Here is a 201,594-nt window from a genome sequence, read left to right as displayed (position 1 = left end):
GCGATCAAGACCCACCGCCGTACCCGCGCCGGTGACGCGCACGAGCGCGGCGTCACCCCGAAGACCGCGCCGATCGGCGTCGGGCTCGGACTGCCTCGCATCGGCGCACCCGCCCCGGAACCCGCGGCCGCGAGCTGCTCGACCGGCTGCGACGCATGACCGCGAGCCCGCAGGACAACGACGACGCCACCCGTGGCGCCGATGGATCTGTCCCCGCGTCCGGCGACGACCAGCGCGGCGCGTCCGCGGCCGACCGGGGGCGCGAGCCGGCGAGCCCCGACGCAGACGAACGAAACGAGGATTCCGTGAGCTCGGTCGAGAGCACCGCCGATTTCGAACAGTTCCGCGACGATCTCGACGCCGTCGAGCGCAAGATCGCCGGTGAGATCGATCCCGGCGTCCGCGCGATGGTCGTGGCAGGCGCGGTGTTCCTGCTGCTGGCCTCGCTGGTGCTGTCGCACGCCGGCGCGGCGCGCGGCTTCGACGTGCTGCTGAACACCGACGTCGCGCGGGCCGAGCACATCGGGCTGCCCTCGCGGATCTTCGTGTGGTTCGTCGTGGTGTTCGGCATCGGCTTCTCGATGCTGGCGCTGATGACCCGCCGCTGGGTGCTGGCTTGGGTCGCGGTCGCGGGCAGTGCCGTGGCGGCCGTGTTCGGCGTGCTGTCCATCTGGCACCGCCAGACGCCCGGGCTCGGCAACTACGTCGGCGCGGGCCCCGGCCTCGGCCTGATCCTCGGCGCGATCGTGACCGTCGTGCTCACCTTCCACTGGATCCGGGTGGTGTGGAGCCGCACCGCGCTGCACTTGGCCGCGGAGGAGCAGCGCCGCAACGCCGCCGCGGCGGCGGAGGAACGCGACCGTCGTCGGCTCATGGGCGATTCCTGACCGGCTCTTTCCATACGACAGCGCCCGTCCCAGCCGGGAGGGGCCGCTGTTCGTTTCGATCGGGCCGATATCTCAGCGGTTGCTGACGGCGCCCTCGGCGGCCTCGGCCCACTCTCGCCACTGTTTGGCCTGTTCCAGCGCCTTCTCCGCGTCGCGAGCCTTGCCTGCGGCCTGCGCCTTCGCGGCCTGCTCCTCGAACTGCGCCACGCGCTCGCGGAACTGGGCGGCGCGGGCCATCGCCTCGGGGTCGGTGCGCCGCCACTGCGCGTCGACGGCGTCGCGCACACGCTTCTCGATAGCCCGCAGCTTGCCTTCCAGTTCCTGCATGCGCTCGCGCGGAACCTTGCCGATGGCGTCCCACTTGTCCTGGAGCTCGCGCAGCGCGCCGCGGGCCGCTTCCAGGTCGGCGGACGGATCGATGTAGGCGTAGTGGTTCAGCAGTTCCTCTTTGGCGGCCGCGTTGTGCTCGAACTCGGCGTCGCGCTCGGAGACCGCGGCGTTGCGCGCGGCGAAGAAGACGTCCTGGGCGCTCTTGAAGCGCCGCCACAGCGCCTCGTCGGCCTCGCGCGGCGCGCGACCGGCGGCTTTCCACTCGGTGAGCAGATCGCGGAAGATGCCCGCGGTGGCCACCCACTCTGTGGAGCCGGACAGTTCCTCGGCCTGCACGCACAGTTCTTCCTTGCGCGCCTTCGCGGCGGCGCGTTCGCGATCCAGCTCGGCGAAGTGCGCGCCGCGGCGGCGGTTGAACGCCTCACGCGCCTTGGAGTAGCGCTTCCACAGCGCGTCGTCGACCTTGCGGTCCACGCCCCGGATCGACTTCCACTCGTCGAGGATCTCGCGCAACCGATCGCCCGCGGCCTTCCACTGGGTGGACTCGGCGGCGATCTTCTCCGCCTCGGCGGCCAGCGCCTCCTTGCGTTCGGTGTGCTCGTGCCTGGCGCGTTCCTTCTCTTCCTTGGCGTGCGCGGCGGCCTCTTCGGAGTGCTCGGCGATGGCCTGCAGGCGCCGGGCCAAGCCCTCGATGTCGCCGATGACGGCGGCGGTCGGCAGCGACTCGGCCAGCGTGACGGCGGCGGCCTTGGTCTTGCGTGCGTCCGCGCCCGCGGCCAACCTGGCCTCCAGCAGGGCGACCTCGGTGGCCAGATCGTCGAACCGGCGGCCGAAGTGGGCCAAGCCCTCCGCGGCGTCACCGGCCTGCCACGAGCCGATCTGGCGTTCACCCTCGGCGGTCTTCACCCACGCGGTGCCGTCTTCGTCGACCCGGCCCCACCGGCTCGGATCGGAGACGGTGGGCACGACGACGGGATGGGGATGCTGCTGGGCCGGGCCCGGGGCGGGTTTGACCGCGTGCGGTTTGGGCGGTTGAATCGAGCGGCCCGGTTTCGGAGCACCGGAAGAACGGGGCATCTTGCCGGGTCCGGCTTTCGCGGTTCCGTTGCTGTCGGTCATTTTTCCTCGTCCCTGCCGCGCGTCACGGCTGCCTGGTTACGCCCTAGCTCATTCCATTCAACCCGGTCCGAGCCCTTGTGACCATCGATCCATGCCTTCCCACGGAGGAATCCCGCGGATTCCAACCCCTGATGACCTGGGTTGTAGCTCCTCGAACACTATCAATCTCGGCGGTATTTACGGCAGAGACACTCGAAGCCGGCCGGTACCGGCAGGACCCGCAACGACTACGGTTACGACGTGTTCTCCGTCGCCGCCCTCGTTCCGTCGCCGCCCGTGCTGGTCCCCGAGTTGTGCGGTGGTGCGGCGGACACGGCGGGAGCAGGGGATTCGGATCCGCGCGCGGTGCTGCGGTCGGCCGTGCTCGACACCGTGCGCGCCTTCGCGTCCGTGACAGGCCACTGGACGGTGATAGGCGCCGATGCCGGTGACCGCACGTTCGGTCCGGAGACCGTCGGCACGTTCCGCGGCTTCGGCGTCGACGTGCGGATCGGCCTCTCGAGTGCCGCCGTCGCCGGAGCGCGGCAGGCCGATGCCGGGTTGCCGCTGGCCGTACTGATCGGCGGGTGGCTACGCGGGCAGGTCGCCCCCGACGCGGTCGCCGAGGCGAGTGTCGTCGCCGCGGACGCGCCCGCGGAGCATTGCCGGGAGGCCGGGACGAAGCTGCGTGCCGAGCTGGACAGCGACGGCGAGCCGCGCGGTGTGCTGGTCGTCGCCGACGGCGCGGCGACGCTGTCGGTCAAGGCGCCCGGCTACCTCGATGAACGGGCCCGTCCGGTGCAGGACCGGCTGGACGACGCGCTGAGCGCGGGTGATCGCGCCGCGTTGCGGGCACTCGACTCCGGACTGTGTGCCGAACTGGGCGTGACGGGCCGCCCGGCCTATCAGGTGCTGGCCGGGCTGTTCCGCGCCGATCCGCTGGTCGAGACGCGCTACCGGGACGCCCCGTTCGGAGTCGGCTACCACGTGAGCCTCTGGCGGCCCGCGGGAGACGACGCGCCGTGACGGATTCCGGCATCACTCCGATCGCGGTCGTCGGCCCCACCGCCACCGGCAAATCCGATCTGGCTCTCGACCTGGCCGAACAACTCGGCGGCGAGATCGTGAACATCGACGCCATGCAGCTGTACCGCGGCATGGACATCGGCACCGCGAAGCTGCCCGTCGCGCAGCGCCGGGGCATCCCGCACCACCAGCTCGACGTGCTCGACGTGACCGACACCGCGTCCGTGGCCGCGTATCAGGCGGCGGCGAGCGCGGACGTCGTCGCGATCATGGGGCGCGGCCGGGTGCCCGTCATCGTGGGCGGCTCGATGATGTACGTCCAGGCGCTGTTGGACCAATGGGAGTTCCCGGCCACCGATCCGGCCGTGCGGGCGCGCTGGGAGGCGGTGCTCGCCGAGCAGGGCGTCGCGGCCGTACACGCGGCGCTGCGCGCGGCCGATCCGGTGGCCGCTGCCACCATCCTGCCCACCGACGGGCGCCGTATGGTGCGTGCGCTCGAGGTCGTGGAACTCACCGGACAGCCGTTCGCCGCGTCGGCGCCGACCATCGGGCGGCCGCGCTGGGGCACGATCGTCATCGGCGTCGACCGGGAGACCGCGGCCTTGGACGCGCGCATCGAGCGGCGCACCGCCGCGATGTTCGAAGGCGGGCTGGTCGAGGAGGTACGCGGCCTGATCGAGTGCGGCCTGCGCGAGGGCGTCACGGCCCGGCGGGCCATCGGCTACGCACAAGTCCTGGCCTATTTGGACAACGAATACGACCTGAACCATGCTCAGGAACGCACCCTGATCGGCACGCGGCGCTACGTGCGCAGGCAACGCTCCTGGTTCCGGCGCGATCCCCGGGTGCGGTGGGTGGACGGCACCGCCCCTGATCCGGCCGCGACGGCGCTGGCCCTGCTCGACGAGAAAGAACGGACTCCGCAGTGACCCGACGTGTGAGCACGCGCAACGCCTCCGTCCAGGTGTGGCAGGCCTACCTCAACAACCGCACCAAGCGTCATCGCGACGGCCGTTTCCTGGTGCAGGGCGTGCGTCCGATCACGCAGGCCATGGCCAACGACTGGCCGCTGGAGACGCTGCTGTACCGGCTCGGCGGCCCCGAGCTGTCCAGCTGGGCGCGCGAAGTGCTGGACACCAGCGGTGTGCCACAGGTCGGCCTGGTGCCCGAGCTGATGGCCGAACTCGGCGAAAAGGCCGCCGGGATACCGGAACTGGTGGCGGTCGCGGAGTCGCGGCAGCCCGAACTGGAGGCCTTCGAGCCGGGTGAGCCAGGGGAGGACGCGCCGGTGGTCGTGGTGTTCGACCGGCCCAACTCGCCGGGCAACCTGGGCACGCTGATCCGCTCGGCCGACGCGTTCGGCGCCAGCGGCGTCATCGTCACCGGACACGGCGCCGACCAGTACGACCCGCAGGCGGTGCGCGCCTCGACCGGTTCGCTGTTCGCCGTGCCGGTGATCCGCGCCGCCGGGCCCGCGCAGGTGCTGGAGTTCCGCAATCGGCAGATCCGCCGCGGCATCCCGACCCGCATCGTGGGCACCGACGAGCACGGCAGCCACGCCGCCTACGACTACGACTTCACCGACGCGACCATCCTCGTCATCGGCAACGAGACCAGCGGTATGAGCGCCGCGTGGGAGGCGGCCTGCGACGACATGGTGCACATCCCGATGGGTGGGACGGCCAGCTCGCTGGGGGCGCCCTCGGCGGCCGCGGTGGCGCTCTACGAAATTTCCCGGCAGCGCCGGACGTTTGCCAAATGACGACGAGACAGGGAGACATCGCACGTGCCGGATATCGAGTTCACCAAGGGTCACGGCACCCAGAACGATTTCGTGGTGCTGCCCGACCCGCAGGCCGGCCTCGCGCTGACGGCCGAGCAGGTCGGCGCGCTGTGTGATCGCAGGCGCGGGCTCGGCGCGGACGGCGTGTTGCGGGTCGCGCGGGCCGGTGCGTTGCAGGCCGCCGGTGTGCTGGCGGAGCTTCCGGAGGACGTGGGCGCCGACGACTGGTTCATGGATTACCGCAACGCCGACGGCTCGATCGCGGAGATGTGCGGCAACGGCGTGCGCGTATTCGCGCATTACCTGCACGCGGCGGGATTGGAAACCCGCGACAGCTTCGTGGTCGGCAGCCGCGCCGGGGCGCGTCCGGTCACCGTGCATGCCGGGAACTCGGTCACCGGGGACGTCACCGTCGGCATGGGCCGGGTGCGCGAACTCGGCCCGTCCACCGCGACCATCGCGGGCTGGGCGCTGCCCGGGCTCGGCATCGATGTCGGCAATCCGCATTTGGCCTGCGTCGATCCGGGCATGTCCGTGGACGCGCTCGGCAAGCTCGACCTGACCGTGCCGCCCGGCTTCGATCCGGACCTGTTCCCACACGGGGTGAACGTCGAGATCGTCACGGCGCTGGACGCCGAGAGGTCGGTCGACATGCGGGTCTACGAGCGCGGTGTGGGCGAAACCCGTTCCTGCGGAACGGGAACCGTCGCCGCGGCCGCCGCGGCGCTGGCCGCCGACGGCTTCCGGATCGGCGCCGACTCCGGTCGGGTGACGGTCCGGGTGCCCGGCGGCGAACTGACCGTCGGGCTCGAGCGCGGCTCGGCATGGCTGCGCGGGCCGTCGGTTTTGCTGGCCTCGGGTCGCCTCGCCGGGGCCTGGTGGGACGGTCGGTAGCGGCATCGCCCCGATAACCGGGTGCGTGCTGCGGTGATGTCGTGGCAGCATGGATGGTGTATGAGGAAGTCAGAGACGTATGAATTCACTCCGGCGGACGCGAACGATCGTGCCGCCGATGCGGCCGACGACGCGGTGTCCGGCGAAGACGCGGTGACCGGCGACGTCGTCGCCGAGCACCGGGCACGGATGCGGCGATCGGGTTGGTCGGCCGATCCGACAACCGGTGAACTGCAGTTGGAGGACCGCAGTTCGCTCCGCCGTGTTGCGGGCCTGTCCACCGAGCTCACCGACATCACCGAGGTCGAGTACCGGCAGCTGCGCCTGGAGCGCGTCGTGCTGGTCGGGGTCTGGACCACGGGGACCGCCACGCAGGCCGAGGCCAGCATGGCCGAACTCGCCGCGCTCGCCGAGACCGCGGGCTCCGAGGTGCTGGAAGCGTTGATCCAGCGCCGCGACCGGCCGGATCCGGCCACCTACATCGGCTCCGGCAAGGCCGACGAGCTGCGCTCCGTGGTGCTGGAGACCGGCGCGGACACCGTCATCTGTGACGGCGAGCTGACCCCCGCTCAGCTGACCGCCCTGGAGAAGGTGGTCAAGGTCAAGGTGGTCGACCGGACCGCGTTGATTTTGGACATCTTCGCTCAGCACGCCACTTCCCGGGAGGGCAAGGCGCAGGTCTCGCTGGCCCAGATGGAGTACATGCTGCCCCGGCTGCGCGGCTGGGGTGAGTCGATGTCCCGGCAGGCCGGTGGCCGCGCCGGTAGCAACGGCGGCGTGGGTCTGCGCGGCCCCGGTGAGACCAAGATCGAGACCGATCGTCGTCGCATCCGTGAGCGGATGGCCAAACTGCGCCGGGAGATCCGCGAGATGAAGACCGCGCGCGACACCATGCGGTCGCGCCGCACGTCCAGTGGCATCCCGTCCGTCGCGATCGTCGGCTACACCAACGCGGGCAAGTCGAGCCTGATGAACAAGCTCACCGGCTCCGGCGTGCTGGTCCAGGACGCCCTGTTCGCCACCCTGGATCCGACCACCCGCCGGGCCGAACTGGACGACGGGCGCGAGGTCGTCTTCACCGACACCGTCGGCTTCGTGCGGCACCTGCCGACCCAGCTGGTCGAGGCCTTCCGCTCCACCTTGGAGGAGGTGACCGGCGCCGACCTGCTGGTGCACGTGGTGGACGGCTCCGACGCGCTGCCCGCCGAGCAGATCAAGGCGGTCCGCGAGGTGATCACGGACGTGATCAAGGAATCCGGTACACCCGCCCCGCCCGAACTGCTGGTGGTGAACAAGACCGACGCGATGGGGCCGACCGAACTCACCAATCTGCGTGCGCTGCTGCCGGACGCGTCGTTCGTGTCGGCGCGCAGCGGCCGCGGGATCGATGGGCTGCGCGAGCGGCTCGCCGAGCTGCTCGGGGACTTGGACGTGGAGATCAGCGTGCTGCTGCCGTACACGCGCGGTGACCTGCTCGCCCGCATCCACGCCGATGGCCGCATCCTCGGTTCGGATCACGAAGAGGGCGGAACCCGCGTCCACGCGCGCGTCCCGCATGCTCTCGCCGCCGCCTTGTCGGAGTACGCGCACGCGGGCACGGCCGGTACGCAGGATTAGGTCGAGCATCTCACTTCCTGAGATGTGACGCTGTCTTTCCGCGCGCTGGTTCGCGGCGTATCCGTGCTCGTGGATCGCCGCTGAAGTGCGAGTTCGCGGCAGGCTTGCCGGGACGGCGAACGAGCTGGTCGATCGACCGGATCGGGCGTGTCGCGATGCGACGCGCACATCCGGTGCGACGCAGTCGATTTCGTTGCGCTATCGTCATCGAATCGACACCAGGAGGGTTCATGTCGGACGCCCGCTCCGATTCCCGCACCCGGCGCTCCGGCGCCGCGAACAGCGCCGATCCGGCGCTCAGCGACGGTGCGCCGCTGTCGGTTTCGCTGACCGACACCGATCTGCGGGTGATCGACACCCTGCTCGCGCCGCTGCGCGCGTGGACCAGCCCGCGCTTCTACGGCTTGGAGAACATCCCGGCCGACGGCCCGGTGCTGCTGGTCGGTAACCACAACCTGCTGGGCGGCATCGACGCCCCCATGCTGCTGCCCGAGGTGCTGCGCCGCCGCGGCCGCTTGATCCGCGGTCTCGCCGAGAACGTGCTGATCAACGTTCCCGGTGTCCGGCACCTGCTGCACCACTACGGCGCGGTGCGCGGCACTCGGTCCAACTGCCTGGCCCTGCTCCGGCGCGGCGAGGCCGTGATGGTGTTCCCTGGCGGTGGCCGGGAGGCGGTCCGCCGCAAGAACGAGAAGTACCTGCTGAAGTGGGAGGGGCGCAGCGGTTTCGCGCGCATGGCGATCGAGGCGGGCGCGCCCATCGTCCCGGTCGCGATGATCGGCGTCGACGACGCCTACGACATCCTGGTCGACGGCGACCATCCGATCCTGCGCCCCCTGCGCTGGACCGTGGAAGCGCTCGGGCTCAGCCGCGACCTCACCCCGCCGCTCATCCGCGGCGTCGGTCCCACCGTCATCCCGCGTCCGGAACGCTTCTATTTCTCCGCCGGTGCGCCCATCGACCCGGCGCCGTGGCGCAACGCGGGCGACATGCACGCCGCCGCCACGGAATTCCGCGACGTAGTGCGCAAAGCGCTGGAGGAGGAGATGAACTTCCTCTTCGCCGAACGGGCGCGCGACGAAGGGCGCACCTTGGCGGGCCGATTGCGCGGTTGGCTGACGCGCTGAGGGCTGCGGCGATCCGCGCGACGGTCGACTGTTCATCGTCCGGCTGTTCGGCGTCGGCGTCGGTGCTGCGAGCGCGGCACGTCACGTAGGGCGATTCGTCGCAGAGCTCACGGCTCGACCGTTCCCACGCCCGATCGGCACTTCAGCCGCGGAGTTTCCCGGCCGGACGCACCGCCATCGCGACCTGGAGCTTGCGCGGCGGCGGCGGTCGGCGGGCCGAGTCGTCGGAACAGGTCGAGCGACGGCCGGTTCTCGAGCGCGCCGCGAGCTGGGTTGGACCGGCGGAGGGTCCGGCCGACTGTCATGTCCGAGGCCGGACACCTCGCGCACCACTGGGATGGCTGGGGCTCGCCTGGCCGAACGGCTCGCAGTCACTCCGGTCATCCGCGCCGACACCATCGGGCCGTCGACGGATCCGACCTCGCGCGCCGGGTGGCGGACCGCGGCGGTCGTTGGCATCGGCGAGCGGTGTCTGCGCCTGTCGGCATTTCGCCTGAGTCTGCTCAGTCGGTGTCCGTGGTCGCGCAGTCCGTCGTCTTGATCGACAACTGAAGCGCGTGCCGGTCAGTGGCAGGCCGGCCTCGTTCTGCGGCGTCCCGCCCAGGGTGGCGATCAACCGTCCCATGCCTTCGATCGTTTGCCGGGAATCTCGTCCGCTGATCTCGACCCGATCCGCCGCTCCTGGTGAGACCATGGTTCCGGCCCCAGAAGTGAACAGGGATTCTCGCCCCGGGTACGGTATGGGGCAACGACTGGTCGGTGTGGACCGGCCGGTGTGGTCACTAGGAGGTTGGCGTGGAACGCACACTGTTCGAACCCGAGCACGAACTGTTCCGGGAGTCGTTCCGCAAGTTTCTCGATCAGCACGTCGCGCCGAATCACGCGAAGTGGGAGGAGCAGGGCATCGTCGACCGGGCGGTCTGGCTCGAGGCGGGCAAGCAGGGCTTCCTCGGCATGGCCATGCCGGAGCAGTACGGCGGCGGCGGGGTGAAGGACTTCCGCTACAACGCCATCGTCTCGGAGGAGTCGGTGCGCGGCCAGTACTCCGGCCTCGGCTTCTCGCTGCACAACGATGTGATCGCGCCTTATCTGCTCGAGCTGGCCAACGAGGAGCAGAAGCAGCGCTGGTTGCCCGGCTTCTGCGCGGGCGAGATCATCACCGCGATCGCGATGACCGAACCGGGTACCGGTTCGGACCTGCAGGGCATCAAGACTCGCGCGGTGCGGGACGGGGACGACTGGATCCTCAACGGCGCCAAGACCTTCATCACCAACGGCATCAACTCCGACATCGTGATCGTGGTGGCGCAGACCGACCCCGAGAAGGGGGCCATGGGCTTCAGCCTGTTCGTGGTCGAGCGCGGCATGCCCGGCTTCGAGCGCGGCCGCAACCTGGACAAGCTCGGCCTCAAGGCCCAGGACACCGCCGAGCTGAGCTTCACCGACGTGCGCGTGCCCGGCAAGAACCTGCTCGGCACCGAGGGGATGGGCTTCATCCACCTCATGCAGAACCTGCCGCAGGAACGTCTGTCGATCGCCGTCATGGCGGCGGCCGCGATGGAGTCCTGCCTGGACATGACCGTGCAATACGTCCGCGACCGCAAGGCGTTCGGCAAGCCGATCGGCGCGCTGCAGAACACGCGCTTCGTGCTCGCCGAACTGGCCACCAAGACCACCGCGGTGCGGCTGATGGTCGACAAGTTCATCGAGCTGCTCAACGAGGGCAAGCTGACCGCGGAGGACGCGGCGATGGCGAAGTGGTGGAGCACCGAGGAGCAGCTCGACCTGATCAACCGCTGCCTGCAACTGCACGGCGGATACGGCTACATGAAGGAATACCCGATCGCCAAGGCCTACATGGACGCCCGCATCCAGACCATCTACGGCGGCACCACCGAGATCATGAAAGAGATCATCGGACGCAGCCTGAAGCTGTCCTGACGGCGCGAATTCCGGCTCGGGCCGACGGCTGCCGCCGGCCCGGGTGCGGCACAATCGCCTTCCGAGGTGATGGCGAACTCGCCGTTCGCCGGTCGCCGGAGTGGAGGAGATGCGATGCCGAGTCTGGCCAACCAGGTGGTGCGCGGGTACCTGAAGGCGACGCGGGCCAATCGCGTGTTCATCGATGCCGAGTCCGCGCGCAAGCGGGTTCTCGATCGGAGCGTGCGGCCGCGCAACTACGGTCCGCCGCGCCGGCTGCGCGCGGATGTGACGATCACGGTGGAGCGTCGCGGCGGCTGGCCGGTTTACACCCTCACTCCGCGCGGGCGCACGCCACGAGGGAACGTTGTGTACGCACACGGCGGCGGCTGGGTGCACGAGATCGCGCCGCAGCACTGGGCGCTGTGCGCGGCGGTCACCGCGGAAGCCGGTGCGGCGGTGACGGTCCCGATCTACCCGCTGATTCCGTTCGGGACGGCAGGTCAGGTCGTCGCGGGCTTCGTGGAGCTGGCGCTCGCCAACCGGGAGACCTACGGAAATGTATGCGTGGCAGGGGATTCCGCCGGAGGGCAGATCGCACTGTCGGCCGCGGTGGCCCTGCGGGACGAGCACGACGTGCGGCTGCCCGGCACCGTGCTCATCGCCCCCGCGCTCGATCTGTCGCTGACCAATCCGGAAATCGAGGTCGTGCAGCCACGGGACCCGTGGCTGGGCGTCGCGGGATCGCGGGTGTTCATCGAACACTGGCGCGGCGATCTCGAGCTCGCCGACCCGCGCGTCAGCCCACTGGCCGCCGACCCGCGCGGACTCGGCCCGCTGACGGTCTTCTGCGGCACCGATGACATCCTGTGGCCGGACACCCTCCTGCTGGTCGAGGCGGCGCGCGGCGCCGGGGTCGTGGTGGACTACCACGAGGCTCCCGGCCTGCCTCATGTCTATCCGCTGACCCCGACCCCGGAAGGGCGTGCCGCGCGTCGGGTCGTCATCGAGAGTCTGCGTAGCGCGCTCGCCAGTTGAACGACGGTGCGGTGCCGAATCGCGTTATCGCCGCCCGGTTCGCGTGCGAGCTCGGCTGACGCGGACAAGGGCAGGGCCTCGCCGCCGACGGGGCTGTCCAGGGCTGCGAGCGGCGGATTCGTCGTGGGCACCGTGGCGGTGTCGTAGGTCCATGACCTGCCCACGTCGAACCACGGGATCGCACCGGAGAAGACGGACACGGCGGCCGAGTAGCGGCGCGCAACGATCGATGGGCGTGGGTCCCCTGCCGGGAGTCGAACGGAATCGACCGCGACGTGCTCGATCGGACGTGTGGTGCGGACCTCGATTCCGATCATCACCAGTCGTGGCACGGCGTCGAACCCGTAGCGCCCGGCTACGTACCGGCTGCGGGCAGCGTGACCACGAAACGGGCACCGGGCGCGCCGTCGGTGACGTGAATGGTGCCGCCGTGGCGTTCCACGACGTCGCGGACGATGGCCAGGCCGAGGCCCGCGCCGCCCTCGTCGCGGCTGCGCGCGTCGTCCAGGCGGACGAATCGCTGGAAGATCCGGTCGCGGTCGGCGGGCGGCACACCCGGTCCGTCGTCGGTGACCGACAGCACCACCCGCTCGTCGGCGGCGTGGTCCACGGCGACGTCAACGGTGTTCGCGGCATGCCGCTGCGCGTTGTCGACCAGGTTGCCCAGGACGCGGGCGAGCTGGGTACGGCTTCCGGTGACCGCGACGGGCTCCTTCGGTGTCGCGATCCGCACGGCCACCCGGTCCCGGACGCGGTGCTCCAACTCCTCCCGGACCAGCACGGTCAGGTCCACCCGATCCGAGCGCGGTTGCTCACCCGCGTCGAGCCGGGCCAGGAGCAAGAGGTCGGCCGCGAGATGTTCCAGCCGGATGGTGTCGCCGATCAGTCCGTCCACTTCCAGCAGTTCGGGGTGTGCCTGGGCCACCTCGAGCTGGGTGCGCAGGCTCGCGATGGGGCTGCGCAACTCGTGTGCGGCGTCGGCGATGAACCGCCGCTGGCGCTCCGTGGACTCCTCCAGCGCGGCGAGCGTGGCGTTGGTGGTGCTCGCCAGTCTGCCGATCTCGTCGCGAGATCCCGGCTCCGGCACGCGGCGGGAGAGATCGCCGTCCATGATCTCGGCGAGCTGCCTGCGAATCGCCTCCACCGGGCGCAGGGCGCGCCGGGTGACCAGCCAGGTCACCAGGGCGACCACGGCGAGCAGCGGGGGCAGGCCGATCAGCATCGCTTGCCGTGCGTCCGCCACCGCGCTGTCGGCGGTCGCCAGCGAGGAGCCCGCGTAGACGGTGGCGGGCTGTCCGCCCCGGATGGTCACCGCGAGGGCGGCGACCCGGAACGGATGCGGCCCGTCCTCGTCGTCCACCGTCAGCCGCACGTCGCCGAATTCGGCGTCGGCCGCCGTGGGGTCCGTGGGTTGCGAAAGGCTTTCGCGGTCCGGCTTCTCGTCCTCGTTCTCTTCGTCGTCCTCCTCGTCTTCGTCATCGTCATCGTCATCGGAAGTCTTGGCGTACGGGCCGAACTCGGCCATGGGCGGTTTGCCCGCGAGGTCGTCGTCGGCCGCGAGCACGCGGCGGTCGAGCGAAACGACCTGCACCGGTTCGCTTTCGGCATCGGGAAGCCGCAGCCGGGCGAGATCCGTGCCCGTCGCGAGCTGCGTCGCCACGTCCTGCGCGGTGGACTCCGCCCGCATTTCGGCGCTGTGCACCAGGTTGTGCCGCAGCACGGCCAGCACCACGAGCCCGGCCGCGGTCAGCGCCACCGCGACCACGACCGTCGCCGCGACCGTGGTGCGCACGCGGACCGAGCGCCACCAGGCCCGCGCGGCTCGCTCAGGCACGATCGGCCGTCAGCCGGTAGCCCGCGCCGCGAACGGTGGTGATCGATCGGCGCCCGAACGGCGCGTCGATCTTGCGGCGCAACGTGCTGATGTAGACCTCGACGATGTTCGGGTCGCCGTCATAGGCGAAATCCCAGACATGGTCCAGGATATCGGCTTTCGAGACCACCTCCCCGGCGCGGACGGCCAGGTGCTCGAGCACGGCGAACTCCTTGGCGGTCAGCGTCACGTCCTGCGTGCCGCGACGGCAGGTCCGGGTGCCCGGGTCCACGGTCAGATCACCGACGCGCAGCACACGGGCGCCGCCGCGGGTCCGGCGGCGCAACAGCGCACGGATGCGGGCCAGCAGCACCAGGTAGGAGAACGGCTTGCTGAGGTAGTCGTCCGCGCCGGTGTCCAGGCCCTCGGCCTCGTCGTATTCGCCGTCTTTCGCGGTGAGCATGAGCACGGGCGTCTCGTGGCCACCGGCGCGCAGCGCGGCGCAGACGCGGTAGCCGTTCATGCCGGGCAGCATGATGTCGAGGATGATCAAGTCGTAGTCGGTTGTCGTCGCCAGATGCAGGCCCTCGGCGCCGTCGTGCACCACATCCACGGCGAATCCCTCGGCAGACAACCCTTTTGCCAGCGTGCGAGCCAGACGTTTCTCGTCTTCGACGATCAGCAGACGCATCCCCCAAGAGTGGCAGACGGATCCTGAAACCGTCTTCAGGTGACTTCAGCTCGCCTTCAGCTCGGTTCGCCACAGTGAACGCATTCGAGATCATCACTCGCGCAGGAGGTTTCCCATGACAACCGTATTCCGCCGTGCTTACGCCGGCCTTCGCTGGCTGCTCGTCGGCACGGCCGTCGCGGCCGCCGTCGTCGGTCTGAGCGCGGTCCTGTCCGCGGTGGCCACCGGCGGTCCGGACGATCACACCGTCGCGTTCCGCTCGGTCGCGGCGGACCGGTCGCTGGCGGCCGATACCGGTATCAGCAGGCAGCAGGCCATCGACAAGGCCCTGGCGGCCGTGCCGGGCGGACGGGTCACGTCCATTCAGCTCGACACGGACCAGGGGGTCGCGGTGTGGGAGGTGGAGCTCACCACTCCCGCGGGCGTGGAGCACGACGTGACGATAGATGCCGACAGCGGCCAGGTCCGCGCCGTGGTCGACCCCGACTGACCGCGTCGGCGGACGCAGGTGTGACGGGTCGGTGCGGGGGTAAGCACGAGGTGTTTGCTGCCGGGCGGCAGGGATCCGGAGGGGGATTCCGGCCGTGGCTTCGCCGGTATCCGTGGTCCGTGGCCGACGTAACGCGTGACGCCCCGGAGACGCGTTCGCCGAGCATCGAAGATTTGCCCCGCGGGAGGTTTGCCCGGGAGTAGCCTCAAGTTGTCCACTCGAGGAATCGAGGTCCGGATGCACGAGATGGCCATCACGCGCGGCGTCATCGACGCCGTCTGTGAGCACGCGGCGGGCCGGCGGGTCCATTCCGTCACCGTCGAGGTCGGCGCGCTGTGCGCTGTGGTGCCCGATGCCATGCGGTTCTGTTTCGAAGTCGCGGCCGAGGCGACGGTCGCCGAGGGCGCGGACCTGGTCCTGGTGGAGATCCCGGGGGTGGCGGCATGCCGTACCTGTGGCGCCGAGTTCCGGCTGCCGGACCCGATCCTGCTGTGTCCCTGCGGCAGCGCCGATGTCGAGATCCGCTCCGGGCGCGAGCTGCGTATCCGATCCATGGAGGTGAGTGAGGCATGTGCGCAACCTGCGGGTGCGGCGACGACGCCGCCGCGCTGATTCGCGTCCCGCACGATCACCAGCGCGCCGACGGGCACGATCACGCCCATGCGGACCATGAGCACACGCACGAGGACCACCATCCACACGAGCACGGCCCCGGCGCCGACCACGTCCACGTGCCCGCCACCGAGACGGTCACCTTGGAGCTGAAGGTCCTCGCCAAGAACGACGAACTGGCGCAGCGCAACCGGGACTGGCTGGCCGAGCGCGGCATCCTCGCGCTCAATATGACGAGTTCGCCGGGCGCGGGTAAGACCACGCTGCTGGAGCGCACCATCCGTGAGTCCGGCCAGGCCCCGATCGCGGTGATCGAAGGGGATCAGGCGACATTGCTCGATGCCGACCGGATCAAGGCGACGGGGTGCCGTGTGGTGCAGGTCAACACCGGCGCGGGATGTCACCTCGACGCGGAGATGATGTATCGCGCGCTGGAGACGCTCGACCCGGCGCCGGGCACGCTGCTGTTCGTCGAGAACGTCGGCAACCTGGTCTGCCCGGCGCTGTTCGATCTGGGGGAGCGGGAGAAGGTGGTCGTCATCTCGGTGACCGAGGGGACCGACAAACCGCTGAAGTATCCGCACATGTTCCAGGCGGCGGGGCTGGTCCTGGTGAACAAGACCGACCTGCTGCCGTATGTCGATTTCGATTTGGACCGATGCCGGGAATACATCCATTCGATACACCCCGGCGTCGAGGTCCTGCCGCTGTCCGTGAGCAGCGGAACAGGCCTGTCTACCTGGTACGACTGGCTGGCCGAGCAGCGTCGCGCGGCCGGTCCGGCGGCTCTTGAGGAAGCCGCCGGGCGCGCTTAAAGTGAAGTGATCAGGATCACATCTGCGGGTGACCCCTTCTTCGAGAAAGGCGAGATTCGGCCCCCGTGGTCCGCTGCGGAAGGTGGCGAGAAATGCCCACTCAGGAAGCAGTACGAGCCGAAGAGACGCTGATCCACGTTCTGTGGATCAACGCGGGACTCAGTTGTGACGGTGATTCGGTCGCCCTGACGGCGGCCACGCAGCCGAGCGTCGAAGAGATCGCACTCGGCGCGCTTCCCGGTCTGCCGAAGATCGCCGTGCATTGGCCGCTGATCGACTACGAGTGCGGCCCCAACGGCGGTGCGGACGACTTCCTGGAGTGGTTCTTCAAAGCCGACCGCGGGGAACTCGAACCGTTCGTGCTGGTGGTCGAGGGCTCGATTCCGAACGAGCAGATCAAAGAGGAGGGCTACTGGTGCGGGTTCGGCAACAACCCCGCCACCGGCCAGCCCATGACGACCAGTGAATGGCTCGACCGTCTCGCGCCGAAGGCCACGGCCATCGTGGCGGCGGGCACCTGCGCGACCTACGGTGGCATCCACGCCATGGCGGGCAACCCCACCGGCGCGATGGGCGTGCCGGACTATCTCGGCTGGGACTGGAAGAGCAAAGCGGGTATTCCGATCGTCTGTGTGCCGGGCTGCCCGATCCAGCCGGACAACTTGTCGGAGACGCTGACCTATCTGCTCTACATGGCGACCGGCCAGGCGCCCATGATTCCGCTCGACGACGCGTTGCGGCCCAAGTGGCTGTTCGGGGCGACGGTGCACGAGGGTTGCGACCGTGCGGGTTACTACGAGCAGGGTGAGTTCGCCACCGAGTACGGCTCGCCGAAATGCATTGTGAAGCTCGGCTGCTGGGGGCCCGTGGTCAAGTGCAACGTGCCCAAGCGTGGCTGGATGAACGGCTTGGGCGGCTGCCCGAACGTCGGCGGCATCTGCATCGGCTGCACCATGCCGGGATTCCCGGACAAGTTCATGCCGTTCATGGACGAACCACCGGGCGGAAAGCTCTCGTCCAGCGCATCGGGGCTCTACGGATCGGTGATCCGCAGCCTCCGTCACATCACCGGACGCACGGTCGACAAGGAGCCGCACTGGCGGCACCGCGGCCGGAAGCTGGAAACCGGCGCGACCCGCACCTGGTAGGAGGTTCTCTGATGACCCAGATCATTCCGGAGCCGTCGCACAAAACGATCGAGCCGGACCGCCTCGTCGAGATGGCGTGGGACCCGATCACTCGCATCGTCGGCAGCCTCGGCATCTACACCAAAATCGACTTCGAGAATCGGGAAGTGGTCGAGTGTCACAGCACCTCGTCCATCTTCCGCGGCTACTCGATCTTCATGAAGGGCAAGGACCCGCGCGACGCGCACTTCATCACCAGCCGCATCTGCGGCATCTGCGGCGACAACCACGCCACCTGTTCGTGCTACTGCCAGAACATGGCCTACGGCGTGCGCCCGCCGCACCTCGGCGAATGGATCGTCAACCTGGGCGAGGCCGCCGAGTACATGTTCGACCACAACATCTTCCAGGAGAACCTGGTCGGCGTCGACTACTGCGAGAAGATGGTCTCCGAGACCAATCCGGGCGTGCTGGCCAGGGCCGAGAACACCGAGGCGCCGCACGCGGGCGACCACGGGTATCGCACCATCGCCGACATCATGCGCGCGCTCAACCCGTTCACCGGTGAGTTCTACCGGGAGGCGTTGCAGGTCAGCCGGATCACGCGCGAGATGTTCTGCCTGATGGAAGGCAGGCACGTCCATCCGTCCACGCTGTATCCCGGTGGACCCGGCACGGTCGCGACGATCCAGTTGATGACCGACTACATGTCCCGGCTGATGCGCTACGTGGAGTTCATGAAGAAGGTCGTGCCGATGCACGACGATCTGTTCGACTTCTTCTACGAGGCGCTGCCGGGCTACGAGAAGGTCGGCCTGCGGCGCACGCTGTTGGGTTGCTGGGGCTCGTTCCAGGACCCGGAGTTCTGCAATTTCGAGTACAAGGACATGGCGGACTGGGGCCGCAAGATGTACGTGACCCCCGGCGTCGTGGTCGACGGCAAACTGCTGACCACCTCCCTGGTCGACATCAACTTGGGACTGCGGATCCTGCTGGGCAGTTCGTACTACGAGGACTGGACCGATCAGGAGATGTTCGTCAAGACCGATCCGCTGGGCAACCCCGTGGACCGCCGCCATCCCTGGAACCAGCACACCAACCCCCGGCCGCAGAAACGCGACCTGGACGAGAAGTACAGCTGGGTCATGTCGCCGCGGTGGTTCGACGGCACCGATCACCTCCCCCTGGACACCGGCGGCGGCCCGCTGGCCCGGCTGTGGTCGACGGCGCTGGCCAACCTCATCGACATCGGCTACGTGAAGGCCACCGGGCACAGCGTGCAGATCAATCTGCCCAAGACCGCGCTCAAGGGGCCGGTCACGCTGGAGTGGAAGGTGCCGGTGCACGGCAGCAACACCCTCGAGCGCAACCGCGCGCGCACCTATTTCCAGGCGTACGCGGCGGCCTGCGCGCTGCACTTCGCGGAGAAGGCGATGGCGGAGATCCGGGCCGGCCACACCAAGACCTGGGAGAAGTTCGAGGTGCCGGAAGAAAGCATCGGCTGCGGCTTCACCGAGGCGGTGCGCGGCGTGCTGTCGCATCACATGGTGATCCGGGACGGCAAGATCGCGAACTACCACCCGTACCCGCCGACGCCGTGGAACGCCAGCCCGCGCGACAGCTTCGGCACGCCGGGTCCCTACGAGGACGCGGTGCAGGGCCAGCCGATCTTCGAGGAGAACGACCGCGAGCACTTCAAGGGCATCGACGTCATGCGCACCGTGCGCAGCTTCGATCCGTGCCTGCCGTGTGGCGTGCACATGTATCTAGGCAAGGGCAAGACGCTGGAGAAGCTGCATTCACCGACGCAGACGCTCACTCCCGAGTGAGTCCGCGTCGGGCGAAACGACCCGGAGGTGACGGTGGAGGATCGCCCGGACGACCGGGACGACGCGACGCTCGACGACTCCCGGTGGCGCGAAGCCGGTGATCGCATCGAGACCTTGCTGGAAGCGAGTTCGGCGGGCGGTGCGCTCGCCCGCGAACGCGCAGAGCAACTCGTGCGCGAACTGGTCGAACTCTACGGCGCGGCGCTGACCCGCGTGGTCGAGCTGCTCGACGACGCGGCGGTCGAGCGGTTGACCCGCGACGATCTGGTCGCGAGTCTGCTGCTCGTGCACGGGTTGCATCCGCACGATGTGGCCACCCGCGTAGGGAACGCGCTGGACAGCGTGCGTCCGTATCTCGGTTCCCACGGCGGCGACGTCCACCTGGTCGACATCGTCGACGGCGTGGTGCGCTTGGAACTGGCGGGTAGTTGCAAGAGCTGTCCGTCCTCGTCGGTGACGCTCGAACTGGCCGTCGAGGACGCGGTGCGGGCGGCCGCGCCGGAGATCGAGTCCATCGAAGTGGTCGCCGCGCAGACCGAGTCGGCGGGGGTGATCTCCGCCGACTCGCTGTTCTCGCGCGTGCGCGCGGACGGCGCGCGGTCCGGCAACTGGGTCGCGGTCCCCGAACTGGCCGAACTCGACGCGGGCGAGGTGGGCGGCTTCGACGTCGCCGGGCTGACGGTGCTCGCCTGCCGGGTGGGAACGGAGCTGTACGCCTATCGCGACCACTGCCCCGGATGCGACCGATCGCTCGCGGGTGCGGCGCTGGAGCGGCGCGTGGGGTTCCCGGCCGGTGACGCGGTGCTGCGGTGCCCGACCTGCCGGGCGCACTACGACGTGGTGCACGCGGGCGCCCGGGTCGACGGTGACGGTCACCTCGAACCGCTCCCCGTGCTCGTGCGCTCCGGCGAACTGTCGGTGGCGGTGCCGGTGGAGGTCCACGGGTGAGCACACCGTTTCGCGCGCTCCAGCGGATCGCCGCCGATCGCGGGCCCGCCCCCCGGCCCGGCGAGCGGTGCGAGATGTGCGCGGAGCCGATCGCCGACCGGCACCAGCACGTAGTGAACGTCGAAGGCAGGCAGCTGATGTGCGTATGCCGCGGCTGCTACTTGCTGTTCGTCGACCAGAACGCGGAGCTGCGGTATCGCGCGGTGCCGGACCGGTATCTCACGTTCCCGGATTTCACGATCAGCCGGGCCGAATGGGACGCACTGGACATCCCCGTGAATCTGGCGTTCTTCTTCCGCAATTCCGCACTGGACCGGACGGTGGCGTTCTATCCAGGGCCCGCCGGCGCTACGGAGTCGGAATTACCTCTGGAGCAATGGAATTCGATCATTCACCGGCATCCCGAGCTGGACGTGCTCGCCCCGGACGTGGAAGCGCTGCTCATCCGGGTGCCCGACCGCCGCACCGAGCGGGCGGCTTGCCTGCTGCTACCGATCGACGCCTGCTACGAGTTCGTCGGCCGGATGCGGCTGCTGTGGCACGGATTCGACGGCGGCCAGGACGTGCACCGATACCTGGAGGAGTTCTTCGCCGAGGCGTCGGCGCGCGCGAAAACCGGCGGTGCGGCATGAGCCCGGTGTACTCGACGACGTTCGCCGTGCTCGAGATCAAACCCGAGCCGTACGCCGTCGCGCCGATCCTGTCCGCGCGCGTCGGCATCGCCGCGCTCGCGGAGGAGCCCGTGCACGCTATCGCCCTGCGCGCGCAGGTGCGCATCGAGCCGTTCCGCCGCGGCTACTCCGACGAGGAGGCCGCAGGGCTGGTCGATCTGTTCGGCCCGCGCGAACGGTGGCACGAGACCCAGCGCTCGTTTCTCTGGATGCACTGCGCCACCATGGTTCCGAGTTTCACCGGCGGCGCCCAAGTGGACCTGCCGATGCCGTGCACCTACGACTTCGAGGTGACCGGATCGAAGTACCTGCACGCGTTGCGCGAGGGTGTGGTTCCGCTGCTGTTCCTGTTCAGCGGGACGGTCTTCATCCGAGGCACGACCGGATTCGCCATCCAGCAGATTCCATGGGACCGCGAGGACAAGTTCGAGATGCCCGTGTCGGTGTGGCAGGGCCTGATGGACGCGTACTTCCCGAATACCGGGTGGGTGCGGCTGCACAACGACACGCTCCGGGCGCTGGCCACCTACAAATCCAGCCACGGCCTGCACGGCTTCGACGACGCGGTGACCCGCCTGCTGACCAGCACCGAGGAGACGCCGTGACGACCGCCGAAGCTCGTGCCCGCGCCCGCGCCGTGGCCGACGCGGTGCTCTACGAGGGCTACCTGCTGTACCCCTACCGGGCCGACGCGCGCAAGAACCAGTCGCGCTGGCAGTTCGGCGTGCTGGGGCCGCACGGGGCCGCCGCGGCGGGACTCGGCGAGGAGTCGACGCTGTCGGCGCAGTGCCTGATCGACCCGGGCGAGAATCCCGAACTCACCCTCACCGTGCGGTTCCTCCAGCTCCAGCGCCGCCAAGTGGTGGACGGGGACGGTACGCCTGTCGCCGAGGTGACCGATGGTGCGCGGTCGTGGCTGTCCTGGGACGAGGCGGTCGAGCAGGAGATCACCGTCGGCCCGGTCCCGCCCGCCCGCGCGATCCTGCCGCTGGACATCCCGGGCGGCTCCGACGCCGAGCAGATCGCCACCGCGGCCGTCTCCGCGCCGGGCACGTTCGTGCGGACCCGGCTGCCGCTGACGGGTGAGCTGGAACTCGCCGCCGACCGGGACGACGGCTTCCTACGGCTCACGGTCGTCCTGCGCAACGTGGGCGCACCCGCGACCGACAAGCGCGACGCCATCGCCCGCTCGCTGATCGGCGCGCACATCATCGCGGAGATCACCGGCGGACAGTTCGTCTCCCTGCTGGAACCGCCGCCCGACGCCACCGCCGTGGCCGCCCGCTGCGATCGGTACCGGTGTTTCCCGGTGCTCGCGGGGCCGCCCGGCGACTACAGCGTGCTGCTCATCTCGCCGATCATCCTCTACGACCACCCGGAGATCGCGGAGCAGAGCGAAGGAGCGCTGTTCGACTCCACCGAGATCGACGAGATCCTCACGCTGCGCATACTCACCATGACCGATGCGGAGAAGGCGAGCGCCCGAGCCACCGACCCGCGCGCGGCGGAGATCATCGACCGCTGCGAGGCCATGTCGCCCGACGCGATGCGGCAGTTGCACGGGGTGCTGCGCGACCCGCACGCCGAGGGGCCCGGGTTGATCCCGGCGATTCCCGAGGGCGTCGATTGGTGGGACCCGCTGGCCGACAGCGCCGTTCGCCCGGACTTGGACGCTGTGCCGGTCGCGGGAGCGCTGGTGCGCAAGGGCAGCCGCGTCCGGCTGCATCCGGCGCGCCGGGCCGACGCCCAGGATCTGTTCTTCGACGGGCAGTGCGCCCGGGTCGTCTCGGTTCACGAGGACGTGGACGGACAGGCGCACGTCGGGGTGGTGCTGGACGCCGATCCGGCGGCCGAGCTGCACGAATGGTACGGGCGCTACCTGTATTTCGCGCCCGACGAACTGGAGCCGCTCGACGGCACCGAGGAATGAAAGGAAGTCCGCTATGGAAACCGTGGGAGTGGTCTCGACGACCGTCGTCGCCGTGCTGGTGGCGGCGGGGGTGTATCTCGGCGTGCGGTCGCTCCCGGATCTGCGGCGATATCTGAAGATCCGGCACATGTAGCGGGGCACCGGAAAGGAGCATCATGGGTGAGCATCGCGAAGAGCCGCAATCGGCACGTGGCGCGCCGGGTTCGCGCGACGCGGGCACGGGCGTCGCGGCCGGAGGCCCGGCGGACCGGGAACCGGGCCACATCGGTCACGAGGAGATGACCTCCGCGCATCCGGAAGACGCCAAGAAGGGCACCGAGTTCACCTCGGAAGCCCCGACCGGCACCGAAGCGGCGGCACCTCCGTACGACGAGCGCAAGGACACCGCCAACGCCCCCGCGGAGACGGCGACCGGAAAGGTCGACGACGCGCGAGTGGGCGGCGCGACGACACCCACCGAGAAAGAGGGGTGACTCGACGGCCGCGGTGCTGATCGCCGGGATCGGCAACATCTTCCTCGGCGACGACGGATTCGGACCCGAGGTGGTGCGCAGACTGCCGCACCACCCCGACCCCGGTGTGCGCGCGGTGGACTACGGCATCCGCGGCATGCACCTCGCCTACGACCTGCTCGACCCCTGGGCGGCGCTGCTGCTGATCGACGCGCTGCCCGACCGCGGCGCGCCCGGCCGGGTCGAGGTGTTCGGCGCCGAGCCGGAGGACACCGGCGCCCAGCTCGACGCCCACGCGATGAGCCCGGACGCCGTCTTCGCCGGGGTACGCGCGCTGGGCGGCGTGTTGCCGCCCACGGTGGTGATCGGCTGCCAGGTCGCCTGCGTGGAGGAGGGTATCGGCCTGTCCGCGCCGGTCGCGGCGGCGGTGCCGGAGGCGGTCGCCGCCGTCGGCGAGGTGCTCGCCGCGTTCCTGCCCGCCGGGACATCCGATGGCTCCCCGCTTCCGCGGGCTACAGCGCGACAGGAGGACTGACCGATGTGTCTGGGCATCCCGGGACAGGTGCTGGCGATCCCTGACGGCTACCACGATCAGATCGCCTTGGTCGACGTCTCCGGCGAGCAGCGGAAGGTGAACATCGGGCTGCTCGACGACGATCCGGCCCGGCCGGGTGACTGGGTGATCATCCACATGGGCTTCGCGGTGGAGAAGACCGACGCGGCGGGAGCCGAGGCGGCGCTGCAAGGGCTGCGTCTGCTGCAACGCGGGGACCAGTCATGAACACTGTGCGGCTGCGGCGGCGTCTGCTGGTGCGCGGTGTGGTCCAAGGCGTCGGATTCCGGCCGTTCGTCTACACCACCGCCGCCGAACTGGCTCTGTCCGGCAGCGTGAGCAACAACAGCAACGGCGTGATCGTCGAGATCGAGGGAGCGGCCAGAGATCTGGACGAGTTCGCCCGGCGGCTGCGCCTGCGACCGCCGCCGCTGGCGGTGATCGAGTCGGTCGAGCAGGCCGACATCCCGGCGCGCGGCGGCACCGGATTCCACATCGCGGGCACCACGCGCGAGGGCGGCGGTCGCACGCTCGCCTCACCCGATGTCGCGATTTGCGCCGATTGCGAACGCGAGTTGCGCGATCCGCGCGATCGCCGTTATCGCCATCCGTTCGTCAATTGCACCAACTGCGGTCCGCGTTTCACCATCATCGCGAGCCTGCCCTACGACCGCGAGCGCACATCGATGGCCGACTTCGCCATGTGCGAGCGGTGCGCGCGGGAATACGCCGATCCCGCCGATCGGCGCTTCCACGCGCAGCCGATCGCCTGCCCCGACTGCGGCCCCACGCTCGCCTATACGGGACCGGGAGCCGGTACGCCGCTGGCGGCCGCGCGGCAACTGCTGCGCGCGGGCGGAATCCTGGCGGTCAAAGGCATCGGCGGATACCACCTCGCCTGTGACGCCACGAACGAGGCCGCCGTCGCGGAACTGCGACGTCGCAAACGCCGTGGTGACAAACCTTTCGCCGTCATGGTGCCGGATCTGGCCACGGCACGGGCCATCGTCGCCGTCGACGACGCCGCCGAGACGCTGCTGACCAGCCCGGCTCGCCCCATCGTGTTGCTCGCTCGCCGATCCTCGCCCGAGGAGCCCCCTTCGGGGGACGGCCCGGCGGTCTCGCCATCGGTGGCGCCCGGCAATCCAGACCTGGGCGTGATGCTCGCCTACACCCCGCTGCACCTGCTGCTGTTCGGTCTGCCTGGCGACCCGCCCGGCCCGCAGGTGCTCGTGATGACCTCGGGCAATCTCGGCGGCGAGCCGATCTGCTACCAGGACGACGACGCACGCACCCGCCTGGCCGGGCTCGCCGACGGCTGGCTGTCGCACAACCGGCGCATCCTGGTGCCCTGCGACGACTCGGTGGTGCGCTCGCTCGACGGCCGCGAACTGCCGGTCCGGCGCTCGCGCGGCTACGCGCCGCTGCCGCTGTTGCTGCCGGTGCCGCTGCCGCCGACGCTCGCCGTCGGCGCGGACCTCAAGAACACCTGCGCGATGGCCGACGGCCGCTACGCCTGGTTGAGCCAGCACATCGGCGACATGGACGACCTGGCGACGCTGCGCTCCTTCGACGCCGCGCAGCGCCACCTCGGAGAACTCACCGGCGTCTGTCCCGCGCAGCTGGTCGCCGACGCGCACCCCGGCTACCGCTCCACCGCCTGGGCGCGCAGGCACGCGGGGGAGCGAGCCGTCTACACCGTCCAGCACCATCACGCGCACATCGCCGCAGTCATGGGCGAGCACGGGCTCGGCGCGACCGAGCAGGTGGTCGGCATCGCCTTCGACGGCACCGGGTACGGACCGGACGCGGCGGTGTGGGGCGGTGAGGTGCTGCTGGCGGGCTACAAGGGCTACCGGCGTCTGGCGCACCTGAAGTACGTGCCGCTCGCGGGCGGCGATCTCGCCGTGCGCAGGCCCTACCGCATGGCGCTGGCTCATCTGCGCGCGGCCGGGATCGACTGGTCCGAGGACATTCCCGCGGTCGCGGCGTGTCCGCCCGCCGAGCGTTCGGTGCTGGCCCACCAGTTCCGGACCGGACTGGGCTGCGCGCCCACGTCCAGCATGGGCCGGTTGTTCGACGCGGTCTCCTCGCTGTGCGGCGTGCGGCACGTCGTCGACTACGAAGCCCAGGCGGCGATCGAATTGGAAGGACTCTCGCGCGCGGGGGCGGAAGGCGACGCCGCCTACCGATTCCCGCTCGCGGACGGCGATCCCGCCGGGATCGATGCCGCGCCGGTGATCGCGGACGTGGTCGCCGACGTTCGCGCGGGCGCGCCCCCGCGGGTGGTGGGCGCGCGCTTCCACGCCGCCGTCGCTCGGTTGGTGCTCGACCTCGCGGCGCGTTACGCCGCCCCGGGGACGGTCGTCGCCCTGTCCGGCGGCGTGTTCCAGAACGCCCTGCTGCTCGCGCGATCGTGTGCACTGCTGCGCGACAACGGGTTCACCGTGATCACCCACCACAGACTGCCGCCCAACGACGGCGGCCTCGCGTTCGGGCAACTCCTCGCGTGCAGCGAGGGATGAGCGAAGGAGAGCAACGATGTGTCTTGCGGTACCAGGCAAAGTGCTCAGCCTGCACGAGCGGGACGGCACGCTGATGTCGGTCGTCGACTTCGGCGGCGTGCACAAGGACGTGTGCCTGCAATACATCCCGGACGCGGCGGTCGGCGATTACGTCGTGGTCCACGTCGGTTTCGCGATCCAGCGTCTGGACGAGGAGTCCGCGCTGCGGACCCTGGCCGAGTTCGAGCACCTCGGCGTACTGAACGAGGAATTCGGCGACGGTTTCGCCATCGCCGCGAAGCAGGCGGGCCTGGACAATCCCGCCGCCGAGCCGTCCCGCGAGGAACCGGAGGCGAAGTCATGAAATATCTCGACGAGTTCAGCAACCCCGAGCTGGCCCGGCACCTGCTCGATGGGATCCGCGCCGCGACCAGCCGCCGCTGGGCGATCATGGAAGTTTGTGGCGGACAGACACATTCGATCATCCGTCACGGCATAGACCAACTGCTGCCCGACCAGATCGAGATGATCCACGGCCCCGGCTGCCCGGTCTGCGTCACCCCGTTGGAGGTGATCGACAAGGCGCTGGAGATCGCCGCGCGACCGGGCGTGATCTTCTGTTCGTTCGGTGACATGCTGCGCGTGCCGGGCAGTTCCAAGGACCTGTTCCGGGTGAAGAGCGAGGGCGGTGACGTCCGTGTGGTGTACTCGCCGCTGGACGCGCTGAACCTGGCCAAGGAGAATCCCGACCGCGAGGTGGTGTTCTTCGGCATCGGATTCGAGACCACGGCTCCGGCCAACGCCATGACGGTCTACCAGGCGAAGCGGCTGGGGATCAGGAACTTCTCGCTGCTGGTTTCGCACGTGCTGGTCCCGCCCGCCATCGCCGCCATCATGGAGTCGCCGACCTGTCGGGTGCAGGGGTTCCTCGCCGCCGGGCACGTCTGCACCGTGATGGGCACCGACGAGTACCCGCCGCTGGCCGAGCAGTACCGAGTGCCGATGGTGGTCACCGGATTCGAACCGCTGGACATCCTGGAGGGTATCCGCCGCACCGTGCTGCAACTGGAGTCCGGCAGGCACGAACTGGAGAACGCCTACCCGCGCGCGGTGTCCGCTGCGGGCAATCCCGCGGCGAAAGCCATGCTGCAGGACGTCTTCGAGGTCACCGACCGGGGCTGGCGCGGCATCGGCGTCATCCCGCGCAGCGGCTGGCGGCTGTCGGAGCGCTATCGCGAGTTCGACGCCGAGCACCGCTTCGCCGTGGGCGACCTGCACACCGAAGAATCGACCATCTGCCGCTCCGGCGAGGTGCTGCAGGGGCTGATCAAACCGAACGAGTGCGCCGCTTTCGGCAAGCAGTGCACGCCGCGGAATCCGTTGGGCGCCACCATGGTGTCCTCCGAAGGCGCGTGCGCCGCGTACTACCTGTACCGGCGCTTGGATCTGCCCGCGGAGGTGGCCCATGCGTGAAAAAGGCGCCGCGCCCGTGACGATCGATGAGGGCTGGGTCTGCCCGATGCCGCTGCGGGATTCGCCGAACATCGTCATGGGCCACGGCGGCGGCGGCGCGATGTCCGGCGAGCTGATCGAGCATCTGTTCCTGCCCGCGTTCGGCTCCGCCGCGAACGCGGACCTGACCGATTCCGCGGTCGTCACGCTCGACGGCGCGCGGCTGGCCTTCTCCACCGATTCGTTCGTGGTGAAGCCGCTCGTCTTCCCGGGCGGCACCATCGGTGAGCTCGCGGTCAACGGCACGGTGAACGATCTGGCCATGTCCGGTGCGCGTCCGATGGTGCTGTCCACCGCGTTCATCCTGGAGGAGGGCACCGCGCTGGCCGACATCGCACGCATCGCGCAGGCGGTCGGGACCGCCGCGCTGGCGGCCGAAGTCCAGCTGGTCACCGGGGACACCAAGGTGGTCGACGCCGGGCACGGTGACGGGATCTACATCAACACTGCGGGCATCGGCGTGGTGCCCGCCGAGGTGGACATCCGGCCGCAACGCGCGACCCCGGGCGACGTCGTGCTGGTCAGCGGCGAGATCGGGGTGCACGGTGTCGCGGTGCTCAGTTGCCGCGAGGGTCTGGAGTTCGGTACCACCGTGCTCAGCGACACCGCGCCGCTGCACGGTCTGGTCGCGGCGATGCTGGCCACCGGCGCCGACGTGCACGTGCTGCGCGACCCCACCCGCGGCGGCGTCGCGGCCTCGCTCAACGAGATCGCCCGTGCCGCGAAAGTCGGCGTGGCCCTGGACGAGCGGCAGCTTCCCGTGCCGGACGGCGTGCGCGACGCGTGCGGGCTGCTCGGCCTGGACCCGATGTACGTGGCCAACGAGGGCAAGCTGCTGGCGTTCGTCGCGCCCGAGGACGCCGAACGCGTGCTGGCGGCGATGCGGGAGCACCCACTGGGCGCGCAGGCCGCCGTGATCGGCCGATGCGTCGCCGAACATCCCGGCATGGTGGTCGCCCGCACGGCACTCGGCGGTACGCGGGTGGTGGATCTGCCCGCGGGCGAGCAGCTGCCGCGGATCTGCTGACAGGGGACCGGTATCGGCCCGGAGCCAGAAGGCGAGGTGTGGATCATCGTTCGGATCGCCGAGACGCCTGCGGCGTCGCGTGCCCCGCTGGACGGACGGCAGCGGCGCGGCGTCGCGGGGATGGCGTCGGTCGTGGTCGTCCTGCACGTTCTCGGGTGGTCGGCGCTGCTGCTGCTCGTTGTCCCCGGTGGATACGTGGTGGACGGTGCGGTGTTCGGCGTCGGCCTCGGCGTCACCGCCTACACGCTCGGCATGCGGCACGCGTTCGACGCCGATCACATCGCCGCGATCGACAACACCACCCGCAAACTGGTCGCGGACGGGCGCAAGCCGCTGTCGGTCGGATTCTGGTTCTCCCTCGGGCACTCCACCATCGTGTTCGTCCTCGTCGCGCTGCTGGCATTCGGCGTCAAGGCGCTGGCGGGCAACCTGCGCGACGAGAACTCCGGGTTGCAACGCTGGACCGGCCTCTTCGGCACCGGCATCTCCGGCACTTTCCTGCTCGCCATCGGGGCGTTGAACCTGGTCTCGCTGATCGGCATCTGGCGGGTGTTCCGTTCGATGCGCCGTGGGAGCTACGACGAGGCCGCCTTGCGGCAGCGGCTGCACGACCGCGGCGCGTTGCAGCGGGTGACCGGGCCGCTGACCCGGGCGGTGCGCGCGCCGTGGCAGATGTACCTCGTCGGGCTGCTGTTCGGCCTCGGCTTCGACACCGTCACCGAGGTGAGCTTGCTGGTGATCGCGGGCGGCGCGGCGGCGACCGACCTGCCGTGGTACGCGATCCTCGTGCTGCCCGTGCTCTTCTCGGCGGGCATGACGCTGTTCGACGCGCTGGACGGCGCGTTCATGAACTACGCATACGGATGGGCGTTCGCCGGACCGCTGCGCACCGTCTACTACAACATCGTCGTCACCGGTCTGTCGGTGGCCGTGGCGCTGCTGATCGGCGCGCAGGAGATGATCTCCTTGCTGGCCGACGAATTCGGCATCGCCGACGGACCGCTGGCGTGGGTCGGCGGGCTGGATCTGGGCGCCATGGGCTTCGTGATTGCCGGACTGTTCCTGCTCACTTGGGCGGTCGCCGTCGGAGTGTGGCGATTCGGCCGGATCGAGCAGCGGTGGTCCCCGGGCCGGGCGGGCGGAGGGCCGTGCTGATGGCGGGCAGCGGAGCGGAGATGTTCGCCCGGTACGCCTACGCGCCCAATCGGCTGGGCTACTGCGGGCCGCCCGACGCGGCCGCCCTGCGCGACGGCTCGGACGAGCAGGTGCGGGCGGTGGCGCGCCGGTTCACCGGAGCGTGGCCCTACCTGCGCGTGATGGCGCGCATGACCGGTGTAGCGGACCCGCTTGACCGCAGGATCGTCGAGGCGTACTGGCTGGGCGGCGGCGTCGGCGCGGAACTGGATGCCCGCGAGTTCACCGCCGAACTGCTGGATCTGCTCGGCCCGGTCGCGGGCGGGTACTGGACGTACCTGACGCCACGGCTGGCCGAGGAGGCGGCCGCCAACCACTGCTTCCACGTCTTCGGTGTGTACCCCTGGTCGCGGCTGCTCGGACACGGCAACGAACATCCCCTGCACGTGCTCGACAACTGCCGGATCGGCTGGGGAACGGTGCTCGACCGCGCCGGCGGCGAGGTCGTGTTGGGCTGCCGTGCGCTGAGCTGGGACGGCGAACGTCTCGCGTTGTCGGCGGAGACGGCGCGGTCGGTGCCGATCCGGGTGGACGGGTACGCGGCGCTGCCGGATGTCGCGGTAGGGGAGCGGGTCGCGGTGCACTGGGGGCGGCTGTGCGGGCGCTTGGACGACGCCCAGGTGAGTGCTCTGGAGGTGGGCACGGTGCGTCAATTGGAGTTCACCAACCGACGACTCGCCGCACAAGGGAACCCCGCGATCAGCTGACGAGCACGTGAGTTGCCGGTCGTCCACACCCGACACCGAGGCGGGCTGCTTGCTAACAGCGCCGATATGTCGCGGCGGTTGCCGATGAGAAAGTTTCGATTCCCCGTCAATCGTGGCGAACTCGACGGTTCGCGAATTCGGCAGATCCGCGAGGCGTGTTTGGCTCACCTAGGTGCGCGTATCCTGTATATAGCTGTCGAGCCCGACCTCGGGGAGCGACACGTGTATTTCACCGATAGTCGTCCGGCGAAACTCCGAACCGTTCCCGGATGATTCATCCGGTGTGTCGGCGCGTCCTCCCGCCATCGTGCCCGACGGGCTGATCCGCATTTCGGATCTCACCCGAAGGGAGGTGAACTACAGTGTTGGATCAGATGATGGGGATGATTCGCGACATGTGGAACAACATGTTCCCGGGCATGCCGATGCCGATGCTTCCGATGATGTAGTAGCCATCCCACAAGCCGGAAAACCGCAGTTGTGCAAGCGTCCGACAATTCTGCGTCGAGGCGATGGGTGCGGCTTTTCCGAACGAGGTGTGCAATTTCCGTACGGTGGTACATCCACTTTGTGGCCTACCGTATTCGATGCGATATTCCCGTATACAGGAGAGTGGAATCCGTCGGCCATCTGCGCGGGCGGAGTCAAATGACTCGGCGGACCGTGGCCGAGCGACGGCCCCGTGGCCGGTCGGCGCATGCGAAGGCGATCGACCTCGATGGAGGTGCGCCATGACCGAGGATCCGCAGCAGGCGAAGCGGCCGGTGAGCGCCGCGCTGGCCGGCCCGTACGGGCACCCATTCCATCCGATCCTGGTCACCGTCCCGATCGGCGCATGGGTCGCCAGTCTGGTGTTCGACCTCGCGTCCCGAGTGGTGGACGATCCGGAGTTCCTGGTCAAGGGGTCGTCGTGGCTGATCGCGATCGGCGTGCTCGGCGCCTTGGCCGCCGCGACGATCGGGTTCCTCGACCTGCTCGCCATCCCAACGGGTACGCTCGCCTTCCGCACCGGCCTGCTGCACATGACCCTCAATCTGCTGGTCACCGTCGCCTACGCGGTCGGTTTCTTCTGGCGGCGGGGCGCCGACACCACACGCGCGGTTCCGGCCGGGCCGCTGGCGCTGTCGGTGGCGGCCCTGGTGGCATTGGCGATGTCGGGGTATCTCGGGGGCAAGCTCGCCTACCGGTACGGCGTACGTGTCGCCGACGAGGCAACCCAGGCGAGCGGCTTCAAGCGCTGAATCCCTTCCCAACGTCAGGAGGCACACCATGGGCATCGCCGCATTGATCTTCTGGCTGCTCACCGCGGGCGGCGGTTTCTTCCTGCTCGGCACCTGGATCGCCAAGGGCGGCACGCGTCAGCCGAATTCGACCCAGCTGCCCGCGCCGGTATTGTTCGGGCACTTCCTGCTCGCCGTGGCCGGACTGATCGTGTGGATCGTGTACCTCGTCGTCGACAACACGGCGTGGGCCTGGATCGCCTTCGTGCTGCTGATTCCGGTCGCCCTACTCGGATTCACGATGTTGGTGCGCTGGATTCCCACATATCGAGAGCGTTCCGCCGCGGGAACGGTCGAACGCCGCTCCGCCGCGGGAACGGCCGAACCGCCCGAAAAGCACTTTCCCGTTGCCGTCGTCGCCGCACACGGGGTTTTCGCCGTGACGACCGTCGTGCTGGTGTTCCTGACCGCGCTCGGCGTCGGCAGCTGACCTCTCGTCCCAGACGAGAGCCACCGGTGGGTGGCCGCGACGGCGGGAGTCCCCAGTTATTTCGCGCAGGCCGCGGGCGGCGAGGGTTGTGTACTGTCGCAGGCCGGGGCGGTGAGGTCGTAGACCGCGACGTTGCCGATGTGTACCGCGCTGTAGTGCGCCGACACCCACTCGGCGATGTCTTTGTGCCCGGCCGGCCGCCACCATCCGTTGTCCGGGGCGTCGCTCCGGCCGGCCCCTGCGGGCTGGTCGCGCACCCGCCACGAATCGGGCAGCCGCACCTCCTGCGCGAGGTAGTACGTCACCTGATGGGTGCGCACCATGGTCTGGAACTCGTCGAGGGTGGGCACCGGATCGTCGGAAGTGAAGCCGCCGATCGCGACTACCGAGGTGTGAGTGGCGAGTTCCAGCGACGCGGCGACCGAGGACCGGTCCACTGCGGCCGACCAGGGGGTGGAGGTGTCGCGCAACAGCGTGGCGAGTTGGGGTTCGACCTCACCGTCGAGGAACGCGGTCACCTCGCGGCGCATGTCGCTCGACGGATCCGCCGTCGTGGGCCGTGCCGGGCCCACAGTAGGACTGCCGCCCGTGTGCGCCTGCGGCAGAGTGGCCGCGGCGTATGCCGTCGATCCGCCGATCCCGGCGAGCACGCCCACGGCGACGAGCACCGATACGGCTCTGGCTCGCACCCGTCGCGCCCCGGCCGGGAAGGCGGCGGCGACCAGTCCCAGCGCCACCGCCAGCGAGATCGCCACGAGCGTCCAGCGCAGCGGCGGCAGCCACCCGGGATTGCGATTCAGCAGGACGAAAGCCCACAGTCCCGACGTCAGCACCAGTGCGGCGGCGCCGACACGACCGAACGCCTCCGACCGGCGCCGCCACACCTCGGCCACCCCGATGGCGAACATCCCGGCCACGGCCGGACCGATCGCCAACGTGTAGTAGGCGTGCATACCGCCGCGCATCACGGTGAACGCGACACCGTCGACGACCAGCCACAGCCCGAACGCCAGCGCGGCCGCACGAACCGGGTCCGTTCGTGGCATACCCCGACGGGAGACGAGCACCAGTGCGAAGGCGAGCAGGGCAGCCGGAAGCAGCCAGGAGATCTCGAAACCGATCTCACCGGTGAACAGGCGAGCCGGGCCTGGTCCGCTGAAGCCGCCGAACCCGCCGCCGGTGTGCCCGCCGGAGGCAGGCATCTCGTACCCCGGAGGCAGCGCGAATCTGTTGCCGCCGTGGTGGTTCTGTCCCAGGAAGCGAGCGAACCCGTTGTAGCCCAGCACCAGATCCATGAACGTGTTGTCCGTCGAGCCTGCCAGGTACGGCCGCGCCGTGGCGGGCCACAGCACCGTCAGCAGCACATACCAGCCGGACGAGACGACCAGTGCCGCCGCGGCGGCCGACAAGTGCAGCAACCGGTTCCGCACCGAGGTCGGCGCGACGATCAGATAGGTGAGCGCCAAGGCGGGCAACACCATGAGACCTTCGAGCATCTTCGCCAGGAACGCGAACCCGAGCGCGACGCCCGCCAGCATCAGCCAGCGCGCGCTCGCCTGCCGCGCCGACCGAAGCGTGCAGTACGCGCCCGCGGTCATCAGCAGCACCATCACGGCATCCGGATTGTTGAACCGGAACATCAACGCCACCACCGGCGTTGCCGCCAGCGCGGCTCCGGCGAGCAGACCGGCGGCCCGGCTGGTCGTCGCCCCGGCGACCATCGCGTACATCAATGCCACCGCGGCGACAGCCATCAGCGCCTGCGGCACCAGCATGCTCGCGCTGCCGAATCCGAACAGTTGCCCCGAAACACCCATCACCCATTGCGACACCGGCGGCTTGTCCACCGTGATGAAGTTGCCCGGGTCGAGAGAACCGAACAGCACCGCTTTCCAGTCCCGCGCACCCGACCAGGCCGCCGCGGCGTAGAAGCCGTTGCCCATGCCGTTGACCGTGATGTGCCACAAGTACGCGGCCGCGGTCCCGAGCAGCAATGCCGCCAGCCCTGCGCGCTCCCATAGCCGCGCGGGCGATAATTCCCCCGGCTCGGGACGGGTGGCAATCGGATTCGCATCGGGCAGGGCGGCCTCGGCGGGGATCGCTGTCACCGCAGGAGTCTCGCAAGCGTCCTGGTGAATCTCCTGCGCGCATCCTGGCAATCAGCTGTGAGTACCGGACGTCCACCGGCCGACGAGCATTCGGCCCGCCGACGGTGGATCGTTGCGCCGGGCCGTCAGATCTTGCGGATGACCGTGACGACCTTGCCCAGAATTTGGGCGTCGTTGCCGGGGATCGGCTCGAAGACCGGGTTGTGCGGCATCAGCCAGACGTCCTTGCCGGTGCGCTTGAAGGTCTTCACCGTGGCCTCACCGTCGATCATCGCGGCGACGATGTCGCCGTTCTCGGCGACGTTCTGCTGCCGCACGACCACCCAGTCGCCGTCGCAGATCGCCGCGTCGATCATGGATTGACCGACGACCTTCAGCAGGAACAGCGAACCGTCGCCGACCAGCTCGCGCGGCAGCGGGAAGACGTCCTCCACGGCCTGCTCGGCCAGGATCGGGCCACCGGCGGCGATGCGGCCGAGCACCGGAACGAAGGTGGGGACGGGACGGTCGACGTCGACGGTGATCTCACCGTCGTCGACCGCGGCGACCGGCAAGCTGGTCACCGACCGGACCACTTCGTCCAGGCCCCTGACGTCCACGGCGCGCGGGCGATTCGGGTCCCGCCGCAGGTAGCCCTTGCGTTCCAGGGCGCGCAGCTGATGGGCGACCGACGAGGTGGACGTGAGGCCGACGGCGTCACCGATCTCCCGGATGCTCGGCGGGTAGCCGCGCTCGCTCACCGAGGTGCGGATCACCTCGAGCACTTTGCGCTGACGCACGGTGAGATCCGCCCCGCTACCCGCCGCGTCGGCGCCGCTCTCGGTCTCGTCACCCGTGTCGTCCGTCTGCCTCACCGCAACCGCCCTTTCCTGCTGTGCCAGACCGGTCCGCGCCCGGCATGTGTCTTCTCGGCCTGTCGTGTCTTCGGTCCTTCGAATCTAGTCCGGTAGCGCCGCTGGATCAAACATCTGTTCGACGCATGTCGGGTGTTCTTGCTGACTTTGTCGTCGCGGCGTGGTAGAAATCGAACACCAGTTCTTCGAACATGTGAGCGAATGAGCGCGGAACGTGTGTTCGAACGGCTCGACCGGCAACGGAGCACCCACTACGGAGGTTTGTCCGATGAGCACTGCGATCAGCCATGTCACCCCTTCAATCGCTGCGGCGGAGGCCGAAGCCGAGCGCCGCGTCGCCGATCCGGCCCCGGCGCAGGATGATCTCGGGTACGAGACTGCTCGGCGGCTGCTGTGCGGCGGCGCGCGCCCGCGCACGCTGACGCCCGCGCATCGATCCGCGGTCGATCGGCGTCCGCCCGGCGCGCGTCCCGGTGCGGGCATGCTCGCTTATGACCGGGGCGTAAGCACTTTCGCGCGGCGTCGTCCTCGTGGCGAACATCCCATGCGCCGGGTCGAGCAGGCGCAGATCGGGTTCGCCGCCCTCGCCGTCGCCGCCCTGCTCACCGCTTCGACGGTGGTGGGCTTGATCGCTTTGTCGCATGTGCGCGCGGGTGAGTGGGGCGGTGGGTCCGGCCGGTCGGTGCCGGCCGTGGTGGATGGCCCGAGCGTGCCGATGGGCGGCAATTCGCGCTGAGCACAAGGGAAATCGGCCACCCTGGGCGGCCGGAATTGTTGATCGAAAACTAGAACGTGTTGCTACCGTGCTGAAAACGTGATCCGGGCGACGCCGCCCGAACGATGTCGGGACTTCTCAGCACATGACACTCCTTACCGCAGGGCGCTCGGTTCGCGTCTTCACCCGCGTTGCCGCCTTGTCCCTTTGTCTGGTCTTCGGGCTCGGCGCGGCAGCCATCGCCAGGGCGGAGCCCGCCTACGCGGCGTATCTCGATCTCCCGTCCGTCAATGGCGACGGTGCGGGGCCGGGTGGACTCGATCCGCTTCTCCCGCTGAGCGAATTCGACCTAGCGGAGGCGTTGCGGCAGGCACGGGCCGACGGAGTGCCGCCGCGCAGATACGCGACGCTGCTGCACCAGTACTGGCTGGTGGTCGCCACCCGCAACGCCGACATCGACCTGGCGGCCTGGGATCCCGGTCGGGGCCCGCGCGCGAACGAACGCACGTTCAATCAGGTGTACGTCAACTACCTGCGGCTGGCCACCCAGCACCCGGAGTTCTACTGGGCGGGACTCGCCGGAATCGCGGGCGGATCGTTCGCCTCCGGATTCTTCGACATGAGCGACGCGGGTTTCGTCCTGGACCTGCCCGGCATCCATCGGCTCGGCGACACGGTCGCCGATCTCCTGCGCGCCACTCCACCGGAACTGGCGGCTGCGCTGCCGGAGGACATCCGGCTGCTCGCTACCGAGGGCTCTCGGCTGACCGCGGCGGACGTCGCCTGGTACCAGACCCGCCTGATGATCATGCAGAAGCACATCTTCACGGATCTGGTGCCGATGCACGAGGCCTACGTCGCGCTCGGCATACGCGGAATCGACGAGATGTACGCGGCCGGTGTGCTGGACGACGACATCCACGCCGCTTGGCGGTCGATCGCCTCGGGCACCCGGGACGGCTACATCGACGCGCTGGTCCGGATGACCGATCGGGAGCAGAACCACGTCGTGGCCGACCAGTGGGACGAGACATCGGCGGGTCGCGCGCCGATCGGCCGCGTGCTCACCTATGTCAGCACCATCGCGGGCAAACCCGCTGTCCCGGGCGTTCGCGCGCCAGGCGTGTTCGCCCCGACGGTAGTGAGCGCCGAAGTCGGAGGCCGCGGCCTCGCGCTGCGCGTCCCGTTGCCCGGCTTCAACTGGGCCGACCGCGACACCCGATGGAACTACATCACCGGTGACCTGGTGCCCCGCCACATCGATATGGAGACCGATCCCGTGTCGGCCGGCGCCGTCCTCGGCGAGGCGTTCTGGAACAAGCTGGCGCGCGGTCGCCTGGCCGCCCGCTTACCGGAGCTGCTCGCGGACCTGACCGCGCACTGGCAGATCTCCGGCTGACCGAGCATGGTCCGATAGCCGGGGTGAGTGCGACAAACCGGAAACTCGGACGGGTATCCTCGAAGTGTTATGCAGGTATTCCGCGTGTCGCACGAGGAATTCCTGGTGCCGGGGTATAGACCTCTGTACACGGGCTCGCCGGACCGATCGCCGCGATCGGTGCCCGGTCCGGACGCGAGCACGCGCATCGACGAAGGATTTCTCGGATGCATTGCCCGTACTGCCGACACCCCGACTCCCGGGTGGTGGATTCGCGCGAGGCCGACGAAGGCGCGGCCATCCGTCGCCGTCGTGCCTGCCCGCAATGTGGGCGGCGGTTCACCACGGTGGAGACGGCCATTCTGTCGGTGGTCAAGCGTAGCGGCGTCACCGAGCCGTTCAGCCGTGAGAAGGTCATCCGGGGTGTGCGCCGGGCCTGCCAAGGCCGTGAGGTCGACGACGACGCGCTGAACCTGCTCGCTCAGCAGGTGGAAGACGCGGTGCGGGCGAAGGGTTCTCCCGAGGTGCCAAGTCACGAGGTGGGCTTGGCCATTCTCGGCCCGCTGCGGGATCTGGACGAGGTGGCCTACCTGCGCTTCGCCTCGGTCTACCGATCGTTCACCTCGGCCGACGACTTCGAACGCGAGATCAGGGAGATGCGCCGGGCGCGTGCGGAAGCGTTGTCGGCCGCCGACTGACTCAGCGCCGCACAGCGGCGATCGCCTTCTCGATTCGCTTGGCCGACACCGGAAACGGGGTGCCGAGCTTCTGCGCGAACAGGCTGACCCGGAATTCCTCGATCATCCACCAGATTTCGGTGACCGCGGGTGCATGCTTGCGGTTCTCCGGTAGCGACGCGACCAGGCGGTCGTAGGCGGCCAGCGCCCGATCGAGTTCGGCCATGCCCTGCCGATCGCGAACGGCGGAGCCGGGCAGCGCCTCCAGTCGCGTCACCGCGGCTTGGAGATAACGGGGCAGCTCACGCAGCCTCGTCGCGCCGGTCTCGGAGACGAAGCCGCGGAACACCAGGTTGTCGAGCTGATGACGGACGTCATCGGCGATGTCGCGCTCGCTCGTTCGCTCCAGCGCCGCGGAGACCTGGTGTGCGCCGGCGAGGATCGGCACGACCAGGCGCACGAAACGAGCGATGGTAGCGGTGAAATCGGGCCGAATCCGGGCGACGAGCGCGTCGAACTTCGCCGGGTCGTGCACCGGCCCGCCCGCGGCCGCGAGCAATTCGTCGGCGGCGGCCGCGCGGCAGTCCTCGAGCAGCGCCTCCAGCGAGCCGTACGGATTCTGACTCAGGGCGAGGCGGTCCGCGGGCGACAGGCCCGCGGTGGCGGAGCGGACCGACGTCGGCAGTGCGTGCAGCAGCAACTTTCTGGTGCCGAGGCGCATGGCGGCGGCCTGCTCCGCGGGGGAGCTGAGAACCCGGAGCGCCACGCCGTCCCCTTCGGCGACGAGCGCGGGATATCCGGTGACGGTCTGGCCGGCCACCTCGCGCCGCACCGTCGGCGCGATGGTGCCGAGCGATTCGGAGGTCCACACCGTGGCCGGAGGGCGTTCCGCGCCCGCGGTGGCCCGGGCGACCGAGGCGGAAACCTGTTCGGCCAGCTGCGTTTTCAGCGCGACGAGGCTCTTGCCGCGCGCGAGCGTAGCCCCGTCGCCGCCGACGGCCGCGAAGGTCATGCGCAGGTGGTCGGGCAGCGCGGCGGTGTCGAAGTCGGTGGGGGCGATCGGCACCGAACCCAGCCGGGACAGCTCGCGTGCCAGCCCCGCGCGCAGCGGCTCCGCACGCGGGGTGAGCGCCGCCAAGGCGGCGGCCGCGAAATCGGGGGCGGGAACAACGCTGCGCCGCAAGGCCTTCGGCAACGTCTTGATCAGAGCGGCGGCAAGTTCTTCGCGCATGCCCGGCACCAGCCAGTCGAAACCGACGGCGCGAACGTGGGCGAGCTGTTCCACCGGGATCCGCACGGTGACGCCGTCGTCCTCGTTGCCCGGTTCGAACTGGTAGGAGAGCGGGAAACTGAGTTCGCCCTGCCGCCAGGAGTCGGGGAACGCCGCCGGGTCCAGCGCGGCCGCGCCCTCGTTGACCACGGTGGAGGTGGAGAAGTCCAGCTGCGCCGGGTTCTCCCGGCGTGCGGCGCGCCACCAGCTGTCGAAGTGCCGCACCGAGACGATGTCGGCGGGCAGGCGCTTGTCGTAGAACTCGAACAGCACCTCGTCGTCGACCAGGATGTCGCGGCGGCGGGCGCGGTGCTCCAGGTCGGCGACATCGTCCAGCAGCGCGCGATTGCGGTGGAAGAACTCGTGCCGGGTCTGCCACTCGCCCTGCACCAGGGCATGGCGGATGAACAACTCGCGTGACAGCTCTGGGTCGATGCGGCCGTAATCCACGGGCCTGCCGGTGACCAGGGGGATGCCGTACAGCGTCACCCGTTCGTAGGCGCGCGCCGCGCCTCGCTTGGCCGACCAGTGTGGTTCGGAGTAGGTGCGCTTGACGAGGTCGCCCGCCAGCCGCTCGGCCCATTCGGGCTCGATCTTCGCGGCCATCCGCCCCCACAGCCGTGAGGTCTCGACCAGTTCGGCGGCCATCACCCAGCGGGGCGGCTTCTTGGCCAGCGACGAACCGGGGAAGATCATGAACTTGGCGTTGCGGGCGCCGAGGAACTCCCGGGTTTCCGCCTCTCGGACGCCGATGTGCGACAGCATGCCCGCCAGCAGCGCCTGATGGATGGCGGTGGCATCCCAGGGGAGTCCGTCGTCCACGACGGCCGCGGTGGCGGACCTGCCAGGCTCGGAGCCTGCGCGTCCGTCGCCGCCGCGACCCCTGCGTGACCTGTTGCCGGATTTGCGATCCGGTGCCGCCGCTTCGGCTCGGTCCGGTTTCGCACCGTCCTCCGCGTTCTCCGTGCGCGTCGACCAGCCGAGGCCCCTGGTGATCGTGCGCAGCTGCCCGTGGAGATCCTGCCACTCCCGGATCCGCAGGTAGTGCAGGAACTCCTCCCGGCACAGACGGCGGAACTGATTGGACGACAACGACTTGCGCTGTCCGCCGAGGTATTCCCACAGGCGCAGGTAGGCCAGGAAATCGGAGCCGTCGACGGTGAACCGCGCGTGCTTGGTGTCGGCGGCCTGCTGCTGATCGGCGGGCCGCTCGCGGACGTCCTGGATCGACAGCGCCGCGACGATGACCAGCACGTCGGCCAGGCACCCGGTGCGCTGCGCCTCCACCAGCATCCGCGCCATCCGGGGATCGACGGGGAGCTGGGCCATCTCGCGGCCGATCGGCGTCAGCGACAGTGCGGCGTCGTCGCCACTCGCTCTGGCCCCGCCGTCCCGCCGCGCGAGTGCGCCGAGCTCCTCGAGCAGGGCGACGCCGTCGCGGATGGCGCGGCGGTCCGGCGCCTCCACGAACGGGAAGTTCTCGATGTCACCGAGTCCGAGCGCGGTCATCTGCAGGATCACCGCGGCGAGGTTGGTGCGCAGGATCTCCGGATCGGTGAAGGTGGGCCGGGATTCGAAGTCGTCCTCCGAATACAGGCGGATGCAGATGCCGTCGGCGACGCGACCGCAACGCCCGGATCGCTGCCGCGCCGATGCCTGGGACACCGGTTCGATCGGCAGCCGTTGCACTTTGGTCCGCATGGAATAGCGCGAGATCCGCGCGGTGCCCGGGTCGACGACGTACCGGATCCCTGGCACCGTGAGCGAGGTCTCCGCGACGTTCGTCGCGAGCACCACCCGGCGCCCGGTGTGCGGGGCGAACACGCGGTGCTGCTCGGCGGTGGACAGCCGGGCGTACAGCGGAAGGATCTCGGTGCGCGGCAGCTTCAGATCGCGCAGCGCGTCCGCGGTGTCGCGGATCTCGCGTTCGCCGGACAGGAATACCAGCACGTCGCCGTCGCCCGCGGCGAACAGTTCGGTCACCGCGTCACCGATGGCGTCCACCGGGTCTCGGTCGACGATGCGGGTATCTTCGTCGTCTTCGTCCTCGGCGGCGCTCGGCAGCTCCAGCGCGAGCGGACGGTAGCGGATCTCCACCGGGTACGAGCGCCCGGAGACCTCGACGATCGGTGCCGGCGTGCCATGTTCGTCCGCGAAATGCCGGGCGAACAGCTCGGGATCGATGGTCGCCGAAGTGATGATCACCTTGAGGTCGGGCCTGCGGGGCAGCAGCTGTTTGAGGTAGCCGAGCAGGAAGTCGATGTTGAGACTGCGTTCGTGCGCCTCATCGATGATGATCGTGTCGTAGCGGCGCAGCAGCCGGTCGCGCTGGATCTCCGCGAGCAGGATGCCGTCGGTCATCAACTTGACCAGCGTGTGTTCGGAGGCGTGGTCGGTGAACCGCACCGTGTAGCCGACCACGTCGCCGAGTTCGGTACCCAGCTCCTCGGCGATGCGCTCGGCCACGGTGCGCGCGGCGAGCCTGCGGGGCTGGGTGTGCCCGATGGTGCCGCGGATGCCGCGGCCGAGTTCGAGGCAGATCTTCGGGATCTGGGTGGTCTTGCCGGAGCCGGTCTCGCCCGCGACGATGACCACTTGGTGCTCGGCGATGGCAGCGGCGATGTCCTCGCGGCGGGCGGTGACCGGTAGCTGCTCCGGGTAGCGGATCTCCGGCACCGCAGCGCGCCGCGCTGCGACGCGCAGTTCGGCCGCTGTGATCTCGGTCTCCACCTCGCCCAGGTCGCCGCCGCGCGCTTTGTCGAGCCTGCGCCGCAACCGGTGTTCGTCGCGAAGGGAAAGATTCGCCAGGCGGGTGCGAAGGTCGCGGAGATCGGTGGCGGCTGTCCTGGTCATTGCATCGACCAGCCTAGCGAAATCCGCCAGCGGATTTTTCCACCAGGCGGTGCGTCCGGTAGCCGAGAGTAAGCCGGAGGTGCGCGACCGGCGCGGTGTCTCGCCCGAATATGCGCTGTTCAGCGCCGGTGCGCGCGGTGTATGCGTCCGGTTCGCGGAGCGGTCGCGGTATTCGAAGGTATGGACCGCGGCCGGGGAACCGGTAAAGGTGGAAGACATGAACGCGCTATGGCATGGCTTCGCCGACATGGGCGCCGTCGAGCGGGACGGAGCGTTCGTGGTCGCCCGCGGGGAGGGCGCCTACGTCTTCGACCGGGCGGGCAACCGCTACCTGGACGCCACCGCGGGCCTGTGGTTCGCCAACGTGGGCCACGGGCGCGGCGAGATCGCCGACGCGGTGGCCGCGCAGCTGCGCACGATCGCGCACTACTCCAATTTCGGCGACATCACCGAGCCGGCCACCCAGGAACTCGCCGAGCGGCTCGCCGGGCTCGCGCCGGTTCCCGGCAGCAAGATCTTCTTCACCTCGGGCGGCTCCGACTCCGTCGACACCGCGACCAAGCTCGCCCGCCGCTACTGGCACGAACTAGGGCAGCCGGGCAAGACGATCATGGTCGGGCGGCGGATGGCCTATCACGGCATGCACGTGGGTGGCACCGCGCTCGGTGGCCTCCCGGGAAACCGCGAAGGCTATGGCGAGCTGATGCCCGCGGCGCGCACCGTGGAATGGGACGACGCGAAGGCACTGCTCGCCCTCATCGAGGAAGTCGGCGCCGAGCGGATCGCCGCGTTCTTCTGCGAACCCGTCATCGGCGCGGGCGGTGTGTATCCGCCACCGGCGGGTTACCTCGCCGAGGTGCGCCGGATCTGCCGCGACCACGACATCCTGTTCGTCGCCGACGAGGTGGTCACCGGTTTCGGCCGCATCGGCGGAGCGTGGTTCGCCTCGTCCCGGCTCGCGCTCGAACCCGATCTGATGACCACCGCGAAGGGGCTGACCTCCGGATATCTCCCGATGGGCGCGGTATTCGCCGCCCCGCGCGTGGCGGAGCCGTTCTTCGCGGGCGGCGTCTGGTGGCGGCACGGCTACACCTACGGCGGCCACGCGGGCGCGGCGGCCGCCGCGTTGGCGAATCTCGACATTGTCGAGCGGGAAGACCTGCTCGCGGCCGCTTTGCGCCTGGAATCCAGCCTGCACGATCAGCTGTCGGTGCTCGCCGAACACCCCAGGGTCGCCGAGGTGCGCAGCGGATTCGGCGCCGTCGCGGCCATCCAGCTCACCGATCCCGCCGAAGGGCCGCGACTGGTCAAGACGTTGCGTGCGCACGGCATCTCCGGTCGCGCCGCGGGCCAAGGGGCCATGCAGGTCTCCCCGGCCTTCGTCATGACCGACGACCAGGTCGCCGAGCTCGTCGAGGGATTCACCCGCGCGTTGAACGATGCTTGACGTCAGAGGTCACGGCTCATGAAGACGCTGTGTGGATCAGGGCGGTAGTCACCGAACGGCGGGCAGTGGGCGAAGCCGTGGGCGGCGTAGAGCCGTCGTGCGGGCCGGAAGAAATCATGCGCACCCGTCTCGAGGCTGAGGCGGCGGTAGCCGCGCGCGGTGGCCTCGGCGAGCAGATGACGCAGCAGGGTGGTCGCGATACCGCGGCGTTGGTGCGTCGCGGCGGTGCGCATGGATTTGATCTCGGCGTGGTCGTCGTCGAGGCGCTTCACCGCGGCGCATCCGGCGAGGGCCGCACCGTCCCATGCGGTCCAGAACGTGACGTCCGGATGACGCAGCGCCGCCAGGTCCAGCGCGTGCATGCTCTCCGCGGGCGAGTGCGCGGCCATCTCGGCAAGGTGCTCGGTGAGCAGTGCCGCGACCTCCGGGCCGGTGAGGTCGTCGACGACGATGCGCAGACCGTCGCGCTCGATCTCGGTGACGTGTTTGCCGGCCTGGTGGGACATGACTCCATCATGGCGGGTCGCTCGGTTCCATCCGCATCCCGCCACTGACTCGGCATCTCGCCGAGGCCGCACCCGAGCGTTCCCCGGGCGGCCTCGAATCGAAGAGCGCCGCGCGGAGCCGACTTCCGCGACACGGCGGAGCACGCTGCGAAGTCGTCGCCGGGACGGCAGGCCGTGCTCAGAACTGTCCGACAGCAGCCTTCAACAGCATCGAAGTAGCACGCTGTCAGCGCTGTCTTCAGGGTAGATCGAAACCACTGTCGTTCAACCGAATCCGCGATGCGGCGCGCACCTCGGAACTCGGCCATGAGGGCAGGCGATCGAACTGCTGAGGTATGGCTTCCCTCTGCGTCCTACATGATGTGCGCGATTTGAAAATGACACCTCGAACGCTCCGGGATGCGAGCATGGAAGGGCGACGACCGTGGTCGCCGTGCTGAGAGGTGGTGGGGTGTGGCGCAGTTCGTGCAGGAGTATGCCGTATTGCGGTGGATGATGGTGGCGGCGTTCGTGATCGCCGCGGGGATCGTGCTGTCGCGGGTGGCGGCGGCCGCGACGTCGTCGACCGGGTCCGTCGCGCAGACGCGGCCACCGTCGGACACCTCGGCCGGGCACTCCGAATCCGATGCGGCCCACCTGGTGATGTGCCTGGTGATGCTCGGCATGCTGGTGTTTCCCTCGGGCGCGAGCCCGCATGCGGTGCGCGGCGTACTGACGGCGATGGCCGTGGTGTTCGCCGGGTTGCTGACGATCCGTGCCGTGGAGCACGCCACCCAGGGGCGGCCATTGCCGATCGACCGGCTGGTACCGCTCGGCTACCACATCGTCGCCGCCGCGGCGATGCTCTACGCGATGTCCGGCCATACGGGTTCCGGCCATGCGGGCGGTCCGTCCACCGGACCGGCGCTCGTTCTCGCCGTCCTGTTCCTGCTCGACGCGCTTCTGGTGACCTTCACCGCCTGTACCGGCCGGACCCGGGCGCACGTGCCGGGGCCGCTGGGGCTGCTGGTGCGTTCCAGCGGCTGCGTCGCCGCCCTCACCGGTCCCGCGAAACCGTGGGCGGCGGTGCCGCATGTGGTGATGGACGCGGGCACCGCATACATGCTCGCGGCCGTGATCATTCGGTGACCGTGACCAATCCGGTTTCCCGCGCATACCGAACCCCTGTGCATGCAGGCACGGGATTCGGCCATGAGCAACGAACACGGTTCTGCTTCACCCCATCGCTCCGGCGGTCCGGCACGTGCGCGCGAGGAAACCGATGCCCCGGCGCTCGCGTGCCCGCTGCCCACCGGCTACGACCGAGCAGGGGCGACCCGCGCGAGCCGTGAGCTCGCGGCGCTACTCGCCGCCGCAGGCGCGGGCGATCGCGGCGCGTTCACCGAGTTCTATCAGCTGACCAGTCCGCGGGTGTTCGGGCTCGCGGTGCGAGTGCTGCGCAGTCATGCCGCCGCGGAGGAGGTGACCCAGGAGGTCTACCTCCAGGTCTGGTCGATGGCCCATCGCTACGATGCCACGCTGGCCAGTCCGGTCGGCTGGCTCATGATGCTCGCCCATCGCAGGGCGGTGGACCGGGTTCGCGCGGAGAGTTCGGCCACCAGCCGGGACCTCGTCTACGCGCACGAGCAGCTCGGGCGCGCCCACGATGTCGTCGCCGAATCGGTCACCCAGCGCATCGAGGAGCAACAGGTGGCAGGCTGCCTGGAGAGGTTGACCCCCACGCAGCGCGAAGCGATCGTGTTGGCCTACTACGGCGGGTGGACCTACCGGGAGGTCGCCGATCGTCTCTCGGTGCCGCTGCCCACGATCAAGACCCGCATCCGCGACGGGCTGAAACGATTGGAGCAATGTTTGTCCGGGGAAGGCAGCGATGGTTGACACCTCGCCGCGCTCGGAGGCGGACCTCATCGACCTCGCCTACCCCTGCGCGCTGGACGCGGTCGCCGATATCGAACGCAGGCACATCGATGCCCGTCTGGCGGCCGCGGACCCGGAAGTACGCCAGGCGTTCTCCGACACCGTGTGGCAGGTGCGTGACGTCATGGGGCGGCTGGCCGTGCTCGGTGAGCTCGCGCCGCCGCCGGAGCTGGAACGCCGCATCCTGGCCGCGCTGCCCGACGAGCGCGCCGAGCGGTCGAGCACGCGGATCGCGTCGTGGCGGCGCTCGCTGCGCTGGGTGGCCCCGATCGCGGCCGTCTTGTGCCTGGTGATCGGCGGCAGCGTGGTGACCGCGCAGCTCCTCGGCTCCCACTCGGACCCGGCCGCCGCCGATCGGGTGCACATGCGGACGGTGAACGGATCGTTCGCCGGGGGTGGGCTGCTCGTCGTCGACGCCTCACCCGAACTCGGACGCGCGGTCGTCGTCTTCGATCGGGTCGCTCCGCCGCCGCTGGGCCGGGTGTATCAGGTGTGGCTGGTCGGTTCCGACGGGCAACCCCGCTCGGCGGGATTGCTGAGCGACGTGCCGTCGACCGAGCGGCCGTTCGTCACCGGTTTCCGGTCCGGCGAAGTGCTGGCGGTGAGCGTCGAACCGGACGGCGGTTCGGACGCACCGAGCGGCGATCCGATCGTGGGCGTGACCCTGCCCTGAGCGGCGTCAGATCTCCACCGGCTGGTCCGCGGCGACTCGGCCGCCCAGATGCACCCAGCCGTCGGAGTCCCACCGGGTGAACAATTGCGAGCCTTTGCCCTGGGTGATGACCAGTCCCTTGCGCAGCAGCGCCGTCAACGCCACGGCCGCGGCCCCGGTCGCCTCGTCCTCGGTGATGCCCATGGTCGGCGCGAACATGCGCGATCGCAGGGCGGCGCGATGCTCGTCGGTCCACGCCCACAGGTAGTGCGGACCGCCGGGAAACTCCTCCGGCCGCAAGGTGGCCAGCTCCTCGGCGTCGTCCAGTTGATGGAAGGTGAACGCGGGCGCCCACTCGCCGCGAGCGGTGATCCAAGTCAATCCCTCGGTGAGTTCCACGGCCACCGGGCCCGCGGGGACGTCCAGTGTCCGCACCGCAAGGCCCTGCGACGCGAACCACCACGCCGTCCCCACCGAGGGGTGCCCGGCGAACGGAAGTTCCATCGTGGGGGTGTAGATCCGCACCGCGGCGGTGCCGTCCACCGGCTCCTCGACGACCACGGTCTCGCTGTATCCGGCCTTGGCGGCCAGCGCCTGCCGATCGGCCGCGGCCACGTCGGCCGCCCGTGCGATACCCAACTCGTTGCCGAAGCGTCCGGCGGCGTCGGTGAACACTCGCACCACATCGACCTGTGTGCTCATGCTCGCCGAGCCTACTCGGATGCCGCGGGCGCGAGCTGTCACGCAGACCACAATGGAACGCGAAAGAGGCCCCCGTCGCAGGACAGGGGCCGCTTTCCCAGCGAAATCAGATCGCGGCCGCGGTGAGGGCCTCGGTCGACTGCACCGCCTGGCCGACTCCGGCCACGATCGCGGCGGCGCGCAGCGATTCGAAGATCACTTCGCGGGATACGCCCGCTTCGCGCAACGTGTGCTCGTGCGCCTCGAGGCAGTGCGCGCAACCGTTGATCGAGGAGACCGCGAACGACCACAGCTCGAAGTCGGCCTTGTCGACGCCCGGCGTGCCGATGATCTGCATGCGCAGCCCGGCCCGCAAGTCGTCGTAGCGACCGCCGAGGAACGCCTTGCCCCGGTAGAACACGTTGTTCATGCCCATGATCGAGGCGGCGCCGAGCGCGGCGTTGTACGCCTCCGCCGACAGCGCGTCGGCGGCTTCCTCGGCGATCTCGCGCAGCGTGGTCGTCGACCGGGTGGCGGCCGCCGACGCGAGCAGGGTGCCCCACAACTGCTGTTCGTTCAGCACCGTGGTGCGCGCGATGGATGACAGATTGAGCTTGAGGTCCTTGGCGTACTCGGGAAGGGAGTTCTTCAGGTTCTCAATGCTCATGCGGCGATTCCTCTACTCGAAGCGATCCCGTGCGGGGACCAGGTCGGTTCTCGATGGTGTGGGGTTGGGACGTACCAGGAAGTCCGGATGCGACTGCGGTTTTCAGACGCTGGCGGACAGGAGTTCGCCCGCGTTGATGGTGGGGTCGCCCTTCTTCCAGTTGCAGGCGCACAGCTCGTCGGACTGCAGGGCGTCGAGCACGCGCAGCACCTCGTCGACGTTGCGGCCGACCGAACCCGCGGTCACGGAGACGAACTGGACCTCGTTGTTCGGGTCGACGATGAAGGTGGCGCGGTCGGCGACGCCGTCGGCGTTGAGCACACCGGCGGCCGCGGCCAGTTCCCGCTTGAGGTCCGAAAGCATGGGGAAGGGGAGGGTCTTGAGGTCCTCGTGCTGAGCGCGCCACTGGAAGTGCACGAACTCGTTGTCCACCGACGCGCCGAGCACCACGGCGTCCCGGTCCTCGAATTCGTCGTTGAGCTTGCCGAACGCGGCGATCTCCGTCGGGCACACGAAGGTGAAGTCCTTCGGCCAGAAGAAGACGATCCGCCACTTGCCCGCGTGGTCGTCGCTGGTGATCCGGGTGAAGTAGTCGTCGGGCTGCTGAGCGTCGACCTTCGACAGGTCACCGCCGATGACCGCGGTGAGGTTGTATGCCGGGAATTGGTCGCCGATGGTCAGCAGGGCCATGCTCGTCTCCTCGTCATTTGATTGCCAACTGTGTTCTGCGGTATTGCCGAACCGTTGCCGTGAAAGTCGGCCACCGACTCGAATTCAGCACTCACACCGCGGGTGAAAAGCTCATGGGCGATCTTGCCCAAGGGGCGGTAAAAGGTAAAGGTGATCAGTCGCACTACACTGATAGGGGTGACTGATCAGACTTATCAGCCCACCCTGTCACAGCTGCGTGCGTTCGCGGCGATCGCGGAATACCGCCATTTCGGCACCGCGGCTGCCCGTCTCGGTGTGAGTCAGCCCACGCTATCGCAGGCGCTCGCCGCCCTGGAACACGGGCTCGGGCTCCAGCTGATCGAACGCAGCACCCGGCGCGTGCTGGTGACCGCCGCCGGGATGCGGTTGCTGCCAAAGGCGATGGCGACGCTGGAGGCCGCGGACCGTTTCGTCGCGTCGGCCACCGGTGACGGGCTCGGCGGCACGCTGCGGATGGGCATCATCCCGACGGTCGCCCCCTATGTGCTGCCCGGGTTGCTGCCGGAATTGCGCAAGCGGCTGCCCGAACTGCGCCCGCAGATCATCGAGGACCAGACCGCCCGGCTGCTGGACGGGCTGCGCACCGGCGTGCTGGACGTCGCGCTGCTGGCGGTCCCCACCGAGATGCCGGGCCTGGTCGAGATTCCGCTGTACTCCGAGGAATTCGTGCTGGTCACGCCGCGCGGCCACGAACTGGCCGGGCGTGGCGACCTGGCGGCGTCGGTGCTGGACGCCCAGCCGCTGCTGCTGCTCGACGAGGGGCACTGCCTGCGCGATCAGACCTTGGAGGCGTGCCGCTCGGCCGATGTGCATCCCGCCGCCGTCGGCGACACCAGGGCCGCGTCCCTGTCCACCGTGGTCCAGTGCGTGGCGGGCGGGCTCGGTGTCACGCTGATCCCGCAGATGGCGGTCGCGGCGGAGACCGCGCGCGGCACGTTGGACGTGGCGCACTTCTCCGCTCCCGCACCCGGCCGCACCATCGGCCTGGTTTTTCGCACGTCCAGCGCCCGCGCCGACGATTACGAATACCTGGCCGCCATCATCCGTGCTCAGCGGCCGATGTAGCTGCGTCGAACGCGCCGGCCGGGCACAGTGGAGGCCGGTGAGAGGAGAGGCGAGTTGGCATCGGCGGCGCTGGGAGAGGGGCGGCTCGGCCGCCTGTCCGGATCGGACCATGCGTTGTTCGTCTACGGCACCCTGCAGTTCCCCGAGGTGTTGACGACGCTGCTCGGGCGAGTGCCATCGCTCGAACCGGCCGAGCTGGCCGGGTGGCGCGCCGCCGCGCTGCCGCGGCGGTTGTATCCGGGACTGGTCGCCGCGGCGCACGGGCGCGCCCGCGGCGCCGTGCTGACCGGCCTCAGCGCGACGGAGTGGAAGATTCTCGACGCGTTCGAGGACGACGAGTACGACCTGCGCCAAGTGCGCCTCGAGGGCCGGAACGCTCCGGTGTGGACCTACGTCTGGACGGTGGCGGCGGACTCGGCGGACTGGGAACGGGACCGGTTCGCCGCCGAGCATCTCGCGCGTTTCGCCGTCCGGTCCGCGCGGTGGCGGCAGGACCCCGCGAGCTTCTCGGACTCGGCCGGACCCGGCTGGTCGGATCCCTCGGCGTGAGGCCATATGTGCGGCTGTTGCAATTCCAAGACGACCGGTCGTATATTTGCCGCATGGCACGACCGCGACGCAGCCAGGACACCCGGCGTCTTCTCGTCGAAGAGGGCGCCGCGGGGTTTCTGACCAACGGCTACCACGGCACGGGTATCAAACAGATCCTGGACAAGGTCGGTGTGCCGAAGGGCTCGTTCTACAACTACTTCGACAGCAAGGAGAGCTTCGGTCGCGCGATCATCGAGCACCATTCGGTCTGCGTACAGCGCAATCTGACCGAGGCGTTCGGCGCGGAGCCGGACCCGGTGAGCGGCTTGCGGGCGTTCTTCGGACGGCTGATGGACGATTTCGTCGCGGCGGATTTCACCGGCGGGTGCCTCATCGCGAATCTCGGGGGCGAGCTGGAAGGCAGTGAGCTGTTGCGGGAATCGTTGTCGGTGGCTTGGCGCGCATGGCGCGATCGCGTCGCCGAGCAACTCCTGCAGGCGCAGCGCCTCGGCATGATCCGCGCCGACATCGAGGCGGTCGAACTGGCCGATCTCCTGCTCGAATCCTGGGAAGGGGCGGTCATCAGGATGAAGATGGAGCGCACCCTCGCGCCGCTGCACAAGTGCCTCGATCGCCTGCTGGGCGATTACTTCCTGCCCTGATTCCAGGGGCAGCACCTGTCCGGCGTCTTCGTCTACCGGTTCCAAGACGACCGGTCGTATATAAGAAAGGATCACCATGGTGAAGACCGTCATCGTGACCGGTTCCTCGAGCGGAATCGGTCGCGATATCGCACGGGCGTTCGTGGAACGCGGCGACAACGTCGTGCTCAACGGCCGAGACGAGGAAAAGCTGACCCGGGTGGCTGCTGAACTCGGTGCGCCGGAGCGTGTGGCTACGGTGCCGGGCGATATCGGCGCCGCCACGACCGCGGCGACCCTGGTGCGCGTCGCGGTGGAGCGATTCGGTGGCGTGGACGTGCTGGTCAACAACGCGGGCATCTTCGGAGCCAAGCCGTTTGTCGAGGTGACCGAGCAAGACCTGGACGTCTATCTGACCGGCAACCTCAAAGGCACCTACTTCACGACGCAGGCCGTGGTGCGGCAGTTCCTGACGCAAGCCAGGGGCGGCAGCATCGTGAACATCGGCACCGTGCTGATCGATCACGCCCTCGCCGGGTTGCCCGCCACCGCGGCTTTGGTCAGCAAGGGCGGCATACACGCGTTGACCACCAGCCTCGCCGCCGAACTCGCCGCCGAGGGCATCCGGGTCAACGCTGTCGCCCCCGGCATCATTCGCACACCGCTGTTCGGCGACGGCGACGAGCCTGCTTCGGGCAGACTCGCGCTGTTGAACCGCATCGGCGAAGTCGCCGAAACGACGGCCGCGGTCTTGTATCTCGCCGACGCGGCCTTCACCACCGGACACATCCTCCCCGTCGACGGCGGGTTCATCTCTGGAAGGGCGGCCTGAAATGCCTTATGTGAACATCAAAGTCACCGACGAAGGCGTGACCCGCGAGCAGAAGGCGCGGCTGATCAAGGGTGTCACCGATCTGCTGCAGGACGTGCTCGGCAAATCGCCCGCGAGCACGTACGTCGTGATCGACGAGGTCGCGCTGTCGAACTGGGGCGTCGGCGGCGTCGACGTCGAGCAGTGGCGCGCGCAGCAGCGCTCCTGAACCAACCGTGACCAGCCGCCCGTCGACCCGGCGCGGCTCTGATCGGACACGAAACACCGAATGCGCCGGTTCCGGATCCGGAACCGGCGCATTCGGGCGCCGTTGCCTAGACCCGCAGGGCGTGCGGTTCGATCGCGCCGCGCTCCAGCGCCCTGGCGTCGATGGTCTCGGGCTGGTAGGGCAGCTGCGCCAGGCGATCGGTCATCCCGCCGACCGGGTCGTCGATCTCCTCGACCAGGCCGAACAGGAACGACCACTCGTGTTCGTCGCTGCCGTAGTGCACCACGGTGCCGAACTGCTCGTGGAAACGCTGCCAGGACCGCTTCAGGGTCTCGTTGCGCCACATCGTCGCGCAGCCCGCCTGGGCGCACAGCACACCGCCGGGCGCGAGCAGCGCACGACATCGGGACAGGAACTCCGCCTCGTAGAGGCGGTTGTGCTGCGCGTCCTCGACGCGCTCGTCCGGCAGGTCGATCACGATGACGTCGTACCGGGTGCCCGCCCGCTCGGCCTCGGCCAGGAAGTCCCAGCCGTCGGCGTAATGGACCTTGATCGGCCCCTCACCCTTGACCGCGGCGGCCAGTTCATCCCTGGTGTAGCCGTAGGGCAGGTGCTCGGCGCACAGCTCGACCTCGAGCTGGTCGATGTCGACGTGGTCGACCAGAGTGGCGCCCGCGGCGACCGACATCTGGCTGGCGACGCCTTCCCCGGAGCCGATGATCAGCACCTTGTCCAGCTTCTCGGCCAGCACGAAGGCGGGGACCATCATCGCCTCGTGGTAGGTGACCTGGGAGAACTCGGTGGACTGGCGGTCGTCGTCGGAGAACAGGCTGATGCCCTGCTCGGTCCGCGCGATGATCATGTGCTGGAACGGGGTGTGGGTGTCGACGATCACGTCGTGCAGGTCCCAGATGCGGGTCAGGCCCGCGCCCACCGGCTCCTCGATCCGCTGACTGCCGTGTCCCCTGCGGATGACCTGCATCCGAACGTCCTTGGGCGCCAACGCGTCCCGCAGTAGCTCGACCGCCTTCGACGCGCCAGCGCCGATGCTGCCGCAAGTGAAGACGTCGACGAAGATGTCGCCGGACTCCGGATAGGTGTGAATCGAGGCGTGGGACTCCGACAACAGCGCGAGGACGGTCACCCCCTGCGGTTCGAACTTCTTGTGTACGACATCGCAGATGGTGACGCCCGCCGCGATCAGAGACTCACGCAACGCCGATTCGAGTCGTTCGAGATCGTCGCAGAGGGCTGCGTCGACACCACCGAACTCGGCCAGCACATGCCAACCGGTGAATTCCGCCGTCATGGGCAAACTCACTCTCGCTCAGCGCCCGAGACATGAACGGTCAAGGGCGGAAAACCATTGAAGGACACCGACGAATAGCTCGCGGTATAGGCACCGGTGTCGAGGATTCGAACGCGATCACCGGCTCGCAACGTGGTCGGTAGGAGGACTCGCGTGCGTTGATACAGTACATCGTCGCCGTCGCAGGTCGGACCGGCCACCACCGCCTCGTCGACGGGGTCGCCGTCGCGATCGGTGACGAACCGGTAGGCGATGTACTCGTTCTCTGTCTCGGCCATGCCGTTGTAGCGGCCGATGTCGAGATACACCCAGCGCCGACCGTCCGGCGCGGTGCGGACGCCGACGACCTCGGCGTGAATCGTGCCCGCCGAACCGACCAGTGCCCGGCCCGGTTCGACGACCAATCCGGTATTCCCGGAAAGGAATTCGGCCGCCGCGTGGTTCACCACCGCGGCGATCTCGCCCAGCGCGGGCGCCGCGTCGGCGTAGGAGATCGGCAGCCCGCCGCCGATGTTCACCGAGCCGACCGCGATATCCTTGTCGGCCAATGCCTCGGCGATCCGGCCCGCCTGCTCGATGCCGATCCGCCACGCGGTGGGATCCAGTTGCTGAGAGCCGACGTGGAAGTAGGGTCCGGCGACGACCAGCCCGAGATCCCTGGCCCGGACCAGCAGCCGGAACGCCTCGCCGGGGCTGCAGCCGAACTTCGTGCCGAACGGGGTGCGCGACTCCGGCGCCGAGGCGAGGAAGCGGCACTCCACCTCGGAGCCGGGCGCGTGCTCGGCGATGCGCAGCAGATCGTCCTCGGTGTCGAAGGCGAAGCGGCGCACCCCGAGGGCGTAGGCGCGGGCGATGTGCGCGGCCTTCTTGATCGGGTTGCCGTAGCACAGCCGCTCCGGCGCCACACCGAGTCCGAGGCAGAGGTCGATCTCGCCGATGCTGGCTACGTCGAATTCCGCGCCTTCCTCGTCCAGCAGGCGCACGATCTCCGGCACCGGGCTCGCCTTCACGGCGAAACGGATCCTCGTCGCGGCGCCCGTGCCCGCGGACAGGGCGGCGTCGAGCGCGCGGTAATTCTGGCGGACACGCTCGGGATGGATGACAAGGTACGGCGATTCGGGCATAGTTGATCTTTCGCTTCGGCAGCGGGGGAGAGAGTATCAGCGGCCCCTACCCAGTAACGAATCCGTCCAAACCTGGATTCGCCCCATGGTGGCGCAACCCTGTCATCAGGCCGCGACGGAGCTGCTGACCTGCGGGAACAGGTGGCCGGTAGGCGATGCGGGCTCAGCCGGCGGACACGGTGACGTCGTCGAAGACGACCTCGCCCGCGGCGTCGGACTCGGCCAGATCGACCACCGCGTCGATCGACCAGCCGTGGTCGCCCGCCGGGTCCTCCAGCACCTGCCGTACATGCCAGAATCCGGGTCTTCGTTCCACTTGGAACAGTTGCGGTCCCCTGGCGTCGGGTCCGGTGCCGATGCGCTCGTATTCCGCGTAGTAGTCCGCGAGTGCCTCGGCCCAGTCCGGGCCGGGACCGAGTGCCGCCAGCTCGTCCCAGCGTCGCAGCGCGGCCAGTTCGACCCGACGGAACATCGCGTTGCGGACCATCACCCGGAACGCGCGTTCGTTGGCGGAGATCGGGCGGACGGTTTCGGCGCCGAACGCGATCTGGTCGGCGTCGGTCTCCGCGCCCGGGTTGGTCAGTTGCTCCCATTCGTCGAGCAGGCTCGAATCGACTTGCCGCACAAGCTCTCCGAGCCACTCGGTGATGTCGTCGAGTTCTTCGGTGCGCGCCGACTCCGGCACGGTGCGCCGCAGCGCGCGATAGGCGTCGGCGAGGTAGCGCAGCACCACGCCCTCGGATCGGGCCAGCTCGTAGAAGGAGATAAGTTCGGCGAAGGTCATGGCGCGCTCGATCATGTCGCGCACCACCGACTTCGGCGCCGGCGCGAACTCCGACACCCACGGGTGTCCGGCTCGGTAGGTCTCGAAGGCCGGTTCGATCAGTTCGGCCAGCGGCTTGGGCCAGGTCACCTCTTCGAGCAGTTCCATCCGCTCGTCGTAGTCGATGCCGTCGGCCTTCATCTCCGCGATGGCCTCGCCGCGCGCCTTGTGCTGCTGGGCCATGAGCAGCTGGCGCGGATCCTCCAACGTGGATTCGATGAGCGACACCACGTCGAGGGTATAACTCGGGGACTGTTTGTCCAGCAACTCCAGCGCGGCCAGCGCGAACGGCGACAGCGGCTGGTCGAGGGCGAAGTCACGCTGCAGGTCGACGGTCAGGCGGGCGCGGCGCCCCTGCGCGTCGGGTTCGGGCAGTTGCTGCACCACCCCGGCGTCGCGCAGCGCCCGATACAGCCGGATGGCGCGCAGAATGTGCCTGCGCTGGGCGGGCCGCGGCTCGTGGTTGTCTTCGAGCAGATGGCGCATGGCGGTGAAGCAGTTGCCCGGCCTGGCGATCACATTCAGCAGCATGGCGTTGGTGACCGTGAAACGCGACACCATCGGCTCCGGCTGCGCGGCGACCAAGCGGTCGAAGGTCTCCTCACTCCAGGAGACGAAGCCTTCCGGCGGTTTGCGCCGCTGCACCTTGCGCTGCTTCTTGGGATCGTCGCCCGCCTTGGCCAGCAGCCGAGTGTTCTCCACCTCGTGCTCCGGAGCCTGCACGACGACGGTGCCCATGGTGTCGTAACCCGCCCGGCCCGCGCGGCCCGCGATCTGGTGGAACTCCCGCGCCTTGAGCCTGCGTGTGCGCACGCCGTCGAATTTGGTCAGCCCGGTGAGCAGCACCGTGCGGATGGGCACGTTGATGCCGACGCCGAGGGTGTCGGTGCCGCAGACCACCTTCAGCAGGCCGTCCTGGGCCAGGCGCTCCACCAGTCGCCGGTACTTCGGCAGCATGCCCGCGTGATGTACGCCGATGCCGTGCCGGATCAGCCGCGACAGCGTCTTGCCGAACCCGGCGGCGAACCGGAATTCGCCCAGCGCGTCGGCGATCGCGTCCTTCTCGGCGCGCGTCGCGAAATTCACACTCGTCAGCGCCTGCGCGCGTTCGAGCGCGGCGGCCTGCGTGAAGTGCACGACGTACACCGGAGCCTGGTGGGTGGTGACCAGCTCTTCGAGCGTCTCGGTGATCGGGGTGCGGGCATAGGAGAAGCTCAGCGGCACGGGGCGCTCGGTGCCCGCGACGATCGCGGTGGAGCGGCCGGTCCGGCGCTCCAGGTCACGGGCGAAAAAATCGACCTCCCCGAGGGTGGCCGACATGAGCAGGAACTGGGCGCGGGGAAGTTCCAGCAGCGGGACCTGCCAGGCCCACCCCCGATCGGGGTCGGCGTAGAAATGGAATTCGTCCATCACCACTTGGCCGACGGCGGCGTCCGCGCCTTCGCGCAGCGCCAGATTGGCCAGGATCTCCGCGGTCGCGCAGATGATCGGCGCGTCCGGATTCACCGCGGCGTCGCCGGTGACCATGCCGACGCGTTCGGCGCCGAATACCTCGCACAGGGCGAAGAATTTCTCGCTCACCAGCGCCTTGATCGGAGCGGTGTAGTACGTGCGCAGGCCCTGGGTGAGGGCGAACAGATGCGCGCCGACCGCGACGAGTGACTTTCCGGAACCGGTTGGGGTGGCGAGGATGACGTTGGATCCGGATGCCAGCTCGAGCAGCGCCTCGTCCTGCGCGGGGTAGAGCGGGGTGCCCTGCTCGGCGGCCCAGATGCCGAACGACTCGTAGAGCGCGTCGGCGTCGGTCCCCGGGATGTCGAGCAGTTCGGTCAGATCCACTCCGACAACCCTACGGCCTCGCCCGTGAGCACGTTTGCAGGGGCGATCGGGACCAGGCGGCCGGGCGGATCAGTCCTGTTCGCCCTCGTCGTCGCCGGTGTAACGGCCTTGCTCGGCGAGGAATCGTTCGAATTCGGCGCCCAGCTCGTCGCCGCTGGGCAACTCGCCGTCACCGACCAGCAGGCTCGACTGGCGTTCCTGCGCGGTGACGAAGCTGTCGTACTGCCGCTCCAGCGCGTGCACGACGGTCTCGACCTCGGCATTGCCCGCGATGTGCTCGTTGACCTGTTCGCGTACCCGGGCGGCGGCCTCGCCGAGCGCGGCCAGCGGGAACTCCAGGCCCGCGTTGTCGGCGACGTTCTCCAGCAGCGTCTGCGCGGCCTCCGGGTAGGCGGTCTGTGCCAGGTAGTGCGGCACGTGCACCGAGAAGCCGACCGACTCGTGACCGTGCTGCGCCATGCGGAATTCCAGCAGCGACGACGCGCTGCCAGGAACCTGCAGCTCGCCCGGCCACCGCTGGTGCTCGGAGATCAGGTCGCGGTTGGAGGAGTGCGCGGTCACGCCCAGCGGGCGAGTGTGCGGAATCGCCATCGGGATGGCGCTCAGGCCGATGCTGCGCCGCACGCCCAGCTGGTCGGCGAGCAGCCGCACCGCGGTGGTGAACTTCTCCCAGCGTAGGTCCGGCTCCAGACCCGCGAGCAACAGGAACGGGGTCCCCGCGGTGTCGCGCAATGCCCAGAGGTTGAGTTCCGGCTCGGCGTAATCGGAGAAATGATCGGTCTTGAACGTCATGAGCGGGCGCCGCGAGCGGTAGTCCAGCAGCTCGTCCACGTCGAACGAGGCGACCAGTTCGCTTTCGAGGCTTTCGCGCAGGTGCGTGGTCGCCAACCGCACCGCGTGCCCGGCGTCGGTGAAGCCTTCCAGTCCGTGCACCAAGACCGGGCCCGCGCCGTCGGCGGACGACAGCTGCGGAGCGGGAAACTCCAGTTCGTACATTCGCGACTCGTAGTCCATCGCGTACTCCTTCCTGCGCGGCTCCTGCGGCCCGGACGCGTGCCTCACGCGCCAGTGTGGTTGCCTGCCCGATCGTTCGCCACTCCTGGTGGTGCGAGACGAGCAGTCGTCCGAACCGGGGACCACTGTCCATTGTCCCCCATGCCGTCGCGGTCGCCGCGCACGGCCGGACACCGACCCGTACTCCGAGCCAACAGCATCGGTGGGCCGCGCATTCCCGGCCCGGCGGCGTGGCATCGCCGACCGGACACGAGGAGTTTGGCACAGTGGGGATGTGACCGTGGCGGATTCGAGGCGCATGCGGCTGGGCCGGGTGGCACCCGTCGTCTGCGCGGTGCTGCTAGCAGGATGCGGGTCGACGGTACCGGGGCGCCCGGTCTCGTCGGCGCCGACCGCGGTGACCCGGCACGTCAGCGCGGAACTGCCGACACTGCTACCGGATCCGAGCCAGTTTCCACCGCCGTACGCGGCGGTGGTGCTGCCCCAGGACGCCGTGGCTCAGGCGGCGGGCGACCTGGACGGCATGGGCCGCGGTGCGAACGTCCAGCCCAGCCGGTGCGTGCCGCCGAATCAGGACTTCGGGCCCGATCGCACCGCGATGGCGGTCGGCACGGACGACGCGACCCGCGCGACGCTGACCGTCGAATTGACCCGCAGCGGCGAGCCGCTGGCCGCCCTGCGCGCCCGGCTGGAGCAGTGCGGATCGGTGCGGGTCAACCGAGCGGGCGCCGCTACCACCGTGACGTCCGAGTTGGACTCGCCGCCGCCGATCGACGCCGACGACACCCTCTCGCTGCGCAGGACGGTGCGGCCGGAGTCGGGAGGCGCCCGGCTGACCCAAACGATGCGCACGCACGTCGCGCAAGTGGGGGACGTGCGAATCTCGGTGACCTACATGTCGTTCGCCGAGGGCGAACCGGATACCCCCGCGCTGGATGCGCTGTTCGCCACGGCGGTGCGCAAAGTGCGCGAGAGGTAGCGCGGGCGGCACGGTAGCAGGCGCCTCCGACACGAATCGCGATACCGCCGTCGTGTCGGTCGAGTCGTGCACAGCGCGAAGCGGATTCCCCAGGGCGGCGGAATCGCCAGGTCGGCGTCGAAGACCGGAGTCCACCGAGCCGCATGGTCGAAGCATGACCACTTCCGCGAACCCGTTTCGAGCCCCCGAACCGGTCGATGCCGGACATGCAGGCATGGACGACGAATCGCGGCCGGATTCCGGCCGCAACCATCCATCGAGGTGCGGCGCTCGCTCCGACACCGCGCCACGCGCCGTTCCCGCAGCGATCGCCGCGCCGCACTCGCATTCGCGCGCGGCGGAGGACGGAACAGACGCGTGGACTCCCGGTGGTCGATCTCGGCACGCTCGATGCGGCGAAGATCCTCCGCAGTTCCATGGTGCTCCGGAACATGTTGTGTGCGTAGATGATCCGGCGGAGTTGATTGCCGCGGTGCCCGCGATGCTCGGATTCACCCCGGAACGGTCGGTGGTCGTGCTCGTCCTGCGGCACGGGACGCCCGGCGGTGCGACGGTCGACGCGGTGGTGCGCTTCGATCTGGATTCGCCCGGTGGCCGCCGCGTGCGCGGTGCGACGCTGGCGGCCGCGGTCGCGCGGATCTGCGCGCACGACCAGGCGGCCGAGGTCATGGCCGTCGTCGTCGACGAACGCGCCGTGGAGCCGAGCGCCGACCGGTCGAGATGCGCGGCCGGACGATTCGACGCGCTGGTCGGCTCGCTCGGCAGGCGGCTGGCAGCGTGTGACATCTCGCTGGCCGGGGTCTGGGCGGTGCCTGCGATCGCCGCCGGGCAGCAGTGGTGGACCTTGACGGGACCACGGCGGCGCGGAGTGCTCCGTGATCCTGCGGCCTCTCTGGTGACGCTGACCCACGTGCTGGAAGGCAGGCCGATCCGCGGTTCGCGTTCCGAACTCACCGGTCTGGTCGCGCCCGATCCGCTCGCATGTGCCGAGATGGCGGCGCACCTGCCGGACGCGCTCGCGCGTGCGGGCGAACGCTACGCCCGGGCCGCGCGTCGCGGCGATCCGATCGGATACAGCAGGCAAGCGCTGGACTATGTGCTGTGGCAGATCGCCAACACCGCCTCGGGCGCGGCGCTGATGGCGCCCGAACTCGCGAAGATCACCGCGGCCCTGCGCGATCGGGCGGTGCGGGACACGATGTTCGCACTGGCCGTGGGCGACCACGCCGCCGCGGCGGAGGCGGTGTGGATCGCGCTGACCCGCGCGCTGACCGGCGCGGATCGTGCCGAGGCCGCCGCACTGCTCGGCTACAGCGCCTACGTCCGTGGTGACGGACCACTGGCGGGCATCGCGCTGGAAGCCGCGCTGGAGGCGGATCCGGGGCATCCGATGGCGATGCTGCTCGACACCTCGCTGCGCCTGGGCATGCGCCCGGAACAGTTGCGTCGCCTCGCGCGCAGCGGCTACCGGACCGCCGCTGGTCTCGGTGTCGACCTGGGGGAACCGGCGCCGTGAAGCCGGATATGCGGATCGGTGACAACGAGTTCGCGATGCTGCCCGCGCCGGATCACCGTGACGATTCGGCGGAACACCGTGCTTCGTCCGGGCAGGTGTCGTCGCGGCGCAATCGGCTCCGGGGCCGTTGCGTCGGCGCCGCGGCCCGAGTCGGTGCGGGGTCGACTCGGACCGCAGGTGGCGGATTATCGCGCGCTGTGCGCGCGGGAGCCGAGCGATCGGAGGAAAGCCCAAGCGTCAGTGACGATTTCGTCGAGATCGTTGTGCTCGGGACGCCAGCCCAGCTCGGTGATGGCGCGTTCGCTGGACGCGATGAGCGTCGCCGGGTCGCCGGGACGACGGGGCGCGTCTTGCGCGGCGATCGGCAGGCCGGTGACGCGCTCGCAGGCCGAGATCACCTCGCGAACGGAGAATCCGGTGCCACTGCCCAGGTTGTAGATCCGGTGGGTGCCCGGCTCGGCGGTCGTCAAGGCCAGCAGATGGGCCTGAGCGAGGTCGCGGATGTGGATGTAGTCGCGGACCGCGGTCCCGTCGGGGGTGGGCCAATCGGTGCCGAAGACCGAGATCGCCTTGCGGTGCCCGGCCGCGACTTGCAGGACCAGCGGGATGAGATGCGTTTCCACCACTCGGTTCTCGCCCAGTCCGCCATAGGCGCCTGCGACGTTGAAGTACCGCAGGCTGGTCGCCGCCAGCCCGTGCGCGATCGCGTAGGAGGTGATGGCATGGTCGATGGCCAGCTTCGACGAGCCGTACGGATTGGTCGGGCGGGTCGGGGCATCCTCGGTGATCGGCACCTGCTCCGGTTCCCCGTAGACCGCGGCGGTGGAGGAGAAGACCAGCCGCGGCGTTTCCGTGCGCCGCATCGCCTCCAGCAGCTCGAACGTCTTCACGACGTTGCCGTGCCAGTACTTCTCCGGCTGCTGCACCGACTCGCCGACCAGCGACTGGGCCGCGAAATGCAGAACAGCGTCGAAGGGTTCGGCGGCCAGCAGCTCCGGCGCGGCGACCGCCACGTCACCCTGGACGAACCGGGCGGCGGAGGGCACGCCCTCGGCATTGCCGGTGGACAGATCATCGACCACGATCACCTCGTGGCCGGCTTCCAACAGAACTTGGGCGCAGACGCCGCCGACGTAGCCCGCGCCACCCGTGACGAGAAGTCTCACGTGTCAGGCCAGCTTCACCTGGACGGCGTGCGCCATCTCGTCGGGCAGTTCGAAGCCGTCGTGGCCGGGCACGGTGATGATCACCGAACCCTGCCTCGTCTCCACCGTGACGCGGGCGTCGGGCACCACGCCCGCCTCCCGCAGCCGGCCGATGACTTCGGGGTCGGTCTGGATGTGCTCGGCGAGCCTGCGCACGACGACGGCGTGCTGCTGGCCGTTCGGCAGATCCGACAGGCGAAGCAGCGTCTCGTCGGCGGCGGCGGGCGGAATGATGCCCAGTTCGTCCAGGCCGGGAATGGGGTTGCCGTACGGGGAGGTGGTGGGGTGGTTGAGCACCTCGACCAAACGGCGCTCGACGTCCTCGCTCATCACGTGCTCCCAGCGACAGGCCTCCGCGTGCACGTTCTGCCAGTCCAGGCCGATGATGTCGACCAGCAGCCGTTCGGCCAGCCGGTGCTTACGCATGACCGCGACGGCCATGCTGCGCCCCTTCTCGGTCAGTTCCAGATGACGGTCGCCGGCGACCAGCAGCAAGCCGTCACGTTCCATGCGCGCGACGGTCTGGCTCACGGTGGGACCACTCTGTTCGAGGCGCTCGGCGATCCGGGCGCGCAGGGGCACCACGCCCTCCTCCTCGAGGTCGTAGATGGTACGGAGATACATCTCCGTGGTGTCGACCAGATCCTTCACCTGTTACCCCTTCGTCGGCACGAATTCTACCCACGCACGACGGCACCCCCGTGTGCCGGATCGTGTCGCTCCACGCTGCGCACGACATCTCCGGCGGCATTGCGGGAACGTGATCGGCGCACGGCAGGCGGCCGTGAGCATACTTTCTTGTATTTGTACTGCATAGGAACGTTTCGCGGGGTTCCTTGCTTCCCGCTAGCGTTGCGATCATGGCCACTGCACCGCGCGGCGAACCTCGGGCGCCGATTTCGCCCGGAACGAGCCGCCCCGCAACTGTCGTCTGGACCGAGCGGTTCCTGGATTACCGCTGGACTCCGGAGCACCCGATGCAGCCCGCGCGCCTGAAGTTCACCATGGCGCTGGCGGAAAGTCTCGGCTTGCTCGATGGCGTCGAAGTGCTCGAGCCCGCCGCCGCGGAACGCCCCGATCTGCTGCGCGTCCACACGCCCGACTACCTGGACGCGGTCGAACGCGCCGTGCCGCCGGTGGGTTCGCCTGCCGCTCCACCCTTCGGTCTCGGTTCCCCGGACAATCCGGTTTTTCCGCGAATGCACCAGGCGGCGTCCACGATCGTCGGCGGCACGCTGGCCGCGGCCAGGGAGATCGCGGAGGGCCGCACCAACCGGGCGGTGAGCATCGGCGGCGGCATGCACCACGCGATGGCCGATTCGGCGGCGGGGTTCTGCGTGTACAACGACGCGGCGGTGGCCATTTCCTGGCTGCTGGACCACGGTTTCGACCGGATCGCCTACATCGACGTGGATGTGCACCACGGCGACGGCGTGCAACGGGCCTTCTACGCCGACCCCCGGGTGCTGACCATCTCGCTGCACCAGCATCCGGCCACCCTGTGGCCCAACACCGGTTGGCCGGAGGAGATCGGCGTTGGCGCGGCGGAGGGCACGTCGATCAACCTGCCGTTGCTGCCGGGCACCCGGGACGCTCAGTGGCTGCGAGGGTTTCATGCCGTGGTCCCGGGCGCGGTGGAGGCATTCCGTCCGCAGATCGTGGTCAGCCAGTGCGGGGTGGACAGCCATCGGGAAGATCCGCTGGCCGACCTGGAACTCACCGTCGACGGACAGCGCGCGGCCTTCCGCGCCATGCGCGAACTCGCCGACCGCTATGCCGAAGGACGCTGGCTGGCCGTTGGTGGTGGCGGATACGGGTTGGTCCGGGTGGTGCCGCGGGCCTGGACCCACTTGCTGGCCACCGCGTTGGATCGCACCATCGATCCCGCGACAGCGATCCCGCAGGACTGGATCGACCTGATCGGCGCGGCGGTGCCGCGGGCGGACCCGCCGCGCACCATGGGCGACGGCGGTGACATCGCCTACCGTCCATGGGACGGCCCCGGCGGCACCGGTGAGACCGGTGACGTACGGGTCGATCGCGCCCAACGTGCCGTCGACATGGCCGTGCTGGCCACCCGCCGAGCGACTTTCGGGTTGCTGGGTCTGGACCCGGAGGATCCTCGTGACTGACTTTCCCGACACCGCGGACACTCCCGCCACCCCGCCCCCGCCGCCGCAGCACTGGTTCGCCGACGTGCTCGCCTCCGACGGTGGCGTCGTACGACTGCGCCCGATCACTCCCGCCGACGCCGAGCGGCTGCAGGAGTTCCACGGCGCGCTGTCGGACCGCACCAGGTATCTGCGATATTTCGGCCCGTACCCCAGGATCTCGCCGAAGGATTTGTATCGCACCACGCATGTCGACTATCACGACCGGGTCGGCCTGGTGCTGGAACTCGGCGAGGCGATCGTCGCGGTGGGCCGCTACGAGTTGCTGGAGCGGGACGGGCCGCGGGCGGCGGAGGTCGCGTTCGTGGTCGCCGACGGCCATCAAGGGCGCGGGCTCGGCTCGATCCTGCTGGAGCATCTGGCCGGCGCCGCCGCCGAGAACAAGATCGAGACCTTCGTCGCCGAGGTGCTCGCGGAGAACACCGTCATGGTGACGGTCTTCCGCGACGCGGGCTACCAGGTCGAGCGCAGCCGGGACGGGTCGGTCCTGCATCTCGAGTTCGCCATCGACCCCACCGAAGCATTGCTGTCGGTGCGTGATTCGCGCGAACGCGCATCCGAAGCGCGCAGCGTGGGCAATCTGCTCACGCCGCGATCGGTGGCGGTGATCGGCGCTACCCCCGCGACCGGGCGGGTGGGCGGGGCGGTGCTGGCGAATCTGCTGTCGGGTCTGTTCCAGGGGCCGGTGTTCCCGGTGAACCCGAACCGCAAGTCGGTGCGCGGGGTACGGGCGTACGCGACGGTCAGGGAGATTCCCGACGAGGTCGATCTCGCCGTGGTCGCGGTGCCGCCCGCGGCGATCGGGTCGGTGCTCGACGACTGCATGGCCAAGGGGGTCAAAGGCCTCGTCGTGCTGACCGCTGGTTTCGGTGAGACCGGCGCCGGGGGGTCGGCGGCCGAACGCGAACTGGTGGCGGCCGCTCGTGGGCACGGCATGCGCGTGGTCGGGCCGAGCGCGCTCGGCATCGCGAATACCGATCCGGCGGTCGCCATGAACGCGACCCTCGCCCCGGTGTTGCCCGGTCGCGGACGCATCGGCTTCTTCTGCCAGTCCGGGCCCTTGGGCGCGGCCATCCTCGGGGAGGCGGCCGCCCGCAATCTCGGTTTGTCGACGTTCGTGTCGGCCGGTAACCGTGCCGACGTCTCCGGCAACGACCTGCTGCAGTACTGGGACAGCGACTCGGACACCGATGTGGTGCTGCTGTACCTGGAAAGCTTCGGTAATCCGCGCAAGTTCTCCCGGATCGCGCGCCGGGTGGCCCGGGCCAAGCCGATCGTCGCGGTGAGCAGCGGCCGCTCGGTCGCTCAGCCCGCGGGGGACATGGACCGGTCGATCGTGCGGGATCTGTTCGCCCAGGCCGGAATCGTCCAGGTCGACTCGATCTCCGAACTGTTCGACTGCGCCGCTCTGCTGGGCTATCAGCCGTTGCCGCGCGGCTCGCGGCTGGCGGTCGTCGGCAACAGCGCGGCGCTCAACTGGCTGGCCGTCGACGCGGCGCAGGGGGAGGGCCTCGAGGTCGGCGAGCCGGTCAACCTCGGTCCGCAGGCGACGCCGGGCGCGTATCTGGACGCTCTGGTCGCAGCGTTGCGCTCGGACGAGACGGACGCCTTGATCGTCGTTTTCGCACCTCCGGTGCCGCTGCCGACCGCCGGTTTCGCCGACGCGATCCGAGCGGCGGCGGCCGCGGTGCCCGAGGCGAAGAAGCCGATTCTCACCACGTTCGTCGCCGAGCAAGGGATTCCGAACCTGCTCGCGGTGCGTGGTCCCGGCGCCACGGCGGCGCACGGCTCGATCCCGTCGTATCCGGATCCGGAGCGCGCGGCTCGAGCGCTGGCCCGGGTGCGGCGATACGCCGCATGGCGAACCAGGCCGGTCTCGCCGGTGGTGCGGCCGGAGGGCATCGACACCGACCGCGCGCGTCGATTGGTGGCCGATTGGATGGCCGGTTCGGGCGGTCGGCGGCTCACCGATCTGGAAACGGTGGAACTGCTTGCTTGCTATGGCATCTCGGTCGTCGAGTTCCGCGAGGTGCGCAACGCCGAGGAGGCCGTCGCCGCCGCGGAAGAACTCGGCTACCCGGTAGCGGCCAAGGCGACCGGCGAATTGTGGCGGCGTAGACCGGATCTCACCGGCGTCCGGCTCGATCTGTGGCGTCCCGAAGCGGTGCGACAGGGATACGCGGACTTGGCGGAGTTGTGCGGTGATCCGGTACTGCACATCCAGAAGATGGCCACCAAGGGTGTCGGCTGCATCCTTCGCGTCCAGGACGACCCGTCGTTCGGCTCGGTGATCGAATTCGGCCTGTCCGGTCTGATCATCGAGTTGCTCGGCGACCGCGCCTATCGGGCACTGCCGTTGACCGCCGACGAGGCGACAGCCCTGATCGACGCGCCGCGAGCCGCACCGTTGCTGTCGGGTACGCCGGCGAGTCCCCGCGTGGACAAAGCGGCCCTCGCCGAACTGGCCCAGCGCATTTCGGCGCTGTTCGACGACCTGCCGGAGATGCGGGAACTGTCCTTCGATCCGGTGCTGGCCTCGCCGACATCGGCGGAGATCCTGTACGCACGCGCCCGGATCGGCCCGCAGCCCAGCCGTTTCGACACCGGTCCGCGCCGGTTGGGTTGAGCCTCGGCGGATCCGCCGGGCGAATTCGCTGCGCAGCACGCCCCGCCTATCGCGTGGCACGGCTGAGACATCGGCTCGCACACGTCACACGCGAAATGTCCGATAACGGACGATCGCTTCTGCCGCGATCTGGGGATGTCACGTTCGTCCGTCAGAAAGGCCTGCTCGCCATGAAGATTCGCAGTGTTGCCGTCTTGTCGCTGCTCGCGGCGGCGCTCACCGCGTGTTCCGTCACAATCGGCACCCCGAAGGTGAAGGAGGCCGACTTGGAGAAGTCGGTCAAGGACTCGCTCACCGAGAAGGTCGGGCAGGAACCCGACGCGATCGATTGCCCCGGTGATCTCACTGGCAAAGAAGGGACCACCATGCGTTGCACGCTCACCGCGGCCGGGGACACGCTCGGTGTGACGCTGACGGTGACCTCGGTGGAAGGCGACACCGTGAAATACGACATCGCGGTGGACCAGAGCTGAGCCGATGCGGCGCGGAGAAGGGGATACGACACCGCCGACCGGCCCGCGCGACGCCCGGAGGGGACGGGCACGCGCGCATACCGGTCGGCGCGGGAAGGTGACCCCGGCGGAAGGGCCACCGAGCCGAACGCCGGCGCTGTCTCGGGGCGGCCGGCGCCGGACGATCAGCTGGCGTAGGCGCGGAGCCGGTCGGCCCGCTCACCCTTGCGCAGCTTCGCCATGACTTCACGCTCGATCTGACGCACCCGCTCGCGGGAGAGACCGAAGAGCTTGCCGATCTGGTCCAGCGTGCGCGGCTGGCCGTCGTCCAAGCCGAACCGCAGCCGGATGACCTGCTGTTCGCGCTCGTCCAGGGTGGCGAGCACGCTGCGCACATCGTGGTGCAGCAGACCGGCGATGACCGCGGACTCGGCCGAGGTGGCCTCGGAGTCCTCGATGAAATCGCCCAGCGGGGCCTCTTCGTCGTTGCCGACCGGCATGTCCAGGCTCACCGGGTCGCGGCTGTGGTCGAGCAGATCGGAGATCTTGTCGACCGGGATGCCGGATTCGTTGGCCAGTTCCTCGTCGGTGGCCTCGCGGCCCAGCTGCTGATGCAGTTCGCGCTTGATCCTGGCCAGCTTGTTCACCTGCTCGACGAGGTGGACGGGCAGGCGGATGGTGCGGCTCTGGTCGGCCATGCCGCGAGTGATGGCCTGCCGGATCCACCAGGTGGCGTAGGTGGAGAACTTGAAGCCCTTGGCGTAGTCGAACTTCTCCATGGCGCGGATCAACCCGAGGTTGCCCTCTTGGATCAGGTCGAGCAGCGGCATGCCGCGGCCGGTGTACCGCTTGGCGAGCGAGACAACAAGGCGCAGGTTGGCTTCGAGCAGGTGCGACCGGGCGGCCTGACCGTCGCGCACGATCATCGCCAGATCACGCTTGCGGGACGCCGACAGTCGCTTGCCGGTTTCCAGCAGGTACTGCGCGTAGAGGCCCGCCTCGATGCGCTTGGCCAGCTCGACCTCGTCGGCAGCGGTGAGCAGCGCGGTGCGGCCGATTCCGTTCAGGTACACACGTACCAGGTCGGCGGCAGGGCTCTGAGCGTCGAGGTCCGAATCGCTGGTGCGCACACGAGTGGTGGCGGGGCTTGTCATGACTTGCCTCCTGTCGGTGGTGTCTCACTCCGATAAACGGACCCGACAGGGAGAAAGTTCCCCGTTACGGCTGGCATAAACCGCTCTGAGCAGCGGTTTTCGCCCTTCTCGTCTGAGAAGTTCCTGAGAAGCGCCGCAGCGCGGGGACGATCCCCGGCCAGGACCTGCACCGGCCGGCGCGCGGCTGCCGTTTCTCACACGGGCTTGATCAATCCGTGCCGTACCAGGCCGGTGACCACGGACAACGCGTCGGCGGCGAACTCGGTGCCCACCGCATCGGATCCATGGGCGAGCGCCAGCAGTTCGATCAGGTCGTACAACGGCAGGCCGTCGGCGTGCATTCCCGCCAGCAGTGAGATCGTCGCCTCATCCACTTCGTGCTGCCAGCGCGGACCGTCGCCGCGATGCAGTCGCGCGACCTCCGGCGCCCATCCCTCGGCGTCGTGCAGATACACCCGCTCCAGCGCCGTCGCCTCGTCCACGACGAAACGTGAAGACCAGGCGAGATTTTCGTCGCCGGCGACGGCCCGCAACCAGGCCGAGCGCTCGAAATACCGGAAGGCCTCCTCGCCGAGCGGATCATCGAAGCCGTGGGTGAGGTCCTCGGCGAGCAATTCGGTCGGCCCATCGATGGCGCGCAGGTAGACGAACCCGAACCCGATGCCCGCCACGTCGGCTGCCTCGAAAGCGTCCAGCCAGCGCTCCGCGCGGGCCTGCGTGGCGGGATCGCGCGGGTCCGCGCCCGCGTCGCGCAACCAGGTGCCCACGTACAGGGCTGGGTCGGCCACGTCACGTTGCACCACCCAGGCGTCCACCCCGTGCGCGGGCAACCAGGAGGAGACGCGCCCGCGCCAGTCCTCGTCGTCGACATGGACCCACGCGGCGAGCATCGCGGCGGTACCGCCGGGCGCCAGCAAGTCGGCGGCCTGCGAGATGACCAACTCGCTCGCGCCGTCCAGTGCGAGGCCGGAATCGCGATAGGTGTGCTCGACACGCCCCGGGCCCACCACGAACGGAGGATTGGCCACGACCTGGTCGAACCGCCTGCCCCGCACCGGGTCGAACCAGGAGCCTTCCACCAGTTCGATGTCCAGCTCGTTGAGCGCGGCGGTGGCCTCGGCCAGCCACAATGCGCGGGGATTGACATCGGTTGCGGTCACGCGCCGCGCGTAGGAGGCGGCGTGCACCGCCTGCACGCCGCACCCGGTGCCGAGGTCGAGCACCGTGCCGACCGGCCGGGTGGGTGTGGCGCGCAGCAGCGAGAGGGAGGCGTGGCCGACGCCGAGGACGTGATCCTCGGTCAGTGTGCGCCTGCGCATCGAGTCGTCGAGGTCGGAAAGCACCCACCGAGTGCCCGCGCCCGTGTCGAGCGGCCGCAGGTCGAGCGCCGCACGCACCTCGTCGCCCTCGCGCTCCAGCAGGCCCGCCGCGACCGCGCGATCCATCTCGACCGGCGCCAGCGCCGCGGCCACCTCCCGCTCGGGCAGCGCGTCGCCCAGCAGCAACAGACGGATGAGGGTGCCCAGCTCGCCTGCCGCGCGGGCCGCGCGGCGCACCGGTACCGGCTCCGACCGGCCCAGCGCAGCGTGCGCGTCGCCGAGCACTTCGAGCAGGGTGTCGGCGTCGTAGCCCACCCGGGTGAGCGCGGTCCGCAGATCCGGGCACAGCGCGGCGAGCAGCGATCCGGTGGTCGTCGATCGGTTCGGAGGCACACCGGTACTCTGCCACCGCGACCACCGGGCGCGGATCAGGTGCCCGCTGTGTTCCGCGGCACCGCGCTGCCACCTCGGGCCGCCGCCGGAGTCGGTCAGACCCCGCTGGGGTCGCGTCCGGTGACGCAGTACAAGGCGTCGCCGGGATCGCTCAGGACTATCCAGTGTTCGTGACGTTCCACCACGGTCGCACCGAGTGACTCGTGCCACGCGGCGGTGGCGTCGATGTCGGTGGCCGCCAGATCGACGTGCGCGCTGGTGGGGCGGTTCTCGCCGAGGCGCTGCAACAGCAGCTGCGCGGGCAGCTGCCGTTCCTCGGAGCGCAACCGGGCGAACTCCGGCCGTCTGCCCGGTTGATGGGTCCAGCCGGTCAGCAGCGTCCAGAAGCGGGTCTCGACCTCGTGATCGTCGGGGCCGATGTCGAGGCACACCTGGTCCAGGCGCGACAGCGCGCCGTCCGGAGCCCGGACGGCGGGCGCGGGCGTGCTGGTGGCGCGGCCGCTGGGAGTCAGGCAGAACGTCTGGCCGCCCGGGGATCGCAGGACGGCGTAGCCGGGATGGTTGGCGACCAGCTCGGCCCCGAGGCCGAGCGCGGTGCGCACGGCGGAGGGGATGTCGTCGACGTCCAGGTCGAGGTGGACGCCGCCGAGGCCGGTCACCGCTTGCATCTTGACGCTCGCCGCGGCGAACAGCGCCGGGTCCGGCAACAGGGTGAGGAACTCGTCGTTCGCGCCGCGCCGAGGGGAGAGCTCGGTGCCGGTGACCGTGGACCAGAACTTCGCGCAGTCGTCGAAACGCTGCGCCGGGCGGTCCAGGAAGACCCAGATCCACCGAATCATGTGCACTCCTGTCTTGTCGCCCGCAACAAACCGTGGCCGGTGATCGTGGTGCGCGAGGCCTCATGCGACCCTAGGGACGCGTGCCCGCCTTGTCGAGAAAATACCGGCGCCGCCATATTTGGCAGGAATTCAATGTTATGTGGCATTTCAGCCACTCGTTGCGTGAGCATGGTTCGGGCAGGCTCATCGGGTGACCGAACTGCAGACGCCGACTCCCGTTTCCCTGGCTACCGCGCCGCGCCGGCGCTTGCACCCGGCTTGGCCGGTCGCAGGCGTGGGCTTCATCGCCCTGCTGGGCGCGGCCGCGTTCCGTTCCGTGCCCAGCGTGCTGATGGACCCGTTGCACGAGGAGTTCGGCTGGTCGCACGGCACCATCGGGACGGCCGTTTCGCTGAATCTGCTGCTATACGGCCTGATCTCGCCGTTCGCCGCCGCGCTGATGGATCGCTTCGGCATCCGCAGGGTGGTCGCCTGCGCGCTGCTGCTGGTCGCCGCGGGCAGCGGGTTGACGGTCTTCATGTCCCGGCCGTGGCACCTCGTGCTGACCTGGGGCCTGCTGGTCGGTGTCGGCGTCGGGTCGATGTCCATGCCGTTCGTCGCCACGATCACCGGCCGGTGGTTCGTGCGGCAGCGCGGTCTGGTCACCGGCGTGCTCACCGCCGCGGGCGCGACCGGACAGTTGGTCTTCCTGCCGTTGGTGTCGGCGCTGGCGCACGCCCACGGCTGGCGGCTGCCGTCGCTGATCGTCGCGGGCGCGGCGCTGGCCGTGGCGCCGTTGGTGGTGCTGTTCATCCGGGACTATCCGAGCGATCTCGGCGTGCGAGCCTACGGCGCCGAGCCGGACAGCACGGCGGGCCTGCGCGTACCCGCCGCGGGCGGCGCGTCGCGCGCGCTCACGGTGCTCGGGACGATCGCGCGGCGTCCCGGGTTCTGGCTGCTCGCAGGCGGTTTCGCGGTGTGCGGCGCGTCCACCAACGGGCTGGTCGGCACCCATTTCGTCAGTGCCGCGCACGATCACGGCATGCCGCCGACCGCCGCGGCGAGCCTGCTGGCCGTCGTCGGCGTCTTCGACGTGGCGGGCACCATCGCCTCGGGCTGGCTGACCGACCGGATCGATCCGCGCTACCTGCTGATCGGCTACTACACGCTGCGCGGTCTGTCGTTGCTGATCCTGCCCGCGCTGCTGGGTCCGGACACGCAGCCGAGCCTGTGGGTGTTCATCGTCTTCTACGGCCTGGACTGGGTGGCCACGGTGCCGCCGACCGTCGTGCTGTGCCGCCAACTGTTCGGCGCCGACGGCCCCGTCGCGTTCGGCTGGGTGTTCGCCTCGCACCAGATCGGCTCGGCGGTGGCGGCCACCGGCGCGGGCGTGATCCGTGACCTGCAAGGCAGCTACGACCTCGCCTGGTACCTGGCGGGCGCTCTGTGCGGCGCCGCCGCCGTGATGTCGGCCGTCGTCCGCAGGCCTCCGGCAGCGGCGCGGTGAGCCGGTCTTCCCAGCGGACTCAGCCGTCGATGGCGTTGTGCGGACGCGACTCGATGGCCGTGCGCGGACGGTCCCACCTGCTGGGCTCGTCTTTGCGGCGTGGCGGGCGATCGTTGGCGATCAGCACCGCGATCCAGGGCAGCGGAATCGACGCGACGATGATCAGGATGGACAGCAGCGGGTTGCCGAACGCGCTGTAGGCGATCGCGGCGAGGACCAGGCACGGGATGCGGAACGCCATGATGATCGTGTACCTGCGCACCCGGGCCCGGTGCTGATCGTCCAGCGAGGGCGCCGCCTCGGTGATCAACGCGGGGTGCTTGTCGTCGGTGCCTGGGAAGTATCCGGAGGAACGGCGGGGCTGCGTCGGCATCGTCACGTCGGGGTGCTCTTCGCGGTCGCGGCCGTCGGCGGATGGGGAATCGCCGTTCTGCTGCATACCCCGAGTCTTCCACTCGTGGTCCTTCCGCGCACATACGGAGGTGGGGTCGGGTCTGCTCGGCGGTGGCCGGTGATGCGATACCGAGGTGAGACCGTGGTCAGCGGGGTTGTCGCGCGATGCGGCATCATGGAGTGCGTGAGCACCGACACCATGGTTCGCCCGGATACGACGACCGACGAGACGACGGGCGACGACACCCCGAAGTTCTTCCACTACGTGAAGAAGGACAAGATCGCCGAGAGCGCCGTGCTGGGCACCCACGTGGTCGCGCTGTGCGGAGAGGTCTTCCCGGTGACCCGCTCGCCCAAGCCGGGCTCTCCGGTGTGCCCGGAGTGCAAGAAGGTCTACGACGGCCTACGCAAGGGCGACTGAGGCGACGATCTACTCGCCGGACGAGGACCGCGCCGCGCGCAGATCGAGCACGGCGCGCAGGTCGTCGGAGCCCGCGTCGTCCGGACCCGCCGCGGCCTCGTCGGGATCCGTCGTGTCCGCGTCGGTTCCGCTCTCGCCGCGCACCTGATTGGCGATCCACTCCTTGACCTGCTCCATGCGCGTCGCGCGGGCGGGCCAGAACTCCTGCACCGCCGCGTTGAACTCCGCGCCCAGGATCACCGCGAAGCCCAGGAAGAACGTGAACAGCAGGAACGCGATCGGCGTCGCCAGCGCGCCGTAGGTGACGCCGGTGCGGCTGACCCACGACAGGTAGCGGCGCAGCACTTCGCTGGCCGCCATGAAGAACACGCCAGCCACCAGCGCCCCGCCGAAGAGCCGGTGCCAGGGCAACGAGGTGTGCAGTGCCAGCTTGTAGAGGGTGGTGAGCCCGACGATCAGCAGCAGGCCGACGCCCGGGTAATAGAAGAAGTCCAGCAGTTGCAGTCCGGTGGCCCGCCACGCGGTGGGCAGCACCCGCCCGATCAGCGTCGGCCCCAGCGCCACCAGCGGCAGGATGAACACCGACGCCGCCAGGAACAGCAGGTACAGCAACAGCGCGAAGATGCGCTGCCACACCGGGTGCCGCGCGTCCTGCTGGTCGTGGGCCTCCACGATCGAGTCGACGAAGGTCGCCATCGCCGACGATCCGGCCCACAGCGACAGCACGAAGCCCACCGACACCACCGCTCCGCGCCCGCGCCCGAGGACGTCCTGCACCGTGGGCTCGATGAGATCGGCCACCACGTTGGCGCTGAACAGCTCCCGGCTGAACGCGATGATCTTGGACTCGACGATCTGCACCGTGTCCGGGCCGAACCATCCGCCGACGTAACCGAGGCTGCCGAGCAGGCCGAGCAACAGCGGCGCCAGCGAGAGCGTCTGCCAGAACGCGGCCGCGGCCGATTTGGCGAAGATGGAATCCGTCCACGCCTTCGCCGCCACCCGCAGGATCAGCGCGGCGGCCCGTCTGCTCAACACCGCTGTGCGCGCGCTCGCGCGGTCGGCCCAAGTGGGAGGGCGCACAGCGGCGGCGCGGGTCGACGGTGTGTCGGTCCGCGGCGGATCCCCCGGAATGGCGTGCTGCTCGGTCATCGTGCTTACAGCATCGCGCACTTCGGCGATCCGCATCGGAGTGTGCGCGCGACGTGTCGGTGGGCATCGGGTGAACTCCCAGCGTCCTGGCTGGTGGCCGTGTGATGCCCGTCGCGCCCGCCGCGTCGGTTTGGCGACACGCCGTGCCGGGCCGCTAGGGTCGTCTGCGTGACTGGGTCGGGTGGCGCCGCTGTGGCGGGTGAGGCAGAGACGCCGGGCGATTCGAAAGTGATCGGCCCCGCCGTCAGCGGCGGTTCCCTCCGCGCCTGGCAGCGACGTGCGCTGACGAAGTACCTGGCCACCAAACCACGGGACTTCCTCGCCGTGGCCACCCCGGGCGCGGGCAAGACCACCTTCGCGCTACGCGTGGCCGCCGAACTGCTGGCCGACCGCACTGTGGACCAGATCACCGTGGTGGCGCCCACCGAACATCTGAAGCACCAGTGGGCACAGTCGGCGGCGCGCTCCGGGATCGCGCTGGACTCGCGGTTCTCCAACTCCACCGGTGGCACCTCGGGTGACTATCACGGTGTCGTGGTCACGTACGCGCAGGTCGCCGCGCATCCCTCGCGCCACCGCGTGCGCACCGAGAATCGCAGGACGCTGGTCGTTCTCGACGAGATCCATCACGCGGGAGACGCCAAGAGCTGGGGTGACGCGACCGCTGAGGCGTTCGGCGACGCGACTCGCCGCCTCGCCCTGACCGGTACCCCGTTCCGCAGCGACGACAGCCAGATCCCTTTCGTCGTCTACGAACCCGACGAGTCCGGTTTCCCGAAGTCCCGCGCCGACCACACCTACGGCTACGCCGAGGCGCTCGCCGACGGCGTGGTGCGGCCGGTGGTCTTCCTGGCCTACTCCGGCGAAGCGCACTGGCGCGACAGCGCGGGCGAGGAGTATTCCGCCCGCCTCGGCGAGCCGCTGAACGCCGAGCAGACCGCCCGTGCCTGGCGGACCGCGCTCGACCCGGCCGGCGACTGGATCTCCGCCGTGCTGCGCGCCGCCGACATCCGGCTGCGCCAGAAGCGCGCCTCCGGCATGCCCGACGCGGGCGGTCTGGTGATCGCCACCGACCAGGACCGTGCCCGCGACTACGCCGAACTGCTGGAACACATCTCGGGTGAGAAGCCGGCGCTGGTGCTGTCCGACGACCCGGCCTCCTCCAACCGCATCGCCGAATTCAGCAACAGCACCCAGCCCTGGATGGTCGCGGTCCGCATGGTGTCCGAGGGCGTCGACGTGCCGCGCCTCGCCGTCGGGGTGTACGCGACCAGCGCCTCCACCCCGTTGTATTTCGCGCAGGCGATCGGGCGTTTCGTGCGTGCCCGGAAGTCCGGCGAGACCGCGACGGTGTTCCTGCCCTCGGTGCCGGTGCTGCTGGATCTGGCCGCGCAACTGGAGTTGCAGCGCGACCACGTCATCGGCAAGCCGCACCGGGAGAAGAACGGCCTGGACGACGACTTGCTGATCGAGGCGAACAAGCAGCAGGACGAACCGGGCGAGCAGGAGAAGTCCTTCGTCGCGCTGGCCGCCGACGCCGAGCTCGACCAGGTGATCTACGACGGATCCTCCTTCGGTACCGCGACCTTCGCCGGAAGCGACGAGGAAGCCGACTACCTCGGGATTCCGGGCCTGCTCGACGCCGAGCAGATGCGCGCGCTGTTGCGTGAGCGGCAGGCCAGACAGGTCGCGGATCGGAGCCTGTCCGCGCCCGTCCCCGATCCCGGTCCACAGGTGGCGGGCGCCGCGGAGCGGGTCGCCACCGCCGATCGGCTCGGCGAGCTGCGGCGCGAACTCAACAGCCTGGTGGCGATGCATCACCATCGCACCGGGAAGCCGCACGGCGTGATCCACGGCGAGCTGCGCCGGGAGTGCGGCGGGCCGCCGACCGCGCTGGCCACCGCCGAACAACTCGGTGAGCGCATCGCGGCGCTGCGCCGGAAGTAGCCCGCGTCAGTCGGCCGGGGCGGGCCAGGCGGCCATGGCGCAGTCGATGGACGCGGTGAGTTCCGGCAGCGCCGCGCCGTCCCGTGCATGGATGGACAACCCGTAGAGGACCGTCGTGTAGAAAGCGGCGAGCGCCGCGCTGTCGGTACCGGGCGGCAGATCGCCCTCGGTGACGCCGCGCTCGAGTCGTCGCCGGATGTCTTCGGTCGTCGCGCGGCGCTTGTCGATCAGGAAATCGCGGATGCCGGTGTTTCTCGTGGTGTAGGTGGAGCCCGCGAGCACGACCATGCACCCGTGCGGCTTGTTCTCCTCGGTGTAGGCCACCGCGTTGTCCCGCAGCATCGCCTCGATGGCCGCCCGCGCGGTGGGTTCCTCGCGCAGCGCACGGGCGGTGTAGCCGCCGTCGGTGTGCCCGTAGAGGTCGACGGCCGCGCGGAACAGCGCCTCCTTGCCGCCGAACGCGGCGTACAGGCTGGGTGAGTTGATCCCCATCGCGGCGGTGAGGTCGTTCATCGACGCGCCCTCGTAGCCGTGTTCCCAGAACACCTCCATGGCGCGGCGCAAGGCCTCGGCGCGATCGAAGGCGCGTGGTCGTCCCCGTTCTGCCATGCCGAACCTTTCTGTGTCGATCGTTAAATATACCCCTTGACACCGCGGCGGCGGATGCGCTTGGCTATTTATGTATTGATCGACACAAAATAGGAGGAGTACCGATGCCGGACCTGACGGGCAAGGTCGCACTGGTCACCGGGGGTAGCCGCGGGATAGGGGCGGCGATCGTGCGCCGCCTCGCCGCGGCGGGCGCGGACGTGGCGCTGACCTACCAGCACGCCGAGGGGCAGGCGAAGACGGTGGTCGGCGAAGTCGAGGCGCTCGGGCGGCGAGCCGTCGCCATCCAGGCCGACAGCGCCGACGCCACCGCCGTGCGCACGGCGGTGGACCGCGCGGCGTCCGAACTCGGCGGGCTGGACATCCTGGTCAACAACGCGGGGATCTTCCCGGCGAAGCCGTTCGAGGAGTTCACCGTCGCGGAGATCGACAACGCGCTCGGTGTGCACGCGCGCGCCGCGTTCGTCGGCGCGCAGGCCGCGGTCCCGCACATGACCGACGGCGGGCGGATCATCAGCATCGGGACCAACCTGACCGATCACGCGCCGTTCGACGGGGTGACGCTCTACAACCTCAGCAAGTCCGCCCTCAACGGCTTCACCAAGGCGCTGGCGCGCGAACTGGGCCCGCGCGCGATCACGGTGAACCTCGTCCAGCCCGGCTCCACCGACACCGACATGAATCCGGGCGACGGAGCGCATGCGGGCAGGCAGCGCGACCTGACCGCGCTCGGGCGCTTCGGCGCCGCCGACGATGTGGCGGCGACGGTGGCCTTCCTGGCCGGGCCGTCCGGTCGCAGCGTGACCGGTGCGTTCCTCACCGTGGACAGCGGTACCAACGCCTGATCGACCCGGCGAAATGCCGCCGCTGCGGGACCACGACCGCCCGCTGGAACGCCGCGACGTACGTGCTCGGCGTCGCAGGACCGATCGGCTCGCGACCCGCGCGAGCGGCATGCCCGTGGCAGAGCAGCGGCAATGATGCGGCCGGGATCCGCGTACGCCACCCGTCAACGAAGCGAACTATCGAGATCGCCTCCGGCGCAGTAATTCCCCGCTTCCGGGGCCAGACGGCGGGGGTGCGATCGGTGGCCGGGATACTCCGAGATGGTTCGGCAGTTCAGCGCGGCGTCGTGGTGAAGAATCGCCGAGAGTCCAGTGCACTGATCGGCGTCCACCGCGTCGCCGGTGCGGACTCGTCCGAGTCCCGCGGCGCGGCGGCGAAATAACCAAGGATCGCCAAGCCCAGTCGCGGATCCTCGTCGACTCGCCGCGCCATCTCGTAGAAGACGGCCAGAAGGTGCACGCATCGTGTCTTGCGCGCGGTGCACGAGCAGTCGGTACCCGCGAGGACGGGTGCGAGGGAAATCCCGGCCGCGCTGACGGCGCGGTGCACATCGTCGGTCGGTACGGGCGGGTCCGGCACGAATCCGGCGATCGCGGTAACGGCGGTCCGGGACATGGGGGCCACCTCCACCTGCGTCACCGACGCCTGACCGCCCCGGTGGATGGTGGCCCGCACGACCTGTCCTTCGACGGTGGCCCGCACGCCGTTGTTGCGCGCGATGCTGCGCGCGCGGGGCAGCAGTGGGTCCGGCCGGGTCTGGCGCAGCGGCTCGGCCAGCCGGACCCAGTCCATGCCCCATGCGGTGTAGCCGAACTCGTTGTCCGCCATCAGTTCTCCCTCTTGCGGCGCAGTATCTCGATCAGCTGGGCGTCGTCCAGTGCGGCCAGCGCCGCGATACCCGCAGCGTCGCCGAGGTCGCGCAGCGCCGCCTTGCGGTCGTGCATGCCCGCGATGTGCTCCTCCACGGTGGTGGTGGAGGTGAGCGTGGTGACGGTGACCGTACGGGTCTGGCCGATCCGGTGCACCCGGTCGGAGGCCTGCGCCTCCACCGCCGGGTTCCACCAGCGATCGAAGTGGACGACGTCGGCGGCGCGGGTCAGCGTGAGCCCGGTGCCCGCCGCGCGCAGGCTGAGCACCAGCACCGGTGGCCCGTCCTCGGCCTGGAACCGGGTGACGATCTCGGCGCGCTCGGCCTGTGAGAGGCCGCCGTGGAAGAACGGCGCATCCACGCCGAACTGCTCGGCGAGATGCCGTACCAGCAGGTCACCGGTCTGCCGGTACTGCGTGAAAATCAGCGTCGGACTGCCGGTTTCGAGATTGGCGGCGACGATGTCGGTGCACAGGTCGAGCTTCCCGGACCGGCCGGCGAGCTCGTCGAGTTCGCCGGTGATCAGGCCGGGATGGTTGCACACCTGCTTCAGGGCGGTCAGCGCCGCGAGCACGCGGCCGTGGCGCTCGATGCCCGCGCCGAATCCGTCGTCCACGGCCTTGTCGAGCAGTTGGTCGTACAGCTGTTCCTGTTCGGCGGTGAGGTCGCAGAGCAGGTCGCTGTGGATCTTCGCGGGCAGGGCGGCGGCGACCTGACGCTTCGTGCGGGCCAGCACCACCGGTTCGATGGTGTCGCGCAACCGTGCCGCGGCGGCGGCCGAACCCTCGTGGATGGGCCGCACGAAGCGCCGCCGGAACTGCGTCCGGTGCCCGAACAATCGGGGTGCCACCAGGTGCAGCAGGGCCCACAACTCATCGAGATGGTTCTCCACCGGCGTGCCGGTCAGTGCGACCGTGGCGGCCGCGTCGATCGCGCGCGCCGCCTTCGCGACCTGGGTGCGGGGATTCTTCAGCGCCTGCGCCTCGTCGAAGACGGCCGTCGCCCACCTCCGCTGCGCCAGCAGCTGCCCATGTAACCGCAGCGTCGGGTAACCGGCGACCACGATCGTCGCGGCGTCGGGATCGACGGCGCCGCCTCGCCACACGACCACGCGCAGCCCGGGCGCGAACCGGCCGATCTCGTGCGCCCAGTTGCCGACCAGCGAGGTCGGGCACACCACCAACTGCGGACCGGCCTCGGCCCGGTCGAGCAGGAAGCCGATGGTCTGCACGGTCTTGCCCAGCCCCATCTCGTCGGCGAGCACCGCGCCGCCGTGCGCGGCCACCGTTTCGCGCAGCCAGCCGACCCCGCGGGCCTGGTAGGGGCGCAGCCGGGCTTTCAGGGTGGCCCGCAGATCCGCCGTGACCGCCTCGGTGTCGCGCAGGACGGCCAATGCTCGTCGCGCGGAGACGATTGCCGTGCGGGACTCGTCCGGCACGGCGTGCGCGGCGATGGGCAGGGCATCGGCGTCCGGGCCGGGCGGCTCACCGGCGGGGTCGGCGAGCGCGGAACGCACCACCTGTTGCCAGACCAGGACCGACTCACCCGGGTGGTCCAGGCTCGAGTCCGCGAACGTCTCGGGATCCACCAAGGCGGCATCGACGTCGATGACCTCGAGGGCTCCGTCCACGCCGATCGGGACGGCCAGCGCGAGGGTCTCGCGGTCACCTGGACCGGTCGGGGCCGGACCGGTGGCGTGTCCGAGCCAGGTCCAGAGCGCGAACATGTGCCGATCCGGTAGATAAGTGGCGTGTGTGCTGGGCAGAGCGCACCCCTTGAATCAACGTATGGTGTACGGAGTAACCTGACAACGGACACCGTACCGGATCGGTTCCGAGGAGCCAGTGAGCGAAGACGTCACATCCGACGAGGCCAGGCGGCTGATGAGCTTGCTGTGGCGGCACGAACTACCGTCGCGTCCGGCGGGGCGCGGTCCGAAGCAGGCGGTCAGCGTGGACGCGGTGGTCGCCGCGGCGGTCGCGCTCGCCGACCGGCAGGGCTATGACAAGGTCTCCATCCGCACGGTCGCCGCCGAACTGGGGCTGCGGCCGATGAGCCTCTACACGTACGTACCGAGCAAAGACGCACTGACGGTGCTCATGGTCGACGCGGTGGCCGAGGAAGACGCGCCGGTTCCCGCCGATCTGCCGCCGCGTGAGCGCCTCGCCGCGGTGGCCCGCCAGGTGCGCGCGGAACTCCTCGCGCACCCCTGGCTGCTCGAGGTGTCGCCGTGGCGGCTCGTGCTCGGGCCGGGACGGATGCGTCGCTACGAGCGCCAGCTCGCCGCGATCGACGGGCTCGGCCTGCCGGACGTGGCGATGGACCGGGCGATCGCCGTGCTGTCGGAGTTCGCCACCGGAAACGCGCGCATGGCGGTGGCCGCAGCCCGCGAGACCGCGCGAATGAGCGACGCGCAGTGGTGGGAAGTGCACGGTCCGCTGCTGAGCGAGGTCATGCCGCCGAGCCGGTTCCCGCTCGCCGCACGTGTCGGGGCGGCGGTGGGTGAGCTGTACCAGGCGCCGGCCGACCCGGACGGCGCGTTCGAATACGGCCTGGCCAGGCTGCTGGACGGCATCCTCGGCGCGGACTGAGCGCCGCCGGACACACCGACAGCGGGCGACCTGTGGGTCGCCCGCTGCCGGTGGAAACGGTGTTCTGTTGTTCGATGCTGTTGTGTCAGGACGCGAGGAGCAGGTCAGAGCGCGGGAGCGGACTCCGTGTCGATCACGGCGTCCAGCTCACGCAGCCGATCCATGTGTTCGTTCGCGTGGTGCTGGCAGAAGAGCAACTCTCCACCTGCGGGCAGTACGGCGCGCACACGGGCCGCCGCCCCGCAGCGGTCGCAACGATCGACCGCGGTCAGTGGGGTGCTTGTCAGGGTTCCTGGCATGACTCCTCCGTCCTGGCTCCCGGTCCCGACGACCGTTCACCTGGTGTGGGGCCCGTGGTCACTCACCACGAGCTCGCTACCGCTACTTCCCAGCAGGGGTATGACTACTCTGTCAGACGTTCGGGACGGGGGACTTTGTTCCCGCGGATGAAGCAGTGTGTTTTCGATAACACGACCAGGGATTTCGCTACGGGCGAACGCCGCTGGTCCTGTCGTAGATGTGCACTGCGTCACACTCTCGATCGGCCGATCCAGTTGTCTACCGGGAGATTACCCGTGACCTATGACACTCACACGCTTGTTCACCTATGCACTTTGGATGAATGGTTATCCGCGCGGCAAACGGGGGAGTACCGAGCGCCCTCCCTCGCCGAGGCAGGGTTCATCCATCTCTCGTCGCCGCAACAGGTGCACCTGCCCGCGAATCGCTTGTTCGCGGGGCGGCGTGATCTGGTGTTGCTGCGGATCGACTCCCGCCGCGTCGGGTCGCCGATCAAGTGGGAGCCGGGCGTCCCGACCGATCCGGAGTCGATACTCTTCCCGCACCTGTACGGCCCCCTGCCGGTGGGCGCGGTCACGGGGGTCGTAGAGTACCTGCCCGCGGCGGACGGGACATTCGCCCCGCTCCCGGCGTGACTACCGGTCGCGGATCTCACGCGCCACGATGGCGGCCTGAACCCGCGACCGCACACCGAGTTTCGTCAGCACCCGGGACACATGTGTTTTGACGGTCGTCTCGCCGATGAACAGCCGACCCGCGATCTGCGCGTTGGACAGGCCGTCGCCGAGGCAATCGAGCACTTCGCGTTCCCGCTCGGTGAGCTCGCCGAATCCGGCGGGAGCCGGTTGCGCGGCAATCTGATTCGACGCGGCGAACGCAGAGATCACCGCTCGCGTCACCTCCGGAGCCAGCACGCCGTCCCCGGCCGCGACCGCGCGCACCGCCTCGACCAGCGCCCGGCCCGACGTGGATTTCAGCACGAACCCGGAGGCGCCCGCGCGCAGCGTGCGAAAGACGTACTCGTCCAGGTCGAACGTGGTGAGGATCAGCACCTTCGCCAAATCGTCCGCGGTGATCCGCTCGGTCGCGGTGATCCCGTCCACCCCCGGCATGCGCACGTCCATCAGCACCACCTGCGGCCGCAGCGCTTTGGCCTGTGCCACCGCGACATCGCCGTCGGCGGCCTCGCCGACCACCTCGATATCGTCCTCGACGTCCAGGATCATCCGCAGGCCGGCGCGGATCGCGGCGTGGTCGTCGGCGATCACCACCCGAATCGTCATGCGGCGCCCACGCAGCCGAGCGGCAGGGTGGCCAGAACTTCCCAGTGGCCGGAATCCGTTCCGGCGCGCAAGCTTCCGCCGAGTGCCGCGGCCCGTTCGCGCATGTTCACCAGACCGCGACGCCCCGCTCGGTCCACGGCCCGGTGGGGCCGCGCGGGCGTTGTCCTGTTGCGGACGGATATGGTCAGTCTCTCCCGCTCTGCGCGCACGTCGATGGAGACCTCCTGTCCCGGGGCGTGTTTCATGGCGTTGGTCAAAGCCTCCTGGACGATGCGATAAGCGGCCTGGTCGACAGCGCTGGGCAGCGCGGCGCCGTCCAGTGATTCGCGCACCCGTACCGAGATCCCCGCCGCGCGTGCGGCGTCCACCAGGATCGGCAACTGCGCGAGGGTGCGCGGCGCGGCTACTTCCGCCGCGCCGTCGTCGCTGTGCAGCAATCCGATCATGGTGCGCATCTCCTCCAGTGCGCTGACGCTGTTGGCGCGGATGGAGCGCATGATGCCGGCCACCTCCGGGTCGGCGTCGCGGCGGGCCAGCACGCCGAGCGCCGCCTCCGAGTGCAGTGCGATGGCCGACAGGTGCCCGGCGATCACGTCGTGCAGATCGCGCGCCATCGTGGTGCGCTCGTCGGCGATGGCCGCGCGCCGGTCGAGTTCGGCGACCAAGGTGAGCGCCTCGGCGCGGGTGCGCTCGGCGTGCGCGACCTCCTTGTGCGTGCGCACCGAGTTCGCCCACCAGATCGGCGTCGCGACGAAACTGAACACCGCCACCAGCGCCAGCGCGACCGCGCGCAGGTCGCCGGTCAAGGCGAGGGTCAGCACCACCACGACGACTGAGAGCGTCGACCAGGACAGCGCCGTGATCCGCGACGCCCGGCGCCCGGCGTACAGCACGGCCGCGTAGATCAAGTCGGCGTAGACGATCCACACCGGCACCGTGGCGCCCAGCCAGATGTCCACGGCCAGCGGCAAGAGCCCGGCAAGCATGGCCGCGACCGGCATCCGGCGCCGGCAGAAGGTCGCCAGGCACAGTAGGGCCAGCACACCGCACCGCACCCACAACGACGCCTGCTCGCCCCGCTCGGTCATGGTGGACAAGCCTGCGAGGTACAGCGCCGCGCCGCCGGCGAACGCGATCACGGCGCCCAGCGCATCCCGTGTCCGCTCCGGCACATCCGCCCACCGCCACACGCCTCCATCACAGCACAGCGACCGCGACGCGCCATCGGCCGAAGTGATGACCGATCCGTTCGCGGACGCGGTGATCCGGCTAATCTGGAGGGCGTGAACGTCGACGTCACCGCACTACCCGGGATCGGTGTCCGGAAGGACTTCGAAGTGCGATCCGGTCGCCGAATCGGCGTGGTCGCCCACCGCGATGGTGATATCGACCTGATCGTCTCCAAACTCGACGATCCCGACGCCTGTGCCGCGCAGATCCCGCTGACCACCGATGAGGCCGCGGTCCTGGCCAACTTGCTCGGTGCGCCGCAGCTGGTCGCCAAGCTCAACGACGACCACCGCGACCTGCCCGGGATCACCACGCGCCAGCTCCCGATCGGGGACGATTCCCCCTACGACGGCCGCACCCTCGGTGAGACCGAGATGCGTACCCGCACGAAGGCCTCCATCGTGGCGGTCATGCGGGCCGGGCAGTTGCATCCCTCGCCCGGACCCGATTTCACCTTCACCGCGAGCGACCTGCTCGTGGTCGTCGGCACTCCGGAGGGCTTGGATGCCGCCGCGAAGATATTGACGCACGGCTGAGCCGTGACGGACACCGCGCTCGCCCTGATCGAGCTCGGAGCGGTTCTCTTCGTTCTCGGCATGCTGGGGCGTGTCGCAGGCCGTGTCGGTATGTCGCCCATTCCGCTGTACCTGCTCGGCGGTGTCGCCTTCGGCCAAGGTGGTCTCATCGAACTCCGGGCCGCCCACGACTTCGGCCATATCGCGGGCGAGATCGGGGTGGTGCTGCTGCTCTTGCTGCTCGGCTTGGAGTACACGGCGGCGGAGCTGGTGACCGGCCTGCGTCGTTCCTGGGCGGCCGGTGTGGTGGACATCGTGGTCAACGCGTCACCGGGGGCCGTGGTCGCGCTGATGCTGGGCTGGGGTGTCGACGGCGCGATCACGATGGCAGGCGTCACCTACATCTCCTCCTCGGGCATCGTGGCGAAGGTCCTCGACGACCTCGGACGCCTGGGCAACCGGGAGACGCCGGTGATCCTGTCCATCCTGGTATTCGAGGACCTGGCGATGGCGGTCTACCTGCCGATCCTCACCACGGTGCTGGCGGGGCTCAGCTGGCTCAGCGGGCTGCGCGCCCTGGCGGTAGCGCTGATCACCATCACGCTGGTGCTCGTGGTGGCGCTGCGTTACGGGCGGTATGTCTCGGCGGTCGTGGACAGCGCCGACCGTGAGGTCTTCCTGCTCACACTGCTCGGCGCGGCGTTGCTGGTCGCGGGCGTCTCCTCGGCGCTGAGCGTGTCGGCGGCGGTCGGAGCGTTCCTGCTCGGCATCGCGATCTCCGGCTCGACCGCGCACGCGGCGGCGAAGATGCTCGAACCGCTGCGCGACCTGTTCGCGGCCATCTTCTTCGTGGCCTTCGGGTTGAATACCGACCTGCGAGCGATCCCGCCGGTGCTGGGCTGGGCGATCGCGCTGGCGGCGGTCACGGTCGTTACGAAGGTGGCGACCGGGTGGTGGGCCGCCGCACGCGAGGGCATCCGGAGGATGGGCCGGGCCAGAGCGGGCGCGGCGCTCGTCGCGCGGGGCGAGTTCTCCATCGTCATCGCGGGATTGGCCGTGAGCGCGGGCGCGATGGACGGTCAGCTCACGGCGCTCGCCTCGACCTACGTCCTGCTGATGGCGGTGCTGGGCCCGATCGCGGCGCGAGTGGTCGAGCCGATGGTCGGTTTGCTGCCCGACCGCGGCCGCCGCGAGCCCCAGGTCTACTGATCAGTCCTGGGCCGTGCGGGCTCTGCGGCCCGCGGTCCGTTCCAGCCGATGCCAGAACAGGCTCGCGATCGCCCCGACCGCCAGCCCGATCACGGCGGCGCAGAGATGGCCGTAGTCGGTGAATGTCGGCTCGATCCACAGCGCCACGCCGAGCGTCAGGAGCAGCGCACCGGCCCACACCAGCCGCACCCTGCCGCGGAACCGGAATGCCAGCGCCGCCAGCACGGCCGAAAAGCCGTAGCTGGTACCGACATCCGCCGCGACGGCCACCCGCAGCGGGATGAGGCCACGGTCGATGGCGTGTGAGATGCCGGTGACGGTCAGCAGCGTCGCCCCGATGTGCCCGGTCGCGAACAGCAGGATCCAGCGCGCGGTGCCAAGCCAGCGCTCGGCATATGCCATGACGATCAGGAAACCGGCGATGGTCGTCCAGGGAAAGCCGCCGTCGGTCCAGAACGCCGAGGCGACCAGCACCTGAACCGGGTTGTGCCGCATGTTGTAGAGGTTGGTCGACGCCGAGAAGATCAATCTGCGCTCCACCGAGTCACCGACCCCGCGCAGCGTCCACCAGGTGACGAACAGCGTGAACGCGTAGGCGGTGCTGGCGGGGGCGGCTCCCAGGTGCGCGCGGATCGCGGGCAGAAGCCGCCGCGGCAGCCCGGGACGGCGCAGCCAGGCTTGCAGGTCGCGCCACTCGGCGCGCAGGTCGACGGTCTGCGTCCACGGTGACCGCAGCCAGCTCGAAGTCGAGGTCGAGGCAACCACCCCGCAAGTCTGCCGGGCGCGAGCTGCGCGTGGCGAAGTGCCCCCGTCGTGGCGCTGTTTCCTCCGCCGCGTCTGCGGCCTGGCGCGGAAAAGCGCGACACCCGCATTCACCGGCCGCTGGAGGAATCGAGCGGACGACGAATGCGGGCGTCGAGGCGATGCGACCTAGTCGAGGTAGTCGCGCAGGACCTGCGAGCGGCTGGGATGGCGCAGCTTGCTCATGGTCTTGGACTCGATCTGGCGGATGCGTTCGCGGGTGACCCCGTAGACCTGGCCGATCTCGTCGAGGGTGCGCGGCTGGCCGTCGGTGAGGCCGAAGCGCAGCCGGACCACGCCCGCCTCCCGCTCCGACAGCGTCTCCAGCACCGACTGCAGCTGATCCTGCAGCAGCGTGAAGCTCACCGCGTCCACCGCGACCACGGCCTCGGAGTCCTCGATGAAATCGCCGAGCTGGCTGTCGCCCTCGTCGCCGATGGTCTGGTCCAGCGAGATGGGCTCACGCGCGTACTGCTGGATCTCCAGCACCTTCTCCGGCGTGATGTCCATTTCCTTGGCCAGCTCCTCCGGCGTCGGTTCGCGGCCGAGATCCTGGAGCAGCTCGCGCTGGATGCGGCCGAGCTTGTTGATGACCTCCACCATGTGCACCGGGATGCGGATGGTGCGGGCCTGGTCGGCCATGGCGCGGGTGATGGCCTGCCGGATCCACCAGGTGGCGTACGTGGAGAACTTGTAGCCCTTGGTGTAGTCGAACTTCTCCACCGCGCGGATCAGACCGAGGTTGCCCTCCTGGATCAGGTCCAGGAACGCCATGCCGCGGCCGGTGTAGCGCTTGGCCAGCGAGACGACCAGGCGCAGGTTGGCCTCGAGCAGGTGGTTCTTGGCCCGGTTGCCGTCGCGGACGATCCAGTTGAAGTCGCGGCGCATGGCGACCGGCAGCTTCTCGCCCTGCTCGGCGAATTCGCGCACCTTCTCCGCGGCGTAGAGGCCCGCCTCGATCCGCTTGGCGAGTTCGACCTCCTCCTCGGCGTTGAGCAGCGCGACCTTACCGATCTGCTTGAGGTAGGCGCGGACCGAGTCGGCCGAGGCGGTGAGCTCGGCGTCCTTGCGGGCCTGGCGCAGCGCCTCGGACTCCTCTTCGTCCCAGACGAAATCGCCGGAGGCCTTGTCGGCCGCCGTCGGCTCGTCGGCCTCGCTCTCGGCTTCCTCGGTTTCGGTGTCCTCGGCGACGTCGACCAGTTCGTCGCCGTCGGCGAGGTCCTCCTCGGAGACTTCCAGATCGCCGAGATCGTCGAGATCGAGCGACTCGTCCTCGATCGCCTCGTCGGCGCCGGGCTCGCCGTCGGGGCCCGCCTTCTTGGTGGTGGCCTTCTTCGCGGGAGCCTTGGCCGCCTTCTTGGCAGGCGCCTTCTTGGCGGCGGCCTTCTTCGCCGGAGCCTTCTTCGCGGCAGCCTTACGGACCGGCCGTGCTGCGGTTACATCTGCGGAGTCGGCATCGGCCGATTCGGCGGTCTGACGGGTATTCGTGGCTACCACGTACGCCCTTTCGTGACGGTCTCGTGCGGCGTCACGCCAGAGTGGGTTTCCGGCGGAGCGATCTGTCGGGTTGCACCGGCGGAGGGCCGGTCGGGGTTTCTCCGGCTCAGCCGGGCACGTTCCATTGTAACGATCTAACCAGGGTACCTACGGCACGATGCCGGGAACGGCATCCTCGCGGTTCCCGCGCGCCTCACGGTGCGACGCCCCCCGCGATCGCCATGGCGGCGCCGACGATGCCCGCGGTGTTGCGCAGGCGGGCGGGGATGACCGGAGTCCGGTTGGTGAGCAGGGGAATCCACTGCTCGGCCTCCCTGCTGATGCCCCCGCCCGCGACGAAGACGACCGGGAAGAACAGGTTCTCCAGCCCCGTCAGCACCAGGCTGACCTGCGCTGCCCACTGCTCGTAGCTCAGGCCGTCGCGTTCCTTGATCGAGGCCGCCGCGCGGTGCTCGCTCTCCATCCCCTGGATCTCCAGGTGACCCAGTTCGGTGTTGGGCACCAGTGTGCCGTGGTAGAGCAACGCCGAGCCGATGCCGGTGCCGAAGGTCAGCAGCATGACCAAGCCCGCGAAATTGCGCGCCGCGCCGAAGTGGTCCTCGGCCATGCCCGCGGCGTCCGCGTCGTTGAGCACGGTGACCGGACGGCCGCCGAGCGCGGCGGAGAACAGCGCCCGCGCGTCGGTGCCGATCCAGGACTTGTCGATGTTCGCCGCGGTGCGCGCCACGCCGCCGATCACCACCGAGGGCAGGGTGAGGCCGACCGGCCCGGTCCACTTGGCCTTGTCGACCAGTTCGGCGACCGCCTCCGCCACGGCGAACGGTGTCGCCGGGTGCGGCGTCGCGATCTTGATCCGCTCGTGGACCAACTCGCCGGTGGCCAGATCGACCGTGGCGCCTTTGACGCCGCTGCCGCCGATGTCGATGCCGAATGCGTGCCCCCGAGCGGACATGACTAACCCCTCGTCTCCCTGTGCTGGCCGGTGTGATGACAGCGCTGCACGGGGCCCGGGACGCCCATGGCGGGCGTGCGAATGGGATGCCCGACGACGGCGCTGTGTCGTGCACGACAAGAGTAATGGGACCACGAGGCTGGGCGTTCGGCGAGGATGTGTGATGCGATGGTGGGCGTGCCGGAAACCTCATCGTCAGTGTCCGACTACACCCCCGACTCGTTCGTCTCGATCGTCGCGCGTGGCGACGAAGCCGACCTGCGCCGTGTCGCGGTCGACCTCGCCGAGACGGCCGCCGCCCATGTCCGTGCCCGTCGTCCCGAGGTGTTCGGGCCCGCGGGCGTGCACGCCGAAGGCGCCGTGCGGTCCAAGAGCCACGAGACCGACCCGGTCACCATCGTGGACACCGAGACCGAAGAGCTGATCCGAAGACTGCTCGCCGAACAACGCCCCGGCGACCCGATCCTCGGCGAGGAGGGCGGCGGCAGCATCGATGACGCGAGCGCGGACACCGTCCACTGGGTGGTTGATCCGATCGACGGCACCGTCAACTTCCTCTACGGCATTCCCGGCTACGCCGTATCGGTGGCCGCGCTGCGCGGCGGCCGTCCGGTCGCGGGCGCCGTGGTGGACGTCGCGCGGGCAGCCACCTACAGCGCCGCGCTCGGACTCGGCGCGCTGCGTGTCGACGCCGACGGCGCGGTGGAGCACTTGAGTTGCACGCCCGTCGAGTCGGTGGCGATGTCGCTGGTCTCCACCGGATTCGCCTACGGAAGGCACCGCAGGAGCAGGCAGGCGGAATTGATCGCGCAGGTGCTGCCGCACGTGCGCGACATCCGCCGTTTCGGTGCGGCGGCACTGGATCTGTGTCATGTCGCAGCAGGCCGTGTGGACGCCTACTTCGAGCACGGCTTGAACGCCTGGGACTGGGGCGCGGGCGCGCTGATCGCCGCCGAGGCGGGTGCGCGCCTTACGCTGCCGCCCGCGACGGCGCCGGGCACCGACGGCGACCTGGTGGTGGCCGCCGCGCCCGGCATCGCCGACGAGCTGGGGGAGCTGCTGGCCCGGGTCGGCGCTACCGAGCCGATTCCGGACCGCTGATCAGCAGCGGGCCTGCCGTGCGGCGTCGAGCAGCTTGATGTCGATGGAGGTGGAGTTGCCCGGCGCCGGGTTCTTGAGCGAACGCAGCACTTCCTCGGCGTCGTTGCTGGGGTGGATGTCCCGGAACAGCGAGCCGAGCACGAGATCGACGGTGTCGTCGCCGCGTTGATCCTCGATCAGCTCGGCGCACGGCGCGACCAGCTGTACGGCGGCCGCGGCCGGACGGCCGTTGACGCCGAAGCGGACCTGCCCGGTGCATTCCAGGTCGCCGTTGACGTATACCGAATCGTTGCCGTATTGCGTTCCGGGAGCGCTCGCGAATCCGAGGTCGCCGAGCTGGGCGGCGACGTGCGCGGCCTGGCCGCGCTGGTTGTTCGCGTTCAGCACGCGCACCTTGCTCGCCGCCAGCGGTGCGGGTTCCACGTCCTGCAGCCGGCCTGCGCCGACCCGCTGGCCGAGCGGAGTCGGTTGCGGCGCACCGGGATCCGAGGCCGGACTCGGTGAGTTGCACGCCATCGCGGTGTGGTCGGTGTCGTGCGTCGTGAGGGCTTTGACCCAGACGATCCCGCAGATCAGGGCGAGAACGCCGAGCATGATGAGCCAGGGCTGGGGGCGGCGGCGCACGTACGGTTGCCCTTGCGAATCCGTCGCGGTGCCTTCGGTGATCAGTGAAACCACCAGCACACTCTACGAAAATGTGGGGCGGTCGCGTCGCAAGGTCTCGGTGCGTTCCACGGACGGTGTCGATTGCCCCTCATTTTCGACTCGGCTGTGTTTTGATTGCGACTTTTGCTCCGGGGTCCGCTATTGTCTGGCGGCCCAGATCGAATCACCGGTGCGGAAATCAGTGGTCGGTCGCGGGAACAAGAAGGGCATGTCCTGCGTTTACCCAGCGCTATCAGGAGTGGATCGGCATGATCCGCCCTGATAGGCGACCGGTGTACGTGTGACGTGCACCACCGGCGGGGCGGTACCGGTCGCGGCGATTCCGGCAGGAATCGGGTGTGAGCGGACCGGTCCGGGATATACGGAGTTAGGACGAGGGGAAGACGACATGGCAACCGACTATGACGCACCGAGGCGCACCGAATCCGACGATGTGTCGGAGGATTCGCTGGAGGAGCTGAAGGCTCGTCGTAACGAGGCACAGTCCGCCGTCGTGGATATCGACGAATCCGATACCGCGGAGTCGTTCGAGCTTCCCGGCGCCGACCTGTCCGAGGAAGTGCTGACGGTTCGGGTGATCCCGAAGCAGGCCGACGAGTTCACCTGTTCCAGCTGTTTCCTGGTCCATCACCGGAGCAGGCTGGCCAGTGACAAGGGCGGTCAGATGATCTGCATGGATTGCGCCGCCTGATCTCGACGAGATCGAACAACAGTGTCAGCCCGCGCTCGGTAGACCGAGCGCGGCGAGGACCCGTTCGGGCCGCCGCGTACTGACCAGCCAGTACGGCGTCGGATCGTCCGGGTCGTCGAGCACGAGCAAGACCATCGGCCCGATCCAGGGGCGATGCTGGACATAGGCGGCGGGGTCGAGCTGGCGACCCAGCGCCGCGCTTTTCGCGGTGGGGGCGACGGCGGCCGCGCGAGCAACGAAATTCACCGGCAGATGCGCGCGATCGGCGCGCAACTCCGGTGTGCCGTTCGCGTCCGGCGCCACTTCGACGCGGTGGCGGCTCAGCCACAGCAGCACCCAGACCGGCACGGGGAACAGCAGCACATAGGGCAGCCAGGCACGCAGTCCCGGCGCGCCCATATGGATCTCCGCCGCGAGCAGTCCGGTGACGGCGAACGCCACCGGCCACCACCACAGCGGCACCCACAGGCGCTCCCGGTATCGGTGCGCAGGCTGCGCTTTCTCGTCCGCGGTCATGGGGTTGGGCTGGTCCGACACGAGTCAACACTAAGTCACGAGGGCAAACAGCCTACGCGTAGGCTCGTCCAACGTGAGCGCACTTTCACCCATACCCTTGCTGCGGCTCGACCCCGGCATCCCTCTGCCCACGCGCGCCCATGCGGGTGACGCGGGCGTGGATCTGTGCACCACGCAAGACGTCATCCTGGAGCCGGGGGAGCGGGTGCTGGTCGGCACCGGCGTCGCCGTCGCGCTACCGGTCGGCACCGTCGGCCTGATCCATCCGCGCTCGGGTCTGGCGGCCAAGGCCGGGCTGTCGGTGGTGAACACCCCCGGCACGGTCGACGCGGGGTACCGGGGCGAGATCAAGGTGTGTCTGATCAACCACGATCCGCGCACGCCGATCGAGTTGCGGCGCGGTGATCGGATCGCGCAACTGCTGGTACAGCGGGTGGAGCTGGTGGATTTCGTGGAGGTCGACTCGCTCGACGAGACCACCAGGGGAGCGGGTGGCTATGGCTCCAGCGGCGGTCACGCGAGTTTGACCGCACAGACGAACGGGGTGGGCCGGGCTACCGGCGAGGAGGCATGACGGGAATGTTCGGAAAGAGAAAGAACTCGAGCCGGGCCGCGGACGACCGGTACGACGAGGCGGGCGACTACGCCGACTACGAGTCCGCCTACGAGGGCGAGTACGACGACGATTTCTACGACGACGCCCCCACCGACGAGCGCTCGTATGAGGGCGTGGATCTGGACGTCGACCGGCCCAACGGACGGCCCGGCCCCTACGACTACGACGAGGTCGCCGAGCTGCTGGATTCGGTGTCCGAGCAGCGGCTGGATCTCGGGTCGGTGTTGTTGCCGGTCCCGCCGGGCGGTCAGCTGCAGGTCGAGATGACCCCGGAAGGCCAGCCGCAGGCGGTGCACCTGGCCACGGAGCACGGCCGGATCACCGTCGCGGCCTACGCCGCGCCCAAGACCTCCGGCCAGTGGCGGCTGGTCGCCGCGGATCTCGCCGACTCGCTGCGCAAGGACGGCGCCCGGGTGTCGGTCGAGAACGGGCCGTGGGGCCGAGAACTGCTGGCCCTGACCGAAGGCGCGGACCTGCGTTTCATCGGCGTGGACGGCTATCGCTGGATGGTGCGGCTGGTCGCGGCGGGCCCCTCGGGCGCGGCGAACGACGGCAGCCCCCTGGTCAAGGCGGCGCGGGCGATCCTGAGCGAGACCGTGGTGCGGCGCGGCGAGGACCCGCTGCCGGTGCGGGACCCGCTTCCGGTGGTGCTGCCGCAGGAGCTGGCCGAGCAACTCGCCGCGGCCCATCAGCAGCAGGTGGAGGCTCAGCAGCAGGCGATGGCCGCGCAGGTGGCGGCGCAGACCGGTGCGCAACCGGTGGTGCCGCGCATGCCGCAGGGCCCGCGCCGGGGCGCGGACGGGTCGGCCATGCAGCAACTCGGCCTGAACTGAGCGGAAGATCTCACGCGAAGGCGCCGATACCCGTGTGCCCCAGGATCGCGGGGTCGGCGCCGAGTTCGTCCAGCGTGATCCGGTACAGGTGCGCGCGCGGGGCCAGCGCCGCCCATTCCTCGGCGACCGCACGCGGGTGCACCGGGTCGTCGACCGCGGTGACCACCGCGAGCGGCAGCTCGAATGCCGACAGCAGCTCGGCATCGGGCCACTTGTAGTCCGCGGCCTCCTCGAGCGCCCGCGGCAGTTCCGGCCACTGTGCCCGCCAGGACTGGGTCAGCGCGTCAGCCAGCCACCGCGGGCTGCTCGCCCGCATCCGGTCGATCACCGTGTCCAGACCGTCCACGCGCAGCTGCGCCGCGGTGGCCGCCGCGCTCAGCGTGGCGGGGCAGGCCGCGGTGTCGGGCCCGGTCCAGGCGGGCAGTGCCGCCACGACCCCCACGACGCGTCGGGGCTGCTCGGCGGCCCACTCCAGTGCGATCGCCGCGCCCAGGGAAATGCCCGCCACCAGCACCGGGCCCGAATCCGCCGCCGCATCCAGCGCTGCGCGGCAGCTCGCAACCACCCGGCGCGGGTCGGGTTCCACCGCGACGAAATCCAGGCCGCGTGCGGCGCTCGCGGGACCGAAGGCGCGCCTGGCGAAATCGGCGTCGGACCCGGTGCCGGGCAGTGCCACGACACGAGCGGGGTGTGGGGAGTCGAACATCGGTCCGAGCGTAGCGGGGGTGGCCCGGCCCATCTACAGTGGCGTTGTACGGCCGCCGCAGGCCGTGCGGATCGGATCCCTCACGATGGTGTGCGACCCATGCCATCTGCTCTATGCAGGAGAGCGTGCACAATGTCATCCGCAGCCTCAGGGTATTTTCGACGTCTGGGCCGCAGGCTGACCGAAGACATCGATCAGCTGGATGCCGAAGAGCTGGCCGAGACGTCCGAAGCATCGGGCGCGTGCCGCGCGTCGGAGTGTCGGCGCGGTGACGAGGCGACCATGCTCGGTAGGCTCCGTAGCGTCGAAGCGTGTCCCAAGTCGGCGGGCGCCAGCGTCCAGGCCGAGTTCTTCGACGGCACCGACGCGATCACGCTGGTCTGGATCGGGCGCAGGCGCATTCCCGGCATCGAGCCGGGCAGGCGCATCCTCGTCCGTGGCCGGGTCGGCGACCGCGACGGCCGCAAAGTGATCTTCAACCCCTACTACGAATTGCGCGGGAACAGCTGACGTATGCCTTTGAGCAACGACAACGCAGGATCGGACGACCGCACCGGGCTCCCCTCGCCCGACCGTGACGAGGAACGTGCCGAGCAGACCCTCCTCGAACAACTGGGCGGCTTCAGCGGCCTGATCTACTCGACGCTTCCTGTTGTCGTGTTCGTTCCCGTGAACAGTGTCGCCGGGCTGGCCGCCGCGATCTGGTCGGCCCTGGGGGTGGCGGCCGCCATCCTCCTGTGGCGCCTTGTGCGGCGCGATCCCATCCAGCCCGCCATCTCGGGCTTCTTCGGCGTCGGCATCTGCGCCTTCATCGCCTACCGGATGGGCGAGGCCAAAGGGTTCTTCCTCTTCGGCATCTACACCAGCCTCGTCTACGCCGCGGTGTTCCTCGCGTCCATCCTGATCCGCAGGCCGCTGGTCGGCGTGATCTGGGGCGTGCTGAACGGCCACGGCTCCGACTGGCGGTCCGACCCGCGCTCGGTGCGCCTCTACGACCTGGCCACCACCGCCTGGATCCTCGTGTTCGGGGCGCGCTACCTGGTGCAGTCGCAGCTCTACGACACCGACCGCACCGGCTGGCTCGCCTTCGCCCGCATCGCGATGGGCTGGCCGCTGACCGCGGTGGCGCTGGCCGTCACGATCTGGGCTGTGCGCCGGGCCGGTCACCTGCCCGCCAAGTCGGTGCGCGCCCGAACCGGCCTGAGCCGTTAACCTTCCGCCGCTATCGGGCGAAAACCACAGGGGTGGGGAGATCGCCACCGCCGAGGTGGGTGCTTCCCCACCCTGGGGTGCCTGGTTGGTCCTCCGAGTTCATCAGACGATCTATGCGTACCGAAAACACGCATTGATCGGCAAGAAAGGACTCGGACGTGGCTACCGAGCACAACACCGCGGCGCTGCCCGTCAACCACAACCCCGCGCTCTCGGAGAGCCGGCGGATCTCGGCCGAGCTGGACAAGCTGATCGGTCCGGCGGCCGGAGGCGATCGCCGGGCGGTCTCGGAGATCATCCGGATCGTTCATCCGCTGGTGCGGCGTTACTGCGGCGCGCGCCTGGGCAACACGGCCCATCTGCAGGTCACCGCCGACGACGTGGTCCAGGAGATCCTGCTGGCCACCGTCAACGCCATCCCGCGCTACCGCGACCAGGGCAAGTCGTTCCTGGCCTTCGTCTACGGCATCGCGGCCAACAAGGTCGCCGACGCGTTCCGCCGCTCGCAGCAGCACCCCGCCTACCCGGTGGCCGACGTCCCGGACTCCGCGTCCTCGGCCGCCGGTCCCGAGGAGTGGGCGCTGGCCTCCGAACGCCGCGCCGCCACAAGGGAACTCATGAAAGTGCTGGCCCCGGCGCACCGTGAGGTGCTGGTGATGCGCATCGTGCTCGGCTGGTCGGCCGCTGAGACCGCCGAGGCCATCGGCACCAGCCCGGGTGTGGTGCGGGTGATGCAGCACCGCGCGCTGAACAAGCTGCGCGCGGAGCTGAAGCTGGCCGCATAGGGTTTCCGGCAGCGCTTCGCCGAGAACGCGCGTCCGGCCGTGTCACGGGGAGTTACGGTCTGATGCCGTGGTTGGCGAGTTCCAGCCGGAGGTCCTCCTCGGCCTCCACCGAAGTCACGAACAGTAGCTCGTCGTCGCCTTCCAGCGCGTCGTCCGGCTGCGGCACGATCACGCGCCCGCCGCGCAGGATGGTCACCAGTGCGGCGTCGCGCGGCAGGGTGAGCGTGCGCACCGGTTTACCGGCCAGCACGGTGTCCGCGGGCAGCGTCATCTCCACCAGATTCGCCTGGCCCTGGCGCAGCGTCATCAGTCGCACCAGATCTCCGACGGAGACCGCCTCCTCGACCAGGGAGGCCAGCAGCCGGGGTGTGGACACCGCGACGTCGACACCCCAGGAACCGTCGAAGAGCCATTCGTTGCGCGGATCGTTGACCCGGGCCACCACCCGGCGCACCCCGAACTCGGTCTTGGCCAGCAGGCTGTGCACCAGGTTCGCCTTGTCGTCGCCGGTGGCCGCGATGACCACCTCGTAGGTCTCCAGACCGGCCTGCTCCAGCAGGGCCAGTTCGCACGCGTCGGCGTGCACCCAGACCGCGTCGGGGATCGCGGCCGCATCGATGTGCTCGAGCTCACGCTCGAGCAGCATGACCCGATGCCCGCCGCGCAGGAGTTCCCTGGCGATCGATCGGCCCACGGCGCCTGCTCCGGCGATGGCCACTTTCATGTTCAGTCCTCGCTCGCGGGGGGCTTCCCGGCCAGGGCGACGGTTTCGCCCACGGCGCCGGATGCTGCGGCCACATAGACGATGTCGTCGGCCTGGATGATGGTCTTGCTGTCGGGGAGCACTGCCTGGCCGAACCGGATGATGAACGCGACCCGTGCCGCGACGGTCTGCTCCAGATCGCGCACGGTGCGGCCGTACCACTCTTCGTGCAGCGTCAGCTGGGTCACAGCGACAGTTCCGGTGGGGTCGCGCCAGGTGGTGGTGCCGGTGTCGCCGACGAGCGCGCGCAGGAAGCGGTCGGTGGTCCACGGGACCGTGGCGATGGTCGGGATGCCGAGCCTCTCGTAGACCGCGGCGCGCTTGGCGTCGTAGATGCGGGCGACGACCCGCTCCACCCCGAACATCTCCCGCGCCACCCGGGCGGAGATGATGTTGGAGTTGTCGCCGGAGGAGACCGCCGCGAACGCGTCCGCCCGTTCGATCCCCGCCTTTATCAGCACATCTCGATCGAAACCGACACCGGTCACCTGCTCGCCGGGAAAGTCGGATCCCAGGCGTAGAAAGGCGCTGGAGTCCCGGTCGATCACGGTGACTTCGTGACCTACGCGGACCAGGGCATGGGCCAGCGACGAGCCCACGCGCCCGCACCCCATGATCACTACGTACACCGTGCAACCTCGTTCCTGGAACCGTGGTGTTCGGTCTGCTTCGCTGTTCGGTCGAACGCTACCCGCCGAATGATTCCACCGGCCACGTTCCCCCTCCAGCCGGCGAGCAAACCTGCGAGCCACGCGCGCGATCCACTGTGCGGGGGCCTATGCTCGCTCCAGTGTCCAAGTTGACGACGGCAGCGAAGCGAGTGCTGCTGGGCAGGCCTTTCCGTAGTGACTCGCTCGGCCACACGCTGCTGCCGAAGCGAATCGCGCTCCCGGTGTTCGCTTCCGATGCCATGTCATCGGTCGCTTACGCCCCCGAGGAGATCTTCCTCGTTCTTTCGGCCGCCGGGGTCACGGCCTACCTGTACGCCCCATGGGTCGGATTGGCCGTCGCCTTCGTCATGGCTGTCGTGGTGGCCAGCTACCGGCAGAACGTGCACGCCTACCCGTCCGGCGGCGGCGACTACGAGGTGGCCACCACCAATCTGGGGCCGAACGCGGGCCTGACCGTCGGCAGCGCGCTGCTGGTCGACTACGTGCTCACCGTCGCGGTGTCGATCTCCTCGGCCGCGTCCAACATCGGCTCGGCCATCCCGTTCGTCGCGACACACAAGGTGCTGTTCGCCGTCGTCGCCATCGCTGTGTTGACCGCGATGAATCTGCGCGGTGTGCGGGAGTCCGGCACGGCGTTCGCGATTCCGACCTACGCGTTCATCATCGGCATGTTCCTCATGCTGAGCTGGGGCCTGTTCCGGATCTTCGTGCTCGGCGAGGAGTTGCGGGCCGAATCGGCCGGTTTCGGATTGATCGCCGAGCACGAGCACCTCTACGGGCTGGCGTTCGCCTTCCTCATCGCGCGCTCGTTCTCTTCCGGGTGTGCCGCGCTGACCGGTGTGGAGGCGATCAGCAACGGTGTGCCCGCGTTCCGCAAACCCAAGTCGCGCAATGCCGCCACCACTTTGCTGATGCTGGGCACGATCGCGATCGTGTTGCTGATGGGCATCATCATCCTCGCCCAGAAGATCGGGGTGGTGTACGCGCACAACGTCGAGGACCTGACCGGCGCACCGTCGGACTACCACCAGAAGACGCTGATCGCGCAGCTCGCCGAGACCGTGTTCGAGGGTTTCCCGCTCGGCTTCTTCTTCATCACGACGGTGACCGCGCTGATCCTGGTGCTGGCCGCCAACACCGCGTTCAACGGGTTCCCCGTGCTCGGCTCGATCCTGGCGCAGGACCGCTACCTGCCGCGCCAGCTGCACACCAGGGGCGATCGGCTGGCGTTCAGCAACGGCATCCTGTTCCTCTCCGGCGCGGCCATCGCGTTCGTGGTGCTGTTCGGCGCCGAGGTGACCAAGCTGATCCAGCTGTACATCGTCGGCGTGTTCGTCTCGTTCGTGCTCAGCCAGACCGGCATGCTGCGGCACTGGACCCGCTTGCTGCGCACCGAGACCGACCCGGCGCAGCGCGCGCGGATGAAGCGCTCGCGGGTGATCAACGCGGTCGGTCTCAGCGCGACCGGAGCGGTGCTGGTCATCGTGCTGATCACCAAGTTCTTCGCGGGCGCCTACATCGCCATCTTCACCATGGTCGCGATCTTCGTCGTGATGAAGATGATTCGCAGGCATTACGATTCGGTCGCGCGCGAGCTGGACGAGCACGAGTGGGACGGCGTGCTGCCCAGCCGCTCGCACTCCATCGTGCTGGTTTCCCGGCTGCATCTGCCGACCCGCCGCGCCCTCGCCTACGCCCGCGCCAGCCGCCCGGACACGCTGGAGGCGGTGACGGTGAACGTCGACGAGGCCGACACCAGGGCGCTGGTGCGGGAGTGGGAGAACAGCGACATCACGGTGCCGCTCAAGGTGATCGAATCGCCCTATCGCGAGATCACCAAGCCGGTGCTGGACTATGTGAAGCGCGTGCGCAAGGACGCTCCGCGTGACGTGGTGACCGTGTTCATCCCGGAGTACGTGGTAGGCCATTGGTGGGAACAGGTGCTGCACAACCAGAGCGCGCTGCGGTTGAAGGGCAGGCTGCTGTTCGTGCCGGGCGTGATGGTGACCAGCGTGCCGTGGCAGTTGAGTTCGTCCGCGCGGGCGCGGACCCCCGGGGTGGTGAACGCGCCGGGCGCGGTGCGGCGCGGGTACGAGGATCGGATGTGACGTCCATGGAGCGTTCGGGATGAGCGATCGGCCGACCGCCACGTTCGAAGTGCGGCTCGGGCCGCCGGGTCACGGCGGCTTCTGTGTCGCACGGCACGAGGGACGTGTGGTGTTCGTCCGGCACGGCCTGCCCGGCGAGCTGGTGCGGGTCCGGGTCACCGAGGATCGCGGCGGCTCGTTCTGCCGTGCCGACGCGGTCGAAGTGCTCGAGGCGTCCCCGGATCGGGTGCGGGCCACCTGTCCGGTGTCCGGCCCCGGTGGCGCGGGCTGCTGCGATTTCTCCTTCGCCACGCCGGTGGCCCAGCGCGCGCTGAAGGCCACGGTGGTCGCCGAACAGTTGCGGCGGCTGGCCGGGATCGAGCGGGAAGTGGTGGTGGAGCCGATCGGGCCCGGCGACGCGATCGGCGGATGGCGCACCCGCGTGCGCCTCGCGGTCGACGCCCACGGACGTGCGGGCGTGCACCGCTATCGCAGCACCGACGTGATCACGGATCTGCGGTGCCCGCAACCGGTCGCGGGGGCTTTGGACGGGATCGCGGACCGGCGGTGGACGCCCGGCGCCGATCTGGTGATCGCGGTGGACGGCGATGGGATACGGCACGTCGTCGAGCTGGCGCCCGCTGCCGAGTCCGAACCGGTCGGCCACGAGCCCGGTCGGCGCGGTCCCGGCGGGAGTGGGCGGCGATCGGAGCCGGGGAGCCGGGATCGGCGTGCGGGCGGCGGAGGTGGTCGCCGCGATCGGCCGCACGGCCGGGATCGGCGCGGCGCACAGTGGCCCGCCGCGGAGTCCGCTCGCAGCGACGACCGGCGCGCGGCATCCGCACGACGCGCAGCGGCGCACGCGGCACGCGACGAGTGGGTGTTCGAGGGCAGCGGGCGCGCGGTCGAGTACGTGGCCGGGCGCCGGTGGGAGGTCGCGGCGACGGGCTTCTGGCAAGCGCATCACGGTGCGGCGCAACGGTATTCGGACCTGATCGCGGAATGGTCGGAACTCGGCCCCGGCGGCCGGGCGTGGGATCTCTACAGCGGCGCCGGGGTGTTCGCCGCGCGGCTCGCCGAGCGGGCCGGGCGGACCGGCGTGGTGCTCGCGGTGGAATCCGCGCGGCCCGCCGTCGCGGACGGCGCCGCCGCGTTGCGCGACCTGCCCTGGGTGGAATTGCGGGCACAGCGGGTGGAGCGCTGGGTGCTCGAGCACGTCGGTGCGGCCGCCCCGGACGTCGTCGTGCTCGATCCGCCGCGCGCGGGGGCGGGCAAAGAGGTGGTCGGCGCGGTCACCGCCAGCGGGCCGACGCGGATCATCCACGTAGGCTGCGATCCCGCCGCGTTCGCCCGCGATCTGGGCCTGTATCAGGCGGCGGGCTACCGGCTCGCCGATCTGCGCGCCTTCGACGCCTTCCCCGCGACGCACCACGTGGAAAGCCTCGCGTTGCTGGAGCGTTGAGCGGTCAGTCCTCGTAGACCGGGGGCCTGCGGTCCTTACGGGCGCGGATCGCTTCGTCGAAATTGCCGGTGGTGAGGCGGACGTACAACTGGGCCGTGCCCTCGTGCTGCATGTGCGATTCGAATCCGCCCGCCTCCATGCCGCTCCACAACATGCGCTTGGTGAGCTCGGTGCCCACCCGGCTGAAGCCGATGATGCGCTCGGCGAGGTCATAGCAGGTGTCCAGCAGTTTCGCCGCCGGAACCGTGCGGGATACCAGGCCGATTCGCTCGGCTTCGGTCGCGTCGACGTCGCGGCCGGACAACATGATCTCGAACGCCCTCGACGCGCCGACCGCGCGGGGCAGCAGATAGCTGAGGCCCAGTTCGGCGGAGGTGAGGCCGTTGTTGATGCCCGCGGCGCGGAAGTACGCGTCCTCGGCGGCGATCCGGATGTCGGCGCCGACGGCCAGGCACAGCCCGCCGCCGATGGCCGCGCCGTTGACCGCCGCGATCACCGGCTGGTGCATCCGCCGCAGCGTGATCAGCACGTCGTTGAGCAGGTCCATCGACCGGCGCGCGACACTGGTGACGGTCAGGCCGTCGACGTTCGGCACCTTTCCCGCGCCGGTCAGGTCGGCTCCCGAGCAGAAACCGTGTCCCGCCCCGGTCAGCACGACGACCCGCACGTCGTTGTCGGCGCGCACACCCTCCAGCGCCTCGCGCAGCGGGATCATCACGTCGAACGCCATCGCGTTCATCCGTTCGGGCCGATTGAGCGTCACCAGGGCGATATGGGGCCGTGGTTTGTCGATGAGCACGAACGACATGCGACCTCCTGAGCGGTGACAACCTCAATATAGGCACGCCGGGCGCGGCGCAGCGGTGAATCGCGCTCGGCACCCGCCGGATCCGGGGCGGGTCGCCGGACCGCCCAATTAGAGTCACCGCCATGACCGTGTACGCAATCGCGCAACTGAAGTTCACCGACCGCGCCGCCTACGATCGCTACCAGGCGCGCTTCCTCGACGTCTTCGTCCGCTACTCCGGGACGCTGCTGGCCGCGGACGAGTCCCCGCAGACCATCGAGGGCGTCACCGATCGCGAGAAGGTGGTGCTGATCTCCTTCCCGGACGAGCCGTCCTTCCGCGCCTGGGCCGAATCGCCGGAGTACCAGGAGATCTCGAAGGATCGGCACGCCGGAGCGGACACGGTCACCCTGCTGGTGCGGGGTCTCGGTCACGGGTCGTGAACCGGCAAGCCGCCGTCAGTCCAGCTGCCAAGTGACGCGGACGTCCGCGGAGATCTCGCTCTCGCCCAGCTCGACCGGGATGGCGACGGCACGGTAGGCCTCCATCGGAGCGGACATCGCCTGTGCCCGCGGAACCGGAGGCGCGGCGGCGGTGTCCTCGGTGATCTGCACGACGTCGCCGAGCGAGCGCCGTGCCCGCCGGGCGTACTGCTCGCCCTTGGCGAGGGCGTTGTCCCACGCGGCGTCGCGGGCACGGGTGAGCAGGGATTCCAGGTCGGCGAAGGTGAGGGCCAGACCGCCGAGGCGCACGTCGTCACCGCCCGCCTCGACGCAGTTGGCGATGATCGTGCCCGGGCCGGGATCGGCCTGCTCGCCGATATCGCGCAACGCGACCGTCAGCGATGTGCTCGCGAGGTATCCCGTGATGCGGTTGCCCTGTCCCTCGGTCCACACCGTCTCGGTCTGTACCGACAGTCCGCTGGTGGCGATGTCCGCGCCGTCGACCCCGTCGGAGCGCAGCGATCGCGCGACCGCGGCCACGCGCTCACCGGCCCGGCTGTAGGCGAGCGCGACCTTGCTCGCGCGCGATTCGACGGAGATCGTCACCCGCATCAGATCGGGGACGGCGCGGGCGGTGCCGTGTCCGTAGGTGGTGACGGTGCCTGCCCGCGAATCGGTGTTCGTGCCCACTGAGCCTCCTCGTCGATCGCTGTCGATCCGCACCGCACCATCGTGCCCGCTTCAGTAGTCGCCGCCGCGGGCCGCGATCGCCCGCACAGCCGCGTCGATCTGCGCGAAGGCTTCGGCGGCCAGCTGTTCGAGCAGCGCGAGCTTCAGCCCGGGCGCTTGCGGGGTGAGCCGATCGAACCGTTCGGGGGTCAGCACCGCGACGCACGTCTCGGTCTCCGCCAGTACCTCGTTCCCGAACGGCGTTCCGACCAGCATCGGAATCTCCCCGAACGACATCCCGGCCGACAGGCTGAGCAGCCGGTGCGTGCGTCCGTCGGTGCCTTCGACCGTCAGGCGCACGCGGCCGTCGAGGATCAAGTAGAGACCCGAGCGCGCGCTGCCGCGTTCGGCGATCACCGCCCCGCGCGCGAACGTGCGCACCCGGAACTGCTCCGCCAGGCGGGATCGCTCGTCCGCGGCGAGGCCGGCCAACGCCGGGTGACTCTCGATGCCGAACGACGCGCGGGCGGCCTCGCCGGCGGGGCGATGGTTCGCGAGCACGATGTTCTCGCACCACTCGGTCGCGGTGTCGCGATCGATGAACACCGGCCCCCTCGGATCGTCGGGATCGATGCCGGAATCCGGGGACCGCAGTCGCGCGTCGGGATCGACCAGCGCCACTCGGACACCCGCCGACAACTGCTCGAGTCGCAGGTCGTCGATCATCCGCACCGCGATCGCGCTCACCTCGCCGACCCTGCGCACGTCGATGGCCAGCGCTTCCAGCTCGCCCGCCTGCTCCTCGATGGTGCGCACCGTGCGCTCCGCGCCCGCGAACAGCAGGTCGCCGTGCAGCTCGTAGACACACGCGCGATGCCCGTGCGCGGCGAGCACCGCGATCTCCTCGGTCGGGCGGCGTAGCCGCGAGGGCACCTCGGCCACCGAGTACGCCGCCCGGATCGCGGCTCGCGCCGCTCGGGTCACGTGCAGGAAGTGCAGCTCGAGTCGCCGCGACAGTTCACGGCAGGCGGCCACGCCGCGCACGCTGTTGCCGTGCCCGTCCAGCCGCGGCGAGTACACCGCGATCCCGACCTGTCCGGGCAGCACCGCCACGATCCCGCCCCCGACGCCACTCTTGGCGGGCAGGCCGACAGTAGTCACCCAGTCGCCCGCCGCGTTGTACATGCCGCAGGTGGTCATGACACTGAGCACCTGCTCCGTCAGCGCCGCCGAGGCCGCCTGCTCTCCGGTGACCGGATTGCGCCCGTTGTTCGCCAGCGATGCGGCCATCAGGGCCATATCCTCGCAGGTCACGGTAACCGCGCACTGGCGGAAATAGCGATCGACCGCCTCGTCCGGGTCGGCGTCGAGGATGCCGAACGAGCGCAGCATGTAGCCGATGGCGCGATTGCGGTACCCGGTGCGCGCCTCGGAGGCGTAGACCGCCTCGTTCACGGTGAGCTCGCGCCCGGCGAAGCTCGAGTAGCAGCGCCGGATCCGCTCGAAGCGGTCGGCGGGGTCGCGGCCGTCGATCAGCGAGGCGGCGGTGATCGCGCCCGCGTTGATCATCGGGTTGCGCGGCCGCGCGGTCACCGGATCCAGGCTGATCTCGTTGAACGGCTCACCGGAGGGCTCGACGTCGATGCGCCGGGCGACCGCGGCCTGCCCCCGGTCGGCCAGCGCGAGGGCGTAGGTGAACGGCTTGGAGATGGACTGGATGGTGAATTCGGTCCGGACATCGCCCGCGCCGTAGATCCGGCCGTCGGCGGTGGCCAGGCAGATGGCGAACGAATCCGGTTGCACCGCGGCGAGTTCCGGGATGTAGTCCGCCAACGTTCCGGAGCGGTCGTCCCGGCAACGCCGGTGGACGTCGTCGACGATCCGTGCCACCACGCCGGGTTCGATTGTCCGGGAGACCACTTGCTCGGGCCGGGCCACCCTGTCACTCTAGGCCGGGTACCGTATGTCGAGGCTCACATTTCGACGCCATGTCGGTTGGTGTGACCGTTCTCGTGCGGGAGCACCGGCCGCCGCTCCGTAGACTGATCGGATCAGATGCGCTATCCGGAGGGAGCTAGTTCAGGTGGGAGTGCTTTCCCGGGTCGACACGCCCGATGATCTGCGCCGGCTGACCGTGCCGCAGGTGCGCGAGCTGGCGGAGGAGGTCCGCGAGTTCCTGGTGCGCAAAGTCGCCGCGACCGGCGGGCACCTCGGCCCGAACCTCGGTGTGGTCGAACTCACCATCGCCCTGCACCGGATCTTCGACTCGCCGGCCGACCCGTTGATCTTCGACACCGGCCACCAGGCCTATGTGCACAAGATCCTGACCGGGCGCAAAGACCAGTTCGACTCGCTGCGCAAACAGGGCGGCCTGTCCGGCTACCCGAGCCGGGCCGAGAGCGCGCACGACTGGGTGGAGTCCTCACACGCCTCGGCGGCGCTGTCCTACGCGGACGGCCTGGCGAAGGCGTTCGCGCTGAGCGGGCAGGACCGGCACGTGGTCGCGATCGTCGGCGACGGCGCGCTCACCGGCGGCATGTGCTGGGAGGCGCTGAACAACATCGCCGCATCCGACCGTCCGGTGGTCGTCGTGGTGAACGACAACGGCCGCTCCTACGCGCCCACCATCGGCGGTCTGGCCGAGCGGCTGACCGCGCTGCGCACCCAGCCCGCCTACGAGCACGCCCTGGACGCGGGCAAGCGGATCCTCAAGAGCATCCCCAGGGTGGGCGAATCGGCGTACTCGATGGTGCACGCGGTGAAGGCGGGCATCAAGGACGCGGTCAGCCCCCAGGAACTGTTCAGCGACCTCGGCTTGAAGTACGTCGGGCCGGTGGACGGCCACGACGTCGTCGCGCTCGAGGCCGCGCTGCGCCGGGCCAAGGACTTCGGCGGCCCCGTCGTGGTGCACGCGGTGACGCAGAAGGGCCGCGGCTACGCGCCCGCCGAGAACCATGTCGCCGATCAGATGCATGCCTGCGATCCCATCGACCCGCTCACCGGCGTCCCGGTCGGTGGTCCGAAGGCGCGCGGATGGACCTCGGTGTTCTCCGAGGAGTTGATCGCGCACGCCGAGCGCCGCGCCGACATCGTCGCCATCACCGCGGCGATGCCGGGCCCGACCGGATTGGCGGCGTTCGGGGAGCGCTTCCCGGACCGGATGTTCGACGTCGGCATCGCCGAGCAGCACGCCATGGCCTCCGCCGCGGGCCTCGCGCTCGGCGGCATGCACCCGGTGGTGGCGATCTACTCGACCTTCCTCAATCGCGCCTTCGACCAGCTGCTGATGGACGTGGCGCTGCTGAAGCAGCCGGTCACCGTGGTACTGGACCGCGCGGGCATCACCGGCTCCGACGGCGCCAGCCACAACGGCATGTGGGATCTGTCGGTCCTCGGGATCATCCCCGGCATCCGGGTCGCCGCGCCGCGCGACGCCGCGACGCTGCGGGAGGAACTGGCCGAGGCGCTGGCCGTCAACGACGGACCGACCGCGCTGCGTTTCCCGAAAGGCAGTGTCGCCGAGGATATCTCCGCGGTCGAACGGCTGGACGGCATCGACGTGCTGCGGATGGCCGAGCCGGACGGCGGATCGGTGCAGGCGGTGCACGGCGACGTACTGCTCGTCGCGGTGGGCTCGTTCGCGGGCACGGCGCTGGAGGCGGCGAATCTGCTGGATTCCGAAGGCGTCTCGGTCACCGTCATCGACCCGCGCTGGGTGCTGCCGGTCTCCGACGCGCTGCTGAAACTCGCGGAGAACTACCGGCTCGTGGTCACGCTGGAAGACGGTGGCCTGCACGGCGGCATCGGTTCCACGGTGTCGGCCCGGCTGCGCAACTCCGGGCTGGACATCCCGACCCGCGATCTCGGTGTGCCGCAACAGTTCCTGGACCATGCCTCGCGCGGTGAGGTCCACGCCGAACTCGGCCTCACCGGCCCGGACATCGCTCGCCGGATCAGCGGGTGGCTGGCCGCTCGCTGACGCCGCAGCCACGGGCGAGCCGACGGAGCGGGCGCTAGTCCGACGGCGGCAACGCCGCGGCCAGTCGCGGGACGTCGAGTTCCCGCTGCCACGGCCGGGCGCCGCCGGACTTCAGGAATCCGTCGACGGCGGAGGGGTCCACCGCCTCGTAGTCGGGCAGTCCGTCCCAGCACAGGCGGCGAACCAGATCCGGCGCGAGCAGGTTCTCCACCGGGATCGCGTGCTGCGCCGACAGGTCGGCCATGGCGGCTCGTGCCCGGGTCAGGCGCGCCGCCGCAGCCGGGTCGCGGCGCTCCCAGCGGTTGACCGGCGGCGGGCCGTCGAACGGCTGGGTGAGCGGCGGGAGGTCGCTGTCGGGCAACGTACGGCCGCGCTCGATCGCGGCGAGCCATTCGCGGGAGTACCGGCGCTGGCGCGGACCGCCGAACACCGGCAAGGTGCGCAACTGCGCGATGGACCTGGGTTCCGCGGCCGCCGCGGCGATGATCGCGGCGTCCGGGAGGATGCGGGCGGGCGCCACGTCGCGGGCACGGGCCAGCGCGTCCCGCGCGGTCCACAGCTCGCGCACCACCGCCAGTTGCCTGGTGCGTCGCAGGGTGTGGATGCCCGAGGTACGCCGCCACCGCTCGGCCTTCGGCGCGGGCGGGTCCAAGGTGCGAATGTGTTCGAATTCCTGTATCGCCCAATCCGTTTTGCCCTGCGCATCGAGTGCGTCGGCCACGGCGTCGCGCAGTTCGAGCAGCAGTTCCACGTCCAGGGCGGCGTAGTTCAGCCAGTCGGCGGGCAGCGGCCGGGTGGACCAGTCGGCCGCCCCGTGCCCCTTGCGCAGCGCGTGGCCCAACAGCCGCTCCACCATCGCGGCGAGCCCGACGCGCTCGAAACCAGCCAGACGTCCGCCGAGTTCGGTGTCGAACAGCCTGGCCGGGCGCAAACCCAGTTCGGCCAGGCCGGGAAGATCCTGGTCCGCGGAGTGCAGGACCCACTCCAGCCCGTTGATCGCGTCGGCCAGCGGGCCGAGGGCTTCGGTGACCGGGATCGGGTCGATGAGGAACGTGCCCGCGCCCGCACGGCGCAGCTGGATCAGATACGCGCGCGCCGAATAGCGGAACCCGGAGGCGCGTTCGGCGTCCACGGCCAGCGGGCCGGTGCCCGCGACCAGCCGGGCGGCGGCTGCGCTGATCTCGGCGGCGGTGTCCAGTACCGGTGGCACGCCCTCCACCGGCGCGAGCAGCGGCGTCGCGGCCGAGGGTTCGGATTCGTCTGGTACGGACATGGTGTTGAACTTTACGTGCCGACGCCACGGCGCCGCCGTCCTATCGGCGCATAAGTGTGTCGGCGAATCGGGCGCGATGTGCCCCGCACACAGAACGAGGGGCTCCGGCGCAGGTCACGGCACGCCGACGGGCGTGCTCAGGGGTGATCGCCGGACAGGCCGGGCCGGATCTGCAGCTGGGTCACCCCGGCCGGCGGCAACCCCGCCGCGTAGGCCAGTACCTCGCAGAACGCCTCCAGATGCGGGCGCATGTCGGTGGTGACCGGCGTCCACGACGCGCGTATCTCCAGCTGATGGGCGCGCGGCGGACCGGCGATGTCTCCGTAGCGCACCGAGCTGGTCGAGGTCACCGTGCCGCCGAGCGCGGTGAACGGCTCGGTGCGCGACTCCAGCGCGTCCACCAGCCAGCTCCACGCCACCTCGGGCAGCAGAGGATCGGTGGCGAGCGCGGCGTCGATGTCGGCCTGGATGTAGGCGACCAGGCGCAAGGTGCCGTGCCAGGTGTCGTCGCCGTCCGGATCGTGCAGCAGGATCAGCCTGCCGAACGCGTCGCCTTCGGAATCGGCTGGTACGACAGGGGTTTCCGGATGAGCGACCTCCGCGCCGATGGCGTAGGAGAACGGTGCGAGTCGTTGCGGGGGCCGGATGGGCGCGAGCTCGATCCGAGGGTGCACGGTAGCGGTGCCCATCGCCTCGACCGCGGCGCGAAACTGAGCTGGCTCGCCATGAGGTCCTTCGGTCGGTGCGGCGCCGTCGCGGAAGTCGAGCGGTGTCACGAATGCTGACGGTAGACCTTGTGCACCCGGCGCAGTCGGAGGCGCGCCGCTACGGGCCATGCGGCGTCCGTGCGGTCATCGCTGCCGCCTCCGCGTCCGCCCCTCCCACCGGGCCCGCATACGATAGCCGTGATGAGCACTCATACCCGCCGCCGGTTGACCGATGCCCCGTTCCTGGCCGCCGCTACCGGCGCGACGCCCAGCAGGCGTCCGGTGTGGTTCATGCGCCAGGCCGGACGCTCGCTGCCCGAGTACCGCGAAGTGCGGGCGGGCATCGGGATGCTCGAATCCTGCTTCGATCCCGAGCTGGTGTGCGAGATCACCTTGCAGCCGATTCGCAGGCACGGCGTCGACGCCGCGATCCTGTTCTCCGACATCGTCGTTCCGCTGAAAGCGGCGGGGATCGACCTGGACATCGTGCCGGGCGTGGGGCCGGTGGTCGCCGCGCCGGTGCGGACGGTCGGCGACGTGCGCGGTCTGCCCCGGCTGCGCCCCGAGGAGGTCGGGGCGGTGACCGACGGCGTACGCCTGCTGGTCGACGCGCTGGGGGAGACGCCGCTGATCGGGTTCGCGGGCGCGCCGTTCACCCTCGCCTCCTACCTGGTCGAGGGCGGTCCGAGCAAGAACCACGAGCGCACCAAGGCGATGATGTACGCCGATCCGCAGACCTGGCACGAGCTGCTGGGCGTGCTCACCGACATCACCATCGCGTTCCTGCAGGCGCAGTTGGCGGCGGGCGTCGACGCGGTGCAATTGTTCGACTCCTGGGCGGGCGCCCTCTCGCTGGCCGACTACCGCAATTTCGTGCTCCCGCATTCGGAGCGGGTGTTCGCCGAGATCGCCGAGGCGGGCGTGCCGCGCATCCACTTCGGTGTGGGGACCGGAGAGCTGCTCGGCGCCATGAGCGAGGCGGGCGCCGACGTGGTCGGCGTCGATTGGCGGGTGCCGCTCACCGCGGCCGTCCGCCGCGTCGGGCCCGGAAAAGCGTTGCAGGGCAACCTCGATCCCGCCGTACTGTTCGCCGGACCGGAAGCGATCGAGGAGCAGGCCCGGCGGATCGCGCGCGAAGCGGACGAGGCGATCACGCTCGGCGCCGCCGGGCACATCTTCAACTTGGGCCACGGGGTGCTTCCGGACACCGATCCGGGCGTGCTGACCGCCTTGGTGGAACTCGTCCACGAGTTGTAGCGCGGGCGAACGCGGGTAGGCCGCCACGGCCGCGAGGCAGCAGTGCGGCGGCTGTGTCGAGCGCTGAGGCCGGGAACCCCTGCTGTCGTCGCGGCCCACCCGTGTCGGTGCTCTTGGAGTCTCTGCGAACGTGATGGCGACTGCCACGGTCGCTCGCTGGGATCCGGCGAAGGTACCGCCGCATACCCGGCCGCCAGGTCGACCCGCGTACCACGCGCCGACGCCCGGCAGCCATCCGCGAGCGGCCGAGGCGGTTCAGGCTGCCATCGGCCGAGTCGAGTCGGGCCGACGTATCCGTCATCGCCGCGGACATCGTGGACACAGTGTGTTCCGAGTCATCCGGGCGCCTACCGTCGGACGGCCGCCGTCGCGGTACGCGATACGGTCGAGGCATGCGTATCGCGGTGGTCGGCGGTGGGATCAGCGGGCTGGTGGCCGCGTATCGGTTGCGGATGTCGCTCGGGCCGGATGCCGACGTACTCGTGCTCGATCGCGCCGAACGGATCGGCGGCATCCTCTACACGGGCGAACTGGGCGGGGAGCCACTGGATCTCGGCGCGGAGGCGTTCGTCGGGCGACGGCCGGAGGTACCCGCGCTGCTGCGGGAACTCGGGCTCGAGTCGCAGTTGGTGACCCCGGCGGGTCTGCGGCCGTTGGTGTGGTCCGCCGGCACCGCGCACCCGCTGCCGGAGGGCACCTTGATGGGTGTCCCGGCGAACGCGGAGTCGATGCGCGGGCTGGTCGACGCCGAGACACTGGCACGCATCGCCGCCGAACCCGACCGGCCGCTGGCCTGGGAGCCCGGCTCCGACACCGACGTCTACCGACTGGTCGCCGACCGCTTCGGCGCGCAGGTCGCCGAGCGCAGCGTGGATCCGCTGCTCGGCGGCGTGTACGCGGGCAGCTCCCGCTCCATCGGTGTCCGCGCCGCGCTGCCCACGCTCGCCGCCGCGCTGGACGACGGCGCGCCCAGTCTCACCGCCGCCGTCGGCGCCGCGCTGCCGCCGCCCTCGAACGCGCCGGTCTTCGGTGGCATCCGGGACGGCTACCGGGTGCTGCTCGAGGCGCTCGCCGAACGTTCCGGGGCGCGGTTCGTCACCACGACGCCGGGCACGCGTCTGGCCAGAGGTCTGCGCGGTTGGGTGGTCGACCCGATCGGCGCCGTCGACGCGGTGGTGCTCGCCACTCCGGCGCCGGTGACCGCGCGACTGCTGGCCGCCGTCGCCCCGGTCGCCGCCGCGGAACTGGCCGGTGTCGAACTCTCCTCGTCGGCGGTGGTCGCGCTGGCGCTGCCCCGCGAGACCGCCCTGCCACAGAACTCCGGCATCCTGGTGGCCACCGGAGAGCCGCTGCGGGCCAAAGCCTTCACCCTGTCCAGCCGCAAATGGACACATCTCGCACAACGTGAAACGGCGCTCGTCCGCGTCTCTTTCGGCAAGTTCGGCGACGACTCCCCGCTGTCCTGGCCCGACGCCGAACTCGTCGCCGCCGCCACCGCGGACCTGGCTACCGTCACCGGAGTCGCGATCGAGCCGGTCGAGGCTGTCGTACAGCGCTGGCCGGGTGGCCTCGCCCAGTACGCGCCCGGCCATCCGGCCCGCATCGCGGCCGTCGAAGCCGAGGTCGCGGCGCTGGACGGGCTGGCGGTGGCGGGCGCGTACCTGCACGGCGTCGGTGTGCCCGCGTGCGTCGCCTCCGGCGCGGCCGCCGCACAGCGCATCGCGGCGGAGGTCGGTGCGGGCACCGTACGCTGACCGTTCGCCGGGCGTGTCCGCACCGACGAGATTCGTCGCGGCACCGCGCACGCGCTTTCCTGTGACCACAATTATGCGGCACTGTTCCGGCCTGTCGGACAATGTGCGGCGCACTTAAAATGCGCACCGATCGGCGTAATTAAGGACACCTCGCCGGAATGCGGAATCGGTGGAATTCGCCGGTACCGTGAGCACCATGCAGCTCTCGCATTTCACCGATATCGGTTTGCGCACCATCATGCGGCTCGCGGTGGAGGACGAGAAGAATTCCCGGGTCACCACCAAACTCATCGCGCGACAGGTCGGCGCGTCCGAAAAGCATGTGGCCAAGGCGGTTTCGCGGCTGGCCGAACTGGGTCTCGTCGAGGCGCACCGCGGACGATCCGGCGGATTGTTCATCACCGCGGCAGGTCGCGCCGCGTCGGTGGGTGAGCTCGTCCGGGAATTGGAAGACGACCGCGACGTGGTGGAGTGCGGGGAACCGAATCCGTGTCCGTTACTCGGCGGGTGCCGATTGCGTCGAATTCTCGCCGACGCGAAGAAGGCTTTCTATACCGAACTCGACCGTTATTCGATAGAGGATTTGGTCACCTCGTCGACAATCGGGTTGCTGCATTTACTCGTCCGCTCCACGGCGAGTGTCACCCCCTGAGATGAAGGAAGTTTCATGAACCTCGACAGCGTCGTCCGTGCCGAACCGGAACTCGAACCGCGGCACGCCGAGGTCGTCCGCGCGACCCTACCGCTGGTGGCGGCGAACATCGACCGCATCACGGCCGTGTTCTACCGCACGATGTTCGACGCCCACCCGCGTCTGCTGCGCGACACGTTCAACCGGGGCAATCAGGCACAGGGCAGTCAGCAGCGGGCGCTGGCCGCCTCCATCGCCACCTTCGCCACGTACCTGGTCGACCCCGCGCTGCCGCACCCGGCCACTATGTTGTCGCGGATCGCGCACAAGCACGCCTCACTCGGGGTTACTCCGGAGCAGTACCGGATCGTGCACGAAAATCTGTTCGCGGCCATCGTGGAAGTGCTCGGCGCCGACGTGGTCGGCGACGCGGTCGCGGCGGCCTGGGATCGGGTCTACTGGATGATGGCCGACACGTTGATGGATCAAGAGAAGGGGCTCTACGCCGAGGCGGGCGTGGATTCCGGCGACGTGTTCCGGGACGTCCGTGTCGTGGCTCGCGACGACGACCCCTCGGGCGTCGCGGTCTTCACCGTCGAGTCCGCCGACCCGGCTGCGCGGCTACCGGGATTCATTCCGGGACAGTATGTTTCGGTCGGCGTCCGGCTTCCCGACGGTGCGCGCCAGTTGCGTCAGTACAGCCTGGTGGGCAAGCCGCGCGACGGCGCGCTGTCGTTCGCCGTCAAGCGGGTCGAGGCGGCCGCCGGCTGCCCGGCGGGCGAGGTGTCCTCCTGGCTGCACGAGCAGTTGCGCCCGGGTGACCCGCTGCAGATCACCCTTCCGTTCGGTGACGTCGTCCTCGATACCGCGGCGGAGACACCGCTGGTGCTGATTTCCGCCGGCATCGGTGTGACCCCGACGATCGGCGTTCTCGACTATCTCGCCGCCCACGACCCGGGCCGTCGCACGCTGGTCGTGCACGCCGACCGTGCGCCGCGCACCCATCCGCTGCGCGATCGGCTGCTGGGACTCACTGCTCGGCTCGAACGGGCCGAGGTCGAAATCTGGTACGAGGAACCGACTCCCGGCGTCCGGCACGGCCGGGCCGATCTCTCGGTGCTGAACGTGCCCGAGGACGCCGACGTATACGTCTGCGGTCCATCCGGGTTCCTGGGCGAGATGCAACGCCAGTTGCGCGCCCTCGGTATCCCCGACGCCCGCGTGCACATCGAGCAGTTCACGCCCGGCGACGCGGGCGCTCCCGAGCGAGTGGCACGATAGTGCTATGGCGCGACTCGACTATCAGGCTCTCAACTCCACCATCCGCTACCTGATGTTCTCGGTCTTCCAGGTGCAGCCCGGAGTGCTGGGCGAGGACCGGGACGCGGCGACCAAGGAGGCCAAGGCGTTCTTCGACGGTCTGGCCGACCGCGACGTCGTGGTCCGCGGCATCTACGACGTGGCCGGGATGCGCGCCGACGCCGATTTCATGATCTGGACCCACGCCGAACGCGTCGAGGACCTGCAAGCCGCGTACGCCGATTTCCGCCGCACCACCGAGCTGGGACGGGCCAGCGCGCCGGTCTGGAGCAACGCGGCGCTGCACCGCCCCGCCGAGTTCAACAAGAGCCACATCCCGGCCTTCCTGGCCGGCGAGGAGGCGGGCGCCTACATCTGCGTGTACCCGTTCGTCCGGTCCTACGAGTGGTACCTGCTGCCCGACGAGGAGCGCCGCCGGATGCTGGCCGAACACGGCAAGGCCGCGCGTGGCTACCCGGACGTGCGAGCGAACACCGTCAGTTCGTTCGCGCTCGGCGACTACGAGTGGATCCTGGCCTTCGAGGCGCCCGAATTGCACCGGATCGTCGATCTGATGCGTGACCTGCGGGCCACCGACGCCCGTCGGCACGTGCGCGAAGAGATCCCGTTCTTCACCGGCCCCCGCGTGGAGATCGAGCAGCTGATCGCCGCTCTGCCCTGATGCGCCCTGCCCCGGTGCAGGCAAACGCTTGCCCGAAGTTTTCGGGGCATGCGCCGAGCGCCGGGGCTTCGTACGCTGCCCGTGAGCGTCGGGCTGGTTACTCCGCTGCGCTGTCCGAGGGGTGCAGTCGCAGGGCGATGGAGTTGATGCAGTAGCGCTTGTCGGTGGGCGTGTTGTACCCCTCGCCCTCGAACACGTGGCCGAGGTGGCTGTGGCAGTTCGCGCACAGCACTTCGACCCGATGCATGCCGAGCGAGTCGTCCGACCGGAGAATCACCGCGTCGGACGCGGCCGGATCGAAGAAGGACGGCCAGCCGCAGTGCGAGTCGAACTTCTCGGTGCTGCGGAACAGTTCGGCGCCGCAGGCCCGGCACACGTAGACGCCTTCGGTTTTGGTGTCGGTGTACTCGCCGGTGAACGGCCGCTCGGTAGCCGCCTCGCGCAGCACCGAGTACTCCTCGGGGTTCAGCTTCGACCGCCATTCCTGCGGCGAGAGCTGGATGCGCGGCGCGGGCAGGGACGTGTCGGCTTCGGAACTCATGGCTCCACGCTAATACGATTCTGCTCCGCGGGCGTCGAACCGTTTTGTGGTCTGTGGGTTTCCGCCGGGAGAGCCGCGGCGACCGGCGGCTGCGGCTGTTCGCCGCGCGGGTCCGGGGCGGAACTCATCCACGCGGGATCGATGCCGAACGGCAGCCTGCCTTCCCGCCGCGCGGCCAGATAGCGGTCGCCGAGCACGCAGAACACGACGATGAGCAGCAGGCCCCAGCCGAAGGTGATGCGCAGGTACTCCAGGTTGCGGCCGATGTGCTGCCAGCGGTCCGATAGCCACTTGTCGTAGCTCATGAACCCGAAGATCGCCAGCCAGGCCGGCCAGTTGCGCAGCACCGAGTTGCGCAGCACGACGGTCATCAGGAAGGGGAACAGCATCATCGAGTAGTACATCTGCCCCAGCGAGCTGAGCAGGAACGAGGCCGTCAGCAGCACGCCGGAGGAGGTGCAGACGAAGAACAGTTCGTCCTCGCGGTAGTAGCGGTACAGCAGCCACAGCGAGATCAGCACGAGCACGCCGAGCGCCACGCGCATGCCCCAGGTCAGCCACGGCGGCAGTCCGTAGTACTCGCCGTTGCCGACGATGGCGCTGTTGAAGTAGTCGCGGGATTCGAAGAGGTAGGGCGCGGTGCGGGTGATGAACTTCTCGGGGTCCTTCACCAGCGGCCAGGCGATCGCGGTGAGCGCGAGCGGCACGCCGAGGGCCGTCACGAAGACTTTCCACTGCCCGCGCACGAGCGCGATCAAAAGCAACGGAGCCAGTGTCGGTTTGACCGCGATACTCAATCCGAGCGCGGCGCCCGCCCAGAGGTCGCGCCGCTTCAGCAGCAGGTGGATGAAGATCAGCTCCGCCAGCAGCACGCAGCCGTTGACGTTGGTGAACACCAGCGTGTTGATCACGGTCTCGGAGGAGAACATCGCCAGCAGCAGCGCGGGCGCGGCGACCGAATGCAGGGTGTACCGGAACAGCCGCAGCAACAGGTACCAGGCGATGAGAATCGCGATCGCGTTGAGGGCGATGAACAGCCAGCGCGACTTCTCGTAGTCGATGGCGGCGATCGGCGCGATCAGCAGGGTGCCGCTGGGCGGGTACAGGTAGTGCGGGTCCACCGAGTCGAAATTCGCGGTGTAGACCGGCCGCCCGTTCAGGAAGTCGAACGACGCCTGGTAGACAGGCCGGTAGTCGTCGGTGATGAAGCCGTTGACAGCCTTGATGAAAACCCGGTTCAGCACGGTCATGACCGCCAGGGGCCAGAGTGCGAACTTGATCACCTCGGCGGTGGTGCGAGCGGTCCTGGGCTCGAGCTGTCGAAGGAACACTGGGGCACGGTACACCGGATGGGTTACCGGCGGTTGGCCGGACCTGTCGGACGCGCCGCTCGAACGGCTCCGCACGCCCGGGCTACGCCGGGCATGCGGTGCCATCTGCGGGAAGTTTGCCGTCCTTCAGATAGTCGAGCACGGCCCGCTGCGCGCAGCCGGAATGCGTGGACACCGGATGCCCGAAGCCCTGCCAGGACAGCGCCGCGTGCCGGGCGCCCGCCGAACCTATCGCGCCGGTCACCGAGGACTGGCCGCCGTTACCGACCACCGGATCGGCTACCCCGCCCAGCACGAACACTGGAATACCCAGCTTTTCGGGCAGCGGCGGCGCGGTCGACACCGGCCAGGCAGCGCACTCCATCAGGCCGATGGCCGCCGCCTTGCCGAAAACCGGATACTTGCCCGCCCATGTGCCCGCGAGTTCGTTCGCTTTGGCCGGTGTCGGCGGCAGCTGTGTGTCGGTGCAGCGGTTGACGAACTGGCCGTCGCTCGCGGTGGCCGCGGCCTCCTGCCTGATCAGGTTGCTCAGTGGCCCGCGGTCGCCGCGTCCGGCCGCGGCCAGCGTGTCGGACAGCTCGGTGACCCGAGCGGCCTGGTCGGCGCGCGGGCTGCCGAGGAAGCCCGACACCGCGGTCAGCAACGCGTTCGCCGAGATGTCGCCGAGTTCGCCGCCCGCGGCACGGTTCACCAGATCGGTGACCGCGGCGCGCGGATCGGCCCCGAGTGAGCAGCCGACGCCGACGCAGCGCTGCGCGAAGGCCGTCAGCGCCGCCTCGGCGCCCTGCACGGCCTGTTCGGCGCGGGTCACGGCGTCGGTGCCGACCGGTTCCGGGGAGTCGAGCACCAGCCGGGCGACGTGATCGCCGTACTTGCGGGCGTAGCTGAGCGCGACCTTCGCGCCGTTGCCCGTGCCCAGCAGCGCGATGTGGTCCACCTGCCATTGCCTGCGCAACTGCTCGATGTCGTCGGCGGCGTGCGGTGCGTCGAAGGTGCCTTCGTACGGCTGCAGGAAGTCGCGGCAGGCGATGGTGCCGTCCTGGCTCAACTTCGTCATGCGGGCCACCGGGTCGCCCGCGCCGGGACCGGACTGGGCGTTGTCGGCCAGGCCACGGCGGATCTCGGTGGGCAGGCAATCGATCGGCTGCGAGCCGCCGATGCCGCGCCGGTCCACCGCGACGATCGGGCGGGCGGCCAGCAGCACGGAGGCGGGGCCAGCGGCCAACCCGGCCAGGGTGGCGGAGGAGGAGCGATCCGAGCCCGAGGTGAGCACCAGCGGCGGCGCGTCGGCCGGGGTCTGCGCCAGCCTGGCCCGCAACGCGGCCGCGCGGAAACTGCCCAGCACCGTGCCCGTCGAGTCGATCGGGGTGGCGTACTCGGCGCAGTCGAGCACCAACCCGGCGGGCGCGGGGCCGAGTCCGAACTGATCCAAGGTCGGCTGGGTGCACTCGCGCCAACTGAGGTCGGTTCTGGGCAGCTCGGCCTTGGGCAGAGGAGCGGGCGCGGCGGAGGTGGTCGCGGTGCCAGCGACCGGCGGGCGCTGCACCGCGACACCGGGACGATCCGACGGTCCCGCGCCGCAACCGGCGGTCACGATCGAGAGGGTGGCGGCAAGCACGGCGGCCCGAGTCCAGCGCATTGCTACAGCCTGCCAGGTTCGGACGGTTCTTTCATCGACGGGCCCACCGGGTGAGCATGGTGCCGTCGTCGTCCAGCAACACGTGCGCGCGCGTCATGCGGACGCGGAATTCGTGCGCCGACAGCGAGATTCGCCGCGCCGCGCCGCCGACCAGCAGCGGCGCGGTGGTCAGGCACAGCTCGTCGACCACATCCGCCTCCAGCAGTTCGCCGAACAGATGCGGGCCGCCTTCGGTGAGTACCCGCAGCAGGCCGCGCTCGGCGAGCACCCGCAGCAAGCCGCTGGGCGTCACCGCGATGCCACCCGCTTCGATCACCTCGGCGCCCGCGTCCGCCAGCCGCTGCTTGCGGTCGGCGGGCGCGGTGGTCGTCGTGATGATCAGCGGCGGCACCTGGGTATCGGTGAGCAGGCGCGCGCCGGGGTCGATCGCCGCGCTCGCCGTGACGACCGCGATCGGCGGCGGCGCGCCGTCGAGATGCCCGCCGATGCCGCGCTCGTGGAACGCGCGGCGGCGCGCCGGGTCGGTGCGCGCCCCGCCGTAGTTCTCCGCGCGCGCCGTGCCCGCCCCGACGACGATCACCTCCGCCAGTTCGCGCAGCAACATGAACACCGTTCGGTCGGCCGGGGTGCCCAGCCCTTCGGTCAGGTTGCCGCTGGTGGCGGCGCCGTCGATGCTGGAGACGAAATTGGCGCGGACCCAAGGCGCGTCGAGCGCGGCGGGGAAGGCGTACATCTGCGCGAGGTCGTCCGGGCCGAGTGCTGTGAGCTGGATCGCATTCTGGCTACGCTGCATGAAATCAGATCTCACCACGTCTTTAGGCTTCGTCCATGCAAGAACGCCTCGTCGATCGTCACCCGGAGGTCCCGGCCGATCAGCTCGTCGCCCAAATGGTGCCGCCGCCCATGTTCGATGAGGTGAGCTTCGCCTCCTACATTCCCGATCCGAAGGAACCGAGCCAGGCGGCCGCGGTCGGCAAGGCCGAGGAGTTCGCCGGGCAGGTCGCCAAGATCAGCAAGGCCGCAGGCAAGAAGAGCTTCTTCGGTAAGAAGAAGCAGGTCAGCGGCGCGGGCCTGTATCTGGACGGCGGATTCGGCGTCGGCAAGACCCACCTGCTGGCCTCGATCTTCCACAGCTCGCCCGCGCCCAAGTCGTTCGGTACGTTCGGCGAGCTGACCAACCTGGTCGGCGCGCTCGGCTTCGCCAATGCCCTCGAGCGGCTCTCGGGCAACAGCGTGCTGTGCATCGACGAATTCGAGCTCGACGATCCCGGCGACACGATGCTGGTCTCGCGCCTGCTGACCGAACTGTCCGCGGCCGGTGTCTCGATCGCGGCCACGTCGAACACCTTGCCGGGGCAGCTCGGCGAAGGCCGTTTCGCCGCACAGGATTTCATGCGCGAGATCAAGAAGCTGGGCGCCATCTTCGAGGCGGTGCGCGTGGACGGGCCGGACTACCGCCACCGCGATCTGCCCCCCGCGCCGGAGCCCACCGCCGCCGCGGTCCTGGCCGAACGGGCGGCGAGCACACCGAATTCCACGCTCGACGAGTTCGACGCGCTGCTGAAGCACCTCAGCACCCTGCATCCGTCGAAGTACGGCGCGCTGATCTCCGGGGTGTCGTCGGTGTTCGTCTCCGGCGTGCATCCGGTCACCGATCAGGCCGTGGCGCTGCGCATCGTGGTGCTGGCCGACCGGCTCTACGACGCGAGCGTGCCGGTGACGGTGTCCGGCGCGAAACTGGACGAGATCTTCTCCGCCGAGATGCTGGAGGGCGGCTACCGCAAGAAGTACCTGCGCGCCATCTCCCGCTTGCTCGCGCTTTCGCGGTTCGAGGTCGCGGCCTAGCGCTGCCTGCCCGGCCTCGGCGGCCGACGAGAGAACGTGGGCAGACCCACAGACCCGATGATTGGAGCAGCCGAATGGCCACTCGTTTCCGCGTCCCGGTCGCGATGGCGGCCGGCCTGGCGGTCGCCTTCGGGCCGGTAGCCATCATCGCGCAGGCCGACCCGCCTGCGGCCGTCGTCGCCGATCCCTCCCTGCACCTGCAAGGGGTGCAGAACGCGCGGGACATCGGCGGGTATCGCACCACCGACGGCCGGATCGTGCGCACCGGTCTGGTGTATCGGACCGGGCAGCTGAACAACGCGACGCCGGAGGATCTGGCCGCGCTGACCGGCCGCCGCGTGCGCTCCGTGCACGACCTGCGCACGGTCTACGAGCGCGCGCTCGGTCCGGACCGGGTGCCCGCGGGCGCGACGGCGCACTGGGCCGACGTGATCGGCCAAGCTCCGCCGGAGGTCATCGCCACCACGCTCACCGGAGGCGACGGCCTGTATCGCGCGTTCATCACCGCACCCGGCGCGAACGAGGCGTTCGCTTCGGTGCTGCGCGACCTCATCGGCGCCGACGGCGCGGTGTTGTTCCACTGCACCGCGGGCAAGGACCGCACCGGCTGGACGGCGGCCGTGCTGCTCACGCTGCTCGGCGTCGATCGTGCCACGGTCACCGAGGACTATCTGCTGTCCAACCGATTCCGCAACGCGAGCGAGAACGACCCGCTCAACGGCGTTCAGGGATCCTGGCTCGACGCCGCCTTCGACCAGGTGGATCGGACCTACGGAAGTTTCGACGCCTATGTCCGGGACGGCCTGGGACTCACCGGCGCCGATATCGCGGCCTTGCGGGACCGACTGCTGGGCTGAGCGCGGCACCCGGCCCGATACGTCCGCTTCGGCAGTTTCGGTGGCGTGCCGTGCACTACGATCCCGGCATGGCGAAGTTTGAGACATGGGACGGCCTGGAACTCAATTACCGGGTGTGGGAGGGCGAGGGCATCCCGGTCGTGCTGCAGCACGGAGTGGTCGCGGATACCAACGCGAACTGGATGAGCACCGGTGTGGTCGCCGCACTGCAGTCCGCCGGGCACACCGTGGTGTCCCTGGACGCGCGCGGTCACGGCCGTTCCGGCAAGCCGCACGACGCGGCGCGGTACTCGTGGCAGGCGATGGCGCGTGACGTACGCGCCCTCTACGACGAGCTCGAATTCGAGGAGGTCGCGCAAGTCGGGTACTCGATGGGCGGGGTGATTTCGCTGATGGTGGCCGCGACCGACCGGCGGGTGCGGCGGCTGGCCGTCGGCGGCATCGGGTCGGGTGTGCTGGACTGCGGTGGCGTCGATCGCCGCGTGATCGACCTGCCGGATCTGCAGGCCGCGATGACCGGAGACGGCGCGGACGCGTCGCCGACCGCGAAGATGTTCCGGGTGCTGGCCGACGCGGTACAGGCCGACGTGCAAGCCATCCACGCCGTGGCGACGGGTCTGGACGATCGTCCCATCGAGACGCTGGCGGACATCACCGTGCCCGCGCTGGTGCTGGCGGGCGAGGACGACCCCTTCGCCGCCGAACCGGAGCGACTCGCCGCCGCGCTGCCGAACGGTGAACTGGCCGTGGTGCCCGGCGATCACCTGATGGCGGTGCTGAACCCCGCGTTCCACACCGCACTCGTCGATTTCCTGCGCTGAGGCGGGATCAGAAGACCAGCCGCAGCACGTAGTCGTGATGCACCTGGGCGCCGACGGTGAACGTCCTGGTGCCGGCCTCGGTGAAACCGTGTTTGGCGTAGAAGCGCCGAGCGCGGACGTTCTCCTGGTTGACGCCCAGCCATACGCCCGGATATCCCTCGGCGCGCGCCCAGTCCAGCGCGGCGTTCATCAGCGCGGTGGACACCCCGGTGCCGTGCCGGCCGGGCAGCACGTACAACTTGCTGAGCTCCACCATCGGGTGCGGCCCGACCGGCTCGGCCACCGCAGGGTCCGCTGGGCCGCCCGTGACCAGCATCGCGTAACCGACGATGTCGTCGTCCGCGACAGCCTTGAGCACGATCCGGGCCGGATCGCTCAGATATTCGCCGAACCGTTCGCCCGACAGGACCTCGCCGACGAACACCGCGATGTCGTCGGGCGTCGCCTCGGGCGGGCACGCCAGTGGAAAAGTCGCGGCGGCAACATCACTGAGCGCTTCCGCGTCCCACAGCCCGGCGCGGTCGACGACGACGGAGAGGTTGCTCATGGCTACATCAGAGCATATCGACAACGCGTCAGCGGCGCGGCTCAGGGCGCTCACCTCGTCGCGCGCCTGGCAGCAGGCGAGCGCCATGGAGGAGGCCGTCATCCGCCCGGTGCCCGCGAAGTCGGGCCCCGCGCCCGCGCCGCCGGTGAGCATCGCGGACTGGCGATCGGTCGCGGATCAGGTGAACAGCGAAGTGGTGGCGCTCTGGGGCGACCAGAACCAGCAGGCCGCAGACACCGCGGCGGGGCGGTCACGCGACTCGCTGCTGACCGGCGCCGCGGTGTCGGGCGCCACCGCGCCGGCCTTCCTGTTGTCGCCGTGGCTGGCGAATCGGCTGATCGGCCGATTGCGGCGATTGCGCTCGGAGACCTTGGCGCCGGCCGAGGTCCGGTTGTGCACCGCTGGTCGCACTAGCCGGTGGCAGGCCCGAGTTCGGTGGGCTGGTCCAGTTTCCGCGTAGGAGGCGCGCTCGCGACCCGATGGGAGCGGAAGACGCGGGAGAGCCCGATCAGGGCCACGGCGAACAGCAGCGGGATCACGAATCCCACGCGGTGACCGACGCTCGCCGCGATCGCGCCGACCACACCGCCGCCGAGCAGTGTCCCCGCGTAGTTGAACAGGTTGAGACGCGCGATCAGTGCGTCGAGCTCCCGTCCGGTCGCGAGTTGCCCGGCCGCGCTGAAGCACAGCGGCGCGATCACGGGCAGGCCCGCGCCCGCGACGAGGAACCCGGCGATCGCGACCGCCGGACTCGGCGCGGCCACCACGAGAGCCAGACCGAGGACTCCGGTGCCCGCGGCGGCCCGCACCACAGGGCGCGGACCGAAACGGCGCACCAGCGAATCCCCGGCGATCCGGGAGACCAACGACGTGCCTTGATACGCGGCGAAGGCGAGCGCCGCCGTCGCCGAACCGGCGAGCAGGTCGTCGGTCAGGTATAAAGCCGACCAGTTGCCCACCGCGAGGTCGACCGCGAAGACGAACGCCATCGCGACCCCGAACCCGACATACGCGCGCAGCGCGACGGTGGGACCGGACGCGGCGGTCTCGACGGGACTCGTCTCCGCGTCCCGCACGCCGAGCAGTCCTCGTCCGAGCGCCCAGCCGAGCAGCAGCACGATCGCGGCGGCCGCGAGCAGCGATTCGCGCAGCGTCACCTCCAGCGCCTCGCACCCGGATACGAACAATGCCCCGGCTATCGTTCCGGCGCTCCACGCGGCGTAGAACGACGACAGGATGAACGTCCCATAGCCGTGCTGGATGAACACGGCCTGCATGTTGGTGCTCGCGTCGACGATGCCGACCGCGATCCCGTAGCAGCCGAGTGCGGCCACCAGCAGCGCTGTGTTCGGCGCGAACGCCGCCGCCGATCCGGTGACGGCCACGAGCAGCAGCCCGATCCGCACCGCCGCGCGGCTGGACCAGCGCAGCGCCAGCCGCTCCGCGAGGACGCTGCCGCCGCCCGCCAGCAACGAGATCAGCACCACCGAGACCGCGATCACGCCGTCCGATAGCCCGAAACGCTCCTTCTGCTGCGGCAACTCGGTCAGCACGACGGCGAGGAAGAAGCCCTGTGCGCCGAACGCGAACGAGTTCGCGATCCGGGCACGCCGCAGGACGGGCGCGATCGAACTCATTGGCGCAGGGTAGCCGGACCCTGACGACGACGCGCGCCGGGCCGGGCCGCGACGACGGGCAACGCTGATCACAGGATGGTCCGGTCGCGCGGCCTGGCCGAGATCCGTGATCGGTGTCACCATCGAAGGGCCGCAACGATACTCACTAATCAGGGGGAACCGATCGGATGAGAGAGCTGCCCGCGGATTTCTTTCGCACGCCGCATGCCTTCTACCAGCAGTTGCGCGCCGAAGGACCGGTGCATCAGGTCCGGTTGCGCACCGGTGTGCACGCCTGGCTGGTGGTCGACTACGACGCCGCCAAGGAGGTGCTGCGCCATCCCGACGTCCACAAGGACCCGCACGCTCCGAGGGGCGCCGAGGCTCGGCGATCAGCCGCGGGTGGCAGCGGCGTCACGGCGGCCAACCCGCGCCTGAGCCTGCATCTGCTCAATTCCGACCCGCCGCGGCACTCGCGGCTGCGCAAACTCGTCACACCGGCGTTCGCGCCCGCGCGGATGGAGGCCCTCGCACCGCGGATCGTGGCGATCGCGGACGATCTGCTCGACGCGATCGATCGTTCGACGGGCGCCGGTCCGGTCGACCTGCTCGCGGAGTACGCGTTCCCGCTGCCGATCACGGTGATCTGCGAACTGCTCGGCGTGCCGGTCGAGGACCGCGCGCGCTTCCGGGAGTGGTCGGCGGCCGTGGTCGACACACTCATGTCCACGCCGGAGGGCATTCGTGCCGCGACCGACGCCATCGTCGACTACTTCGACGACCTGGTCGCCCGGCGGCGCGCGGAGGGCTTGGGTGAGGATCTGATCTCCCAGCTGCTGCTCGCCACCGAGGAAGGGGACCGGCTCAGTCACGACGAGCTGATCTCCATGGCCTTCCTGATCCTGGTCGCGGGCCACGAGACCACGGTGAACCTGATCGGTAACTCCGTGCTGGAACTGCTCGCCGATCCCGCCCGCTACCTGGCCCTGCGCGACGACCCGGCGGGCGTTACACCGCTGGTGGAGGAAACGCTGCGCCACAACGGCCCGGTCAACGTGGCGACCCTGCGTTACACCACCGCGCCGGTCCACCTGGCCGGCGGCGTCATCCCGGAAGGGGAGCTGGTACTGGTCTCGGTGGCGTCGGCCAACCGTGACGAACGGCACTTCGCCTCGCCCGCGGCGTTCGACCCGGACCGCGGCACGAACGGGCATCTGGCCTTCGGCCACGGCATCCACTACTGCCTCGGAGCGGCGCTGGCCAGGCTGGAGGCCCGCATCGCGCTGACCCGGCTGGTGCGGCGCTATCCGCAGCTGCGGGCCGCCGTCGACGACGCGGACCTGCGGTGGCGGGAGAGCGTTTTTATCCGTGGGCTGCTCGAGCTTCCGGTGGTCCCGGTGGGTACGCCCGTAGTGCGCTGAAGAGCGGATTCGGTCGACCGACTTTGCTGTGCGCCGCTGGCGACGTAATCTCTCGCGCATGACAAGCGGAAGCCGCATCGGGATCGTCGGTGCGGGTATCGCAGGTCTCGCCTGCGCGAAAGTGCTGAAACAGGCGGGTTTTCCGGTCGAGGTTTTCGACCGTGCACCCGATGTCGGTGGTGTGTGGAGCGCGACCCGGCGATACCCGGGACTGCAGACGCAGAACTCCAAGGACACCTATCACTTCTCCGACTTCCCCATGCCTGCCGACTACCCGCGCGTCCTCGACGGGCAGCAGATGCAGGCCTATCTGGCCGCCTACGCCGAGCACTTCGGGCTGACCGAGCACCTGCGGTTGGGCACCGAGGTGGTCGCCGCCGATCCGGTGGACAGCGGCTGGTTGCTGGAGATTCGCGATTCGAGCGGAGTCCATCGCGCCTCGTGCGATCACCTGGTCATCGCCAACGGTGTTTTCAGCGAACCCGCGATGCCGGAGTACCGCGGCGCCGACTGGTTCCGCGCGGCGGGCGGGCGCTTGTGCCACTCCTCGGAGTTCACCGATCTGGAGTCGGTGCGCGGCAAGTCGGTCGTCGTGGTCGGCTACGGCAAGTCCGCCTGTGACATCGCCACCGCGGTGAGCGAGGTGGCGGCGTCCACCTCGGTGGTGGCCCGGCGGCTGTTCTGGAAGATGCCGCGCAAGCTGGCGCGGGTGATCGACTACGAGCGGTTGATGCTGACCCGCTTCGGCGAGGCGCACTTCCACTACCTGCGGCCCCGCTGGATGGACCGGTTCCTCGACGGCCCCGGCGAATCGGTACGGATCAGCAATTTCGATCTGATCCAGGAACTGGTCACCAAGCACTCGCAGCTGCGTGAACTCGGTCTGGTGCCCGAGGGGCGGTTCGAGCAGATCGCCGAGAGCACCGTCAGCCTGGTGAGCGAAGGCTTCTACGAGCAGGTCGCCAACGGACGTATCACGGTGCACCGGGACACCACGATCACCGAGATGGGCGGTGGCCCGAAGGCGGCGCCCGGGATCCGGCTGTCCACCGGGCAGGTGCTGCAGGCGGACGTCGTGATCTGCGCGACCGGCTTCCAGCAGCGCGTGCCGTTCCTCACGCCGTACATCCAGCGCAGGCTGACCGATGAGCACGGCAATTTCCGCCTGCACCGTCAGATCCTGCCGTTGGAGGTCCCGAATCTGACCTTCGCCGGCTACAACTCCTCGGTGATCAGCACGCTGAACGCCGAGGTCGCCGCGCACTGGACCGCCGCGCTGCTCAACGGCGGGCTCGTCCTGCCGCCCGCCGAGAAACTCGACGAGGAGATGGACGCCCGGCTGCGCTGGATGGAGGAACGCACGCACGGCCACCACGCGCACGGCACCGCGGTCGTCCCGTTCTCCATCCAGAACATCGACGAGATGCTCGCCGACCTGAAGTTCCGCCTGCCGCTGCACACGCGCGTGGCGCAGGTGTTCCGCCGGATCAGGCCGGAGTCCTACCGCGGACTGGCCAACCGTCGCAAGCCGGGGCCAGGGCCGGTGGCACGCCCGGCGGTGCCGATCGAGGCTGAGCTGCTTCCGTACGAGGGCGACAGCGGCCGGGTCAGCCACTAGAACATCGGGGCGGACCCGGGTAGCGCCGGTCCACTCGGTCAGCGAGTTCTCCGATCGGTCCGGGCCGCGGGGTGGGCGACCGCGTGCGCACACTTGCATCGACTGCCGAACCGGCGGCTGTCATGCGGCAAATCGTGCCGGGCCGTCCGATGGCCGATCGGTCTGCGGTGCTGCTTTCTGGGTCCGGCGCGTCGATGAGGACTGTCGCGCCGCCGCCCAGCTGGCCTGTGCGGGGCGTATCCCCAGCTCACCGGCCAGCCGGATGCTCGCAACGGTGCCGTGCCCGTGGCGGCGGCCCGCTCGAGCACGGACGGTTCCGCCTCCGACTGTCCGGTGGAACCGCTCGGTTCGGACTCGCCGCGAGTTATCGCGCGCGCAATACCGGGGGCCGCTGTTTGCGTTGGCGATAATCCAAGGGTGGAAGCGCTGGACATGAATCTCCTCGTGGCCCTCGACGCACTGCTGGACACCAACAGCGTCACCTTGGCCGCGGAGCGCCTACACACCTCGCCGCCCGCGATGAGCCGGACGCTGGCCAGATTGCGCGACGTACTGGGCGACCCGCTGCTCGTGCGTGCCGGTCGCAACCTGGTGCCGACGCCGCGCGCACTGGAATTGCGATACGAGGTCAGCACGCTGGTCGAGCAGGGACGCGCACTGCTGACGCCGCGCGACGACCTCGACCCGGCCGCGCTGCGCCGGACGTTCGCGATACAGGCGGGCGACATGGTGCTCACCGAACTGGCCGGGCCCCTGCTGTCCGCGGTGCGCGCCCAAGCGCCGGGCGTGACGCTGCGCTTCCTGCCCGACATCGCCGAGGGCACCGGGGCGATGCGGGATGGACGCGTCGACCTGGAGGTCGGCGTGATCGACCACACCGACCCGGAGACCACTGTGCGCAGAGTGCTCACCGACCGGGTGATCGGAGTCGCCGCCACCGACCATCCGCTGGTCACCGATCGCGTCACCGTCGCCGCGTACGCCGCCGCGCCGCACCTGAGCATTTCGCGCACCGGCCGTTCGCACGGCCCGATCGACGACCGCCTCGCCCTGCACGGCCGCACCCGGCGGGTGGTGGCCACCGTGCCCACGCTGACCAGCGCGCTGTTCGCGGTGCGCGGCAGCGACCTGGTCTGCCCCGCACCCGCCTTGCTGAGCGCCGCTACCCTACCCGCGATCGGATTGAGCACGTTCGAGATACCCCTGCCGTTGCCCGAAGTCGCCATCGGGATGGCCTGGCATCCGCGCAACACCGCCGACGGGGGGCATCGCTGGCTGCGCGATCTCGTCCAGCAGATCCTGTTGCGTTCGTTCGCGGCGGCGCCTCCGCCGAAGCGGCGGCGCGTCAAGGCCCCTCAGGACATCGGGGGCGGGCTGGATAGCCGGTAGTCGGCCGGTCGGCGCTGCGCGTCGGTGCGGTCGGACTGATAGCCATTCGTCGTCGACTCGCCCGGCGCCGGCCCGAAGAGGTCGGAGCGGCCCAGCGGAGCCGCCGCCGTGCGCTTGAGTTCGTCCAGCATGGCTTGCAGCTTGTCCACGTGCGTGTTCTCGACCGGGGTGCGGTCGTCGTCGCCGGCGCGGTGCGCTCCGGTGAGTCCCACGCCCGGGGTGCCGGGGGCTGTGCCGTTCTCCGCGCCGTTGTGCGTCGTGCTCGGGGCGGACGCGACGATGCTCTCGTACGCGGCGTTCTCACCGGGGGAGTACGAGGTGGCGGGTTCGCGCGAGGCGATGAACGCCTCCTGCTGTCCCGGGCTCGGGTCGCGCGGTGTCGGCGCGGTGAAAGGCGATACGGGCTCCCGTTGGACCGGAGTGGTGAAAGCCGGCTCACGGGACGGCGGGGCGGTGAAGCTCGCCGCCGGGTCGCGGGGCGTGGTGAAGTTCTGCCCGGACGTGGCGTTCGTATCGAGCACGGTCGGCGTGGGCTCGCGCGGCGGTGTGAAACTCGTCTGCGCAGTAGAACTCGGTTCGACCGCCGCGTGCACCGGCTCTCGCTGCGTGCGCTGCGGGCGCACACCGTTCGTGGCACCGGCCGGCTCGCGGGAATCGCTCTTCTGCGCAGTGGCTTCGGCGCCGCCGTGCTGCGGTCCGCGCGCGTTCGATCGTCCCGCGGCTGCCCGGGGTAGCGGGCGTTGCGCAGTTCGCTGGTCCTCCTGCGCTGGGTCGTCACCGGATTCCAGGCGCTCCACCCTGGCATCGAGACTCGAGATGTCCTGTCCGGCACGGAAAGCCCAGGCCTCGAGCTCGGCCAACCGCCCCTCGACGGTCGGTTCGCTCACCACGGTCTGCGCACCGTCGATCCGGGCCGCCACCGCGTCGAGCTTCTCGCTGACCTCTCGGAGAGCCGACGCGATACTCGCCAACATCGTGCCGACCGACTCGCCGGTCTGCTGACCGTGCTCCATCCAGTACCCACTTCCCCGTATCGGCCCAGCTCGCACTCGGCCGGACGATTCTATCCGCCCAGTTGGACATCCGCGGCTCGCGAAAGATTCGGCGGTGCACCGCCGAATCAAGACCTGATCGAAGCAGCCTAGGCCCCCGGAATCAGCCCCCTGCAGGCGGATTACGTGGCGACCCGGTTTGTCCGAAAACGGGCCGACGCATCTGATCGGTCATTATCCGCCCGAAGCGCGTCCTGCGCGAGTTCACGCCCAGGGGTGGCTGCGCGAAGGCCGTGCCGGTTGCCGCGGGGCCAGGGTTGCGAGCGGCCGGGCGCGTCGTGGGATGGCGGCAACTGTCAATTCAGCGTTCCCGCAGTGGCCGATGCCGTCCCGTGGCATGATGAAAGCCCTTGTGCCGCAGAGTACAACGCAGATCTCGTCGGCAGGCCACGTGTGTGGCACACCCGAGCGCGGGGTGAACGGGGCTGGCGAGGTAGCCGAGTCTGACGCACTCTTGATCTATGGCGTAGGTCGCCGGGCCTGCGGTGGTTTGTGCAGGGGAGTGGTCGCGTGAGAACGAAGCAGCGGGCGGAGATCGCCTGCGGGCGCCGAGCGATGCTCGCCGAGTTGGGTATCGGAGAGGCCTCCGGCCGTATCCGTGGATCGAAGACCGGTTACGCCTGCGGGTGCCCGGAATGTGCCGCCGCCCAGTGGGATATGCGGCGGCTCAAATACTGGTTGTGCGGCAGGCTGCTCGCCTACGGAGCCGACGAGGCCGAAGTGGATCAGCGCATCGGGACCTTGCCGGTGGACGTGTACTGGCGCAAGGGCGACCGGATATACGCGATCGAGGTGCGTAGCGGTCCGCTGGAGCGTGGACTGGCTCAGGAGCACACCGAACGGCTGCGCGCCGAGGGTTGTACGGACGTGTTGTGGCTGTGCCCACCCGGCTACTGGGTGCCGTACCTGCACGCCCTGGGCATCGCGGACTTCGCGCCCGCCGCCTGTGATTATCGCGCGGTCACCGGCGTGCTCGACACCGAGCACGCGATGGCGGCGCCGCGGCGTGAGCCGGTCGAGCTGCGCGAGTTCATCGCGGGCTGGGTGAGCGGCGAGTATGTCTGGGGCCATCGGGACGAGAGGACAGGAGGCTGGGCGACCGTGACCGACTGGGAGTACCACACGAAGACGCAGGCCACGGTCATCGCCCGGCAGCGCCAGGAGCTGGTCAACCAGCGCACGTCGCTGGCGGTGGCCCGGAAAGCCTTGCGCGACAAGCAGAAACATCTGCTGAAGATGACCACGCGACTGGAGCGCGCGGAGCAGGCCGCGCAGGAACGGGCCGACGCGCTCGCCGCCGCGCAGCGCACGATCGCCGATCACGACCGGCTCGACAAGGCCCTGCGCAACACGATCGCCAAGCTCGAGGTGACCATCGGCCGGTGGCAGCTGATCACCATCTGCGCGATGCTGCTGATCGTCACTTTCCTGGCGGGGGCGATGGTGGTGCGCTGAGCCGGAACGGCGCCCGGTCCCACCGCCATTCGTGGCGCAGCACCAGCGCGAGGAAGTCCAGCAGTTCCAGGCCGGTCTTCGCGCGCACCTCGCGGAGCGCGGCCCAGTGCACGGGGCCGCGCTCGACGAGGTCGCGCAGCATCCGTTCACCCGCGGCGTCGACAGGGCGGGCGCGCAGATCCGGGACGCCGACGCGGCTGCCGGTCCAGACCAGCCAGCCCCAGCCGTTGGCGTGCGCGTATGCCCGAGCGGCGGCGGATTTCGCGACGTTCACGTGGAAGCCGACATGGCCCAGCGGCGTGACGTCGATCAGTACGGTGCGGCCGTCGGTGAGCCGCGCGACGATGCTCGGATAGTGCACCCGCTCCGCGCCGTCGAGTTCGTAGACGACCGCCGCGGGCTGCTCCAGGAAGGTCTCGACGAGATCGCCGGCGTTGAGGATCCGCAGCAGCCTGGCCTCGAGACCGGAGTCGAACGGCACGTCGCGACCGACCTTGTCCAGATAGAAGCGCCCCCGGCCGTCGTCGTCGCTGTCCACAGTGCGCGCGGACGAGGTCGGGATCGCGGCCGCGGCGCCTGCGTGGGGCCAGTCGACCTGCCCCAACCAGGTATTCAGCTGACTCGTGGCGCGCGGCTCGGCGTCGTGTAGTTTGGCCAGGCGCCGGTTGGTCTTCTTCTGCCACGCCGCGATGCGCTGGGTGACGAATCCGGCGATTCGCTTGGCGTCCTCGGCGGCGTGCCCGGCCAGCCGGAGTTTGAGATACGACAGCTCGGTCGCGGCGATATCGGTGTCGGTCGCGTACGTCTCCACCAGCAGCGCGCGTGTGAGCTGCCGGTCCATGGCGTCGAGGGGGTAGCGCGCGGACAGGACCGCGGCGGCCCGATGTCCGGAAAGCTGTGCCATCCGGATCATCTGCCCGACCGCTTTGGTGTGCAGTTGCCGCACCCGGTCGCGGGAAAGGTCGTAACGAGCGCCGATCCGGGCGAGTGTCTCGGGCTTCTCGCCACCGACTCCCAGCCGAGCCGTCAGCAGGTCGCCGTCCTTGGCCTTCTGGTCGGCGCGCAGCGCGATCAGCTCCCCGAGCACCTCGTTGACCTCTTCGAGTTCGAACGAGATGTCGTCGCGCAGGTCGAGTGACTCGGGATCGTCGTCATCTGGCGCCGCGCCTTGCGCGACCTCCGCGCTGATCGTCACGCGACAACCCCCTGACTCGGCTCCGGCACTGTGTGCCACAGCGTATCCCTACCCACCGACACGCGGCCCCATCCTGGTCGCCGGCGACAGCAGTCGTTCCCTGGCAGTCGGCGCGCTCGATCAGGTGCGGCACGCACGCGGCGAACCGAGCGGCTCTCGTAGCTCCTGGACCGGGGCTGATCGGAGATCGCATCAGAACTCCCAACTCGACTACTCGTGATCAGGGAGAACGCTGCCAGTAGGTACCGGACTGGTCACGGGTAGCCGACTACGTGTTCTCGAGCCGGACCGCGACGAATGGCCAGTGGAAACTCGATCCGCGTGCGGGGCACAAACAAAATCAGACCCGGTGAAAACCGGGTCTGACCTCGTGAGACGGTGGTGCGCGATACTGGGATTGAACCAGTGACCTCTTCCGTGTCAGGGAAGCGCTCTCCCGCTGAGCTAATCGCGCGAGGTGGAGACGGGAATCGAACCCGTGTGCACGGCTTTGCAGGCCGTTGCCTCACCACTCGGCCACTCCACCGCGCAAAGGGGGACGGCGTAATGTTGCCTGGCCCTACCTCTCGAGCGGATGACGGGATTCGAACCCGCGACCCTCACCTTGGCAAGGTGATGCGCTACCAGCTGCGCTACATCCGCATTCTGCCTCCCCGGGGCTCGTTTCCGGCCTCCGTGGTGCGAGACAGAACATTAGCGGACGCTCGGTGAAAGGTACAAATCCGCTGGTAGAACGGCGGAAATCTGGAAAGTGGGCGCTGTGACGCCGGTGGCTCATGTGGTGGATGGGGGAGTCGAGGCGCTCGGTGGTCCTCTCGATGGTCGAGCCGCACCGAATCTGCGACCGCAGCCGGCGTGGTCGCGACCCCGCTTGTCCGCCACCTAGAGTTCGCGCAAGATCGAGAGGAACTGCTCGCGAGTGGTGGCTCCGCGCCGAACCATCCCTGTCTGGACGGCGATTTGGTGAACCACCGGTGGCGCGTGCTAATGTTTTGTCTCGTCCGGAGGGCGCCACGCGCCGCCGGAACCCGTCAGGTCTCATAGCTCAGCGGGAGAGCGTCCGCCTCACACGCGGAAGGTCGCTGGTTCGATCCCAGCTGGGACCACTCGATTCCCCTCGACAGATTGCCAGGTCGGGGGGATTTTGCGTATCCGATCGTTAGAACCTCGTCGACTGCCTCGGCCCGCGTGCCGCGGCAAGTGGGAGACGCTCTTCGTGAGCCTCAGGCGGAACGTCCGGGTGGGCGAAGTATCGCGCGCTCCACTGGGCTGGTGGCGTGGGCGTTCTCGTTCGCACCGGGAGTCACGATCGAGGGATTCGTCTTCGACGTCGTTCGCCGGTGCGGGCTGTCTCCTTGGCCATCCGTCCAGTCGAGCGTCCTGTCGCTGCGAAGCTCCTCGAATCGGCAGCCGTCGACGTTCTTTGTTGCGCTGTGACCTGAGTCACATTATGGTAGCGGTTGCCTTTCTGGGAACCGGGAACCTTTCCACACCCTTTGCGAACTCTTTACTATCGTTTCGATCACTGTGTCACGGGGTCGCCTCCACCGACGGAGGAACGGCCCGAGCTTCGCCCGCCGCTCGCTTTCGATGCCAAGAACATGTTTGACCGATGAACCGGGGCCACCCCGGCGAAGGAGAAAATATGTCCACCGACACCGATTCCGCACCACGGACGTCGCCGCGCGCACACCTCGCCGGTCGCCTGACCAGCGTCGGCCGTGCCGATCTACCTGCCTCGATCGTGGTTTTCCTGGTCGCGCTTCCCCTTTCGCTCGGTGTGGCGGTGGCCTCCGGCGCTCCGGTGGCGGCAGGACTCATCGCAGCCGTTGTCGGCGGTGTGGTGGCCGGATTGCTGGGTGGTTCCGCGATCCAGGTGAGCGGGCCCACCGCGAGCCTCACCGTTGTCGTCGCCGAGAGTGTGCACCAATTCGGCTGGGCGGCAACGTGCTTCATCACCGTCGGAGCGGGTGTGCTGCAGATCCTGTTCGGGCTGAGCCGGGTCGCGCGCGCCGCGCTGGCCATCGCCCCGGTGGTCGTGCACGGCATGCTGGCGGGCATCGGCGTGGTGATCGCGCTGCAACAGGTGCACGTGCTGCTCGGGGGCAGCTCGCTGAGTTCGTCGTTCGCCGCGCTGGTGGGGTTACCGCGGCAGCTTTTGTCGGTGCGCACCGGCGACCTGTGCGTGGGCCTGGTCGTCATCGGCATCCTGGTCGCTTGGCGCTTCGCGCCACGGCGGGTGCGCGTGCTCCCCGCACCGCTCGTCGCCGTGGTCACCGCCACGCTGCTGGCGCTCGTCCTGCCCACGCGGGTCGAGCACCTTGTGCTGAACGAGTCGTTGCTGGAGTCCCTGGGCCTGCCCGCCATCCCCTCCGGAGGCCCGGCGGCCGTCGCCTCGACCGTGATCACGATCGCGCTCATCGCCAGCGTCGAAAGCCTGCTGTCGGCGGTCGCGGTGGACAAGATGCGGCCTGGTCACCGCACCGATTTCGACCGGGAGCTGATCGGGCAGGGATCGGCCAACGTCGTCTCCGGCCTGCTCGGCGGCCTGCCGATCGCGGCCGTCATCGTGCGCAGCATCACCAACGCGAACGCAGGCGCTCGCAGCAGGGCGGCGACCGTGCTGCACGGAGTCTGGATCCTGCTGTTCGCGGTGGTCCTGGCCGGCCTCGTGCGGCAGATCCCGACCGCCGCGCTGGCCGGACTGCTCATCTTCGTCGGCACGCAGCTGATCAAGCTGGCGCACATCCGGCTGGCCAGGCGGGCCGGTGAGATGTACGTCTACCTGGCGACGGTGCTGGGTGTGGTGTTCCTGAATCTCTTGCAGGGCATGCTGATCGGTCTCGTGCTCGCGTTCGCGCTGCTGCTGTGGCGGGTGGTGCGCGTGCTGATCGTCGCGGCTCCCGTACCCGGCTCGCGCCGGTGGGTGGTCGCTATCGACGGCACGTGCACCTTCCTGGCCTTGCCGAAGCTCACCGCGGAACTGGCGAAGGTCCCGGCCGACGCCGAGGTGACCGTCGAGATGGCCGTCGACTTCCTGGACCACGCTACGCACGAGTTCCTCACCGAATGGGCTCGCGAGCGCGAAACGCACGGTAGTGCAGTGGAATTCGTCGAACTCGGCGGCGAAAGGATGGCAACCGCCTTGGCCGGACCGCCCGAGCGCGGGCACTTCAGGCAGGTTGTCGACCAGGTCATCGGACCGTGGCGGCGCACGGGCGACCGGGAGGACCGCATCGCGGCGGGCATCGCCGCCTACCACCGCGGCCACGCCCACCTGCTGCGCCCGCACCTGGACAAGTTGCGTCATCGGCACGACGCCGACTCGTTCTTCCTCACCTGTGCGGACGCCAGAATCGTGCCGAACGTCATCACCAACAGCGGCCCTGGCGACCTGTTCACCGTGCGCAACGTGGGCAATCTGGTGCCTACGCGCGGTGGGGACGTCTCGGTGGAGGCGGCGCTGATCTACGCGTTGGAGCGGCTGGACGTGCGCGCGGTCGTGGTCTGCGGCCACTCCGGCTGCGGTGCCATGGAGGCGCTGCATCGCGAGGTGCGGGCCGGGGCGGGGCTCGGCGACTGGCTGGCGCACGCCCGGCCGAGCCTGGAGCGCTACCGGCTGGGGCATCCGGTCGCCGCCGCGGCGGCCGTCGCGGGATTCGGCCCGGTGGATCAGCTGGGCATGGTGAACGTCGCCGTGCAGCTGGAGACGCTGCACGCGCACCCGGTCGTGCGCCGGGGGATTGAGGAGCGGGGCGTGGCGGTGTCGGGATTGTTCTTCGACCTCGCCACGGCCCGGGTGATCGAGGTCATGGCCGACGGCATCGCGGAGTTCGGCGACGAGCGGCGCGGTATCGCGGCGGAACCCGTCTGACCAGGCATTGTGCGGTGGATCATGCTGATGGACGACGACCGGATAGTGGGGAATCGCACACAATCGGCGAACTTCTCAGGCTTTGCTAAGTCTTTACCAATAGACTTGCACTCGTTTACATCTCGACTCATCGCTGTGTCGGGACTGCTTCACCGCGAGATGCCGGTTCGCGGTCTTGTGCCCTGCTGGACATGTTGATCGTCAACCGACCTCGGCGAAACAGCCGAGTCGGCGAAGGAGAGTCATGGCTATCGATCACGATTTGGCCCCGCCACCGTCGAAGCCCGCACCGGCGGGTTCGAGCCGCAGTTCCGGACCGCTGTCCGATCGCTTCACCGAAATCCTGCGCCACGATGTGCCCGCATCGATCGTTGTTTTCCTTGTCGCGCTGCCGCTTTCGCTCGGCATCGCGATCGCCTCCGGAGCCCCCGTCGCCGCCGGGCTCATCGCCGCCGTGATCGGCGGTGTCGTCGCCGCAAGCCTCGGTGGTTCGGTCCTGCAGGTGAGCGGCCCCGCCGCGGGCCTCACCGTCGTGGTCGCCGAGACGATCAATCAATTCGGTTGGCGCACAACGTGTTTCATCGTCTTCGCCGCCGGTGTGCTGCAAATCCTGCTCGGCCTGAGCCGCGTGGCCAGGGCGGCGCTCGCCGTGGCGCCCGTGGTGGTGCACGCGATGCTCGCCGGTATCGGCATCACCATCGCGCTGCAGCAGATCCATGTGCTGCTCGGCGGTTCCTCGCACAGCTCGGCCTGGCGGAACATCGTCGAGCTGCCCGGGCAGTTGCTGTCCGCGCACGGGGGTGGCGCGTTGATCGGCGTGGTCGTGATCGCGATCATGCTCGGCTGGAAGTACCTGCCCGCCAGGGTCCGCGTCGTGCCGGGTCCGCTGGTCGCGGTGCTCGTGGGTACGGCGCTGTCGCTGGCGCTTCCGCTCGACGCGGTGCGCATCGTGCTGAACGGCTCGCTGTTCGACGCCATCGGCCTGCCCGCGCTGCCTCGCGGCGACTGGTCGGGTCTGGCGCTGGCAGTCGTCACCATCGCGTTGATCGCCAGCGTGGAGAGCCTGCTGTCCGCAGTGGCCGTGGACAAGATGCACTCGCGTAAGCGCACCGACTTCGACCGGGAACTGATCGGCCAGGGCTCGGCGAACGTGCTGTCCGGTCTGCTCGGCGGCCTGCCGGTCACCGGCGTGATCGTGCGTAGCGCCACCAACGTGCAGGCGGGCGCGCACAGCCGCGCCTCCGCGATCCTGCACGGGGTCTGGGTGCTGGTGTTCTCGGTGGCCCTGGTCTCCGTGGTGGAGCAGATCCCGAAGGCCGCGCTGGCCGGTCTGCTCATCGTGATCGGCATCCAACTGGTGAAGCTGGCCCACATCAAACTGGCGCGGCGCACCGGCGACCTGCTGGTCTACGCCGTGACGGTGCTCGGCGTGGTGTTCGCGAACCTGCTCGAGGGCGTGCTGATCGGTCTGGGCCTGGCCTTCGGCCTGCTGCTGTGGCGGGTGGTGCGCGTGGCGATCGAGGCCCGACAGGTACCCGGCACGCAGCGCTGGCTGGTTACCATCGACGGATCGGCCACCTTCCTCGCGCTGCCGAAGCTGTCGGCGCAATTCGCGAAGATTCCGCCGGGAGCCGACGTCACGGTGGAGATGACCGTCGACTTCCTCGATCACGCGGCGTTCGAGGCCATCGAGGAATTCGCCCGCCAGCAGGTGAACAACGGCGGCAACGTCGATTTCGTGGAGATCGGCGGCGCCAGGATGGCCCACGCCGCGGCGCAGCCGCCCGCGCGCAGCTTCGCCCGCTCGGTCTGGGACGACATCCTCGGCCCTTGGCGGCGCGACGAGCGGCATGAGAATCCGGTCGCGGCGGGTGTGGCGGCCTTCCACCGCAGCCACGCGCACGTCGTCCGGCCGCATCTGGACGAGTTGCGCGACACGCAGGACCCGGATTCGTTCTTCCTGACCTGCTCGGACTCGCGGATCGTGCCGAACATCATCACCAACAGCGGGCCGGGCGATCTGTTCACGGTGCGCAACGTGGGCAACCTGGCGCCCGCCGAGGGTGACGCGTCGGTGGAGGCCGCGCTGGTGTTCGCGCTCGAGCAGCTGAACGTCCGCTCGATCGTGGTCTGCGGGCATTCCTCGTGCGGTGCGATGAAGGCGTTGCACGCCGGGGCCCAGGTCCCCGGCGTGGACGCCTGGCTCGCCCATGCGCGACCGAGCCTGGAGCGGTTCCACGCGGGCCACCCGGTGGCGAGTGCCGCGCGGGAGGCCGGTTTCGGCGAGGTCGATCAGCTGGCCATGGTGAACGTCGCGGTGCAGCTCGAGTTGCTGCACCGGCACCCAGCGGTGCGCAAGGCGGTCGCCGAGCGCGGCGTCAAGGTGTCGGGCCTGTTCTTCGACATCGCCAGTGCCCGGGTGGTCGAGGTGACCGAGAACGGGATCGCGCACATCGATGACGCGGGCCATCAGCCCGCTCCCCAACTCGTCTGATCGGACGGGGATGGGTGATCCCGCCCGGGCGGCCTGCTCGGGCGGGATCACCGTTGTCCGGGCGAGTGGGATCGCGATTCGCTGTGCCGGACCCTCGTACCCTGGGAAACGTGACGGCAGACCTCGAAACGAGCTCGGACGATCGGCCGACCCGCTGGCGCGCCTTCCGCGCCGGGCTCGAACGACGACCTACGCTGTACCTCGGCTATCGGATCGTGGTCGCGGTGGTCGGTGTAGCCGTGCTCGCGGCCGGTGTGCTCGCGATTCCCTATCCCGGTCCCGGCTGGGCGATCGTGTTCGCCGGGCTGGGCATCCTCGCCACCGAATTCGCTTGGGCGCACCGGGTCTTGACCTGGCTGCGGGACCGGTATCGGCAGTTGATGGACTGGTACTCCCGGCAAGGTCTGGCCGTGCAGGTGGCCGGTGCGGTCGGCACCGCCGCGCTGGTCGTGGCGACGCTGTGGGTGTTGGGAACCTTCGGGCTTGTGGGTAGTTGGATCGGAGTCGAATGGGAATGGCTGCGCAGCCCCCTGTAACGGTGACCACCGTTCCGGGGCGCATGCTCACCCAACCGGAATGGCTGGCCGCGCGTATCGCGGAGATGGGCCATTCCTGGGGGACCACGTCGCTGCGTATCGCGGGCACGCTGTGGTGGTGCATGGCCGCGTCCGCGCTGGTGGAGCAGATCGCGCGGGCGTACGCGCACGACGCGGACGCCCCCGAGGCCGCGCTGGACCGGCTGGAATGCGAAGTGCGCCCCGACGGCGGCATCGAACGGGTGCGCATCCCGGTGGACGGCGCCCGGGCTTCCGGTAGCGCATCGGCGCTGCGCGAGACGCTGGCGACCGTCATCCCGCCGGTCGCCCGGGTGTCGAGCGCAGGCGTCCCCGCGTTGTGGGCGATCGTGGCCGACGCGATCGGCAATCGGGCACTGGATGCCGGGTCGCCGGACGCGGGCGCGCGGCTGGCCGCCGAGGTCGGCGGCAAACTTCCGGTTCCGCGTTTCGTCGAGATCGGCGGACGCACCTTCGTGCGGCGCATCTCCTGCTGCCTGGTGTTCGAGGTCCCCGGCTGCGAGATGTGCACCAGCTGCCCGAAACGTTCTGCCGCCGAACGCATCGCACTGCTCGCGGACCTGGCCGCCGAGGGCTGACCATCCGGCGCGCGACAACTCGACGGGAACGCCAGGAACTCCGGCGTCACCCGGAGAGAGACCCGAACGCAAATCTCGCGCCACCCGACCGCTACGGCCCAAAACCCGGAGGGGCGGGCCGAAGCGGCGGGACAGTAGCATGGTCGCGCCGGACGAACTTGCGATCGGCCACCATCCAGCGGGACCCCGCCCGCGCACGAGAAACGCCAAGGAGAGCGCAGCCGTGACCACCTCAGCCGCCATCAGCCCAGTCGCCCTCGTCCGGGTGCCGGCCGGGACGACGGCGGGCGCCGCGGTGCGCGAGGCCGGACTGTCCACCAAGGGGCCGGAGACCGTCGTCGTCGTCCGGCTGGACGGCGAACTCAAGGATCTGTCCTGGACCCCGGACGAGGACGTCGACGTGGAGCCGGTCGCGGCGAACACCCCCGACGGCCGCAACGTCATCCGGCACTCCGCCGCGCATGTGCTCGCCCAAGCGGTGCAGCAGGAATTCCCCGAGGCCAAGCTGGGCATCGGTCCCTACATCAAGGACGGGTTCTACTACGACTTCCGGGTCGAGCGGCCGTTCACCCCGGAGGATCTGGCCAAGCTGGAATCCCGGATGAAGAAGATCGTCAAGGGCGCGCAGCGTTTCTCCCGCCGGGTGGTCGAGGTCGACGAGGCCAGGGTCGAGCTGGCCGGTGAGCCGTTCAAACTGGAGCTGATCAGCGACAAGTCCGGGATCGATGATCCAGAGGTCATGGAGGTCGGCGGCAAAGAGCTGACCATCTACGACAATCTGGATCCGCGCACCGGCGAGAAGATCTGGGGCGATCTGTGCCGCGGCCCGCACATCCCGACCACCAAGTTCATCCCGGCCTTCAAACTGACCCGCAGCTCGGCCGCCTACTGGCGCGGTGACCAGAGCCGGGAGGACCTGCAGCGCGTCTACGGCACCGCGTGGGAGTCCCAGGAGGCGCTCGACGAGCACCTGCACCTGCTCGCCGAGGCGGAGCGCCGCGATCACCGCAAGCTCGGCCTGGAACTGGACCTGTTCAGCTTCCCCGACGAGCTCGGTTCCGGTCTCCCGGTGTTCCACCCCAAGGGCGGCATCATCCGCAAGGAACTGGAGGAGTACTCGCGCCGCAGGCACGTCGCGGCGGGCTACGAGTTCGTCAACACCCCGCATATCACCAAGGGCCACCTGTTCGAGGTCTCCGGCCACCTGGACTGGTACCGCGACGGCATGTTCCCCGCGATGCACCTGGACGCCGAACTCAACGAGGACGGCACGGTCCGCAAGCCCGGCCAGGACTACTACGTCAAGCCGATGAACTGCCCGATGCACAACCTGATCTTCCGTGCCCGCGGCCGGTCGTATCGGGAGCTGCCGCTGCGGCTGTTCGAGTTCGGCTCGGTCTACCGCTACGAGAAGTCCGGCGTGGTGCACGGCCTGACCCGGGTGCGCGGCATGACTCAGGACGACGCGCACATCTACTGCACCAAAGAGCAGATGCACAGCGAACTGACCGACACGCTGCGGTTCGTGCTGGATCTGCTGAAGGACTACGGCCTCGACGACTTCTACCTCGAGCTGTCCACCAAGGACCCGAAGAAGTTCGTCGGTTCCGACGAGATCTGGGAGGAGGCCACCGAGACCTTGTCCAAGGTCGCCTCGGCCTCCGGTCTCGAGCTGGTACCCGATCCCGGCGGCGCCGCCTTCTACGGCCCGAAGATCTCCGTGCAGGCCAAGGACGCGCTGGGGCGCACCTGGCAGATGTCGACCATCCAGCTCGACTTCAACCTGCCCGAGCGCTTCGACCTGGAGTACACCGCGTCGGACGGCACCAAGCAGCGGCCGGTCATGATCCACCGCGCGCTGTTCGGGTCGATCGAGCGCTTCTTCGGTGTGCTCACCGAGCACTACGCGGGCGCGTTCCCGGCCTGGTTGTCTCCGGTGCAGGTCGTCGGCATCCCGGTCGCGGATACCTTTGCCCCGCACCTGGATCGGGTGATCGAACGGTTGCAGGACGAGGGCATCCGGGCACAGGTGGACCGCAGCGACGACCGGATGCAGAAGAAGATCTTCAACAACACCGCCCAGAAGGTGCCGTTCATGCTGCTCGCCGGTGAGCGCGACGTGAACGCGAACGCCGTTAGCTTCCGCTTCCGCGACGGTACCCAGGTCAACGGCGTGCCGGTCGACGACGCGGTGGCCACCATCGTCGCGTGGATCGCCCACCGGGAGAACGCGTCGCCGACGGCCGAGGGTTTCGAAATCCGATCAGCGAACAAGGGTGGGGCATGACCGAGCGGACGGTGCCGGAGGGGCTCGCGGATCTGGACGGGACCGCGACCTCGGCCGAGCCGGGCAGCATCGTGGACACCGGCGCCGGCGAACCGGATCGGCTGCAGCGCCTGTGGACGCCGTATCGCATGTCCTACATCGCGGAGGCGGCCACCGGTCCCAAGGATTCGACCGGCCACCCCTTCACCGACATCCCGAAGATGTCCGACGAGGACGGATTGGTCGTCGCCAGGGGCGAGTTGGTGTACGCCGTGCTCAACCTGTACCCGTACAACCCGGGACACATGATGGTGGTGCCGTACCGCAAGGTGGCGAACCTGGAGGATCTCACCGAGGCGGAGAGCGCCGAGTTGATGGCCTTCACCCAGCAGGCGATCCGGGTGATGAAGAAGGTGTCCCGGCCGCACGGCTTCAACGTGGGGCTGAATCTCGGCGGGGTGGCCGGTGGGTCGCTGGCCGACCACCTGCACCAGCACATCGTCCCGCGCTGGGGTGGCGACGCGAACTTCATCACGGTCATCGGCGGGGCGAAGGTGATGCCGCAACTGCTGCGGGAGACCAGGGCGCTGCTGTCGGCGGCCTGGAAGGAGGCGTAGATGAGCGACCGGGCGGGTCGGCCGTGCTGAGTTTCTTCGGCCGCGAGACGTTCGCCAAGGCGACTGCTCCACTGGGCCGCGCGCTGGTCGGCACCGGACTGACGCCGGACGCGATGACGCTGATCGGCACCACCGCCTCCATCGTCGCCGCGGTCACGCTCTTCCCGACCGGACACCTGTTCTGGGGAACCATGGTGATCTGGTTGTTCGTCATGTTCGACATGCTCGACGGGGCGATGGCGCGGGCACGCGGTGGCGGCACGAAGTACGGCGCGGTGCTGGACGCCACCTGTGACCGGCTGGCCGACGGGGCGATCTTCGGCGGGCTGGCCTGGTGGGCGGTCTTCCACGAGCAGCACAAGCCCTTGTTCGCCGCGACGCTGGTCGTCTTGGTGACCTCGCAGGTGATCTCCTATGCGAAGGCGCGCGCCGAGGCCAGTGGGCTGTCCGCGGACGGCGGCCTCATCGAGCGGCCGGACCGGCTGATCATCGTGCTGGTCGGCGCCGGATTCACCGGCATCGGTGGCTACTGGGGGATCGAATGGCTGACCTACGCCGTGCACGTGGCCATGTGGATCCTCGCCGTGCTCAGCATCGTCACCGTCGTTCAGCGGGTGCTGGCCGTACGCAACTCGCCGGGAGCGCGCACCGTGATCCCGACCGGGCAGTCGCAGCGCCCTGGTGCGGGCACCGCCGACACCTCGGGGCTTCCGACGTGACCTCACCCGATGCCGGGCGCGAACCGATCGACGGTGGCGTCCGGGTATCCGTCACGATGAATTGCGGACCTGCGGCTCGGGGGCTCGGATGACGATCGGGGAACAGCTCGGCGCCGCCGGATACGCGGCGGGCTGGCGACTGGTGCGTGCGCTGCCGGAGACGACGGCACGACGACTGTTCGAGTGGGGCGCCGACCGGGTCGCCCGTCGCGCCAATCGGGAATTCCACGCGGGCGGCGCGCCGAACCAGTTGCGGCGCAATCTGGCGCGCGTGCTCGGCGTGCTTCCCGCCGACGTGCCGGACGAACTGATCGTCGCCAGCATGCGGTCCTACGCGCGGTACTGGCGGGAGGCGTTCCGGCTGCCCACGATGGACCATGCAGCGATCGACTATGACGTCGGCGGGCTGGAGCATCTGGATGCCGCGATTGCGAAGGGCCGAGGCGTGCTCTTGGTGCTGCCGCATTCCGGCAACTGGGACATTGCGGGCGTCTGGCTGGTTCAACACTACGGCGGCCCCACCACCGTGGCCGAGCGGCTGAAGCCGGAGTCGCTGTTCGAGCGGTTCGTCGCTTATCGGGAGAGCCTCGGCTTCGAGGTGATCCCGCTGACCGGCGGTGAGCAGCCGCCGTTCGGTCTGCTGGCGGCCCGACTGCGACAGAACAAGATCGTGTGCCTGCTGGGCGAACGCGACCTCACGGGCAAGGGCGTGCCCGTGCAGTTCTTCGGCGAGCGCACCTGGATGCCGGCGGGTGCGGCGAAACTGGCGATCGAGACCGGCGCGGCATTGCTGCCGGTGCACGCCTGGTTCGAGGTCGACGCCGATGGCCGAGAGGACTGGGGCCTGAAAGTCGAAGCGCCGCTGAATGTTTCCGATGGCGTGGCGGCGGCCACCCAGGCGTTGGCGGAAACTTTCGCGGCGAATATCGCCGAGCACCCCGCGGATTGGCACATGCTGCAACCATTGTGGGAGAGCGATCTCTCGCCGCAGCGGCGTGCCAGGATCGCCACCGCGCAGGCGAGCATCAAAGCCGAACAGGGGGACGTATCGCCATGAAGATCGGCATGGTCTGCCCCTATTCGTTCGACGTCCCCGGCGGGGTGCAGGCGCATGTGGTCGAACTGGCGCGAGTGTTCATCGAACGCGGGCACAAGGTGAGCGTCCTGGCGCCCGCGTCCGAGGGCACCCCGCTGCCGGAGTTCGTGGTGTCGGCGGGGCGCGCCGTGGCCATCCCGTACAACGGGTCGGTGGCGCGGCTGTCGTTCGGGCCCATGGCCTACACCAGGATCCGCCGGTGGATCGAGGGCAACGACTTCGACGTGCTGCACATCCACGAGCCGAACGCGCCGAGCCTGTCCATGCTCGCGCTGAAGATCGCCGAGGGCCCGATCGTGGCGACCTTCCACACCTCTACGACGAAATCGCTGGTGCTGAGCACTTTTCAGGGTGTGCTGCGGCCGTATCACGAGAAGATCTCCGGTCGTATCGCGGTGTCCGAGCTCGCGCGCCGCTGGCAGGTCGAGGCGCTCGGCTCGGACGCGGTGGAGATCCCCAACGGCGTCGACGTCCCTGCGTTCGCGCGCGCGCCGATGTTGCCTGGTTATCCGCGCCCCGGCGGGACGGTGCTGTTCCTGGGGCGCTACGACGAGCCGCGCAAGGGCATGGAGGTCCTGCTCGGCGCGCTGCCCGAGCTGGTGCGCGAACATCCCGACGTCGAGATCCTGATCGTCGGCCGCGGCGACGAGGACCGGTTGCGCCGGGAAGCGGGCGACCTGGCCGGCCACTTGCGTTTCCTCGGCCAGGTGTCCGACGAGGAAAAGGCTTCCGCGATGCGGAGCGCGGACGTGTACGTGGCGCCCAACCTGGGCGGCGAGAGCTTCGGCATCATCCTGATCGAGGCGATGGCGGCGGGCACCGCGGTCGTGGCCAGTGAATTGGACGCCTTCCGCCGGGTACTGCGGGACGGTTCGGCGGGCATGCTGGTCCCGGTCGGCGACTCGGCGGCGCTGGCCACCGCGCTGCATGCCGTACTCACCGATGAGGTGCGCAGGGAGGGGCTCGTGCACACCGCGACCCAGGTCGTCGGCGAGTACGACTGGCCGGTGGTGGCCGAACAGATCCTGCGCGTCTACGAGACGGTGACCGTGGGCGACACGAGAGTGCGGGCCGCCGGATGATCACCTTCTCCGCGACGACCGTTCTCGTCCTCGCGCTGATCGCGGCGGTCGTCGTCGCGATCGGTCTGTGGGCGTACTCCACCGCCAACCGGCTCGACCGGCTGCACGTCCGCTCGGATCAGTCCTGGCAGGCGCTCGACGCGGCGCTGGCCCGCCGGGCGGTGGTGGCCAGGTCGGTCGCCATGGCGATCGCGGGTCCGGTGTCCGATCCGGCTCTGTCGGAGCAGGCCGGAGAACTGGCAGCGCTGGCGGACCGGGCCGAGCGCGCCGGTCGCGCCGAGCGCGAGACCGTGGAGAACCGCTTGTCCACCGCGCTGTCGGCGGTCGACATCGGCACGCTGCGCCCGCAACTCGTCGCCGAACTGGCCGACGCCGAGGCCAGGGTGCTGATCGCACGCCGCTTCCACAACGACGCCGTACGCGACACGCTGGCGCTGCGCACGCGCCGCCCGGTCCGCGTCCTGCACCTGGGGGGTACCGCGCCGCTGCCGTCCTACTTCGAGATCACCGAGCGCGCTACCCCGGCCGCGTCCACCGGCCTCGCGGTGGACACCATCCGCACCACCGCGCGGGTGGTGCTGTTCGACGAGAACGACCGGACTCTGCTGATGCGCGGCAACGATCCGAAGACGCCGCAGGTGTCGTTCTGGTTCACCGTCGGCGGCGGCGTGGAGCCGGGGGAGAGCCTGCGCGCGGCGGCGGTACGGGAACTGTACGAGGAGACCGGATATCGCGGGGATCCGGCCGCCCTGCGCGGTCCGATCTGGCGGCGGGTCGCGGTATTCCCCTTCAACGGGGAGCTGATCCGGAGCGAGGAGTTGTTCTTCGCCCTGCGGGTGCGTGGTTTCGACCCGCAACCGGCGAACCTGACCGCGATCGAACGCCGCTCCATCACCGGGCACCGATGGTGCACCGCCGCCGACATCGTCACGCTGGACCGCTCCGGCGAAACCGTCTACCCGTATCACCTGGACGAACTGCTGGCCGAAGCAGCTCAGGCCGCGTCGGGCACCGGCGATCCGGAGGTCCGCTCCATCCGCTGACCGGCCACGGAACACGTGTGATGTGTTTCACGATCGTGATAGCGTCGCGATGATCCAGGGCGCCGGAGGGTACTGCTGTCGGGGACGCATGTGCTTTCGGTGTCGTGGTCCCGCTGACGGCGGGGCTGTTCCTGTTCGGTTGTGGAGGTAGTTGGTTCATGTCGTACCTGCTGTTCGATTTCCTGTTGCCGCTGATCGGTCCCGCGGCCGCGGAGTACTGGGCGCAGTTGCTGGTGGTCGGCCCGCTGTGATCGGGCGCCCGGCGCGAACCGGGCAGGCCAGTGCGGCGCCGGGACGGCACTGCGGCCGAGCCTTCCCGGCGTAAGGCGCCATTACCGAGATCACACCAGGCCAGTGCACTCCAACTGGCTATCAAGTGGCCTTTTGCGCCCACCTAGAATCGTGGCGTTCGTATGCGAGTGATCGATTTGGCGCACATGCCTGGAGGAGTTTGCCGTGACCACCCCCGAGACCACCCAGACCGTCGGTACCGCCCGCGTGAAGCGCGGCATGGCCGAGATGCTCAAGGGTGGGGTGATCATGGATGTCGTCACGCCGGAGCAGGCCAAGATCGCCGAGGACGCCGGTGCGGTCGCGGTGATGGCGCTGGAACGCGTCCCCGCCGACATCCGTGCCCAGGGCGGGGTCTCCCGGATGAGCGACCCGGACATGATCGACGGCATCATCAACGCGGTCTCCATCCCGGTCATGGCGAAGGCACGCATCGGCCACTTCGTCGAGGCGCAGATCCTGCAGAGCCTCGGTGTCGACTACATCGATGAGTCCGAGGTGCTCACCCCCGCGGATTACGCCAACCACATCGACAAGTGGAACTTCACCGTGCCGTTCGTCTGCGGCGCCACCAACCTCGGCGAGGCGTTGCGCCGAATCACCGAGGGCGCGGCGATGATTCGCTCCAAGGGCGAGGCCGGTACCGGTGACGTGTCCAACGCGACCACGCACATGCGCAAGATCCGCCAGGAGATCCGTCGCCTGTCGTCGCTGCCCGAGGACGAGTTGTTCGTCGCGGCCAAGGAGTTGCAGGCGCCCTACGAGCTGGTCCGTGAGATCGCCGAGACGGGCAAGCTGCCTGTCGTGCTGTTCACCGCGGGCGGCATCGCCACTCCCGCCGACGCCGCGATGATGATGCAGCTCGGGGCCGAGGGCGTGTTCGTGGGGTCGGGCATCTTCAAGTCCGGCAACCCGGCGCAGCGTGCTGCCGCCATCGTCAAGGCCACCACGTTCTACGACGACCCGGACGTGCTGGCGAAGGTGTCGCGCGGGCTCGGCGAGGCCATGGTCGGCATCAACGTCGAAGAGATCGCCCAGCCGCACCGCCTGGCCGAGCGCGGCTGGTGAGCTCGGGCCGGTAGCGTCGGCCGCGTGGAGTTGCGGCAGCTGCGGTACTTCGTGGTTCTGGCGGAGGAATTGCACTTCCGCCGGGCCGCGGAGCGATTGTTCATCTCGACGCCGACGCTCAGCCAGCAGATCAAGGTGCTGGAGCGGGAGCTGGGCGGCCCCTTGCTGGTCCGGGAGCCGCGGGTGGAGCTGACGGCCGCGGGCGCGGTGCTGCTGCGCTCCGGTAGGAACGTGCTGCGCGCGATGGACGAGGCGATGCGCGAGACCAGGCGCGCTGCCGCCGCTGGTGCCCCGGTGCTGCGTCTCGGGCTGTTGAACGGCGTCCCGCCCTGGCTGCCCGCCCACATCGGCGGCCTGCTCACCGCCGTGCTGCCCGATGCCCGGATGGTGCTCACCGGTGGGACCACCGCCGATCAGGTGCGTTTTCTCGATGACGACGAAGTCGATCTCGCGTTGGTCCGCGCCCCGGTGGAGCTGCCCGAACGCTTCGCGCAACGTCCGGTTGCCCGCGAGGAGCTGGGCGTCGTGATGTCCGAGCGGCATCCGCTCGCCGGGGCGGCGGCGCCGCTGGACCCGGCCGAGCTGGATGGGCACGAGTTGATCTTGTTCTCCCGCGAATCCGCCGCGGGCCTGCATGATTCGCTGTTGCGTATGCTCGCCGACCACGGCGCGGCGGTACGGCTGAGCGACAGCGCGATGGGCCATGCGCAGATGCTGGCCGTGCTGCCGTCACGTCCCGACGCGATCGGGCTCAGCTCGTCGCGCGTAAACGGACTGTCCGGTCTGGTTTGGCGGCCGTTACGTGGCGCGCCCCTGCGGGTGACCTATGCGATCGCCTGGCGCGCGGCGGTGCGCGATCCGGCCGTCGCGGCGCTGCTCGCGGCACTGGCGTCCGAACTGTCGCCGGAATGAGCCCGCCGGTACCGCTTCCGATGCTAGGTTCACTTCTTACGGCGGCCAGAAGGTCGTCTCATGGTTCTCACAATCACGCTCAGTAGCTTCGCCATTCGATGGCCGTCCCGGCCATATCGCGCCCTATCACCGTCGGATCGATCCGAGCGCAAAGGACGAACAGTTGAAGCTTCTCAAGACCGGACGCATCGCAGCAGCGGGCCTGGCCCTTGTGGCCGCCCTCGGCCTGGCCGCCTGCGGCAGCGACGACAAGAGCGATTCGCACAACTCCACCCACACCACCACCGCCGCCGCTTCGGCGACCGCGAAGGTACCTGCCCCGCCCACCAAAGAAGAACTCAACGCCAACCTGCAGCGTGCGCTCGACCCCGCGGTGCCGAACGAGGAGAAGCTCGACCTCGTGCAGGGCATCGAGGCCGATCCGAGCCTGCCCAACCGCTTGGCCCAGGCGTTTCAGCAGGCCAACGCCACGGCAGTGGTCACGGGCGTCACCGCCTTCGGTGACACGGTCACCGCCCAGGCCACGTTCACCGTCAACGGGCAGGCGAACCAGGTCGACGTTCCGTTCGTCCTCGAAGACGGCAAGTGGAAGGTCCAGAAGGCCTGGGCCTGCCAGGCGCTGGCCAACCTGAACCAGCAGTCCCCGGCCTGCACCGCGTGATGACGGGAGCCGGCCCGGCGCGCGGGCGGTGACGTTCGTTTCGTCGTGACCGGCGTCGGCTCCACCCACCGCGGTCCGTGCACCGAATCGGTCCACGGCCTGCGGTGTTAGCCCGTGCCTAAGGCGTATTCGGCAGTGCGACATGGACACTCGACCGCGGCGATGGTCGGGTGGAGTCATGACAGCAAGCAGCACAACACCCGAACGCGTCGTCATCGTGGGCGGCAGCTCCGGCATGGGACTCGCGCTGGCGGCATCGCTGATCGATACGGGCGCGCAGGTCACCATCGCGGGCCGTTCCGCCGAACGGCTCGCCGCGGCGGAGCGCATCTTGTCCGCGGGGCCGGGCACGGTGCGCTCGGTCGTCGCGGACATCACCCGCGAAGCCGACCTCGAGCGTTTGTTCGCCGAATCGGAGCCGGTCGATCATGTCGTCACCACCGCCGCCGATGTCACCGGCGCCTATCAGCAGCTGGATCGGTTCGACGCCGACCTGGCTCGGAACCTCGTTTCCGCCAAATTGATCGGCCCCATGCTGCTCGCCAAGCACGCCCGGGTCGTACCGGGCGGCTCGATGACGTTCACTTCCGGCGTCGCGGCGTATCGGCCCGCGCCGGGCGGCGCCATGGTGGCGGCGGTCAACGGCGCGCTCGCCTCGCTGGCCTACGCGCTGGCCCTGGAGCTCGGCCCGGTCCGCGTCAACGTGGTCTCGCCGGGGTGGGTCGACACACCGATCTGGGACACCATCGCCGGGCCCGCGAAAACCGAACGTCACCAGCAGCTCGCCGCACGCCTGCCCGTCGGGCGCATCGGCTGCCCTTCCGATATCGCGCAGGCGATGCTGGGCGTGATGCGCAATCCCTTCATCACCGGCACGGTCCTGCACGTGGACGGCGGGCATCGGCTGGTCTGACCGCTGGGCGGCGGGAAACCCATATGGCTACGCGGTTATGCGCATCTGATCATGGGATTGTGCCTCACCACAGAAGCCGAGCTCGAGCGGTAATCGACAAGGACCCGGGAACCTAGTCGGCCCGGTCCTGGTCGACTCGAAGCGCCGGACGATCAGGGTGGTCCCAGCGCACGAAGAAGGTCGGCGTGTAGGGGTTATCGGCATCGTGCCGCAGCAAGGCCGGGATGGTCCATTGCGCGTCGGGCGGGGTGCGGCGGCGGAGCGCGGCCTCGGACAGCTCCAGTCGGAGGATCAGGTCGGCGTCGAGGTGGCGGCCCGCGAGCATCGGGCCCGCGACGACAACGGTGGTCGCGGGCGGCGCCGTGCGGATCGCGGCGCGCGCGGAGCGGTCGGCGGCTTCATCCCACAACGCGGGCAGCCACCGGCCGTGCTCGCGCAGCGCCTCCACGACTTCGCGGCGCAGCGCGGCGTAGTCGAACCACGCGGTGCGATAGGACATCTCGTCGGTGCGGCCGAACTCCATGCGCAGCGAGGCGGGACGCACGTAGTCATGCAAGGAGACCACGTGGGCCGACCGGCCCGCGTCGCGCAGCGCCTCCACGATCCGGTCGGCGAGCGCCACCGGCTGTGCGGCGTCCGCGCCGTCGACGGCGATCACCGTGTGTGCGGTCGCGGTCAGCAGGGGCTGGATCACCTGCGTGACGAGGGCGTCGGGCGTGATGGGCAGGAAGCGCGGCACCCATCCATCTCAGCAAAGTGCGACGGCCGGTGCGGCGTGGGCGTAGCCAGGCGTTCACCGGCGGCCGAACGGCGACGCCGTGAGCGGCCGGGATAATCTCTGCGCATGGCGACAATCGAAGAGGCGCTGGAAATAGAGCGGCTGGAGCGGGACATCTTCCGTGGCGCGTCCACCAAGACCCAGCTCGCGCGCACGTTCGGCGGCCAGGTTGCCGGCCAGGCGCTCGTGTCCGCGGTCCGGACGGTGGAACCGCGATTTCAGGTGCACTCCCTGCACGGCTATTTCCTCCGTCCGGGTAATCCGCAGGAGCCGACGGTCTACCAGGTCGAGCGCATCCGGGACGGGCGGTCGTTCTGCACCCGCCGGGTGACCGGCATCCAGGACGGCGCCGCGATATTCACCATGTCGGCCTCGTTCCACGTCGGCGACGAGGGGCCCGAGCATCAAGATGTCATGCCCGATGTCCCGATGCCGGAGGATCTGCCCGACGCCAGCACCACGATGACGCCAGAACGGCTATGGGCGATGCGGGAGTGGGAACACTGGGACATACGCATGGTCCCGCACGAGAACGTGTCCCGCCGCGATGGTGTGGTCTCCCAGCAGCAGGTGTGGTTCCGCTACCGGCACCTGCTGCCCGACGATCCGCTGGTGCACGTGTGCACCCTCGCCTACATGAGCGATATGACGCTGCTGGGTTCCTCGAAGGTCATCCATCCCGACGAGCCGACCCAGAATGCCTCGCTCGACCACGCGATGTGGTTCCTGCGCCCGTTCCGCGCCGACGAATGGCTGCTCTACGACCAGTCCTCGCCGTCAGCGGCTTTCGGCCGGGGGCTGACCGGCGGCAAGATCTTCACCCGAGAAGGCACGCTGGTCGCGGCCGTGGTGCAGGAAGGCCTCATCCGCAGGCTGCGGGAGGACTGACCCGGCGGGCCATCGCGACGCGGATGCGGCCGACCGTGAGCGGGCCCACATCGGTACGGCTCGTAAGCTTTCCGGCGTGAACGCTTCCTCGGTCACCGCACCCGCCGCCGACACCGGACAGGCGCGGTCCCGTCCCATGATCGGCGTGCTCGCGCTGCAAGGCGACGTCCGGGAGCACGTCGCCGCGCTCGCGCACTGCGGCGCCGAGCCGGTGCTGGTCCGGCGCGAGGCGGAGCTCGCGGCCGTGGACGCGCTCGTGCTGCCCGGTGGCGAGTCGACCGCGATCAGCAAGCTGCTGCAGGCCTTCGACCTGCTGGAGCCGCTGCGCGCGCGGCTGCGCGACGGTATGCCCGCGTTCGGTTCCTGTGCGGGCATGATCCTGCTCGCCTCGGAGGTGCTCGACACCCGCCCGGACGCCCAGCATCTGTCCGGCATCGATATGACGGTGCGGCGCAACGCGTTCGGCCGTCAGGTCGACTCGTTCGAAACCGACCTGCCGTTCTCCGGCCTGACCGACGGTCCGGTGCGAGCGGTGTTCATCCGCGCACCGTGGGTCGAGCGGGCGGGTGCGGGCGTCGAGGTGCTGGCCACGGTGCCGGATGGCCCCGCCGCGGGCCGGATCGTCGCGGTGCGGCAGGGCAACGTCCTGGCGACGTCGTTCCATCCCGAGGTCACCGGCGATCTGCGGGTGCACCGCATGTTCGTGGAGATCGTCCGTTCGGCCGCCGCGTAGTCGGGGCCGCTCTGTACGGCCGTAGTGGAGGCCCGAGTAGGCTGGAGAAGTTGTCCGCCCGGCGGTGCCGGTACCGTACACACCACCAGACGTGCCACCGACCTGAAGGAAGTAGGGAATGAGCGGCCACTCCAAATGGGCCACCACCAAGCACAAGAAGGCTGCGATCGACGCGAAGCGCGGCAAGCTGTTCGCGAAGTTGATCAAGAACATCGAGGTGGCGGCCCGGACCGGTGGCGGTGACCCGGAAGGCAACCCGACGCTGTACGACGCCATCCAGAAGGCGAAGAAGTCGTCGGTCCCCAACGACAACATCGAGCGCGCCCGCAAGCGCGGCGGCGGCGAGGAAGCCGGCGGCGCCGACTGGCAGACGATCATGTACGAGGGCTACGGTCCCAACGGCGTCGCTGTGCTGATCGAGTGCCTCACCGACAATCGCAACCGGGCCGCGGGCGAGGTGCGGGTCGCGATGACGCGCAACGGCGGCAACATGGCCGACCCTGGCTCGGTGGCCTACCTGTTCCATCGCAAGGGCATCGTCACCCTGGAGAAGAACGGGCTGTCCGAGGACGACGTGTTGCTGGCCGTGCTCGACGCGGGCGCCGAGGAGGTCAACGATCTCGGCGAGTCGTTCGAGATCGTCAGCGAGCCGGGCGATCTGATCGCGGTCCGCTCCGCGCTGCAGGGCGCCGGTATCGACTACGACTCCGCCGAATCCGGCTTCCAGCCGTCGGTGTCGGTCGCGGTGGACGTCGACGGCGCCCGCAAGGTGATCAAACTCGTGGATGCCCTCGAGGACAGCGACGACGTGCAGAACGTCTACACCAACGTCGACATCCCGGACGACGTGCTCGCCGAGCTCGAGGACTAGTCGATCGACCGCGCGCCGTAGTCCCGCACGGCGGGATGCTGAGCGCGAAATCGGGGCGGCCGGTCTGTGTACGGGCCGCCCCGAGTGGGTTCATTCCTGGTTCCCAGCGCACCGCTCGGCGGCCGCGCCCCCACCTTCCGGTCGGCGCTGCGGCCGCCGGGGAGGTGGGGCCGGACTCACTCCGCGATCTCGGTGCGGTCGCACCACTCGTACACGCGCAGCCGCCCTTCAGGCGTGTCCTGCTCCCGCTGACTGACCTTGAAGTGCTCGTATCCGCCGCGGAACGGCACCTTCAATTCCACGCCGGGTGGGGTAATCGGGACGATGCGCGAGGGCAGATCGTGCGGCCCGCCTTCGAGGACTGCTTTTGCGCCTTTGCTCATCCTGGGATGGTAGAAGCGCGAAGGTCCTGATCGTGGCATATTTCATGGCACGGTGAGTACCAATTTGCCGACGGTTCGCCCGGTCTCGCCGAGCGCGTGCGCCTCGGCTGCCGCGGACAGCGGGAACGACCGGGCGACCGCCGGGCGCAACGCGCCGGATTCGACGAGTCCGGCGAGAGCGAGCATGCCCGCGTGATCGTGCTCCACCAGCATCCGGATCGCGCGCACGCCCAGCGCCTCCGCCTCGACTGCCAAGTCGACCGCGCCGAAGGCCCGCAACGTCACCAGCAGTCCGCCTGGACGCAGGGTGCGCAGGGACCGGATGCTGTTGTCGTCGTCGATCGAGTCCAGCACCACGTCGACGTCGCGGACCGCCTCGGCGACGTCGGTGTCGCGATAGTCGATCACCTCGTCGGCGCCGATATCGCGCAGGAACGCGTGGTTCGGCGCGCTGGCGGTGCCGATGACGTACGCCCCGCGCGCTTTGGCGATCTGAACCGCGAAGTGGCCGACGCCGCCCGCTGCCGCATGGATCAGTACGCGTTGCCCGGGGCTGAGCCCGGCGGTGTCGACCAGCGCCTGCCAGGCGGTGAGCGCGGCGAGCGGGATCGCCGCCGCCTGTGTGTGGTCGAGCGCGGCCGGTTTGGGGGCGAAGGCGCGGGCGGGGCCGACGACGTATTCGGCGCAGGAACCGTGGCCGTACGGGTAAGGGAGCATGCCGAACACCTCGTCGCCGGGGCGGAACAGGGTGACGCCGATGCCGGTGGCCGCGACCTGGCCGGAGACGTCCCAGCCGAGGACGAACGGCGGCTCGGGAAGGAACAGTCCCGCGGTGGCGCGGTGGCGCCAGTCGGTCGGGTTGAGCCCGGCCGCGCGGACCCGGACCAGGATCTGGCCGGGGCCGGCCACCGGCTGCGGCAGTTTCACTTCGGTGAGCACCTCGGGTCCGCCGAGGGTCTGCTGGCTGATCGCGCGCATGGTCGCGGTGCTGTCTATTTCGGTCACGGCTGTCAGCCTGCCGGTATCCGACGGCAAAGAAAATGGCACGATTGCCATTCTTCGATATGATCATGCCATGGATTCGACGGCGCCTCATCGAGTGGTGGTGTTGGCGCTGGCGGGGGTCTACCCCTTCGAACTCGGTATCCCGAATCGGGTGTTCGGCAGTGCGGCAGGTAGATACGAGGTGATCACCTGCTCGGTCGACGGTCGTCCGGTGCGCAGCGCCGCCGATTTCGACATCGCGGTGGCCCACGACAGCCGCGCCTTGCGGAACGCAGACACCGTGGTGCTGCCCGCCTGCGACATCACGACGGCTCTCACCGGCACGCTGCCGCAGCCGGTGCTCGACGCGTTCGCGCTGATTCCGGCGGGGGCCAGGATCGTCGCGATCTGCACCGGCGCCTTCATCGCCGCGGCCGCAGGGCTGCTCGATGATCGACCGGCCACGACGCACTGGAATCAGGCCGGTCTGTTCCGGCGCACCTTCCCGCGGGTCCGCCTCGACCCGGACGTGCTCTATGTCGATGACGGGGACGTCCTCACGTCGGCGGGCGCCGCGGCAGGACTGGACGTCTGCCTGCATCTGGTGCGGCGCGATCACGGCAGCGCCGTCGCGAACGCGGTCGCGCGCCGTTGCGTCGTTCCCCCGTGGCGCGACGGCGGCCAAGCGCAATACATCGAGCAACCCGTGCCGCCCGAGACGTCGGCTGGGACCGCCGCGGTCCGGCAATGGGCCCTGGAGAACCTGCGCCATCCGCTGACCGTCGATGAACTGGCAGCCCGCGCCCGGATGAGTAAACGAACCTTCGCCCGGCGCTTCCGTGACGAGGTCGGCATGAGCCCGGGACGGTGGCTGATCCAGCAGCGGGTCTTCCGCGCCAGGCATCTGCTGGAAACCACCGACCTGACCGTCGATCGCATCGCGGGCGAGGTCGGCTTCGCCACCGGGACTTCGTTGCGTCAACATCTGGCCGACGCGATCGGCGTGTCACCGCAGGCTTATCGGCGTACGTTCCGTGCACGAGCAGGCGCCGCGGCGAGCTGAACGCCGGTGCGCCGACCGGTTCAGTCGGCGGCCGTGACGGGCAGACCCACGCGGCCTGCGATCCACGGCAGCGACGAGGTGAACGCTGCCGAAGCGAACTGCCAGGTGTGGCCGCCCTGGGTGGTGTAGACGGTGCAATCGATGCCGACCGCGCGTCCCGCGGCGCAGAGTTTGTCGGCGGCTCCGACCTCACCGGAATCGGGTATCCCGTCGCGGCCGCCGAGGCCCGCGCGGTCGTCGTCTGGAACGGGCGCGCGCCTCGTCCCCCCGCCGGAGCGTTGTGCGGGGACGAGGTCGTCGAACAGGCCGGCGACGCCGCTGTAGCGACCGTGCGCGGCCATGACGGTCAGCGGGTCGAACGCGGCCCATGCGGCGGAGTCACCGCCGAAGAGCCGGGCGATGGTCTGCTCCTTGGTGCCGGACGACGGCCCGAGGTCACCGGCGATGTCGACGAAGGTGTGGACCAGATCGGGGTGCATGACCGCGAGGTCCACCGCGCAGGTGCCGCCCATGGACCAGCCGACCACCGCCCAATTCGCGGGATCGGCCGAGGCGCCGAACCGCGATTCGACATAGGCGGGCACGTCCTCGGTCAGATGGTCGGCGGCGTCGCCGCGAGGGCCGTCGACGCATTCGGTGTCGTTGTTGAACCTGCCGCTGGAGTCGACGAAGACGAGGATCGGCGCGCGGCCGCCGTTGGCCTTGGTGAAGCTGTCCAGGGCCGGCATGATCTGGCCACTGCGGATCCAGTCCGCCGGCGTGTTGAACTCGCCGCCGATCATCATCACCACCGGCAGAGCGGGCGGGGTCGGCCCGGCGAACCACGCGGGTGGCAGGTAGACGTATTCGGTGCGGTGCGGGAATCCGCTGCCCGCGTCGGGAATGCGCACCGGCACCAGTTTGCCGTCGGTAACGGCGGTGTTCCGCAGGCCGGGCAACGCCGAGAGGTCGGTTTCGTGCGGGAGCGGACCCGCGGTGACCGCGCCCCAGGCGGCCTGCACGGTGGGGTAGTAGCCGACCCACTGGTTCAGCACGATTCCGGTGCTCACCAGGGTCAGCGGGATGGCGAGGACCGCGATCCCGCGCCGCCACCAGCGTGCGCCCGGCCAGCCGACGACCGCGACGGCGATGGCGACGGCGGTCGCGCCGACCCACGCCCACAATCGGATGGGTGCCGGATCGGAGGCCAATCCCTCGTCGGCCACGTACCCCGCGGCGCCCAGCGCTCCCGCGACGCCGAGCGCCACGCAAACCGGCAGCTGGATCAGCCACCACCGTCTGCCGCGCCGAGCGACGGCGAGCAGCACGACCACCGCGGCGAGGAGCGCGACGGTCACCGGCAGCCAGCCGTGCAGCAGTGAGATCCCGTGGTGGAAGGTGTGCTGCTGGTTCGAGGCCGGACTCGCCGGGGGAACCTGCGGTGGCGCCGGAGACGTGGGCGCGGCGAGTATCGGCACGTCCAGCATTGTGCAGGCGGTTGCTCGAGAGACGCTGTGAATCGGCTCAGGTGCTCCTGTGCGACCGGCCCGAAATGTTGTCGTGCCGTCCGGGGTGCGCGAGGAGAATGCGAGCATGGTCGAACTGGTGCTGGTGCGCGGCGACATCACCGAACAGGAGGTCGACGCGGTGGTCAACGCGGCGAATTCGTCGCTGCTCGGCGGCGGGGGAGTGGACGGAGCGATCCACCGGCGCGGCGGCCCGGAAATCCTGGCGGAATGCCGCCGATTGCGGGCGTCCCACTACGGCGCGGGACTTGCCACCGGAGCGGCGGTGGCCACCACGGCGGGTCGGCTTCCCGCGCGGTGGGTCATCCACACCGTCGGGCCGGTGTGGTCGGACGTCGAGGACCGCTCCGCTCTGCTGGCCTCCTGTTATCGCGAATCCCTGCGTGTGGCGGACGAATTGGGGGCGCGCACGGTCGCCTTCCCGGCGATCTCGACCGGGATCTTCGGCTGGCCGATGGACGGCGGGGCGCGAATCGCTGTCGACACGGTTCGTACGACCGAGACGGCGGTATCGGAGGCGCGATTCGTTCTCTTCGACGAACGGGCTCACGGTGCGTTCGCGCGGCAGGTCTGCGGGACTTGAGACCTCCTGCGCCGGCAGCCGCCGTGTCGTCACGGGTACGGCAGGTCCGCAGCACCGGTGGGCCGAACTTGTCGGTCACCGCTGACATAGTCGGCGCGTGTCGTTCAGTACTCGCATCGAAATCCGGGTCTCCGACCTGGATCCCCAGTTGCACGTCACCGGCGCGGCCTACCACCAATTCGCCGATCACGCCCGTTTCGCCTGTGTTCAGGCGGCGGGCGTGTCGGTGGACGAGCTGATCGCCTCCGGGCTCGGGCCGGTCAACTTGGAGACCGTGCTCCGCTTCCAGCGCGAACTCCGCGGTGGCGACACCGTGGACGTCTCGTGCGCCTGGCAGTGGGGAGACGGCAAGACCTATCGTGTCGAGCACGTCCTGACCCGCGCCGACGGCGTGGTGGCCGCGACGGTGACCAATGTCAGTGGCTTGCTCGATCTGGCGGCGCGGCGCCTCGTGGCCGATCCCGCGCGGCAGTGGGCGGCACGCGCGAGCCGTCCGGAGTTGCTGGGGTTGCCGGGCGCCGCGCGGGAAGCGGCGGTTGTCGGCGAATAGCCCGGGGCTGTGTCGCTGGACGGCGAAAGGCGAAGCCTCCGCTAGACTCTCGAACAGTTGTTCGTGTCTGCGAGAGGGGTTGTCGTGCGGGTGATGGGCGTCGACCCCGGACTCACTCGCTGCGGCCTCAGCATCGTGGAGGGCGGATCGGGGCGGAAGGTCACCGCCGTGGACGTCGACGTGGTCCGCACTCCCGGCGATATGGATCTGGCGCAGCGCCTGCTCGCGGTCGCGGACGCAGCCGAACGCTGGATGGACATCCACGAGCCGGGGGCCGTCGCCATCGAACGCGTCTTCGCTCAGCACAATGTCCGTACCGCCATGGGCACCGCACAGGCGGGCGGCGTGATCGCGCTGGCCGCCGCGCGCCGGGGAATCCCGGTCGCGTTCCACACACCCAGCGAGGTGAAGGCCGCGGTGACCGGCAACGGCACCGCGGACAAGAGGCAGGTGACCGCCATGGTCACCCGTATCCTCGGGCTGCCGTCCGCGCCGAAACCGGCGGACGCGGCGGATGCGCTGGCGCTGGCGATCTGCCATTGTTGGCGAGCGCCGCTGCTGGAGCGGATGGCGGCGGCGGAGGCCAAGGCGGCCGCGGCGCAGCGCCGATACCGGGAGCGGCTGGCCGAACAACGGAAGGCGGTGCACGGGTGATCGCGTCGGTACGCGGTGAAGTGCTGGAAATCGCCCTCGACCACGCGGTGATCGAGGCGGCAGGCGTCGGCTACCGGCTCAATGCCACTCCGTCCACCCTGGCCGGGCTCACCCGAGGCGAGGAAACCCGGCTCTACACCGCGATGATCGTCCGCGAGGACTCGATGACCCTCTACGGTTTCGCCGACACCGAGGCCCGCGACCTGTTCGGCCTGTTGCAGACCGTTTCGGGCGTCGGGCCTCGCCTGGCCATGGCGGTGCTGGCCGTACTCGAACCCGAAGCGCTGCGCAAAGCGCTGGCCGAGAGCAACGTGGCGGCACTGACCCGGGTCCCCGGCATCGGCAAGCGCGGCGCCGAGCGCATGGTGGTGGAACTGCGCGACAAGGTGAATCTCGTTCCCGTGCCTGCCGGCCCGCCCGGATCCGCGCCCGCCGCGGTGGTCACCCCCGTGCGTGACCAGGTCACCGAAGCGCTCGTCGGCCTCGGTTTCGCCGTCAGACAGGCCGAACAGGCGATCGACGCGGTGCTGGCGGAACAGCCCGCCGCCGACACCTCCGCCGCCCTCCGGGCAGCGCTCGGCCTGCTCGGCAAGAACCGGTAAGGCGTCATGGATCATCCTGAGGAACCCACCGAATCGCAGGTCAGCGCAAACTATCTGAAGTCCGACGGCGAGATCGAGGCGAGTCTGCGCCCGAAGTCGCTGGACGACTTCATCGGGCAACCCCGTGTCCGCGAACAGCTCGCGCTGGTGTTGCGCGGCGCGAAACAGCGCGGCGGCACACCGGATCACGTCCTGCTGTCCGGGCCGCCGGGTCTGGGCAAGACCAGCATGGCGATGATCATCGCGGCCGAGCTCGGCACCGCGCTGCGGATCACGTCGGGTCCCGCGCTGGAGCGGGCCGGAGACCTCGCCGCCATGCTCAGCAACCTGGTCGAGGGCGACGTACTGTTCATCGACGAGATCCACCGGATGGCGCGCCCCGCCGAGGAGATGCTCTACCTGGCGATGGAGGACTTCCGGGTGGACGTCGTCGTCGGCAAGGGGCCGGGGGCGACCTCCATTCCCCTGGATATCGCACCGTTCACCCTGGTCGGGGCCACCACCAGATCCGGAGCGCTGACCGGTCCGCTGCGCGACCGTTTCGGTTTCACCGGGCACATGGACTTCTACGAACCCGGCGAATTGCTGCGCATCTTGCAACGGTCGGCACACATCCTCGGTGTCGTCATCGAGGAGGAGGCGGCGGCCGAGATCGCGGGCCGCTCACGCGGCACGCCCCGTATCGCCAATCGCTTGCTGCGCCGTGTGCGCGACTACGCGGAGGTGCGTGCCGACGGCCGGATCACCCGCCCCATCGCCCAGGCCGCGCTGGAGGTCTACGACGTGGACGTGCTCGGTCTCGACCGGCTCGACCGCGCGGTGCTCGGCGCGCTCGTGCGCAGTTTCGGCGGTGGCCCGGTGGGGGTGTCCACCTTGGCTGTGGCGGTCGGGGAGGAGGCCGCGACCGTGGAAGAGGTCTGCGAACCGTTCCTGGTTCGCGCGGGCATGGTCGCGCGCACACCCCGCGGCCGGGTCGCCACCGCCGCCGCGTGGGAGCACCTCGGTCTCGTTCCGCCGCCCGACCTGGTGTTCGGTTCCATCGAAGTGCGCGGTCGCGAGCCGCACCCCACGCTCGACCTGTTCGAATGAGCCGCGCGCTCGGGTGATCGCCGCCGCGGTTGCGGGTCAGCGGCGATGGCGCAGGGCGGCGGCGACCAAGTCGCGGAAAGCGTCGACCTCGTCGCGCTGGTAGCCGCGAGTGCCGAGGCGGGCCTCGGTGAAGCGGACGGCCTCGACGTCGGTGAGGGTGAGGCTGCCCGGTCCGCCGTGCGCGAGGGTCGCGGCGACCAGATCGAGGAACGCGCCGACCTCTTCCTCGTTGTATCCGCGCCTGCCCACCGGGGCCTGGCTGAATCGCATGCGCTGCACATCGTCGAAGGTGAGCATGGCGTGGCCGTTCCCGTTCGCGGCGGGCACCGGACGGACGCCGCGCTGCCGGAACTCCAGTTCCGCGCGCAGTTGGTCGAGGTACTCGTCGACCTGGTCGGCGCGGTAGCCGCGCTGGCCGAGCCGGGGCGCGCCGAAACCGACATGCCGCAGATCGTCGGCGGCGAGAACGCCGTGCCCGGCCAGCGTCGCGGCGACGAGTTCGAGGAAGGCATCCACCTCGTCCGCGTGATAGCCGCGATGCCCGAGCGTCGGGGTCGCGAAACGGGTGCGGCGCACGTCCTCCGGAGTCACGGGCGACATTCTGTCAGGCTCGGCGCGTCCGGCCGATCGGAAGGGAAACTTCGCGATTCCCTGGCCTTTTGCGAACAAGGGCCGTCCCCCTGGCGAAAGCGTCGGATCAGTGCGCCTCACCCTAGCGCCGGTGGCGGTGTCAGGGGGATTGCCGAGGTGCTCAGTCCTTGCGCACGCCGTCCACGAGCAGGCGGCGGATCGCCTGGTTCAGCCCCGCGATCGCGGCCTCGTCGGGTTCGCGCAGTGAGTAGACGATGCCCCCGATCAGCATGCCGGTCACCGCGCGCGCGGTGTTCGACGTGTCCAGGTCGGCGCGCAGGTAGCCCTGCTCGACACCGTGGTCGAGATAGCCCGCGGTCAGCGCGTCGGCGGTGTCGAGCAATCCGTACAGCCGCTGGGTGAGTTCGTCATCGATGCCGGTGGCGTGGAACAGCAACAGCTGGGCGACCCGGCGATCGGTCAGCAGGATTTCGGTGAGGGCCACCCCGATCCGGTCGATCTGGGCGCGGTATTCGTCGAGGGTGGCGGCGGCGTCCGGGGCGTTCTCGGTGCCGAGGGCGGCGATGATGCGCGCGGCGAGGTCATCGATGACGTGGTCGATGATCTCGCGCTTGTTACTGAAGTAGCGGTAGAAGGTGCCGTGACCGATGCCGAGCTGTCCCGCGATGTCGGCGATGCCGGTGGCGTGATAGCCCTTCTCCGCGAAACAGACGAAGGCGGTGTCGATGATCTCTTGGCGCAGTTCGGCTTTCCGTCGCTCGGCACGCGTGGATGGCTTCGTCACCTTCCCGATGATACAGTCATCACAAACGGAATGATGTGTCATTCCGTGATATGTGGTTCAGCTAGCAGGAGGTTCGGTGTGGCGCCTCAATACGACGCGGTCGTGGTCGGTGCGGGGTTCGGCGGTATGGGGGCCGGTATTCAGCTCGATCGGCTCGGCCTGAGCAATTACGTCATCCTCGAACGCGAGGACGACCTGGGCGGCACCTGGCACGTCAACCACTATCCGGGTCTCGCGGTCGACATCGCCTCGGTCACCTACTCCTACTCGTTCGAACCGAATCCGCACTGGTCGCGGCTGTTCGCGCCGGGCGAGGAGCTGAAGAAGTATGCCGCGCACGTCGCCGACAAGTACGGCCTGCGCCGCCGCATGCGCTTCGGCACCGTCGTCGACGGCGCGCGCTGGGACGAAGAGCGGCAACACTGGGTGGTCTCGATCGCGGGCGGGGAAACCGTCACCGGCCGATACCTGCTGACGGCGACGGGATTCCTGTCCCAGCCCTATACCCCGCCGTTCCCCGGCATCGACTCGTTCGCGGGCAAGATCATCCACACCACCGCGTGGGAGGACGACTTCGACCTCACCGGCCGCACGGCCGCGATCATCGGCACCGGCGCCACCGCCGTGCAGCTGGTGCCCGAGGTGGCCAAGAAGGCGCGGGCGCTCACGGTGTTCCAGCGCACCCCGATCTGGGTGGTGCCGAAGGTCGACACCGCGATTCCCGCGCCGGTGCGCAAGCTGTTCGAACGGGTTCCCGCCACGCAGAAGGCCGCGCGCCTGGTCAACACGAGCCTGCTGGAGGCGCTGATGGTGGTCGGGGTGCTGCACTTCAAGCAGGCCAAGCTGCTGAACAAGGGGGCGGGAGCGCTGGCCAGGGCGCACCTGCGGGCGTCCGTGCGCGACAAAGCGACGCGCAGGCAGCTGACACCGCACTACGATTTCGGGTGCAAGCGGCCGACCTTCTCCAACCACTACTTCACCACGTTCAACCAGCCGCACGTGCGCCTGGAGACGAATTCGATCGACCACATCGAGCCGGACGGCATCGTGACCGCCGACGGGCACAAGACCGAGATCGACACCCTGATCCTGGCCACCGGCTTCAATCTGTGGGACGTGAACTTCCCGGCCATCGAGATCATCGGCCGGGACGGGGTGAACCTCGGAAAGTTCTGGCGGGACAACCGTTTCCAAGCCTACGAGGGCATCACGGTGCCGAAGTTCCCCAACTTCCTCAGCCTCAACAGCCCGTACTCCTACAGCGGCCTGTCCTACTTCACCACCATCGAAGCCCAGATGAAGCACATGGGCAGATTGTTCGGCGAGTTGCGCCGCCGGGGCGAGACCACCTTCGAGGTCAGCGAGCAGGCCAACGCCGCGTTCCTGGACCGGGTGACCGACAAGCTGGGCTCCTCGGTCTTCTACGGCGGCGACTGCGCCACCGCGCGCAGCTACTACTTCAACCAGCACGGTGAGGCCGCCCTGCTGCGGCCCACCAGCACACTGAACGCCCATCGCGAAGCGGTCGCCTTCCCGCTGGAGGACTACGTCTACGGCAAGACCGCCTGACACCGTTACCTCGGCTCGCCCGCCGGAGCGTGTCCCGGCGGGCGAGCCGGTGTGCGATCTGGGCCGTTGTAGCTGCCCAGCGGGCGTGCGGGTGTGGCACCCGCGCAGCGAACTGGCAGACTGTGTGGGTACTTGCCCATCCCACCCACGACACTAGGGACTGACTTCGACGATGGAACTGCTGTTTCCGCTGCTACTGGTAGCCCTGCTCGTGCCGATGTTCCTCGGTGTCCGCCGTCAGAAGCGGGAAGCCGAGAAGGTCACCCAGATGCAGGACAGCCTGAAGATCGGCGATCAGGTCGTCACCACGTCGGGTCTGTACGGCACCGTGGTCGAACTCGACGACACCACGGTCGACCTCGAGATCGCCGAGGACGTGGTCACCACGTGGCTGCGCCAGGCCATCCGTGAGGTGCGCACCGACGACCAGGTGAGCACCGAGGAGACCGGCTCGGAGACCACCGGCTCGGACACCACCGAGGCCGTCGAGGAATCCGCCGAGCAGACCGAGACCCGCCTGACCAAGGACTGATCGTTCCGGTTGTGCCCCGGCTCGCCGGATGTCGCCGCGGCCGTCCGTCCGCGCACCCGGCGGCGCTGGTGCACGTCCGCATGTTCCATCCTCGACTTCCCGCCTAGGAGATGACGTACTGTGCCACCTTCCCAGGGATCGGCGCACCCGCTGCGGCTGCTCGGTGTCTACGCCGCGCTGCTGGCCGTGATCTATGCGCTGGTGTTCTTCACCGGTGACAAGTCCCCGACACCCAAGCTCGGTATCGACCTGCAGGGCGGCACCCGCGTGACCCTGTCCGCGCGCACGCCGGACGGCAGCAAGCCGAGCCAGGACAGCCTGAAGAAGGCGCAGGACATCATCGAGAACCGGGTCAACGGCCTCGGTGTCGGCGGATCCGAGGTCGTCATCGACGGCGACAACATCGTGATCACCGTGCCCGGCGACGACGGGCAGCAGGCGCGCGCGCTGGCGACCACGGCCAAGCTCTACATCCGTCCCGTGCTGCAGGCCGTGCCCGCGGCGGGACGCGGCGCGACCCCGCAGACCGCGCCGGGCACCCAGCCCGCGCCCGCCGCGCAGCCGGAGACCACGCAGCCCGCCGCGCCGGAGACCACCGAGCCCGCGCCCGCCCCGCAGCAGCGCGTGTTCCCCGCTCAGCAGCCGACGCAGCCACCCACGAATCCCGGTCTGGAGCCCACCGAAGAGTCGACCAAGGAGATCCAGGCGGCCAAGGCCCTGCGCCAGAGCACCGACCAGTCGGTGCAGCAGGCCGCGCTGGCCACCATGGACTGTGGAAAGGCCGATCCGCTCGCGGGCAACGACGACCCGGCCCTTCCGCTGGTGACCTGCTCGACCGACGGCACCGAGGTCTTCCTGCTGGACAAGAGCCGCATCGACGGCCAGGAGATCAAGGACGCCACCTCGGGCCTGAACCAGCAGCAGGCCAGGCACGAGGTCTACCTGGACTTCAAGTCCGGCGGCAGTGACGCGTGGGCGTCGCTCACCGGTGAGTACGTCTACAAGCGGGTCGCGTTTGTGCTCGACTCGAAGGTGGTCAGCGCACCAGTCGTGCAGCAGGGCCCGCAGCAGGGTGGCCGCACCCAGATCTCCGGCAACTTCACCGCGACGTCGGCGAAGGAACTGGCGAACACGCTGAAGTACGGCTCGCTGCCGCTGTCGTTCCAGACCTCGGAAGCCGAGACGGTGTCCGCCACGCTCGGCCTGTCCTCGCTGAAAGCGGGCCTGCTCGCCGGCGCGGTCGGCCTGCTGGTGGTGCTGCTGTACTGCCTCCTGTACTACCGGATGCTCGGATTCGTCACCGGTCTGTCGCTGGTGGCGTCGGGATTCGCGGTGTACGGCATCATGGTGCTGCTCGGGCGCTGGATCGGGTTCACGCTCGACCTCGCGGGCATCGCCGGTCTGATCATCGGTATCGGTATGACCGCCGACTCGTTCGTGGTGTTCTTCGAGCGCATCAAGGACGAGATGCGCGAGGGCCGCAGCTTCCGTTCCGCCGCTCCGCGCGGCTGGCAGCGTGCCCGCCGGACCATCCTGTCCGGCAACGCGGTCAGCTTCATCGCCGCGGCGGTGCTCTACATCCTGGCCGTCGGACAGGTCAAGGGCTTCGCGTTCACCCTCGGTCTCACCACGATCCTCGACGTGGTCGTGGTGTTCCTGGTCACCTCGCCGCTGGTGCTGCTCGCTTCGCGGACGGCGTTCTGGTCCAAGCCGTCGGTGAACGGCCTCGGCGCGATCCAGCAGGTCGCCCGCGAGCGGAAGGCGGCCGAGGCCGCACTCGGGAAGGCGTGAGGACGATGACCAACAGCCACACCACCCCGTCGCTCGACAAGACGAGCGCCACCGAGATCACCGACGTGTTCGCGGCGGTCGGAGACGCGCAGACCCCCAAGCACGGCTTCTTCAACCGCCTCTACACCGGCACCGGCGCGATCGACGTGATCGGCAAACGCCGGATGTGGTACATCATCACCGCCGCGATCGTGCTCGTCTCGCTGGGCAGCATCATCTTCCGCGGCTTCAACTTCGGCATAGACTTCGAGGGCGGTTCGCGCATCCAGTTCCCGGCGGGGAACGCGACCACCAGCGCGGTGGAGGATGTCTACCGCGGCGCGATCGGCACTGACCCGGTCTCGGTGCAGACTGTCGGCGCGGGCGGATCGGCCACCATGCTGATCCGGTCCGAGGCGCTGAACCAGAAGCAGGTCGAGGCGCTCAACAGCGCGCTGTTCGCCGAGTTCCAGCCGAAGGACAAGTCCGGCAACCCGAGCCGGGCCGCGATCAGCACCTCCGACGTCAGCGAGACCTGGGGCAGCCAGATCACACGCAAGGCGATCATCGCGCTCGCGGTGTTCCTCGTGCTCGTCGCGGGCTATATCGCGATCCGCTACGAGGCGCACATGGCCATCGCGGCGCTGGCGGCGCTGGCCTTCGACGTCACGGTCACCGCGGGCGTGTACTCACTGGTCGGGTTCGAGGTCACCCCGGCGACCGTGATCGGCATCCTGACCATTCTCGGCTTCTCGCTCTACGACTCCGTCGTCGTGTTCGACAAGGTGGAGGAGAACACCCACGGTATCCTGCACCTGACTCGGCGCACCTACGGCGAACAGGCCAACCTCGCGGTGAACCAGACGCTCATGCGCTCGATCAACACCGCCTTGATCGGCATTCTGCCGATCGTCGGGCTGATGGTGATCGCGGTGTGGATGCTGGGCGTCGGCACCCTGAAGGATTTGGCGCTGGTACAGCTGGTGGGTCTGCTGGTCGGCACGTACTCCTCGATCTTCTTCGCTACTCCGCTGCTGGTCTCGATCAAGGAACGCTGGGGGCCCGTGGCGGCGCACACGAAGAAGGTTCTGGCCAAGCGGGCCGGCGCGGCGAGCGCCCGTGCGGGCGTCGCGGCGGAGCGCCGGGCGAGCGTGGCAGCCGGGCGGGACTACGAAGAGGCGCCGCGCAAGCAGCGCGCGGCCGGGCAGGCGCCGCGACCCGGCGCGCGCCCGAGCGGCAAACGGCACAAGAGGCGGAACTGACACCAGGCAAGGGGTTTCATGCGACAGCCACGCAGTGCGGTACGACTGATCGGAGCGCTCGCTGCGGGGACGCTGGCCGCCGGGCTGATGGTCGGCTGCTCCAGCAAGAATCAGGTGCCCTCCATCGGCTACGCGACCGATGCCACCATCGCCACCTATAACGGCGCCAGCTCGCTCGGGGCGAGTTCCGGGTCCTCCGCGGTGTTCTCCCGGGTACTGACCGGCTTCTTCTACACCGGTCCGGACGGCCAGCAGGTCGCCGACACCGACTTCGGGACCGCCAAGGAGGTGCCGGGCGAGTCGCAGACCATCCAGTACCGCCTCAATCCCGACGGCGTGTACTCCGACGGTGTGCCGACCTCCTGCGACGACTTGGTCCTTGCTTGGGCCGCCCGCAGCGGGCGGTACACCAAACCCGGTGATCGGGGCCCCGTTCCGCTGTTCGACGCCGCGAGCACCAGCGGCTACGACGCCATCGAGCGGGTCGACTGCCAGCCCGGCTCGCGGGATGCCACGGTGGTGTTCCGGCCCGGCAGGCGGTACCTGCCGTGGCGAAACCTGTTCGCGGCTGGTGAGCTGATGCCCGCGCACGTCGCGGCCCGAGTGGCGAACGTGCCCAACGTGGTGTCGGCGTTGCAGACCGGCGATCCGAACGCCCTCGGCAGGATCGCGGAGTTCTGGAACACCGGATGGACCATTCCGGCCGACGGACGGCTCGACCTGTCGCGGTTCCCCTCGTCGGGGCCCTACCGCATCGAATCCTTCGGCAGCGAAGACGGTTTGGTGCTGGTGGCCAACGAGCGCTGGTGGGGAAACAAACCGGCGACCGGGCGGATCGTGGTGTGGCCGAAGACCTTCGACTTGAAGAAGAAGGTCGGCGACAACGCCGTCGGCGTGCTCGACGTCGGTGCGCACTCGGTGAAGGACCTGAATCTGAACGGATTCTCGGTGCAGACCCTGCCCGGCCGCGGCGCCGAGCAGTTGACGCTGTCCACCGGCGGGGTGTTCGCCTCGGTCGAGGCGCGCCGGGCGTTCGCGCTGTGCCTGCCGCGCCAGACGCTGTTCGACAAGCTCGGGAAGGTGCCGGACGCACCCAAGACCGGGCTCGGCTCCGGACCGCTGAACGCGCATGTGGTGCAACAGGATTCCCTGCTCTACCCGGCGGTCATCGGCGCGTCGAACAACTATTCCGGCGGTGATGTGGCGAACGCGACCAGGGCCGTCGCCGCCTCCGGCGCCCCGAATCCCACCGTCCGGATCGGCTACGCGGGTCCGGACGATCGGCGCGCGCAGACGGTCACCATGATCGCCGAGGCCTGCAAACCGGCGGGCATCACCGTGGTGGACGCCGGAGCCCCCGATTTCACTCCCGCCCGGCTCACCGAGGGCAAGGTCGACGCCGTCCTCGGCAGCACCGCGTCGGCCCCCGGTCCGGCGGGCTCGATCGGGGGAGTGGCCGCGACCAGCGCGTTGCGCACCGGTAACGGTCTCAATTTCGGACGGTACGGCAACGGCCGTTACGATGCGATCACCGATCAGCTCGGGGCCGACGACAGTTCGGCCGCACAGCTGAATCTGCTCACCGAGGCCGAGAACCTGCTGTGGGCGGAGCTGCCGAGCATTCCGTTGTTCGCCACCCCGCGCACGATCGCCTTCGGTAAGGGGTTGCGCAACGGGATCGCCGCCCCCAACCAGGCCGGAACCGGCTGGAACATGGACCGGTGGGTGCTCGAGCGGTGATAGACGGTGTGGGTGATGTGATCATGGAGAGGTGTCGATGAGCAAGCACGCGGCGATCGAGTCCGAGAATGTAGCCGCCGAACGGACCACCAGAGCCGCCGAGGTGGTCGACCGTTTGACCCGTTGGCACGACGACTTCCCCACGCCCGGTGTGCGTTTCGCGGATCTCACCCCGGTGTTCGCCGACGCCGAGGGCTTCCGCGCCGTGGTCGATTGCCTGGCCGCGTGCGCACCCGACGCCGATCTGGTTGCCGGCGTCGACGCCCGTGGCTTCCTGCTCGGTGCGGGTGTCGCCGCGTCCCTCGGCACCGGCGTGCTCGCCGTCCGCAAAGCGGGCAAACTGCCGCCGCCGGTGATCAGCCGGGAGTACAGCCTCGAATACGGCACCGCCGCGCTGGAGATTCCCGCGGACGGCCTCGACCTGACCGGCCGTCGCGTTCTGTTGCTGGACGACGTCCTCGCCACCGGCGGCACGCTCGCCGCCGCGGCCGAGCTCTTCAAGCAGGCGGGCGCCGAAGTGGCCGCCGCCGCGGTGGTGCTGGAACTCGGCTTCCTTGGCGGGCGCGCCCGGCAGGGCGACTACCCGCTGACCTCGATCGTTCAGCTCTGAGCCGACACCGGCCGTGCGCGGGGGCCGCCCGCGGGGAGCCGCTCGCAGCCTAATTCTGTTGCTCGCCACCGCGGCGACTGTCAGGATCGCGGCATGCGACCTGAGGAGCCGCCGCGCCGGATCCGGGCGGTCTACGACGAGCGGACGATCGTCGTCTATCAGGCCTACTCCCCGGAGATCGCCGAACCCGCCGTTGCCGCTGGGACTTTCGTCGAGCCGTTTCGCCGGGAGCGGATGACCTGGATCAAGCCCTCGTTCCTGTGGATGATGTATCGCTGCGGGTGGGCGAGCAAGCCCGGCCAGGAGCGGGTCTTGGCGGTGACGATCACCCGTGCCGGGTTCGAATGGGCGCTGGCGCATGCCTGCCTCAGCCATTACGACCGGAAGCTCCACCCGGATCGTGAGGTGTGGGCCGAGCGGTTGCGGGCGAGTCCGGTACGCGTCCAGTGGGATCCGGAACGTGACCTCGCGCATCGTCCGCTGGCGTACCGCTCCCTCCAAGTGGGCTTGGGCGGTATCGCCGTGGTGCATTTCCTCGACCGCTGGATCACCGGGATTCGCGATGTCACCGGGGAAGCGCGGCAGCTGCGGCAGTTGCTAGCGGACGGGAAGCTGGAGGCGGCGACTCGGGCCCTTCCCGAGGAGCGCCCCTATCCGTTGCCCGCGGCCGTCGCCGCCGCCATCGGCGCGTCGTCCTGACGAAGCGTGATCCGAATCGCACTGGCGCATCTGCCGAAGTTGTGATTAATCTGTAGAGGTCTTATTTCCGTTGATCGGAGTTCTGCCGTTGCTCATTTGAGGTAGCCATCGTGCGGCCCGCATTCGCGCGCCGTGTCTCGTCGCAACCTCTGGGAGCTGGCATGACCAATCTGTCTTTTTCCGATCTCACTTTCGGCTGGCCGGACGGCACCCCCGTTTTCGAGGGCCTCGACGCCGTGCTCGGCCCCGGTCACATCGGCCTGGTCGGCGGGAACGGTGCGGGTAAATCCACTTTGCTGCGGTTGATCGCGGGGGAGTTGAAGCCCGTTCGCGGGTCCGTCACGGTCGCCGGGCATCTCGGGTATCTGCGCCAGGACCTCGGTCTGGGCTTGGGGCAGCGCGTCGACGCGGTGCTGGGCATCGCGGAGGTGCGAAAAGCCTTGCACCGCATCGAATCCGGAGTCGGCAGCGAGGCCGACTTCGACTCGGTCGGCAACCAGTGGGATGTCGAGGAGCGGGCGTTGGCGCTGCTGGCACGGCTCGGCCTGCACTATGTCGCCGACTCGGTGGAGCATCTCGATCGCACGCTCGACACCCTGTCCGGCGGCGAGACGGTGCTGCTCGGACTGGTCGCCGAGCTGCTCGCCGAGCCCGACGTGCTGTTGCTGGACGAACCGACGAACAACCTGGATCGGGTGGCTCGCGCGCGGCTCTACGAGGTGATCGGCCAATTCTCCGGCACGGTGCTCACGGTCAGCCACGACCGTGCGCTCCTGGATCGGATGGCGACCATCGCGGAGCTGCGCCACGGCGAACTCCGGTTGTTCGGCGGCAATTTCAGCGAATACGAGCGGATCGTCGCCGCCGAGCAGGAGGCCGCCCGCGCCGCGATCCGGGACGCGCGCAGCGATGTCCGCAAGCAGGCACGCGAACTCGTCGAGGCGCGCATCAAACTGGACCGCAGGCAGCGGTACGGGCAGAAGATGTGGGACCAGAAGCGGGAGCCGAAAATCGTGATGGGCGAACGCAAACGGCAGGCGCAGGTGTCCGCGGGCAAGTTGCGCAACAACCACATCGAAAAGTTGGACTCCGCCAAGGAACAGCTCGAGCAGGCCAAGGAGTTGTTGCGCGACGATCGGGAGATCCGGGTGGAGTTGCCCGACACGCGGCTGTATCCCGGTCAGGACGTCATCGAGCTGGACGGAGTCGAGCTGGCGTGCGGGCCGACGGTGGCGTTGCGGGTGTCCGGTCCGGAGCGGATCGCGTTGACCGGCCGCAACGGCGTCGGCAAGACGACGCTGCTGCGGCGCATCGTCGAGGAGGGGCCGAAGGTGCCGTGGCGGATGCTGCCGCAGCGCTTGGACGTCTTCGACGAGCGGAAGACGGTATTCGAGAATGTCGCCTCCACCGCGCCGCACGCCTCCGCGGAGCGGATCCGGGCGCAGCTGGCCCGCTTCCTGTTCCGCGGCGCGGACGCCGACGTCGCGGCGGCGGCGCTGTCCGGCGGTGAACGGTTGCGCGCGGCGCTGGCGATGCTGCTGCTGGCCGACCCCGCGCCGCGCCTGCTGCTACTGGACGAGCCGACCAACAACCTCGACCTGCCCAGCCTGGAGCACCTCACCCAGGCGCTGGCCGGCTTCGAGGGCGCGCTGATCGTGGTCAGCCACGATCCGCGCTTCCTCGACGACATCGGGGTGACCCGGCGTCTGGAACTCACCGCGGCGGGATTGACGGAGACGCTGGTGACCTGAGCCGCCGTCAGGTCAGCAGCGCCGAGAGCCGCTTCGGGGCGACGTGTCGGTAACCGTCCCGGACGATCTCGGCGACTTCGTCCCAGTCGGGTTCCACGTCCAGCCGGACGCCGATCCAGCCGCGGTGCCCGACGTAGGGCGGCACGAAGAACCGGGTGGGCTCGGCGGCGACCAGTTCGGACTGCACGCCTAGGGGAGCCGGGCACCAGATCGTCGTACCCGGCTCCCGGTGCCGGTCCTCGAGGTAGTACACGAACGCCTTCTTCGCCGCCACGAAGAAGGTGGGGGAGCCGTGGCTGGGCCGTTCGGTGCTTTCCGGCAGATCCAGCCAGATCGCGCGGATTCGGGCGAGCGGGTCCACGAGTGGGAGTCTATGTGGCCTTGGCCGCACGCCGCATGAGGCCGGGATGCTTGGACAGGCCGAGCGCCAGGCGCACCGCGAGGTAGGTGAGCGTCAGCCACGGACGTAGGTGTGGCTGCAACGTGCGGATGCGGCCTTGGTCGTCGAGCCGCAGCACCAGCGCTTCGGTCAGCCGGAACGGTCCGATCCCGGCTTCGGCCAGCAGGACGCGCCGCGCGCCGTCGCCGATCTCCTCGGTCCACCGCAAGCCGGTGAGACTGCCGTACGCGGCGGAGAGCAGCACGCGCAGGTCGTCCCGGCCGCGGAAGACCAGTCGGCCGGACAGCGGCGAGATCAATTCGGCATCGGGCGCGAGTACCCGTGCCAGCGCATCCATGTCGCCGCTTTCGGTCGCGGATCGGAACTCGGTGATGGCGTCGGACATGCTGGTCAACCCCTTCGCTCGTCGCTGATTCCGAACCTAGGGCAAGTCACTTGCAAAAAGCAATGGACTAGACTGGGCAAATGCCCAAGGCCGCTTTCTCCGACATCGTTTGCTCGATCGCGCGCACGGTCGACGCGATGGGCGAGCGCTGGACGCCGTTGATCCTGCGCGATCTGTTCGTCGGCCTGACCCGCTTCGAGGATCTGCGTCGCGACCTCGGCATCGCTTCCAATGTGCTCGCCGCTCGTCTGGAGGTGCTGCGTGAGCACGGCATCGTGGAAAAGCGGGCGTACCAATCGAATCCGGCCCGCTACGAGTATCTGCTCACCGAACGTGGCCGTGACCTGTATCCGGTCCTCGCGATGCTGCTCACCTGGGGTGACAAATGGCTCGCGGGCACGGAAGGCCCGCCCGCCGTAGTGGTCCATCGCGAGTGCGGGCGGTCAACCTCGGGCGTGGTGGTGTGCCGGGAGTGCGGTGGGTCGCTCACCGCGGACAATGTCCGGTGGCTTTCCGGACCCGGTGGCAGGCAAGCGCCGGGAACGATGCTGATCGGGGGAGTGCTCGAAGCCGCAGACGCCGCGGACTGACCGAAGTCCGGCGGTGGAGGCCGCCACGGCGCTGTCCGGAGCCCGTCCCGATGCGGCGAACCTGAACCGGACGCCGGCGGCCATCCCGGGACTGGCGCGCACCGCCGAACGGCGTCGGGTCAAAGCGACCGGCCGGCCTGCGGCGGTGTGGGCGTTCGGCGCACCCGAGTGAATCGGAGCACCCGCCCGCGGGACGCTCGCGCGGTCGTTCCTCGAGGGCGTGCACCGGATTCGCGAGACAACGATCGAGGGCGCCGCGACACTCCGGTCAGCGGCGCGGCGCGTACATGATGACCGTGACGCCGACCAGGCAGATCGCCGCACCGAGGTAGTCCCAGCGATCGGGGCGGAACTTGTCCACCAGCATGCCCCAGGCCAGCGAGCCCGCGACGAAGACACCGCCGTAGGCGGCCAGGATGCGGCCGAAGTTCGGGTCCGGCTGGAAGGTGGCGACAAATCCGTAGACGCCGAGCGCGAGCACGCCCGCGGCGATCCAGACGACGCCGCGCTGTTCTCGCCAGCCCTGCCACACCAGCCAGGCACCGCCGATTTCGGCGAGCGCGGCGAGGGCGAACAGCAGCAGTGAACGGGCGACGATCATGGCGGGGACGGTACTTGCTCGCGGTCCGCCGGACGTCGCGAGCCCGGCCCGACCTCGTAGACGGCGTAGGCGCGCCGCAGTACCGGGTAGGAGACGTTGCGTACCGGCACGCCGCCCTGGGTGCGGCCGAATTCGGTACCGCCATGGGCATGTCCGTGGACGGCGAGCACCGCCCCGCCCGCGTCGACCGCCTCGGCCAGATCATGGCAACCCAGGCCGGGGTAGATCTTCGGCGGTTCCCCGGCCAGGGTGTCGACGACGGGCGCGAAATGCGTGAGCGCGATGCGAATTTCGCAGTCGATCCGGCCGAGTGCCCGGCGTAGGCGAAGGGCGTCGACCGGTCCGCGCCGCATGCGAGCGCGGTGTTCGGCGGACCCCTCGTCCGGTGTGCCGGGATGGCCGGGGAAGCCACCGCTGCCGCCCATGACTCCGGCGACGCCGAGCCGAATGCCGTTGATCTCGAGACAGATCGAAGTGCCGTCGAGTACGTGGACGCCCACCGTGGTGAGCCGTGCCGCGATCAGGTCGCCCGATTCGTCGTCATGGTCGTGATTGCCGAGTACGGCGACCACCGGCACGGGAAGACTTTCGAGTTCCGCGCACAGCAGATCGGCTTGCGAGCGGGTGCCGCCATCGGTGAGATCGCCTGCGAGCAAAAGGACATCGGCGGCTTCGGACAGGCGCAGGAAGTCCGGACGAAAACGCCCGGCCACGGCCGCGTGCATATGCAGGTCGCCGACGGCCGCGACGCGAATGCGCTCGGCGGTGCGCGCTGGGGTCACAACGGCCAGCCAGCCATACCGGTGAAGGGCGTGTCAAGCGACGGCGCGAAGCACGTCCGCGACGGCCGACCGGGGCGAAGCAGGAAACTCCGCGTTCACCCGACAGCGACCCACCGTGAGATCGGTATATAGCTGTTGGCTATTCCTTGTTCAAGGGCTGTTCAGTGAGACTACGGGCAGTGTGGCGTCCGATGAAACGTCCATGAACACTGCCGCGTCGGACTATCGCGCGCGCCGGTCGCTCCCGCATGGTCGCGATATGAGCGGAGCGCAACTGCTGTCGAAAGTCGTTGCCACCGCGGCGGCTGTGTTCCTCCCACTCTCCGCCGCGGCCGGAGTCGCGCAGGGCGAGGCGCCCGCGGCCAAAGTGGTCGTGATCGGGTTGGACGGCTTGATGTACGGCAAGGTCGAGCAGGCGCAGGCGCCTAATCTGCTGCGGCTGAGCGGCGAGGGCTTGCTCAGCCGTTCGTCCATCGCCCCGCACATCACCATCTCCGGTCCGTCCTGGGCCACCGTGCTGACCGGCGTGTGGGATCGCAAGCACGGCATCACGGACAACCAGTTCACCGCCGCGCCGTTCGCGCGGTACCCCACGGTGTTCACCCAACTCGAACGCGCTCGGCCCGCGTCGAAGACCCAGTCCATCGCCACCTGGGACCAGATCGCCACGATGACCGGCAGCGGCAGCCCGCGCGCCGACGTCGTCGTCTCCACCGCGCCCGTGCCGGACGATCCGGACGAGTCGCGCACCGACGCCGCCACCGCCGACGCCGTGGCGTCCGCGATCGGCAGGTTCGCGCCCGACCTGCTGTTCACCCACCTGGACCAGGTGGACCACGCCGGTCACGGCGCGGGTGGCGCCTCGCGCGCCTACCTCGACGCGGTGCGGCGCATCGATGTCCTGGTCGGACGCATCGTCGCCGCGGTGGACGCCCGCGCCGCCGCCCACCCCGCCGAGCGGTGGACCGTCCTGGTCACCGCCGACCACGGCCACACCCCCGAAGGCGGGCACGGCGGCCAGTCCTCGGACGAGACGACCAACTTCGTCATCGCTCGCGGCCCGGACTTCCGGCCCGGCGCCACCAGTACCCGAGCCACCCTGGTCGACATCACCCCGACCGTGCTCGACCTGCTCGACGTCGCTCCCGCCGCCGATCTCGACGGTCGCTCGCTTCGTTCCGAGCCCGGCTCCGACCGGACGCCGCTCGCCGGATCCCAGCCCGCCGCCATTCGCTGACCGCGCCTGTCTCGCCTCGGCTCGTAGTTCTCGCCCCAGCGGTTCGGGCATCACGCCTCATCGGGTAAAAGCGCTGGTCAAGTGAATGAATCTCGCTGCGGAGAGCGTCGCGTGCGCAGGGAGGCTACCGAGCGCCGCGCTCCGTATGTGTCCGAAATACGACGGTGGAAGAGGGTGGCCGGGACCCCTGCGCGCCCGCGCCGGTTCGTCGTCCCGGCACTCCGGCGCGCATCCTTCCTCAGCAGAGCGGACGTGGGTGCTCCGCCCGGACTAAAGTTGGTGGTCCGGGAGGTTGCACCGGTCGGATAGGGTGGTCCGATCGAGGCGCGGAGAGGTGGTGGCATGACTCAGCATCTGGGCGAGGCGAAGGTCGAGCAATCGACGTCGGGCCCGCGGTCGAACGGTGCGGGCGCCACCGACGCCGCGCAGACCCCGAAATCGCCGGAGTCGGCGAACGCGACCCCGCCGCGTCAGCCCGGCACCTCTTCCGCCGTTCCGACCTCGGCTTCGCGCCGGGTGCGAGCCCGTCTGGCCCGCCGCATGACCGGGCAGCGCGGTATCGCGGCGGTCAAGCCGGTGCTGGAGCCGCTGGCCACCGTGCACCGCGAGCTGTACCCGAAGGCGAACCTGACGCTGCTGCAACGCGCGTTCGATGTGGCCGACGAGCGGCACAAGCATCAGTTCCGCAAATCGGGTGACCCCTACATCACCCATCCGCTCGCCGTGGCGAACATTCTCGCCGAACTCGGCATGGACACCACCACGCTGGTGGCCGCGCTGCTGCACGACACGGTCGAAGACACCGGCTACAGCCTCGAACAGCTCACCCAGGACTTCGGCTCCGAGGTCGCGCACCTCGTCGACGGCGTCACCAAGCTGGACAAGGTCAACCTGGGCGCGGCCGCCGAGGCCGAGACGATCCGCAAGATGATCATCGCGATGGCCCGCGACCCGCGTGTGCTGGTGATCAAGGTGGCCGACCGGCTGCACAACATGCGCACCATGCGTTTCCTGCCGCCGGAGAAGCAGGCCAAGAAGGCCAAGGAAACGCTGGAAGTCATCGCACCGCTCGCCCATCGCCTGGGCATGGCGACGGTGAAGTGGGAGCTGGAGGACCTCGCCTTCGCGATCCTGCACCCGAAGAAATACGACGAGATCGTCCGGCTGGTCGCCGACCGCGCGCCCTCGCGCGACACCTACCTGGCGAAGGTGCGGGCCGAGATCGTCAACACGCTGGCCGCGTCCCGGATCAACGCGATCGTCGAGGGCCGCCCGAAGCACTACTGGTCGATCTACCAGAAGATGATCGTCAAGGGTAAGGACTTCGACGACATCCACGACCTGGTCGGCATCCGCATCCTGTGCGACGAGGTGCGCGACTGCTACGCGGCCGTCGGCGTGGTGCACTCGCTGTGGCAACCCATGGCGGGACGGTTCAAGGACTACATCGCCCAGCCGCGCTACGGCGTCTACCAGTCGCTGCACACCACCGTGGTCGGGCCGGACGGCAAGCCGCTGGAGGTGCAGATCCGCACCCAGGACATGCACCGCACCGCGGAGTTCGGCATCGCCGCGCACTGGCGCTACAAGGAGACCAGGGGCAAACACTCCAACGACACCGCCGAGGTCGACGACATGGCGTGGATGCGCCAGCTGTTGGACTGGCAGCGTGAGGCCGCCGACCCCGCCGAGTTCCTGGAGTCGCTGCGCTTCGACCTGAAATCGCCGGAGATCTTCGTGTTCACGCCGAAGGGTGACGTGATCACGCTGCCGCAGAAGTCGACGCCGGTGGACTTCGCCTACGCCGTGCACACCGAGGTGGGGCACCGTTGCATCGGCGCCAGGGTGAACGGGCGCCTGGTCGCGCTGGAGCGTCAGCTGGAGAACGGCGAGGTCGTCGAGGTGTTCACCTCGAAGGCGCAGAACGCGGGACCCAGCCGCGACTGGCAGAACTTCGTGGTGTCGCCGCGCGCCAAGGCCAAGATTCGCCAATGGTTCGCCAAGGAGCGTCGCGAGGAGGCGCTGGAGAGCGGCAAGGAGCAGATCTCCAAGGAAGTCCGTCGCGTCGGGCTGCCGCTGCAGCGGTTGATGAGCGTCGACGCGATGACCGCCGTCGCCCACGAACTGCACTACACCGACATCTCCACGCTCTATACCGCCGTCGGCGAGCACCAGGTCTCCGCGCACCACGTGGTGCAGCGGCTGATGGCGCAGCTCGGCGGCATCGGCGACGTGGAGAACGAGCTGGCCGAACGCTCCACCCCGTCGACGACACCGAGCAGGCAGCGGGTCACCGGCGATGCGGGCGTGCTGATCCCCGGCGCTCCCGGCACGGTCGCCAAGCTGGCGAAGTGCTGCACTCCGGTGCCCGGCGACGAGATCATGGGCTTCGTGACCCGCGGTGGCGCGGTGAGCGTGCACCGTACCGACTGCACCAATGCCGGCTCCCTGCGTGAGCAGGCCGAACGGATCATCGAGGTGTCCTGGGCCCCGTCGCCGTCCTCGGTGTTCCTGGTCGCCATCCAGATCGAGGCGCTCGACCGCACGCGGCTGCTGTCCGACGTGACCAAGGTGCTGGCCGATGAGAAGGTCAACATCCTGTCCGCCTCGGTGGCCACGCACGGCGACCGGGTGGCGATCAGCAAGTTCACCTTCGAGATGGGCGATCCGAAACACTTGGGGCACTTGCTGAACGTGGTGCGCAACGTGGAGGGCGTCTACGACGTCTACCGCGTCACCTCCGCGGCCTGACGCGCGCGAACCCTTCGAGTAGCTGTCAATTAGCTCTTATCGCAAGGGTTTCCGCTTGCCGCCAACTCGGCTCCAGGGGTTGCCATTCGGGGCGCGATGCCGGAAACTTGTCGGACCCTTCCCCGGAACGCGCCACTGCGTGTCGCGTTCAACTCGGTGTGTCGTGGAAGTTTTCCGTCGATGCGGCAGTAATAGCCGTAATCTGTTACGGTCTATTGCGTTTCATGGCGTTGAGGTAGCTGCGGCTGACGACTTGATTGCGGATCGCTATGACTGGATACTCGGCAAGACTCTCGGGGATGCTGGTAGCACTCGCCGTGGCTGTGGCGACCGCCGGTGTCGCCGCGGCGGAGCCGTCGAATCCTGTTGGCCCGTCGACGAAGATCCGTCTCACGACCTGTCCCGCGTTGTACGCCTTGGGCATTCAAGGAACGGGTGAATCGTCGCCGGATGCCGCGCCCACCACCGACACCGGAATGCTTTCCACCGTGTTCCGCCCGATGATGGCGAAAGCTCCGGACACCGGACTCGTCGATCGGGCTTACGTGCCATACGAATCCGGCTTCGGCGGTGCGACAGCCGGTGGCGCGGCGCCGTATTCGGAATCCGTGGCCGGCGGCCTGGCCCGTCTGCGGAGCATGGCCGGGACCGTTGCCGAGGCTTGCCCGAACAGCCGGTTCGCGGTCGTCGGTTATTCGCAGGGCGCGCACGTCGCCTCGATGTTCGCCCAGGAGGTCGGCCAAGGGCACGGTGCGCTGCCCGCCGAAAAGGTCGCCGCGGTCGCGTTGTTCGGCGACCCGACCCGCAATCCCGGTGCGCCGCTTTTTCCCGGCGCGCCCGGCAAGGCGACGCCGGACGCCGCGCCGGGAACCTCGGGGGACCGGCTGGTGTCCATCGCCGCACTGCCGCAGGCGCCCGCCACCGGCGGCGGCATCGGCCCGGAACGAGACAAGGCCGCGAATTTCGGGGCGCTCACCGGCCGGGTGGCGAGTTTCTGCGCGGCGGGGGATCTCGCCTGCGACGCCCCGGACGGCGCGCCCATCCTGAAGGCGGTCGCCAACGTGGCGGGCCAGTCCAAGCTCAGCGGCGGCGACCCGATCGCCTCACTGGTATCGATCGCGCAGGCGCTGGCGTTCACCTCCATCAAGACCGCGACCGAAGTGGTCAACGGCGACATCCAGGGCAATTCGCTGGCCACCCTGTCGATCTCGCCGCAGAAGTCGATCTCGCAGCGCCTCGCCGACGCCTCGGATCCACGAACTCCGCTGAATCTGCCCGCCGCGCTGCAGGCGCTGCTGAAAGTCGGCATGATCGGTTTGAACTCGGTGATCGCGATGGTCCGGACGGTGATCGCCCCGGCGAACATCGCCGAGCTCGCCACCGCGGGCCTGGCGAATCCGCCCGCCGCCCTGCTGTCGCTCGGCGTCAAGCTGCTCGGTGCTATTCCGCAGCTGATCCCGCCGACCACCGGCGTCCGTCTGGTCACCCAGGCGTTCGACGCGGTGGTGCAGAACATCACCGACAACAGCGAGCTGCTGAACACGACCACGTGGGTGCGCTACTGGGACACCGTGCAGCGTCACACCGCTTACACCAGCGCGACCGTCTCGGCGAACGGTGACGCTCCCACCCAGTTCGTGGCCGACTGGTTCGCGGCGATCGCTCGCGACATCGCCGACGCGTTCGGCAGCAAGGCCGAGCCGAGGGCCGTGCTGGAGAAGCAGCCGACCGGATTCTTCGGGGACGGCTCCGGCGCGTCTCCCACGCCGAGTTCGTCCGGTACGGGACAATTTCCGTTCGGGACAGGAGCCGACGGCGCCTCATCCAGCGGCGTGACGTCGATTCCGCCCACCGACCGAACCGGCACACCCAACACCTACCCGTTCTCCACGAACTGATCGCCGAGAGGGTCCGACGATGCGATACTGCGTGCCCTGCTCTGCGGGAATGGGGGAATGTTGAAGTCGTACAAACAGCTTTCCCGCTGGTACGGCGCTCTCGAGCCGGCGGTCGGAACGCCAGAGGCGGGCAAGCCGGATGAGGCGGACACCATTGCCCCGGCAGACGACGACGCGCCTTCGCGCTATCCGGACTACATCCGCGACGACACCGAGCCGTGGCAGCGCAAGCCCGAGGAGGTCCCGTCGGATCTGCCCGCGCAGCGCAGCGAATTCACCGGCGGGTGGTCGGATTGGGTGGTGACCGGCCGGGCGCCCGGCCCCGATGACGACTACGTCGCGCCGCGGCAAACCGATCCGGTCAAGTTGCCGTGGGCCGACGACGACACACCCGAGCCGGTCGAGCGGCCGCGCCCTGCGGCGTCGCGTGCGCTGCGCCAAGCCGCCCGCGACCATCCGGCGGTGCGCCGAGCCCGGCTGCTGCTCATCGGGATAGCGGCGGTGCTGATCATCGCCGTCGCCGCGGTGTGCGTGCTGCTGCTGCTGCGCTCCGCCGCCGGTCGCGCCGCGCTGCCCAAGGACTCACATGGGTCCGCGTCGGTGCAGCTCACCGTCGGCGGTGTGCACGCGGGCGGCGACCCGCGCGCGGTGAGCGCGGGCGCCTGCCCGACCGAGCGCAGTGACGCGATCGTGCGCAGCGCGGAGCCGGGCGGCACGGGCTCCGGGCCCGACGCGGTGCTGTCGTTCCAGTACGCGTACTACGTCGAACGTTCGGGGGACCGCGCCCGCGCGGCCGTCGCTCCGGACGCCGACGTCCAGCCCGCCTGGGTCATCCAGCGGGGCATCGACTCCGTCCCGATCGGCACGACGCACTGCGTGCGGATCGTGACGGTCGCGGACAACCGGTATTCGGTGGAAGTCACCGAGTACCGGCCCGGCGGCGCGCCCGCCACGTACAACAGGCAGACGGTCACCACCGCGGTGATCGACGGCCGCACCCTGATCACGGGTATCACGGCCGGATAAAGGAGAGCAGAGGCGATGGGAGAGGACTGGAGCCGCTGGCTCGACGATGCGCCCGGGGAGGGCGCGGCGTCGAGCCGGCCGGTGCGTTCGAAGGCTCCGGTAGTGCGGTTGCGGCGCGGCAAGGGTGACGGTTCCGATGCGGATCGTCCGGCGCAGCGGCCGATCCTGGTGGTCGGTGGATGCGGTGGTGCGGGTACCACGACGACGGCATTGGGTTTGGCGGGTGAGATGGGCACGGGTGGAACGCCGACAGTCGCGGTGGACGCCACTTCGGCGGGCAGTGATCTCGCGCTGCGTGGCGCGGACGAGCATCTGCACCCGATCAGTTTGCAGTCCTGGCTGTACGGACGCGGTGACGACGAGCCGGCGCCGTTGAAGGAGTGCCTGTCGCGGGCGACCTCGGGCGTCGGCCTGCTGTGGCGCGATGCCGCGCCGCTGCGCAGGCGTGCGACCTATCTCACGGTCGCCCGCGCGGTGCGCGACGCCGGATACACCGGCGTCTACGACGGGGGGCATCCGATTGCCGCCCGGCAACTGCTTCCCTTGCTCGACGACGCGGAAGTCGCTCTGGTACTTGCCATTCCGGCGCGCAACGATGCGGCCAACCGGCTGCGGGTCGCCCTGGAATGGCTCGACGACCAGTTCGGTGACGCCGAGGAAGGACACGGCGGCGGCATCGTCGGCGACACCACCATCGTCATCTCGCACCAGTATCCCGGCGACGACTCCCGGGTAGCGGATCATTTGCGCCAGCACCTGTCCGGCTGGGTTCGCGATATCAGGGAGATTCCCTACGATCCGCATCTGGCCCGTGGTGAACTCGTGCGGCACTCCTCGTTGGCGGACGAGACGCGCCGGGCGTATGGGCGCCTGCTCGCCGGGGTGGCATCATGACCGCCGCCATGATTTTTCCGCGTCAGCCCGATCCCGCGCCCGCCGGTGTGATCGCCCCGCCGGAGTCCCGCCGTGCCGCCGTCTGGGACCGTCCCGTACCGGGTGTCGGCCGTGCGCCGCTGGTCTGGCTGCTGGGTGTGCACGGCGGAGCGGGAGCCAGTACCCTCGCGCATGTGCTTGCGCCCGCGGCGGATTCGGGCCGCCGCTGGCCCGGCGTCTTCGACCGCGAAAGCCCGTTCGTCGTCCTGGTCGCCAGGGAGACCATCGCCGGTCTGTCTCGCGCGCACGATCTTCTGCGCCAACATCTTTCGGGTTTCGCCGGTCCTTCCGACGTGCTCGGCCTGATCACCGTCGCCGCCAGGCCAGGACGGATGGCTCCCGAGATCCGGCGCTACCGAGACGTGGTCGGCTCCCTGGCCGGACAGGTGTGGCAGGTGCCGTGGTACGAGGAGTGGACACTGGTCGAACCGGAGCAGCTGCCGGTGTGGTCGCCCGGTGACCTGGTGCCATCGAGGAAACGCAAGCTAGATCTGCTGGAGGAAGTCCCGCTCGATGTCCGGGAGCTCGGCGCCGACATCGTGGCGGCAGCTCGGACGGCACTGGAGGAGGCCGGCTACGACCGCGGGTCTCCGGATCTTCGCAAGCCGTCCGATGAGTGAACGTCCGCATCGCATCGGCGACCACCACCCACTATTCGAGAAAGGCACCCGATGAGCACGCTCCTCCTCGCCGTGCAGGACACGTACGGCACCGTACTCGCGCAAGTCGGTAATCCGACGCCCGAGGCGCCGCCCGGTTCGGAGAAGATCCTGCAGCTGGTGCGGTATCTCACGTGGTTCGTCCTGTTGTCCGGGATCTGTGGCATCGTCTACGCGGGCGGCAAGTTCGCCTGGGAGAAGTGGACCGGTGGTGGTCTGGAGTCGCCGAAGATGGTGGCGGGCGCGATGATCGGCGGCGTGGTCGCCACCAGCGCGGGCACCATCATGAACGCGGTCATCGGGACCTGATGTCGGCGATGGGTACCGTACAGATGCTCGCGGCCGGGTCGCTGGCCTACAAGCAGATGCCCGCCGACGTTCTCGCACCGCTGATGCAGCTGCTGAACTGGCTGCTGTGGTTCGTCCTTCTGGTGTGCCTGGCCTGGATGATCGTCTCCGCGGGGAAGCTGTGGCTGGTCTTTCGCAGTGACCTGGCCATGAACGATGCCTCGCACGGCGTTCTGATGAGCCTGCTGGGTGCTGTGGTGGCGAGCACGGCGTCGGGGATCGCCCTGGCGTTCCTGCCCGCGTGAGCCGCCGGAGCGGGACGGGGACGACGCGGGAATGAATTCGACAGTACTGCGGCCGGCGGACACCGCGGCGTGGCGGCGTGACATCCGTCGCCCCGCGGCCGGAGTCGTCGGCGCCGCGCTGCTGTTCGCGGCGGTCGGCTGCGGGGGTGGCACGGACTCGGTGGGGCCGGACCTCTCGGCCGCTCCCACCGATGTGCGGTGGCAGCCGTTCCAAGGGGTGCCGCTGCCGCACACCGGCCAGGGACCGCGGTCGACGGCCGACGGCGCGGCGACCGGTTTCGAGCACTCGCCGCGCGGCGCGGCCATCGCCGCGCTGACCCACTCCGTGCGGCTGGCCGTGGCGGCCGATACTCAATGGGCGAAAGTCGCTGCCGCGGAGCTGGTTCCGGGCCCGGCCAAGGACGAATGGGCGATCAACCGGGTGCAGCTGTCGATCACCGGCCCGGCGGGCCCGGAGTTCGCGCCCCGTTTGCTCGGCTACAAGATCACCGGCTACTCGGAGTCGCGGTCCACCGTGGACGTCTACACGGAGTACTCCGACAGATCGAAGGCGGTGCACCACACGGCCGTGGAGTGGTTCGGCGACGACTGGAGATTACGGCTGCCGGATCCGGAGTCGACCGTGCGACCGATCGATTCGATCGACGCATTACCTACCGACATCGTGAAAGTGGAGGCACCGACGTGAGCGACAGGGAGTCGTACGCGCGCGACCGTGTCTCCTTCGGGATCGTCGCCTCCGCCGCCGTGCTGGCGCTCATCGTGGTGGTCGGCATCTTCGTTTTCGTCAGCCGTGACGACGAGCCGGTCGCAGGCGCGCCCGCCGTCGCCGAAGGCTCCGGCGGCACCGGCTTCGCGAGCCCCGAGCTGGACATCCTCGGCAGACGGGTCGACATCCCGAACAACGCTGCCGGGCAACCGCTCGCGCAGGACCCCTCCCGGCAGCGCAAGCCCAGCGACGCGGACTGGCTGACCGCCGCGCCGGAGGGTACCGCCGAACCACACGGCTGGCAGCGGGTGTACGGCGCGTCCGTCCCGTTCTCCACCTCCGACGGGCCGACCCGGATCGAGGACGACTTGGCCGTCGGGTACTCGCACACCCCGCAGGGCGCGGTGCTGGCCGCGGCGCAGATCACCTACCGGCTCAACGCCCGGCCCGCCGACCGTGACCTGTACGTGCGCCAGGTCCGGGTCTCCGCCCAGCAGATCGCCGCCTACGACAAGGCGCTGGCCGACTCCCGGCTGCCGAAACAGCAGCCGGAAAAGGTGACCCGCTACTTCGTCGCCTCGGACGCGTTCAAAGTGGATGACTACGCCGACGATCTCGCCATCGTCCGGTTGGCCACCAGGGGCCCGGTGATCGACGGCAAACAACTGTGGGCGGCGACGCGTCTGGCCATGGTGTGGGACGCGGGCGATTGGCGCCTGAAGCCCACGACCACCAACAACGCCCAGACCGAGTACGTCGAGTCGCTGCAGGGGTGGACGCGATGGTGAGTCGTAGGAGGTCTTCCGATCGCATGCCGCCTGCCGTGCTGGGCGCGGGAGCGGTACTGGCCGTGGCGGTGGCCGCGGTCGTCACCGTGTTCGCAGTCCGGGACGACGACGCGGCAGCCGGCCAGGTGTCGCAGACGACGGCATCGGCCGACCTTTCCGGCGCACCCGGTCCGGGGTCGTCCTTCGCTGGAACGGGTGCGGACTCGTTCGGCCATCGTTTCGATATCCCGAAAGACCCCGCCGGGCAGGCGCTCTCGCAGTCGGGCGCGCCACGGACGCCGACCGATCCGGAGTGGCAGACCGGCGCGCCGGGCGGGACGAACCAGCCGGGCGGTTGGCAACAGGTGTACGGCGGCCCCGTGGTTCCGTTCTCGACGACCGATGGACCCGCGCGCGTCGACAACGGTGTGCCGACGGGGTTCGCCAAGACCCCGCAGGGCGCCGCCCTGGCCGCCGAGCAGATCTACTGGCGGACCGTGGCGCGGCCCACCGACCACACGCTGTGGCAGCGGTTGGTGATCCTCACGCCCGAGGAACTCGCCGACCGGGCGCGCAAGATCGCCGAGGGCAAAGTGCCCGACGTCTTGCCGGAGAGCGTCAAACCGCTGCTGTACGCGTCCGACGCATTTCGAATCGAAAGCTATGGTGACGATTTCGCTGTTGTTCGTGTCGCCCGCAAGACCCGTGAGTTCCTGCACGGCGGGCGAAGTTGGGTGGCCATGAGACTCAACGTGGTATGGCGTGACGGTGGCTGGAGATTGAAGTCGTCCGCGGGCGACGCGCAGCCGCTCGAAACGATCGGTTCGATCGATGGGTGGACACAATGGTGAGGCGGCTAGTCACAATCCTCGCGGTCATCTTCACTGTGATGATCGCGACTCCGACCGTGGCCTACGGCCAGACGTACGGCTTCGACGATACGTGCAACGAGATCCACGACAGCCTCGACGGCCTCGGGCTGCCCGGCTTCACCCTCGGTGACGCCGCGTCCGCCGCGTGCAAGGCGGGCAATGCCGCCTCGCATCCCAACCAGGCTGCGACGGCGGTGAAGGACAAGGCCTGGGACTCCACCTTCGGCAAGGTGGTCGATTCGCTGATGAACGGTCTCGGCGAGGCCATCATCCTGGCGTTGACCTTCTGGATGAAGGTGCCCAACGAGGCGGTCAGCGATTCCGGTTCGTTGTTCACGAAGATCAACGACTACACCTATCAAGCGCAGATCCTGCTGCTGATAGCGTCGGTGATCCTGTCCGGGGCGCGATTGGCCGAAGCCAGACGCGGGGCCGCGATGAACGAGGCGGCCGAATCGTTCCGGATGTTCACCCGTGTCGTGTTCAGCTCCTGGATGCTGGGCGCGGTCATCGTCGCGGGCACGCAGGCGTCGGACCGCTTCGCGGAGTGGATCATCGACGACTCGACCAACGGCAATGCCAAGGACCTCGCCGAGCTGATGGTGAAAACCAGCAAGCTGCAGGCCTTTTCGCCCGGATTGGTGCTGATCATCGCGATCGTGGGCCTGCTCGGCGCGCTCGCGCAGATCGTGCTCGCCATCGTCCGGCAGGGACTGCTGGTGATCGCGGCCGGTGTGCTCCCGCTGGCCGCGGCGGCCTCCGGCATGAACATCGGCAAGCAGTCCTATCAGAAGCTCATCGGCTGGATCATCGCCTTCATGTTGTGGAAACCGGTGGCGGCGATCGTCTACATGATCGCGTTCACCACGGCGGGCCACGTCGACTCGCTCACTCCGACCAGCGGCTTGCCCGACGGTGAGCAGGCCCAGCGCATGCTGGTGGCGATCGTGCTGTTGTGCAGCGTGGCATTCGTGTTGCCCGCGCTGATGCGACTGGTCACTCCGGCCGTCGCGATCGTCGGCAGCGGCGGTTCGGGTTTCACCGCGGCGGGCGGCACCTTGGTCGGTGTGGCTGCTCTCGGCGCCATGGGCACCAAGGCGGTCGGCGTGAAGGGCACTGCGGCGCCGGGCCGGGCAGGCTATGTGAGCGGCAGCGGCACCGGACCGCGCCCGGGCGGTGCGGGCGGACCGCGTGGTGGCGGCGGCGCACCTCGGCCGACGCCGCCGCGCGGTGGCGGCGGCCCCCAGGGCGGCGCGGCTCCGCGCGCCTCCGGACCTGCGGGCGCGGCCGGGGTAGCGTCCGGAGCGGCCAGGACGGCAGGCCGGATCGGCGCGGCGCGCGCCGCGAGCGGTGGGCTGAGCCGGGCCGACCAAGCCATGGGTGACGTCGCGGGCGATCGCTGGACGAACCGTTCACCCGACCTCGGGAGGAGCACCATTCCGCGATGACAATCACCGACACCTACGAGCGCCGCTCGTACGGGCTTTGGCAGAAGCCGCGCAGCGCAGGCCTTTTCGGCTTGCGCTGGGAGGAAACCGTGCTCGGCTTCGCGGTCGTGATCACGGCGCTGATCACCGCGATGGTCGGCGGCTTCCAGTGGGGTGTGATCGTCGGCGGCGTCGGTGTCGTCGTGATGGTCCCACTGGTGTGGCGGACCGGAGGTCGTTCGGGTTACGAGACGGGATTGATGATGTTCAACTGGATGCGCTCGCGCAGTCGTGGCGAGCACGTGTACCGCGGTGGCCGCTTCTCCCGGATCCCCGGCGGCGTCACCCGTTTGCCGGGCCTGCTCGCGCCCTCCAAGTTGTATGAGGGCATCGACGCGGGTGGCTACAGCTTCGGCATGATCCACTTGCCGCAGTTCGCCCAGTACACCGTGGTGCTGCGCGCGTGGCCGCAGGGTCATGAGGCCGTGGATCAGCCCGTGATCGACCGGTGGGTGTCGGCGTGGGGAACCTTCCTGGCCTCGGTCGGACAGACCAGCGACATCGTCGCCGTGGTGCCGGTGATCGACACCGTGCCGGAGACCGGAAACCGTTTGCTCACCGAGGTTTCCACGATCACCAGGCCCGAGGCGCCCGAACTGGCCCAGCAGGTGATGTACGAGTTGGCCACCGAACTGCCGCAGGAGCGCGTGCAGTTGCTGCCGCGGGTGGCGATCACGTTCAAGGCCACCACCGCCGAGCGCCGCAAGAACCCGGCCGAAGAAGCCGTGGAGATCGGCCGGCGCCTGCCCGGCATCTGCGCCGCGCTGGCGGAAGCCGGTGTGCGCGCTCAGCCGATGTCGGCGGACGAGGTGATCTCGTTCATCCGCCGCAGTTACGATCCCGCCTCGCAGGCCGACCTGGAGGTGGCCGCGGGCGAACCCGAAGGGCACGGCCTGGACTGGGCGGACGCGGGCCCGGTGTCCCACGACGAGAAGTGGGATTACTTGGTGCACGACGGTGGCCGGTCGGTCACCTGGGAAATGGATGCCGCCCCCGAGGGCGCGGTCGACGAGCGGGTGCTGCAGCGGCTGCTCGCGCCGAATCCCGAAGTGCCGCGCAAACGTATCGCGATCGTGTACCGTCCGCACTCGGCCGCCGACGCCGCCGAGATCGTCGACGACGATTTCAAGAACGCGTTGGTGGCCCAACAGAGCGAACGCGGAGTCGTGTCCGCGGCGGCGACGCTGCGGGTGGGCGCGACTCAGCAGGCCCGCGAGGAGCAGGCCAGGGGTCACGGTGTGACCCGCTTCGGGGCGCTGGTGACCATCACCGAGCCCTTGCGCGGTGACCTGCCGCGCATCGAAGCCATCACGCGCGACCTGTCGACCCAGGCGCGCTTGAAGATTCGGCGGTGCTACCGCTACCAGGCGGCGGCCTTCGCGGCCTCGCTCGGTTGCGGGGTGATCCTGCCGGAACACGCGACAATTCCGAAGGCACTGGCGGGGTGAGCGATTCATGGCACGCGACTACGAGCCACCCGTGCGGGAACGGGACGAGGACGCACGCCGCAGGCGGCTCGAACAATCCGGCCGGGACGAGTGGGGACAGCGGCCGGAACGGCGGCGCCCCACACGGGACTCGGCGCGGGTGAACGGCGAGGACCGGCTGGGCGTGGACACGACCGACCGGCGAGCGGGCGAGCGTCGCGCTCGACCGGGCGCGGGCCGCTCCGACGGCGTGCGCGCCGACCGGGGGCACAACGAACGCTCCCGGGCCGAACGGAACCCTCGCATGTCCCGCGACGCGGTCACCGAGCGCATCGCCGCGCGGCCGGAGCGCAGCGGCGCCAGGAACGGTCGCGTGGCACGGCCCGCGAAGGTCGACTACACCGCCGACCGCGCGATGGGCAGCCCGTACACGGACAAGGCGGCCCGTCGCGCGAAGGCGAAAGCCGATCGGCGCAAGCAATCCGGGCCACCGCTGCTCGACGACGCCACCCGTGCCAAGCTGGAGATGCTCGCCCGGGAGGGCAATGGCTTGCGGGCGGCATGGGCGCAGTTCCGGGTCCGCACCGACGACATCCGCCGCCGCAACTACGCGGCCCGCGCGGAGCAGACGATCGAGGACGGATTCGACCGCAGCACAGCGCAACTCACCGACCGCGGCTACGCGGGCGCGGGCGGCGGCCGGATGAACGTGGTCGGCCGCCCGGTCGAGTACCGTGCCACCACGGCCCAGGTCGCCGGTCTGTGGCCCTGGTCGGTCGGCGCGGGCGCGCCGCTGATCGGCACGCCCCTCGGTTCGCATCTGCACACCGGCGCGCCGGTCTGCTTCGACCCGATGAACTGGTTCATGCGCGGCAGCTTCATCACCGCGCCCAGCCTGTTCGTGCTCGGCCTCAACGGTTTCGGCAAGTCCTCGCTGGTCCGCCGCATCGTGCTCGGTGGCATCGCGCAAGGGATCACGCCGTTGATCCTCGCCGACGTCAAACCGGACTACCGGAAGATGGTCGAGCTCGTCGGCGGCCAGGTGATCGATCTGGGCTACGGGCACGGCAAGCTCAACCCGCTCGCGGCGGGCGTGCTCGGCGCGGTCGTCCCGCGACTGGAAGAGTTCCCGGCGTTGCAGCTGCAGGTGTTGCAGGACCTGCGGGCCAGGCAGGTGACGTTGATCGCGGGCCTGGTGGAACTGGTACGCGGCGATCGTGTCCGCGATTACGAGGAGACCCTGATCGCCACCGCGCTGCGCATACTCTACCGGCCGGGCAGCGGGTACACGCCGGACCAGCCGCCGATCATGGAGAACCTGCTCGAGGTGATCGTCGGCGGCGGCGAGGAATTGATGCTGGACGCGGGCGCCGACGACACCGCGGAGTACCAGGAGGCGATCAAGGGGCTGCGCCGCTCCCTACGCGCGCTCACCCAGGGACCGTTCGGCGCGGTCTTCAACGGCCAGACCACCGTGCCGATCGATACCAGCGCGGTCGCGGTGTGCATGGACGTCTCACACATCCCGACCGGCGACAAGAAGCTCAAAGCCGCGGTCATGCTGGCCTGCTGGGCCGACGGGTTCGCCTCGGTCGAGGCCGCGCACGTGCTCGCCGACGCGAAACTCGGTCCGCAGCGCTATTTCCAAGTGGTGATGGACGAGCTGTGGCAGGTGCTCGGCCTCGGTGACTTCATGGTCGACCGCGTCGACGAGCTCACCCGCTTGCAGCGCGGCATCGCCACCGCGCTGATCATGATCAGCCACACCATCAAGGACCTGCAGGCGCTCGGATCGGAAGCCGCCATCGCGAAGGCGCTCGGTTTCCTCGAGCGGGCGCGCGCCAAGATCTTCGGCGCGCTTCCGGCCGAGGAGATCAAACGGCTCGACAGCACGGTTCCGTTCACCTCGGCCGAGGAGGAGATGGTGACCGGATGGTCCGCGCCGCAAGCGCTGACCGGCGAGGCGCTCAAACCGGGACAGCAGCGGCCCTCCCCGCCCGGCACCGGTAAGTTCCTGCTGAAAATCGGTGAGGATCGCCGCCCCGGTATCCCCTTCCACATGGAATTCACGCTGTCGGAGAAGGAAAGCGGGATCCACGACACCAACCAGCGGTTCAGCGAGTTCACCGAATCGATCTCGCGAGGAACGGATTCACCGGGGAGCGCCGCATGATGCCGCACCGGTCCTACCGACGCGTCTCGCCGGAGGTGCGTCAAGCGGCGGTCGAACAGGTCATCGCGCTGACCGGCAAGCTGCGCAGTGAATCGGAGGCATGCCGCGTGGTCGCCGAGCAGATCGGTGTGCACACGAACTCGGTGCGCAATTGGGTGCGCGCGGCCGAAGGCCCCAGTCTGGAGCGGATGGACGCCACCGCGCTGCGGCGCAAGGTCGCACTGCTGCAACAGCAGTTGGCTGCCGCCGCCGAGATGAACCGCACGCTGGCCGACACCCTCAACGAGACTCGGCGCCGCACGTGAACCCGGGCTGCGCGCGGCACGATGCCGGAGTGCGGCGGTGAGCGGCAAATCCGTCTTGTGGACGGCGCTGGGCGCGGTGCTCGGCCTGATGACCATCGTGCTGGTCATCGTCATGCCCGCCGTCGACGACGCCTGTGAGGGCGGCTCCGTGCTCGGCTCGCAGTCGGCGCTTCCGCCGCTGGGCGGTTACCCGCCGGGCGATCGGCGCGCCGCCGCGACAACAGGTACCGGCGCGAGCCGACCCAATCCGGCCGCGACCGCCACACCCTCACTCGCGGCGGGAGTCGGCCCGCTGCGCCGCACGTTGCCGATGGCCACCGGAACCTTCACGGTGTCGGACACGTTCGGCGCGCGGGGTGGCGCGCACAAGGGCGTCGACCTGGCCGCGCCGGACGGCACGCCCATCTTCTCGGTCTCCGACGGCCGCGTCGTCGCCGCCGGTCCGGCATCCGGATTCGGCAACTGGATCGTCGTCGACTCGGTGGACATCAACGGCCGTTCGTACTCGGCGGTCTACGGCCACATGTGGGACTCCGGCGTCCTGGTCCGGCCGGGCGATACGGTGACCGCGGGGCAGCACATCGGCGCGGTGGGGTCGGCGGGTGAATCCAGCGGGCCCCACTTGCATTTCGAGATCGTCCCGGGCGGCCGTTTCACCGGCGGACGGCAGATCGATCCGCTGCCCTGGCTCGACGGTGCGCCGACCCCGGATGTCGGCGGTGCGCGAGCGTATTCCAGCGATCCACGCTGCAGCCTCGGTTTCGGCACCGCCGGTGGCGCGCTGGCCGCGGGCAAGGTGCCACAAGAACTGGAGATCTGGTACCGCCGTGCGGGGTCGATCTGCCCGCAGATCACGCCGTCGCTACTGGCCGCGCAGGGCAGGCAGGAATCCGGTTTCCGGCGCGGCGCGACCTCGCCCGCCGGTGCGCAGGGCCTGGCCCAGTTCCTGCCGACCACCGCGGTGAGCATCGATCCCGACGACGGTCAGCCGTACGTGATCGATGCCGACGGCAACGGCGTGGCCAGCGTGTGGGACGACGGGGACGCGATCGTCGGCCAGGGGCGTTACATGTGCGCGATCGCGCACCAGATCCAGCGGTGGCAGGCCGAGGGCAGGGTGCAGGGCGACATCGTCGCTTTGACGCTGGCGGCGTACAACGCCGGCGAAGGCGCGGTGCTGGCCTCGGGCGGCATGCCGAACCAGCTCACTGCGCACTACGCCGAGACCCAGCCATACGTGCGCAACATTCTCACCATGGAAGCGCAATACCGAGCGCCGGGTTCGCTCGGCCGGTTCACCCCTGGGCAGGGTTCGGCCGGCGACCAGATCGTCCAAGCCGCGCACGAGTGGCTCGGCACGCCCTACGTGTGGGGCGGCGGGGGACCCCAAGGACCGAGCGGCGGGGGGTTGGACGGACCGGGTCTGACCGCGGCGGCGGTGTTCGCGGCGTCCTCCGGCGCGGTGACGTTGCCGCGCACGGCCGAACAGCAGTGGGAGGCGGGCGCGGAAGTGCCGATGAGCAAGGCGCAGCCCGGGGATCTCGTGTTCAGCTCGTTCGGCGCGCGTGGACCCGCGCAGGTCGGCGTCTATGCGGGCAACGGCCGGATGATCCAGTCGGTGCCCGGCGCGGACGTCCGATCCGGCGGCGGCGTTTCGGAAGTCGCGGTGCCAGGAGACGGACGGGCGAGGAGGGTGCTGTGAGCGTTCACGGGCGCGAACACACGGCGGCGGGACTGCCGCGACGCCCCGGTGTGCGGTTAGCCTGGATGGACAGAGCAAATGCACGCGCGAAACTGGTGGTGATGCTGGTGGTGAGCGTCGCGGTGCTGGGTTCGGCCTGTGGCCGGACGGACCGCGCGGACTCGGGATCCGATGCGGCGCATTCCGCTACGTCCACACCCCGGTTGCTGGAGGGCGTGCCCGCCCCCGACCCGGTGACGCCGGACGGTGTCGCGGTCGCGGCGTTGCGGGAAATCTACAGTTGGCAGCCCGCCACCGAGACCCAGGGCGAGTCTCTGGGCCGAGCGCGGAAGTTTCTCGGCCCCAGCCTGATTCGTATGCTGGATGCGACGCCGACCGCGGTGCAGACGCCGAAGTCGACACTGCAGTGGGCGGATTGGGCGAGGGAAGGGGCGCATGTGGAGGCGTTCACCTTCGCGTCCGGCGAGAAGGCTCCTGCCCTCAGCGATCCGAACGTCCAGCAGTTCAAGATCGGGATCGAGCAGACCGTCGTCCATCCGAACGGACGCAAGGAGCCGCTGCCGCCCGCGACGGTGATCGCCACCGTCGTGCGCACACCCGACGGCTGGCGGCTCGACGCATTCCGCTGACCACTCGCTTTCCGTACCGGACGGCCGACCCAGGAGGGACACATGGCGAAGAAGAAAAAGGTGACGGATCCGGCCATCCCCGGACCCGATGTCAGCCTGCTACTGACCTACGCCGGCTTCGCGATCTTCGGAACCCTCTGGCTCGCGCTGCATCTGGGCAACATGCTCGAGGGCAGCCCGCAGAAGGTTCCGTTCAACCCGATCGCCATCGCGGCCGATCTGGCGCGAGGAAGGCTGCGCTGGCCGGGCGCGGCGACGGCGATCGTGCTGCTGGTGATCCTCAGCGTCGTAGCGTATCTGGTGATCCGCAAGGAGTTGCAGAAGCGCCGGTCCAAAGGCAGGTTGCCGGTCGACGACAAGGCCGACGTGATGGGCAACGGCGGCGCGATCTCGATGCTCACCGAAGCGGGCGTCCGGGAGAAGGCCGAGCAGCTGGGGGTGAGACTCGGCTACGACGACGCTCCGGGCGTGCCGATCGGCGTTGGTGTGGCCGACGGGGTGATGCTCTACGGTTCGTACGAGGATCTGCACCTGGACATCTGGGGTCCGCGTCAGGGCAAGTCGACCTCCCGGGTCATCCCGGCGATCCTCAGCGCGATCGGCCCGGTGCTGGCCACCTCGAACAAGCGCGACGTGGTGGACGCCACCCGAGACGTGCGGGAGTCCAAGGGAAGTCCCACCTTCGTCTTCGACCCGCAGGGTGTCGCGGGTGAAGAGCCGACCTGGTTCTGGGATCCGCTGTCCTGGGTGGACGCCAAGCGCGAAGGTTGTGAGATGCGCGCGGCGCGGCTTGCGGGGCACTTCGCCGACGGTGACGACGGCCGGGACACGAAGACCGACGCGTTCTTCGATCCCGAGGCCGAGGACCTGCTGGCCGGGTTGTTCCTCGCCGCCGCCGTCGGCGACCGCAACGGCAGCAGGCCGATCGTGCAGGTCTGGGAGTGGGTGACCAATCCGCAGGACACCGAGCCCATCGAGCTGCTGCGCGCCGCCCGCCATCACTACACGGCCTCGGGCCTGTCCTCGCAGTACAACACCGATCCGCGCACGCGCAGCGGCATCTTCGGCACGGCCAAGAAGATGATCCGCTGCCTGAAACTGTCGAACGTGCATCCGTGGATCTCCCGCGGCGGCGACCGCAGGGAATTCGACGAGCTGGAGTTCCTGGAGAACAACGGAACGCTCTACAGCTTGTCGCTGGAGGGCCGCGGTTCGGCCGCGCCGCTGGTGAGCGCGCTCACCGAGGCGGTGGTGGACGTGGCGATGCGCAAGGCGTCGCAGTCGGCCGGTGGCCGCCTGGCGATCCCGCTGCTCGCGGTGCTGGACGAGGCGGCAAACGTGGTGCGCTGGAAGGATCTGCCCAAGCAGTACAGCCACTTCGGCTCCCGGGGCATCGTCGTGATGACCGTGCTGCAGTCCTGGGCGCAGGGCGCCCGCTGCTGGGGCGAGAGCGGCATGAACGCGTTGTGGTCGGCGGCGAACATCAAAGTGCTCGGCAGCGGCGTGGACGACACGAAGTTCCTGCAGGAGCGTTCGGATGTGCTCGGTGAGTACGACGCGATCTCGCAGTCGGTGTCCGAATCCAAGGGCGGCAAGAGTTACTCACGCTCGCTGGGCTCGTCCAAGACGTTCTCGGTCAACGGTCTGGCGACGCTGCCGCGTGGGCGGGCCATCCTGTTCCCGTCCGGTGCGCCACCGGTGCTCATCCGTACCGTGCCGTGGTGGGAGGGTGAGTACGCTTCCGACGTGAAACAGTCCATCTCGCACCATGATCCGCAGCGCAAGACGCAGATCGCGGACGTCATCGGTTCGCCGTCGCTGAGCAAGTCGACGCCACCGCCGGAGTATGGCCAAGTCGAGGAGGTCCGGCCGCTGTGAACGAACCGCAGCAGAACATGCACTACGCGAACGTGGTCGAGTTCGTCGAGAACTATCTCAGCGTGATCTACCGTCGGCAGGTCACCGATCTCAGTGACACCGTGTGGTGCCCGGAGTGGTGGCAGCACGCGGAGGCAATTGCCCGGCTGGACGCGTTATGGCGCGCTTGGGAGCACTACCGCCAGGACGGGGCGACCGGACTGAGCGTCTGGTTCCTGGATCATGCCGATCCGCATATGGCGAAACTGTTCGATCCCAAGGGACCGTTCAAGTATTGCAGTGTGCGCAACGGTCATAAGGACATGCTCAACCCGCTGCCGACGAAAGCGCCGCAGAACGGCATGTTCAGTGACCCTACGATCGGTAACTTCCCGCCGTAGTGGCGATGCGTCACGGCGATTCTCGCCGAAAGGGTTCGGAACGGACGAGTGCCCGCTGGATGATCCAGCGGGCACTCGTCCGTCTCGTGCTATCGCGTGCGCTCCAAGCCGCGGGGATCCTGTTCCCGTCCTGCCCTGGTAACCGCGGGCGCCTCGCCGGGGCGGGTGCGTACGGCCTCACCCGGAGGCTGTGCCTGCCCTACTTCGATCAGCATCCGCACCGCGGCGAGTTCCGGCGCCACACCCATTTTCGCGAGATGTGCCGCGATCGCCATCCGGCGTTCCTGGGAGTCGTACTGCAAGGCCGGCTTGGCGGCGGCGGCATTGGCCGCCATCCGTGATGCCTCGGCCTGCGCGGAGAAGCGGTCCTTCTCCAGGGACACACCCTTTTCCGGGATCGGCTTCTCGATCAGCCGGGCCAGCTCGGTGTTGCGCGGGTCCTTGGCCTTCGCGTCCCTGGCCTCCCGCAACTGCAGTTCCTTGGCCTCCTTGATCCGGGCCTCGGTGAGCTTGACGCGCGCTTCGGCTTCCTTCTGACCACGCTCGCGGGTACGCAAGGCGACGAGCGTCGCAAGCTGCAACATTGTCCTCATCATGGCCGCGGTTTCCCGGCCGATGTCGTCCAGTTCCTCGGACATGGCTGCTCCCCGATGCTGCGGTGATCACTATGGATGATGGTGGTGCTTCGTTACGGACGCCGCCACGCGAACTGTAGTCCCGTGCAGCGGGTCCCGCCTGCAAACGTGGACACCCGAAGAACTTGCGGCGTGGCACTTCCTGCCCGGGGATAGCCCGGCCGAGGCCGCACTACGCTGCAAGAACTCCTTGTTTCGAGGTTACCTGACAAAGGTCGGCACAATCGCACGAGCGTGCTGCTTTATTAGCATATATCGCACATTTCCGGCGTGTCTTCGGGCGCGCCGGATGATCTTCGGGCTGAGGGCACCCTAACCGAAGAAAGGTTCCACTATCCGCACTTCGGCTGCAGGGACGTGGATACGGCTCGGGCCCGCGGCCGAGACGCCGCGGGCCCGGATCCGCACTCAGCGGTCGATGCGCACCGACTGGATTGTGACCGGCTGCTTGGGCTTCCCGTCCCCGGGGCCGTTGGAGTCGTCCTGGCCCAGCGCGGCGATCTTGTCCAACGTGCCGAGGCTGTTGTCGTCCACGGTGCCGAAGATCGTGTACTGCGGCGGGAGCAGGGAATCGGAGTACACGATGAAGAACTGGCTGCCGTTGGTTCCCGGCCCCGCGTTGGCCATGGCCAGCACGCCACGCTTGTACGAGATCGGCTCCGAAGTCGCCGCCGGATCGTTCGCAGCGTACTGGTCGGTCGGGTATTCGTTGTCGAACTCGTAACCGGGCCCACCCATTCCGGTACCCGTGGGGTCGCCGCACTGCAGGACCTTCAGGCCCTCGCCCGCGGTCATGCGGTGACAGCTGGTGCCGTCGAAGTAGTTCTGCGCCGCCAGACTGACGAAGCTGTTCACCGTGCACGGCGAATCGGCGTTGTTCAGGGTCAGCCCGATCGGCCCCTGGCTGGTGTCCATGCTGACGCTGACCTTGGCGTCGACGCCGGTGGTTGGGACGGGGCCGGCCTTCGGCTTGTTCACCGGCTTGTCCGCGGGCTTGGCGCTGTCGCGGTAGGTGCAGTCGACCGTCGCGGGCTTGGCCTTCGCGGAGGGCGGGGCGGCCGCGGCGGGAGTGCTGGACAGCGAGGCGTCGGCGGCATCGGAGCTGTTGCTGTCGTCGCCGCGGGTCAAGAAGTACACCCCGGTCACGGCGGCGACCACGACGACGACACCGAGTACCGATCCGGCGATGGTGAGTTGCTTGCGCTTACGCGCCCGCTCGGCCCGGTTGGCGAGCTGACGTTCCAGCTTGCGTTTCGCCGCTGCTCGTCGCTGTTCGTTGCTCGGCACTACCACGTTCCTCCCGTATCCGGTTACATCGGGATAAGAGTGTGCCATTTCTACCTGAGACTGTTCCGCAACCTTCCTGAGAGTCGGTTCGGGGAACCGGTTGGACTTGCGGTGCCGTAGTGGTGGAAACTGGAGCATCGTGACCAAGACCAGCAGCTTCTCCGCCCCGAAGGGGGTACCGGACTACGTGCCGCCCGGCTCGGCAGAGTTCGTCGCGGTGCGCGACGGCCTGCTCCGCGCCGCCCGACTGGCCGGGTACGGGCATATCGAGCTGCCGGTCTTCGAGGACACGGGCCTGTTCGCCCGGGGCGTCGGCGAGTCCACCGACGTGGTCACCAAGGAGATGTACACCTTCCCCGACCGCGGCGACCGCAGCGTCACGCTGCGTCCCGAGGGCACGGCGGGCGTGATGCGCGCGGTCATCGAACACGGCCTCGATCGCGGTCAGCTCCCGGTGAAGCTGTGCTACGCGGGTCCCTTCTTCCGCTACGAGCGGCCGCAAGCGGGCCGGTACCGCCAGTTGCAGCAGGTGGGCATCGAGGCGATCGGCGTCGACGATCCGGCGCTCGACGCGGAGGTCATCGCGATCGCCGATGCCGGATTCCGCGGCCTGGGCCTGGACGGATTCCGCCTCGAGGTCACCTCGCTGGGTGACGAGACGTGCCGCCCGCAGTACCGCGAACTGCTGCAGGATTTCCTGTTCGGACTGCCGCTGGACGAGGAGACGAAGCGGCGCGCCCAGCTCAACCCGCTGCGCGTGCTGGACGACAAGCGGCCCGAGGTACGGGAGATGACCGCGAACGCGCCGCTGATGATCGATCACCTGTCGGAGTCGGCCAAGGCGCACTTCGAGCAGGTACTCGGCCACCTCGAAGCGCTGGGCGTGCCGTACGTGGTGAACCCGCGCATGGTGCGCGGCCTCGACTACTACACCAAGACCACGTTCGAGTTCGTGCACGACGGTCTCGGCGCGCAGTCCGGCATCGGCGGCGGTGGCCGTTACGACGGTCTCATGGCCGAGCTCGGCGGGCAGCCGCTGTCGGGTATCGGATTCGGCCTCGGCGTCGACCGGACCATGCTGGCGCTGGCGGCCGAGGGCAAGTCGGCGGGCAACCCGGCGCGCTGCGAGGTGTTCGGCGTGCCGCTGGGCGACGCCGCCAAGCAGCGGCTCGTGGTTGTCGCCGCGCAGTTGCGCGCGGCGGGCGTCCGGGTCGATCTGGCCTACGGCGGACGCGGTGTGAAGGGCGCGATGAAGGCGGCCGACCGTTCCGGGGCGAAGTTCACCCTCGTGCTCGGCGATCGTGACCTCGCGGAGAACACCATCGGGCTCAAGGACATGGCGACCGGTGATCAACGGCAGATTCCGCTGCCCGAGGCAGTCGGCGTGATCCGGGAGTCGCTGGCCGGGTAGCGAGGCGGCGGGTGCGCGCTGCCCGTCGAGTTTCGCGGCGCGCCCGCCGCGCGCACGGTACTGTGCGTCGAACCCGTCGTCGGCCGGGTGACGGGAGCAGCAGCGTGACCGGCGCGCACACACCGCCGCCGGAGTCGCGAGAGGGCGGAGTAGTGTCCACGAATTCTGATGACCAGCGGGCGCTCGCGCCGGTGGGCCTCGATCTGGTCGCGCCCGAGTTGTACGCGCCGATGTTGCGCCGCCTCGCGCTGGCCGCGTCGGGTATCGGGGTCGGCGCGGCGTTGCTGGCCGCGACCGTGGTGAGCTGGCCGATCGCCGCGGCGGTCGGCGTCGTCGTCGGCGCGCCGACCGTCCTGTACGCCGTCGCGCTGCGTCGGCGGCGAATGTGGTTGACCGGCACGATGATCCACGCCCGCAGACTGTTCGGTGAACGGCGGGTGGAGATGTCGGCGGCCACCGGGGTCGAGGTCCTGGTGTTCCCGGCCCGGTTGAGCCGGATCGCTCTGCGGGTCACCGCGGGTGAGGTCTCCCAGGTCGTTCCGCTGGCCATGTACACCGACGTGGGCAGCGGCCGCGAATTGCACCTGGTCGGTTTGCGCAGGCTCGCGGACGCGCTCGCCGCCAGTCGATTGGCCGCGGCCGTAGCGGTTTCCGAGATGCTGGTGCGGCAGTTGCGGGCCGAGGCGCGCGACGCCGGGCTGGAGGAACGGCCGCTGTATCGCGCCGTGCGGCTGGCGCGCGCCAAGGACGCGGTTTCGCCGATCGTGCTGACCGACAGCGAGGTCGCGACACTCAGCTGACCCCGCGGTTCTCCTCCGGGGCCGGTGCCGGGCGGCGCACGAGTCACTGTCGCGTAGCTCACCGTCGGCCTTCGGCGGCGGTGAGAGTGGTTAGGGTGGGCAACAGAAGTCCGCCTACCGCAAGGAGTTCGTCGTGAGCACCGCCGCTGGGACCGTGACCGTCACCGTGACCGGAGCCGCGGGCCAGATCGCCTACGGCATGCTGTTCCGGATCGCTTCCGGCGCGATGCTCGGCCCGGACACGCGCGTGCGGCTACGGCTGCTGGAAGTCCCCGCCGCGGTGGCGTCGCTGGAGGGCGTCGCGATGGAACTGGAAGACGGCGCGTTCGGGTTGCTGGAGTCCATCGACATCAGCGACGACCCGTGGATCGGCTTCGCTGGCGCCGATATCGCCCTGCTGGTCGGCGCGCGGCCGCGCACCGCCGGGATGGAACGTTCGGATCTGCTCGCCGCCAACGGCGCGATCTTCACCGAGCAGGGCGCCGCGATCAACGCCAGCGCCGCGGACGACGTGAAGGTGCTCGTGATCGGCAACCCGGCCAACACCAACGCCTTCATCGCCATGAGCAACGCACCGGACGTGCCCGCCGAGCGTTTCACCGCCATGACGCGGCTGGACCACAATCGCGCTATCGCGCAACTGGCCAAGCAGACCGGTGCGCCCGCCGCCGACATCGCCCGGGTCGCGATCTGGGGCAATCACTCGGCGACGCAGTACCCCGACGTCGCGCACGCCACCATCGCGGGACGTCCCGCCCTCGACCTGATCGGCGATCCGGCGTGGCTGACCGAGCAGTTCGTGCCCACCGTGCAGCAGCGCGGCACCGCCATCATCCAGGCCCGCGGCGCGTCCTCGGCGGCGAGTGCGGCCAGCGCCGCGATCGACCACATCCGCGACTGGGTGCGTGGCACGCGGCACGGTGACTGGGTTTCCATGGCCGTTGCCTCGGACGGCTCCTACGGCGTGCCGGACGGGCTGATCAGCTCGTTCCCGGTCACCTGCGCGAACGGCGAGTACACCATCGTGCCCGACCTGGCGATCGATGCTCTGGCCCGTCCCCGGATCGATGCGTCGGTCGCGGAGTTGGTGCAAGAACGCGACGCCGTGGTCGACCTCGGTTTCGCCAAGCGCGCTTGACCGGCGCCGCGAGCGTCCGCGCCGCAGAGCCGGTCAGGCGCGGCCAGCTATCCGACCGTCCAGGTTTCGGATCCGGTGAGCAGGGACTGCAGCGATTCGGGACCGACGGGCTTCCGTTCCCGCGCCGTCTCGATCTGGTAGCGCACCGCGTCGTCGTAGGT

At 69.4% G+C, this 201,594-nt stretch carries 193 protein-coding genes, 4 tRNA genes and 3 pseudogenes (1 of these 200 cut by a window edge); 135 read left to right on the top strand and 65 right to left on the bottom strand.

Features of this window, described 5'->3' with window-relative positions; genetic code table 11:
• Both AB0L97_RS07575 and AB0L97_RS07570 read left to right on the top strand, forming a co-directional pair.
• A pseudogene (locus AB0L97_RS07575) lies at positions 1–159 on the top strand (tRNA (N6-isopentenyl adenosine(37)-C2)-methylthiotransferase MiaB); the annotation flags it as partial.
• Entirely contained in the window at positions 147–887 is a 741-nt protein-coding gene (locus tag AB0L97_RS07570; protein ID WP_355071012.1) for a hypothetical protein, read from the top strand. The pseudogene AB0L97_RS07575 and the gene AB0L97_RS07570, both read left to right, overlap by 13 nt.
• A gap of 72 nt (positions 888–959) precedes the next feature.
• On the opposite strand, the gene AB0L97_RS07565 is transcribed toward AB0L97_RS07570, so the two are convergent.
• Positions 960–2,336: a DUF349 domain-containing protein gene (locus AB0L97_RS07565; RefSeq protein ID WP_356961492.1), complete on the bottom strand. Its 1,377-nt coding sequence runs from the start codon at positions 2,334–2,336 to the stop codon at positions 960–962.
• Between the two features lie 240 nt (positions 2,337–2,576).
• Here AB0L97_RS07565 and AB0L97_RS07560 point away from each other — a divergent pair, with 240 nt between their 5' ends.
• The 8 genes from AB0L97_RS07560 to AB0L97_RS07525 all read left to right on the top strand — a co-directional run bounded on the left by AB0L97_RS07560 (position 2,577) and on the right by AB0L97_RS07525 (position 11,720).
• Positions 2,577–3,341, top strand: coding sequence for a hypothetical protein (locus tag AB0L97_RS07560; protein ID WP_364426077.1), 765 nt, complete (start codon positions 2,577–2,579; stop codon positions 3,339–3,341).
• Positions 3,338–4,270, top strand: a complete 933-nt coding sequence (gene miaA, locus AB0L97_RS07555; protein WP_364426075.1) for a tRNA (adenosine(37)-N6)-dimethylallyltransferase MiaA — start codon at positions 3,338–3,340, stop codon at positions 4,268–4,270. The genes AB0L97_RS07560 and miaA overlap by 4 nt, the downstream gene beginning before the upstream one ends.
• The gene (locus AB0L97_RS07550; RefSeq protein ID WP_364426073.1) at positions 4,267–5,103 is read left to right on the top strand and encodes a TrmH family RNA methyltransferase; all 837 of its coding nucleotides are present in this window, start codon (positions 4,267–4,269) and stop codon (positions 5,101–5,103) included. The genes miaA and AB0L97_RS07550 overlap by 4 nt, the downstream gene beginning before the upstream one ends.
• 33 nt (positions 5,104–5,136) lie before the next feature.
• Positions 5,137–6,018 carry a diaminopimelate epimerase gene (dapF, locus tag AB0L97_RS07545; RefSeq protein WP_364426104.1) on the top strand — a complete coding sequence of 294 codons (882 nt, stop codon included), beginning with the start codon at positions 5,137–5,139 and terminating at the stop codon, positions 6,016–6,018.
• Between the two features lie 189 nt (positions 6,019–6,207).
• Positions 6,208–7,635, top strand: coding sequence for a GTPase HflX (gene hflX, locus AB0L97_RS07540; RefSeq protein WP_355071016.1), 1,428 nt, complete (start codon positions 6,208–6,210; stop codon positions 7,633–7,635).
• Positions 7,636–7,865: 230 nt separating this feature from the next.
• On the top strand, positions 7,866–8,762 hold the full coding sequence (locus tag AB0L97_RS07535; RefSeq protein WP_364426071.1) for a lysophospholipid acyltransferase family protein: 897 nt from the start codon (positions 7,866–7,868) through the stop codon (positions 8,760–8,762).
• Between the two features lie 795 nt (positions 8,763–9,557).
• The gene (locus AB0L97_RS07530) at positions 9,558–10,703 is read left to right on the top strand and encodes an acyl-CoA dehydrogenase family protein (RefSeq protein ID WP_355070250.1); all 1,146 of its coding nucleotides are present in this window, start codon (positions 9,558–9,560) and stop codon (positions 10,701–10,703) included.
• A gap of 114 nt (positions 10,704–10,817) precedes the next feature.
• The gene (locus AB0L97_RS07525; protein WP_364426068.1) at positions 10,818–11,720 is read left to right on the top strand and encodes an alpha/beta hydrolase; all 903 of its coding nucleotides are present in this window, start codon (positions 10,818–10,820) and stop codon (positions 11,718–11,720) included.
• A gap of 355 nt (positions 11,721–12,075) precedes the next feature.
• On the opposite strand, the gene AB0L97_RS07520 is transcribed toward AB0L97_RS07525, so the two are convergent.
• Both AB0L97_RS07520 and AB0L97_RS07515 read right to left on the bottom strand, forming a co-directional pair.
• Complete coding sequence (locus tag AB0L97_RS07520) at positions 12,076–13,554, bottom strand: HAMP domain-containing sensor histidine kinase (RefSeq protein ID WP_364426066.1); 1,479 nt, start codon at positions 13,552–13,554, stop codon at positions 12,076–12,078.
• Entirely contained in the window at positions 13,547–14,224 is a 678-nt protein-coding gene (locus tag AB0L97_RS07515) for a response regulator transcription factor (RefSeq protein WP_355070257.1), read from the bottom strand. Before AB0L97_RS07515 ends, AB0L97_RS07520 begins: the two co-directional genes overlap by 8 nt.
• Positions 14,225–14,339: 115 nt before the next feature.
• Between AB0L97_RS07515 and AB0L97_RS07510 the strand changes: the two genes are divergently transcribed.
• The 18 genes from AB0L97_RS07510 to AB0L97_RS07425 all read left to right on the top strand — a co-directional run bounded on the left by AB0L97_RS07510 (position 14,340) and on the right by AB0L97_RS07425 (position 30,595).
• Positions 14,340–14,714: a PepSY domain-containing protein gene (locus AB0L97_RS07510; RefSeq protein WP_355070259.1), complete on the top strand. Its 375-nt coding sequence runs from the start codon at positions 14,340–14,342 to the stop codon at positions 14,712–14,714.
• A gap of 237 nt (positions 14,715–14,951) precedes the next feature.
• Positions 14,952–15,326 carry a hydrogenase maturation nickel metallochaperone HypA gene (locus tag AB0L97_RS07505; protein WP_355071017.1) on the top strand — a complete coding sequence of 125 codons (375 nt, stop codon included), beginning with the start codon at positions 14,952–14,954 and terminating at the stop codon, positions 15,324–15,326.
• Positions 15,284–16,141, top strand: a complete 858-nt coding sequence (gene hypB, locus AB0L97_RS07500; RefSeq protein WP_364426063.1) for a hydrogenase nickel incorporation protein HypB — start codon at positions 15,284–15,286, stop codon at positions 16,139–16,141. The genes AB0L97_RS07505 and hypB overlap by 43 nt, the downstream gene beginning before the upstream one ends.
• A gap of 92 nt (positions 16,142–16,233) precedes the next feature.
• Positions 16,234–17,289: a hydrogenase expression protein HypE gene (locus AB0L97_RS07495; protein WP_355070263.1), complete on the top strand. Its 1,056-nt coding sequence runs from the start codon at positions 16,234–16,236 to the stop codon at positions 17,287–17,289.
• 11 nt (positions 17,290–17,300) lie between these two features.
• A complete protein-coding gene (locus tag AB0L97_RS07490) occupies positions 17,301–19,097 on the top strand; it encodes a nickel-dependent hydrogenase large subunit (RefSeq protein ID WP_355070264.1) in 1,797 nt (598 codons plus the stop codon).
• 33 nt (positions 19,098–19,130) lie between these two features.
• Positions 19,131–20,045, top strand: coding sequence for a NifU family protein (locus tag AB0L97_RS07485; RefSeq protein WP_364426101.1), 915 nt, complete (start codon positions 19,131–19,133; stop codon positions 20,043–20,045).
• Positions 20,042–20,677: a DUF5947 family protein gene (locus AB0L97_RS07480; protein ID WP_356961512.1), complete on the top strand. Its 636-nt coding sequence runs from the start codon at positions 20,042–20,044 to the stop codon at positions 20,675–20,677. The genes AB0L97_RS07485 and AB0L97_RS07480 overlap by 4 nt, the downstream gene beginning before the upstream one ends.
• Positions 20,674–21,321 carry a DUF6084 family protein gene (locus AB0L97_RS07475; protein ID WP_364426060.1) on the top strand — a complete coding sequence of 216 codons (648 nt, stop codon included), beginning with the start codon at positions 20,674–20,676 and terminating at the stop codon, positions 21,319–21,321. The genes AB0L97_RS07480 and AB0L97_RS07475 overlap by 4 nt, the downstream gene beginning before the upstream one ends.
• A complete protein-coding gene (locus tag AB0L97_RS07470; protein WP_364426058.1) occupies positions 21,318–22,646 on the top strand; it encodes a hypothetical protein in 1,329 nt (442 codons plus the stop codon). The genes AB0L97_RS07475 and AB0L97_RS07470 overlap by 4 nt, the downstream gene beginning before the upstream one ends.
• Before the next feature lie 155 nt (positions 22,647–22,801).
• A complete protein-coding gene (locus AB0L97_RS07465; RefSeq protein WP_355070272.1) occupies positions 22,802–23,119 on the top strand; it encodes a hypothetical protein in 318 nt (105 codons plus the stop codon).
• Positions 23,120–23,132: 13 nt separating this feature from the next.
• Entirely contained in the window at positions 23,133–23,633 is a 501-nt protein-coding gene (locus AB0L97_RS07460; protein ID WP_355070274.1) for a hydrogenase maturation protease, read from the top strand.
• Positions 23,634–23,636: 3 nt separating this feature from the next.
• Positions 23,637–23,879, top strand: coding sequence for a HypC/HybG/HupF family hydrogenase formation chaperone (locus tag AB0L97_RS07455; RefSeq protein WP_355070275.1), 243 nt, complete (start codon positions 23,637–23,639; stop codon positions 23,877–23,879).
• A complete protein-coding gene (hypF, locus tag AB0L97_RS07450; RefSeq protein ID WP_364426055.1) occupies positions 23,876–26,176 on the top strand; it encodes a carbamoyltransferase HypF in 2,301 nt (766 codons plus the stop codon). Before AB0L97_RS07455 ends, hypF begins: the two co-directional genes overlap by 4 nt.
• Positions 26,177–26,192: 16 nt before the next feature.
• Positions 26,193–26,519, top strand: a complete 327-nt coding sequence (locus AB0L97_RS07445; RefSeq protein WP_355070277.1) for a HypC/HybG/HupF family hydrogenase formation chaperone — start codon at positions 26,193–26,195, stop codon at positions 26,517–26,519.
• A complete protein-coding gene (gene hypD, locus AB0L97_RS07440; protein WP_355070278.1) occupies positions 26,516–27,628 on the top strand; it encodes a hydrogenase formation protein HypD in 1,113 nt (370 codons plus the stop codon). Before AB0L97_RS07445 ends, hypD begins: the two co-directional genes overlap by 4 nt.
• Positions 27,621–28,694, top strand: a complete 1,074-nt coding sequence (gene hypE, locus AB0L97_RS07435; protein WP_355070280.1) for a hydrogenase expression/formation protein HypE — start codon at positions 27,621–27,623, stop codon at positions 28,692–28,694. Before hypD ends, hypE begins: the two co-directional genes overlap by 8 nt.
• An 87-nt stretch (positions 28,695–28,781) precedes the next feature.
• Complete coding sequence (locus tag AB0L97_RS07430; protein ID WP_355071020.1) at positions 28,782–29,849, top strand: HoxN/HupN/NixA family nickel/cobalt transporter; 1,068 nt, start codon at positions 28,782–28,784, stop codon at positions 29,847–29,849.
• A complete protein-coding gene (locus tag AB0L97_RS07425; protein ID WP_364426052.1) occupies positions 29,849–30,595 on the top strand; it encodes a DUF6390 family protein in 747 nt (248 codons plus the stop codon). Before AB0L97_RS07430 ends, AB0L97_RS07425 begins: the two co-directional genes overlap by 1 nt.
• Positions 30,596–30,965: 370 nt before the next feature.
• Here the strand turns inward: AB0L97_RS07425 and AB0L97_RS07420 are convergent, their stop codons facing one another.
• On the bottom strand, positions 30,966–31,139 hold the full coding sequence (locus tag AB0L97_RS07420) for a hypothetical protein (RefSeq protein WP_355070284.1): 174 nt from the start codon (positions 31,137–31,139) through the stop codon (positions 30,966–30,968).
• Positions 31,140–31,326: 187 nt separating this feature from the next.
• Here AB0L97_RS07420 and AB0L97_RS07415 point away from each other — a divergent pair, with 187 nt between their 5' ends.
• Both AB0L97_RS07415 and AB0L97_RS07410 read left to right on the top strand, forming a co-directional pair.
• On the top strand, positions 31,327–31,836 hold the full coding sequence (locus AB0L97_RS07415) for a DUF2231 domain-containing protein (protein ID WP_364426049.1): 510 nt from the start codon (positions 31,327–31,329) through the stop codon (positions 31,834–31,836).
• A gap of 28 nt (positions 31,837–31,864) precedes the next feature.
• Positions 31,865–32,305, top strand: a complete 441-nt coding sequence (locus AB0L97_RS07410; protein WP_355070288.1) for a hypothetical protein — start codon at positions 31,865–31,867, stop codon at positions 32,303–32,305.
• A gap of 56 nt (positions 32,306–32,361) precedes the next feature.
• Here the strand turns inward: AB0L97_RS07410 and AB0L97_RS07405 are convergent, their stop codons facing one another.
• Positions 32,362–34,413, bottom strand: a complete 2,052-nt coding sequence (locus tag AB0L97_RS07405; protein WP_364426047.1) for a glycosyltransferase family 39 protein — start codon at positions 34,411–34,413, stop codon at positions 32,362–32,364.
• A gap of 125 nt (positions 34,414–34,538) precedes the next feature.
• A complete protein-coding gene (lexA, locus tag AB0L97_RS07400) occupies positions 34,539–35,192 on the bottom strand; it encodes a transcriptional repressor LexA (protein WP_355071022.1) in 654 nt (217 codons plus the stop codon).
• A 343-nt stretch (positions 35,193–35,535) separates the two neighbouring features.
• On the opposite strand from lexA, the gene AB0L97_RS07395 reads away from it, so the two are divergent.
• From AB0L97_RS07395 to nrdR, 3 genes are all read left to right on the top strand, one after another.
• Positions 35,536–36,003, top strand: a complete 468-nt coding sequence (locus tag AB0L97_RS07395) for a hypothetical protein (RefSeq protein ID WP_364426045.1) — start codon at positions 35,536–35,538, stop codon at positions 36,001–36,003.
• 124 nt (positions 36,004–36,127) lie between these two features.
• A complete protein-coding gene (locus tag AB0L97_RS07390; protein WP_364426043.1) occupies positions 36,128–37,381 on the top strand; it encodes a hypothetical protein in 1,254 nt (417 codons plus the stop codon).
• A 206-nt stretch (positions 37,382–37,587) separates the two neighbouring features.
• Positions 37,588–38,058: a transcriptional regulator NrdR gene (nrdR, locus tag AB0L97_RS07385; protein ID WP_355070293.1), complete on the top strand. Its 471-nt coding sequence runs from the start codon at positions 37,588–37,590 to the stop codon at positions 38,056–38,058.
• A 1-nt stretch (position 38,059) separates the two neighbouring features.
• Here nrdR and hrpA read toward each other — a convergent pair whose 3' ends face one another.
• The gene (hrpA, locus tag AB0L97_RS07380) at positions 38,060–42,160 is read right to left on the bottom strand and encodes an ATP-dependent RNA helicase HrpA (protein WP_364426040.1); all 4,101 of its coding nucleotides are present in this window, start codon (positions 42,158–42,160) and stop codon (positions 38,060–38,062) included.
• A 217-nt stretch (positions 42,161–42,377) separates the two neighbouring features.
• Here hrpA and AB0L97_RS07375 point away from each other — a divergent pair, with 217 nt between their 5' ends.
• Positions 42,378–43,607, top strand: a complete 1,230-nt coding sequence (locus AB0L97_RS07375; protein WP_355070297.1) for an aminotransferase class III-fold pyridoxal phosphate-dependent enzyme — start codon at positions 42,378–42,380, stop codon at positions 43,605–43,607.
• Between the two features lie 2 nt (positions 43,608–43,609).
• On the opposite strand, the gene AB0L97_RS07370 is transcribed toward AB0L97_RS07375, so the two are convergent.
• Positions 43,610–44,113, bottom strand: coding sequence for a GNAT family N-acetyltransferase (locus tag AB0L97_RS07370; protein ID WP_356961540.1), 504 nt, complete (start codon positions 44,111–44,113; stop codon positions 43,610–43,612).
• A gap of 453 nt (positions 44,114–44,566) precedes the next feature.
• Here AB0L97_RS07370 and AB0L97_RS07365 point away from each other — a divergent pair, with 453 nt between their 5' ends.
• The 3 genes from AB0L97_RS07365 (at position 44,567) to AB0L97_RS07355 (ending at position 46,703) form a co-directional block, all read left to right on the top strand.
• Positions 44,567–45,241, top strand: coding sequence for a DUF5134 domain-containing protein (locus AB0L97_RS07365; RefSeq protein WP_364426037.1), 675 nt, complete (start codon positions 44,567–44,569; stop codon positions 45,239–45,241).
• Positions 45,242–45,304: 63 nt separating this feature from the next.
• Positions 45,305–45,991, top strand: coding sequence for an ECF RNA polymerase sigma factor SigK (gene sigK / locus AB0L97_RS07360; RefSeq protein WP_364426035.1), 687 nt, complete (start codon positions 45,305–45,307; stop codon positions 45,989–45,991).
• Positions 45,984–46,703, top strand: a complete 720-nt coding sequence (locus AB0L97_RS07355; protein WP_356961544.1) for an anti-sigma factor — start codon at positions 45,984–45,986, stop codon at positions 46,701–46,703. Before sigK ends, AB0L97_RS07355 begins: the two co-directional genes overlap by 8 nt.
• A gap of 6 nt (positions 46,704–46,709) precedes the next feature.
• On the opposite strand, the gene AB0L97_RS07350 is transcribed toward AB0L97_RS07355, so the two are convergent.
• The 3 genes from AB0L97_RS07350 to AB0L97_RS07340 all read right to left on the bottom strand — a co-directional run bounded on the left by AB0L97_RS07350 (position 46,710) and on the right by AB0L97_RS07340 (position 48,720).
• On the bottom strand, positions 46,710–47,384 hold the full coding sequence (locus AB0L97_RS07350; protein ID WP_355070307.1) for a PhzF family phenazine biosynthesis protein: 675 nt from the start codon (positions 47,382–47,384) through the stop codon (positions 46,710–46,712).
• 106 nt (positions 47,385–47,490) lie between these two features.
• Positions 47,491–48,030, bottom strand: a complete 540-nt coding sequence (locus AB0L97_RS07345) for a carboxymuconolactone decarboxylase family protein (protein WP_355070309.1) — start codon at positions 48,028–48,030, stop codon at positions 47,491–47,493.
• A 102-nt stretch (positions 48,031–48,132) separates the two neighbouring features.
• Positions 48,133–48,720: a peroxiredoxin gene (locus tag AB0L97_RS07340; RefSeq protein WP_364426032.1), complete on the bottom strand. Its 588-nt coding sequence runs from the start codon at positions 48,718–48,720 to the stop codon at positions 48,133–48,135.
• A gap of 177 nt (positions 48,721–48,897) precedes the next feature.
• Between AB0L97_RS07340 and AB0L97_RS07335 the strand changes: the two genes are divergently transcribed.
• The 5 genes from AB0L97_RS07335 to AB0L97_RS07315 all read left to right on the top strand — a co-directional run bounded on the left by AB0L97_RS07335 (position 48,898) and on the right by AB0L97_RS07315 (position 52,018).
• The gene (locus AB0L97_RS07335) at positions 48,898–49,806 is read left to right on the top strand and encodes a hydrogen peroxide-inducible genes activator (protein ID WP_364426030.1); all 909 of its coding nucleotides are present in this window, start codon (positions 48,898–48,900) and stop codon (positions 49,804–49,806) included.
• 54 nt (positions 49,807–49,860) lie between these two features.
• Complete coding sequence (locus tag AB0L97_RS07330; protein ID WP_355070315.1) at positions 49,861–50,355, top strand: gamma-glutamylcyclotransferase family protein; 495 nt, start codon at positions 49,861–49,863, stop codon at positions 50,353–50,355.
• Positions 50,356–50,408: 53 nt separating this feature from the next.
• The gene (locus tag AB0L97_RS07325; RefSeq protein WP_364426027.1) at positions 50,409–50,999 is read left to right on the top strand and encodes a TetR family transcriptional regulator C-terminal domain-containing protein; all 591 of its coding nucleotides are present in this window, start codon (positions 50,409–50,411) and stop codon (positions 50,997–50,999) included.
• 76 nt (positions 51,000–51,075) lie between these two features.
• Positions 51,076–51,810, top strand: a complete 735-nt coding sequence (locus AB0L97_RS07320; RefSeq protein WP_364426025.1) for an SDR family NAD(P)-dependent oxidoreductase — start codon at positions 51,076–51,078, stop codon at positions 51,808–51,810.
• A gap of 1 nt (position 51,811) precedes the next feature.
• Positions 51,812–52,018 carry a 4-oxalocrotonate tautomerase family protein gene (locus AB0L97_RS07315; protein WP_355070321.1) on the top strand — a complete coding sequence of 69 codons (207 nt, stop codon included), beginning with the start codon at positions 51,812–51,814 and terminating at the stop codon, positions 52,016–52,018.
• A 106-nt stretch (positions 52,019–52,124) separates the two neighbouring features.
• Here the strand turns inward: AB0L97_RS07315 and speD are convergent, their stop codons facing one another.
• The 4 genes from speD to AB0L97_RS07295 form a co-directional block, all read right to left on the bottom strand.
• Positions 52,125–53,327, bottom strand: coding sequence for an adenosylmethionine decarboxylase (speD, locus tag AB0L97_RS07310; RefSeq protein ID WP_364426023.1), 1,203 nt, complete (start codon positions 53,325–53,327; stop codon positions 52,125–52,127).
• Positions 53,328–53,335: 8 nt separating this feature from the next.
• Positions 53,336–54,451 carry a type III PLP-dependent enzyme gene (locus tag AB0L97_RS07305; protein WP_355070324.1) on the bottom strand — a complete coding sequence of 372 codons (1,116 nt, stop codon included), beginning with the start codon at positions 54,449–54,451 and terminating at the stop codon, positions 53,336–53,338.
• A gap of 163 nt (positions 54,452–54,614) precedes the next feature.
• Entirely contained in the window at positions 54,615–57,113 is a 2,499-nt protein-coding gene (locus tag AB0L97_RS07300) for a DUF3516 domain-containing protein (RefSeq protein ID WP_355070326.1), read from the bottom strand.
• Positions 57,114–57,182: 69 nt separating this feature from the next.
• Positions 57,183–58,127, bottom strand: coding sequence for a PAC2 family protein (locus AB0L97_RS07295; RefSeq protein WP_355070327.1), 945 nt, complete (start codon positions 58,125–58,127; stop codon positions 57,183–57,185).
• A 280-nt stretch (positions 58,128–58,407) separates the two neighbouring features.
• Between AB0L97_RS07295 and AB0L97_RS07290 the strand changes: the two genes are divergently transcribed.
• Together AB0L97_RS07290 and AB0L97_RS07285 are read left to right on the top strand one after the other, a co-directional pair.
• Positions 58,408–59,106 carry a sensor domain-containing protein gene (locus tag AB0L97_RS07290; protein WP_355070329.1) on the top strand — a complete coding sequence of 233 codons (699 nt, stop codon included), beginning with the start codon at positions 58,408–58,410 and terminating at the stop codon, positions 59,104–59,106.
• Positions 59,107–59,542: 436 nt separating this feature from the next.
• Positions 59,543–60,622: a DUF4192 domain-containing protein gene (locus AB0L97_RS07285; protein WP_364426019.1), complete on the top strand. Its 1,080-nt coding sequence runs from the start codon at positions 59,543–59,545 to the stop codon at positions 60,620–60,622.
• A 185-nt stretch (positions 60,623–60,807) separates the two neighbouring features.
• Here AB0L97_RS07285 and galE read toward each other — a convergent pair whose 3' ends face one another.
• Together galE and AB0L97_RS07275 are read right to left on the bottom strand one after the other, a co-directional pair.
• Positions 60,808–61,788 (bottom strand): UDP-glucose 4-epimerase GalE, encoded by a 981-nt coding sequence (gene galE / locus AB0L97_RS07280; RefSeq protein WP_355070332.1) that lies wholly within the window; start codon positions 61,786–61,788, stop codon positions 60,808–60,810.
• Positions 61,789–61,791: 3 nt separating this feature from the next.
• Positions 61,792–62,478, bottom strand: coding sequence for an iron dependent repressor, metal binding and dimerization domain protein (locus AB0L97_RS07275; protein WP_355070334.1), 687 nt, complete (start codon positions 62,476–62,478; stop codon positions 61,792–61,794).
• A gap of 209 nt (positions 62,479–62,687) precedes the next feature.
• On the opposite strand from AB0L97_RS07275, the gene AB0L97_RS07270 reads away from it, so the two are divergent.
• The 3 genes from AB0L97_RS07270 to AB0L97_RS07260 all read left to right on the top strand — a co-directional run bounded on the left by AB0L97_RS07270 (position 62,688) and on the right by AB0L97_RS07260 (position 67,097).
• Positions 62,688–63,959, top strand: coding sequence for an acetoin utilization protein AcuC (locus tag AB0L97_RS07270; RefSeq protein ID WP_355070336.1), 1,272 nt, complete (start codon positions 62,688–62,690; stop codon positions 63,957–63,959).
• The gene (locus AB0L97_RS07265; protein ID WP_364426016.1) at positions 63,952–66,624 is read left to right on the top strand and encodes a GNAT family N-acetyltransferase; all 2,673 of its coding nucleotides are present in this window, start codon (positions 63,952–63,954) and stop codon (positions 66,622–66,624) included. The genes AB0L97_RS07270 and AB0L97_RS07265 overlap by 8 nt, the downstream gene beginning before the upstream one ends.
• A 170-nt stretch (positions 66,625–66,794) precedes the next feature.
• Complete coding sequence (locus AB0L97_RS07260) at positions 66,795–67,097, top strand: DUF4333 domain-containing protein (RefSeq protein ID WP_356961560.1); 303 nt, start codon at positions 66,795–66,797, stop codon at positions 67,095–67,097.
• Positions 67,098–67,261: 164 nt separating this feature from the next.
• Here AB0L97_RS07260 and AB0L97_RS07255 read toward each other — a convergent pair whose 3' ends face one another.
• The 3 genes from AB0L97_RS07255 to AB0L97_RS07245 form a co-directional block, all read right to left on the bottom strand.
• Complete coding sequence (locus tag AB0L97_RS07255) at positions 67,262–68,230, bottom strand: sigma-70 family RNA polymerase sigma factor (protein WP_355070340.1); 969 nt, start codon at positions 68,228–68,230, stop codon at positions 67,262–67,264.
• Between the two features lie 194 nt (positions 68,231–68,424).
• Entirely contained in the window at positions 68,425–69,942 is a 1,518-nt protein-coding gene (locus tag AB0L97_RS07250) for a methyltransferase (RefSeq protein ID WP_364426013.1), read from the bottom strand.
• A 95-nt stretch (positions 69,943–70,037) separates the two neighbouring features.
• Positions 70,038–70,781, bottom strand: a complete 744-nt coding sequence (locus AB0L97_RS07245) for a VOC family protein (protein WP_355070344.1) — start codon at positions 70,779–70,781, stop codon at positions 70,038–70,040.
• Positions 70,782–70,971: 190 nt separating this feature from the next.
• Here AB0L97_RS07245 and AB0L97_RS07240 point away from each other — a divergent pair, with 190 nt between their 5' ends.
• Positions 70,972–72,267, top strand: a complete 1,296-nt coding sequence (locus AB0L97_RS07240) for an MFS transporter (RefSeq protein ID WP_364426011.1) — start codon at positions 70,972–70,974, stop codon at positions 72,265–72,267.
• 19 nt (positions 72,268–72,286) lie between these two features.
• On the opposite strand, the gene AB0L97_RS07235 is transcribed toward AB0L97_RS07240, so the two are convergent.
• On the bottom strand, positions 72,287–72,640 hold the full coding sequence (locus tag AB0L97_RS07235; protein ID WP_355071024.1) for a DUF3099 domain-containing protein: 354 nt from the start codon (positions 72,638–72,640) through the stop codon (positions 72,287–72,289).
• A 204-nt stretch (positions 72,641–72,844) separates the two neighbouring features.
• Between AB0L97_RS07235 and AB0L97_RS07230 the strand changes: the two genes are divergently transcribed.
• Complete coding sequence (locus AB0L97_RS07230) at positions 72,845–73,081, top strand: DUF3039 domain-containing protein (RefSeq protein ID WP_039799212.1); 237 nt, start codon at positions 72,845–72,847, stop codon at positions 73,079–73,081.
• A 9-nt stretch (positions 73,082–73,090) separates the two neighbouring features.
• Here AB0L97_RS07230 and AB0L97_RS07225 read toward each other — a convergent pair whose 3' ends face one another.
• Complete coding sequence (locus tag AB0L97_RS07225; RefSeq protein WP_364426008.1) at positions 73,091–74,233, bottom strand: YihY/virulence factor BrkB family protein; 1,143 nt, start codon at positions 74,231–74,233, stop codon at positions 73,091–73,093.
• Positions 74,234–74,461: 228 nt separating this feature from the next.
• On the opposite strand from AB0L97_RS07225, the gene AB0L97_RS07220 reads away from it, so the two are divergent.
• Entirely contained in the window at positions 74,462–76,180 is a 1,719-nt protein-coding gene (locus AB0L97_RS07220) for a DEAD/DEAH box helicase (protein ID WP_355071026.1), read from the top strand.
• Positions 76,181–76,186: 6 nt separating this feature from the next.
• On the opposite strand, the gene AB0L97_RS07215 is transcribed toward AB0L97_RS07220, so the two are convergent.
• Complete coding sequence (locus tag AB0L97_RS07215) at positions 76,187–76,789, bottom strand: TetR/AcrR family transcriptional regulator (protein WP_364426006.1); 603 nt, start codon at positions 76,787–76,789, stop codon at positions 76,187–76,189.
• Positions 76,790–76,893: 104 nt separating this feature from the next.
• Here AB0L97_RS07215 and AB0L97_RS07210 point away from each other — a divergent pair, with 104 nt between their 5' ends.
• A complete protein-coding gene (locus AB0L97_RS07210) occupies positions 76,894–77,634 on the top strand; it encodes an SDR family oxidoreductase (RefSeq protein WP_355070350.1) in 741 nt (246 codons plus the stop codon).
• A gap of 274 nt (positions 77,635–77,908) precedes the next feature.
• Here the strand turns inward: AB0L97_RS07210 and AB0L97_RS07205 are convergent, their stop codons facing one another.
• Both AB0L97_RS07205 and AB0L97_RS07200 read right to left on the bottom strand, forming a co-directional pair.
• Positions 77,909–78,463 carry a hypothetical protein gene (locus AB0L97_RS07205; RefSeq protein ID WP_364426003.1) on the bottom strand — a complete coding sequence of 185 codons (555 nt, stop codon included), beginning with the start codon at positions 78,461–78,463 and terminating at the stop codon, positions 77,909–77,911.
• Positions 78,463–80,229: a DEAD/DEAH box helicase gene (locus tag AB0L97_RS07200; RefSeq protein ID WP_364426001.1), complete on the bottom strand. Its 1,767-nt coding sequence runs from the start codon at positions 80,227–80,229 to the stop codon at positions 78,463–78,465. Before AB0L97_RS07200 ends, AB0L97_RS07205 begins: the two co-directional genes overlap by 1 nt.
• Before the next feature lie 157 nt (positions 80,230–80,386).
• On the opposite strand from AB0L97_RS07200, the gene AB0L97_RS07195 reads away from it, so the two are divergent.
• A complete protein-coding gene (locus tag AB0L97_RS07195; RefSeq protein ID WP_364426097.1) occupies positions 80,387–81,094 on the top strand; it encodes a TetR/AcrR family transcriptional regulator C-terminal domain-containing protein in 708 nt (235 codons plus the stop codon).
• 104 nt (positions 81,095–81,198) lie between these two features.
• Here AB0L97_RS07195 and AB0L97_RS07190 read toward each other — a convergent pair whose 3' ends face one another.
• Entirely contained in the window at positions 81,199–81,393 is a 195-nt protein-coding gene (locus tag AB0L97_RS07190; protein WP_036538000.1) for a hypothetical protein, read from the bottom strand.
• 276 nt (positions 81,394–81,669) lie between these two features.
• Between AB0L97_RS07190 and AB0L97_RS07185 the strand changes: the two genes are divergently transcribed.
• Positions 81,670–82,029: a DUF952 domain-containing protein gene (locus AB0L97_RS07185; protein WP_355070356.1), complete on the top strand. Its 360-nt coding sequence runs from the start codon at positions 81,670–81,672 to the stop codon at positions 82,027–82,029.
• Here the strand turns inward: AB0L97_RS07185 and AB0L97_RS07180 are convergent, their stop codons facing one another.
• Together AB0L97_RS07180 and AB0L97_RS07175 are read right to left on the bottom strand one after the other, a co-directional pair.
• A complete protein-coding gene (locus tag AB0L97_RS07180; RefSeq protein ID WP_364425998.1) occupies positions 82,030–82,677 on the bottom strand; it encodes a response regulator transcription factor in 648 nt (215 codons plus the stop codon).
• Positions 82,674–83,849 carry a histidine kinase gene (locus tag AB0L97_RS07175; RefSeq protein ID WP_364425996.1) on the bottom strand — a complete coding sequence of 392 codons (1,176 nt, stop codon included), beginning with the start codon at positions 83,847–83,849 and terminating at the stop codon, positions 82,674–82,676. Before AB0L97_RS07175 ends, AB0L97_RS07180 begins: the two co-directional genes overlap by 4 nt.
• A 111-nt stretch (positions 83,850–83,960) precedes the next feature.
• Between AB0L97_RS07175 and AB0L97_RS07170 the strand changes: the two genes are divergently transcribed.
• Positions 83,961–84,443 carry a cation:proton antiporter regulatory subunit gene (locus AB0L97_RS07170; protein WP_355070361.1) on the top strand — a complete coding sequence of 161 codons (483 nt, stop codon included), beginning with the start codon at positions 83,961–83,963 and terminating at the stop codon, positions 84,441–84,443.
• Positions 84,444–84,446: 3 nt separating this feature from the next.
• Complete coding sequence (locus AB0L97_RS07165; RefSeq protein ID WP_355070363.1) at positions 84,447–85,631, top strand: cation:proton antiporter; 1,185 nt, start codon at positions 84,447–84,449, stop codon at positions 85,629–85,631.
• Here the strand turns inward: AB0L97_RS07165 and AB0L97_RS07160 are convergent, their stop codons facing one another.
• The 3 genes and pseudogenes from AB0L97_RS07160 to ppgK all read right to left on the bottom strand — a co-directional run bounded on the left by AB0L97_RS07160 (position 85,632) and on the right by ppgK (position 88,881).
• A complete protein-coding gene (locus tag AB0L97_RS07160) occupies positions 85,632–86,396 on the bottom strand; it encodes a rhomboid-like protein (protein ID WP_364425993.1) in 765 nt (254 codons plus the stop codon).
• A 165-nt stretch (positions 86,397–86,561) separates the two neighbouring features.
• Positions 86,562–87,971 (bottom strand): annotated as a pseudogene (locus AB0L97_RS07155) (RNA polymerase sigma factor); the annotation flags it as partial.
• Positions 87,972–88,122: 151 nt separating this feature from the next.
• Positions 88,123–88,881, bottom strand: a complete 759-nt coding sequence (gene ppgK, locus AB0L97_RS07150; RefSeq protein WP_355070367.1) for a polyphosphate--glucose phosphotransferase — start codon at positions 88,879–88,881, stop codon at positions 88,123–88,125.
• Between the two features lie 198 nt (positions 88,882–89,079).
• Here ppgK and AB0L97_RS07145 point away from each other — a divergent pair, with 198 nt between their 5' ends.
• The gene (locus AB0L97_RS07145) at positions 89,080–89,982 is read left to right on the top strand and encodes an inositol monophosphatase family protein (RefSeq protein ID WP_364425991.1); all 903 of its coding nucleotides are present in this window, start codon (positions 89,080–89,082) and stop codon (positions 89,980–89,982) included.
• Here AB0L97_RS07145 and cei read toward each other — a convergent pair whose 3' ends face one another.
• Complete coding sequence (gene cei, locus AB0L97_RS07140; RefSeq protein ID WP_355070370.1) at positions 89,983–90,660, bottom strand: envelope integrity protein Cei; 678 nt, start codon at positions 90,658–90,660, stop codon at positions 89,983–89,985.
• 376 nt (positions 90,661–91,036) lie between these two features.
• Here cei and AB0L97_RS07135 point away from each other — a divergent pair, with 376 nt between their 5' ends.
• Complete coding sequence (locus AB0L97_RS07135; protein WP_014351871.1) at positions 91,037–91,339, top strand: DUF4193 domain-containing protein; 303 nt, start codon at positions 91,037–91,039, stop codon at positions 91,337–91,339.
• Between the two features lie 24 nt (positions 91,340–91,363).
• Here the strand turns inward: AB0L97_RS07135 and AB0L97_RS07130 are convergent, their stop codons facing one another.
• On the bottom strand, positions 91,364–91,855 hold the full coding sequence (locus AB0L97_RS07130) for a DUF3093 domain-containing protein (RefSeq protein WP_355071029.1): 492 nt from the start codon (positions 91,853–91,855) through the stop codon (positions 91,364–91,366).
• A gap of 73 nt (positions 91,856–91,928) precedes the next feature.
• On the opposite strand from AB0L97_RS07130, the gene dut reads away from it, so the two are divergent.
• Positions 91,929–92,429, top strand: coding sequence for a dUTP diphosphatase (gene dut, locus AB0L97_RS07125; protein WP_355070372.1), 501 nt, complete (start codon positions 91,929–91,931; stop codon positions 92,427–92,429).
• Positions 92,430–92,434: 5 nt separating this feature from the next.
• Positions 92,435–93,304 (top strand): DUF3710 domain-containing protein, encoded by an 870-nt coding sequence (locus AB0L97_RS07120; RefSeq protein ID WP_364425988.1) that lies wholly within the window; start codon positions 92,435–92,437, stop codon positions 93,302–93,304.
• A 10-nt stretch (positions 93,305–93,314) separates the two neighbouring features.
• On the opposite strand, the gene AB0L97_RS07115 is transcribed toward AB0L97_RS07120, so the two are convergent.
• Complete coding sequence (locus AB0L97_RS07115; RefSeq protein WP_364425986.1) at positions 93,315–94,010, bottom strand: alpha/beta hydrolase; 696 nt, start codon at positions 94,008–94,010, stop codon at positions 93,315–93,317.
• A gap of 132 nt (positions 94,011–94,142) precedes the next feature.
• On the opposite strand from AB0L97_RS07115, the gene AB0L97_RS07110 reads away from it, so the two are divergent.
• From AB0L97_RS07110 to AB0L97_RS07100, 3 genes are all read left to right on the top strand, one after another.
• A complete protein-coding gene (locus AB0L97_RS07110; RefSeq protein ID WP_067808861.1) occupies positions 94,143–94,520 on the top strand; it encodes an OB-fold nucleic acid binding domain-containing protein in 378 nt (125 codons plus the stop codon).
• Between the two features lie 3 nt (positions 94,521–94,523).
• On the top strand, positions 94,524–95,222 hold the full coding sequence (locus AB0L97_RS07105; protein ID WP_364425983.1) for a DUF3159 domain-containing protein: 699 nt from the start codon (positions 94,524–94,526) through the stop codon (positions 95,220–95,222).
• Between the two features lie 158 nt (positions 95,223–95,380).
• Complete coding sequence (locus AB0L97_RS07100; RefSeq protein WP_355070380.1) at positions 95,381–96,007, top strand: sigma-70 family RNA polymerase sigma factor; 627 nt, start codon at positions 95,381–95,383, stop codon at positions 96,005–96,007.
• 52 nt (positions 96,008–96,059) lie between these two features.
• On the opposite strand, the gene AB0L97_RS07095 is transcribed toward AB0L97_RS07100, so the two are convergent.
• Together AB0L97_RS07095 and AB0L97_RS07090 are read right to left on the bottom strand one after the other, a co-directional pair.
• Positions 96,060–96,731 (bottom strand): TrkA family potassium uptake protein, encoded by a 672-nt coding sequence (locus AB0L97_RS07095; RefSeq protein ID WP_355070382.1) that lies wholly within the window; start codon positions 96,729–96,731, stop codon positions 96,060–96,062.
• Positions 96,732–96,733: 2 nt separating this feature from the next.
• Positions 96,734–97,399 (bottom strand): TrkA family potassium uptake protein, encoded by a 666-nt coding sequence (locus AB0L97_RS07090; protein WP_355070384.1) that lies wholly within the window; start codon positions 97,397–97,399, stop codon positions 96,734–96,736.
• Between the two features lie 161 nt (positions 97,400–97,560).
• Between AB0L97_RS07090 and AB0L97_RS07085 the strand changes: the two genes are divergently transcribed.
• The gene (locus AB0L97_RS07085) at positions 97,561–99,549 is read left to right on the top strand and encodes an APC family permease (RefSeq protein WP_364425980.1); all 1,989 of its coding nucleotides are present in this window, start codon (positions 97,561–97,563) and stop codon (positions 99,547–99,549) included.
• Positions 99,550–99,568: 19 nt separating this feature from the next.
• Entirely contained in the window at positions 99,569–100,990 is a 1,422-nt protein-coding gene (locus AB0L97_RS07080; RefSeq protein ID WP_356961583.1) for a TRAM domain-containing protein, read from the top strand.
• Positions 100,991–100,994: 4 nt separating this feature from the next.
• On the opposite strand, the gene AB0L97_RS07075 is transcribed toward AB0L97_RS07080, so the two are convergent.
• Complete coding sequence (locus tag AB0L97_RS07075) at positions 100,995–101,798, bottom strand: enoyl-CoA hydratase (RefSeq protein WP_364425977.1); 804 nt, start codon at positions 101,796–101,798, stop codon at positions 100,995–100,997.
• Between the two features lie 122 nt (positions 101,799–101,920).
• On the opposite strand from AB0L97_RS07075, the gene AB0L97_RS07070 reads away from it, so the two are divergent.
• On the top strand, positions 101,921–102,220 hold the full coding sequence (locus AB0L97_RS07070) for a DUF1330 domain-containing protein (protein ID WP_356961586.1): 300 nt from the start codon (positions 101,921–101,923) through the stop codon (positions 102,218–102,220).
• Between the two features lie 15 nt (positions 102,221–102,235).
• On the opposite strand, the gene AB0L97_RS07065 is transcribed toward AB0L97_RS07070, so the two are convergent.
• Both AB0L97_RS07065 and glsA read right to left on the bottom strand, forming a co-directional pair.
• Complete coding sequence (locus AB0L97_RS07065; protein WP_364425975.1) at positions 102,236–102,910, bottom strand: SIMPL domain-containing protein; 675 nt, start codon at positions 102,908–102,910, stop codon at positions 102,236–102,238.
• A 51-nt stretch (positions 102,911–102,961) separates the two neighbouring features.
• Positions 102,962–104,779 (bottom strand): glutaminase A, encoded by a 1,818-nt coding sequence (gene glsA / locus AB0L97_RS07060; protein WP_364426094.1) that lies wholly within the window; start codon positions 104,777–104,779, stop codon positions 102,962–102,964.
• 193 nt (positions 104,780–104,972) lie between these two features.
• Here glsA and dxs point away from each other — a divergent pair, with 193 nt between their 5' ends.
• Complete coding sequence (gene dxs, locus AB0L97_RS07055) at positions 104,973–106,868, top strand: 1-deoxy-D-xylulose-5-phosphate synthase (RefSeq protein WP_355070394.1); 1,896 nt, start codon at positions 104,973–104,975, stop codon at positions 106,866–106,868.
• A 34-nt stretch (positions 106,869–106,902) separates the two neighbouring features.
• On the opposite strand, the gene AB0L97_RS07050 is transcribed toward dxs, so the two are convergent.
• Together AB0L97_RS07050 and AB0L97_RS07045 are read right to left on the bottom strand one after the other, a co-directional pair.
• Complete coding sequence (locus AB0L97_RS07050) at positions 106,903–108,141, bottom strand: HRDC domain-containing protein (RefSeq protein WP_355070395.1); 1,239 nt, start codon at positions 108,139–108,141, stop codon at positions 106,903–106,905.
• A 137-nt stretch (positions 108,142–108,278) separates the two neighbouring features.
• Positions 108,279–108,917 carry a DUF3000 domain-containing protein gene (locus AB0L97_RS07045; RefSeq protein ID WP_084823786.1) on the bottom strand — a complete coding sequence of 213 codons (639 nt, stop codon included), beginning with the start codon at positions 108,915–108,917 and terminating at the stop codon, positions 108,279–108,281.
• 123 nt (positions 108,918–109,040) lie between these two features.
• Here AB0L97_RS07045 and hemE point away from each other — a divergent pair, with 123 nt between their 5' ends.
• The 5 genes from hemE (at position 109,041) to hemQ (ending at position 114,471) form a co-directional block, all read left to right on the top strand.
• Entirely contained in the window at positions 109,041–110,105 is a 1,065-nt protein-coding gene (gene hemE / locus AB0L97_RS07040; RefSeq protein WP_364426092.1) for a uroporphyrinogen decarboxylase, read from the top strand.
• Positions 110,106–110,497: 392 nt separating this feature from the next.
• Positions 110,498–111,859, top strand: a complete 1,362-nt coding sequence (locus tag AB0L97_RS07035; RefSeq protein ID WP_355070397.1) for a protoporphyrinogen oxidase — start codon at positions 110,498–110,500, stop codon at positions 111,857–111,859.
• A gap of 196 nt (positions 111,860–112,055) precedes the next feature.
• Positions 112,056–112,511, top strand: a complete 456-nt coding sequence (locus AB0L97_RS07030; RefSeq protein ID WP_364425971.1) for an Rrf2 family transcriptional regulator — start codon at positions 112,056–112,058, stop codon at positions 112,509–112,511.
• 15 nt (positions 112,512–112,526) lie between these two features.
• Positions 112,527–113,771, top strand: a complete 1,245-nt coding sequence (locus AB0L97_RS07025) for a globin domain-containing protein (protein WP_364425969.1) — start codon at positions 112,527–112,529, stop codon at positions 113,769–113,771.
• A 4-nt stretch (positions 113,772–113,775) separates the two neighbouring features.
• On the top strand, positions 113,776–114,471 hold the full coding sequence (gene hemQ / locus AB0L97_RS07020; RefSeq protein WP_355070401.1) for a hydrogen peroxide-dependent heme synthase: 696 nt from the start codon (positions 113,776–113,778) through the stop codon (positions 114,469–114,471).
• 97 nt (positions 114,472–114,568) lie between these two features.
• Here hemQ and msrB read toward each other — a convergent pair whose 3' ends face one another.
• From msrB to AB0L97_RS07000, 4 genes are all read right to left on the bottom strand, one after another.
• Positions 114,569–115,012, bottom strand: a complete 444-nt coding sequence (gene msrB / locus AB0L97_RS07015; RefSeq protein ID WP_355070403.1) for a peptide-methionine (R)-S-oxide reductase MsrB — start codon at positions 115,010–115,012, stop codon at positions 114,569–114,571.
• Positions 115,009–116,343 carry a glycosyltransferase family 87 protein gene (locus tag AB0L97_RS07010; protein WP_356961596.1) on the bottom strand — a complete coding sequence of 445 codons (1,335 nt, stop codon included), beginning with the start codon at positions 116,341–116,343 and terminating at the stop codon, positions 115,009–115,011. Before AB0L97_RS07010 ends, msrB begins: the two co-directional genes overlap by 4 nt.
• 82 nt (positions 116,344–116,425) lie before the next feature.
• Positions 116,426–117,982 carry an alpha/beta hydrolase gene (locus AB0L97_RS07005; protein WP_356961598.1) on the bottom strand — a complete coding sequence of 519 codons (1,557 nt, stop codon included), beginning with the start codon at positions 117,980–117,982 and terminating at the stop codon, positions 116,426–116,428.
• Positions 117,983–118,013: 31 nt separating this feature from the next.
• Complete coding sequence (locus tag AB0L97_RS07000) at positions 118,014–118,793, bottom strand: pyrimidine reductase family protein (protein ID WP_364425965.1); 780 nt, start codon at positions 118,791–118,793, stop codon at positions 118,014–118,016.
• Positions 118,794–118,810: 17 nt separating this feature from the next.
• Between AB0L97_RS07000 and zapE the strand changes: the two genes are divergently transcribed.
• The 3 genes from zapE to AB0L97_RS06985 all read left to right on the top strand — a co-directional run bounded on the left by zapE (position 118,811) and on the right by AB0L97_RS06985 (position 121,505).
• Positions 118,811–119,827 (top strand): cell division protein ZapE, encoded by a 1,017-nt coding sequence (zapE, locus tag AB0L97_RS06995; RefSeq protein WP_355070410.1) that lies wholly within the window; start codon positions 118,811–118,813, stop codon positions 119,825–119,827.
• 74 nt (positions 119,828–119,901) lie between these two features.
• Positions 119,902–120,684, top strand: a complete 783-nt coding sequence (locus AB0L97_RS06990; RefSeq protein ID WP_364425962.1) for a tyrosine-protein phosphatase — start codon at positions 119,902–119,904, stop codon at positions 120,682–120,684.
• A 68-nt stretch (positions 120,685–120,752) separates the two neighbouring features.
• Positions 120,753–121,505 (top strand): alpha/beta hydrolase, encoded by a 753-nt coding sequence (locus tag AB0L97_RS06985; protein WP_355070414.1) that lies wholly within the window; start codon positions 120,753–120,755, stop codon positions 121,503–121,505.
• 7 nt (positions 121,506–121,512) lie between these two features.
• On the opposite strand, the gene AB0L97_RS06980 is transcribed toward AB0L97_RS06985, so the two are convergent.
• Entirely contained in the window at positions 121,513–122,052 is a 540-nt protein-coding gene (locus tag AB0L97_RS06980) for a GNAT family N-acetyltransferase (RefSeq protein WP_355070416.1), read from the bottom strand.
• Here AB0L97_RS06980 and AB0L97_RS06975 point away from each other — a divergent pair.
• Entirely contained in the window at positions 122,051–122,512 is a 462-nt protein-coding gene (locus AB0L97_RS06975) for a hypothetical protein (RefSeq protein WP_364425959.1), read from the top strand. The two genes, AB0L97_RS06980 and AB0L97_RS06975, sit on opposite strands and share 2 nt — an antisense overlap.
• On the opposite strand, the gene AB0L97_RS06970 is transcribed toward AB0L97_RS06975, so the two are convergent.
• Entirely contained in the window at positions 122,463–123,689 is a 1,227-nt protein-coding gene (locus AB0L97_RS06970) for an MFS transporter (protein ID WP_364425957.1), read from the bottom strand. The genes AB0L97_RS06975 and AB0L97_RS06970 overlap by 50 nt on opposite strands.
• A 167-nt stretch (positions 123,690–123,856) precedes the next feature.
• On the opposite strand from AB0L97_RS06970, the gene AB0L97_RS06965 reads away from it, so the two are divergent.
• The 3 genes from AB0L97_RS06965 to AB0L97_RS06955 all read left to right on the top strand — a co-directional run bounded on the left by AB0L97_RS06965 (position 123,857) and on the right by AB0L97_RS06955 (position 128,096).
• A complete protein-coding gene (locus tag AB0L97_RS06965; protein ID WP_364425955.1) occupies positions 123,857–125,089 on the top strand; it encodes a cytochrome P450 in 1,233 nt (410 codons plus the stop codon).
• A gap of 58 nt (positions 125,090–125,147) precedes the next feature.
• Complete coding sequence (locus AB0L97_RS06960) at positions 125,148–126,707, top strand: NAD(P)/FAD-dependent oxidoreductase (RefSeq protein ID WP_364425953.1); 1,560 nt, start codon at positions 125,148–125,150, stop codon at positions 126,705–126,707.
• A gap of 426 nt (positions 126,708–127,133) precedes the next feature.
• A complete protein-coding gene (locus tag AB0L97_RS06955) occupies positions 127,134–128,096 on the top strand; it encodes a LysR family transcriptional regulator (protein WP_364426090.1) in 963 nt (320 codons plus the stop codon).
• Here the strand turns inward: AB0L97_RS06955 and AB0L97_RS06950 are convergent.
• Complete coding sequence (locus AB0L97_RS06950; RefSeq protein ID WP_364425951.1) at positions 128,063–129,109, bottom strand: hypothetical protein; 1,047 nt, start codon at positions 129,107–129,109, stop codon at positions 128,063–128,065. The genes AB0L97_RS06955 and AB0L97_RS06950 overlap by 34 nt on opposite strands.
• A gap of 549 nt (positions 129,110–129,658) precedes the next feature.
• Between AB0L97_RS06950 and AB0L97_RS06945 the strand changes: the two genes are divergently transcribed.
• Complete coding sequence (locus AB0L97_RS06945) at positions 129,659–130,603, top strand: hypothetical protein (protein ID WP_355070428.1); 945 nt, start codon at positions 129,659–129,661, stop codon at positions 130,601–130,603.
• Here AB0L97_RS06945 and AB0L97_RS06940 read toward each other — a convergent pair.
• The 4 genes from AB0L97_RS06940 to AB0L97_RS06925 all read right to left on the bottom strand — a co-directional run bounded on the left by AB0L97_RS06940 (position 130,569) and on the right by AB0L97_RS06925 (position 132,440).
• On the bottom strand, positions 130,569–131,798 hold the full coding sequence (locus tag AB0L97_RS06940) for a sigma factor-like helix-turn-helix DNA-binding protein (protein ID WP_364425948.1): 1,230 nt from the start codon (positions 131,796–131,798) through the stop codon (positions 130,569–130,571). The two genes, AB0L97_RS06945 and AB0L97_RS06940, sit on opposite strands and share 35 nt — an antisense overlap.
• 379 nt (positions 131,799–132,177) lie before the next feature.
• A tRNA-Val gene (locus AB0L97_RS06935) sits at positions 132,178–132,252 on the bottom strand.
• A gap of 1 nt (position 132,253) precedes the next feature.
• Positions 132,254–132,324 (bottom strand) — tRNA-Cys (locus AB0L97_RS06930).
• A 43-nt stretch (positions 132,325–132,367) separates the two neighbouring features.
• A tRNA-Gly gene (locus tag AB0L97_RS06925) sits at positions 132,368–132,440 on the bottom strand.
• A gap of 392 nt (positions 132,441–132,832) precedes the next feature.
• Here AB0L97_RS06925 and AB0L97_RS06920 point away from each other — a divergent pair.
• The 15 genes from AB0L97_RS06920 to AB0L97_RS06850 all read left to right on the top strand — a co-directional run bounded on the left by AB0L97_RS06920 (position 132,833) and on the right by AB0L97_RS06850 (position 149,987).
• Positions 132,833–132,904 (top strand) — tRNA-Val (locus AB0L97_RS06920).
• A 539-nt stretch (positions 132,905–133,443) separates the two neighbouring features.
• Positions 133,444–135,672: a bifunctional SulP family inorganic anion transporter/carbonic anhydrase gene (locus AB0L97_RS06915; protein WP_364425946.1), complete on the top strand. Its 2,229-nt coding sequence runs from the start codon at positions 133,444–133,446 to the stop codon at positions 135,670–135,672.
• Positions 135,673–135,916: 244 nt separating this feature from the next.
• Positions 135,917–138,166: a bifunctional SulP family inorganic anion transporter/carbonic anhydrase gene (locus tag AB0L97_RS06910; RefSeq protein WP_364425944.1), complete on the top strand. Its 2,250-nt coding sequence runs from the start codon at positions 135,917–135,919 to the stop codon at positions 138,164–138,166.
• A gap of 110 nt (positions 138,167–138,276) precedes the next feature.
• Positions 138,277–138,702 carry a TIGR02611 family protein gene (locus AB0L97_RS06905; RefSeq protein WP_355070436.1) on the top strand — a complete coding sequence of 142 codons (426 nt, stop codon included), beginning with the start codon at positions 138,277–138,279 and terminating at the stop codon, positions 138,700–138,702.
• A gap of 2 nt (positions 138,703–138,704) precedes the next feature.
• Positions 138,705–139,319 carry a (2Fe-2S)-binding protein gene (locus AB0L97_RS06900; RefSeq protein WP_364425941.1) on the top strand — a complete coding sequence of 205 codons (615 nt, stop codon included), beginning with the start codon at positions 138,705–138,707 and terminating at the stop codon, positions 139,317–139,319.
• Between the two features lie 223 nt (positions 139,320–139,542).
• Entirely contained in the window at positions 139,543–141,606 is a 2,064-nt protein-coding gene (gene thrS, locus AB0L97_RS06895) for a threonine--tRNA ligase (protein ID WP_355070439.1), read from the top strand.
• Positions 141,603–142,202, top strand: a complete 600-nt coding sequence (locus AB0L97_RS06890) for an HIT domain-containing protein (protein ID WP_355070441.1) — start codon at positions 141,603–141,605, stop codon at positions 142,200–142,202. The genes thrS and AB0L97_RS06890 overlap by 4 nt, the downstream gene beginning before the upstream one ends.
• Before the next feature lie 23 nt (positions 142,203–142,225).
• Complete coding sequence (pgsA, locus tag AB0L97_RS06885; protein WP_356961617.1) at positions 142,226–142,921, top strand: phosphatidylinositol phosphate synthase; 696 nt, start codon at positions 142,226–142,228, stop codon at positions 142,919–142,921.
• 88 nt (positions 142,922–143,009) lie between these two features.
• Entirely contained in the window at positions 143,010–143,978 is a 969-nt protein-coding gene (locus AB0L97_RS06880; RefSeq protein WP_364425938.1) for a phosphatidylinositol mannoside acyltransferase, read from the top strand.
• Positions 143,975–145,099 (top strand): glycosyltransferase family 4 protein, encoded by a 1,125-nt coding sequence (locus tag AB0L97_RS06875; RefSeq protein WP_364425936.1) that lies wholly within the window; start codon positions 143,975–143,977, stop codon positions 145,097–145,099. The genes AB0L97_RS06880 and AB0L97_RS06875 overlap by 4 nt, the downstream gene beginning before the upstream one ends.
• On the top strand, positions 145,099–146,142 hold the full coding sequence (locus AB0L97_RS06870) for an NUDIX domain-containing protein (protein ID WP_364426088.1): 1,044 nt from the start codon (positions 145,099–145,101) through the stop codon (positions 146,140–146,142). Before AB0L97_RS06875 ends, AB0L97_RS06870 begins: the two co-directional genes overlap by 1 nt.
• Before the next feature lie 456 nt (positions 146,143–146,598).
• Positions 146,599–147,501 (top strand): pyridoxal 5'-phosphate synthase lyase subunit PdxS, encoded by a 903-nt coding sequence (gene pdxS, locus AB0L97_RS06865; RefSeq protein ID WP_195042546.1) that lies wholly within the window; start codon positions 146,599–146,601, stop codon positions 147,499–147,501.
• 24 nt (positions 147,502–147,525) lie between these two features.
• Entirely contained in the window at positions 147,526–148,413 is an 888-nt protein-coding gene (locus AB0L97_RS06860; RefSeq protein ID WP_364425934.1) for a LysR substrate-binding domain-containing protein, read from the top strand.
• A gap of 163 nt (positions 148,414–148,576) precedes the next feature.
• Positions 148,577–149,074, top strand: a complete 498-nt coding sequence (locus tag AB0L97_RS06855; protein ID WP_355070451.1) for a hypothetical protein — start codon at positions 148,577–148,579, stop codon at positions 149,072–149,074.
• Between the two features lie 178 nt (positions 149,075–149,252).
• Positions 149,253–149,987, top strand: coding sequence for an SDR family oxidoreductase (locus tag AB0L97_RS06850; protein ID WP_364425931.1), 735 nt, complete (start codon positions 149,253–149,255; stop codon positions 149,985–149,987).
• 112 nt (positions 149,988–150,099) lie between these two features.
• Here AB0L97_RS06850 and AB0L97_RS06845 read toward each other — a convergent pair whose 3' ends face one another.
• Positions 150,100–150,726, bottom strand: a complete 627-nt coding sequence (locus AB0L97_RS06845; protein ID WP_364425929.1) for a hypothetical protein — start codon at positions 150,724–150,726, stop codon at positions 150,100–150,102.
• Positions 150,727–150,831: 105 nt separating this feature from the next.
• Between AB0L97_RS06845 and AB0L97_RS06840 the strand changes: the two genes are divergently transcribed.
• From AB0L97_RS06840 to AB0L97_RS06830, 3 genes are all read left to right on the top strand, one after another.
• A complete protein-coding gene (locus AB0L97_RS06840; RefSeq protein WP_355070457.1) occupies positions 150,832–151,653 on the top strand; it encodes an acyl-CoA thioesterase II in 822 nt (273 codons plus the stop codon).
• A 136-nt stretch (positions 151,654–151,789) separates the two neighbouring features.
• A complete protein-coding gene (pdxT, locus tag AB0L97_RS06835) occupies positions 151,790–152,386 on the top strand; it encodes a pyridoxal 5'-phosphate synthase glutaminase subunit PdxT (protein ID WP_356962455.1) in 597 nt (198 codons plus the stop codon).
• Between the two features lie 118 nt (positions 152,387–152,504).
• Entirely contained in the window at positions 152,505–153,257 is a 753-nt protein-coding gene (locus tag AB0L97_RS06830; RefSeq protein ID WP_355070459.1) for a YebC/PmpR family DNA-binding transcriptional regulator, read from the top strand.
• Positions 153,258–153,433: 176 nt separating this feature from the next.
• Here AB0L97_RS06830 and AB0L97_RS06825 read toward each other — a convergent pair whose 3' ends face one another.
• Both AB0L97_RS06825 and AB0L97_RS06820 read right to left on the bottom strand, forming a co-directional pair.
• The gene (locus AB0L97_RS06825) at positions 153,434–153,640 is read right to left on the bottom strand and encodes a DUF5988 family protein (protein ID WP_355070461.1); all 207 of its coding nucleotides are present in this window, start codon (positions 153,638–153,640) and stop codon (positions 153,434–153,436) included.
• Positions 153,641–153,682: 42 nt separating this feature from the next.
• Positions 153,683–154,618 carry an NADP-dependent oxidoreductase gene (locus tag AB0L97_RS06820; RefSeq protein ID WP_364426085.1) on the bottom strand — a complete coding sequence of 312 codons (936 nt, stop codon included), beginning with the start codon at positions 154,616–154,618 and terminating at the stop codon, positions 153,683–153,685.
• A 97-nt stretch (positions 154,619–154,715) separates the two neighbouring features.
• Here AB0L97_RS06820 and AB0L97_RS06815 point away from each other — a divergent pair, with 97 nt between their 5' ends.
• The gene (locus AB0L97_RS06815) at positions 154,716–155,687 is read left to right on the top strand and encodes a helix-turn-helix domain-containing protein (RefSeq protein WP_355070462.1); all 972 of its coding nucleotides are present in this window, start codon (positions 154,716–154,718) and stop codon (positions 155,685–155,687) included.
• A gap of 20 nt (positions 155,688–155,707) precedes the next feature.
• On the opposite strand, the gene AB0L97_RS06810 is transcribed toward AB0L97_RS06815, so the two are convergent.
• A complete protein-coding gene (locus AB0L97_RS06810; RefSeq protein ID WP_364426082.1) occupies positions 155,708–157,138 on the bottom strand; it encodes an alpha/beta hydrolase-fold protein in 1,431 nt (476 codons plus the stop codon).
• Between the two features lie 121 nt (positions 157,139–157,259).
• On the opposite strand from AB0L97_RS06810, the gene AB0L97_RS06805 reads away from it, so the two are divergent.
• The 5 genes from AB0L97_RS06805 to ruvB all read left to right on the top strand — a co-directional run bounded on the left by AB0L97_RS06805 (position 157,260) and on the right by ruvB (position 160,670).
• Entirely contained in the window at positions 157,260–157,775 is a 516-nt protein-coding gene (locus AB0L97_RS06805; protein WP_364425926.1) for an O-acetyl-ADP-ribose deacetylase, read from the top strand.
• A gap of 97 nt (positions 157,776–157,872) precedes the next feature.
• The gene (locus AB0L97_RS06800) at positions 157,873–158,325 is read left to right on the top strand and encodes an acyl-CoA thioesterase (RefSeq protein ID WP_364425924.1); all 453 of its coding nucleotides are present in this window, start codon (positions 157,873–157,875) and stop codon (positions 158,323–158,325) included.
• A gap of 84 nt (positions 158,326–158,409) precedes the next feature.
• Positions 158,410–158,979, top strand: a complete 570-nt coding sequence (gene ruvC / locus AB0L97_RS06795; RefSeq protein WP_355071042.1) for a crossover junction endodeoxyribonuclease RuvC — start codon at positions 158,410–158,412, stop codon at positions 158,977–158,979.
• Complete coding sequence (gene ruvA / locus AB0L97_RS06790) at positions 158,976–159,581, top strand: Holliday junction branch migration protein RuvA (RefSeq protein ID WP_364425921.1); 606 nt, start codon at positions 158,976–158,978, stop codon at positions 159,579–159,581. The genes ruvC and ruvA overlap by 4 nt, the downstream gene beginning before the upstream one ends.
• A 6-nt stretch (positions 159,582–159,587) precedes the next feature.
• Positions 159,588–160,670 (top strand): Holliday junction branch migration DNA helicase RuvB, encoded by a 1,083-nt coding sequence (ruvB, locus tag AB0L97_RS06785; protein WP_364425919.1) that lies wholly within the window; start codon positions 159,588–159,590, stop codon positions 160,668–160,670.
• 36 nt (positions 160,671–160,706) lie between these two features.
• On the opposite strand, the gene AB0L97_RS06780 is transcribed toward ruvB, so the two are convergent.
• Positions 160,707–161,270 carry a DivIVA domain-containing protein gene (locus AB0L97_RS06780; protein WP_355070472.1) on the bottom strand — a complete coding sequence of 188 codons (564 nt, stop codon included), beginning with the start codon at positions 161,268–161,270 and terminating at the stop codon, positions 160,707–160,709.
• 151 nt (positions 161,271–161,421) lie between these two features.
• Positions 161,422–162,087: a TetR/AcrR family transcriptional regulator gene (locus AB0L97_RS06775; RefSeq protein ID WP_355070474.1), complete on the bottom strand. Its 666-nt coding sequence runs from the start codon at positions 162,085–162,087 to the stop codon at positions 161,422–161,424.
• Positions 162,088–162,123: 36 nt separating this feature from the next.
• Between AB0L97_RS06775 and AB0L97_RS06770 the strand changes: the two genes are divergently transcribed.
• From AB0L97_RS06770 to AB0L97_RS06735, 8 genes are all read left to right on the top strand, one after another.
• Positions 162,124–163,614 (top strand): NAD(P)/FAD-dependent oxidoreductase, encoded by a 1,491-nt coding sequence (locus tag AB0L97_RS06770; RefSeq protein ID WP_364425916.1) that lies wholly within the window; start codon positions 162,124–162,126, stop codon positions 163,612–163,614.
• A gap of 172 nt (positions 163,615–163,786) precedes the next feature.
• Positions 163,787–164,146 carry a preprotein translocase subunit YajC gene (yajC, locus tag AB0L97_RS06765; RefSeq protein ID WP_355070478.1) on the top strand — a complete coding sequence of 120 codons (360 nt, stop codon included), beginning with the start codon at positions 163,787–163,789 and terminating at the stop codon, positions 164,144–164,146.
• A gap of 120 nt (positions 164,147–164,266) precedes the next feature.
• Positions 164,267–165,937, top strand: a complete 1,671-nt coding sequence (gene secD / locus AB0L97_RS06760) for a protein translocase subunit SecD (RefSeq protein WP_364425914.1) — start codon at positions 164,267–164,269, stop codon at positions 165,935–165,937.
• A gap of 5 nt (positions 165,938–165,942) precedes the next feature.
• Positions 165,943–167,178, top strand: a complete 1,236-nt coding sequence (gene secF, locus AB0L97_RS06755) for a protein translocase subunit SecF (RefSeq protein WP_355070482.1) — start codon at positions 165,943–165,945, stop codon at positions 167,176–167,178.
• Between the two features lie 18 nt (positions 167,179–167,196).
• Positions 167,197–168,918, top strand: a complete 1,722-nt coding sequence (locus AB0L97_RS06750) for an ABC transporter substrate-binding protein (RefSeq protein ID WP_364425911.1) — start codon at positions 167,197–167,199, stop codon at positions 168,916–168,918.
• Between the two features lie 37 nt (positions 168,919–168,955).
• Entirely contained in the window at positions 168,956–169,528 is a 573-nt protein-coding gene (locus AB0L97_RS06745; RefSeq protein WP_355070486.1) for an adenine phosphoribosyltransferase, read from the top strand.
• A 93-nt stretch (positions 169,529–169,621) separates the two neighbouring features.
• Positions 169,622–170,227: a DUF4291 domain-containing protein gene (locus AB0L97_RS06740; RefSeq protein WP_364425908.1), complete on the top strand. Its 606-nt coding sequence runs from the start codon at positions 169,622–169,624 to the stop codon at positions 170,225–170,227.
• 161 nt (positions 170,228–170,388) lie between these two features.
• Positions 170,389–171,978 (top strand): ATP-binding cassette domain-containing protein, encoded by a 1,590-nt coding sequence (locus AB0L97_RS06735; RefSeq protein ID WP_364425906.1) that lies wholly within the window; start codon positions 170,389–170,391, stop codon positions 171,976–171,978.
• 7 nt (positions 171,979–171,985) lie between these two features.
• Here the strand turns inward: AB0L97_RS06735 and AB0L97_RS06730 are convergent, their stop codons facing one another.
• Both AB0L97_RS06730 and AB0L97_RS06725 read right to left on the bottom strand, forming a co-directional pair.
• On the bottom strand, positions 171,986–172,339 hold the full coding sequence (locus tag AB0L97_RS06730) for an MmcQ/YjbR family DNA-binding protein (protein WP_364425904.1): 354 nt from the start codon (positions 172,337–172,339) through the stop codon (positions 171,986–171,988).
• Positions 172,340–172,349: 10 nt separating this feature from the next.
• A complete protein-coding gene (locus AB0L97_RS06725; protein WP_356961648.1) occupies positions 172,350–172,763 on the bottom strand; it encodes a nuclear transport factor 2 family protein in 414 nt (137 codons plus the stop codon).
• Positions 172,764–172,843: 80 nt separating this feature from the next.
• Here AB0L97_RS06725 and AB0L97_RS06720 point away from each other — a divergent pair, with 80 nt between their 5' ends.
• Both AB0L97_RS06720 and AB0L97_RS06715 read left to right on the top strand, forming a co-directional pair.
• Complete coding sequence (locus AB0L97_RS06720) at positions 172,844–173,353, top strand: helix-turn-helix domain-containing protein (protein WP_364425901.1); 510 nt, start codon at positions 172,844–172,846, stop codon at positions 173,351–173,353.
• A gap of 25 nt (positions 173,354–173,378) precedes the next feature.
• Positions 173,379–173,525, top strand: a pseudogene (locus tag AB0L97_RS06715) (NUDIX hydrolase); the annotation flags it as partial.
• A 96-nt stretch (positions 173,526–173,621) separates the two neighbouring features.
• Here the strand turns inward: AB0L97_RS06715 and AB0L97_RS06710 are convergent.
• A complete protein-coding gene (locus AB0L97_RS06710; protein ID WP_355070497.1) occupies positions 173,622–173,954 on the bottom strand; it encodes a YnfA family protein in 333 nt (110 codons plus the stop codon).
• Positions 173,951–174,736, bottom strand: a complete 786-nt coding sequence (locus AB0L97_RS06705; protein WP_364425898.1) for a metallophosphoesterase — start codon at positions 174,734–174,736, stop codon at positions 173,951–173,953. Before AB0L97_RS06705 ends, AB0L97_RS06710 begins: the two co-directional genes overlap by 4 nt.
• A 259-nt stretch (positions 174,737–174,995) precedes the next feature.
• Between AB0L97_RS06705 and AB0L97_RS06700 the strand changes: the two genes are divergently transcribed.
• From AB0L97_RS06700 to AB0L97_RS06610, 19 genes are all read left to right on the top strand, one after another.
• Entirely contained in the window at positions 174,996–175,973 is a 978-nt protein-coding gene (locus tag AB0L97_RS06700; RefSeq protein WP_364425896.1) for an alkaline phosphatase family protein, read from the top strand.
• Positions 175,974–176,315: 342 nt separating this feature from the next.
• Positions 176,316–178,724 (top strand): RelA/SpoT family protein, encoded by a 2,409-nt coding sequence (locus AB0L97_RS06695; RefSeq protein ID WP_364425894.1) that lies wholly within the window; start codon positions 176,316–176,318, stop codon positions 178,722–178,724.
• Positions 178,725–179,023: 299 nt separating this feature from the next.
• Positions 179,024–180,622, top strand: coding sequence for a cutinase family protein (locus tag AB0L97_RS06690; protein ID WP_364425892.1), 1,599 nt, complete (start codon positions 179,024–179,026; stop codon positions 180,620–180,622).
• 57 nt (positions 180,623–180,679) lie between these two features.
• The gene (locus AB0L97_RS06685) at positions 180,680–181,648 is read left to right on the top strand and encodes a hypothetical protein (RefSeq protein ID WP_364425890.1); all 969 of its coding nucleotides are present in this window, start codon (positions 180,680–180,682) and stop codon (positions 181,646–181,648) included.
• A gap of 15 nt (positions 181,649–181,663) precedes the next feature.
• Entirely contained in the window at positions 181,664–182,542 is an 879-nt protein-coding gene (locus AB0L97_RS06680; protein ID WP_355070507.1) for a hypothetical protein, read from the top strand.
• A complete protein-coding gene (locus AB0L97_RS06675) occupies positions 182,539–183,201 on the top strand; it encodes a DUF6668 family protein (protein ID WP_364425887.1) in 663 nt (220 codons plus the stop codon). Before AB0L97_RS06680 ends, AB0L97_RS06675 begins: the two co-directional genes overlap by 4 nt.
• A gap of 51 nt (positions 183,202–183,252) precedes the next feature.
• A complete protein-coding gene (locus AB0L97_RS06670) occupies positions 183,253–183,549 on the top strand; it encodes a hypothetical protein (protein WP_039799032.1) in 297 nt (98 codons plus the stop codon).
• A complete protein-coding gene (locus AB0L97_RS06665) occupies positions 183,549–183,833 on the top strand; it encodes a hypothetical protein (protein WP_364425884.1) in 285 nt (94 codons plus the stop codon). The genes AB0L97_RS06670 and AB0L97_RS06665 overlap by 1 nt, the downstream gene beginning before the upstream one ends.
• Before the next feature lie 31 nt (positions 183,834–183,864).
• Positions 183,865–184,521 (top strand): hypothetical protein, encoded by a 657-nt coding sequence (locus tag AB0L97_RS06660; RefSeq protein WP_364425882.1) that lies wholly within the window; start codon positions 183,865–183,867, stop codon positions 184,519–184,521.
• The gene (locus tag AB0L97_RS06655; protein ID WP_355070515.1) at positions 184,518–185,330 is read left to right on the top strand and encodes a hypothetical protein; all 813 of its coding nucleotides are present in this window, start codon (positions 184,518–184,520) and stop codon (positions 185,328–185,330) included. The genes AB0L97_RS06660 and AB0L97_RS06655 overlap by 4 nt, the downstream gene beginning before the upstream one ends.
• Positions 185,331–185,353: 23 nt before the next feature.
• Complete coding sequence (locus AB0L97_RS06650; RefSeq protein ID WP_364425879.1) at positions 185,354–186,160, top strand: hypothetical protein; 807 nt, start codon at positions 185,354–185,356, stop codon at positions 186,158–186,160.
• A gap of 38 nt (positions 186,161–186,198) precedes the next feature.
• A complete protein-coding gene (locus tag AB0L97_RS06645; protein ID WP_355070519.1) occupies positions 186,199–187,629 on the top strand; it encodes a hypothetical protein in 1,431 nt (476 codons plus the stop codon).
• Positions 187,626–189,116 carry an SCO6880 family protein gene (locus AB0L97_RS06640; RefSeq protein WP_355070521.1) on the top strand — a complete coding sequence of 497 codons (1,491 nt, stop codon included), beginning with the start codon at positions 187,626–187,628 and terminating at the stop codon, positions 189,114–189,116. Before AB0L97_RS06645 ends, AB0L97_RS06640 begins: the two co-directional genes overlap by 4 nt.
• A 7-nt stretch (positions 189,117–189,123) precedes the next feature.
• Positions 189,124–191,268: a hypothetical protein gene (locus tag AB0L97_RS06635; protein WP_356961665.1), complete on the top strand. Its 2,145-nt coding sequence runs from the start codon at positions 189,124–189,126 to the stop codon at positions 191,266–191,268.
• Positions 191,265–191,573, top strand: a complete 309-nt coding sequence (locus tag AB0L97_RS06630; protein WP_067802237.1) for a transposase — start codon at positions 191,265–191,267, stop codon at positions 191,571–191,573. The genes AB0L97_RS06635 and AB0L97_RS06630 overlap by 4 nt, the downstream gene beginning before the upstream one ends.
• Positions 191,574–191,610: 37 nt before the next feature.
• The gene (locus AB0L97_RS06625) at positions 191,611–193,275 is read left to right on the top strand and encodes a peptidoglycan DD-metalloendopeptidase family protein (RefSeq protein WP_364425876.1); all 1,665 of its coding nucleotides are present in this window, start codon (positions 191,611–191,613) and stop codon (positions 193,273–193,275) included.
• Positions 193,276–193,340: 65 nt separating this feature from the next.
• Positions 193,341–193,904 (top strand): hypothetical protein, encoded by a 564-nt coding sequence (locus AB0L97_RS06620; protein WP_364425874.1) that lies wholly within the window; start codon positions 193,341–193,343, stop codon positions 193,902–193,904.
• A 42-nt stretch (positions 193,905–193,946) separates the two neighbouring features.
• Positions 193,947–195,782 carry a TraM recognition domain-containing protein gene (locus AB0L97_RS06615; RefSeq protein ID WP_355070529.1) on the top strand — a complete coding sequence of 612 codons (1,836 nt, stop codon included), beginning with the start codon at positions 193,947–193,949 and terminating at the stop codon, positions 195,780–195,782.
• Positions 195,779–196,162 carry a DUF4913 domain-containing protein gene (locus AB0L97_RS06610; protein ID WP_355070531.1) on the top strand — a complete coding sequence of 128 codons (384 nt, stop codon included), beginning with the start codon at positions 195,779–195,781 and terminating at the stop codon, positions 196,160–196,162. The genes AB0L97_RS06615 and AB0L97_RS06610 overlap by 4 nt, the downstream gene beginning before the upstream one ends.
• Positions 196,163–196,251: 89 nt before the next feature.
• Here AB0L97_RS06610 and AB0L97_RS06605 read toward each other — a convergent pair whose 3' ends face one another.
• Entirely contained in the window at positions 196,252–196,800 is a 549-nt protein-coding gene (locus AB0L97_RS06605) for a hypothetical protein (protein WP_355070533.1), read from the bottom strand.
• 405 nt (positions 196,801–197,205) lie between these two features.
• The gene (locus tag AB0L97_RS06600; protein WP_356961670.1) at positions 197,206–198,084 is read right to left on the bottom strand and encodes a peptidylprolyl isomerase; all 879 of its coding nucleotides are present in this window, start codon (positions 198,082–198,084) and stop codon (positions 197,206–197,208) included.
• Positions 198,085–198,223: 139 nt separating this feature from the next.
• Here AB0L97_RS06600 and hisS point away from each other — a divergent pair, with 139 nt between their 5' ends.
• The 3 genes from hisS (at position 198,224) to AB0L97_RS06585 (ending at position 201,433) form a co-directional block, all read left to right on the top strand.
• Positions 198,224–199,495, top strand: coding sequence for a histidine--tRNA ligase (hisS, locus tag AB0L97_RS06595; RefSeq protein WP_039798966.1), 1,272 nt, complete (start codon positions 198,224–198,226; stop codon positions 199,493–199,495).
• Between the two features lie 152 nt (positions 199,496–199,647).
• Positions 199,648–200,295 (top strand): hypothetical protein, encoded by a 648-nt coding sequence (locus AB0L97_RS06590; RefSeq protein ID WP_356961671.1) that lies wholly within the window; start codon positions 199,648–199,650, stop codon positions 200,293–200,295.
• A 133-nt stretch (positions 200,296–200,428) separates the two neighbouring features.
• Entirely contained in the window at positions 200,429–201,433 is a 1,005-nt protein-coding gene (locus tag AB0L97_RS06585; protein WP_364425869.1) for a malate dehydrogenase, read from the top strand.
• 47 nt (positions 201,434–201,480) lie between these two features.
• Here the strand turns inward: AB0L97_RS06585 and AB0L97_RS06580 are convergent, their stop codons facing one another.
• On the bottom strand, positions 201,481–201,594 hold the 3' end of the coding sequence (locus AB0L97_RS06580; protein ID WP_364425867.1) for a 2-oxoacid:ferredoxin oxidoreductase subunit beta. Its footprint extends 966 nt past the window's final position; the window shows 114 of its 1,080 coding nt (coding positions 967–1,080); its start codon lies beyond the right edge, outside the window — the gene reads right to left on this strand; the stop codon is at positions 201,481–201,483.

It is taken from the genome of Nocardia sp. NPDC051911, assembly GCF_040681035.1.
Taxonomy (GTDB): domain Bacteria; phylum Actinomycetota; class Actinomycetes; order Mycobacteriales; family Mycobacteriaceae; genus Nocardia; species Nocardia sichangensis.
The sequence above is the reverse complement of the archived record's forward strand: the minus strand, read 5'-3'. Positions and strand labels throughout refer to the sequence as shown.

Excerpts from the sequence above, each read along its gene's own strand:
- AB0L97_RS07565 (WP_356961492.1), bottom strand. The coding sequence starts at position 2,336 with ATGACCGACAGCAACGGAACCGCGAAAGCCGGACCCGGCAAGATGCCC.
- hflX (WP_355071016.1), top strand. The coding sequence starts at position 6,208 with ATGCGGCGATCGGGTTGGTCGGCCGATCCGACAACCGGTGAACTGCAG.
- AB0L97_RS07535 (WP_364426071.1), top strand. The coding sequence starts at position 7,866 with ATGTCGGACGCCCGCTCCGATTCCCGCACCCGGCGCTCCGGCGCCGCG.
- AB0L97_RS07525 (WP_364426068.1), top strand. The coding sequence starts at position 10,818 with ATGCCGAGTCTGGCCAACCAGGTGGTGCGCGGGTACCTGAAGGCGACG.
- AB0L97_RS07515 (WP_355070257.1), bottom strand. The coding sequence starts at position 14,224 with ATGCGTCTGCTGATCGTCGAAGACGAGAAACGTCTGGCTCGCACGCTG.
- AB0L97_RS07510 (WP_355070259.1), top strand. The coding sequence starts at position 14,340 with ATGACAACCGTATTCCGCCGTGCTTACGCCGGCCTTCGCTGGCTGCTC.
- AB0L97_RS07505 (WP_355071017.1), top strand. The coding sequence starts at position 14,952 with ATGCACGAGATGGCCATCACGCGCGGCGTCATCGACGCCGTCTGTGAG.
- hypB (WP_364426063.1), top strand. The coding sequence starts at position 15,284 with ATGTGCGCAACCTGCGGGTGCGGCGACGACGCCGCCGCGCTGATTCGC.
- AB0L97_RS07495 (WP_355070263.1), top strand. The coding sequence starts at position 16,234 with ATGCCCACTCAGGAAGCAGTACGAGCCGAAGAGACGCTGATCCACGTT.
- AB0L97_RS07490 (WP_355070264.1), top strand. The coding sequence starts at position 17,301 with ATGACCCAGATCATTCCGGAGCCGTCGCACAAAACGATCGAGCCGGAC.
- AB0L97_RS07475 (WP_364426060.1), top strand. The coding sequence starts at position 20,674 with ATGAGCCCGGTGTACTCGACGACGTTCGCCGTGCTCGAGATCAAACCC.
- AB0L97_RS07465 (WP_355070272.1), top strand. The coding sequence starts at position 22,802 with ATGGGTGAGCATCGCGAAGAGCCGCAATCGGCACGTGGCGCGCCGGGT.
- AB0L97_RS07455 (WP_355070275.1), top strand. The coding sequence starts at position 23,637 with ATGTGTCTGGGCATCCCGGGACAGGTGCTGGCGATCCCTGACGGCTAC.
- hypF (WP_364426055.1), top strand. The coding sequence starts at position 23,876 with ATGAACACTGTGCGGCTGCGGCGGCGTCTGCTGGTGCGCGGTGTGGTC.
- AB0L97_RS07445 (WP_355070277.1), top strand. The coding sequence starts at position 26,193 with ATGTGTCTTGCGGTACCAGGCAAAGTGCTCAGCCTGCACGAGCGGGAC.
- hypD (WP_355070278.1), top strand. The coding sequence starts at position 26,516 with ATGAAATATCTCGACGAGTTCAGCAACCCCGAGCTGGCCCGGCACCTG.
- hypE (WP_355070280.1), top strand. The coding sequence starts at position 27,621 with ATGCGTGAAAAAGGCGCCGCGCCCGTGACGATCGATGAGGGCTGGGTC.
- AB0L97_RS07425 (WP_364426052.1), top strand. The coding sequence starts at position 29,849 with ATGGCGGGCAGCGGAGCGGAGATGTTCGCCCGGTACGCCTACGCGCCC.
- AB0L97_RS07415 (WP_364426049.1), top strand. The coding sequence starts at position 31,327 with ATGACCGAGGATCCGCAGCAGGCGAAGCGGCCGGTGAGCGCCGCGCTG.
- AB0L97_RS07410 (WP_355070288.1), top strand. The coding sequence starts at position 31,865 with ATGGGCATCGCCGCATTGATCTTCTGGCTGCTCACCGCGGGCGGCGGT.
- AB0L97_RS07395 (WP_364426045.1), top strand. The coding sequence starts at position 35,536 with ATGAGCACTGCGATCAGCCATGTCACCCCTTCAATCGCTGCGGCGGAG.
- AB0L97_RS07390 (WP_364426043.1), top strand. The coding sequence starts at position 36,128 with ATGACACTCCTTACCGCAGGGCGCTCGGTTCGCGTCTTCACCCGCGTT.
- nrdR (WP_355070293.1), top strand. The coding sequence starts at position 37,588 with ATGCATTGCCCGTACTGCCGACACCCCGACTCCCGGGTGGTGGATTCG.
- hrpA (WP_364426040.1), bottom strand. The coding sequence starts at position 42,160 with ATGACCAGGACAGCCGCCACCGATCTCCGCGACCTTCGCACCCGCCTG.
- AB0L97_RS07375 (WP_355070297.1), top strand. The coding sequence starts at position 42,378 with ATGAACGCGCTATGGCATGGCTTCGCCGACATGGGCGCCGTCGAGCGG.
- AB0L97_RS07370 (WP_356961540.1), bottom strand. The coding sequence starts at position 44,113 with ATGTCCCACCAGGCCGGCAAACACGTCACCGAGATCGAGCGCGACGGT.
- sigK (WP_364426035.1), top strand. The coding sequence starts at position 45,305 with ATGAGCAACGAACACGGTTCTGCTTCACCCCATCGCTCCGGCGGTCCG.
- AB0L97_RS07355 (WP_356961544.1), top strand. The coding sequence starts at position 45,984 with ATGGTTGACACCTCGCCGCGCTCGGAGGCGGACCTCATCGACCTCGCC.
- AB0L97_RS07350 (WP_355070307.1), bottom strand. The coding sequence starts at position 47,384 with ATGAGCACACAGGTCGATGTGGTGCGAGTGTTCACCGACGCCGCCGGA.
- AB0L97_RS07345 (WP_355070309.1), bottom strand. The coding sequence starts at position 48,030 with ATGAGCATTGAGAACCTGAAGAACTCCCTTCCCGAGTACGCCAAGGAC.
- AB0L97_RS07340 (WP_364426032.1), bottom strand. The coding sequence starts at position 48,720 with ATGGCCCTGCTGACCATCGGCGACCAATTCCCGGCATACAACCTCACC.
- AB0L97_RS07325 (WP_364426027.1), top strand. The coding sequence starts at position 50,409 with ATGGCACGACCGCGACGCAGCCAGGACACCCGGCGTCTTCTCGTCGAA.
- AB0L97_RS07320 (WP_364426025.1), top strand. The coding sequence starts at position 51,076 with ATGGTGAAGACCGTCATCGTGACCGGTTCCTCGAGCGGAATCGGTCGC.
- AB0L97_RS07315 (WP_355070321.1), top strand. The coding sequence starts at position 51,812 with ATGCCTTATGTGAACATCAAAGTCACCGACGAAGGCGTGACCCGCGAG.
- speD (WP_364426023.1), bottom strand. The coding sequence starts at position 53,327 with ATGACGGCGGAATTCACCGGTTGGCATGTGCTGGCCGAGTTCGGTGGT.
- AB0L97_RS07305 (WP_355070324.1), bottom strand. The coding sequence starts at position 54,451 with ATGCCCGAATCGCCGTACCTTGTCATCCATCCCGAGCGTGTCCGCCAG.
- AB0L97_RS07295 (WP_355070327.1), bottom strand. The coding sequence starts at position 58,127 with ATGGACTACGAGTCGCGAATGTACGAACTGGAGTTTCCCGCTCCGCAG.
- AB0L97_RS07270 (WP_355070336.1), top strand. The coding sequence starts at position 62,688 with ATGGCCACTGCACCGCGCGGCGAACCTCGGGCGCCGATTTCGCCCGGA.
- AB0L97_RS07260 (WP_356961560.1), top strand. The coding sequence starts at position 66,795 with ATGAAGATTCGCAGTGTTGCCGTCTTGTCGCTGCTCGCGGCGGCGCTC.
- AB0L97_RS07255 (WP_355070340.1), bottom strand. The coding sequence starts at position 68,230 with ATGACAAGCCCCGCCACCACTCGTGTGCGCACCAGCGATTCGGACCTC.
- AB0L97_RS07245 (WP_355070344.1), bottom strand. The coding sequence starts at position 70,781 with ATGATTCGGTGGATCTGGGTCTTCCTGGACCGCCCGGCGCAGCGTTTC.
- AB0L97_RS07235 (WP_355071024.1), bottom strand. The coding sequence starts at position 72,640 with ATGCCGACGCAGCCCCGCCGTTCCTCCGGATACTTCCCAGGCACCGAC.
- AB0L97_RS07225 (WP_364426008.1), bottom strand. The coding sequence starts at position 74,233 with ATGACCGAGCAGCACGCCATTCCGGGGGATCCGCCGCGGACCGACACA.
- AB0L97_RS07215 (WP_364426006.1), bottom strand. The coding sequence starts at position 76,789 with ATGGCAGAACGGGGACGACCACGCGCCTTCGATCGCGCCGAGGCCTTG.
- AB0L97_RS07210 (WP_355070350.1), top strand. The coding sequence starts at position 76,894 with ATGCCGGACCTGACGGGCAAGGTCGCACTGGTCACCGGGGGTAGCCGC.
- AB0L97_RS07205 (WP_364426003.1), bottom strand. The coding sequence starts at position 78,463 with ATGGCGGACAACGAGTTCGGCTACACCGCATGGGGCATGGACTGGGTC.
- AB0L97_RS07200 (WP_364426001.1), bottom strand. The coding sequence starts at position 80,229 with ATGTTCGCGCTCTGGACCTGGCTCGGACACGCCACCGGTCCGGCCCCG.
- AB0L97_RS07195 (WP_364426097.1), top strand. The coding sequence starts at position 80,387 with ATGAGCTTGCTGTGGCGGCACGAACTACCGTCGCGTCCGGCGGGGCGC.
- AB0L97_RS07190 (WP_036538000.1), bottom strand. The coding sequence starts at position 81,393 with ATGCCAGGAACCCTGACAAGCACCCCACTGACCGCGGTCGATCGTTGC.
- AB0L97_RS07180 (WP_364425998.1), bottom strand. The coding sequence starts at position 82,677 with ATGACGATTCGGGTGGTGATCGCCGACGACCACGCCGCGATCCGCGCC.
- ppgK (WP_355070367.1), bottom strand. The coding sequence starts at position 88,881 with ATGTCCGCTCGGGGGCACGCATTCGGCATCGACATCGGCGGCAGCGGC.
- AB0L97_RS07135 (WP_014351871.1), top strand. The coding sequence starts at position 91,037 with ATGGCAACCGACTATGACGCACCGAGGCGCACCGAATCCGACGATGTG.
- AB0L97_RS07130 (WP_355071029.1), bottom strand. The coding sequence starts at position 91,855 with ATGACCGCGGACGAGAAAGCGCAGCCTGCGCACCGATACCGGGAGCGC.
- AB0L97_RS07120 (WP_364425988.1), top strand. The coding sequence starts at position 92,435 with ATGTTCGGAAAGAGAAAGAACTCGAGCCGGGCCGCGGACGACCGGTAC.
- AB0L97_RS07115 (WP_364425986.1), bottom strand. The coding sequence starts at position 94,010 with ATGTTCGACTCCCCACACCCCGCTCGTGTCGTGGCACTGCCCGGCACC.
- AB0L97_RS07110 (WP_067808861.1), top strand. The coding sequence starts at position 94,143 with ATGTCATCCGCAGCCTCAGGGTATTTTCGACGTCTGGGCCGCAGGCTG.
- AB0L97_RS07105 (WP_364425983.1), top strand. The coding sequence starts at position 94,524 with ATGCCTTTGAGCAACGACAACGCAGGATCGGACGACCGCACCGGGCTC.
- AB0L97_RS07095 (WP_355070382.1), bottom strand. The coding sequence starts at position 96,731 with ATGAAAGTGGCCATCGCCGGAGCAGGCGCCGTGGGCCGATCGATCGCC.
- AB0L97_RS07080 (WP_356961583.1), top strand. The coding sequence starts at position 99,569 with ATGAGCGATCGGCCGACCGCCACGTTCGAAGTGCGGCTCGGGCCGCCG.
- AB0L97_RS07075 (WP_364425977.1), bottom strand. The coding sequence starts at position 101,798 with ATGTCGTTCGTGCTCATCGACAAACCACGGCCCCATATCGCCCTGGTG.
- AB0L97_RS07070 (WP_356961586.1), top strand. The coding sequence starts at position 101,921 with ATGACCGTGTACGCAATCGCGCAACTGAAGTTCACCGACCGCGCCGCC.
- AB0L97_RS07050 (WP_355070395.1), bottom strand. The coding sequence starts at position 108,141 with ATGTCCGTACCAGACGAATCCGAACCCTCGGCCGCGACGCCGCTGCTC.
- AB0L97_RS07035 (WP_355070397.1), top strand. The coding sequence starts at position 110,498 with ATGCGTATCGCGGTGGTCGGCGGTGGGATCAGCGGGCTGGTGGCCGCG.
- AB0L97_RS07030 (WP_364425971.1), top strand. The coding sequence starts at position 112,056 with ATGCAGCTCTCGCATTTCACCGATATCGGTTTGCGCACCATCATGCGG.
- AB0L97_RS07025 (WP_364425969.1), top strand. The coding sequence starts at position 112,527 with ATGAACCTCGACAGCGTCGTCCGTGCCGAACCGGAACTCGAACCGCGG.
- hemQ (WP_355070401.1), top strand. The coding sequence starts at position 113,776 with ATGGCGCGACTCGACTATCAGGCTCTCAACTCCACCATCCGCTACCTG.
- msrB (WP_355070403.1), bottom strand. The coding sequence starts at position 115,012 with ATGAGTTCCGAAGCCGACACGTCCCTGCCCGCGCCGCGCATCCAGCTC.
- AB0L97_RS07005 (WP_356961598.1), bottom strand. The coding sequence starts at position 117,982 with ATGCGCTGGACTCGGGCCGCCGTGCTTGCCGCCACCCTCTCGATCGTG.
- zapE (WP_355070410.1), top strand. The coding sequence starts at position 118,811 with ATGCAAGAACGCCTCGTCGATCGTCACCCGGAGGTCCCGGCCGATCAG.
- AB0L97_RS06990 (WP_364425962.1), top strand. The coding sequence starts at position 119,902 with ATGGCCACTCGTTTCCGCGTCCCGGTCGCGATGGCGGCCGGCCTGGCG.
- AB0L97_RS06985 (WP_355070414.1), top strand. The coding sequence starts at position 120,753 with ATGGCGAAGTTTGAGACATGGGACGGCCTGGAACTCAATTACCGGGTG.
- AB0L97_RS06975 (WP_364425959.1), top strand. The coding sequence starts at position 122,051 with ATGGCTACATCAGAGCATATCGACAACGCGTCAGCGGCGCGGCTCAGG.
- AB0L97_RS06980 (WP_355070416.1), bottom strand. The coding sequence starts at position 122,052 with ATGAGCAACCTCTCCGTCGTCGTCGACCGCGCCGGGCTGTGGGACGCG.
- AB0L97_RS06970 (WP_364425957.1), bottom strand. The coding sequence starts at position 123,689 with ATGAGTTCGATCGCGCCCGTCCTGCGGCGTGCCCGGATCGCGAACTCG.
- AB0L97_RS06965 (WP_364425955.1), top strand. The coding sequence starts at position 123,857 with ATGAGAGAGCTGCCCGCGGATTTCTTTCGCACGCCGCATGCCTTCTAC.
- AB0L97_RS06960 (WP_364425953.1), top strand. The coding sequence starts at position 125,148 with ATGACAAGCGGAAGCCGCATCGGGATCGTCGGTGCGGGTATCGCAGGT.
- AB0L97_RS06950 (WP_364425951.1), bottom strand. The coding sequence starts at position 129,109 with ATGGAGCACGGTCAGCAGACCGGCGAGTCGGTCGGCACGATGTTGGCG.
- AB0L97_RS06915 (WP_364425946.1), top strand. The coding sequence starts at position 133,444 with ATGTCCACCGACACCGATTCCGCACCACGGACGTCGCCGCGCGCACAC.
- AB0L97_RS06910 (WP_364425944.1), top strand. The coding sequence starts at position 135,917 with ATGGCTATCGATCACGATTTGGCCCCGCCACCGTCGAAGCCCGCACCG.
- AB0L97_RS06890 (WP_355070441.1), top strand. The coding sequence starts at position 141,603 with ATGACCGAGCGGACGGTGCCGGAGGGGCTCGCGGATCTGGACGGGACC.
- AB0L97_RS06880 (WP_364425938.1), top strand. The coding sequence starts at position 143,010 with ATGACGATCGGGGAACAGCTCGGCGCCGCCGGATACGCGGCGGGCTGG.
- AB0L97_RS06875 (WP_364425936.1), top strand. The coding sequence starts at position 143,975 with ATGAAGATCGGCATGGTCTGCCCCTATTCGTTCGACGTCCCCGGCGGG.
- AB0L97_RS06850 (WP_364425931.1), top strand. The coding sequence starts at position 149,253 with ATGACAGCAAGCAGCACAACACCCGAACGCGTCGTCATCGTGGGCGGC.
- AB0L97_RS06840 (WP_355070457.1), top strand. The coding sequence starts at position 150,832 with ATGGCGACAATCGAAGAGGCGCTGGAAATAGAGCGGCTGGAGCGGGAC.
- pdxT (WP_356962455.1), top strand. The coding sequence starts at position 151,790 with ATGATCGGCGTGCTCGCGCTGCAAGGCGACGTCCGGGAGCACGTCGCC.
- AB0L97_RS06830 (WP_355070459.1), top strand. The coding sequence starts at position 152,505 with ATGAGCGGCCACTCCAAATGGGCCACCACCAAGCACAAGAAGGCTGCG.
- AB0L97_RS06825 (WP_355070461.1), bottom strand. The coding sequence starts at position 153,640 with ATGAGCAAAGGCGCAAAAGCAGTCCTCGAAGGCGGGCCGCACGATCTG.
- AB0L97_RS06820 (WP_364426085.1), bottom strand. The coding sequence starts at position 154,618 with ATGCGCGCGATCAGCCAGCAGACCCTCGGCGGACCCGAGGTGCTCACC.
- AB0L97_RS06815 (WP_355070462.1), top strand. The coding sequence starts at position 154,716 with ATGGATTCGACGGCGCCTCATCGAGTGGTGGTGTTGGCGCTGGCGGGG.
- AB0L97_RS06805 (WP_364425926.1), top strand. The coding sequence starts at position 157,260 with ATGGTCGAACTGGTGCTGGTGCGCGGCGACATCACCGAACAGGAGGTC.
- ruvB (WP_364425919.1), top strand. The coding sequence starts at position 159,588 with ATGGATCATCCTGAGGAACCCACCGAATCGCAGGTCAGCGCAAACTAT.
- AB0L97_RS06780 (WP_355070472.1), bottom strand. The coding sequence starts at position 161,270 with ATGTCGCCCGTGACTCCGGAGGACGTGCGCCGCACCCGTTTCGCGACC.
- AB0L97_RS06775 (WP_355070474.1), bottom strand. The coding sequence starts at position 162,087 with ATGACACATCATTCCGTTTGTGATGACTGTATCATCGGGAAGGTGACG.
- yajC (WP_355070478.1), top strand. The coding sequence starts at position 163,787 with ATGGAACTGCTGTTTCCGCTGCTACTGGTAGCCCTGCTCGTGCCGATG.
- secF (WP_355070482.1), top strand. The coding sequence starts at position 165,943 with ATGACCAACAGCCACACCACCCCGTCGCTCGACAAGACGAGCGCCACC.
- AB0L97_RS06750 (WP_364425911.1), top strand. The coding sequence starts at position 167,197 with ATGCGACAGCCACGCAGTGCGGTACGACTGATCGGAGCGCTCGCTGCG.
- AB0L97_RS06745 (WP_355070486.1), top strand. The coding sequence starts at position 168,956 with ATGAGCAAGCACGCGGCGATCGAGTCCGAGAATGTAGCCGCCGAACGG.
- AB0L97_RS06740 (WP_364425908.1), top strand. The coding sequence starts at position 169,622 with ATGCGACCTGAGGAGCCGCCGCGCCGGATCCGGGCGGTCTACGACGAG.
- AB0L97_RS06735 (WP_364425906.1), top strand. The coding sequence starts at position 170,389 with ATGACCAATCTGTCTTTTTCCGATCTCACTTTCGGCTGGCCGGACGGC.
- AB0L97_RS06725 (WP_356961648.1), bottom strand. The coding sequence starts at position 172,763 with ATGTCCGACGCCATCACCGAGTTCCGATCCGCGACCGAAAGCGGCGAC.
- AB0L97_RS06720 (WP_364425901.1), top strand. The coding sequence starts at position 172,844 with ATGCCCAAGGCCGCTTTCTCCGACATCGTTTGCTCGATCGCGCGCACG.
- AB0L97_RS06710 (WP_355070497.1), bottom strand. The coding sequence starts at position 173,954 with ATGATCGTCGCCCGTTCACTGCTGCTGTTCGCCCTCGCCGCGCTCGCC.
- AB0L97_RS06700 (WP_364425896.1), top strand. The coding sequence starts at position 174,996 with ATGAGCGGAGCGCAACTGCTGTCGAAAGTCGTTGCCACCGCGGCGGCT.
- AB0L97_RS06695 (WP_364425894.1), top strand. The coding sequence starts at position 176,316 with ATGACTCAGCATCTGGGCGAGGCGAAGGTCGAGCAATCGACGTCGGGC.
- AB0L97_RS06690 (WP_364425892.1), top strand. The coding sequence starts at position 179,024 with ATGCTGGTAGCACTCGCCGTGGCTGTGGCGACCGCCGGTGTCGCCGCG.
- AB0L97_RS06685 (WP_364425890.1), top strand. The coding sequence starts at position 180,680 with ATGTTGAAGTCGTACAAACAGCTTTCCCGCTGGTACGGCGCTCTCGAG.
- AB0L97_RS06680 (WP_355070507.1), top strand. The coding sequence starts at position 181,664 with ATGGGAGAGGACTGGAGCCGCTGGCTCGACGATGCGCCCGGGGAGGGC.
- AB0L97_RS06675 (WP_364425887.1), top strand. The coding sequence starts at position 182,539 with ATGACCGCCGCCATGATTTTTCCGCGTCAGCCCGATCCCGCGCCCGCC.
- AB0L97_RS06670 (WP_039799032.1), top strand. The coding sequence starts at position 183,253 with ATGAGCACGCTCCTCCTCGCCGTGCAGGACACGTACGGCACCGTACTC.
- AB0L97_RS06665 (WP_364425884.1), top strand. The coding sequence starts at position 183,549 with ATGTCGGCGATGGGTACCGTACAGATGCTCGCGGCCGGGTCGCTGGCC.
- AB0L97_RS06660 (WP_364425882.1), top strand. The coding sequence starts at position 183,865 with ATGAATTCGACAGTACTGCGGCCGGCGGACACCGCGGCGTGGCGGCGT.
- AB0L97_RS06650 (WP_364425879.1), top strand. The coding sequence starts at position 185,354 with ATGCCGCCTGCCGTGCTGGGCGCGGGAGCGGTACTGGCCGTGGCGGTG.
- AB0L97_RS06645 (WP_355070519.1), top strand. The coding sequence starts at position 186,199 with ATGATCGCGACTCCGACCGTGGCCTACGGCCAGACGTACGGCTTCGAC.
- AB0L97_RS06640 (WP_355070521.1), top strand. The coding sequence starts at position 187,626 with ATGACAATCACCGACACCTACGAGCGCCGCTCGTACGGGCTTTGGCAG.
- AB0L97_RS06635 (WP_356961665.1), top strand. The coding sequence starts at position 189,124 with ATGGCACGCGACTACGAGCCACCCGTGCGGGAACGGGACGAGGACGCA.
- AB0L97_RS06630 (WP_067802237.1), top strand. The coding sequence starts at position 191,265 with ATGATGCCGCACCGGTCCTACCGACGCGTCTCGCCGGAGGTGCGTCAA.
- AB0L97_RS06620 (WP_364425874.1), top strand. The coding sequence starts at position 193,341 with ATGGACAGAGCAAATGCACGCGCGAAACTGGTGGTGATGCTGGTGGTG.
- AB0L97_RS06615 (WP_355070529.1), top strand. The coding sequence starts at position 193,947 with ATGGCGAAGAAGAAAAAGGTGACGGATCCGGCCATCCCCGGACCCGAT.
- AB0L97_RS06605 (WP_355070533.1), bottom strand. The coding sequence starts at position 196,800 with ATGTCCGAGGAACTGGACGACATCGGCCGGGAAACCGCGGCCATGATG.